General features: G+C 71.2%; 199 protein-coding genes and 7 pseudogenes (2 of these 206 running past the window's edge). 114 read left to right on the top strand and 92 right to left on the bottom strand.

Annotated features, from left to right (window positions below; translation table 11 throughout):
* Positions 1-142, top strand: the 3' end of a protein-coding gene (locus tag JIX56_RS45545; protein WP_257550066.1) for a DNA-directed RNA polymerase subunit alpha. It extends 887 nt beyond the left edge of the window; only the last 142 of its 1,029 coding nucleotides appear in the window; its start codon lies off the left edge, out of view; it ends in the stop codon at positions 140-142.
* A gap of 382 nt (positions 143-524) precedes the next feature.
* Here JIX56_RS45545 and JIX56_RS45540 read toward each other — a convergent pair whose 3' ends face one another.
* The 4 genes and pseudogenes from JIX56_RS45540 to JIX56_RS45525 all read right to left on the bottom strand — a co-directional run.
* Positions 525-1,490 (bottom strand): YihY/virulence factor BrkB family protein, encoded by a 966-nt coding sequence (locus JIX56_RS45540; protein ID WP_257550064.1) that lies wholly within the window; start codon positions 1,488-1,490, stop codon positions 525-527.
* Between the two features lie 235 nt (positions 1,491-1,725).
* The gene (locus JIX56_RS45535; protein WP_257550062.1) at positions 1,726-2,607 is read right to left on the bottom strand and encodes an LLM class flavin-dependent oxidoreductase; all 882 of its coding nucleotides are present in this window, start codon (positions 2,605-2,607) and stop codon (positions 1,726-1,728) included.
* Between the two features lie 232 nt (positions 2,608-2,839).
* On the bottom strand, positions 2,840-3,349 hold the full coding sequence (locus tag JIX56_RS45530) for a DUF4396 domain-containing protein (RefSeq protein WP_257550060.1): 510 nt from the start codon (positions 3,347-3,349) through the stop codon (positions 2,840-2,842).
* A gap of 5 nt (positions 3,350-3,354) precedes the next feature.
* Positions 3,355-3,585: pseudogene (locus JIX56_RS45525) on the bottom strand (DUF305 domain-containing protein); the annotation flags it as partial.
* Positions 3,586-3,900: 315 nt separating this feature from the next.
* On the opposite strand from JIX56_RS45525, the gene JIX56_RS45520 reads away from it, so the two are divergent.
* Both JIX56_RS45520 and JIX56_RS45515 read left to right on the top strand, forming a co-directional pair.
* Positions 3,901-4,962: a glycoside hydrolase family 5 protein gene (locus JIX56_RS45520; protein WP_257550058.1), complete on the top strand. Its 1,062-nt coding sequence runs from the start codon at positions 3,901-3,903 to the stop codon at positions 4,960-4,962.
* Positions 4,963-5,178: 216 nt separating this feature from the next.
* Positions 5,179-6,414, top strand: a complete 1,236-nt coding sequence (locus JIX56_RS45515; RefSeq protein ID WP_257550056.1) for an MFS transporter — start codon at positions 5,179-5,181, stop codon at positions 6,412-6,414.
* 64 nt (positions 6,415-6,478) lie between these two features.
* On the opposite strand, the gene JIX56_RS45510 is transcribed toward JIX56_RS45515, so the two are convergent.
* Together JIX56_RS45510 and JIX56_RS45505 are read right to left on the bottom strand one after the other, a co-directional pair.
* Entirely contained in the window at positions 6,479-7,666 is a 1,188-nt protein-coding gene (locus JIX56_RS45510; protein ID WP_257550054.1) for a cytochrome P450, read from the bottom strand.
* A complete protein-coding gene (locus tag JIX56_RS45505; RefSeq protein ID WP_257550052.1) occupies positions 7,663-10,695 on the bottom strand; it encodes an amino acid adenylation domain-containing protein in 3,033 nt (1,010 codons plus the stop codon). Before JIX56_RS45505 ends, JIX56_RS45510 begins: the two co-directional genes overlap by 4 nt.
* 144 nt (positions 10,696-10,839) lie before the next feature.
* Between JIX56_RS45505 and JIX56_RS45500 the strand changes: the two genes are divergently transcribed.
* The 6 genes from JIX56_RS45500 to JIX56_RS45475 all read left to right on the top strand — a co-directional run bounded on the left by JIX56_RS45500 (position 10,840) and on the right by JIX56_RS45475 (position 19,808).
* Complete coding sequence (locus JIX56_RS45500) at positions 10,840-13,872, top strand: type I polyketide synthase (RefSeq protein ID WP_306819921.1); 3,033 nt, start codon at positions 10,840-10,842, stop codon at positions 13,870-13,872.
* 276 nt (positions 13,873-14,148) lie between these two features.
* Complete coding sequence (locus tag JIX56_RS45495) at positions 14,149-15,987, top strand: non-ribosomal peptide synthetase (RefSeq protein WP_257550050.1); 1,839 nt, start codon at positions 14,149-14,151, stop codon at positions 15,985-15,987.
* Positions 15,984-16,721 (top strand): thioesterase II family protein, encoded by a 738-nt coding sequence (locus JIX56_RS45490; RefSeq protein WP_257550048.1) that lies wholly within the window; start codon positions 15,984-15,986, stop codon positions 16,719-16,721. The genes JIX56_RS45495 and JIX56_RS45490 overlap by 4 nt, the downstream gene beginning before the upstream one ends.
* Before the next feature lie 63 nt (positions 16,722-16,784).
* Positions 16,785-17,933: a DUF6421 family protein gene (locus JIX56_RS45485; protein WP_257550046.1), complete on the top strand. Its 1,149-nt coding sequence runs from the start codon at positions 16,785-16,787 to the stop codon at positions 17,931-17,933.
* Positions 17,934-17,996: 63 nt separating this feature from the next.
* The gene (locus JIX56_RS45480; protein ID WP_257550044.1) at positions 17,997-18,869 is read left to right on the top strand and encodes a DUF6202 family protein; all 873 of its coding nucleotides are present in this window, start codon (positions 17,997-17,999) and stop codon (positions 18,867-18,869) included.
* Between the two features lie 12 nt (positions 18,870-18,881).
* The gene (locus JIX56_RS45475; RefSeq protein ID WP_257550042.1) at positions 18,882-19,808 is read left to right on the top strand and encodes a GNAT family N-acetyltransferase; all 927 of its coding nucleotides are present in this window, start codon (positions 18,882-18,884) and stop codon (positions 19,806-19,808) included.
* A gap of 10 nt (positions 19,809-19,818) precedes the next feature.
* On the opposite strand, the gene JIX56_RS45470 is transcribed toward JIX56_RS45475, so the two are convergent.
* Together JIX56_RS45470 and JIX56_RS45465 are read right to left on the bottom strand one after the other, a co-directional pair.
* Complete coding sequence (locus JIX56_RS45470) at positions 19,819-20,916, bottom strand: aldo/keto reductase (RefSeq protein ID WP_257550041.1); 1,098 nt, start codon at positions 20,914-20,916, stop codon at positions 19,819-19,821.
* A gap of 48 nt (positions 20,917-20,964) precedes the next feature.
* The gene (locus JIX56_RS45465; protein WP_257550039.1) at positions 20,965-21,852 is read right to left on the bottom strand and encodes an ATP-grasp domain-containing protein; all 888 of its coding nucleotides are present in this window, start codon (positions 21,850-21,852) and stop codon (positions 20,965-20,967) included.
* A gap of 310 nt (positions 21,853-22,162) precedes the next feature.
* On the opposite strand from JIX56_RS45465, the gene JIX56_RS45460 reads away from it, so the two are divergent.
* The 8 genes from JIX56_RS45460 to JIX56_RS45425 all read left to right on the top strand — a co-directional run bounded on the left by JIX56_RS45460 (position 22,163) and on the right by JIX56_RS45425 (position 32,977).
* Entirely contained in the window at positions 22,163-23,797 is a 1,635-nt protein-coding gene (locus tag JIX56_RS45460; protein ID WP_257550037.1) for an AMP-binding protein, read from the top strand.
* Positions 23,794-25,233: an MFS transporter gene (locus JIX56_RS45455; RefSeq protein ID WP_257550035.1), complete on the top strand. Its 1,440-nt coding sequence runs from the start codon at positions 23,794-23,796 to the stop codon at positions 25,231-25,233. Before JIX56_RS45460 ends, JIX56_RS45455 begins: the two co-directional genes overlap by 4 nt.
* Complete coding sequence (locus JIX56_RS45450) at positions 25,230-26,447, top strand: NAD(P)/FAD-dependent oxidoreductase (RefSeq protein WP_257550033.1); 1,218 nt, start codon at positions 25,230-25,232, stop codon at positions 26,445-26,447. Before JIX56_RS45455 ends, JIX56_RS45450 begins: the two co-directional genes overlap by 4 nt.
* A gap of 57 nt (positions 26,448-26,504) precedes the next feature.
* Positions 26,505-29,513: a non-ribosomal peptide synthetase gene (locus JIX56_RS45445; protein ID WP_257550031.1), complete on the top strand. Its 3,009-nt coding sequence runs from the start codon at positions 26,505-26,507 to the stop codon at positions 29,511-29,513.
* A 14-nt stretch (positions 29,514-29,527) separates the two neighbouring features.
* A complete protein-coding gene (locus tag JIX56_RS45440; RefSeq protein WP_257550029.1) occupies positions 29,528-30,511 on the top strand; it encodes an aldo/keto reductase in 984 nt (327 codons plus the stop codon).
* 35 nt (positions 30,512-30,546) lie between these two features.
* A complete protein-coding gene (locus JIX56_RS45435; protein WP_257550027.1) occupies positions 30,547-31,251 on the top strand; it encodes a sulfotransferase family protein in 705 nt (234 codons plus the stop codon).
* Positions 31,252-31,330: 79 nt separating this feature from the next.
* Complete coding sequence (locus JIX56_RS45430; RefSeq protein ID WP_257550025.1) at positions 31,331-32,134, top strand: family 3 encapsulin nanocompartment shell protein; 804 nt, start codon at positions 31,331-31,333, stop codon at positions 32,132-32,134.
* Positions 32,135-32,257: 123 nt separating this feature from the next.
* Complete coding sequence (locus tag JIX56_RS45425) at positions 32,258-32,977, top strand: DinB family protein (protein WP_257550023.1); 720 nt, start codon at positions 32,258-32,260, stop codon at positions 32,975-32,977.
* A gap of 68 nt (positions 32,978-33,045) precedes the next feature.
* On the opposite strand, the gene JIX56_RS45420 is transcribed toward JIX56_RS45425, so the two are convergent.
* The 6 genes and pseudogenes from JIX56_RS45420 to JIX56_RS45395 all read right to left on the bottom strand — a co-directional run.
* Positions 33,046-34,086 (bottom strand): endonuclease/exonuclease/phosphatase family protein, encoded by a 1,041-nt coding sequence (locus JIX56_RS45420; RefSeq protein ID WP_257550021.1) that lies wholly within the window; start codon positions 34,084-34,086, stop codon positions 33,046-33,048.
* 182 nt (positions 34,087-34,268) lie between these two features.
* The gene (locus JIX56_RS45415; RefSeq protein ID WP_257550019.1) at positions 34,269-35,528 is read right to left on the bottom strand and encodes a peptidase dimerization domain-containing protein; all 1,260 of its coding nucleotides are present in this window, start codon (positions 35,526-35,528) and stop codon (positions 34,269-34,271) included.
* A 254-nt stretch (positions 35,529-35,782) separates the two neighbouring features.
* Positions 35,783-36,331, bottom strand: a complete 549-nt coding sequence (locus JIX56_RS45410; protein ID WP_257550017.1) for an HAD domain-containing protein — start codon at positions 36,329-36,331, stop codon at positions 35,783-35,785.
* 99 nt (positions 36,332-36,430) lie between these two features.
* Positions 36,431-36,652 carry a helix-turn-helix domain-containing protein gene (locus JIX56_RS45405; protein WP_257550015.1) on the bottom strand — a complete coding sequence of 74 codons (222 nt, stop codon included), beginning with the start codon at positions 36,650-36,652 and terminating at the stop codon, positions 36,431-36,433.
* Entirely contained in the window at positions 36,652-37,149 is a 498-nt protein-coding gene (locus tag JIX56_RS45400) for a DUF2975 domain-containing protein (protein WP_257550013.1), read from the bottom strand. Before JIX56_RS45400 ends, JIX56_RS45405 begins: the two co-directional genes overlap by 1 nt.
* Positions 37,150-37,222: 73 nt before the next feature.
* Positions 37,223-37,633 (bottom strand): annotated as a pseudogene (locus tag JIX56_RS45395) (HAD-IA family hydrolase); the annotation flags it as partial.
* Here JIX56_RS45395 and JIX56_RS45390 point away from each other — a divergent pair.
* A complete protein-coding gene (locus JIX56_RS45390) occupies positions 37,605-37,982 on the top strand; it encodes a nuclear transport factor 2 family protein (RefSeq protein ID WP_257551492.1) in 378 nt (125 codons plus the stop codon). The pseudogene JIX56_RS45395 and the gene JIX56_RS45390 overlap by 29 nt on opposite strands.
* Before the next feature lie 87 nt (positions 37,983-38,069).
* Complete coding sequence (locus JIX56_RS45385) at positions 38,070-38,978, top strand: squalene/phytoene synthase family protein (protein WP_257550011.1); 909 nt, start codon at positions 38,070-38,072, stop codon at positions 38,976-38,978.
* Positions 38,979-39,491: 513 nt separating this feature from the next.
* On the opposite strand, the gene JIX56_RS45380 is transcribed toward JIX56_RS45385, so the two are convergent.
* The 6 genes and pseudogenes from JIX56_RS45380 to JIX56_RS45355 all read right to left on the bottom strand — a co-directional run bounded on the left by JIX56_RS45380 (position 39,492) and on the right by JIX56_RS45355 (position 44,048).
* Entirely contained in the window at positions 39,492-40,208 is a 717-nt protein-coding gene (locus JIX56_RS45380; RefSeq protein ID WP_257550009.1) for a polysaccharide deacetylase family protein, read from the bottom strand.
* A gap of 272 nt (positions 40,209-40,480) precedes the next feature.
* Positions 40,481-40,621: pseudogene (locus JIX56_RS45375) on the bottom strand (DNA-binding response regulator); the annotation flags it as partial.
* 93 nt (positions 40,622-40,714) lie between these two features.
* Positions 40,715-41,383: a GntR family transcriptional regulator gene (locus JIX56_RS45370; RefSeq protein ID WP_257550007.1), complete on the bottom strand. Its 669-nt coding sequence runs from the start codon at positions 41,381-41,383 to the stop codon at positions 40,715-40,717.
* Positions 41,384-41,480: 97 nt separating this feature from the next.
* On the bottom strand, positions 41,481-41,984 hold the full coding sequence (locus JIX56_RS45365) for a flavin reductase family protein (protein ID WP_257550005.1): 504 nt from the start codon (positions 41,982-41,984) through the stop codon (positions 41,481-41,483).
* A 26-nt stretch (positions 41,985-42,010) separates the two neighbouring features.
* Entirely contained in the window at positions 42,011-42,436 is a 426-nt protein-coding gene (locus JIX56_RS45360) for an ester cyclase (RefSeq protein WP_257550003.1), read from the bottom strand.
* Positions 42,423-44,048 carry a BCCT family transporter gene (locus JIX56_RS45355; protein WP_257550001.1) on the bottom strand — a complete coding sequence of 542 codons (1,626 nt, stop codon included), beginning with the start codon at positions 44,046-44,048 and terminating at the stop codon, positions 42,423-42,425. The genes JIX56_RS45360 and JIX56_RS45355 overlap by 14 nt, the downstream gene beginning before the upstream one ends.
* Positions 44,049-44,289: 241 nt before the next feature.
* Between JIX56_RS45355 and JIX56_RS45350 the strand changes: the two genes are divergently transcribed.
* The 11 genes from JIX56_RS45350 (at position 44,290) to JIX56_RS45300 (ending at position 54,434) form a co-directional block, all read left to right on the top strand.
* Complete coding sequence (locus tag JIX56_RS45350; RefSeq protein WP_257550000.1) at positions 44,290-44,916, top strand: amino acid synthesis family protein; 627 nt, start codon at positions 44,290-44,292, stop codon at positions 44,914-44,916.
* Positions 44,913-45,464, top strand: a complete 552-nt coding sequence (locus tag JIX56_RS45345) for an amino acid synthesis family protein (protein ID WP_257549998.1) — start codon at positions 44,913-44,915, stop codon at positions 45,462-45,464. The genes JIX56_RS45350 and JIX56_RS45345 overlap by 4 nt, the downstream gene beginning before the upstream one ends.
* A gap of 6 nt (positions 45,465-45,470) precedes the next feature.
* Positions 45,471-46,202 carry an alpha/beta fold hydrolase gene (locus JIX56_RS45340; protein ID WP_257549996.1) on the top strand — a complete coding sequence of 244 codons (732 nt, stop codon included), beginning with the start codon at positions 45,471-45,473 and terminating at the stop codon, positions 46,200-46,202.
* Positions 46,195-47,682 carry an aldehyde dehydrogenase gene (locus JIX56_RS45335; protein ID WP_257549994.1) on the top strand — a complete coding sequence of 496 codons (1,488 nt, stop codon included), beginning with the start codon at positions 46,195-46,197 and terminating at the stop codon, positions 47,680-47,682. Before JIX56_RS45340 ends, JIX56_RS45335 begins: the two co-directional genes overlap by 8 nt.
* 1 nt (position 47,683) lies before the next feature.
* Positions 47,684-47,902, top strand: a complete 219-nt coding sequence (locus tag JIX56_RS45330; RefSeq protein ID WP_257549992.1) for a tautomerase family protein — start codon at positions 47,684-47,686, stop codon at positions 47,900-47,902.
* Positions 47,899-48,942: an LLM class flavin-dependent oxidoreductase gene (locus JIX56_RS45325; protein ID WP_257549990.1), complete on the top strand. Its 1,044-nt coding sequence runs from the start codon at positions 47,899-47,901 to the stop codon at positions 48,940-48,942. Before JIX56_RS45330 ends, JIX56_RS45325 begins: the two co-directional genes overlap by 4 nt.
* 387 nt (positions 48,943-49,329) lie before the next feature.
* The gene (locus JIX56_RS45320; RefSeq protein ID WP_257549989.1) at positions 49,330-50,091 is read left to right on the top strand and encodes a DeoR/GlpR family DNA-binding transcription regulator; all 762 of its coding nucleotides are present in this window, start codon (positions 49,330-49,332) and stop codon (positions 50,089-50,091) included.
* A gap of 81 nt (positions 50,092-50,172) precedes the next feature.
* Positions 50,173-51,528, top strand: a complete 1,356-nt coding sequence (locus JIX56_RS45315; protein ID WP_257549987.1) for an ABC transporter substrate-binding protein — start codon at positions 50,173-50,175, stop codon at positions 51,526-51,528.
* A 79-nt stretch (positions 51,529-51,607) separates the two neighbouring features.
* A complete protein-coding gene (locus tag JIX56_RS45310; protein ID WP_257549985.1) occupies positions 51,608-52,567 on the top strand; it encodes a carbohydrate ABC transporter permease in 960 nt (319 codons plus the stop codon).
* Positions 52,564-53,448, top strand: a complete 885-nt coding sequence (locus JIX56_RS45305) for a carbohydrate ABC transporter permease (RefSeq protein ID WP_257549984.1) — start codon at positions 52,564-52,566, stop codon at positions 53,446-53,448. The genes JIX56_RS45310 and JIX56_RS45305 overlap by 4 nt, the downstream gene beginning before the upstream one ends.
* On the top strand, positions 53,445-54,434 hold the full coding sequence (locus JIX56_RS45300; protein WP_257549982.1) for a zinc-dependent alcohol dehydrogenase family protein: 990 nt from the start codon (positions 53,445-53,447) through the stop codon (positions 54,432-54,434). Before JIX56_RS45305 ends, JIX56_RS45300 begins: the two co-directional genes overlap by 4 nt.
* 120 nt (positions 54,435-54,554) lie before the next feature.
* On the opposite strand, the pseudogene JIX56_RS45295 reads toward JIX56_RS45300, so the two are convergent.
* Together JIX56_RS45295 and JIX56_RS45290 are read right to left on the bottom strand one after the other, a co-directional pair.
* Positions 54,555-54,915 (bottom strand): annotated as a pseudogene (locus JIX56_RS45295) (DUF2267 domain-containing protein).
* Positions 54,912-56,129, bottom strand: a complete 1,218-nt coding sequence (locus tag JIX56_RS45290; protein WP_257549980.1) for an acyl-CoA dehydrogenase family protein — start codon at positions 56,127-56,129, stop codon at positions 54,912-54,914. The pseudogene JIX56_RS45295 and the gene JIX56_RS45290 overlap by 4 nt, the downstream one beginning before the upstream one ends.
* A gap of 136 nt (positions 56,130-56,265) precedes the next feature.
* Between JIX56_RS45290 and JIX56_RS45285 the strand changes: the two genes are divergently transcribed.
* The 7 genes from JIX56_RS45285 to JIX56_RS45255 all read left to right on the top strand — a co-directional run bounded on the left by JIX56_RS45285 (position 56,266) and on the right by JIX56_RS45255 (position 64,101).
* On the top strand, positions 56,266-57,102 hold the full coding sequence (locus tag JIX56_RS45285; protein WP_257549978.1) for an enoyl-CoA hydratase/isomerase family protein: 837 nt from the start codon (positions 56,266-56,268) through the stop codon (positions 57,100-57,102).
* A 94-nt stretch (positions 57,103-57,196) separates the two neighbouring features.
* The gene (locus tag JIX56_RS45280) at positions 57,197-57,829 is read left to right on the top strand and encodes a hypothetical protein (protein ID WP_257549976.1); all 633 of its coding nucleotides are present in this window, start codon (positions 57,197-57,199) and stop codon (positions 57,827-57,829) included.
* A complete protein-coding gene (locus JIX56_RS45275) occupies positions 57,826-60,570 on the top strand; it encodes a putative PEP-binding protein (protein ID WP_306819919.1) in 2,745 nt (914 codons plus the stop codon). Before JIX56_RS45280 ends, JIX56_RS45275 begins: the two co-directional genes overlap by 4 nt.
* A complete protein-coding gene (locus JIX56_RS45270; protein WP_257549975.1) occupies positions 60,567-61,685 on the top strand; it encodes an acyl-CoA dehydrogenase family protein in 1,119 nt (372 codons plus the stop codon). The genes JIX56_RS45275 and JIX56_RS45270 overlap by 4 nt, the downstream gene beginning before the upstream one ends.
* Before the next feature lie 18 nt (positions 61,686-61,703).
* Positions 61,704-62,228 carry a Zn-ribbon domain-containing OB-fold protein gene (locus tag JIX56_RS45265; RefSeq protein ID WP_257549973.1) on the top strand — a complete coding sequence of 175 codons (525 nt, stop codon included), beginning with the start codon at positions 61,704-61,706 and terminating at the stop codon, positions 62,226-62,228.
* On the top strand, positions 62,225-63,379 hold the full coding sequence (locus JIX56_RS45260; protein WP_257549971.1) for a thiolase family protein: 1,155 nt from the start codon (positions 62,225-62,227) through the stop codon (positions 63,377-63,379). Before JIX56_RS45265 ends, JIX56_RS45260 begins: the two co-directional genes overlap by 4 nt.
* A gap of 17 nt (positions 63,380-63,396) precedes the next feature.
* A complete protein-coding gene (locus JIX56_RS45255; protein WP_257549969.1) occupies positions 63,397-64,101 on the top strand; it encodes an SDR family NAD(P)-dependent oxidoreductase in 705 nt (234 codons plus the stop codon).
* A gap of 6 nt (positions 64,102-64,107) precedes the next feature.
* On the opposite strand, the gene JIX56_RS45250 is transcribed toward JIX56_RS45255, so the two are convergent.
* A complete protein-coding gene (locus JIX56_RS45250) occupies positions 64,108-64,773 on the bottom strand; it encodes a TetR/AcrR family transcriptional regulator (protein ID WP_257549967.1) in 666 nt (221 codons plus the stop codon).
* 140 nt (positions 64,774-64,913) lie between these two features.
* Between JIX56_RS45250 and JIX56_RS45245 the strand changes: the two genes are divergently transcribed.
* On the top strand, positions 64,914-65,519 hold the full coding sequence (locus JIX56_RS45245; RefSeq protein WP_257549965.1) for a TetR/AcrR family transcriptional regulator: 606 nt from the start codon (positions 64,914-64,916) through the stop codon (positions 65,517-65,519).
* 31 nt (positions 65,520-65,550) lie between these two features.
* Here JIX56_RS45245 and JIX56_RS45240 read toward each other — a convergent pair whose 3' ends face one another.
* The 4 genes from JIX56_RS45240 to JIX56_RS45225 form a co-directional block, all read right to left on the bottom strand.
* Complete coding sequence (locus JIX56_RS45240; RefSeq protein ID WP_257549963.1) at positions 65,551-66,969, bottom strand: 2-oxo acid dehydrogenase subunit E2; 1,419 nt, start codon at positions 66,967-66,969, stop codon at positions 65,551-65,553.
* A complete protein-coding gene (locus JIX56_RS45235) occupies positions 66,966-67,991 on the bottom strand; it encodes an alpha-ketoacid dehydrogenase subunit beta (RefSeq protein ID WP_257549961.1) in 1,026 nt (341 codons plus the stop codon). Before JIX56_RS45235 ends, JIX56_RS45240 begins: the two co-directional genes overlap by 4 nt.
* Before the next feature lie 5 nt (positions 67,992-67,996).
* Positions 67,997-69,001, bottom strand: a complete 1,005-nt coding sequence (locus tag JIX56_RS45230) for a thiamine pyrophosphate-dependent dehydrogenase E1 component subunit alpha (protein WP_257549959.1) — start codon at positions 68,999-69,001, stop codon at positions 67,997-67,999.
* A 96-nt stretch (positions 69,002-69,097) separates the two neighbouring features.
* On the bottom strand, positions 69,098-69,553 hold the full coding sequence (locus JIX56_RS45225; RefSeq protein ID WP_257549957.1) for a VOC family protein: 456 nt from the start codon (positions 69,551-69,553) through the stop codon (positions 69,098-69,100).
* A 155-nt stretch (positions 69,554-69,708) separates the two neighbouring features.
* On the opposite strand from JIX56_RS45225, the gene JIX56_RS45220 reads away from it, so the two are divergent.
* From JIX56_RS45220 to JIX56_RS45190, 7 genes are all read left to right on the top strand, one after another.
* Complete coding sequence (locus tag JIX56_RS45220; RefSeq protein WP_257549955.1) at positions 69,709-71,016, top strand: aromatic ring-hydroxylating oxygenase subunit alpha; 1,308 nt, start codon at positions 69,709-69,711, stop codon at positions 71,014-71,016.
* Entirely contained in the window at positions 71,013-71,837 is an 825-nt protein-coding gene (locus JIX56_RS45215) for an SDR family NAD(P)-dependent oxidoreductase (protein ID WP_257549953.1), read from the top strand. The genes JIX56_RS45220 and JIX56_RS45215 overlap by 4 nt, the downstream gene beginning before the upstream one ends.
* Before the next feature lie 58 nt (positions 71,838-71,895).
* Positions 71,896-73,632 (top strand): PEP-utilizing enzyme, encoded by a 1,737-nt coding sequence (locus tag JIX56_RS45210; protein WP_257549951.1) that lies wholly within the window; start codon positions 71,896-71,898, stop codon positions 73,630-73,632.
* Between the two features lie 70 nt (positions 73,633-73,702).
* Positions 73,703-74,017, top strand: coding sequence for a putative quinol monooxygenase (locus JIX56_RS45205; protein WP_257549949.1), 315 nt, complete (start codon positions 73,703-73,705; stop codon positions 74,015-74,017).
* Positions 74,018-74,150: 133 nt separating this feature from the next.
* Positions 74,151-76,529, top strand: coding sequence for a glycosyltransferase (locus tag JIX56_RS45200; protein WP_257549947.1), 2,379 nt, complete (start codon positions 74,151-74,153; stop codon positions 76,527-76,529).
* 160 nt (positions 76,530-76,689) lie between these two features.
* On the top strand, positions 76,690-77,067 hold the full coding sequence (locus JIX56_RS45195; protein WP_257549945.1) for a hypothetical protein: 378 nt from the start codon (positions 76,690-76,692) through the stop codon (positions 77,065-77,067).
* 147 nt (positions 77,068-77,214) lie between these two features.
* Positions 77,215-78,195: a glycosyltransferase family 2 protein gene (locus tag JIX56_RS45190; protein WP_257549943.1), complete on the top strand. Its 981-nt coding sequence runs from the start codon at positions 77,215-77,217 to the stop codon at positions 78,193-78,195.
* A 13-nt stretch (positions 78,196-78,208) separates the two neighbouring features.
* Here the strand turns inward: JIX56_RS45190 and JIX56_RS45185 are convergent, their stop codons facing one another.
* The 4 genes from JIX56_RS45185 to JIX56_RS45170 are packed head-to-tail and all read right to left on the bottom strand — an operon-like array spanning position 78,209 to position 81,205.
* Positions 78,209-79,264, bottom strand: coding sequence for an NADP-dependent oxidoreductase (locus JIX56_RS45185; protein WP_257549941.1), 1,056 nt, complete (start codon positions 79,262-79,264; stop codon positions 78,209-78,211).
* A gap of 4 nt (positions 79,265-79,268) precedes the next feature.
* Positions 79,269-79,484, bottom strand: coding sequence for a transposase (locus tag JIX56_RS45180; RefSeq protein ID WP_257549939.1), 216 nt, complete (start codon positions 79,482-79,484; stop codon positions 79,269-79,271).
* 6 nt (positions 79,485-79,490) lie between these two features.
* Positions 79,491-79,805 carry a (2Fe-2S)-binding protein gene (locus tag JIX56_RS45175; protein ID WP_257549937.1) on the bottom strand — a complete coding sequence of 105 codons (315 nt, stop codon included), beginning with the start codon at positions 79,803-79,805 and terminating at the stop codon, positions 79,491-79,493.
* On the bottom strand, positions 79,802-81,205 hold the full coding sequence (locus tag JIX56_RS45170; RefSeq protein WP_257549935.1) for an aromatic ring-hydroxylating oxygenase subunit alpha: 1,404 nt from the start codon (positions 81,203-81,205) through the stop codon (positions 79,802-79,804). Before JIX56_RS45170 ends, JIX56_RS45175 begins: the two co-directional genes overlap by 4 nt.
* A gap of 372 nt (positions 81,206-81,577) precedes the next feature.
* On the opposite strand from JIX56_RS45170, the gene JIX56_RS45165 reads away from it, so the two are divergent.
* Positions 81,578-82,621 carry an NAD(P)-dependent alcohol dehydrogenase gene (locus JIX56_RS45165; protein ID WP_257549933.1) on the top strand — a complete coding sequence of 348 codons (1,044 nt, stop codon included), beginning with the start codon at positions 81,578-81,580 and terminating at the stop codon, positions 82,619-82,621.
* Positions 82,622-82,656: 35 nt separating this feature from the next.
* Here the strand turns inward: JIX56_RS45165 and JIX56_RS45160 are convergent, their stop codons facing one another.
* The 3 genes from JIX56_RS45160 to JIX56_RS45150 are packed head-to-tail and all read right to left on the bottom strand — an operon-like array spanning position 82,657 to position 85,517.
* A complete protein-coding gene (locus JIX56_RS45160) occupies positions 82,657-83,454 on the bottom strand; it encodes a ThuA domain-containing protein (protein WP_257549931.1) in 798 nt (265 codons plus the stop codon).
* Positions 83,455-83,457: 3 nt separating this feature from the next.
* Entirely contained in the window at positions 83,458-84,222 is a 765-nt protein-coding gene (locus JIX56_RS45155) for an SDR family NAD(P)-dependent oxidoreductase (protein ID WP_257549929.1), read from the bottom strand.
* 56 nt (positions 84,223-84,278) lie between these two features.
* Positions 84,279-85,517 carry an acyl-CoA dehydrogenase family protein gene (locus JIX56_RS45150; RefSeq protein WP_257549927.1) on the bottom strand — a complete coding sequence of 413 codons (1,239 nt, stop codon included), beginning with the start codon at positions 85,515-85,517 and terminating at the stop codon, positions 84,279-84,281.
* 195 nt (positions 85,518-85,712) lie between these two features.
* Between JIX56_RS45150 and JIX56_RS45145 the strand changes: the two genes are divergently transcribed.
* From JIX56_RS45145 to JIX56_RS45120, 6 genes are all read left to right on the top strand, one after another.
* Complete coding sequence (locus tag JIX56_RS45145) at positions 85,713-87,251, top strand: AMP-binding protein (RefSeq protein ID WP_257549925.1); 1,539 nt, start codon at positions 85,713-85,715, stop codon at positions 87,249-87,251.
* Positions 87,252-87,324: 73 nt separating this feature from the next.
* The gene (locus JIX56_RS45140; protein WP_257549923.1) at positions 87,325-87,930 is read left to right on the top strand and encodes a histidine phosphatase family protein; all 606 of its coding nucleotides are present in this window, start codon (positions 87,325-87,327) and stop codon (positions 87,928-87,930) included.
* Positions 87,931-87,960: 30 nt separating this feature from the next.
* The gene (locus tag JIX56_RS45135; RefSeq protein WP_257549921.1) at positions 87,961-89,151 is read left to right on the top strand and encodes an acetyl-CoA C-acyltransferase; all 1,191 of its coding nucleotides are present in this window, start codon (positions 87,961-87,963) and stop codon (positions 89,149-89,151) included.
* Between the two features lie 18 nt (positions 89,152-89,169).
* On the top strand, positions 89,170-90,147 hold the full coding sequence (locus JIX56_RS45130; RefSeq protein WP_257549919.1) for a PDR/VanB family oxidoreductase: 978 nt from the start codon (positions 89,170-89,172) through the stop codon (positions 90,145-90,147).
* Between the two features lie 83 nt (positions 90,148-90,230).
* Positions 90,231-93,458 (top strand): fused isobutyryl-CoA mutase/GTPase IcmF, encoded by a 3,228-nt coding sequence (icmF, locus tag JIX56_RS45125; RefSeq protein ID WP_257549917.1) that lies wholly within the window; start codon positions 90,231-90,233, stop codon positions 93,456-93,458.
* Positions 93,459-93,505: 47 nt separating this feature from the next.
* Positions 93,506-94,366: a 3-hydroxybutyryl-CoA dehydrogenase gene (locus JIX56_RS45120; protein ID WP_257549915.1), complete on the top strand. Its 861-nt coding sequence runs from the start codon at positions 93,506-93,508 to the stop codon at positions 94,364-94,366.
* Positions 94,367-94,406: 40 nt separating this feature from the next.
* On the opposite strand, the gene JIX56_RS45115 is transcribed toward JIX56_RS45120, so the two are convergent.
* Positions 94,407-94,949 carry a GNAT family N-acetyltransferase gene (locus JIX56_RS45115; RefSeq protein WP_257551490.1) on the bottom strand — a complete coding sequence of 181 codons (543 nt, stop codon included), beginning with the start codon at positions 94,947-94,949 and terminating at the stop codon, positions 94,407-94,409.
* A 208-nt stretch (positions 94,950-95,157) separates the two neighbouring features.
* Positions 95,158-96,744: an RICIN domain-containing protein gene (locus JIX56_RS45110; RefSeq protein WP_257549913.1), complete on the bottom strand. Its 1,587-nt coding sequence runs from the start codon at positions 96,742-96,744 to the stop codon at positions 95,158-95,160.
* 249 nt (positions 96,745-96,993) lie between these two features.
* Here JIX56_RS45110 and JIX56_RS45105 point away from each other — a divergent pair, with 249 nt between their 5' ends.
* Complete coding sequence (locus JIX56_RS45105; protein ID WP_257549911.1) at positions 96,994-97,980, top strand: TIGR01777 family oxidoreductase; 987 nt, start codon at positions 96,994-96,996, stop codon at positions 97,978-97,980.
* Here JIX56_RS45105 and JIX56_RS48250 read toward each other — a convergent pair.
* Complete coding sequence (locus JIX56_RS48250; RefSeq protein ID WP_443032001.1) at positions 97,901-98,278, bottom strand: amidohydrolase family protein; 378 nt, start codon at positions 98,276-98,278, stop codon at positions 97,901-97,903. The two genes, JIX56_RS45105 and JIX56_RS48250, sit on opposite strands and share 80 nt — an antisense overlap.
* Positions 98,279-98,707: 429 nt before the next feature.
* Complete coding sequence (locus tag JIX56_RS45100) at positions 98,708-98,941, bottom strand: hypothetical protein (RefSeq protein ID WP_257549909.1); 234 nt, start codon at positions 98,939-98,941, stop codon at positions 98,708-98,710.
* A gap of 193 nt (positions 98,942-99,134) precedes the next feature.
* Between JIX56_RS45100 and JIX56_RS45095 the strand changes: the two genes are divergently transcribed.
* From JIX56_RS45095 to JIX56_RS45085, 3 genes are all read left to right on the top strand, one after another.
* Complete coding sequence (locus tag JIX56_RS45095; protein WP_257549908.1) at positions 99,135-100,223, top strand: glutamate--cysteine ligase 2; 1,089 nt, start codon at positions 99,135-99,137, stop codon at positions 100,221-100,223.
* A 217-nt stretch (positions 100,224-100,440) separates the two neighbouring features.
* Positions 100,441-102,171 carry a SpoIIE family protein phosphatase gene (locus JIX56_RS45090; RefSeq protein WP_257549906.1) on the top strand — a complete coding sequence of 577 codons (1,731 nt, stop codon included), beginning with the start codon at positions 100,441-100,443 and terminating at the stop codon, positions 102,169-102,171.
* Between the two features lie 158 nt (positions 102,172-102,329).
* Positions 102,330-102,764 carry an ATP-binding protein gene (locus JIX56_RS45085; RefSeq protein ID WP_257549904.1) on the top strand — a complete coding sequence of 145 codons (435 nt, stop codon included), beginning with the start codon at positions 102,330-102,332 and terminating at the stop codon, positions 102,762-102,764.
* Between the two features lie 31 nt (positions 102,765-102,795).
* On the opposite strand, the gene JIX56_RS45080 is transcribed toward JIX56_RS45085, so the two are convergent.
* The 3 genes from JIX56_RS45080 to JIX56_RS45070 all read right to left on the bottom strand — a co-directional run bounded on the left by JIX56_RS45080 (position 102,796) and on the right by JIX56_RS45070 (position 104,532).
* Positions 102,796-103,254, bottom strand: coding sequence for an ATP-binding protein (locus tag JIX56_RS45080; protein WP_257549903.1), 459 nt, complete (start codon positions 103,252-103,254; stop codon positions 102,796-102,798).
* A 45-nt stretch (positions 103,255-103,299) separates the two neighbouring features.
* Complete coding sequence (locus JIX56_RS45075; protein ID WP_257549901.1) at positions 103,300-103,605, bottom strand: DUF5133 domain-containing protein; 306 nt, start codon at positions 103,603-103,605, stop codon at positions 103,300-103,302.
* A gap of 87 nt (positions 103,606-103,692) precedes the next feature.
* Complete coding sequence (locus JIX56_RS45070; RefSeq protein ID WP_257549899.1) at positions 103,693-104,532, bottom strand: SigB/SigF/SigG family RNA polymerase sigma factor; 840 nt, start codon at positions 104,530-104,532, stop codon at positions 103,693-103,695.
* Between the two features lie 360 nt (positions 104,533-104,892).
* Between JIX56_RS45070 and JIX56_RS45065 the strand changes: the two genes are divergently transcribed.
* Together JIX56_RS45065 and JIX56_RS45060 are read left to right on the top strand one after the other, a co-directional pair.
* On the top strand, positions 104,893-105,720 hold the full coding sequence (locus JIX56_RS45065) for an RNA polymerase sigma factor SigF (RefSeq protein ID WP_257551489.1): 828 nt from the start codon (positions 104,893-104,895) through the stop codon (positions 105,718-105,720).
* A 116-nt stretch (positions 105,721-105,836) separates the two neighbouring features.
* Complete coding sequence (locus tag JIX56_RS45060) at positions 105,837-106,241, top strand: STAS domain-containing protein (RefSeq protein WP_257549897.1); 405 nt, start codon at positions 105,837-105,839, stop codon at positions 106,239-106,241.
* 182 nt (positions 106,242-106,423) lie between these two features.
* Here the strand turns inward: JIX56_RS45060 and JIX56_RS45055 are convergent, their stop codons facing one another.
* Complete coding sequence (locus JIX56_RS45055; protein WP_257549896.1) at positions 106,424-106,897, bottom strand: MarR family winged helix-turn-helix transcriptional regulator; 474 nt, start codon at positions 106,895-106,897, stop codon at positions 106,424-106,426.
* 156 nt (positions 106,898-107,053) lie between these two features.
* Between JIX56_RS45055 and JIX56_RS45050 the strand changes: the two genes are divergently transcribed.
* From JIX56_RS45050 to JIX56_RS45030, 5 genes are read left to right on the top strand one after another with little or no spacing between them, the layout of a single operon-like run.
* Positions 107,054-107,953 carry an STAS domain-containing protein gene (locus JIX56_RS45050; RefSeq protein ID WP_257549894.1) on the top strand — a complete coding sequence of 300 codons (900 nt, stop codon included), beginning with the start codon at positions 107,054-107,056 and terminating at the stop codon, positions 107,951-107,953.
* Complete coding sequence (locus tag JIX56_RS45045; protein WP_257549892.1) at positions 107,950-108,390, top strand: STAS domain-containing protein; 441 nt, start codon at positions 107,950-107,952, stop codon at positions 108,388-108,390. The genes JIX56_RS45050 and JIX56_RS45045 overlap by 4 nt, the downstream gene beginning before the upstream one ends.
* On the top strand, positions 108,390-108,830 hold the full coding sequence (locus tag JIX56_RS45040; RefSeq protein ID WP_257551488.1) for an anti-sigma regulatory factor: 441 nt from the start codon (positions 108,390-108,392) through the stop codon (positions 108,828-108,830). Before JIX56_RS45045 ends, JIX56_RS45040 begins: the two co-directional genes overlap by 1 nt.
* Positions 108,830-109,900, top strand: a complete 1,071-nt coding sequence (locus JIX56_RS45035) for an ATP-binding SpoIIE family protein phosphatase (protein WP_257549891.1) — start codon at positions 108,830-108,832, stop codon at positions 109,898-109,900. Before JIX56_RS45040 ends, JIX56_RS45035 begins: the two co-directional genes overlap by 1 nt.
* Entirely contained in the window at positions 109,897-111,642 is a 1,746-nt protein-coding gene (locus tag JIX56_RS45030) for a PP2C family protein-serine/threonine phosphatase (RefSeq protein WP_257549881.1), read from the top strand. Before JIX56_RS45035 ends, JIX56_RS45030 begins: the two co-directional genes overlap by 4 nt.
* A 4-nt stretch (positions 111,643-111,646) precedes the next feature.
* Here the strand turns inward: JIX56_RS45030 and JIX56_RS45025 are convergent, their stop codons facing one another.
* The 5 genes from JIX56_RS45025 to JIX56_RS45005 form a co-directional block, all read right to left on the bottom strand.
* A complete protein-coding gene (locus JIX56_RS45025) occupies positions 111,647-112,060 on the bottom strand; it encodes a MarR family winged helix-turn-helix transcriptional regulator (protein ID WP_257549879.1) in 414 nt (137 codons plus the stop codon).
* A gap of 295 nt (positions 112,061-112,355) precedes the next feature.
* Positions 112,356-113,165, bottom strand: a complete 810-nt coding sequence (locus JIX56_RS45020; RefSeq protein WP_257549877.1) for an SAM-dependent methyltransferase — start codon at positions 113,163-113,165, stop codon at positions 112,356-112,358.
* Between the two features lie 34 nt (positions 113,166-113,199).
* The gene (locus JIX56_RS45015) at positions 113,200-113,715 is read right to left on the bottom strand and encodes a hypothetical protein (protein ID WP_257549875.1); all 516 of its coding nucleotides are present in this window, start codon (positions 113,713-113,715) and stop codon (positions 113,200-113,202) included.
* A gap of 361 nt (positions 113,716-114,076) precedes the next feature.
* Positions 114,077-114,328 (bottom strand): DUF397 domain-containing protein, encoded by a 252-nt coding sequence (locus JIX56_RS45010; RefSeq protein ID WP_257549873.1) that lies wholly within the window; start codon positions 114,326-114,328, stop codon positions 114,077-114,079.
* Between the two features lie 3 nt (positions 114,329-114,331).
* Positions 114,332-115,153 (bottom strand): helix-turn-helix domain-containing protein, encoded by an 822-nt coding sequence (locus tag JIX56_RS45005; protein WP_257549871.1) that lies wholly within the window; start codon positions 115,151-115,153, stop codon positions 114,332-114,334.
* Between the two features lie 303 nt (positions 115,154-115,456).
* Between JIX56_RS45005 and JIX56_RS45000 the strand changes: the two genes are divergently transcribed.
* Together JIX56_RS45000 and JIX56_RS44995 are read left to right on the top strand one after the other, a co-directional pair.
* A complete protein-coding gene (locus JIX56_RS45000) occupies positions 115,457-116,869 on the top strand; it encodes a hypothetical protein (protein WP_257549869.1) in 1,413 nt (470 codons plus the stop codon).
* Positions 116,870-117,064: 195 nt separating this feature from the next.
* A pseudogene (locus JIX56_RS44995) lies at positions 117,065-117,376 on the top strand (transposase); the annotation flags it as partial.
* Between the two features lie 67 nt (positions 117,377-117,443).
* On the opposite strand, the gene JIX56_RS44990 reads toward JIX56_RS44995, so the two are convergent.
* Positions 117,444-119,714 (bottom strand): MMPL family transporter, encoded by a 2,271-nt coding sequence (locus JIX56_RS44990; RefSeq protein ID WP_257549867.1) that lies wholly within the window; start codon positions 119,712-119,714, stop codon positions 117,444-117,446.
* A 175-nt stretch (positions 119,715-119,889) separates the two neighbouring features.
* Here JIX56_RS44990 and JIX56_RS44985 point away from each other — a divergent pair, with 175 nt between their 5' ends.
* Positions 119,890-121,062: a sensor histidine kinase gene (locus JIX56_RS44985; protein WP_257549865.1), complete on the top strand. Its 1,173-nt coding sequence runs from the start codon at positions 119,890-119,892 to the stop codon at positions 121,060-121,062.
* Complete coding sequence (locus JIX56_RS44980) at positions 121,037-121,699, top strand: response regulator (RefSeq protein ID WP_257549863.1); 663 nt, start codon at positions 121,037-121,039, stop codon at positions 121,697-121,699. Before JIX56_RS44985 ends, JIX56_RS44980 begins: the two co-directional genes overlap by 26 nt.
* Positions 121,700-121,944: 245 nt before the next feature.
* Here the strand turns inward: JIX56_RS44980 and JIX56_RS44975 are convergent, their stop codons facing one another.
* Entirely contained in the window at positions 121,945-122,841 is an 897-nt protein-coding gene (locus JIX56_RS44975) for an SDR family NAD(P)-dependent oxidoreductase (RefSeq protein ID WP_257549861.1), read from the bottom strand.
* A gap of 387 nt (positions 122,842-123,228) precedes the next feature.
* On the opposite strand from JIX56_RS44975, the gene JIX56_RS44970 reads away from it, so the two are divergent.
* The 3 genes from JIX56_RS44970 (at position 123,229) to JIX56_RS44960 (ending at position 124,807) form a co-directional block, all read left to right on the top strand.
* Positions 123,229-123,603: an ATP-binding protein gene (locus tag JIX56_RS44970; RefSeq protein ID WP_257549859.1), complete on the top strand. Its 375-nt coding sequence runs from the start codon at positions 123,229-123,231 to the stop codon at positions 123,601-123,603.
* 14 nt (positions 123,604-123,617) lie between these two features.
* Positions 123,618-124,157, top strand: a complete 540-nt coding sequence (locus JIX56_RS44965) for a DUF6624 domain-containing protein (RefSeq protein ID WP_257549857.1) — start codon at positions 123,618-123,620, stop codon at positions 124,155-124,157.
* Between the two features lie 113 nt (positions 124,158-124,270).
* Positions 124,271-124,807, top strand: a complete 537-nt coding sequence (locus JIX56_RS44960) for a GNAT family N-acetyltransferase (protein WP_257549855.1) — start codon at positions 124,271-124,273, stop codon at positions 124,805-124,807.
* A 7-nt stretch (positions 124,808-124,814) separates the two neighbouring features.
* Here the strand turns inward: JIX56_RS44960 and JIX56_RS48245 are convergent, their stop codons facing one another.
* Complete coding sequence (locus JIX56_RS48245; RefSeq protein WP_443032000.1) at positions 124,815-125,582, bottom strand: hypothetical protein; 768 nt, start codon at positions 125,580-125,582, stop codon at positions 124,815-124,817.
* Positions 125,579-125,896 carry a PadR family transcriptional regulator gene (locus tag JIX56_RS44950; RefSeq protein ID WP_257549853.1) on the bottom strand — a complete coding sequence of 106 codons (318 nt, stop codon included), beginning with the start codon at positions 125,894-125,896 and terminating at the stop codon, positions 125,579-125,581. The genes JIX56_RS48245 and JIX56_RS44950 overlap by 4 nt, the downstream gene beginning before the upstream one ends.
* A gap of 183 nt (positions 125,897-126,079) precedes the next feature.
* Here JIX56_RS44950 and JIX56_RS44945 point away from each other — a divergent pair, with 183 nt between their 5' ends.
* On the top strand, positions 126,080-126,469 hold the full coding sequence (locus tag JIX56_RS44945) for a RidA family protein (RefSeq protein ID WP_257549851.1): 390 nt from the start codon (positions 126,080-126,082) through the stop codon (positions 126,467-126,469).
* A 46-nt stretch (positions 126,470-126,515) separates the two neighbouring features.
* Here the strand turns inward: JIX56_RS44945 and mraY are convergent, their stop codons facing one another.
* Positions 126,516-127,583, bottom strand: coding sequence for a phospho-N-acetylmuramoyl-pentapeptide-transferase (mraY, locus tag JIX56_RS44940; protein ID WP_257549850.1), 1,068 nt, complete (start codon positions 127,581-127,583; stop codon positions 126,516-126,518).
* Between the two features lie 86 nt (positions 127,584-127,669).
* Positions 127,670-128,608, bottom strand: a complete 939-nt coding sequence (locus tag JIX56_RS44935) for a DMT family transporter (RefSeq protein ID WP_257549849.1) — start codon at positions 128,606-128,608, stop codon at positions 127,670-127,672.
* A gap of 40 nt (positions 128,609-128,648) precedes the next feature.
* Here JIX56_RS44935 and JIX56_RS44930 point away from each other — a divergent pair, with 40 nt between their 5' ends.
* Both JIX56_RS44930 and JIX56_RS44925 read left to right on the top strand, forming a co-directional pair.
* Positions 128,649-129,176: a MarR family winged helix-turn-helix transcriptional regulator gene (locus tag JIX56_RS44930; RefSeq protein WP_257549848.1), complete on the top strand. Its 528-nt coding sequence runs from the start codon at positions 128,649-128,651 to the stop codon at positions 129,174-129,176.
* Between the two features lie 107 nt (positions 129,177-129,283).
* Complete coding sequence (locus JIX56_RS44925) at positions 129,284-129,781, top strand: hypothetical protein (RefSeq protein WP_257549846.1); 498 nt, start codon at positions 129,284-129,286, stop codon at positions 129,779-129,781.
* A 57-nt stretch (positions 129,782-129,838) separates the two neighbouring features.
* Here JIX56_RS44925 and JIX56_RS44920 read toward each other — a convergent pair whose 3' ends face one another.
* From JIX56_RS44920 to JIX56_RS44910, 3 genes are all read right to left on the bottom strand, one after another.
* Positions 129,839-130,807: an aldo/keto reductase gene (locus JIX56_RS44920; protein ID WP_257549844.1), complete on the bottom strand. Its 969-nt coding sequence runs from the start codon at positions 130,805-130,807 to the stop codon at positions 129,839-129,841.
* 70 nt (positions 130,808-130,877) lie between these two features.
* On the bottom strand, positions 130,878-132,185 hold the full coding sequence (locus JIX56_RS44915; protein ID WP_443031999.1) for an MFS transporter: 1,308 nt from the start codon (positions 132,183-132,185) through the stop codon (positions 130,878-130,880).
* A gap of 118 nt (positions 132,186-132,303) precedes the next feature.
* The gene (locus JIX56_RS44910) at positions 132,304-132,909 is read right to left on the bottom strand and encodes a LysE/ArgO family amino acid transporter (protein WP_443032088.1); all 606 of its coding nucleotides are present in this window, start codon (positions 132,907-132,909) and stop codon (positions 132,304-132,306) included.
* Positions 132,910-132,987: 78 nt separating this feature from the next.
* Here JIX56_RS44910 and JIX56_RS44905 point away from each other — a divergent pair, with 78 nt between their 5' ends.
* Entirely contained in the window at positions 132,988-133,896 is a 909-nt protein-coding gene (locus tag JIX56_RS44905; protein ID WP_257549838.1) for a LysR family transcriptional regulator ArgP, read from the top strand.
* 20 nt (positions 133,897-133,916) lie between these two features.
* Here JIX56_RS44905 and JIX56_RS44900 read toward each other — a convergent pair whose 3' ends face one another.
* A complete protein-coding gene (locus tag JIX56_RS44900) occupies positions 133,917-134,600 on the bottom strand; it encodes an NUDIX domain-containing protein (protein ID WP_257549836.1) in 684 nt (227 codons plus the stop codon).
* 101 nt (positions 134,601-134,701) lie between these two features.
* Here JIX56_RS44900 and JIX56_RS44895 point away from each other — a divergent pair, with 101 nt between their 5' ends.
* Together JIX56_RS44895 and JIX56_RS44890 are read left to right on the top strand one after the other, a co-directional pair.
* The gene (locus tag JIX56_RS44895) at positions 134,702-135,379 is read left to right on the top strand and encodes an AIM24 family protein (RefSeq protein WP_257549834.1); all 678 of its coding nucleotides are present in this window, start codon (positions 134,702-134,704) and stop codon (positions 135,377-135,379) included.
* An 89-nt stretch (positions 135,380-135,468) separates the two neighbouring features.
* A complete protein-coding gene (locus tag JIX56_RS44890; protein ID WP_257549832.1) occupies positions 135,469-136,095 on the top strand; it encodes an alpha-ketoglutarate-dependent dioxygenase AlkB in 627 nt (208 codons plus the stop codon).
* Here JIX56_RS44890 and JIX56_RS44885 read toward each other — a convergent pair.
* Positions 136,092-137,324, bottom strand: a complete 1,233-nt coding sequence (locus JIX56_RS44885; protein ID WP_257549830.1) for an FAD-dependent monooxygenase — start codon at positions 137,322-137,324, stop codon at positions 136,092-136,094. The two genes, JIX56_RS44890 and JIX56_RS44885, sit on opposite strands and share 4 nt — an antisense overlap.
* Positions 137,325-137,603: 279 nt before the next feature.
* On the opposite strand from JIX56_RS44885, the pseudogene JIX56_RS44880 reads away from it, so the two are divergent.
* A pseudogene (locus JIX56_RS44880) lies at positions 137,604-137,708 on the top strand (tyrosinase family protein); the annotation flags it as partial.
* Between the two features lie 132 nt (positions 137,709-137,840).
* On the top strand, positions 137,841-138,293 hold the full coding sequence (locus JIX56_RS44875; RefSeq protein ID WP_257551486.1) for an SRPBCC family protein: 453 nt from the start codon (positions 137,841-137,843) through the stop codon (positions 138,291-138,293).
* A 33-nt stretch (positions 138,294-138,326) separates the two neighbouring features.
* On the opposite strand, the gene JIX56_RS44870 is transcribed toward JIX56_RS44875, so the two are convergent.
* Positions 138,327-139,064 carry a ribonuclease H family protein gene (locus JIX56_RS44870; protein ID WP_257549828.1) on the bottom strand — a complete coding sequence of 246 codons (738 nt, stop codon included), beginning with the start codon at positions 139,062-139,064 and terminating at the stop codon, positions 138,327-138,329.
* A 64-nt stretch (positions 139,065-139,128) separates the two neighbouring features.
* Complete coding sequence (locus tag JIX56_RS44865) at positions 139,129-139,938, bottom strand: VOC family protein (RefSeq protein WP_257549826.1); 810 nt, start codon at positions 139,936-139,938, stop codon at positions 139,129-139,131.
* A gap of 196 nt (positions 139,939-140,134) precedes the next feature.
* On the opposite strand from JIX56_RS44865, the gene JIX56_RS44860 reads away from it, so the two are divergent.
* The 4 genes from JIX56_RS44860 to JIX56_RS44845 all read left to right on the top strand — a co-directional run bounded on the left by JIX56_RS44860 (position 140,135) and on the right by JIX56_RS44845 (position 142,799).
* On the top strand, positions 140,135-140,554 hold the full coding sequence (locus JIX56_RS44860) for a DUF6153 family protein (RefSeq protein ID WP_257549824.1): 420 nt from the start codon (positions 140,135-140,137) through the stop codon (positions 140,552-140,554).
* Between the two features lie 86 nt (positions 140,555-140,640).
* Positions 140,641-141,318 (top strand): DUF3105 domain-containing protein, encoded by a 678-nt coding sequence (locus JIX56_RS44855; RefSeq protein WP_257549823.1) that lies wholly within the window; start codon positions 140,641-140,643, stop codon positions 141,316-141,318.
* Positions 141,319-141,441: 123 nt separating this feature from the next.
* Positions 141,442-142,362 carry an SGNH/GDSL hydrolase family protein gene (locus JIX56_RS44850; RefSeq protein ID WP_257549821.1) on the top strand — a complete coding sequence of 307 codons (921 nt, stop codon included), beginning with the start codon at positions 141,442-141,444 and terminating at the stop codon, positions 142,360-142,362.
* A gap of 77 nt (positions 142,363-142,439) precedes the next feature.
* A complete protein-coding gene (locus JIX56_RS44845; protein ID WP_257549819.1) occupies positions 142,440-142,799 on the top strand; it encodes a DUF6193 family natural product biosynthesis protein in 360 nt (119 codons plus the stop codon).
* Here the strand turns inward: JIX56_RS44845 and JIX56_RS44840 are convergent.
* Entirely contained in the window at positions 142,796-143,794 is a 999-nt protein-coding gene (locus tag JIX56_RS44840) for a TerC family protein (protein WP_257549818.1), read from the bottom strand. The two genes, JIX56_RS44845 and JIX56_RS44840, sit on opposite strands and share 4 nt — an antisense overlap.
* Positions 143,795-143,954: 160 nt before the next feature.
* Complete coding sequence (locus JIX56_RS44835) at positions 143,955-144,437, bottom strand: VOC family protein (RefSeq protein ID WP_257549816.1); 483 nt, start codon at positions 144,435-144,437, stop codon at positions 143,955-143,957.
* 222 nt (positions 144,438-144,659) lie between these two features.
* Between JIX56_RS44835 and JIX56_RS44830 the strand changes: the two genes are divergently transcribed.
* Together JIX56_RS44830 and JIX56_RS44825 are read left to right on the top strand one after the other, a co-directional pair.
* Complete coding sequence (locus JIX56_RS44830) at positions 144,660-145,316, top strand: ATP-dependent Clp protease proteolytic subunit (protein ID WP_257549814.1); 657 nt, start codon at positions 144,660-144,662, stop codon at positions 145,314-145,316.
* Positions 145,316-145,918: a ClpP family protease gene (locus JIX56_RS44825; RefSeq protein WP_257549812.1), complete on the top strand. Its 603-nt coding sequence runs from the start codon at positions 145,316-145,318 to the stop codon at positions 145,916-145,918. The genes JIX56_RS44830 and JIX56_RS44825 overlap by 1 nt, the downstream gene beginning before the upstream one ends.
* 99 nt (positions 145,919-146,017) lie before the next feature.
* On the opposite strand, the gene JIX56_RS44820 is transcribed toward JIX56_RS44825, so the two are convergent.
* The 3 genes from JIX56_RS44820 to JIX56_RS44810 all read right to left on the bottom strand — a co-directional run bounded on the left by JIX56_RS44820 (position 146,018) and on the right by JIX56_RS44810 (position 148,038).
* Positions 146,018-146,410 (bottom strand): helix-turn-helix domain-containing protein, encoded by a 393-nt coding sequence (locus tag JIX56_RS44820; protein ID WP_306819917.1) that lies wholly within the window; start codon positions 146,408-146,410, stop codon positions 146,018-146,020.
* Between the two features lie 76 nt (positions 146,411-146,486).
* Positions 146,487-147,092: a DinB family protein gene (locus JIX56_RS44815; RefSeq protein WP_257549810.1), complete on the bottom strand. Its 606-nt coding sequence runs from the start codon at positions 147,090-147,092 to the stop codon at positions 146,487-146,489.
* A gap of 40 nt (positions 147,093-147,132) precedes the next feature.
* Entirely contained in the window at positions 147,133-148,038 is a 906-nt protein-coding gene (locus tag JIX56_RS44810) for a MurR/RpiR family transcriptional regulator (protein WP_257549808.1), read from the bottom strand.
* Positions 148,039-148,164: 126 nt separating this feature from the next.
* Between JIX56_RS44810 and JIX56_RS44805 the strand changes: the two genes are divergently transcribed.
* Genes JIX56_RS44805 through JIX56_RS44780 form a run of 6 tightly spaced genes read left to right on the top strand, consistent with a single transcriptional unit; the run spans position 148,165 to position 154,766 of the window.
* Positions 148,165-149,376 carry a C45 family autoproteolytic acyltransferase/hydolase gene (locus tag JIX56_RS44805; RefSeq protein ID WP_257549807.1) on the top strand — a complete coding sequence of 404 codons (1,212 nt, stop codon included), beginning with the start codon at positions 148,165-148,167 and terminating at the stop codon, positions 149,374-149,376.
* 19 nt (positions 149,377-149,395) lie between these two features.
* Positions 149,396-151,060 carry an ABC transporter substrate-binding protein gene (locus JIX56_RS44800; protein ID WP_257549805.1) on the top strand — a complete coding sequence of 555 codons (1,665 nt, stop codon included), beginning with the start codon at positions 149,396-149,398 and terminating at the stop codon, positions 151,058-151,060.
* Between the two features lie 7 nt (positions 151,061-151,067).
* On the top strand, positions 151,068-152,021 hold the full coding sequence (locus JIX56_RS44795; RefSeq protein WP_257549803.1) for an ABC transporter permease: 954 nt from the start codon (positions 151,068-151,070) through the stop codon (positions 152,019-152,021).
* Positions 152,018-152,860: an ABC transporter permease gene (locus JIX56_RS44790; protein ID WP_257549801.1), complete on the top strand. Its 843-nt coding sequence runs from the start codon at positions 152,018-152,020 to the stop codon at positions 152,858-152,860. Before JIX56_RS44795 ends, JIX56_RS44790 begins: the two co-directional genes overlap by 4 nt.
* Positions 152,860-153,921 (top strand): ABC transporter ATP-binding protein, encoded by a 1,062-nt coding sequence (locus JIX56_RS44785; protein WP_257549799.1) that lies wholly within the window; start codon positions 152,860-152,862, stop codon positions 153,919-153,921. Before JIX56_RS44790 ends, JIX56_RS44785 begins: the two co-directional genes overlap by 1 nt.
* Complete coding sequence (locus JIX56_RS44780) at positions 153,918-154,766, top strand: ABC transporter ATP-binding protein (protein ID WP_257549797.1); 849 nt, start codon at positions 153,918-153,920, stop codon at positions 154,764-154,766. Before JIX56_RS44785 ends, JIX56_RS44780 begins: the two co-directional genes overlap by 4 nt.
* 35 nt (positions 154,767-154,801) lie before the next feature.
* Here the strand turns inward: JIX56_RS44780 and JIX56_RS44775 are convergent, their stop codons facing one another.
* Complete coding sequence (locus JIX56_RS44775; protein WP_257549795.1) at positions 154,802-156,145, bottom strand: DUF6777 domain-containing protein; 1,344 nt, start codon at positions 156,143-156,145, stop codon at positions 154,802-154,804.
* Positions 156,146-156,308: 163 nt separating this feature from the next.
* Here JIX56_RS44775 and JIX56_RS44770 point away from each other — a divergent pair, with 163 nt between their 5' ends.
* The gene (locus JIX56_RS44770; RefSeq protein ID WP_257549793.1) at positions 156,309-157,592 is read left to right on the top strand and encodes a streptophobe family protein; all 1,284 of its coding nucleotides are present in this window, start codon (positions 156,309-156,311) and stop codon (positions 157,590-157,592) included.
* A gap of 114 nt (positions 157,593-157,706) precedes the next feature.
* Here JIX56_RS44770 and JIX56_RS44765 read toward each other — a convergent pair whose 3' ends face one another.
* Positions 157,707-159,041 carry a lysine N(6)-hydroxylase/L-ornithine N(5)-oxygenase family protein gene (locus JIX56_RS44765; RefSeq protein WP_257549791.1) on the bottom strand — a complete coding sequence of 445 codons (1,335 nt, stop codon included), beginning with the start codon at positions 159,039-159,041 and terminating at the stop codon, positions 157,707-157,709.
* Positions 159,042-159,162: 121 nt separating this feature from the next.
* Here JIX56_RS44765 and JIX56_RS44760 point away from each other — a divergent pair, with 121 nt between their 5' ends.
* Positions 159,163-160,110, top strand: a complete 948-nt coding sequence (locus tag JIX56_RS44760) for a methionyl-tRNA formyltransferase (RefSeq protein ID WP_257549789.1) — start codon at positions 159,163-159,165, stop codon at positions 160,108-160,110.
* 33 nt (positions 160,111-160,143) lie between these two features.
* Here the strand turns inward: JIX56_RS44760 and JIX56_RS44755 are convergent, their stop codons facing one another.
* From JIX56_RS44755 to JIX56_RS44745, 3 genes are all read right to left on the bottom strand, one after another.
* Positions 160,144-160,965, bottom strand: coding sequence for an ABC transporter ATP-binding protein (locus JIX56_RS44755; RefSeq protein WP_257551482.1), 822 nt, complete (start codon positions 160,963-160,965; stop codon positions 160,144-160,146).
* A gap of 145 nt (positions 160,966-161,110) precedes the next feature.
* Positions 161,111-162,211 carry a FecCD family ABC transporter permease gene (locus tag JIX56_RS44750; RefSeq protein WP_257549788.1) on the bottom strand — a complete coding sequence of 367 codons (1,101 nt, stop codon included), beginning with the start codon at positions 162,209-162,211 and terminating at the stop codon, positions 161,111-161,113.
* Between the two features lie 329 nt (positions 162,212-162,540).
* Positions 162,541-163,581, bottom strand: a complete 1,041-nt coding sequence (locus tag JIX56_RS44745; protein ID WP_257549786.1) for a FecCD family ABC transporter permease — start codon at positions 163,579-163,581, stop codon at positions 162,541-162,543.
* A gap of 197 nt (positions 163,582-163,778) precedes the next feature.
* Between JIX56_RS44745 and JIX56_RS44740 the strand changes: the two genes are divergently transcribed.
* Positions 163,779-182,699 (top strand): non-ribosomal peptide synthetase, encoded by an 18,921-nt coding sequence (locus JIX56_RS44740; RefSeq protein ID WP_257551480.1) that lies wholly within the window; start codon positions 163,779-163,781, stop codon positions 182,697-182,699.
* Between the two features lie 14 nt (positions 182,700-182,713).
* On the top strand, positions 182,714-182,923 hold the full coding sequence (locus JIX56_RS44735; protein ID WP_257549784.1) for an MbtH family protein: 210 nt from the start codon (positions 182,714-182,716) through the stop codon (positions 182,921-182,923).
* Between the two features lie 58 nt (positions 182,924-182,981).
* Here the strand turns inward: JIX56_RS44735 and JIX56_RS44730 are convergent, their stop codons facing one another.
* The 3 genes from JIX56_RS44730 to JIX56_RS44720 are packed head-to-tail and all read right to left on the bottom strand — an operon-like array spanning position 182,982 to position 187,635.
* Positions 182,982-184,049, bottom strand: a complete 1,068-nt coding sequence (locus JIX56_RS44730) for an iron-siderophore ABC transporter substrate-binding protein (protein WP_257549783.1) — start codon at positions 184,047-184,049, stop codon at positions 182,982-182,984.
* Positions 184,049-185,926 carry an ABC transporter ATP-binding protein gene (locus JIX56_RS44725; protein ID WP_257549782.1) on the bottom strand — a complete coding sequence of 626 codons (1,878 nt, stop codon included), beginning with the start codon at positions 185,924-185,926 and terminating at the stop codon, positions 184,049-184,051. The genes JIX56_RS44730 and JIX56_RS44725 overlap by 1 nt, the downstream gene beginning before the upstream one ends.
* A complete protein-coding gene (locus JIX56_RS44720; protein WP_257549781.1) occupies positions 185,923-187,635 on the bottom strand; it encodes an ABC transporter transmembrane domain-containing protein in 1,713 nt (570 codons plus the stop codon). Before JIX56_RS44720 ends, JIX56_RS44725 begins: the two co-directional genes overlap by 4 nt.
* Positions 187,636-187,888: 253 nt before the next feature.
* Here JIX56_RS44720 and JIX56_RS44715 point away from each other — a divergent pair, with 253 nt between their 5' ends.
* Positions 187,889-189,451, top strand: a complete 1,563-nt coding sequence (locus tag JIX56_RS44715) for an amidohydrolase (RefSeq protein ID WP_257549780.1) — start codon at positions 187,889-187,891, stop codon at positions 189,449-189,451.
* Positions 189,452-189,557: 106 nt separating this feature from the next.
* Positions 189,558-190,607, top strand: coding sequence for an ABC transporter substrate-binding protein (locus tag JIX56_RS44710; RefSeq protein ID WP_257549779.1), 1,050 nt, complete (start codon positions 189,558-189,560; stop codon positions 190,605-190,607).
* Positions 190,608-190,793: 186 nt separating this feature from the next.
* Here the strand turns inward: JIX56_RS44710 and JIX56_RS44705 are convergent, their stop codons facing one another.
* A complete protein-coding gene (locus tag JIX56_RS44705; protein ID WP_257549778.1) occupies positions 190,794-192,257 on the bottom strand; it encodes an MFS transporter in 1,464 nt (487 codons plus the stop codon).
* Positions 192,258-192,448: 191 nt separating this feature from the next.
* Between JIX56_RS44705 and JIX56_RS44700 the strand changes: the two genes are divergently transcribed.
* Together JIX56_RS44700 and JIX56_RS44695 are read left to right on the top strand one after the other, a co-directional pair.
* Positions 192,449-192,904, top strand: coding sequence for a MarR family winged helix-turn-helix transcriptional regulator (locus JIX56_RS44700; protein WP_257549777.1), 456 nt, complete (start codon positions 192,449-192,451; stop codon positions 192,902-192,904).
* Positions 192,905-192,936: 32 nt separating this feature from the next.
* A complete protein-coding gene (locus tag JIX56_RS44695; RefSeq protein ID WP_257549776.1) occupies positions 192,937-193,401 on the top strand; it encodes an RpiB/LacA/LacB family sugar-phosphate isomerase in 465 nt (154 codons plus the stop codon).
* On the opposite strand, the gene JIX56_RS44690 is transcribed toward JIX56_RS44695, so the two are convergent.
* The 5 genes from JIX56_RS44690 to mgrA form a co-directional block, all read right to left on the bottom strand.
* Positions 193,373-194,377, bottom strand: a complete 1,005-nt coding sequence (locus JIX56_RS44690) for a serine/threonine-protein kinase (RefSeq protein WP_257549775.1) — start codon at positions 194,375-194,377, stop codon at positions 193,373-193,375. The genes JIX56_RS44695 and JIX56_RS44690 overlap by 29 nt on opposite strands.
* The gene (locus tag JIX56_RS44685) at positions 194,370-195,023 is read right to left on the bottom strand and encodes a hypothetical protein (protein ID WP_257549773.1); all 654 of its coding nucleotides are present in this window, start codon (positions 195,021-195,023) and stop codon (positions 194,370-194,372) included. The genes JIX56_RS44690 and JIX56_RS44685 overlap by 8 nt, the downstream gene beginning before the upstream one ends.
* Positions 195,024-195,028: 5 nt before the next feature.
* A complete protein-coding gene (locus JIX56_RS44680) occupies positions 195,029-197,353 on the bottom strand; it encodes an FHA domain-containing protein (protein ID WP_257549772.1) in 2,325 nt (774 codons plus the stop codon).
* A 228-nt stretch (positions 197,354-197,581) separates the two neighbouring features.
* Positions 197,582-197,992, bottom strand: a complete 411-nt coding sequence (locus JIX56_RS44675) for a hypothetical protein (RefSeq protein WP_257549770.1) — start codon at positions 197,990-197,992, stop codon at positions 197,582-197,584.
* A gap of 569 nt (positions 197,993-198,561) precedes the next feature.
* Positions 198,562-199,560 carry an L-glyceraldehyde 3-phosphate reductase gene (mgrA, locus tag JIX56_RS44670; protein ID WP_257549768.1) on the bottom strand — a complete coding sequence of 333 codons (999 nt, stop codon included), beginning with the start codon at positions 199,558-199,560 and terminating at the stop codon, positions 198,562-198,564.
* A gap of 127 nt (positions 199,561-199,687) precedes the next feature.
* Between mgrA and JIX56_RS44665 the strand changes: the two genes are divergently transcribed.
* The gene (locus JIX56_RS44665; protein ID WP_257549766.1) at positions 199,688-200,575 is read left to right on the top strand and encodes a LysR family transcriptional regulator; all 888 of its coding nucleotides are present in this window, start codon (positions 199,688-199,690) and stop codon (positions 200,573-200,575) included.
* Positions 200,576-200,659: 84 nt separating this feature from the next.
* Positions 200,660-201,175, top strand: a complete 516-nt coding sequence (locus JIX56_RS44660) for a mycothiol transferase (protein ID WP_257549764.1) — start codon at positions 200,660-200,662, stop codon at positions 201,173-201,175.
* Here the strand turns inward: JIX56_RS44660 and JIX56_RS44655 are convergent.
* The 8 genes from JIX56_RS44655 to JIX56_RS44620 all read right to left on the bottom strand — a co-directional run bounded on the left by JIX56_RS44655 (position 201,157) and on the right by JIX56_RS44620 (position 209,144).
* Positions 201,157-202,227 carry an adenosine deaminase gene (locus tag JIX56_RS44655; protein ID WP_257549762.1) on the bottom strand — a complete coding sequence of 357 codons (1,071 nt, stop codon included), beginning with the start codon at positions 202,225-202,227 and terminating at the stop codon, positions 201,157-201,159. The genes JIX56_RS44660 and JIX56_RS44655 overlap by 19 nt on opposite strands.
* 48 nt (positions 202,228-202,275) lie before the next feature.
* On the bottom strand, positions 202,276-202,671 hold the full coding sequence (locus JIX56_RS44650) for a VOC family protein (RefSeq protein ID WP_257549760.1): 396 nt from the start codon (positions 202,669-202,671) through the stop codon (positions 202,276-202,278).
* Between the two features lie 238 nt (positions 202,672-202,909).
* The gene (locus JIX56_RS44645) at positions 202,910-204,085 is read right to left on the bottom strand and encodes a hypothetical protein (protein ID WP_257549759.1); all 1,176 of its coding nucleotides are present in this window, start codon (positions 204,083-204,085) and stop codon (positions 202,910-202,912) included.
* Between the two features lie 219 nt (positions 204,086-204,304).
* On the bottom strand, positions 204,305-205,687 hold the full coding sequence (locus tag JIX56_RS44640) for an RICIN domain-containing protein (RefSeq protein ID WP_257549757.1): 1,383 nt from the start codon (positions 205,685-205,687) through the stop codon (positions 204,305-204,307).
* 88 nt (positions 205,688-205,775) lie between these two features.
* A complete protein-coding gene (locus JIX56_RS44635) occupies positions 205,776-206,663 on the bottom strand; it encodes a glycoside hydrolase family 19 protein (protein ID WP_257549755.1) in 888 nt (295 codons plus the stop codon).
* Positions 206,664-206,838: 175 nt separating this feature from the next.
* Positions 206,839-207,582: a response regulator transcription factor gene (locus JIX56_RS44630; protein ID WP_257549753.1), complete on the bottom strand. Its 744-nt coding sequence runs from the start codon at positions 207,580-207,582 to the stop codon at positions 206,839-206,841.
* Between the two features lie 51 nt (positions 207,583-207,633).
* On the bottom strand, positions 207,634-208,137 hold the full coding sequence (locus JIX56_RS44625; RefSeq protein WP_257549751.1) for a MarR family winged helix-turn-helix transcriptional regulator: 504 nt from the start codon (positions 208,135-208,137) through the stop codon (positions 207,634-207,636).
* Between the two features lie 125 nt (positions 208,138-208,262).
* Positions 208,263-209,144: a hypothetical protein gene (locus JIX56_RS44620; RefSeq protein ID WP_257549749.1), complete on the bottom strand. Its 882-nt coding sequence runs from the start codon at positions 209,142-209,144 to the stop codon at positions 208,263-208,265.
* Between the two features lie 256 nt (positions 209,145-209,400).
* On the opposite strand from JIX56_RS44620, the gene JIX56_RS44615 reads away from it, so the two are divergent.
* Together JIX56_RS44615 and JIX56_RS44610 are read left to right on the top strand one after the other, a co-directional pair.
* Positions 209,401-210,444, top strand: a complete 1,044-nt coding sequence (locus JIX56_RS44615) for an acyl-CoA dehydrogenase family protein (RefSeq protein WP_257549747.1) — start codon at positions 209,401-209,403, stop codon at positions 210,442-210,444.
* 121 nt (positions 210,445-210,565) lie between these two features.
* Positions 210,566-211,021, top strand: coding sequence for an SPW repeat protein (locus tag JIX56_RS44610; RefSeq protein WP_257549745.1), 456 nt, complete (start codon positions 210,566-210,568; stop codon positions 211,019-211,021).
* Between the two features lie 71 nt (positions 211,022-211,092).
* Here JIX56_RS44610 and JIX56_RS44605 read toward each other — a convergent pair.
* A pseudogene (locus tag JIX56_RS44605) lies at positions 211,093-211,371 on the bottom strand (ArsR/SmtB family transcription factor); the annotation flags it as partial.
* A gap of 88 nt (positions 211,372-211,459) precedes the next feature.
* Here JIX56_RS44605 and JIX56_RS44600 point away from each other — a divergent pair.
* The 4 genes from JIX56_RS44600 to JIX56_RS44585 all read left to right on the top strand — a co-directional run bounded on the left by JIX56_RS44600 (position 211,460) and on the right by JIX56_RS44585 (position 214,830).
* A complete protein-coding gene (locus JIX56_RS44600; protein WP_257549744.1) occupies positions 211,460-212,680 on the top strand; it encodes an aminoglycoside phosphotransferase family protein in 1,221 nt (406 codons plus the stop codon).
* A complete protein-coding gene (locus JIX56_RS44595; RefSeq protein WP_257549742.1) occupies positions 212,681-213,220 on the top strand; it encodes a hypothetical protein in 540 nt (179 codons plus the stop codon).
* 87 nt (positions 213,221-213,307) lie between these two features.
* Positions 213,308-213,571, top strand: a complete 264-nt coding sequence (locus tag JIX56_RS44590) for a GlsB/YeaQ/YmgE family stress response membrane protein (RefSeq protein ID WP_257549740.1) — start codon at positions 213,308-213,310, stop codon at positions 213,569-213,571.
* Positions 213,572-213,951: 380 nt separating this feature from the next.
* On the top strand, positions 213,952-214,830 hold the full coding sequence (locus JIX56_RS44585; protein ID WP_257549738.1) for a GNAT family N-acetyltransferase: 879 nt from the start codon (positions 213,952-213,954) through the stop codon (positions 214,828-214,830).
* A 34-nt stretch (positions 214,831-214,864) separates the two neighbouring features.
* Here the strand turns inward: JIX56_RS44585 and JIX56_RS44580 are convergent, their stop codons facing one another.
* On the bottom strand, positions 214,865-215,659 hold the full coding sequence (locus JIX56_RS44580) for a GNAT family N-acetyltransferase (protein WP_257549736.1): 795 nt from the start codon (positions 215,657-215,659) through the stop codon (positions 214,865-214,867).
* Positions 215,660-215,882: 223 nt separating this feature from the next.
* On the opposite strand from JIX56_RS44580, the gene JIX56_RS44575 reads away from it, so the two are divergent.
* Together JIX56_RS44575 and JIX56_RS44570 are read left to right on the top strand one after the other, a co-directional pair.
* Positions 215,883-216,401 (top strand): nucleoside deaminase, encoded by a 519-nt coding sequence (locus JIX56_RS44575; protein ID WP_257549734.1) that lies wholly within the window; start codon positions 215,883-215,885, stop codon positions 216,399-216,401.
* Positions 216,402-216,462: 61 nt separating this feature from the next.
* Complete coding sequence (locus JIX56_RS44570; protein WP_257549732.1) at positions 216,463-217,611, top strand: acyltransferase family protein; 1,149 nt, start codon at positions 216,463-216,465, stop codon at positions 217,609-217,611.
* Here the strand turns inward: JIX56_RS44570 and JIX56_RS44565 are convergent.
* Positions 217,589-218,437 carry a GNAT family N-acetyltransferase gene (locus JIX56_RS44565; RefSeq protein ID WP_257549730.1) on the bottom strand — a complete coding sequence of 283 codons (849 nt, stop codon included), beginning with the start codon at positions 218,435-218,437 and terminating at the stop codon, positions 217,589-217,591. The two genes, JIX56_RS44570 and JIX56_RS44565, sit on opposite strands and share 23 nt — an antisense overlap.
* A 328-nt stretch (positions 218,438-218,765) precedes the next feature.
* Between JIX56_RS44565 and JIX56_RS44560 the strand changes: the two genes are divergently transcribed.
* The 3 genes from JIX56_RS44560 to JIX56_RS44550 all read left to right on the top strand — a co-directional run bounded on the left by JIX56_RS44560 (position 218,766) and on the right by JIX56_RS44550 (position 222,320).
* Positions 218,766-220,400 (top strand): alpha/beta hydrolase, encoded by a 1,635-nt coding sequence (locus JIX56_RS44560; RefSeq protein WP_257549728.1) that lies wholly within the window; start codon positions 218,766-218,768, stop codon positions 220,398-220,400.
* 124 nt (positions 220,401-220,524) lie between these two features.
* Entirely contained in the window at positions 220,525-221,055 is a 531-nt protein-coding gene (locus tag JIX56_RS44555) for a DUF4232 domain-containing protein (RefSeq protein WP_257549726.1), read from the top strand.
* A 164-nt stretch (positions 221,056-221,219) separates the two neighbouring features.
* Positions 221,220-222,320, top strand: coding sequence for a baeRF3 domain-containing protein (locus JIX56_RS44550; protein WP_257549724.1), 1,101 nt, complete (start codon positions 221,220-221,222; stop codon positions 222,318-222,320).
* Positions 222,321-222,359: 39 nt separating this feature from the next.
* Here JIX56_RS44550 and JIX56_RS44545 read toward each other — a convergent pair whose 3' ends face one another.
* Positions 222,360-222,773 (bottom strand): SsgA family sporulation/cell division regulator, encoded by a 414-nt coding sequence (locus JIX56_RS44545; RefSeq protein WP_257549722.1) that lies wholly within the window; start codon positions 222,771-222,773, stop codon positions 222,360-222,362.
* A 479-nt stretch (positions 222,774-223,252) separates the two neighbouring features.
* Here JIX56_RS44545 and JIX56_RS44540 point away from each other — a divergent pair, with 479 nt between their 5' ends.
* On the top strand, positions 223,253-224,683 hold the full coding sequence (locus JIX56_RS44540; protein WP_257549720.1) for a PP2C family protein-serine/threonine phosphatase: 1,431 nt from the start codon (positions 223,253-223,255) through the stop codon (positions 224,681-224,683).
* Between the two features lie 19 nt (positions 224,684-224,702).
* On the opposite strand, the gene JIX56_RS44535 is transcribed toward JIX56_RS44540, so the two are convergent.
* Positions 224,703-226,199: a DNA-binding protein NsdB gene (locus JIX56_RS44535; protein ID WP_257549718.1), complete on the bottom strand. Its 1,497-nt coding sequence runs from the start codon at positions 226,197-226,199 to the stop codon at positions 224,703-224,705.
* Between the two features lie 235 nt (positions 226,200-226,434).
* Between JIX56_RS44535 and JIX56_RS44530 the strand changes: the two genes are divergently transcribed.
* Positions 226,435-227,577, top strand: coding sequence for an aminoglycoside phosphotransferase family protein (locus JIX56_RS44530; RefSeq protein WP_257549716.1), 1,143 nt, complete (start codon positions 226,435-226,437; stop codon positions 227,575-227,577).
* A gap of 201 nt (positions 227,578-227,778) precedes the next feature.
* Positions 227,779-228,102: the 5' portion of an N-acetylmuramoyl-L-alanine amidase gene (locus tag JIX56_RS44525; RefSeq protein ID WP_257549714.1), read on the top strand. The gene runs 1,653 nt beyond the window's last position; 324 of the gene's 1,977 nt are visible here — the first part of the coding sequence; the start codon lies at positions 227,779-227,781; its stop codon lies off the right edge, out of view.

Here is a 228,102-nt window from a genome sequence, read left to right as displayed (position 1 = left end):
GGTCAAGGCGAAGCTGGCCGACATGGGCCTGGCTCTCAAGGACAGCCCTCCCGGATTCAACCCGACCGCCGCCGCTGACTCCTTCGGCGCTGGCAATGACGGGGACGGGGACGCGGGCTTTGTGGAGACCGAGCAGTACTGAACGCAGCTGAACCAATCAGCTGGGCCGTTGTTCCCCCGCGACGGTGGCTCCGCGGATTGAGTACGCGGTCGCCGCCATCGAGCGGGGGACGAACGACAGCTGTTCTGTGGCCGGCCTCGGGGTCACCGCAGATGGTGTGAACGGGATGCGCTCATGCGCATCCCGGCCGAGCGGGGACGAGCGCTCGCTGCGGGGGTGACACCGCGCAGGGGGCTGTGCTTGCGAGCGCAGCCCCTCGTCGGCGCCCGTCGACCGTCCTCACGCCCTCACGCCCTCGCTGTCAGTGCCCGGAGAGCTCGCGTGGTCCGGTTCCGTACATCGCAAGCGCCGGAGAGGTGCGGTGCCGGACCACGCGACCCGGGCGGGTGTTCACGGGCCGGGGTCACGGCCCCGGTCCTGGATCCGGCTGCACGGCCTCGGTGATTCCGGCCCGGGCCGCTTCGAGTTGAGCGGCGAACGCGATGCCGAGGAACAGCGCCACGCCGGTCAGGTTGGCCCACAGCAGCAGGGCGACGAACGCCGTCAGCGGTCCGTACACGGCGCCGAATGATCCGCTCTCGGCAACGTAGAGCGACAGCAGCCACGTGGCCGTGATCCACAGGACCAGGTGGACCGCCGAGCCGAACGCGAGCCATGTGTAGCCCGGCTGGTCCCGGCGCGGAGCCCAGCGGAAGATCACCGCCGACGCGACCCAGGCGAGCACCACCCCCAGGGGCACTTCGAGGGGCCTCCACCAGTCGAGCAGTTCCCGGGGCCAGCCGAGGGCCTCCACCACCGCGTTCCCGACGGCATCCCCCGCGACGAGCACGAGGAACCCCAGGACCATCGGCATGCCCGCCGCGAGGGCGAGGAGCAGGGACCGCCCGTACTTGGCCAGGAACGGCCGGTCGCGTTCGATGCCGTAGATGCGGTTGGCGCCCCGCTCGACCTGCGCCATCGCCGAGGCGAGGTTGAGTACGGCGAAGGCCAGTCCCAGCCACATGGCGACGGCGTTCCAGACTCCGGATCCGGCGCTGCGCGCGGTGGCGTCCAGAGCGTCCTCGACCAGACCCGTGCTGGCGCCCGGCACGATCTGGCCCAGGGTGAGTTCGATGATCCGCCCCACGCTCTCCGTGTGCACGGTGGTGGCCACGCCGACCAGCGCGATGGTGAACGGCACCAAGCCCAGGACCACTTGGAACGCGAGCGAACGGGAGTTGGTGAAGCCGTCGGCGTAGCGGAACCGGGCGAACGCGTCGAGGAGCAGTCGGCGGCCTCCGTAGTGCCTCAGCGCGGTGAGCGCCTCGTCTCCGGAGAGCTCGTCCCCGATCATGTCCCGCGTCTGCGGGACGTGCACAACGGTCCCCATCGAGAACGTCTCCTCCTGTCGTTCGTACGGCCGGACGAAGAACACGATCTTGCCGCGGGAGAACCGTACAGCCGAACGACTACGGCGGTCGGCCGTCAGGTGGACCAAGGGGCGCCGCCACACCCATGGCCGCCAGTCCCGCTGGTGCGGTGGGACGGAGGAGTGGGCGCAAGAGCCACCGGACCGCGCGCACCGCCCGCCGAGGGGCAACGAGGATGACTCGAACGGAGTCCTCTCAGGCCGTGGACGCTTGCCGGGCTCCGAGCACGGCCTCCAACTGCCCCAACGGATCCCCTCCCACGAAGCGCAGGACGATCGTGTCCGCGCCGGCCGCCGCCAGTTCGCGGATGCCGTCGGCGGCCCGGGCGGCGTCGCCGGACACGGTGAAGACCTCCTCCTGAGGGCGGCCCAGCCAGGCGCCGTGGCCCTCGGTGTGGGGGTGGAGGGTGCGGGCCACCTCGTCGGGGTCGTCGCCGACGCACGTGAAGGCGAAGACGGTCAGGGTGTGGTCGGCAGTGGCGCCGCCCTTGATGGTCAGCTCACGGATGTGTTCCAGATCGCGCGGACCGTGGCCCTCGGCGATCAGCGTGCCATCGGCGACCCGGCCGGACAGTTCGAGGGAGCGGGGGCGCACCACTCCCGCGACGACCGGCGGGACCTCGGTCGGCGGATGCACCAACTTGACTCCGTCCAGCCGCACTTCACGTCCCGTCACTTCGACGCGCTCACCTCGCAGCAGCGCGCGCACGGAGGTGATCGTCTCCTCCAGCAGAGCCAGCGGGGAGCGGGGTGCGACACCGACCTGGACCATCCACTCCCGCACGCCGTGTCCGATGCCGGCCACCAGCCGACCGGGGAACGTCCGGGCCAGCGTGGCCAGTTCCATCGCCAGCAGCGCCGGGCTGCGCAGCGGGGCCGGGGTGATGCCGATGCCCACCCGCAGGCGGTGTGTCGCGCCCAGGGCCACGGCCGCCGCCGACACGCCGCCGTTCCAGCCGAGGTCCTCCACCACCCACAGGTCGTCCACACCCAGCGCCTCGGCCCGCCGCGCGAACTCGGGCAACCCCTCTGGGGCCCAGTCTCGGTCGTACATCACACCGATCCGTACGTTTGTCATGTGGGGAACCTATGCGGCGACGACGGCCTGATCAACGGCGTATCCCACCTGGCGAACGACGGCCGGGCGCCCGACGATGGCGCGGACCTCGCCCCCCGAGCAGGCGCGATTGGTGGGCGGGGGCGGCCGCATTGCCCGGCAACCGGTCGAGCACTGCGGTGCGGGTGAGACGCGCCCCGGGCACCCCGTCGGCATGGAGTCCCCGGGCGCGACGCCTACGGCGAGGGCCGAGTCAGTGGTAGGTGTGGACGACGGCGTGGCCCTTGCCGCGGCCGATCATCCACTTGTTGACCGGGGTGGTGATCAGGAAGGCGACGGCGAAGCCTCCCAGGAGGGCGGACCAGAACAGCCCGTCGGACAGGTGGGCGTCCATGGCGCCGGGGACCAGGGCGATGATGCCGTTGTCGACGAGCTCCATCACGGCGATGGACACCGTGTCGGCGGCGAGTGCGACCTTGATCGCCGTCCGGAAGGCCAGGCCGACCCGGAGGACCGCGAACAGTGTGAACGAGTAGCCGAACAGGAAGGCCAGCACGATTGCCAGCACCATGGTCTCGACGTTGCCCCACAGCAGGGCGGTGCCGATGACCATGCCGAGGATCTCACCGATGGCGCAGCCGGTCAGACAGTGCAGCGTCGCTTTCACCGCCGTGGACCAGGACGCCGCCGACGCTGGCTGGCCGTGGTGCCCGGGGTGATGCTGGTGTTGGGTGCCGTGCGTGCCGTGCGTGCTGTGATCCATGACCGTCATATCCCCCTTCCAGTCCCAGTGTGACCCGCTCCGCCGGGCCTCACGTGCCCCCTAACCGTATACCCGGGTGGGGTATTCCCTGCAGAGTGATCGACAGAATTTTGGATGATCTGCCCGGCCATCGTCTTGGCCGGCGGGTAGGAACCGTCGGCCTGCTCGGTCCTGGCCATGGCGACCGCACCCTCGTGGTGCTCGATCATCATCTCCGCGAAGGCGACGTCGGCGGCGTTGTGCGCCGCTCCATATCCGCAGGAGCTGCAGTTCGGAAAGGTCAGGCGGCGCCCAGCCCCGCACGACCTACGCCAGTGCGTGCATGCCCAGGATCCCCGCCAGCACCGTCAGTACCAGCAGCCAGTGGCGGAGGGACCCGGGCAGCGGGTCGACGCGCGACCGGGGGCGGTTTTGTCAGGTCCCTTGCAAAGGTCCGGACCAACTGCTATTTCCCTTCTGTTAGGAAAGTTTCCTACCAGTTGGTCGATCAGTCCATCCACAGGTCCGATCGAGAATCGTCGATTCTCGTCACAGACCGTCAGGAGTCCCCCATGAGACCGGCACGATCCGTTCTGCTCGTCGCCGCGCTGCTCCTTCTCGGCCTTGTCCTGATCCCGGGAACCGCACAGGCCGGCCCCGCTGCCCCCACTCCCCTTCCGGCGGCCGTGGCCCCGTCGGCGGCCACACCGGTCGCCGCCAACGGACAGCTCGTGGTCTGCGGCACCAAGCTCTGCAACCAGCAAGGAAAAACGATCCAGCTCCGGGGTATGAGCACACACGGTCTGCAGTGGTACAGCCAGTGCGTCACCAACGGCTCGCTCAACGCGCTCGCCACCGACTGGAAGGCGGACGTACTGCGCATCTCCATGTATGTCCAGGAGGGCGGCTACGAGACCGATCCGCGCCGCTTCACCGACCTCGTTCACTCCGCCATCGAGCAGGCCACCGCCCGCGGCATGTACGCCATCGTCGACTGGCACATGCTCGACCCCGGCGACCCGCACCAGAACCTCGCCCGCGCCAAGACCTTCTTCTCCGAGATCGCCCAGCGCCACCGCGACAAGAACAACCTGCTGTACGAGATCGCGAACGAGCCCAGCGGGGTGAGCTGGTCCCGCATCAAGAGCTACGCCGAGCAGCTCATCCCCGTCATCAGGGCCAAGGACCCCAACACCCCGATCCTGGTCGGCACCCGCGCATGGTCCTCGCTCGGTGTCTCGGAGGGCTCGAACGAGTCCGAGGTGGTCAACAACCAGGTGAACGCGGCCAACATCATGTACACGTTCCACTTCTACGCGTACTCGCACCGGGACGAGTACCTGCAGACGCTCACCCGCGCGGCCGACCGCATACCCGTCTTCGTCACCGAGTTCGGCACCCAGAACTACGCGGGTGAGGGCGCGAACGACTTCACCATGTCGCAGCGCTATCTCGATCTGCTGGCGGCCAAGAAGATCAGCTGGGTCAACTGGAACTTCTCCGACGACGAACGCACCGGCGCCGTGTTCAAGCCGGGCACGTGCGCCGGCAACGGTCCGTGGACCGGTACGTCCTCCCTCAAGCCCTCGGGTGTCTGGATCCGCGACCGCATCAGGACGACGGACGACTTCTGACCGGAGGGGAGAGGAAGGGTACGACGGGAGCGGCGCACCGGCGCCCAGGGCCCGCTCCCGTCCACGCCCGCCGACGCCCGCCGACGCCCGCCCTGACCGGCGTACGCGTCTGGTCAGCACTCATTGCCCGCCCACGCGACCCTCTTGCGAGGGCAGGTGGGGCACAACAAAGCTTGCGGGGCTCTTGCTTCCCACCTGTGATGTGGAGTCTCGCCCATGCCCCGCCTGATTCCGGACACCCGGCCGCAGCGCGTCCTCGCGGCCTCGAACTTCGTCTACACCATTGGCAACGGCCTCTATCTGACTGCCGGAGTGCTGTACTTCACCCAGGCGGTTCACCTTCCGGCGGATGACGTGGGACTCGGCCTCGGCTTAGCCGGTCTTGTCGCACTGGCCCTGGGTGTCACGGTCGGTCATCTGGCGGACAGATGGGGAGCGCGCGGCGTCTATACGGTCACCCTGGCGGTCCAGGCACTGGCCACGGCCGGCTTCGTGATGGCGGACGCCTTCTGGCCGTTCGTCCTCGCGGTCTGCGCGGCGGCCGGGGCGAAGACGGCCGGGACCGCCGCCCGCTCCCCGCTCATCAGGCACTACGGAGGGGACCGGCCACAGGAATTCCGGGCCTATCTCCGTGCGGTGACCAACCTCGGCATCTCCCTCGGTGCCGTGCTGGCGGGCTGGGTGGTTCAGGTCGGCACGCTCACCGCCTATCAACTGATGGTCATCGGCAACGCGATCGCCTTCGTGGTCGCCGCGGTGATCCTGGTCCTCCTCCCGCCGGTCGCACCGGTCCCCGCCCTCGGCGGCCCCCGCTGGACCGCCGTCCGCGACCGCCCTTACCTGCTGCTCACCGCCCTCGACGGCATCATGGCCGTCCAGTTCAAGGTTCTCACCGTGGGCATCCCGCTCTGGCTCGTCGGTGCCACCACCGCCCCGCACTGGCTCATCTCAGGCACGATTCTCACCAGCACCGTCATCGTCATCGCATTCCAGGTGCGAGCGAGCCGCAGCATCGTTTCCCCAGCGGCCGGCGGAAACGCCTACCGCAGGGCGGGCGTGGCCTTTCTCGTTTCCTGCTCACTGATCTCGCTGGCCGCCGGCATACCGGCGTGGGCTGCCGGGGCACTGCTCATCACCGCGGCGGTGATCCACACAGTCGGCGAACTGTGGTACTCCGCCGCGGGCTTCGAGGTGTCCTTCGCCCTCGCCCCCCGGCATGCCACCGGCCAGTACCTGGGCGTGTTCGGCCTGGGCGCGGGACTGGCCGACGCCCTCGGGCCGGCTCTGATCATCTCGCTCTGCATCACCTGGGGCCGCCCCGGGTGGTACGTCGTGGGAGCGCTGTTCGCCCTGACGGGCCTGGCGGCGCCGCTCGCCGTCCGCTGGGCGCAACGTCGGCAGGACGCTCGGAAGACGCGGCCCGAACCTGCGGAGAACGCGTCAGCCGCCTGACCCGCCCGAGGAAACAGCTCAGCCTCTGTGCCGGATGCCGCCCGGGAGGGCCGGATCACATCGCTCAGCGGGCGACGAGGCGCACAGTGGCGTGTGCCGGTCCGTTCACCGTGATCGAACGCAGCGGCTCCACGTCTCCGGCCGGTTCGATGACGGTGACCAACTCCGCGAGCGTCTCCAGGAGCATCCGCATCTGGTGGCGGGCCATGGTGCTCCCGATGCAGACGTGCTCGCCGGTACCCAGGGCCAGATGGCGGTTGGGCCGCCGGCCGAGGTCGAACCGTTCGGGTTCCGTGAACACCGACTCGTCCCGGTTGGCCGAGGGGATCCACAGCACGACCCGGTCCCCGGCGGCGATGCGCCGACCGTGGATGACGGTGTCCGCCGTGGCCGTCCGCATGCTGTGCGTGGCGCTGCTCGTCCACCGCAGCACCTCCTCCGCCGCGGTCCTCGACAGTTCGCCGTCCCGCTCCCGCACCAGCCGCTGCCACTGCTGCGGATGGGCGGCGAGGGCGAGGATCCCCGAGGCCATCGACAGGCCCGCGTTCTCCGACGCTCCGACGAGGTTCTCGCAGCCCAGCAGGATCTCGGTCTCGGTCAGCAGCTCCCCCTGCACCTCGTTGTCGACGAACATGCCCATCGCGTCGTCCGCGGGCCGCTCCATCCGCGCGTACATCATGTCGATGAAATAGCGCATCAGCGGGAGGTGGCTGGTGAGGGGTTTGCCGGACTCGAACGCCTCCGTGGTCCACGCCAGAAGCCGCTCGCGGTCCTCCGGCGGCACACCGAGCAACCTGCCGATGTTGTGGCTGGAGAGCCGGGCTCCGATGTCGTGGACCACGTCGCAGGTGCCCGACTCGACGGCACGCGTCACCACGGAGCGGATCTCGGCGCGCATCTCGCCCGCCAGGGAACGGGCGCACCGTTCGCTGAACCGGTCGGCCACCTGCCCGCGCAGGGCGCGGTGCCTGGGCGGATCGGTCAGGGCCATGGTCAGACCGCTGCCGGGATCCTGCCCCAGATCCGTCGGCCGCAGCAGGACACCCTGCGCCGAACTGAAGACGGCCGGGTTCTGGTACACGTCCCGTATGTCCTCGTACCGGGTGAGCGACCAGAAGCCCGGCAGGGCGCCCGGTTCGTGCCAGTGGACCGGGGCGTGGTGTCTCATCCAGGACCACAGCTCGTGCACCTCGCCGGAGGCGTGCAGATCCGGGTCGACGACGTCGGCAGGGGTGAAGGCGATGACGGTCATGACGGGGCTCCCTCGGCGATCAGGGCAAGACGGTCGTGGAAACCGTCGAGCAGCTTCTGCGCGGTGGCCGCAGCGACGGCGTCACGCCGGAACGAGAGCACCACGTCGAGCACGCCGTCCTCGTCCGGCCATACCTCGAGGTGCAGCTCCAACGGCAGGTCGGCGTACGGCTGGCGCAGATGCGCGGCGACGACACCGGGCAGGTCGAGCCGGGGCGGGGCGTTGTCCTGGAGGGCGAAAAGGGACTGGAACACCGGCGGCCGCCCGGGCGTCGCCGTCCCGACGCCCTGCGCGACGGCCGTGAAGGGGACATCGCTGCGGCCGAAGGCCCGGTGGATCGCTCTCCCGGTCTCGCGGATGCCGTCCTCGCCACCGCCCACCGCGTGACCGCGCAGGCGCACCGGCACCATGTTGATCAGGCAGCCGACGGCCTGCTCCAGTTCCGGGACGGTGCGCTCGGCGACGGGCACGCCCACCGCGAAGTCCCGCTGCCCGCAGACCGCGGCCATGGCGTCCGCCCAGGCCGACAGGACCACCACGAACCGGCTCGCTCCGAGCGCCGCGCCCCGTGCGTCGAGACACGCCGTGACGGCCTTGGGAACGGACAGGTCGAGATGCCCCGTGCCCGTCTCCCCGGGGCCGGGCCGTCCGGGCCAGCGGATCTGGGGCACGTCCTGGAACTCCTCCCGTACCCGCTGTGTCCGCCCCGCCGAGTCCGTCGCGGCCGTGGCCGCCGTCGTCAGCCGGGCCCGCTCGGCCAGGGTGGGCGGGGCGGTTCGCGGCTCCCGTCCGGCGTAGGCGTCGGACAGGTCACGCGCCAGGACGGATTCCGACCGGCCGTCGAAGACGATGTGGTGAACCAGCACCCCGAACAGCCAGCCGCCCCCTTCGGTCACCGGCACCAGCGCGGTGCGCCACAGGTCGGCGTCCTGAGGTTCCAGGGGCTCGTCGAAGAGCCGGCGCAGCGCGAGGACCGCCTCGTCGACGGTCGGCCGGGCGTCCAGGAGTTCCAGGGGCGGGGCGGAGACGTCGGTGACCTCGGCATGGGGCCGGGGATCCGCTCGGAAGGCCGTGCGCAGCAGCTGGTGCCGCTCGTGGACGCGGGCGACGGCCGCCTCCAGGGCGTCCTGGTCGAGCCGGCCGTCCAGGTGCCACGTCATCAGGCAGTACGCCGACCGGTCCTGCGGCGTCGTCAGATGACGGGTGAGGAAGACCAACTCCATGGCGGTCAGCGGGATGTCACCGGTCGGCGGCGGTACGGCGTTCGTGCCGGGCGCCGACCGCAGCCAGGATCCGAGGCGTTCGGCCGACGTGTGCTCGTACAGGCTCGACAGGGGAACCGGCCGCCCCGCCCGCTTGCCGATACGCGCGCAGGCACGGGCGGCCTGGAGTGAGGAGCCTCCCCACTCGAAGAAGGACGTGTGCGGTGGCACGGCCGGTCTGCCCAGCACGGCGGCGAAGACCTCGGCCACCATGCGGACGAGCGGGTCGCCGATGGGGCCCTGGTGGCTCTCGACCGGCGCCTCGGGCAGGCTCGCCAGCAGGGCCCGATCGTCCAGCTTGCCTCTGTCGGTCAGGGGGAAGGAGTCGACGAAGGCGACGTCGACGGGGCGTTGGTAGGCGGGCAGATGGCGGGCGAGGATCGCCGGTACCTCCGGCGGTGCTCCGCCGGTCCGGGTCGGCACGCAGAAGGCCACCAGGTCGAAGACGCCGTCGAGTTCGTTCCAGCGAGGGACCACCCGGCAGTCGGCGACGTCCGGGACCAGGCGCACGATCTGCCGCTCCACCTCGGCCGGTTCGACGCGGTTGCCCCGGATCTTCACCTGCCGGTCGATCCGCCCGCGGAACTCGACGATCCCGTTCTCGTCGCGGACGCCCATGTCTCCGGTGCGGTACAGCCGGACCTGCTCACCGTCGATGTCGACCTGCGTGAACTTCTCGGCGGTGAGGGCCGGTTCTCCGAGGTAGCCGTGGGCCAGGCCGTCGCCCGCGACGCAGATCTCGCCCGGTTCCCCGGCCGCGCAGGGGCGGTTGCCCTGGAGGACGAAGACGGAGGTTCCGGGCACCGCTCGCCCCAGCGGGATGCCGCCGGGGCGGGCGCAGTCGGCGGCGGTGATGTGGTGCGTGGTGGTGAACACCGTGTTCTCGACGGGACCGTAGCCGTTGATCAGGGCCGTGTCGGGGAACCGGTCGAGGAAGCGGCCGACGTGCCGCGCGGACAGGCGTTCACCGCCGACCATGACCTGGGACAGGCCGCTCATCGCCGTCAGGTCCTCGTCGACGATCAGGTTGAACAGGCTGCTGGTCAGCCAGGCCGTGTTCACTCCGTGGTCGGTGACCATCGTACGCAGGGCCTCGGCCGTCAGGAAGGGCTCGTCGATCAGGACGCCGGTGCCGCCGTTGTACAGCGCGGCCCAGAGTTCGAGGGAGAACGCGTCCCACGGCAGCGCCGCCGCGAGGGGGATCACCGTGTCCCGGTCGAAACGCGTGAAGGTGCCGGGCCGGAAGAGCCGTGCCGTCGCCCGGTGCGGGGTGCTCACTCCTTTGGGCCGTCCCGTGGTGCCCGAGGTGAAGAACACACAGCACGCGTCGGAGCCCCGTACCGTCACCGCGGCGCGTGCGGGGCCTTCCCCCGTGTCGTCCTCGGCCGCTGTCCACAGCGGCGCGGGCAGCTCCGCCCTCGTGCCCGGTCGGGCGACGACGAGGGGTGGCCGGAGTTGTCCGACCACCGCGTCGAGACGGGTGAGCGGCCAGTCCGGATCGAGCAGCGCGTATGCGGCGCCGAGTTTGAGAACGGCCAGCAGAGTGACGACCAGGTCGACGGAGCGTGGCATCAGGATCGGCACCACATGACCCTGTTCGACACCGGCGGCGGCGAGCCGGTCGGCTAATTCCTCGGCGCGGGCGTCCAATTCACCGTACGACATCCGGGTGTACCGAGCAATCAGGGCTGTGCGGCGCGGCTGAGCGCGCGCCTGTGCGGCGAAGACGTCATGCAGTCCCTCCCCCGGTGATTCATTCGACTGCAACTCGTCGACTCCCTTCGCAATCAGGAGCGTATGACGTTGCCATGTCTGATCGTTTCCTGCCAACCTCCTTTTCTCGAAAAGGGGTTGAGCCCGACTTCATCATGAATATGATCACGGGGCGACACGGCATCAGCGCAGCATGAGATGGAATATCCGATTTCCAACGGCATGATGGGGGACGTTGTGACGAGTCGGGATCGCTCCTTGGACGTCGCGGTCACGGGTATGGCAGCGCGGTTACCGGGCCCCCGCGGAATCGACGACTGGTGGGATTCCCAGCTCCACGGCAGCGTGCACAGCAGGAGATACACGCGGGAGGAGCTGGTCGCGGCCGGAGTGCCCGCCGCGTTGGCGGCCGACCCGGACTACGTGCCCGTACGCGGCCATCTCGACGACTGGGACCGCTTCGACCACGACTTCTTCCAGATCCGGGGGCGCGAGGCCGAACTCATGGACCCTCAGCATCGCTGGATGCTGGAGGTGGCCTGGAACGCCCTTGCGGACGCGGGGATTCCGCCCCGGGACGACACGCTGGTGACCAGCGTCTACGCGTCCATGACGGGCAGCGGCTACATGCGTGCGATGGTCCGCGGCGGACACCTCGATCCGGGCCTGCTGGACGACGTGATCCACGGTACCGAGCCGGACTTCATGGCGAGCCGCGTGGCCTACAAACTCGGTCTGACCGGACCCGCGTTCGCCGTGCAGACGGCCTGCTCCTCCTCACTGGTTGCCGTACACCTGGCGGTGCAGGCGCTGCTCAGCGGCGACTGCGACCAGGCCCTCGTGGTGGGGGCCGGTTTCGGATACCCGCAGGCGGGTCATCTGCACCAGCCGGGCGGCGTGCTGTCCGCCACGGGTGCGTGCCGCCCGTTCGACCGGCACGCGGACGGGGTGATCGCCGGGTCCGGCGCGGGTGCCGTGGTGCTGCGCCGCCTGTCGGACATCACCGAGGACGACCCCGTGCCGTACGGCGTCATCCTGGGCTCCGCGATCAACAACGACGGGAACACCAAGGCCGGTTACTACGCACCGTCCGCCGCGGGGCAGGAGCGGGTCATCGGCGCGGCGCTGAGCGCGGCCGAGGTCGACGGCGGGTCGATCGGCTATCTGGAGGCCCACGGCACCGGCACCCGCATCGGGGACCCGATCGAGTGGACGGCGGCCGGCTCCGCGCTGCGCAGGGCGGGAGCCGGGCAGGGCAGTGTGGCGGTGGGCGCCTTGAAGGCCAGCATCGGCCACCTGGACGCCGCCGCGGGAGTCGCCGCGCTGATCAGGGCCCTGCTGGTGGTGCGCAGCGGTGTGATCCCGCCCGTCGCGGGGTTCACCGCGCGCAATCCCCTGTTGGAGACCGAGAACTGCCCCCTGTACATACCCACCGAGGCCGTCCCCTGGGCCGGGGAGCGTCCGCGACGCGCCGGGGTGAGCGCGTTCGGTATCGGCGGCACCAACGCGCATGTCGTGATCGAGCAGGCGCCGCCTCGCGAGCCGACCGCTCCCGCCCACGCCCACGCTCCCGCTCCCGCCCCCGAGATGCGGGCGCCGCGCGAGCGCCTGGTGCTCCTGTCGGCGGCGGATCCCGAGGCACTCGACCGCGTGGCCGACGCTCTGGCCGTCCACCTCAGGACCCACGACCCGGATCTCGGCGAAGTCTGCGGCACCCTGGTCAACGGCCGCCCGGTCCTGGGTGAACGCCTCGCGGTCACGGGTCGGACGAGCGCCGAGGTCGCCGAACGCCTCGCCGGCCGGTCCGGGGTGTCCCGGGGCACCGCGCCGGTGACGGGCCCCGCCCCGGTGGTCTTCCTCTTCCCCGGCGGGGGCACTCAACGGCCGGCCATGGCCGAGCCCTTCACCGTGCTCCCCGGGTTCCGCCGGGCGCTCGACCGGTGCCTCGCGGCGTTCGTCTCTCCGCTGGCGGAGCGGATCCGGCAGGCGCTGTTCGACCCGGACTTCCCCGCCGACGAGCTGAACCGGCCCGGACTGGCGCAGCCGTCTCTCTTCGCCGTCGGCCACGCGGCGGCGACCGCACTCATGGACCTGGGGGTCCGGCCGGCCGCGGTGTGCGGACACAGTTCCGGCGAGATCACCGCGGCCGCCGTCGCCGGAGTCTTCGGCCTGGAGGATGCGGCCACGTTCATCGCGGCGCGCGGCCGGGCCATGCAGGACTGCCCGGAGGGCGCGATGCTGGCCATCGGGGCGGAGGTGAAGCAGGCCCTCGCTCTCGCCGAGGAGTGGGGTCTCGACCTCGACGTGGCCGCGGTCAACGGCCCGGACTCCTGCGTGCTGGGAGGGCCGGTCGATGAGGTGGAGGAATACCTGCGGCGCGTCGGCGACACCTGTTTCGTACGGCGCCTGCGCTACACCCACGCGGGCCACTCCCGTCTGATCGAGCCCGCGCTGCCCGCGCTCACCGAGGCGATGGCGCGGATCGGGCTCCGGCCGCCGGCCCTGCCGATCGCGCTCAACGTGTCCGGTCGGGTCGTCGCGGCCGGTACCGCCCTGCCGCGCGACATGTTCGTCACTCAGGTACGGCAGTCCGTGCTGTTCGGCGCCGCCCTCGACTCGCTGGCCGAACATGTGCCGGGCGCCCTGACCGTGGAGATCGGTCCGGGGCGGCCCCTGTCACCGATGGCTGAGGCGGCCGGTTTCCCCGTGGTCGCTCTGGACCAGGGCAGGGACGCGCCGGGGGCCGCCGCGCTGGGTGGCGTCGGCGCACTGTGGGCCGTGGGACAACCGATCGCGCCGGACGGGCTGACCGGCGGCGGCCGTAGGGCCAGGCTGCCCGGCTACCCGTTCTCGGGACCGCGCTCGGTGGCCCCGGAAGCGCTCGCCTCGCCCGCGACGGACCCGAGCCGCTCTCCGGTCGTCACGCCACTGCCGGAGCAGCGGAGCCAGGAGCCGGAACCCGACAGCACGGCTCCGGTCGACCCGGCGGAGGGAGTGACACGGATCTGGGCGGAACTGCTCGGCCGGGACGATTTCCCGGCGGCCGCCGACTTCTTCGCCGAGGGCGGGGACTCCCTGCTGATCACCCGGCTGATCCGCAGGGTGAACAGCGAGTTCGGCATCCGTGTCCCCGTGCGCGAAATGCTGGCCCGACGTACGTTGAACGGCCATATCGCGGTGGTCCGCCGGATCCGGGACGAGGCGGACAAGCAGGAAAAAAATGACCGTTAATCAGCAGCCCTCTTCAGTCGGCAAATAGGGTTCTATCGTGCCCTCGCGGTACGGATTACTTAATTCCGCTTCCGTTGGGAGCGCATGGGACGGACCGCTCGCACTGATCCATTGCGTAAATCAATCCGCCCTCCTAGGATCACACCACCACGACGCGGTAAACGGGGTGCTTTTCTCATGTCGTCCTTACCATCCGTGAATTCCTCTCCGTCCGGGCGAACCGCCTCGGCAATCGGCGAACCACTGCCGGAAGACACGCTCGTTCCCGCACACGAAGTGGTGGCCCGCCTGGCCGCCGACCAACCCGCGGCGGTCGCCGTGCGCTGCGCCGACATCGCCGTCACCTACGGTGAGCTGATCTCCTGGTCCCGGCAGTTGTCCCACCGCCTCGCCGCAGCCGGGGTGGGCGCCGGTGACCGCGTCGCCCTCCTCACGGAGCCCTCCGCCGCGATGATCGCGTCCGTCCTCGGCGTCCTCGGCGCGGGCGCCGCCTATGTGCCCATCGATCCGGCCCAGCCGGATGCCCGTGTCGCCACGATCCTCCACGACGCACAGGTGAAGGCCGTCATGACGACGGCACACACGCGGCATCGGGTGGCCGGCTCCCAGGTGCCCGTCGTGACGGTCTCGAACGTCCCCGGCGAGGAACCGGACGCCGCGACCTACGACTCCTTCGCGACCGCGGTCGGCCCGGCGGATCCGGCCTACCTCATCTACACCTCGGGCAGCACGGGCGAGCCCAAGGGCGTCATCGTCGAGCACCGCAATCTCGCCGCCTCGACCCGGGCCCGCCTCATGGTCCACCCGGGGAACCCGACCTTCCTCCTGACGTCACCGCTGGCCTTCGACTCGTCGGTCGCCGGGATATGGGGGACCCTCCAGGCGGGCGGCTGCCTGGTCGTGGCGTCCGCCGACGACCTGCGTGACCCCGATCGGCTGGTGTCCCTCATCAGCCGCCATCGCGTGAACCGCATCCTGTGCGTGCCCACTCTGTACCGGCTGCTGCTCGACGCCGCCGAACGCGTCGGCAACGCTGCGCTGGCCTCCCTGCGGCAGGTGATCGTGGCGGGCGAGGCCCTGCCGCAGTCGCTGGTCGACCGACATTTCGCGGCCCACTCCCCCGGAGTGGACCTGATCAACGAGTACGGTCCGACCGAGACGACCGTGTGGGCCACCTTCCACCGCTTCGTCGGCGTCGAGCCGGTCAGCATCGGCGGCCCGATCCCCGGCGCCCGGCTCTACGTCCTCGACGACGAGTTCCAGCCCGTGCCTCCGGGCGCGGAGGGCGAGTTGTTCATCGGCGGGCCCGGGGTGACGCGTGGTTACTTCGGCCGTCCCGAGGCCACGGCCGCGGTCTTCCTCGACGACCCCTTCGCCGTCGAGCCCGACGCGCGCATGTACCGGACCGGTGACATCGTGCGCCGGAACGCGGACCACCGGCTGGACTTCGTCGGCCGCAAGGACGACCAGATCAAGGTCCGCGGCCACCGCGTGGAACTCGGTGCGGTCGAGTCGACGCTGCGCCCGCTGGAAGGCGTCGAGGAGGCGGTCGTCCTGCCCGACGCACGGGGATCGGGCCTGATCGGCTTCGTCGCCTCGCGGGAGGGCACGGACCCGATCGCGCTGCGCCGCGCCCTCGCGGAGAAGCTGCCGCCCGTGATGGTGCCCGGCGAACTGCGCGTCCTGCCGGAACTGCCGCGCAGCCTCAACGGCAAACTCGACCGCGCGCTGCTGCGCACGCTCGCCGCGGAGCCGCTCGCCGCCCGGCCCTCGGCCGTGCCCCCCGCAGTCGACGCGCTCACCGCCCAGGTGACCGCCGCCTGGGCGGAGGTGCTCGGCGTGGCCACGGTGCCGCTGGACGTCAACTTCTTCGATCTCGGCGGCAATTCGCTGGCCATGTTCACGTTGCAGGATGCCCTGGAGCAGCACTGCGGGCTGCGGCCGTCGGTCGTCGCCCTGTTCCAGGAAACCACCGTGGCAGCACAGGCCGCGCTCATCCGCGCCACACGCGAGCAGGGGGAGGACACCGTGCCGTCCTCCTCCGCCGAGGCTGCCCGCAGGGCCCGTACGGCCAGGCTTCGCCAGCAGCGCGCGCGGAAGGGAGCCCGCCAGTGACCGCGCACGCCTCGCGCTGGCTGGCGCGCGACACCGCCCGGCCCGAGGCGCGGGTGCGTCTGGTGTGCTTTCCGCACGCCGGCGGGTCGGCCGGCTTCTACCGTTCCTGGGGTCAGTCTCTGACCGAGGTGGAGGTCCACGCCGTCCAGTACCCGGGGCGCGCCGACCGGTTCGACGAGGAACCTCCGCACGACCTCGTCCGGCTCGCCGCCGACATCGCCGACGCGCTCGAACCGCTGGCGGATCTCCCCCTCGCCTTCTTCGGACACAGCCTGGGCGCTCCCATAGCCCTGGAGACGGCACGCGCGCTGCAGCGCCGGGGCATCGACATCGAGCACCTGTTCGCTTCGGGCTCCCGTGACGCCCCGCTGCCCACCGGCCTGGTCGCCGAGGACGACCCCGACCAGCTACTCGAGGACCTGGTCAGGATGGGCGGCACCGACGCGGAGATGGCGGCCGACCCGATCTTCCAGGAGGTGGTCCTGCCCTATCTGATCGCCGACGGTCGCATGTTCCACGACTACGACATGGCGCCCGAGCCGTTGCTCACGTGTCCCGTGACCACCATCGTCGGCGACCAGGACGACGACGCGGACCGCCGCCCGTGGAGCGAGTTGAGCACGGCGCCCGTCCAGGAGGTCGGCGTTTCCGGGAACCATTTCTACCTCATCGCCGAACCGCCCTACTCCCTCCTGCGTAAAACTCTCTCGGACCCGCGACCCGGTTCCCGCTGAATGGAGAGATGGGTCAAAGCAATGCTGGAAAACGCAAAGATCTGAACATCAAGGCGTGATAGCGTGCCCGGAGTTGACGGGGAGGGGCATTTGTTGATCGACATCGACATGGGCTCGGTGTTCGCGGAAGTCAACGAATTACGGGGAGAGCTCGGCCGACGTTCCTCGTTCCGTGAGGCGGAGACCCTCAAGGAGTTGGCCCGCCGGATCGAAGGGTCCGACCACTTACGGCGGCAGCCGATAGTCCAGGCCTTTCTCGAGGACCTCCGCACCTTCACTCCCGGATCCAGGCTGCGGGCCACGAAGTACCACATCAACAGCCGTCGGGACAACCACATCTTCTCGTTGTTCGACGCCTCGTACTTTCCGTCCCTGTCTCTCGACTACCTCACCTACGAGGTCCTGCCCACCGATCCGCACCTCGCCGAGCGGTACGCCAGCAACACCGCTCCGGTCACCATCACGGGGCAGTCCGACGGGTTCGCGTCCCGTGCGGTGGTGGCGCTCTTCCCGGAGAACCACTTCGACGGAATTCAGGATCCGGACGATCTCATCTTCTACTTCATCGACAAGTTCGTCGAGCGGCACAACCGGATCACCCGGAAGATGATCGACGCGGTGATGGCCGAGGGAAGCTTCCCGCTCATTCAGGGAGCGACGGACAAGCAAGTGGAGCAGGCCTCTTCCTGGTGGGTGAGACTGCACGAATACCACCACCGGCAGGGCGACATGCCGATTCCCGAATTCCTGTCGGCCAAGAAGTACAAACCCTTGGCAGGACTCGAAGAGCTGCGCGTGGACGTCTCCGCCATGCTGGTCCTGCTGAACGACGCCAAGCTCCCCCGTGAGCAGGCGCGGACCGCGTACGAGTACATCCTCGCCGAGCGGCTGCTGCGCTACGCCGTCGAGGGCATCCCACGGCCCAACTACGACGCCGTCGCCTCTCAGCTGCTCTTCGGGTACCTGAGCGAGCACGACGGCATCCGGGTGGCCGACGGCGTGATCGAGCTGAGCCCGGACATCCCGGTGGTCCTGGCGCGGTTCCTCGGCGCGATCCAGGACATCGAGCGCAAGATCCACGAGGAGCCGGTCGCCGCCGTCCGTCAGCGGCTGCTGGATTTCACCAACCGGTACACGCATTACGATCCCGTGGCCCGCGACTACCGCTACCTCCCGTTCTTCGCCGACGTGAAAGAACGACTGGGCGTCTAGCGCCCGGCGGCGAATCTCCCCATTCAGCGAATTTCGTCATACTCACACTTCTCTGGAGTGATCGTGACTGCTGCAACCGAGTTCTCCCACGCCGACCGGACCGAACTCGACGAGCGGGTGGACAAGGAGATCGACAGGGCGCGACTGCGGCGGGCGGACAACACTTTCTTCGGCACCGCACGCACCGTCGAATCGGTCTCCCCGCAGGCCGCGCTCGCCATAGGGGTGTGGTGGCGGTCGATGACGAAGAGCTTCATGTTCAGCACCCTCGCCGGAATGGGCGAGATGGCCCGGGTGTTCTCGGCGCAGGACGCGCCGACGCACGACATCCTGGGCGCCTTCCAGACGGTCTACCGGGTGATCGGTGACGACCTGGACAACGCGGCCCCGGAGTTCCGGGCCGTGGCGCCGCGCGGTCCGGCCGGCATCCACTACGTGTGGTGGGAGGACACCATCGTCGCTCCGCTGGCGGCACGACTGGGAGAGGACGACCTGCGGGCGGCGGCGAAGCTGCCCGAGGGCATCACCGACCTGCTGGCGAACATGGACCGGCTCGCGAGCTCCCCGCTCGGGGCGGCGATCCAGCTCCGGGTGGTGGAGACCATCGCGCTGGACATCGCTGTGGCCTTCCGGCGCCTGTACGCGAAGGTCTCGGTGGAGGGAGAGCGGGTCTTCGGCGAGAACGACCAGTTCGCCTGGATCGACTCCCACATCAAGGCGGAGACCGTGCACGCGGCGCAGGTCAGCGACGACGAGACCGGTATGACCTCGGTGGTCACGGACCCGGCGCAGGCTGCCGAGTTCCTCGTCCTGGTCAGGGAGTACTCCGATAACTGGTCCCGCGCTCTCGCATGCTTCGCGGACTGCCTCACCGGCGTCCCGTCGGAATCCGCCGGGTCCTCAGGGGCGGCGGCATCCGTCGGCGCGGGTGCCTGACCTGCCCGGCTCATGGAGATCGTGGACCGCTACGGCCTGGCACTCGCCCTGATCGAAGCCGCGGAACTGGCCGAGGAACCCTGGGCCAGAACGGATCAGTACATCGACGTCGTCAGACTGCAAAATCCCCCGGCCGGGACCTGGGACGAACTCGCGCGCCGGGGGTTCATCCGCAAGCCGTCCCTCCTGACCTGGGTGGCCGAGCTGGGCGCGGACGAGGACGGCTTCCTGGCGGGCCTCGACCGCTCGGCGCGCCAGACCGTCCGGCGCGCTCAACGCCAGGCGGCCGCGGCCGGTGTGCGCGAGACGATCGAGGACCCGGTGTCACCGGCCACGCTCGACCGGTTCCTGGCGCTCTACCAGGAGCGGGTGGCCGAGATGCGGTTCGGCGTCCCGTTCGCGCTCGACCACCGGGACGCCGTCCTGCACGGGCCGCGGAAGTTCTTCGGGGTCTTCGCGTACGACGGGGAGGAGCTGGTCGGCGGCTGCCTCGCGCTCGAATGCCCGGCGGTGAACACGCTGGTGCTCCGGTTCTCCGCGGTGAGCGCGGCCTACCGGCGGTCCAGTCTTCCCCGCGTCCTCTACTTCTCCATGCTGCGGGCGGCCCGGGCCAGGGGGTATACCCGGGCGACGCTGGGAAACGAGCCGAATCTGATGGGCCATCTGACCCAGCCGGGACTGCTCCGATTCAAGACGGGGCTGGGGTTCCGCGCGGTTCCCTCACACGAGTGCGCCGATCCCCAGGCCGCCGACGAGGCCGATCTCGTCCTGCGTCTGAAGGCCCTCAGCGATCCGACCCTCATCCTCGGGTACGCCGGGCGTCGGCTCGCGGCGCATCTGATCAGCGAGAAACCGATGGAGGCGGCTCAGGCGCAGCTGTACACCGCGCCGTTCCTGGAGCCGACGACCGTCCATCACCATCCGGCGTGGACGGACTGACCCCGGCGCCTCAGGCCACGGGCACGACCGGCGCGACCATCCGGTCGGGATCCCCGCCGATCAGGGAGTCCCGTACGAGACGGCCGATCTCGTGCGGGCTGCCCAGCTCGACGGCGCTCACCGCGTCCAGCCGTGCCAGTTGCTCTTCCGTGAGCGTGACATCGAGGGACGTGAGGTACTCCTCGAGCTGGGCCTCGTTGCGCGGGCCGATGACCGGCACGAACGCGGTGGTCGACCGCGCCGCGCGGCCGCGCAGCCAGGACAGCGCCACCTGGAGCGCCGAGAGTCCGGTCTCCTCGGCCACGGCGAGGACGGTGGTGACGACCGCCTCGATCTGATCGGTGTCATTGCGCGGGTGGCGGCGGTTCTCGTCGCTGACCCAGCCCGCCTCCGTACGCCGGTACTTGCCGGTGAGGAGTCCGCCGCCCAGCGGTGACCACAGGGCCGCACCGAGGCCGAGCGACTCCGCCATGGGCAGCAGTTCGCGTTCGCCGGTGCGGTTGACCAGGTTGTACTCCGTCTGGATGCCGATGACGGGGGCCCAGCCGCGGAGTTCCGCGATCGTCACGGCCCGGGAGACGCGCCAGGCGGGGAAGTTGGAGAGACCGGCGTAGAGGATCTTGCCGCTGCGCACGAGCTGGTCGACGGCGGTCAGGATCTCCTCGGCGGGGGTGAGCGTGTCGGGGAAGTGGGCCCAGTACAGGTCGATGTGATCGGTCCTCAGGCGTTTCAGGCTGGACTCGACGGACCGGATCATGTTCTTGCGGCTGTTGCCGGTGTTGGAGATGCCCGGACGGGAGGAGTCGCTGTTGGTGAACTTCGACGACAGGACGAAGTGGTCGCGGTCGGCGGCGAGGAACTCGCCCAGCAGCTTCTCCGACTCGCCGAACTGGTAGCAGTCGGCGGTGTCGATGAAGGTGCCGCCCGCCTCCGCGAACCGGTCGAAGACCTTGCGGGCGTCCTCGCCCCCGGCGCCGTCACCCCGTCTGGCCCACATCAGTCCGGCGGCCTCGGGATGTGCCCCGACGCCCGCGCCGAAGTTGGCCGTACCGAGTGCGAACTCCGACACACGCAGCCCGGTGTTCCGGCCGAAGGTCATGTAGCGCATGGCTCTCCTGAGTGCTGGCGAGTACTGGGCCGGTGGGGATGGAGACAGCTAGGCGGAGGTCTTCGCCTCGACCCAGTCGAAGACACCGCCCAGCACCTCGCGGTGCTGCTCCCTGCCCAGCATGGAGAGGTAGCCGGGGACCGGATTCACTTCGAGGATCACATAGCCGTCCGGGGCGGGAAGGATGTCGAGGCCGGCCAGCGTGATGCCCATGGCCCGGGTGGCGCGCAGCGACAGCTCGACGAGTTCGTCGGGAGCCTCGAACCGCTCGAAGGTCGCGCCCTCCATCGTCTTGCAGCGCCAGGAGCCCGGCGCCGGAAGCTTGAGCATGTTGATCGGGGTGGCCTCCCCCGCGACCGTGATCCGGTACTCGCCGCCCGACGTCGGATAGAAGCGCTGGCAGACCAGGGTCGGATAGCGGGACAGCAACTCCTCGGCGACGGCCTTGTCGGCCGCGAAGTCGGCGACGCGTTCCACGTCGGTGCCGCGATAGCCGAAGGAGGGCTTGAGGATGACCTCGCCCCACTCCTGGCAGGCCTCCTCGACGTCCGCGAGCGAGGTCGCCGAGCGGATGGGCGGCACGGGCAGTCCGGCGGCGGCCAGCCGCTGGGCCATCAGGAACTTGCTGTATCCCGTCACCCAGACGTCAGCCGGGTCGAAGAGCCGCAGGCCGGGCACGTTGCTGAGCATGGTCAGCCGTTCGACGCGGTCCTGCCAGTCGTCGCCGTACAGCTTGGAGCGGTTGATGACGGCGTCGAAGGCCTCCGCGGGCTCCCCACCGAGGGTGAGTGCCACGCCGGACGGGTCGGGGCGATAGGCGATCTCCTCGAGTGTGAAGAACGACATTTCATGCCCGCGCTCCCGGCCGTACTCCACCAGGCTTATGCCGTCGGGATCGATTCCCGAATAGTCCCAGCCGAGCAGGCCTACTTTCACCGTGCCTCCAGAGCTCTCGCGCATTGCCGTGGACAGAGCGGACGCCGTCGCAGCCTCACTCTCGCCGCCTCTGTCTGTCAAGTGGTTTATGGCTTACGCGCATTGAACGCCGATCACCTCAATTGGGGACACTGCACACGCTTTTGAACGAAAAGTGAGGGCACCGTGCGTCTGATAAACAGAATCGGATTTCCTCGTTCCGCCTACCGCGCTCTTCCTTCATCCTCTAGGCTCGGCCACTGGATTCGTGCTCGAGTATCAAGCTGGAAGTACGAAGAGCGGGGGCGCTTCAGTGGGTAAATGGGACACGTTGGTTATTCCGGAACCCGAGACGGCCGCGAAATACCGGGCGGCCGGCTGGTGGCGAGAGGAAACGTTTCTGGCCGACCTGGCCGAAGCAGCCCGCACCAAAGCGGAGCATCCCGCCGTCATCGCGTACGAGGGGCGCGAGCTCACCAAGGTGGTGAGCTATGCCGAACTGGCCGTTCTGGTCGAGCGGTTCGCCGCCGCGCTCGCCGAACTCGGCGTCGTGCGCGGTGACGTGGTCGCCTTCTACCTGCCGAACCGCTGGATCCTGACACCCCTGTACCTGGCCTGCCACCGGGTGGGGGCCGTCGCCTGCCCGGTGATCCCCGCGCTGGACGTCCGTGAACTGGCCCTGGTGCTTCAGGAGAGCGCCGCGCGGATCTGCGTCACGGTCGACGGCTTCAACGACATCGACTACGGCGCCCGGCTGGCCGAGGCGGCCCCCGCGTCCCTCGCCCACCGGGTCGTGGTGGGCGACGCCGCCGCCACCGGCGCCCTCGACTTCGACGAGTTCTTCGTCCGTACGCCGTGGGAGGAGCGGCACGACGTCGATACGGCGCGGCAGTTGGGCCCCGACGATCCGGCACTGCTGCTCTACACCTCCGGCACCACCGGCCGGATGAAGGGCGTCGTGCACAGCCAGAACACCCTGCACGCGGCCGTGCTCGCGGTCTCCGTGCCGCACCGGCTCGACGGGGACGACGTCATCTCCATCCCCAACTTCGCCACGCACATGGCCGGGCTGACCTACGCCTGCTACATGCCGCTGCTCCTGCACGCCACCTGTGTGATGCAGGAGGCCAACCGGGACATGGAACTGCTTCTCGATATCGTCGCCGCCCACCGTGTCACCTGGGCCTACGCCTCTCCGGCGTACCTCGTCGACCTGCTGGACGCCCAGCGCAAGGAGCCGCGCGACACCTCCAGCGTGGCGCAGATCGTGTCCGGCTCCGCCCCCATCCAGCCGCAGTTGATCGCCCAGGTGCGCGAGGTCTTCGACATCCCGGTGCGCGCCCTGTGGGGCATGACCGAGAACGGGGCCGTCACCGTGACCCGGGACGACGACCCGGAGGGCTGGGCGGGCCGCAGCGACGGCCGCGCGGAGCCCTGGATGGAGCTGCGCATCGCCGTCGAGGCGGGCCGCGACGCCGGCCGGCTGTTGGTGCGCGGGGCTTCGCAGTGTCTGGGGTATCTCGGCCAGCGCGAGGTCTACGAGGCCTGTCTCGACGAGGACGGCTGGTTCGACACCAGCGACCTGGCCCGTGACGACGGCCGGGGCGGCATCCGGATCGTCGGCCGCAGCGTCGACCAGATCACCCGCGGCAGCGGCCAGAAGGTCTCCACCCTGGAGGTCGAGTCCGTCCTGACCCGGCACCCGGCCGTCAAGGAGGTCGCGCTCGTCGGCTACCCGGACCCGCACGTCCCCGGCACCGAGTTGGTCTGTGCCGTCGTCGTGCCGGAGGGCGAGCCGCCCACCCTGGAAACGCTGCACGGCCATCTCGCGGACGAGCGGATGGCGAAGGTGCTCTGGCCCGACCGGGTCCAGTTCGTCTGGGAACTGCCCAAGAACTCGCTGGGCAAGGTGCTGCGGCACCCCCTGCGCGAACGTCTCGAGATCGAATACGCCGCCCGCCGATGACGGCGTCCGAGCGGACCGCCGGCGACACCTCCACGTCCCCGCAGGAGGACAACGGCAGTCGGCGGCGGTCGGTCGCGCTCGCGGTGATCTCGGCGGCGCAGCTGATGTTCCTGCTGGACGCGACCATCGTCAATGTGGCGCTGCCAGACATCCAGGAGTCGCTGCGCCTGGACGGCTCGGACCTGGAATGGGTCGTGGCCTCGTACTCGATCGCCTTCGGCGGGCTGCTGATGCTGGGCGGCCGGGCGGGGGACATCCTCGGCAGGCGGCGTCTGTTCATGACCGGCGTGGCGGTCTTCACCGCCGCGTCGCTGTTCGGCGGGTTCGCCACCGAGGCGTGGCTGCTGACCGTCTGCCGCACGGCGCAGGGAGTGGGCGCCGCCGCGGCCTCGCCCGCCGCGCTGTCGCTGATCGCGGTGACCTTTCCGGAGGGGCCGCGGCGCAACCGGGCCGTGGGCTGGTACACGGCCGTGGCCACGGCGGGCGGCGGCGTGGGGCTGCTGGCGGGCGGGCTGATCACGGTGTACCTGTCCTGGCGCTGGGTGATGTTCGTCAACGTCCCGCTCGGCGTGGCGATCCTCGCCGTCGGCGCCGGGGTGCTGCGCGAAACGCCCCGCACACGCGGCGCGTTCGACGTCCTGGGCGCGGTGACCGGCACCCTCGCCGCGCTGCTCCTGTGCTACGGGCTGATCGACGGCGCCTCGGGGGGCGGCAACTGGTCCTCCGCCCTGGTGCTGGCCGCGCTGGGTGCGGCGGCCCTGCTGCTGCCCGCGTTCGTGGTGATCGAGCGGCGCAGCGCCCAACCGCTGGTTCCGCTGTGGCTGTTCACCGACCGCACCCGTTTCGGCACGTACACCGTGACGGCGCTGATCGGCACGGCCATGTTCGGCATCTTCTTCTTCCTCACCCTCTTCCTGCAGCAGGTCTGGGACTACAGCCCGCTGCGCACCGCGCTCGTCTACCTCCCGCTGACCTGCCTGCTCGTCATCGGGGCCAAGGCCGGCTCCCCGCTCCTGGCGCTCTTCGGCACCCGCGCGCTGGTCTGCGGCGGCCTGCTGACGGCCACCGCCGGGATCCTGTGGCTGGCGAGGATCGGCGAGTCGGGCGGCTACACCACCGGGATGCTGGTGCCTACCGTGCTGACGTACGCGGGTCTGGGCGTCACCGGCGTGCCGCTGACCCTGGCCGCGCTCTCCAAGGTCGCCGACGAGGACTCGGGAGCGGCTTCCGGGCTGCTCAGCATGGCCCGGCAGATCGGCGGCGCGACCGGGCTTGCGGTGCTCGGCGCGGTCGCGTGGTCGTCCGGGGACGCCGTGTCCGGCGAGGCCGGGGCGGGACTGTCCACGGGGGTGGCCCGGGGGTTCGCCGTGGCGGCCGGCCTCACCCTGCTGGCGCTGTGCGTGGCGGCCGTGACCCTGCCCAGGAAGGGACGGTGAGCGGCTTGTCGGACGTGCTGGTCGTCGGGGGTGGCATCGCGGGCGCCGCGGCCGGGTACTTCCTCGGCCGGTCCGGCGCCCGGGTGACGCTGCTGGAGGCCGAGCGGACTCCGGGCACGCACGCGACGGGGCGGTCGGCCGCGCTCTTCTCCGAGTACTACGGGAACACCGTGGTACGGGCGCTGACTGTGGCTTCCCGCGCCTTCTTCGAGAGACCCCCGGCGGGATTCTCCCCCGTCGCGGAGCTGCTGCGGCCGCGTGGCGTCCTCGCCCTCGGGACCCCGGACACCGGCCGGGAGTTCGATGCCGCGAAGGCCTCGGGCGCGAGCGCCCCGCAGCCGGTGGTCGAGGTGGACCGCGACCAGGCGCTCGCCCTGTGCCCGGCACTGCGGCCCGGCGCCTTCGACCGCGCGCTGTACAAGCCGGGTGCCCGCGACATCGACACGGACGCCGTCCTCCAGGGCTTTCTGCGCGGCGTGCGGGCAGCGGGCGGGAGTGTCGTGACCGGTGCCCGGGTGCTCGCTCTGACCCGTCGTCACGGACAGTGGTACGCGGCCACGTCGGCCGGGGAGTTCGCCGCGCCGGTGGTGGTCGACGCGGCGGGCGCCTGGGCCGATCAGGTGGCGGGGTCGGCCGGCGTCGCCCCCAGGGGCCTGGTGTCGTACCGGCGTACGGCGGCGCTCGCCACCGTGCCGGCGGACCGGGCGCCGGAGGGCCGCTCCGGCGACACAGGCGGCCGCGACCACTCGCGGCACCCGGGGAACGAGGGCCTGCCGGGCGGGTCGGCGGCCGACGTCGCGCACTGGCCGATGATCTCCGACGTGGCGGACACGTTCTACGCCCGCCCGGAGTCAGGCGGCCTGCTTCTCTCTCCCGCCGATGCCACCCCTGCCCCGCCCGGTGACGTACGGCCCGACGACCGCGACGTGGCGCTGGCCCTCGACCGGTTCCGGGCGGTGGTGGAGCTGCCGGTACGGCACATCCGCCGCGCCTGGGCCGGGCTGCGCACCTCGACGCCCGACGACACCCCCGTCATCGGCCCCGATCCGGACGCGGCCGGCTTCTGCTGGCTCGCCGGTCTCGGCGGCTACGGGATCCAGACAGCCCCCGCGGCGGGCGCGCTGCTCGCCGCGCTCATCGCGGGGAACGAGCCACCACCCGGGCTCACCACGGCCGTCGCGGGCGTCACCCCTGCCCGCGCCGGCCGGTCGTGACAGCCACCCCTCTGGCGCCCCCATCCCCCATCAGCATCAGCAGAGAGCTCGGAGGATATGTCGGAAACGAACTGGCAGGTCGCCGGCGCGGAGGTCGACCACGGACCGTACCGTCCGGTGGCGACCCTCATCGAGGAGCAGGCCGACCGCACCCCTGGCCGTACTGCCCTCGTCCACCGGGGTGAGACCGAGACGACCCTGACCTACGCGGAGTTCGACGCGCTCGCCAACGGGCTCGCCGCGGAACTGACGGCGGCCGGCGTGCGCGACGGCGACTTCGTTCCGCTGGTGATCGGCAACAGTGTGGAACTCCCGCTGTGCATGGTCGCCTTGATGAAGCTGGGTGCGGTGTTCGTGCCCTGCGACCCGGCCTGGCCGGAGGAGCGGCTGCGCGGCGTTCTGAAGGTGCTCGATCCCCCGCTGTTACTGACCACCGGGCCCCTCGTCCACACGGACAGGCCGTCCCGTGTCGTCTCCCACCGGACCCTCACCCCGAGCACCGAACGCCCCGGGCGGCGGCCCGCTCCCGGGCATCCGGTGTACGGCGTCTTCACCTCCGGCACCACCGGCGTCCCCAAGTGCGCCGTCAATCTGCACGGCGGGCTGACCAACCGGTTCCGTTTCATGTCCCGCTACTTCGGCGCCACCGGCGACGAGGTGGTGCTGCAGAACAGCCGCCACACCTTCGACTCCGCGATCTGGCAACTGCTGTGGCCGCTGACGACGGGCGGCCGCACGATCATCCCCGAGCAGGGTGAGTTCCTCGATCTGGAACGGACCGTGGAGACCATCGCCCGGTACGGAGTGACCGTCACCGACTTCGTGCCGGCGATCCTCGGCATGCTGGTGGCCCTGCTGGAGGCCGAGCCGGCGCACGTCGCCGAGGTCGCCTCGCTGCGCCATCTGGTGGTCGGCGGCGAAGAGATCATCCCGCACGCCGTGCACCGGCTCAGGGAACTGGTGCCGGGCCTCGGGATCACCAACGGGTACGGGCCCTCCGAGGCGAGCATCGGCATGGTCTTCCACCGCGTCGACGGCACCGAGGGCGACCGCATCCCGCTCGGTCGGCCCATCGACAACTGTTACGCCGTCATCGACGGGGCGGACACCGACGGCATCGGGGAGATCCTCATCGGGGGCGCCTGCCTGGGCGCCGGATACCTCGGCGATCCGGAGCGCACCGCCGAGGCGTTCGTCCCCAACTTCTTCCCCGGCGTCCCCGGCGAGCGGCTGTACCGCACCGGCGACCTCGGATGGTTCGACGACTCGGGGCTCCTGCGCTTCGCCGGCCGCCGGGACCGGCAGGCCCAGGTCGACGGCGTACGGATCGAGCTCGGCGAGATCGAGACGACCGCCGAGGCCTGTCCCGGGGTCGTTCAGGCCAAGGCGCTGACCCTGCGGCGGTCCGGCCGTACCCGTCTGGTCGTCGCCGCGGCGGCCGAGGAGGGAACGACCCCGGTGGCGCTCCGCGAGCACCTGGCCTCCGTGCTGCCACGCGTCCAGGTGCCGCAGCACTGCTTCGTCCTGCAGGCGCTGCCGCTCACCGACAACGGCAAGGTCGACCTGGGGGCGCTGCACACGATCGTGGAGGAGAAACTCGAGTCCGGCGCGGGCACCGGGAGCGGTCCTGGCGGCGATGCCGGGCTCACCCGCGTCGAGCGCATCGCCGGGGTCATGGGTGCGGTGCTCGACCTGCCCGGTTTCGGCGTCCGGGACGACTTCCTCGACCACGGCGGGGACTCCTTGAACGCGCTGACCGCCGCTCTGCGCATCCGGGAGACGCTCGGCGTGCGCGTCGGCATCTCCGACCTCTACGCGCACCGCACACCGGTGGCGCTCGCCGCGGCCGTGCACGGCCGGGCCACGGACGCCTCCGCCGCGGACGACGCCTCGCTGATGGAGCGTGACGCCGAACTGCCGGAGGAACTGGCCGCCCTGGCCCGCCGGGCCGCGCGCACCCGCCCGGCCGTGCCGCCGCGCACCGTCCTGGTCACCGGGGCCACCGGCTTCGTAGGGGCCAGGGCCGTCCATCGGCTGCTGACGGCCACCGAGGCGCGGGTGGTGTGCGTCGTGCGGGCCCACGACGACGCGCATGCCAGGCACCGGCTCATCGAAGCCTTGCGCGCGCAGGGCCTGTGGGACGAGGCCCTGGCCGGGCGGCTCGACGCCCGGCGCGGCGACCTCGCCCGGGCCCGGTTCGGCTGGACGCGGGAGGCCTGGGAGGCGTACGCCGCCCAGTGCGATGCCGTCCTGCACATCGGGGCGCTCGTCAACTTCCTGCTCGACTACCGGGCCCACCGCCCGGCCAATGTCGCCGGCACGGCGGAGGTGCTGCGGTTCGCGCTGTCCGGGCGGGCCAAGGCACTGCATCACGTCTCGACCCTCGGCGTGCTCGACCGGCAGGCGGTCCGCACGACGGGCCGCCTCGGCGAGGACTTCGATCCCACGGAGGCGGTCACGCCGGCGAGCGGCTACAGCCGTTCCAAGTGGGTCGCCGAGCGGTTGGTGCTCACGGCCCGGCGGCTCGGCGCGCCGGTGACCCTCTACCGGCTCGGCGAGATCATGCCGGCCGCCGACAACGGCGTACCGAATCCGAAGGCATTGACCCATCTGCTGCTGTCGGCGTTCCTCCGGCTGGGTCTGCGGCCCGATGTGCCGATGCGGTCGGACTACACGCCCGTGGACGAGACGGCAGCGCGGCTGGTGGCCGGGCTCGCGGAGCCCGCCGAGGGTGCCGTCCACCATGTGTTCCGGGACGGCAGCGTGGACTTCGCCGCGATCGGCCTCGCGGAGGGCGGACGGTCCGTGCCGCCCGAGGAGTTCATGGCGGCACTGCGGGCCGCCGCCGACGAGGACGAGGGCTCCGCCGCGGCCGTGCTGGCCGCCGTACTGACCATGCTGCCCGCGTCCGGGCCCGACGGCACACCGGACTTCCGGCGGCTGCTGACCGACAACCCCGGTCTGTTCACCCGCGACTCCTGTACGGCGCTCGATGCCCGGCACGGCTTGCGGGAACCGCCGCTCGAAGCGGCCCTGGCCGCCTACCGCACCACCCTCACTCACTGAAACGAGAGGACGACATGCACCATCGCACCATGGGCCGGCTCGGCTGGCGGGTCAGCGAGATCGGCTACGGCATGTGGGGCATCGGCGGCGGCCCCGGAGGCTTCACCGGCTGGGACTACGACACGGCACCCGACTGTCTGGACCTGGCGGTCGAGCAGGGCTGCACCTTCTTCGACACGGCGTGGATCTACGGCCGGGGCGTGAGCGAGCAACTGCTCGGCGCCCTGCTGCGCCGGCACCCGGACCGGCGCCTCCACGTCGCCACGAAGGTGCCGCCGCTCAACCGTGAGTGGCCGCCCGGCCCGCAGGACACCCTGGACGACGTCTTCCCGCCCGGCCACATCCGGGAATACGTCCACCGCAGCCTGGAGAACCTCGGGACGGACCGTATCGACCTGCTGCAGTTCCACGTCTGGGAGGACCGTTGGAGCGCCGACGAGCGGTGGCAGCGGGTGATCTCCGACCTGAAGGCGGAGGGCGTGATCGAGGGCTTCGGCATCAGCGTGAACCGCTGGGAGCCTGCCAACTGCCTGCGCGCGATCGACACCGGGCTCGTCGATGTCATCCAGGTCATCTACAACATCTTCGACCAGGCCCCGGAGGACGAACTGTTCGAGCGGGCGCTGCGGGACGACATCGGCATCATCGCCCGCGTCCCCTTCGACGAGGGCGGCCTCACCGGTCGGCTCACCCGGGACACGACGTTCCCCGAAGAGGACTGGCGCGCCGTCTACTTCGGCCCGGAGAACCTCGCTCCGACCGTCGAGCGCTGCGAGCTCCTCAAAAAAATCCTCCCCGAGGGCGTCACCCTGCCCGAGCTCTCGCTCCGCTTCATCCTGCACCACCCCGCCGTGAGCACGGTCATCCCGGGCATGCGCAAACCCGAGCACGTACGCGCCAATCTGGCCGTCTCCGGTGCTCCCCCGCTCGACCCGGCGCTGCTGGCGGAGCTGCGCGAGCACCGCTGGGACCGGCAGCCGACGCAGTGGTCGATGTGAGCCGGGCCCCGGCGCCCCGCCCGACCGTGATCGCGATGTGGGCGCACCCGAGAGCGGTCTCCACCGCCTTCCTCCGCATGATGATCGAGCGCGGGGACCTCACCGTCGTACACGAACCGCTGGTGCTGCTCACCGACCACGGCGAGGTGTCCGTCCCGGACCTGGACGGCGGTACGGCGACGCTGCGCTCCCCCGGTGAACTGCTCGCCCACCTCGCGCGGCTCGGCGCCCGCCGGCCCGTGTTCTTCAAGGACACCCTCGAATACCACTACCAGCATCTCTTCGACCGTCCGGAACAGATCGACGGCTTCGAGCACACCTTCATCGTCCGCCATCCGGCCCGCGCCATCGCCTCGCACCACGCGGTCAAACCCGAACTGGCGTGCCACGAGATCGGTTACGAGCACCAGTACGCCCTCTTCGAGCTGGCCTGGAAGATCACCGGCCGGCGCCCGGTGGTCGTCACGGCGGAGCGGCTGCTCGCCGACCCCGAGGCCGTCGTCTCGGCGTACTGCGAGCGGGTCGGCCTGCCGTTCCTCCCCGGGGCGCTGAACTGGCGGCCCGGAGAGCGCTCCGAGTGGCGGCAGAACCGGCGCTGGCACCTCGACGCCATCGCCAGCTCGGGGTTCCACGCTCCGGAGAAGGAGTACAGGGTCACCGTCGACAACGACGAACGGCTGCGCGGCTTCTACGAGCACCATCTCCCGTACTACGAGCGCCTCGTCGAACATGCGCTCTAATCAGCTCTCCCGGCCGAGCACGACGTCACCGCCGGTTCCCATGCCAACGCCCACGCCGATCCCAAGGACGTACGTTCTGATGACGACCACCGCCTCCTGCGGCGAGCAGTTCGCCCAGGCCTTTGCCGAGGACCCGGACAAGGCCGCGGTCCAGTTCGACTTCACCATCACCGACTCCTTCCAGGCCGGGAAGGACCGGCCGCGGCTGACCGCCCGCAATCTGTTCAAGAAGCAGCGCGTCACGACGGAGACCGTCCAGTCGTGGTTCGAGACCCGACCCGCGGCGCCCAGGGCCTCGGGCGGACTGCGGGAGAGCGCGTACCGCTTCGAGGCGGCCACCTATGGAGTGCGGCCGATCACCGCCTGGGTACAGATCCCCGAGGCGCTCGTCGGACAACCCGACGCGCTGGCCCAGTTCATCGACCACCGGCTCATGGTCCGCCTCGGCACGGCGGAGAACCGCGCCCTGACCCTGGATGTCGTGGACCACCCGGATGTGGCCACGCTGCCGTACACCGGCTCCTACGCCGCCGGAGTGCTCGCCGCCTTCAACGAGATAGAGCAGCAGGGCGGCACCGGCCACGCCCTGATGATCAACCCGCAGGACTACTACGGGGAGTTGGTGGGCGCCGGCAGCCTGCTCGCCGACCTCGCCCGCGAGCAGGTGATGATCTGCCGCCACCGGCATGTGGCGCCCGGATCAGCGCTGGTCGGTGACTTCGCGATGGCCGCACGGCTCCTGGAGGCCGGCCGCTCGGTCATCAAGGTCGCGGAGCCCCCGGCCGGTGTCTTCGAGCGGCCGGGCACGGCGGTCTGCGCCGAGGTCTACGAGAGCGTCGCCGTACAGCAGCCGACGCACTTCTTCCACGCGGTGCGCGCCTGAGCCGCCTCCCGTCGGCGAACCGCGTCTTCGGCGGGCGGGGAAATCGGTCGCGCCTCCGGAGGTGAGCCGTTAACTTCCGCTGAGCGCAGTGAGCTACGAGATGGGACCGCGAGGGGAGCCGGCATGGAGATCGAGGGTGTGCGGACGGACCGTTTGGGCTTGCTGCTCGAGCAGTTCGACCAGGCCAGGGAGATGGCCCAGGTACGGCTGGCGGGGCTCGGCGACGAGGAGTACCTGTGGGAGCCGGTACCCGGCTGCTGGTCGCTCCGGCGCCGGACCGAGGCGGTGACGCCCAGGGCGTTCGGGCCGGGCGAGTGGGTGCTCGACCTGGGCGCGCCGGACATCCCGGCGAGTGAGTACGCCGAGGTCGCCCGGCAGGCCGCCGGCGGCATGTCCGTCACCAAGATCGCCGAGGACTGGAGCGTGAGTGTCGAGCGGGTCGAGGAGGTCCTCGCCCACACCGGTGAGCCGGAGCCCGACGAGACGCCGATCACGACCATCGCGTGGCGGCTGGGGCATCTGCATCTCCAGTTCGCGGGCGGATGGGAGTGGACCTTCGGCGAACGGCGGCGGGATCCGAAGCTGATGGTCGACTTCACGCCCTCCGCCGCCTTGACGCTGGAGCGGTTCTGGGCGTCGGTCGACCGCTGGCGCGACAGCGTCGGAGCCGTCACCGACGAACAGCTCGACACGGTCGGCTTCTCTCGGTACCCGTACAGCAATGACGCCGATTACCCGTACATCGCCGTACTGACGGGGGCCAACCTCGAATTCATCCACCACATGGCCGAGATCGCGCTGCTCCGCGACCTGTGGCGCGCCCGCTCCACCACTGCCGGGTAGGCCGGGGCACGCCACGACGGCCCTCGTCGGTGGACCATGATGCGGCCTGCCTGCCTGTTCGCTGCCCGCTACGCGTCGGTCGGACCGGTGCGGGGCAGCAGTGCCAGTGCGGCGACGACAGCCCGGTGGTCGGTGCCCGGTACGGTCCGTTCGGCGACGGATACGCCTGCCAGGCCGGGGCCGTGCAGGACGTGGTCGATCTGGATCAGGGGCGGGACGAGGGACTTGCCGGCGGGCCAGGTCCGCGCCCCTCCGCGGCCGAGTTCGGCGTGGATGTCCGTGAGACCCGCCGCGAGCAGCTCGCGCATCGGCGCGTGGTCGAGGGACGCGTTGAAATCCCCCAGGAAGACGGTGTCCGGTCCGCTGTTCCGGGCGACGGAGGCGAGGGCGGTCATGTCCCTTGTCCAGCGGTCCGCGTCACCGAGTGGGTAGTACGTGTGGACGGCCACCAGCCGTACGGTGCGTCCGCCGACCGTCACGTCCGCGGTGGTCTGCGGCCAGGCCGTGTCGGCGTCCAGTGGGCCGCCGTGGGTCAGGGGGATCCTCGAATAGATCGAGGTGTCGTACTCGGGGCGGAGTTCCTGGTGGGGCAGCAGTCTGTCGAGACCGGCGTCGGCGAGCGCGCCGATGCCGGCGGACGGCAGTTCCTGCACGGCCAGTACGTCGATCCGTTCGGCCCGGACCAGCCGCACCAGCGCTCGGGGGTCCACCTCGCCGACATGGGCGTTGACGGTGGCCACCCGTAACTCGGCCGCCTGTGCCGGGACATCCCGCTGGTCCGGCAGGAACCGGGGTACCAGCACGGCGACTTGAGCGGCCGCGAGAAGTCCGACGGCCACCACCGCCCAGCGCGAGCGCAGAGCGGGAACGGCGAGCACGGTGACCAGCGAGAGCACGCTGAGAACCGCGCCGTAGGGGAAGAGCACCACGGGAACGGCGAGCGGTGTTCCCGCGTCCAGCCCGGTCAGCCGTACGACGAGCAGGGCGGCCGGCACGGCGAGAAGGGCGCCGCAGCCCAGCAGTCCCCACGTCCGTCCGCGTCGGGCGCCCCTGCCGTTCGCCCGTCGCCCCGTCGGGGGTGCGGGGGTGCCGACGGCCGTGTCCGTCATCGATCCTCCAGTCGGAAAGGTACACGCGGAGATCATCCGCGACTCCCGAGAGGGGACGTCAGGAGAGGTACGTGCGGTTGCCGGGCCGATCAAGAAGGTCATGGGGGCGGACCTGTCGATCCACCGGACCCGCGGCCGGTTTGCGGACGAAAGCCGGGGAGCGGGCCTCGGTGTGGCGTCCGTCAGCGCCCGGTGGTGCTCCGGTCGTGCGCGTTCCAGGCCCGCTCCCGCAGGTCCGCGTCGCGCAGGACGTCGATCGCCGTGCATGCCAGCGCCTCCGTGACCACAGGGAGCACCCGGCGCGCCCGGGCGGAGACCGCGGCCGCGGCGAACTCGGGCGTGTGGTCGGAGCCGTCCTCGTCCATGATCGCGACGAAGGGGTGGATGGCCGGAACGCGGGCGCTGACGTTGCCGATGTCGGACGATCCGAGGTACACGCCGTGAGCGGGCGGGGTCGGCCGGATACCCGCGCGCTCCAGGTGGGCGGCGAAGCGCTCGGACAGCGTCCCGCTGTCGCGGAAGTGCTCGTAACGGATCGTCGCCCGCTCGACGTTCACGGTCGTGCCGGTCGCCTGGGCCACGCCCGCGGCACAGGTGGCCAGGCGTCCGGCCAGGTCGTCCAGTTGCTCGGTGGTGGCCGCGCGCAGCCCGAACCGCCCCTCCGCGTACGCGGGGACGATGTTCGTGGCCTCTCCCCCGTGGGTGATGATGCCCTGGATGTGGGAGGCCGCCGGCAGTCGGCGGCCGAGTGCGGCCAGCACGTTGAACAGCTCGACGAGGGCCGCGAGCGCGTCGATGCCCTCGGTGGGGTTGCCCGTGGGATGGGCGGCGCGCCCGTGGAAGGCGACCCGGTACTGCTCCTGAGCCGTCAGCGGGGCACGCACCCAGTCGTACACGCCCGGATGGAACATGAGCGCGGCGTCGACATCGTCGAAGACGCCCGCCTCCACCTCCAGTGCCTTTCCGCCGCCCCCCTCCTCGGCCGGCGTACCCACGGCCAGCACCGATCCGGCGCTCCCGTCCAGCACCGATCCGGCGCTCCCGTCCAGCACCGATCCGGCGCTCCCGTCCAGCACCGATCCGGCGTTCCCGTCCAGCGCCGTACGGGCGGCGAGCGCGGCGCCCAGGCCTGCGGCGGCGATCAGGTTGTGGCCGCAGGCATGGCCCAGCCCCGGCAGGGCGTCGTACTCCAGCAGCAACGCCACCGCGGGCCGCTCCGCACCCGAGCGCGCCACGAAGGCCGTCGGCATCCCCGCCACGCCCTCGCTCACATCGAAACCGGCCCGGCGCAGTTCGCCCGTCAGCAGCGCGGCCGCCCGCCGCTCGGCGAACGCGTACTCCGGGTCGGCGTGCAGCGCCGACGCGACCTGCCACAACGCCTCGGCCCGGTCGGCGACCTCCTCGCGGACCCGCCGGTACAGGGCGTCGGGGACAGGGGACATGTGGCCTCCCGGACGTGCTGCGGACCTGTCTTCGTCGGGCTCCGGGTTTCACCGAAGGGGCGGCCGACACCACCCGTGAGGACGGAGGACAGAGGACGGGAGGAAGGGCGTGCGAGGAGAGCCGCGTTGGGCCACGGCCGTCTCTGCCCTGCTGCGTAAGCGGGTCCTCGGGGCCGGGGCGTGGGCTCCGACCAGTCGGCCGGCGATGTTCACCGACGTCCGGACGGCGGCGTCGGGCTGGGCTGGACCCGGTTCTACGAGGAGGGCCGGGCCGAGCCATTGGTGGTGCGGGGCGGTGTGGTGATCTGGCCGTCGTAGGTGAGCCAGTCGTGGAGTACGGCGAAGTCCGCTTCGGTGAGGCCGGTCCCGGAATCGACGCGGTGGAGGAGGGCCGGCCCCCGATGATGCGCTGACACCCAGGCGCGGTCGGGACCGGTGATCTCGTCGTCGACCCAGATGAAGGGGCGCCCGGCCGCCGCCTGGACGAGGGCTCGGGTCTTCCAGTGCAGGGCGCCGGTCACGTCCTCCTCCGGCAGGACCGCCACCGGAAGCGCCGGCAGCCCGAGCAGCGGAGCGATCACCTCGTTGGCGTCCTCCATCCATGCGGTGGCCCACACCAGGTCGCAGGGCAACCGCAGCAGACGCGGACCGTGAGCGAGGTCGATCTTCGCCAGCTGGGGATTCGACGTGTCCTGCCAGCCGTCCCAGCCTTCAGGGATAGACGGGAGCCGTCCTCCTCCGTAGGGCAGGAGCGTTCCGTCGACATCCAGGAAGAGCAGCGGCCGCTCCGCACCATTCGTCATGTCCGCACGCTATCGGCTCCTCCTCGGGCAAGCAGCCGCGTTGTGTTCCAGTGCGGCACTGTCAGACGCTCGACCGTCGGCCGCCCGGGCCGCCGGGTGTCATCCGTCCTCGGAGTCGCCTGCCTCCCAGCGCAGCAGGTCTCCCGGCTGGCATTCGAGCACTTCGCAGAGCGCGGCGAGGGTCGTGAAGCGGACCGCCTTGGCGCGGCCGTTCTTGAGGACCGCCAGGTTGGCGGGCGTGATCCCGACCCGTTCCGCGAGTTCGCCCACGGACATCTTCCTCTTGGCGAGCATCACGTCTATGTCGACGGCGATCGGCATCAGATCACCTCGGCCAGCTCGGCCCGCATCCGCGTCGCCTCGATGTCACGTGTGACGGCCTGGGCGAGCAGCATCCGCAGCACGAGCACGATGAGCGCCATCCCGAGAACCGCCAGGGTGACCCCGCCCAGCAGAAGCACGACGCCCGGTGGCACGGCCTCGCCGGGCGCCAGGACCACGCCGAGCGTGAACACCAGGGCCGCGGCCGCCACCATCGCGCCGATCACGACGTGCACATACCGGAAGGCGGCGTGGGAGAACACCGTGTCACGCCGGACCATCGTCACCAGCCGCCACACACAGACCAGGACGACCTGGACCGTCACCACTCCCAGGACCACGATCACGAGCACCGGAGTGCGCACATGGGCCGCGTCCCGGCCGAGATCATCCAGATCCACGGCCAGCAACGGCACCATCACCGCCTGCGCGAACACCGAACCGGCGAACAGCACGGCGACCACGGCACGCAGCGCCAGCACCGTCAGCTTCCCCATCACACCCTCCTCAGACCGATCAACGATAGGAATCTATCGAAAGTCGATAGCCCAGGCAAGGGCAGGCAAGAGCTCAGACAAGAGCTCCGGCAAGAGGGAGTGCCACGGGGTGATCAGCCGGACAGCCCTGCGGCATGGTCAGTCGGTCGGTCAGGTCGGTCAGGTCGGCGGTGTGCAGGTCGCAGCGGTGCGTGGAGCTGGGCGCGTCCCCGACGGGGCGGGCGACGTAGGCCGTGCGCAGGCCGAGGCGCCGTGCGCCGGGCAGGTCCCAGGCGTGGGCGGCGACCATCAGCAGGCGCTCCGGCGGCCGCCCGGAGACGGTGCCGGCGAGCCGGTAGACGGCCGGGTCCGGTTTGTAGGTCCGGACGTCTTCGGCGGACAGGGCCTGGTGCCGGCGCAGTCCGGCGTGGGCGTTGAGTCCCAGCAGCGCCGTCCGGCTCGCGTGGGAGAGTCCGATCAGCGGGAACCGTTCGGCGAGGCGTGCGGCTTCCAGGTCGAGTTCGTCGCTGTTCGCCGACGAGGTCGACTGGCTGCTCGCCGAGAACCCCGGCGTCCCGTGGATCCGCCCGCGGTCCACCGGCGTCGAATGTGCCGCGCAGTTCACGGAGTTGATGGAGTACACCGTGCCCGAGGACGCGCGTGCCTCCGTCGACACCCTCCTCGTCGACGGCACCGACGCCGTCCTGACGGGGCATCTGTCGGGGACGGTACGCGCGACGGGGAAATCCTTCGAAGGGCCGTTCGCGCTGCGCCTCACGATGGAGGGTGGCCGGATCACTCGACACCACCTCTACGAGAACAGCCTGTCGATCGCCATGGCATGCGCCCCGTGAGGGCACGGGCGGCGGTCTCCCCGGCCCAGCAGCTCCCGAACCTGGTGCGGCGGCAGCGGCGGCACCTCGGCGTTCTACGATCAGCGCATGAGCGCGTGGAATCAGAGCCTGGACGCCGCGGGTATCCGCGAGCCGGAGCTGCGGAGGGACTACGACACCCAACGGAAGCTGGTGGCGCGGTTCCGGCGTGCTCCGTACCTCGCGGCTCGGCTGTTGTTGCCGCGGCCGGTGTTGCCCCACGTCGTGGCGGCGACGGCGGTGATGCACCACGGCGACAACCTCCTGGACAGCGGCCCGAAGGCACGGCGGGCCTCGGCGTGGGCGTCGTGGGAGCAGGACGTGCGTAAGGCGCTGGACGCCGGGGTGAGCGACGATCCGTTGATCCGCACGCTGCTGAATACGGCGGAGGCGTATCCGCGGCTTCGGGAGGTCGTGGAGGCGTACTTGTCCACCGCCACCGCCGAGTTGGAGTTCGCCGGCTTCGCCACGGAGGCCGACTACCAGGCCTATGTGGATGCCTACTCGCTGCCCGCTTTCCTGCTGGTCGCGTCGTTGCTGGGACCGGAGAGCGACGACGGGCAGTTCCGCTCGGGATGCCGGACGTTCATCGACGGCAGCCAGCGGCTGGACTTCGTCAACGACCTTGCCGAGGACATTCCCGAAGGGCGCCTGGGCATCCCGGCGGAGACGTTGGAGCGCTTCTCCGCCACGGTGGAGGATCTCGCGGAGGGCCGCGAGTCGGCGCGTGTACGGGAGTTGGTGGAGCATCAGATCGAGGCGGCACGTGCCTCCTTGCGGGCCGCCCGGGAACTGCCGGCGCTGACCGCCAACCCCAGCGGGGCGTTGCTGGACGCCGTCGTCGAGATCGAGCTGCTGACCGCGGACGCGGCGCTCACGCGTGGTGCCCGTTTGCTGCGCGGCTCGGCGTCTCCGCCGGTGGTGAGCACGCTGCGGGTGCTGCTGGGTGCTCGCCGGAAGGCGCGCACGGAACGCTGAACCGCCAGTCGCGGGGCGCGGGTGCGGGTGTCCTCGGCGCTGATGCCTCGGCGCTGATGCCTCGGCGCTGATGCTTGGGCGGTGGTGCTTGGGCGGTGATGCCTGGGCGGTTTCCGACGGGGTGAGGCCGTCGGGGGCAGGCGGCCGCGGTCTCTCGTACTCTCGCCCGGGCAGGGGCTCGCGGTCTTCGCCGGCTGGGTGGTCGTGGCCATGGGTCCGTGCCGCGCGGCCGCCGCGCAGACCTCCCTCCCCGGGGACGGCGCTCCCGCCGTGTCCCCGGGGTTCGACGCCGCCTGGCATCCGGTCCTGGGCCGCATGCCGCACACGGACAGCACCGACGGCAGCTGCCGGACCGCCGGCATCCCTGGGTGCTCGACACGCGGTGGTGCTGATCGTGGCCCTGCTCAGCCTGCCCGACCTGTTCACCCGTGGCGGCGCCGGGGATCGATCCACCGGGGGAGAACACTCAGAGCGGCCAGGTGCTCCAACGCCTCCTGCTCGCTACGGCCCTGGTCACGGTCGGTAGGCGGCGCGGTTGTGGTAGGTGACCTTCCCGGTGGGCAGCTTGCTCGGTGCGAAGAGCTGGTCGACGGTCACGAAGTGGAAGCCGCGTGCTTTGAGGGCCTTGATGATGCCCGGCACGGCGTCGACCGTCGTCTTGTGGATGTCGTGCAGGAGGACGATGTCCCCGGGCTTGGTCTGCGTATTGACGGTCTTGATGATCCGGGCGGTGTCGCGGTGCTTCCAGTCGAGGGTGTCGACGCTCCAGTGCACCAGCGGTCGCCCGGCAGCCGTGCGGACGGTCGCGTTGTGGGCGCCGTAGGGGGCGCGGAAGGTGGTCGGCTTCTTGCCGGTCACCTGCTTGATCGCCGTGTCCGTGCGGGAGAGCTGCGACTTGACCTTCGCGGCGCTGAGCTTGGTCAGGTTGGCGTGGTCCCAGCTGTGGTTGCCTATCTGGTGGCCGGCGAGTGCCGCGGCACTCACCGTTGACGGGTTCCTCTGGACGTTCGTGCCGACTACGTAGAAGGTCGCTCTGACGCTCCGGTCGTTCAGGAGGCGCAGCAGCCGCTGGGTGTCGGCGACGGGCCCGTCGTCGAAGGTGAGGGCGACGCACTTGACCTTGCGGCAGTCGACGGCCGGGGGTGCGGCAGAGGCGGACGTGGCGGTACCGGCCAGCGTGGTGCCGCAAAGGGCGGCGATGATGGCCGAGTTGACGATGCGTCGGTGCATCAGGATCCTCCAGGAGCCGTGAACTTCCCTTGCAGGCAGTGGACTTCCTGTAAGACGCACTCGACGCGGGCTTGGATGTACGTGCGTTCGGCGCTTTCCCTACGGTTTCGGGAGAATCCGGAGTCGCTCGCAGCTCGGAGGGGCTCCGTGGCCATCTCCGACTTCGCGGTTCCGGGCGGCCCAGCACCGATGAGTACCGCCCGGACGACGAACTCGCCCGGGCGATGTACTCGCCCGGGCGCTTCGAAAATCAACCGCGCTGACCGTGGTCAGTCCGGTTTTGGCGGCCGGTGGTGTCGCCGACGCGGGGGGGTGAGGCGGCGCAGCAGTCGTACGGTGATGGATGGGCCGATGAGGACGTCGCCCGCCATGGCGGCGCGGACCGCTTCGGATAACAGTGCCGGTCCGGGCCGTCCTCAGCCTCGGCTGACAGCCCATCTGTACGGCGGCCTACCGCACCTGCCCGTGCCCAGGCTGTCCCGGGCCCGTCCATCGTGGGCCCGGTTTCAGGAACCCGCCCTGCCGAACCCCTCGTTCGAACCGCCGATGGGCAGCCCGGCCAGCAGCGCGCGCCGGCTTGCCCTGACGTGTTCACGCATCACGTGCTCGGCGCTGTCGCCGTCCTTCTCCAGGATCAGCTCCAGGACGAGGTGGTGCTCACGGTCCGACTGCGTGGCGCGGCCCGGCTGGCTCAGTGACGTGTTGACCAGCCGGGGGTAGGCCAGCTGATTCATCAGCATCCGGTAGTGGGCCTCCAACTTGCTGTTGTCGGCACCGGCTATGAGCAGGTCGTGGAACTCCTGGACCAACTCCGCGTACCGCTCCCGGTCGTCCCGCTCGACCGCCGCATCGGCCTCGCGCAGGTTCCGCTCGAGCATGTCGATCTCCGCGACGCGGCCGCGCCGGGCGAGGAGGCGGGCGGCCGCGCCCTCGAGGAGTTCCTTCATCTCGAAGAGTTCCGTGATCTCGCGGCGGGAGGGGGTGGTGACGAACGTCCCGACGCGGGGCCGGATCTCCACCAGCCCTTCGGTCTGCAGCTGCTTGAGGGCTTCGCGTACCGGCGTACGGCTGACGCCGAACTCCTCCGCGAGGGCGAACTCCGAGAGCGGAGCCCCGGGCACGATGTCTCCCTTGATGATCCGCCGGCGCATTTCGGCGATCACCCTGGCCTGCATCGACCCTCCCCCAGCCTCTGGCCGGGTGGACCCCCGCTTCGGTTCGCTCTGTGCGCGATTCACCGAACCCTCCTCCGTCTCCCCAGCCGCCCGCCGGTCATCCCAGCGGCGCGAGCGCGCCGCCGTCGAAGAACTTACCCGCGCTGTAGACCATCGGATGGTTGTCGGCGACCGCGGCGTGCACCACTCGGCAGATGAACACCGTGTGGGTACTGGCCTGCAGGCGCTCGCGGATCTCGACCTCCATCTGCGCGCTGCTCCGGGCGATCAGCGGGCTGCCGAACGGGCCGCTCTCCCATTCCACGTCCTTGAACTTGTCGTCGGCCTTGCTTGCGAACGTAGCGACAACGTCGAGTTGGTCCGTGGACAGGATGTTGATCGCGAGGTGGTCCGCCCGGAACAGGCAGTCGTGGGTGGACGAGGTGCGCTGGACGCACACCATCACGGTGGCCGGGTCGAGCGAGATGCTCGAGAACGCGTTGACGGCCAGCCCTCTGGGGGTCTCTCCGTCCATCGCGGTCACGACCGTGACACCGGTGACGAACTGCCGGTTGACCTGCTTCATCACAGCGAGGTCGGGCTTGGAGGCAAGCGGGGCCATGGAGCTGCTCCTAGTCATCTTGATCGTCAGTCCTGTCCCACCCGGATGACGCCCAGCGCCGAGAGCAGCGCCCGGGGATCCCATGTCACGTGCTCCTCGACGATCCGGTCCCCCTCGAAGCGGGCGAACGTGGCGCCGCTGACCTCGACCCGCCGCTTGGTGGAGGGGACGCCGAGGAACGAGTTCTCATGGGTTCCGCCGCTGTGCCAGCGGATCGCGGCCCTGTCGCCTTCGACCACGATGTCGTCGATGGTCGTGACCAGGTCCGGAAAGGCGGCTCGGGTCGAGACGACCGCGGCCTTGAAGGCGTTCAGGTCCTGCGGGTGCGGGTCTCCACCGTGGCGGAGGTACGCGGGGCTCAGCAGCGCGTCGAGGGCATCGACGTCCCCCTGGCCCCAGGCCGCGGCCCACACCTTCTCGATGAGCCCACGACGGACGTCAGAGTGCGACATCGAGCTTCTCCTTCGTGTCCGCGCGCAGCTCTTTTCTGTCCGCGCGCAGCTCTTTCCAGAAGGACACCGCCAGACCGGCGATGATCACGAGGAACGGCAGGGACGTCACGATGACGGTGTTCTGCAGGGCGTTCAGTCCGCCGGCGAGCATGAGGACGACGGCGGTGACACCGGTGAGGACGCCCCAGAGGATGAGCACCGAACGACGCGGGGTGAGCGATCCGTCCGAGGTCATCATGGACAGCACATAGGTGTTGGCGTCCGCGCCGGAGACGAAGAACATCACGACCAGGACGATCGCGATCACCGAGGTGACCCCGGCGAGCGGGAAGTGGTCGAGGGTCGCGAAGAACGCGCTGTTGATGTCGGCGGCGGTCTGCTTGGCGATGTCGCCGTCCTCGAACAGGTCGATGTGGATCGCCGTGCCGCCGAAGACCGTGAACCAGGTGAAGAACACCACGCTGGGGACGGCCAGGACACCCATGATGAAGCCGCGGATGGTGCGGCCACGCGAGATACGGGCCAGGAAGACGCCGACGAAGGCGCCCCAGGACACCCACCAGGCCATCATGAAGTAGGTCCACCACTGCATCCACTCGAGCCCGCCGAACGCGGTGCCCTGCAGGCTCATCCGGAAGAAGTCGGTGGCCCATTGGCCCACGGACTCGATGTACAGGTTCGCGATGAACACGGCCGGGCCGACCACCAGCATGAAGAGGAACAGCGCGACCGCCAGCAGTGAACTGCCCTGGCTCAGGAACTTGATGCCCTTGCTGACCCCGGTCACCGCCGAGAGCGTGAAGATCGAGGTGACGGCGGCGATGATGAGCACCTGGCTCACCGAGTTGACCGGGATCCCGAACAATCTGCCGAGGCCGTTGTTGACCTGGAGAGCTCCCAGGCCGAGGGACGTCGTGGTGCCGAAGAGCGTCGCGAACACGGCGAGCACGTCGATCGCCTTGCCGATCGGCCCGTTCACGCGGTCACCGAGCAGCGGCACGAACAGTTGGCTCACGAGGGTGCGCCGGCCCTTGCGGAACGTCGAGTACGCGATGGCCAGACCGAAGACGGCGAAGATCGCCCAGGCGTGCAGGCCCCAGTCGAAGTAGGAGTACTGGAGGGCGCGCACCGCTGCCGCCGGCGTGTTCGGCTCGGCGAGACCGTGCGGTGGCGTCGCCAGGTGGGAGATCGGTTCGGCGACGCCGTACGAGACGAGTCCGATGCCCATGACCGCGCTGAGGATCATGGCGAACCAGGTCGGCGTCGAGAACTCGGGACGGTCGCTGTCCTTGCCCAGTCGGATGTCGCCGGCGGGGCTGAAGGCCAGGAACACCAGGAAGACCAGGATGGCGAGCGTGACCACCAGGTAGGACCAGCCGAACGTGGCCGTGACCCAGTTCAGCGAGGTGTTCGTGACCTTGTTCAGGTTGTCCGTGAAGAGCACCGCCCAGGCTACGAAGACGGCGGAGATACCGAGCGAGGTCCAAAAAACGGAACCGAGCCTGCCACCGCCGTCGCGGCCGGCCCTGGTGCCGTCCGTGGTGCCTTCCCCGCTGCTCCCGGACGGCGTCGCGGGCGTCATCTCCGCGTCCGTTCCCAGGTGACTGGACATGGAACTCCTTGGGTCCGGGGGCCGACGGCCACCTGATCTGGCATACAAGCAGCAGTAAGGCACGTCACAGATGGAGCGTCAAGGGCTCGAGGTACGGAATCGCGTTCCGACCTGGAGTGTCACCAGTAACCGCAGGTTAAGGGCTTGTTTCCGGCCCTGATAGGGGGCCGGTGGACTATGGGCGAGCCCTTCCACTCGACCCCTTGACCGACCGAAGAGACGGCATTTATCGTCCTGTGCCATGCAAGAGTGCCTGGATCATCCTGACGAGAGCATCGGTCTCCGCAAACTCGTGCTCTACCGCGACGTCGTTCTGACCGAGGCGGGCGAGGCACCCGCGCGGCCGGCGCGACGAGCCAGCGTCGCCGCGGTCATACGGAACCCGTGGGTGGGCACCGGTCCATCGGCCGATCTGGCCTCGGAGCAGGGTCGCATCGCCCCGGTGCTCGCCAGGTTGCTGACCGATCGGCTCATCGCTTCGCTGGGCGGTGTGGACGAGATCGAGTCGTTCGGCAAGGCGGCCGTCGTCGGCGCGGCGGGCGAGATCGAGCACGCCGGAGCACTCATCCACACTCCGTACTTCGGCAATCTGGTGAGGGAGTTCCTCCAGGGCGAGTCGATCATCTGTTTCGCCGACACCCGGGCCGAGGCCGGCGAGACGCTGATCGTCCCGCTCTGGCACAAGACACGGGCCTCGACGCGCAGTCACTACCAGACCATCAGCGCCCGCGTTTCCGACGCCCCGCGTGCGGACGAGATCGTCGTCATCGCGGCCGCGTCGACGGGACCGCGCCCGCACCCCCGTATCGGGGACCGCATGACCGACCCCGTCGTCACCACCGAAACCCTGGAGGTTGTTCCCTCATGAGCGTCCGCAAGATCGTGACCGTCGTCGAGGAGATCCGCACCGAGGGCGGCCGCGGACTCGAGCGCCCGGCCCGGATCGCCGTCGTAGCCGCGGTGATCGAGAACCCCTGGGCCGGTCAGGGCTTCGTGGAGGACCTCGCTCCGGGCATCGAGGCGAACGCCTCCGACCTCGGCGCGCTGCTGGCCCCGGCGGTCCTCGACGCACTCGGGGCTCCCGTGGAAGCGTACGGCAAGGCTGCCATCGTCGGCCTGGACGGCGAGATCGAGCACGGCTCGGCGCTGATCCACACGCTCAAGTTCGGCGACCACTTCCGCAAGGCCGCGAGCGCCACCACCCTGCTGCCCGCCGTCGAGAAGCGCGGGCCCGCCGGTGTTGTGTTCGACATCCCGCTGAAGCACATCACCGACGCCACGATCCGTTCGCACCACCAGAGCATCGAGGTCCGGGTCAGCGACGCTCCCCACCCGAACGAGATCGTCATCGCGCTTGCCGCGGCCGCCCAGGGGCGCCCCCAGCAGCGTCTGGCACCGCTCTCGACCGAGCAGTAGGTACTCATGAGCAAGCCGACCGTGGTGCTGCTGCACGGCGTCGGGCTCGACCACACCATGTGGGAGCCGGCCGCCGCGCTCCTGGCCGACCGCTTCACCGTGATCGCCCCCGACCTGCCGGGTCACGGCACTCGCCCGCCGGTGGGCGACGGGGTGACCCTCGCAGATCTGGCCGACGGGGTGGTCGGGGAGATTCCGGCGGGCTCGCACCTGGTCGGATTCTCGCTGGGCGCCCTGGTCGCCCAGCATGTGGCGCTGCACCACCCGCGGCTGGTGGCCACGCTGACCTCGGTCAGTTCGGTGTGCGAGCGTACGGCCGAGGAGCGGGCGTCCGTACTCGACCGGCTGCGCACCGCGGAGGCCGACTTCACGGCGAGTGCGACCGCGTCCCTGAAGCGGTGGTACGCCGGCACCGATGTCGGCCCCGACCGGGTGACCCGCACCGAGGCCACGCTGCTCTCCAACGACGTCGGGTCGTTCCTCAACTGCTATCGCGTGTTCGCCACAGCGGACGCCGGCCTCGCCCCGCACCTGGCCGCCATCGCCGTACGCGCGCTGGCGATGACCGGCGAGAACGATCCCGGGTCCACCCCCGAGATGACCCACCGGCTCGCCGCGGCGCTTCCCGACTGCCGTGCGGTGGTCATCCCCCAGGCGCGTCACATGCTGCCCGTCGAGCGCCCCGAGGCGTTCGTCGACTCCCTCACCACCTTCATCGGAGAGTGCGCACATGTCTGACCTCACCACGTTGCGGCACTTCATCGGCGGGGCGTGGGTCGAGCCCGCGTCGGGCGCGTACTTCGAGAGCACCAACCCGGCCACACGCGAGGTCCTCTATCAGGCCGCGCGCGGGGACGCCGCCGACATCGACCAAGCCGTGGCCGCCGCGAGGAAGGCGTTCGAGGACCCGCGCTGGCGCGACCTCAGCCAGACGCGACGCGGCCACCTGCTGCGCCGCCTCGGGGATCTGATCGCCGAGAACGCCGAGGACCTGGCCCGCATGGAGACGCGGGACAACGGCAAACTGCTGCGCGAGATGCGCGGGCAGCTGGCCACCTTGCCGGAGTACTACCACTACTACGCCGGACTGGCCGACAAGATCCACGGCGACTTCATCCCCACCTCCGACCGGCAGGTACTCAACTACACGGCCCGGGAGCCCCTCGGTGTGGTCGGAGCGATCACGCCCTGGAACTCCCCGCTGACGTTGACCAGCAGCAAACTGGCGCCCGCGCTCTGCGCCGGCAACACCGTGGTGATCAAGCCCTCGGAGTACACGTCGGCGACGGTGCTCAAGCTCGCCGAGCTGGCGCTCGAAGCGGGCTTCCCGCCGGGTGCGGTGAACGTCGTCACCGGGTTCGGCGCCGAGGCCGGGCAGGCCCTGGTCGACCACCGCGACCTCGCGAAGATCTCCTTCACCGGCAGCACCGCCACCGGGGCACGCATCGCCGCCGCGACGGCGAGCCGCTTCATCGGCTCCACGCTCGAACTCGGCGGCAAGTCACCCAACATCGTGTTCGAGGACGCGAACATCCCGAACGCGGCGATGGGCGTCGTCGCCGGCATCTTCGCCGCCGCCGGACAGACCTGCATCGCCGGCAGCCGGGTGTTCGCGCACAGGTCCGTCTACGACGAACTCCTCGAGCGGGTCACGGAACGCGCCAGGACCATCGTCATCGGCGACCCCCTGGACGACAAGACCGAGCTCGGCCCGCTGGCCTTCGAAGGCCAGCGCGACAAGGTGGCCGGGTACGTCGACCTCGGACGCGACGAAGGCGCCCGGGTGCTGACCGGCGGACGGGCCACCGACGGCGGCCTCGGCGGCTGGTTCTACGAGCCGACCGTCCTCGTGGACGTCGACAACACCATGCGCGTCGTACGCGAGGAGATCTTCGGCCCCGTCCTGGCGGTCATGCCGTTCGACACCGAGGAGGAGGTCGTCCGCCTGGCGAACGACACCGAGTACGGACTCGCGGCCGGCGTGTGGACGACGAACCTCGCACGGGCGCACCGAATGGCGGCGCGCCTGGATGCCGGGACCGTGTGGGTCAACACCTACCGGGCCATGTCGCCGATGTCACCACGCCAGGGCTTCAAGACCAGCGGCGTCGGCGTCGAGCACGGCACCGAGACGATTCGGGAGTACACGCGGCTCAAGAGTGTCTGGATCAACACGAGCGAGGAGCCCGTGGCCGACCCCTTCACGATGCGGAGCTGACATGCCACAGGTCGCCATCACCCTCGCCGAGGGCCGCACCCCGGCGCAGATCCGGGACTTGATGCACGAGGTGCACGCAGCGGTCCTGCGCACCGTGAACACGCGGCCCGAGTACATCCGGGTCGTCGTCCACGAGGTCCCCCGGACGCACTGGGCCACCGGTGACGTCACCCTCACCGAGATGGACGCCGCCACGGCACAAGCGGAGGAGCAGTCATGAGGTTTTCGTTGTTCGCGCACATGGAGCGCTGGGACGAGGAGGTCAGTCACCGGCAGCTCTTCGAGAACCTCTCCGAGCTGGCCCTGATGGCCGAGGCCGGCGGGTTCGGCACCGTGTGGATCGGGGAGCACCACGCGATGGAGTACACGATCTCCCCCAGCCCGATGCCGCTGCTCGCCCATCTGGCCGCGAGGACCTCGACCATCCGCCTGGGCGCGGGGACCATCATCGCCCCGTTCTGGCACCCGCTCAGGGTCGCCGGTGAATGCGCGCTGCTCGATGTCATCAGCGACGGCCGGATGGAGGTCGGACTCGCCCGGGGCGCCTACCAGTTCGAGTTCGACCGGCTGGCGGACGGGCTGCCGGCCGCCGACGGCGGAAAGCACCTGCGTGAGCTGGTGCCGGCCGTCCGGGCGCTCTGGCAGGGCGACTACGCCCACGACGGCGAGATCTGGCGGTTCCCGACCTCGACCAGTGTGCCCAAGCCGGTGCAGCAGCCCACCCCGCCCATGTGGATCGCCGCTCGCGACCCCGCCTCCCACGACTTCGCGGTGGCGCAGGGCTGCAACGTCATGGTCACCCCGTTGATGAAGGGCGACGAGGAGGTCGTCGACCTCAAACGGAAGTTCGACACGGCGGTGGCGAACCATCCGGAGGTGCCGCGCCCCGACCTGATGGTGCTGCGGCACACGCATGTCCACTCCCCCGACGACCCCGACGGCTGGCGGCCGGCCGCGGAGGCGATCAACCGCTTCTACCGCACCTTCGACGCCTGGTTCGGCAACAGGACCACCCCGCGGAACGGGTTCCTGCCGCCCAGCCCGGAGTCGAAGTTCGAAGGCCGTCCGGAGTTCCAGCCGGAGTCGCTGCACAGGACCGCGATGATCGGCACCCCGGCCGAGGTCATCGAGCGGCTGCGTTCCTACGAGGAGCTCGGCGTCGACGAGTACAGCTTCTGGATCGACAACAGCATGTCGCACGAGGAGAAGCGCAAGTCCCTGGAGCTGTTCATCAAGGAAGTCATCCCGGCCTTCCAGTGAGTGACCAGTTCGGTCGGCAGCGCCCTGGTCGAGTCCTCGACCAGGGCGCTGCCGTAGGCACCCTCCACGGCGGCTCGCTGACCACGGCCGGCGAAGGACAACCCCGCACACGTCCTGGACTCCGGGCCGGTAAACGGGCAGCGAACGGGCACGCACGGCAGGCGAGCGGGCAGCGGCCGCCCGCGACCGGAGCCCGTCCGCCGCATCGTCCAGGGTCTGCGGACTTCAGGAAACGGGCACGTTCGGTCATGAAGTGCTCTACGACGAACCTGTTCAGCAGAGCGGCCGCCTTGTAGAAATTGCCTCAGGAGCCCGAACGGGCAGGGCTCCGGAATCAGCCGCCGCTGGCCGGTACAGCACGTGGAGCCGTGAAACGGAGGTGTCGCCGTGGACGCCGATGAGCGCAGACGTGGAATCCTTGAAACGGCACGCCGTACCGGATCCGTGGATGTCGGAAAACTCGCCGCCGACCTCGGGGTCTCCAAGGAGACCGTGAGGCGCGATCTGAACGTACTGGAGGAGCACGGGCTGGTCCGGCGTACCCACGGCGGTGCGCATCCCGTGGAGAGCGCGGGCTTCGAGACCACGCTCGCCTTCCGTACCACCATGCACGTCCCGGAGAAGTCCCGGATCGCGGCCGCCGCGGCCGGACTGCTCGGGGACGCCGAGACCGTCTACATCGACGAGGGCTACACCCCACAGCTCATCGCCGCCGCTCTCCCCCGCGACCGCCCACTGACCGTGGTCACCTCCTCGCTGGCCACCGCGGGCGACCTGGCTTCCGCCGAGAACATCACCGTGCTGCTGCTCGGCGGCCGGGTGCGCGGCGGGACCCTGGCCACGGTCGACCACTGGGCGACCCACATGCTGTCCGGCTTCGTCATCGACCTGGCGTACGTCGGCGCGAACGGCATCTCCCGCGAGTACGGACTCACCACCCCCGATCCCGCGGTCAGCGAGGTGAAGGCCGAGGTCATGCGCGTCGCCAGACGCCGGGTGTTCTCGGGCGTCCACACGAAGTTCGGCGCCGTGAGCTTCTGCCGATTCGCGAATGTCACGGATTTCGAGGCCGTCGTCACCGACGCGGGGCTGCCCGCCGCGGAGGCCCACCGCTACTCACTGCTGGGGCCCCAGGTCATCCAGGCCTGAGCCGCAGTACCTCTCCCTGTCCCACCCCCGCAAGGCCGGGGGCCTGGTTCCCCATGCCCTCGAACACCCTCTGGAGCAGTCATGCGCACACGAAGAATGACACAGGTCCTCGTCACGGCCACGGCCGCGGGCTCGTTGCTGGTCGCCTGCAGCGGGGCGGGTGGCTCCACCGGCTCCGGCGGCGACGGGGAGAGCATCAATGTGCTGATGGTCGGCAATCCGCAGATGGAGGACATCGCGGAACTGACGAAGAGCACGTTCACCAAGGACACCGGCATCAAGGTGAACTTCACGATCCTTCCCGAGAACGAGCTGCGGGACAAGGTCACCCAGGACATCGCCACCCAGGCCGGCCAGTACGACGTCGCCACCGTCGGCGCCTACGAGGTGCCCGTCTGGCACGAGAACGGCTGGCTGCACGAGCTGGACTCCTATGCCGACAAGGACAAGAACTTCGACAAGGCCGACCTGCTCAAGCCGATGGTGCAGTCGCTCTCCGGCGGCGACGGCAAGATGTACGCCCTGCCGTTCTACGGCGAGTCCTCCTTCCTCATGTACAACAAGGAGGTCCTGGCGGAGAAGGGCATCACGATGCCCGAGCGGCCGACCTGGCAGCAGGTCGCCGACGCCGCCGCCAAGGTCGACGGAGCCCGTCCCGGGATGAAGGGGATCTGTCTGCGCGGCCTGCCGGGCTGGGGTGAGCTCGGCGCGCCGCTGACGACGATGGTGAACACCTTCGGCGGCACGTGGTTCACCAAGGACTGGAAGGCGCAGGTCAACAGCGCCAAGTTCAAGGAGGCGACGGACTTCTACGTCGACCTGGTGCGCGAGCACGGTGAGGCGGGCGCCCCGCAGGCCGGGTTCACCGAGTGCCTGAACGCCATGGGCCAGGGCAAGGTCGCGATGTGGTACGACGCGACCAGCGCGGCCGGATCGCTGGAGGACCCCAAGTCCAGCAAGATCGCCGGCAAGGTCGGTTACGCCTACGCGCCGGTGGTGGAGACAGAGAGCAGCGGCTGGCTGTGGACATGGGCGTGGGCCATGCCGAAGACCACGAAGAAGGCCGATGCCGCCTCGCAGTTCATGCTGTGGGCCTCCAGCAAGAAGTACGAGGAGCTGGTCGGCGAGAAGCTGGGCTGGGCGCGGGTCCCGGCCGGCAAGCGGGCCAGCACCTATGAGATCCCCGAGTACAAGAAGGCCGCCGCGTCCTTCGGTGACATCACCCTGAAGTCCATTCAGGAGGCCGACCCCACCAACCCGGGCGTCCAGCCGAGGCCCACGGTGGGCATCCAGTTCGTGGCCGTCCCCGAGTTCCAGGACCTCGGGACCAAGGTGACCCAGGAGATCTCCGCGGCCATCGCCGGCCAGACCAGCGTGGACAAGGCGCTGAACGACGGCCAGAAACTCGCCGAGGAAGTCGCCGCGAAGCACCAGTGACCCGGAAGTGCCCGGCCGGCCTCACCCGCCGGCCGGGCACCCGACCGCGACCCGGCCGTCACCGGCCAAGGGAACTCTCATGACCACGCTCATCGAACCATCCAGAACAGCACCACCTCCCGTGCGTCCCCCCACAGCCACCGCCATCAGCAAGTGGCGGCGGCGCGGTCCGCTGCTTCCGGCGCTGATCTTCACCGTCGTCGTCACCCAGCTGCCCTTCGTGGCCACCCTCGTCATCTCCACCTTCCAGTGGAACATCCTGCAACCGGCCGACAGGCACTTCACCGGACTGTCCAACTACGGGGTCGTCTTCACCGACGGGCGACTGCGCGCGGCCGTGCTCAACACCGTCGTGCTCACCGCGTCGGTGGTCGTCATCAGCGTGGTCCTCGGTCTGGCTCTGGCGCTGCTGCTCGACCGCCGCTTCCCCGGCCGGGGCCTGGCCCGCACCCTGCTCATCGCCCCGTTCCTGGTCATGCCGGTCGCGGCGGCGCTGCTGTGGAAGCACGCCATCTACAACCCCGACTACGGCCTGCTCAACGGCACCCTCAACGCCGTCTACCAGTTCTTCGGCGCCGACCACGGCCCCACGATCGACTGGGTGTCCAACTTCCCCATGCCGGCCGTCGTGCTGTCCCTGGTGTGGCAGTGGACCCCGTTCATGATGCTGATCCTGCTGGCCGGCCTGCAGGCGCAGCCCGGCGACGTCCTGGAAGCGGCCCGCGTCGACGGGGCCTCGGCGCTGCAGACCTTCCGCCACATCACGCTGCCGCACCTGCGGCAGTACATCGAGCTGGGCGTCCTGCTCGGCACGATCTACGTCGTGCAGACCTTCGACGCGGTGTACACCATCACCCAGGGCGGCCCCGGATCCCGGACGACCAACCTGCCGTACGAGATCTACCTGACCATGTTCCGCAAGTACGAGTACGGCGAGGCAGCCGCCGCCGGTGTCGTCGTCGTCCTCGGCTCGATCGTGATCGCGACCTTCGCCCTGCGGACCATCGCGTCGCTGTTCCGCGAGGAGGTGTCCCGATGACCGCGCATGTGGCAGCCGCCCCTGGGGCGAGGCTGAAGAAGCTCCTGCGGCGGCGCGACGACCACGGCGGCGTGCCACGGCTGTCGCCCCTGTGGACCTTCGTCGCCTGGCTCGCCACGCTGGCGTTCTTCGCGCCCGTGGCGTGGATGGTGCTCACGTCCTTCCACCAGGAGGCGGACGCGGCGACCAACCCGCCGACCCCTTTCGCCCCGTTCACCTTCGAGCAGTACGAGACACTGTTCGGCCGGAACATCACCCCCTTCCTCCTCAACTCGGCCATGGCCAGCGTCATTTCGACGCTCCTCGTCCTCGCCCTCGCGGTACCGGCGGCCTACGCCCTGTCCATCAAGCCGGTCGAGAAGTGGACCGACGTGATGTTCTTCTTCCTCTCCACCAAGTTCCTCCCCGCCATCGCCGCCCTCCTGCCGATCTACCTGATCGTCAAAGAGGTCGGGATGCTCGACAACGTGTGGACGCTCGTCATCCTCTACACCGCCATGAACCTGCCGATCGCGGTATGGATGATGCGCTCCTTCCTCGCCGAGGTCCCCAAGGAGATCCTGGAGGCGGCCGAGGTCGACGGCGCGGGCCTGCTCACCGTGCTGTGGCGGGTCGTCGCGCCGGTCGCCATGCCCGGACTCGCCGCCACCTCGCTGATCTGCTTCATCTTCAGCTGGAACGAATTCCTTTTCGCCGTCAACCTCACGGCGACGACGGCATCGACCGCGCCGGTCTTCCTGGTGGGCTTCATCACCAACGAGGGCCTCTTCCTCGCCCGGCTCTGTGCCGCCGCGACGCTGGTCTCCCTGCCGGTCCTCATCGCCGGTTTCGCCGCCCAGGACAAACTGGTCCGCGGCCTGTCCCTAGGAGCAGTCAAGTGAAAGCCGCTGTCATCGAAGCCCCCGGCAAGGTCACCGTCGCCACGGTGCCCGATCCCACTCCCGGGCCGCGCGAGGTCGTGGTCGATGTGGCGGCCTGCGGACTGTGCGGGACCGATCTGCACATCCTGCAGGGCGAGTTCGCACCGACCCTGCCCGTCGTGCCGGGCCATGAGTTCGCCGGGGAGGTCGTGGGCCTCGGCAGCGAGGTCACCGAACTCGCGATCGGCGACCGGGTCGCCGTGGACCCCTCGCTCTACTGCAACGAGTGCCGCTACTGCCGGGTCGGACGCAACAACCTCTGCGACCGGTGGGCGGCGATCGGAGTGACCGTGGCGGGTGGAGCCGCCGAGTTCGCCGTGGCGCCCGTCGCCAACTGCGTACGGCTGCCCGACCATGTGGACGTCCAGGACGCGGCGCTGATCGAGCCGTTGTCCTGCGCCGTGCGCGGCTACGACGTGCTCAGCGGCAGGATGGGCTCCCATGTGCTGATCTACGGCACCGGCACGATGGGCCTGATGATGCTGGAGCTGGCCAAGCGCACCGGCGCCGCCTCGGTGGATGTCGTGGACGTCAACCCGGAACGGCTGGCGACCGCTCAGAAGCTGGGCTGTTCACAGGCGGCGCTCTCCGCCGAGGAGTTGGGGCGGACCGGCGGCTGGGACGTGGTCATCGACGCGACCGGCAACGCCGCCGCCATCCAGGACGGCCTCGAACGCGTCGCCAAGGCCGGAACCTTCCTGCAGTTCGGGGTCTCCGACTACGCCACGACGGCCACCATTTCGCCGTACCGCATCTACAACCAGGAGATCACCATCACCGGCTCCATGGCGGTGCTGCACAGCTTCGAGCGCGCCGCGGAACTGTTCGGCACGGGGGTGCTCGATCCGCAGGTGTTCATCAGCGACCGGCTGCCGCTCGCGCGGTACCCGCAGGCACTGGACCAGTTCGCCGCCGGCCAGGGACGCAAGATCATCGTGCTGCCCTGACCTTCGTGATCATCGGGCTGCCTGTCCACGGTGAAGATCGTTCGCCGCACCGGCCTGGACCACCAGGTTCACGGCCGGCGCGGAGCCGGGCTGTGCCGGCCGTGAACCGTTTCCCGCGGGTCAGGCGGCCTGGGTGAGTTCGGCGCGGCCGAACAGCAGGGCGTGGCCGGAGGGGAGTTGGGCGAGGATACGGCTGAGGAGTTCCTCGCCGGCGAGCTGGGCCACGATGCGCAGGACGGTACCGGTGTCCCAGCGGGTGGTGGCCGCCGTGCCGCCGGTGCGGGACGCGAGGTCCTTGACGAAGCCCCAGCCGGAGAGGGGTTCGGCGGCGGGGACCTCGGAGGTGAAGATGACGGCGGCCCCGGTTCGGGCAGCGGGGCGCCGCCTCAGGCCCACGGAACGGCTCGGTCGGGCGGACGCTGATTCCGGCGAGACGGGCCCGGAACGCCTCCCCCGCCTCCCCCGTCGGCCCCGTCGTCAGCCCTCGACGGCTCCCGTGCTCGGCTGTCGGTAGGGCCGCACCGCGCGGCGCGCTATGGCGAAGCGGTGCGTCTCCGACGGGCCGTCGTAGATGCGGAACGGCCGCACCTCCCTGTACAGACGGGCCAGTGGGGCGTCGGCGGCCGAGATGCCGAGGGCTCCGCAGATCTGCACCGCCCGGTCGACCACCCGGTTCACCGCCTCCGCCACGAAGGTCTTGGACACCGAGGTGAGCTGCGAGGCGGCGGCGGAGCCGGTGTCCAGCTCCCAGGCGGTCCGCAGGATCAGGGCGCGGCTCGCCTCGATGTCGATCTCGGAGTCGGCCAGCATCTGCTGGACCATGCCGAGGTCCCCCAGTGCCGAGCCGAACGCCATCCGGCTCCCCGCCCGTTCCAGCGCGACGTCCTGGGCACGCCGGGCCGCCCCCAGCCAGCGCATGCAATGGGTCATCCGGGCGGGACCGAGCCGGACCTGGGCGCCTTCGAAGCCGCGGTCCACCGCGCCGAGCACCTGCTCCTCCCCCACCACACACGCGTCGAAGACGATCTCGCTGTGCCCGGCGAAGAGCGACTCGTCCAGCGTCTCGATGCTGCGGACGAGCCGCATGCCGGGATTGTCGGCGTCGACCAGGAACATGGTGGCGCCGCCCGGATCGCCCGGGCTGCCGGAGGTCCGGGCCATGACGATGGCGAAGCCGGCGCCCTGGGCTCCGGTGATGAACCACTTGTGCCCGTCGATGCGCCAGCCGCCGGGCACCCGGGTCGCGGTGGTGCGCAGGGAGCGGGGGTCTGCGCCCGCTCCCGGAGCCGGTTCGGTCATGGCGAAGCAGGACCGTGTCCCGCCCGCGGCGAGCGGACGCAGATACGTCTGCTTCTGCTCTTCGGTGGCCACCTTCTCCAGCAGGTGCATGTTGCCCTCGTCCGGGGCGGCGCAGTTCAGCGCCAGCGGTCCGAGCAGCGAATAGCCCGCCGCCTCGAACACCACCGCCTGCCCACGCAGGTCCAGCCCGTGTCCGCCCCACCGGGTCGGTACGTGCGGAGCGAACACGCCCGCGTCACGGGCGGCCTTCTGCAGGGTTTCCCGCACTGCCTCGGGGGCGTCGTGCACGGACCCGCCGCACTCGCGCTCGGCCGGAATGACCACCTCGCGTACGAACTCTGCTGTGGTTGCGGCGAGTTGGGCGACAGTCGGATCGACATCGAACTGGATGGGCACGGGACCTCCTGCCGAGGGGCGTACGGGCATCGGTTCCCGTCGCGTCCTAGAAACTGTATAGCGTCTTCAGTATCTTGCCGGGAAGCGCCCTGGACGGGAAGCACCCGGCGACGGGAAGACGACAGGAGAAACACCCATGAGCCTCCCCGTGAGCACCGAGCCGGTCCGGATCGTCCGCCACCCCGACCGGGTCGTCGAGCTGAGACTGGACGATCCGGGGAGGGGCAACGCCCTGGACCTCAGGACGGCCGAGGCACTGCGTGACCGCGCCGCCGAGGTGGCCGCGGACCCGGGCGGCGCGGTCCTGCTGCGGGCGGCGGGCGGCAGCTTCTGCGTAGGCGGTGACCTGCGCGCATTCGCCGGTCGCGGCACGGAGACCGGCGCCTATGTGCATGCCGTGGCGAGCGCCGCGCACGCCGCGATACAGGCTCTGCACGACCTGCCGGTGCCGTTGGTGACCGCCGTGCGCGGCGCGGCCGCGGGGGGCGGGATCGGTCTCGCGCTCGTGGGTGACCTCGTTCTGGCGGCCCGGTCCGCGCGGTTCCGGCTGGCGTACACGGCGATCGGGCTCACGCCGGACTGCGGGGCCTCGTGGTTCCTGCCGCGCCTGGTGGGCCCCCGTAGGGCGGCGGACCTGGTCCTGACCAATCGGGTCCTGACCGGCGACGACGCCGAACGGTGGGGCCTGGTCTCCCGGTGCGTGGACGACGAGGAACTGGACGACGCGGCCCACCGCGCCGCGGCCGATCTGGCCGCCGGCTCCGGTGCAGCGCTGCGCGCCGCGAAGGGCCTGCTGCGCGCCGGAGTCGATGACGGGCTGCGCCTTCACCTGGCCGAAGAGGCACGGCTGATCGCCGCCCTGGCGGACGGCCGGGAGGCACAGGACCGCATGGCGTCGTTCCTCGCCGCGCGGGGCCGCCCGAAGGCGGGTGGCGGCCGGACCGAGGCCAAGGAACCGGAAAGTGTTTCTTGACTCCCTCTTCACTAACGGGCCCGCCGGGGCGTAACCTCCGGGCAACACAGAACCGAGGAACCGGTCACCACAGAACCGGGGAAAAGGTGTGGCGATGCAATCTCCTGCCGTGGACCTTCCGGACGCGTCCGACGGGTCCCTCACCGAAGCCGTCGTCGACCTCGTTCTGCGAGGGATGTGGCGCGGCCGGCCGGAGTCGGAGCACCGTCCGCTGGTCGACGCCGGGCTGGCCATGGTGAAGGGGCCGGTGGTGCTGCCGACCGAGCGTGCCAAGGCCGCCGCCGCGCAGATCCTGCGGGTTTCCGCCGGCTCCGAGCAGGAGCAGCGGATCACCGCGGCGTACGAGGCGTTCCTGCCGGTCAACCGGAAGATCCGCGATGTGTGCACGGCCTGGCAGTGCCGCCCCGACGGCACCGTCAACGACCACTCCGACGACGTCTACGACGCCGGGGTGCGCGAGTCCCTGGAAGACGTGCACGAGGCCATCCAGCCCGTGCTGCGCAGGCTGGACCCGGTGCTCGCGGGCAGCGGACGCTACCTGACGGCCCTGGCGGACGCCCTGGACCGCTTCGACGACGGGGCGCCCGAGTGGCTGGCCTCGCCGCTGTGCGACTCGTACCACACCGTGTGGATGCGGCTGCACCAGGAGCTGCTGCTCGTCCTGGGGATCAGCCGGGCCGAGGACGAGGCCCGTGAAGAGGAGCTGGTCACAAGGAGCCGGGGTTGAGCGTCACCGACCGCGAGGCGGGCCCGCTCGCACAGTCCGGGGCGCCCCTCGCGCCCTCTGAGACCTCCGCGACCTCCACGACCTCCACGACCTCTGGAACCTCCGCGACCTCCGCGCTCTCCGGGACTTCCGCGTCCTCCGGGTCCTCCGGGTCCTCCGCGTCCTCCGCGTCCCCCGCGTCCCCCGCGTCCTCCGGCCGGATCCTCGTGCCGTACGGCCAGGGGCGGATCCGGGGCCTCGACGCCGACGAGCTGGGCGCGCACGGCGCGGCGATGGACCGGCTGGTGGCTCTCGGCCTGCCGGTCGTGCCGGGACTCACCGTGCCCGCCGGCGCCGCCGCGTCGCTGTGCGAACCCGACACCGCCGAAGCCGCCGTGGACCTGGTCGAACAGCTCTCGGGGCGGCGGATCGGCGACGCTGCCCGGCCGTTGCTGCTGCGCCTGTCGGCGAGTGCGCCGACCGAGATCGCCGGACTGCCGCCCGACCTGGCGTGTCTGGGCATCGCCCCCGCCCGTGCCGACGACCTGTGCGCCGTCATCGGGCGTGAGGACGCGCTGTACGACGTGTGGGCCACCACCGTGCGCATGGTCGCCGAGTACGCCCTCGACGTGCCCGGCGCGGTGCTCGACGACGCACTCCTGGACACGCCCGGGCCACGGGCACGGGTCGACGTACTGCTGTCCCTCGTGGCGGAGCACGGCTCCCGGCCCTTCCCCGACGACCCGGCGCAGCAGCTCGCGCTGGCCGCCCGCGCCCTTCTCGCCCGGTGGGACTCACCGCGCGCACGAAGGTCCCGCCGGGCCCAGCGGCTCCCCGCCGAGCTGGCTGTCGCCCTGCATGTGCAGGCCCTGCGCATCGGCCCGGCGGACCACTCGGGCTACGGCACGGCGGTCAGCCGCGATCCCGAGACCGGACGTCTGGCCCCGCAGGGCTCCTTCTTCCGGGGAGTGCGCCGCAGCGCCCCGCCGCCGCACACCGGCGAACCGCTGGACCGGCTCGCGGGCGGCGCCGCGCTCCTTGAGCACTCCCTGCTCACCCTGGAGCGGCATCTGCGCGCGCCGGTGTCGGTCGACTTCGAGGTCCGCGACGACGAGATCTCCCTGCTCGCCGCCTCGGCGCAACTCCGCCCGCCGCTGCGCGCCTCGGTGTGTCTGGCAGCGGACCTGGCCCGGGACGGGGCGCTCGGCCGCGAGGAGGCCGTACAGCGGATCACCCCCGCCCAGGTGCAGGAACTGCTGCACCCCCAGCTACGGCTCACCGGCGGGGAGGACCTCCTGGTGACGGGGCTGCCCGCATCCCCGGGGGCGGCGACCGGAGCGGTCGTGCTGTCCAGTGAACGCGCCCTCGAACTGGCCGCGGACGGTACTCGGGTCGTCCTCGTGGCCGCCGAGACGACCCCGGCGGACGTCCCCGGGATGTTGGCCTCCGCCGCCGTACTGACCGGCAGCGGCGGCATCGCCTCGCACGCCGCCGTGGTGGCGCGGGGCGCCGGCAAGCCCGCGGTGTGCGGCGCCGAGGGACTGCGCGTCGACCTGGCCGCCGGGACGGTCCGCTTCGGGGACCGTGTGGTGCGCGAGGGCGACCCGGTCTCGCTGGACGGCCGTACCGGCGCCGTCTACGCGGGAACACTGAGCGTCAGTGTCGCCGGACCGCCGCCCGAGCTGTCCACCTTGCTGGAGTGGGCGGACGGCGTACGCCGGCTGGGCGTGCGGGTCAACGCCGACACGGCGGCCGAGGTGGAGACGGCCCTCGCCCTGGGCGCGGAGGGGGTCGGGCTGTGCCGTACGGAACACCAGTTCCTCGGCGAGCGGCTGCCGCTGATCCGCCGGGTGCTCCTGGCCGCCGACCCGGCCGCTCGCGACGAGGCGCTGGTGGCGCTGGAGCGCGCGCAGCACGAGGACTTCCACGCGCTGCTGGCCGCCGTGGGGAACCGCCCGGTGACCGTGCGTCTGCTGGACGCCCCGCTGCACGAGTTCCTGCCCGCGCCCGGGCAGGCCCTGGACGCGGCCGAGGAGCAGCGGGCCGCCGCGCTGCGCGAGGCGAACCCCATGCTCGGGCTGCGCGGGGTGCGGCTGGCGCTGCTGCACGAGCGGCTCTACCCGGCGCAGGCCGAGGCGCTCTTCACCGCCTGGGCCGATGTCGCCGCCACCGGAGTCCGGCCGGATCTGGAGGTCATGATCCCGCTCGTGAGCCTGCCGGAGGAACTCGCCGCCGCTGCCGCGTACGTGCGCGGTGCCGCCGACGCGGTCGCCGCCCGCACCGGCGTCGAGGTCCCGTACCGGCTCGGCACGATGATCGAGACCCCGCGGGCCGCGCTGCTGGCCGGCGAACTCGCCGAGCACGCCGAGTTCTTCTCCTTCGGCACCAACGATCTCACCCAGCTCACCTACGGGTTCTCCCGGGACGACGTGGAGCGCCAGGTGCTCGCCTCGTACCAGGAACGCGGGTTCCTGACGGCCAGCCCGTTCGCGCGGCTCGACCCGCACGGGGTGGGTGCACTGGTCGCCCTGGCGGCCGAGCGGGCACGGAGCGTGCGGCCCGGCATCAAGCTGGGCGTGTGCGGTGAGCACGGCGGGGACCCCGAGTCGATCGCCTTCTGCGACGACGTCGGTCTCGACTACGTCTCCTGTTCCGCGCACCGCGTGCCGGTGGCCAGGATGGCGGCCGCGCACAGTGCCCTGCGGCAGCGGCGGTACGTCGACAACGAGGAGCGGCGCGACGAGAGCGGGAGCGCACGATGACGAGCACCATGACCGACGGCACGGCCCTGTCGGACACCGAGCTGGAGGATCTGCGCGAGACCGTTCGGTCGGTGTGCGCGGACGCCGGCGGCACCGCCACGGTACGCCGGCTGGCCGAGGAGGCCCCCGGCATCGACGCCGAGTTGTGGGACGCGCTCGGCCGGCAGGTCGGCCTCGCGGCCCTCGGCCTGCCCGAGTCGGCGGGAGGCATCGGCGGCCTCGCCGAGATCGCCGTGGTCTGCGAGGAGTTGGGCCGGACGCTGGCACCGGTCCCGCTGCTGTCCTCCACCGTGCTGGCCGGGCAGGTGCTGGCCGGCTGCGGTACGGCCGACAAGGCGCTGGCCGAGCTGGCCGAGGGCACCGTGCACGCCCTGGCGGTGGCCGCGCCCGACGGGACGTGGCGGGCCGACGCCGTGCCGGTGGCCGTTTCCTGGCAGGGCGGCGTCCCGCTGCTGGACGGCACCGCGCCGTTCGTCCTCGACGGCGCCGACGCCGAGGTGCTGGTGGTGGCCGCGGCCGGGGCCGACGGAGTGGACCTCTTCCTGGCCGACCCGCGCGAGCCGGGGGTGACGGTGCGCCGCGTGCCCACCCTGGATCTCAGCCGGGGCCAGGCGGTGGTCACCTTCTCCGGTGCCCGGGCCAGGGCGCTGACCGCCGGCGGCGAGGGGGCGGACATCGTCTCCCGCGCCCTGGACGTGGCCCTGGTGGCGCTGGCCGCCGAGCAACTGGGCGGCGCACAGGCCGCGTTGGACATGACGGTGGCCCATGTGCAGGGCCGTACCCAGTTCGGCAGGGCCATCGGCGGCTTCCAGGCGGTCAAGCACGCCTGCGCCGACATGCTGCTCCAGGTCGAGGCCGCACGGTCGGCCGTGGTGCGCGCGGTCCGGTCGGACGGCTCGCCCCAGGCGCTGGCCGAGGCGGCGGCGGTGGCACAGGCGTGGTGCGGCGAGGCGTTCGTCTCCGTCGCCGCCGAGTGCGTGCAGTTCCACGGCGGGATGGGCTTCACCTGGGAGCACGACGCGCACCTGTACTTCCGGCGCGCCCAGTCCGACGCGGTCCTGCTGGGCGGCGCCGCACACCATCGGGAACGGCTGGCCGGCCTGCTGGGCTGGTGACGTGGAAGGCGGAACGGCATGACCACCAGGCTCATCGACGAGTCGTTGTTCGAGAACATCGAGAACATCGAGCACCTCGAGCACCTCGAGCACCTCGAGCACCTCGAGAACGTCGAGAACGTCGAGAACGTCGAGAACGTCGAGAACCGGGCGTTCGGCGACGGGGACGCACCGCGTCTCGTGGGCGCCCGCTGCTCCGGGTGCGGCACCGTCGTCTTCCCCCGGCAGGACTCGTGCCCCAGGTGTTCGGACGGGGCGATGTCCGCGCGGGTGCTGCCGGTGAGCGGGCGCGTGTGGTCGTGGACGCTCCAGGCGTTCCCGCCGAAACCGCCGTACCGGCCTCCGGCCGGCGGGCACCAGCCGTACCACGTGGGCTATGTGGACCTGGGGGAGGTGCTGGTGGAGTCGCTGCTGACGGTTCCGCGCGCGGACATCCGGATCGGTCTGCCGGTCCGGCTCACCACGGTGCCCGCGTACCGGGACGAGGACGGGACCGAGGTAATGACCTTCGCTTTCCGCCCGGAGCGGGACGGGGAGCGATGAGCCGGACCGACGACGTGTACGTGGTCGGATGCGGCATGCATCCCTTCGGCCGCGACGAGAGCGTCACCGGAATGGACATGGCCGAGCGTGCGGTGCGCGAGGCGCTGGCCGACGCCGGTGTCGCCTGGGAGGACATCGGCTACGCGGCCGGCGGCTCCGACGTGTCCGGCAAGCCCGACACGCTGGTGGGCCGGCTGGGCCTGACCGGAGTGCCGTTCGTCAACGTGCAGAACGGCTGCGCGACCGGCGCCTCCACCGTGCTCACGGTGGCCAACGCGCTGCGCGCGGGCGAGGCCTCCCTGGGACTGGCGGTGGGGTTCGACAAGCACGAGCGGGGCGCGTTCCATGTCTCCGCGGCCCGCTACGGGCTGGGCGACTGGTACGCCGAGACCGGCATGATGCTCACGACCCAGTTCTTCGCGCTGAAGACCCAGCGGTACCTGTACGAGCACGGGATCTCGGAGCGGGCACTGGCGATGGTGGCGGCGCGGGCCTTCCGCAACGGCGCGGACCACCCTCTGGCCTGGCGGCGCAAGCCGCTGACGGAGCGGGAGATCCTGGACTCCGCCGAGGTCAGTCCCCCGCTCACCCAGTACATGTTCTGCTCACCGGGACAGGGCGCGGCGGCCCTGGTGCTCGCGCTCGGCGACCGCGCGTTCGACCTGTGCGAACGACCGGTCAGGGTGGCGTCGTTGGCCTTCAGGACCCGGCGGTTCGGCTCGTTCGAGGTGTTCTCGCCCTGGCTGCCCCCGGGGCCGCACCGCAGCCCCAGCGTCGACGCCGCGGAGGCTGTGTTCCGCACGGCGGGGGTGCGGCCCGCGGACGTACAGGTCGCCCAGTTGCAGGACACCGACAGCGGCTCGGAGCTGATCCACCTGGCGGAGACCGGGCTGTGCGGCCACGGCGAGCAGGAGGAACTGCTGGCCTCCGGGGCCACCGATCCGACGGGCCGGATACCGGTCAACACCGACGGCGGTTGTCTGGCCGGCGGGGAGCCCGTCGGCGCCTCGGGGCTGCGCCAGTTCCACGAGGTCGTACGACAGTTGCAGGGCCGGGCGCCCGGTGTGCAGGTGCCGGGCGCTCCCCGGGTGGGCTTCACCCATGTGTACGGGGCGCCCGGCATCAGCGCCTGCTCGGTCCTCACGGTGTGAAAGGGGCGGACACCGCCATGCAGTACGGCAGCAGAACCGCACTCGTCACGGGCGGGGCCCGCGGAATCGGCCTGGAGATCGGCCGACAGCTCGCGGACCGGGGGCTGCGGGTCCTGGTCGGGGCGCGCGATCGGGCGGCGGCCGAGGAGGCGTGCCGTGACCTCGGCCCGGCGGCACTGCCGCTGGCGCTGGACGTGACCTCCGCGAAGAGCGTCAGCGAAGCGGTCCGGGAGGCACGGGAGCTGACCGGCGGGATCGACGTCCTGGTGAACAACGCGGGAGTGTCCCTGGACGGGGAACTGCGGCCCCCGTACGTCGACGAGGACATCCTGCGCTCGACACTGGACACGAACCTCACCGGCGCCTGGCGTGTGGCGCAGGGCGTCGTCCCGGGCATGGTGGAGGCCGGCTACGGGCGGGTCGTGAACGTGACCAGCTCGTACGGTTCGCTGGCGCTGATGGACTCCGGGCGGCACCCCGCCTACCGGATCTCCAAGGCGGCGCTCAACGCCCTGACGCGTATGCTCGCCGCCGAGTTGGCCGGCACGGGCGTCCTGGTCAACGCCGCCGACCCCGGCTGGACCCGCAGCGGTATGGGCGGCCCGTCCGCTCCGCGCGGTCCGGAGGAGGGTGCGGACACCCCGGTCTGGCTGGCGACCCTTCCCGAGGGTGACGGGACGACGGGCGGGCTGTTCGCCGACCGCGAGGCACTGTCCTGGTGAAGCGCCTCAGCTCCGGGACGTGGCCGGCTTCGCCGGGTTCTGCTCGGTGGCGACGATGCGCAGTGCCAGCGCCCTGACCGCCTCCAGCACGGACCGGGAGGGCAGTCGGGACAGCGGCCCTCCCTCCGCCCGCAGCGCGGTGACGAGCATGGTCGTACTGATCAGCGTGCGGACCGCGAGCGCCTGTGCCGCGTGCCGGGCCTTCGCCGCCCGGGGACTGCGGGTGGTGCCCTCGGGCAGATAGTCGTAGCCGCGCTGGATGTGGCGCTGCTCGAACTCGTCCCGCAGCAGCTTGACGCTGCCGTTGGCCGAGGCGACCTGGACCTGGTACAGCCGGGCCTCGTCCGGGTTCTGCTCCACCCAGTCCCACACGGCGTCGATGACACGGATCAGACTCTCCGCGTCACCCGGCTCGGACTCCGGACGGGCCGCCTCCACGACCGCGTTCAGCTGGTCGAAGACCCGTCGCATGGCGAGTTCGAGCAGTTCTTCCTTGCCGTCGAAGTGGTAGTAGACGGCCGTCGGCACCACTTGGGCCTCGTCCGCGATGTCCTGGATGCTGGTCTCCGCGAACCCGTTGCGGCCGAACACCCGCACGGCGGCGGTGATGATGTGCTGCCGCCGCGAGGGCCGGTGGGCGGGCTGCTTGCCGTTCTTCGTGGTGGCCATCATGCTCCCTGCCGACTGCCGTGAACCCGCGTCCGTGGGCCCTGCGTACTGAGGATCCTATCCAGTAACTTCCACCACCCGTCAGCATAATTCCTGCTGCTTATGGGGCTCTGGGACACTCGCGGCCCGGCATACTTGACATCATGACGACCTCCCGGACCCGCGCCGCTCACCGTCCGTCGCGCAAGCAGTGGGTGATCGAAGCAGCCACCGAGTTGTTCGCCACCCAGCCGCCGGACGAGGTGACGGTGGCCGACATCGCCGCTCGTGCGGAGATGACCTCGGCAGCGGTGTACTACCACTTCTCCTCCAAGGACCAGGTCCTGGCGGAGGGGATGCGGGTGTTCGCCACCGCGCTGCGCGAGCAGCTGCACGCGATCACGGAAGCCCATGAACCCGGCACGGACATCGGAGCGGCGGTCACCACGCTGCTGGCCTGGATGGGCGAACACCGGTCCGCCGCCACCGTGTTCTTCGTGTCGTCGGCCGGCATGAGCCAGGATGCGGAGGCGCTGCGCCAGGAGAGCCGTACGGAGTTGCTGGACGAGCTGATGCGGTTGATCCGCAAGGCCCGCGCGTCCGCCTCCGACGCCGAGGCGGCGGTGATCGGCCTGGGCCTGCTGGCGCTGCTGGAGACCGCGACGATCTCACAGGTGCGGGGCGACGACGTCTACCGGTCGCTGGGGCACCGCTCCTTCGTCCGCGAGGTCGGCGAACTCTCGGAGCGGATCGCCGACCCGACCACCTAGGGGGTGTTTTGAAAGCCCCCTAGAACCGCGATCACATCAGCAGGCGGAGGGGCTTGCTCAGCAGTTCACCGACCGTGCGCAGATATTCGGCGGCGGGTGCCCCGTCGACGGCGCGGTGGTCGAAGGTGAGGCTCAGCGTGAGCACCCGCGTGCGCAGCGGCCTGTCGTCCACCCACTCGACGCCGTCCCTGAGCCTGCCCACCCCGAGGATCGCGACATTGCCGGGGTTGATCACGGGGGTGAAGAAGTCGACGCCGTATCCGCCGAGCGAGCTGACGGTGAAGGTGGCCCCTTCCAGTTGGGCGGGGGAGATCCGCCCCTCGCGCGCGGCCTGGGCCAGGGCCCTCGACCGGCGCGCGATCTCGGGCAGCGGCAGCGCCACCGCGTCCTCGATCACCGGGACCATGAGGCCGCCCGGAACGGCCACCGCGAAGCCCAGGTGGATGCCGTCGAGCAGATGGATGCCGTCCTCCCGCACCGTCGCGTTGAGCAACGGGTGCTCCCGCAGGGCGAGAGCGGCGGCCTTCAGCAGGAAGTCGTTGAGGGTGGGCACCGGCAGTTCGCTGTCGGCCCACTCCTCCTTGAGCCGGTCCCGCAGGGACACCACGGCGTCCATCCGCACCTCGTAGCCGTGCGTCAGCTGTGCCATCTCCTGGAGGCTGGCGTGCATCCTGCGGGCGATCGTGCCGCGCATCCCGGTGAGCGGGAGGACGTCGCCGGGCTGCGGGTCCACGTTCCGGCGAGCAGGCGCCGGCGTGACGGCGTCGAGGTCGGACCGGCGGATCCGGCCGCCCGGCCCGGTGCCGTTCACGCCGGAGAGGTCGATGCCCCGCTCCTTCGCCAGCTTGCGGACCAGCGGCGAGGAGGAGGTGCCGCCCGGCGGGACCGGTGCGACGACGTCGCCGGGGAGGGCGGCGAGGAACTCCTCCACGTCCTCGGAGACGATCCGGCCGCCCGGTCCCGTGCCGCGTACGGCGGTGAGATCGATGTCGGCGGCCGCGGCGACCCGCCGGGCGTTCGGTGAGGACGGCAGCCGGCCGGCGGTGCCGTTGACGGAGGGCGCCACGGCGGCACCACCGGTACCCATGAGGGCCGGCACGGCGGTCGTGCCCGCATCGCCGCCGAGGGCCGGCAGGGCGGCCGCGCCCGCACTGGACCCGGACCCGGCGGGCATCGGCGTACCCCCCGGGTCCGGTGGCTGCTCGCCTTCGGCCAGCAGCCAGCCGATGAGGGCCCCGGCCGGCACGGTGGCGCCCGCCGGGACCACCGGGTGGAACAGTCCCCCGGCCTCCGCCTCGACGTCCACGTCGACCTTGTCGGTGGCCAGCCGCAGCAGTGCGTCGCCCTCCGTGACGGCGGCGCCGGTGGGCACCAGCCATTCGTCGATCGTGCCTTCCTGCATGGTCAGGCCGATCTTCGGCAGCAGGATCTCGACCGCCACGTCGGTCACGACCTTTCGAGGAGGCGCCGGCAGCCCTGGGCGATGCGGGCGCGATCGGGCACGTACGCCTTCTCCAGGACCGGGGAGAAGGGCACCGGGGAGAAGGGGGCGCCGATGCGCAGGACCGGCGCGTCCAGGTAGTCGAAGACCGTGTCCTGGATCTGGGCGGCGATCTCCGCGCCGAGCCCGCCGAAGGTGACGGCCTCGTGCACCACGAGGACCCGGTTGGTGCGGCGGACGGAGGCGAACATCGTCTCGGTGTCCAGCGGCTGCACGGTGCGGGGGTCGATCACCTCGATCTCCACGCCCTCGGCGGCGAGTTCGTCGGCCGCCGCGAGGGCCTCCCCCACCATGCGGCCGAGGGCGATCACGGTGACGTCGGAGCCCTGCCGCGCGGTGTGCGCCTGGCCCAGCGGGATGCCGTAGATCTCCTCGGGCACCTCGCTGGTGCTGCCGAGGAGGACCTTGTTGAGCATGACGACGACCGGGTTGTCGTCCCGGATGGCCGAGACGGTCAGGCCCTTGGCGGAGTACGCGTCGCTCGGCATCACCACCTTGAGGCCGGGCACATGGGCGAGCCAGGCCTCAAGGCTCTGGCTGTGTTGGGCGGCGGCGCCGAGGCCCGCGCCGGAGGCGGTGGTGATGGTGAGCGGCACGGACAGGCCGCCGCCGAACATGTACTTCATCTTGGCGGCCTGGTTGACGATCTGGTCGAGGCAGACGCCGATGAAGTCCATGAACATCAGGTCGACGACGGGACGCAGACCCCGGGCGGCGGCTCCCACGCCGAGGCCGACCAGGGCGGCCTCGGAGATCGGGGTGTCGATCATGCGGCGGGGGCCGAACTCGTCGAGCAGGTTGTCGAACATACGGAACACGCCGCCGTATCCGGCCACGTCCTCGCCTGCGACGAAGACGTTCTCGTCCTCGCGCATGGCCTGCGCGAGTCCCTCGTTGAAGGCCTTGACGTAGGAGAGCTTGCGGGGGGCGGCGACCGGGGTGACGGCCGGTGCCTCGGTGGTGGTGGTCATGGCGGTCATCCCGAGTAGACGTTGAGCAGCAGGTCGGCGGGGTCGGGCAGCGGGCTCGCCTCGGCGTACGCGATGGCGTCGGCGATCTCGTCGCGCGTGCGCTGCCATACGTCGTCCAGCTCCGCACGGGTCGCGGTGCCGTCGGCGACCGCCCGGGCCTCGATCAGGTCGATGGGGTCGCGGGACTTCCACTCGGCGACCTCCTCGTCCGAGCGGTAGGGGTGACGCAGACCCTTGACGCCCTGGTGGTCGAAGAAGCGGTAGGTCTTGGCCTCGATCATCATCGGGCCCGCGCCGGCCCGGGCCCGTTCGACGGCTTCGGTGGCGGCGCGGTGGACGGCGACCGCGTCCATGCCGTCGACGATCACGCTGGGCATGCCGTAGGCGGCGGCCCGGTCGGCGACATCGGTGAGGAGCATGTGCCCGGACTGCGGGGTGAACTCCGCGTAGCCGTTGTTCTCACAGACGAAGACGACGGGCAGGCCGAGGATCGCGGCCATGTTGGCGCCCTCGTGGAAGGCGCCGATGTTGGTGGCGCCGTCGCCGAAGAAGGTCACGGCGACGCTGTCCTCGCCCTTGTAGCGGGCGGCGAAGGCGGCGCCCACGGCGATCGGGACGCCCGCCCCGACGATGCCGTTGGCGCCGAGCATGCCGCGGGTGAGGTCGTTGATGTGCATGCTTCCGCCGCGGCCGAGGCACGCGCCGGTGACCCGGCCGTACAGCTCCGCGTACATCTCGCGGAAGCCCACCCCCTTGGCCACGGCGTGCCCGTGGCCGCGGTGGGTGGAGGTGATCTGGTCGTCGTCGCGCAGGGCCGCCATCACGCCCGCGGCGACGGCTTCCTGGCCGACATAGAGGTGGAGGAAGCCGGGCAGTTTGCCGGCCTCCATGAGTTTTCCCGCCTCGGTCTCGAACAGCCGGATGCGCACCATGCGCTCGTGCAGGTCCCTGATGACCTGCGTGCTGACCTGAGGGGATTTCTTCGACGCCGTCGACGCTCGTTGAGCCATCGTCCGCCCCTTCGCCCGAGGGAGGTTGCCAAGCAATCGGACTTACTTGTGCCGGTCTACAGTAACCAACACGGGGCACCTTACTGAACAGCGTCTCTAATTACTACGCCCAGAACCCTCATCGTGACCCCGCGCGTCCACCAACTCGACGGCATTGCCCTCCGGATCGGCCCAGAAGCTGATCCGCCGGCCGCGCGCCCGGACGACGACCGGGTCCGACAGGGGCCGGGCACCCGCGGCCGGCAGCGCCGCCACCACCGGGTCCATGTCGTCGAGATGGAAGGTGAGATACGACAGTCCCGACCGCCCGGCCGGCAAGGCACCCGCACCCGCCGACACCGGCGCCGACCGGGGAAGGATCAACTTGACGCACCCTCCGGAGGGCACCCGGAGCCAGACGACCACCAGCTCGCCGCCGAGCCCTGCCGGGCCCCCGACGGACTCCGGTACGCGTGAGCGGTGCTCGGCGCGACAGCCGATCACCTCGCAGTAGAAGCGCTCCATCAGCTCCAGGTCCCGCACCACGACACCCACCTCGAACGGCCGGGTCATGACCATCACGCCCACCCCCACGGGACACCGAGCGGCAACTTCGCCACTTTCTATTGACAGACCACACTAAGTCCTGTTGTCGTTTCGGTCACAACCCAGCCGTCGCGTTTCGAAGCCGGTCACCGGCTCGCGGCTGGGAGGATTGTGAGGACATCGTGGTCCAGACCAGTTCGCCGGAGACTCGGGAAGCAGGCGCTGAGCGCAGGTCGCCGACGTCGGCGCCCTCGGCCCCGTCGACCCCCGAGTACTCGTCGTGGATCAGCCAGGACCGGTCCACCGACGCCGCCTCCGTGACGATGCGGCGGGAGGCCGCCGAACTCGTCGAGCGGGTGATGGCGCACTACCGCGACAACACCACGCACGAGGCGGACGGCCAGTGGACGGAACCCGTGGCCAACTACCTCGACGCCGACCGCTGGCAGCGCGAGACGGACGCCGTCCACCGCAGTGTCCCGCTGCCGCTAGCCATGTCGTGCGAGCTTCCCGGGCCGAACACGTACAAGGCGATCGACGTGCTCGGCATCCCCGTACTGATCACCCGCGACCGCCAGGGCGCGGTGCACGCGATGATCAACGCCTGCCGGCACCGGGGGGCCAAACTCCTCGAACCCGGCTGCGGGGTGTCGAAGCGGCTCACCTGCCCGTACCACTCCTGGTCCTACGACCTGGCCGGGGAGCTGCGGGGCGTGTACGCCGAGAAGACCTTCGGCGAGGTCCCGCGCGAGGGCCGCAGCCTCGTCAGGCTCCCGGCCGGGGAGCGCGCGGGGATCGTCTTCGTCTCGCTGGACCCGGCGGCCGAGCCCGACCTGGACAGTTGGCTGGGCGATCTGCAGCCCCTGCTGGAGGGCCTCCGGCTGGCGGAGTGCCACCACTACTCCACCGGCGAGCTGACCAGTCCCAACTGGAAGGTCACCCTCGACGGCTATCTGGAGACGTACCACTTCGCCTCGCTGCACCCCAAGACGGTGTTCGAGACGAACCTCTCGAACATGATGGCCCACGACACCTGGGGCCCCCATCAGCGCATCGCACCGGCCCTGCGCCCCATCGCGCAGGCGGTCGACCTGCCGCCGGACCAGCGTGACCCCGGGGACTGTGTCGGCCCCATCTACTGGCTCTACCCGGGCCTCGCGATCGCCGGCGGCTGGCGCCAGAAGATCGCCGTCTCCCTGGTACTCCCCCGGACGGCGACCGAGTCGGTGACCCAGCAGATCATCCTGCTGCGGGAACCGGCGGTCACCGAGGAGGAACGCCAGGCCGCCGACCGGTTCGGCGCCTGGTTCCACGAGGTGGTCCGCGACGAGGACTACGCGACCACCTACGGAGTCCAGCAGGGTCTGAAGGCCCTCGACGGGACCGACTTCGTCTTCGGACGCAACGAGCCCGGGCTCCAGCACTTCCACCGCACCATTCACCAGCACCTGGACAGAGGCGCCACAGCCGCCCCCAGAGCCGCCAGGTGAGCAACCAACAAGACTCGCGGGAGAACACCATGGTGGCTACGGGCAGCCTCGACGGACGTGTCGCGGTGATCACGGGAAGCACGCGCAGCATCGGCCGCGCCATCGCCGAGGCCTTTCTGGCCGACGGCGCCACGGTCGTCGTCAGCGGCCGCAGCGAGATCAAGGGCAAGCAGGCCCTGGAGGAGATGGGCGCCGGGGACCGGGCCGTCTTCCACCCCTGCGACGCCAACAGCCAGGAGGACATCGAGGGCCTCGCCGACTTCGCCGCCGAGCGGTTCGGCCGGCTCGACATCTGGGTCAACAACGTCGGCGGCAGCTCCGGCTTCGCCCCGATCCACCTGCTCAGTGACGAGGCGTGGCACGACGCTCTCAAGCTGAACGTCAACGGCTACTTCTACGGCACCCGCCGGGCGCTGCCGAAGATGCTGGAGAACGGCTGGGGCCGCATCATCAACATCTCCTCGGTCGAGGGCAAGCAGGCCAACAAGCCCGCGATCAGCCACTACATCACCAACAAGCACGCCATCCACGGCCTGACCAAGGCGACCGCCTTCGAGTACGGCACGCAGGGCATCACCTGCAACGCCATCTGCCCCGGCGCCGTCGACACCGACCTCATGCGGGCCGCGGGTCCCGCCGCTGCGGAGGCCGAGGGCATCTCGTACGAGGACTGGCTGGGCCGGTTCGCCGAGCACGCCGCCACCAAGAAGATCACCACGGTGGAGCAGATCGCGGCTGTCGCCTCGCTGCTCGCGAGCGACGCCGGGGCGGGTATCACCGGCACGCTGATCAGCGTCGACGGCGGTACGGCGCAGTGGTAGGCGCAGGACGGGCAGGGGCAGGGGCAGGCGCGGGTACGGAGAGCGGGAGACCTCGGTCATGAAGAGCTGGATCACGGACTGGCAGCGCAGTGAGCGGCTGCCGCACTACACCCGCGCCAACGCGGGCGAGACCCTGCCGGAGCCGGCCAGCCCGCTGGGCTGGACCCTGGTGTGGGGGCGCGGCCTGCGGGGCTGGCGCAACGGCTTCGTCGGTTTCGGCATCTACCGCGACGAGGAGGTGGCCGGTCCCCGGCCGCCGTTCGTCGGGATGTTCGGCGGCTACTTCTATCTGAACCTGTCGCACATGCGGCTGTTCGGCATCCGTATGGGCCAGACGGCGGACCAGATCGACGCGGCCTTCGTCGGTCAGCGCTCCGACACCCCGGTGTACGTGGCGCACCCGGACGACCAGGACGAGGAGCTGACCGGCAAGGCGGGCGCGACGCTGCAGCGGATGCTCGGCCAGGCCGGCTTCCCCGAGGCCGACGCCGACCGGGAACGGCTGCGCGCCCTGCGCCGTGCGCGTCCCGGCCTGACGGAGCTGTCCGACGCCGAACTGGTGGCGCACGCACGGTCGTTGCTCGACGAGGTCGAGACGACCTTCCAGCGGCACGTCGAGTCGTCGCTGCCCGCGTCCGTCGGACCGGCGATCCTCGGCCCGCTGTGCGCGAGCGTGGACCGCCCGGGCGCCATGCTCGACCTGATCGGCGGTCTCGGCGACGTCGACTCGGCCTCCCCCTCGACCGGGTTGTGGACGCTGTCCCGTCAGGTGGCGGCCTCGGCCGAGCTGAGCGCGCTGTTCGACCGGGGCCCGGCCGCGGTGGAGCAGGCGCTCGACGGGGCGAGCGGGGACGTGAAGGCGTTCCGTGACTCCTTCGAGGAGTTCGTGGCGGAGTCCGGCGACCGCGGCCCCAACGAGTGGGACATCCACGCGCTGTCCTGGGAGGCGGCGCCCGTCCAGGCGCTGGCCCTGGTCGACCGGATCCGGCACAGCCCCGACGACGACTCACCGGCCGCCCGCCAGAGGCGGCTGGCCGAGGGGCGTGAGCGGACGGCGCGGGAGATCCGGGCCGCGCTGCCCGAGGAGGCGCAGCCCATGTTCGACGCCGGCATGCACGCCTCCCAGGTGTGGATCCCGGCCCGCGAGCGCACCAAGGCGAACTGCGTCACCGTCGTCAACGAGATCCGCATGGCCGTTCGGGAGCTCGGCCGCCGCGGCGTCGAGGCGGGTCTCTTCGCCCGGCCCGAGGACGTGATGATGCTGCTGGACACCGAACTGGACGACTATGTCGCCGATCCGGAGTCCTTCGGCCCCGTCATCGCGCGGCGGCTGGAGGAGTACGCGGGCCTGCACGAGCTGGAGCCGCCGTTCTTCGTCGCCGACGACGCGCGGACCGAGATCGACAGTTGGCCGCGCCGCGCCGAGGAGCGGACCGCGGCGGCCGTCGAGGGTGATGTGCTCGGTGGGGTGGGCGGCAGCCACGGCACCTACACCGGCAGGGTGCGGGTGGTCACCGACCCGGCCTCGTGCGAGGCGCTGGAGCCCGGCGAGGTGCTGGTCGCGCCGATCACGGACGCGGCCTGGACCCCGCTGTTCCTGGTCGCCGGAGCGGCCGTCGTGGATGTGGGCGCGCTCAACAGCCACGCCGTGGTGGTCTGCCGCGAGCTGGGCATCCCGGCCGTGATCTCCGTCGAGGGCGGCACGCGGCGGCTGCGGGACGGCATGGTCGTCACGGTCGACGGCGACAAGGGCACGGTCACCGTGGACGGCGTCCCGGCGGCAGCCGCCATCTGAAGCACCGCGGGCCCGTCGGCTCTTCCTGCCCGCTCGACGGGCCCGCGGGCACGACCACGAAAGGAGCACCGTGGCAGAGGAAGTCATCGTCGCCGGCTGGATGGACTACGAGCCCGGCGACCGCGACACGATGCTGGGCCACCTCGTCGAGCTGGGCCACCGTACCCGTGCGGAGGAGCCCGGCTGTCTGGACTACGCGATGACCGCCGATCCCACCGACGAGCGGCGCATCCGGGTGTACGAGCGCTGGGCCTCCCAGCAGGCCCTCGACGAGCACTTCACCACCGCGCACATCAAGGACTTCCGGACCGCGGTGGCCGAACTGACCCGGGTGGGGGTCTCGTTGGACGCGTTCGGCGTCACCGGGGCACGGCCCATGCGCTGAGTCCGTCATCCGCCGCGCTTCCAGGACGTGGGCCTCCCGGGTGAATGCTCCACCGACGGCCCTCACGGGAACACCCATCGGCCGAGCAGCCGGACATACTGCGTGAATGCCTGAACAAAAGACAATTCCCCCCTTGATCCACCAGACGTGGAAGGACTCGGATCTCCCGCCGGCATGGCAGAAGTGGTCCGAGTCCTGGAGGCTGCACCACCCCGGCTGGGGGTACCGGTTGTGGACCGACGCGGACAACCGCGCATTCCTCCAGGAGCACTACCCCTGGTTCCTGCCGGTGTACGACGGCTACCCCGAAGCGATCATGCGGGCCGACGCGATCCGCTATTTCCTGCTCGACCATTTCGGCGGGGTCTACGTCGATCTGGACTTCGAGTGCCTGAAACCGGTCGACGGAATCCTTGACGGGCGGGAACTCGTCCTCGGCTGCGAACCCGAGGCGCACACACGGCTGCTGCTCGCCCGCCGGCGCGGCTTCGCCCGCATCGTCGGCAACGCGTTCATCGCGTCACGGGCGGGCCACCCGTTCTGGGCCCATGTGCACCGGCAACTGGTCGGCGCCCACAGGCAGTCCAACACCCTCGACGCGACAGGCCCGTTCTTCCTCACCCGAGCGATCGACAACGCCCCGGAGCCGGACTCGGTCACGGTTCTCGCCCCTGAGGTCCTGTACCCCGAAGTGAGCCCGTACGCGACAGAGCTGTTCGGCCCGCAGGAAGCGGACTACGACCGTGCGAGCGCCGTGCACCACTGGTCGGGCAGCTGGGCGTGCGACACCCCGGCCCCGCCGCGGCTCTCCCCGGGCACACGGTTCCCGTTCTGGGTCAGCCAGGAACTGCAACCGGTCGCCGACGGCCTGCTCAACGTGGAGGCGCAGCGCCGCCGCTGGATCGCGGGCGCGCCCGCGCCGACGGTGTCATGCCTGATGGTGACCAAGGACCGGTCGGCGACGGCGCAGCGTGCGATCAGGTGCTTCCGCGCCCAGACCTACTCGAACCTCGAGCTGGTCGTGGTGGAGGACGGCACCGATGACGTCCTCGAGCGGCACATCCTCGATCTGGACGACCCGCGGATCCGCCATCACCGGCTCCCCCCGGAGGGACGGACTCTGGGGGAACTGCGCAACGAGGCGGTGGACCGGGCCACCGGCCCCTACGTATGCCAGTGGGACGACGACGACCTGTATGACCCGGAGCGGGTCGAGACGCAGATGGCGGCGATTCTCGCGCTCGACGCCGAGGCCTGCTTCCTCGCCCGTGAGCGGTTGTGGTGGCCCGCCCGCCGCCGGCTCGCGATCTCCTGTGCGCGGGTCTGGGAAGGGTCGATGGTGTGCGCGAAGGACCGGCTCCCGCGCTACCCGGCGCAGCGCCGGGGCGAGGACACCCCGGTGGCGGAAGAGGTGGTCCGCAGCTGCCGGGTCGTTTCCGTCGACGCGCCCGAGCTGTACACATACGTGTGCCACGGGAGCAACACGTTCGACGAGTCGCATTTCGCGGAGCACTTCGAGGTGGCGACCCAGATCTGGGCCGAACCCGGTGCCTACGCCGAGCGGCTGCTGGCCATGGCGACCCGGCTGCCGCTCCGGCCGGCGGACATCGCCCACGCCGAGACCGGTGCCGACGCCGCCGGAACCCGCGAGCGGAAACCGCGGGCGGCCCCCGAGCCCGCACCGGCGCCGGCCGAGGAGCGGCCCTCGGTGCTGGTGCTCACCCCTGTCAAGGACGCGGCCGCGTTCCTGCCCGTCTACCTGGACCGCCTTCGCGCCCTGGACTATCCGCGGGAGGCGATCTCACTGGGCCTGCTGGAGGGCGACAGCGGGGACTCGACGCCTGAACTCCTCCGGCAGGTCCTGCCGGACCTCGAGGCGGAGTTCCGGCGGGTGACGCTCGTACACCGCGATTTCGGCCTCCAGTCGGCCGGTCCCCGTTGGGAGCCCGGCATCCAGCGCCGGCGCCGGTCGGTGCTGGCCAAGGTGCGCAACCACCTTCTCTCCCGGGCACTGATCGACGAGGAGTGGGTGCTGTGGCTCGACGTCGACGTCACGGAGTACCCGAGGGACCTCGTCCAACGCCTGCTCGGCGCGCGCAAGGACATCGTCGTCCCGCACTGCGCCACCGCACCCGGTGGGCCCACGTACGACCTCAACACCTTCGCCCTCAGGCCCGGATCCGGTGCGCTGAACTGGACTCAGTGGCTTCGCGACGGCATCCTTCAGCCTCCCAAGGGCTTCGGCCGGATGTACCTCGACGAGCTGCGCGGGCGGGGACTGGTCCGCGTCGACTCGGTCGGCGGCACCGTGTTGCTGGTGCGTGCCGACCTGCACCGCGACGGCCTCGCCTTCCCGTCCTTCCCCTACCGGCACCTCATCGAGACCGAGGGGCTGGCCGCGATGGCCCAGGACATGGGCACCGCCTGCTGGGCGCTGCCGGATCTGGAAGTGGTGCATCCGCACCATGCCGCAGCGGAACCGGCGCGCACCGAAGCCGTGGCCCTTTCCTGACCGGCGGGGTGCCCGACGGGCATCGACCCCACCGCCTCACTCACCGTGAGTGTTCGTTTTGACACATTAAGTGAGCAAATTTACGGTGGTTCCACTGCCTCGCCGAGGAGGTTTCCGGCGATTCGGGGCAGTTCCCCATCCCCTCCAGAAAGGCACCACCGTGAAAGCCCGTGTCATCACTTCCCTGGCCCTCCCCGCGGCACTGGCCACCGCCGGACTGCTCGGCACCGCGGAGGCGGCCTACGCCGCCATCGGTCCGGACACGCTGACGGCGTCCGCGACGTACGGATACCAAGGGCAGCCCATAGACGGCGAGGCCAGCCTCACCCCCGGGTCCGGGATCCCCTGCACGCCGATCGGCAACGTGACCATCACCGACTACGGCTACTGCTGCACGCCGATCGGCAACGTCACCATCACCGACTACGGCTACTGCCGGGACGAGCACGAGCACGGACGCGACCACTACGAGCACGAGGGCGACCACCACGAGCACGGGGACGACCACCACTACGAGGATCAGAGTCAGCACAGCTGACGCATGGTCCAGCGGTCTGCTCGGGCGTGGCCCTCGAAGGGATTCGGGGCCCCGCGCCCGGGCACACCGCGTCCGGCCACCGTCGCGACCCGCGTCCTCCCGGCTCCCGTCCCACCGCCCTCCCGTTGTCGAAGCGAAAGACCGCGCATGCCTCACAGTCCCGACGGTTCCGCCCCTGTGGTCTCGGTGGTCATCCCCTGCCATGACTACGCCCGCTATCTGCCCGAGGCCCATTCCAGCGTGCTTGCCCAGACCTTCCAGGACTGGGAGCTCGTCATCGTGGACGACGGCAGCACCGACAACACCGTCGAGGTGGTCCAGTCCCTGATCGACCGCCATCCCGACCGGCGCGTCAGGCTGCTCCAGCAGGCCAACGCCGGCGTCTCCGCCGCGCGCAACACCGGGATCGAGGCCGCCACCGGCCGCTACATCCTTCCGCTGGACGCCGACGACGTGATCGCTCCCACGATGCTGGAGAAGACCGTCGCGGTCCTGGACGCCAACCCCGGCATCGCCATCGCCTCAACCGATGTGTTCACCTTCACCGACGACGATCTGCCCCCGCAGGCGATGCCCCTCCCCGCCTACAGCAGAGAGCTGATGCTCCAGCGACTGATCATGTTCTACTGCTCGCTGTACCGACGTGAGGTGTGGCAGACCGTGGGCGGGTACGACGAGAGCATGCGGGCCGGAGAGGACTGGGACTTCTGGATCGGCTGCGTCGAGCACGGCTTCGACGCCCACCACATCCATGAGCCGCTGTTCGGGGCACGCAACAAGGACACCGGACTGCATCTGGAAGCCGCCGAGAACGACCTGGCCATCCGGGCGCGGATCGTGGCCAGGCATCCGAGCCTGTTCAAGCCGGTCACCCGGGGCTGGGCGCAGGCCGTGCTCAGCAAGGACGCCGAAGCCTGTCTGCGGGACGAGCAGGTGCCCGACGACATCCTCACCAGGGCTGCCGAGATGGACCAGTTCCTGACCGCCGTCATGGCCCTGCAGCGCACCGCGCGGGTGCAGTACTACCACATCCAGCGGCTGGAGAAGGCACTGGCCGCTCGCGACGGCGCCGCCGATCCGCCCGTTCCCGAGAAGGCTCCCGCCCCGGCGACGGTGTCCGCCGTCTGACGCGGTGGCCGGCTCATCCGGCGGCCGACGTACGGCCGTACGGGTCCGGTGCCAGCCGGACCAGCATCTTGCCGGTGTTGCCGCCGGACAGCAAGGACAACAGGGCCTGCGCCGCGTTGTCCAGGCCGTCCACGACCGTCTCGCGGGCGACCACCCCGCCCGAGCGCAGCCAGCCGGAGACCCGGTCCTCGAACTCCGGGCGCAGGTCCTCGTGATCGCGGACGATGAAGCCGCGCAGGGTCAGTCGTTTGAGGACCGCCTGGATCAGGTGATTGATGTCGGCGGGCCCACGGTCGCCTCCGAACTGCGACATCATGCCGCACAGTGCGACACGGCCGTCCGTGCGCAACGCGTGCAGCGCGGCGGCGAGTTGCTCCCCGCCCACGTTGTCGAAATAGACGTCGACGCCTTCGGGCGCAAGCCGGGCCAGTGCCTCACGCACCGGCTCGGCCCGGTAGTCCGCGGCGGCGTCGTAGCCGAACTCCTTCACCAGCAGGGCGCACTTGTCCGGCCCTCCGGCGGTCCCGACGACGCGGTCCGCGCCCAGCATGCGCGCGAACTGGCCGGCGGCACTGCCCACGGCGCCGGCCGCCGCCGACACGAAGACGGTGTCTCCGGGGCGCAGTGCGGCGATCCGGGTCAGACCGACGTACGCGGTGAATCCGGTCTGGCCGAGCAGGCCCAGCCAAGTGGGCAGCGGGGCGAGTCCCGGGTCGATGCGACCGGCGCCGTCGGTGTCCGCCGCGTCCAGCACGGCCCATTCCCGCCAGCCCAGTTGGTGGCGTACGTACGTGCCTGACCGCACCGAGACACAGCGGCTCTCCTCCACGACGCCGAGGGCACGGCCGTCGAGCGGCGAGCCCGGGGTGAAGTTGTGCGTGTAGTGCTTCTCGGTGCTCTCCAGGCGCCCGCGCATGGACGGGTCGACGCTCATGTAGAGGTTGCGGACGAGCAGTTGCCCCTCCCGCAGGGGCGGCAGCGGGCGTTCCTCGACGGCGAAGTCACCGGGGAGCGGTTCTCCCTCGGGTCGGCGCACCAGACAGACCACCCGGGTGCTACGAGGTGTCACGGAGTCACTCCTCCGGCTGCGGGGTCGTACGCCGCCGGGCGAGACGGCCGACCCAGCCGGCCATCTGGAGGTCGGCGTGGCGCAGTTCGCCCGACTGCCACCGGGCCTGGAAGTCGAAGACGCCCTGCGCCCCTGTCCCGGGATCGGTCACCTCGACGAGTCCGTCCTCGGTGAGCCGGTACACATGCCCGGTCAGCGGGTGGATCACTTGCTTGGACATGGGGCCTCACTCCTGCACTCGGCGGCGCACGCCGCGCTTGGTCACGGTCACCGGGCCCTCGACCCGGAGCCGGCAGGCGAGCCGGGTCAGGCCGTCCACCGGCCTGCGCAGGGACTCGATGCCCTCGCGCTCCAGCGGGCCCACCGGGGAACAGTTCTCGGCGCCGTCCTCGACCTGGACGAAGCAGGTACGGCAGGTGCCCTTGCCGCCGCAGACGGTGGGCCAGCGGTAGCCGAGCCGCTCGGCGGCGGTGAACAGGTCCTCGCCGTCGAGGACTTCGAGCTCGACGCCGGAGGGCATGACCGCCACCCGGTGGGTCACTTGTCCATCCAGTGGTCGAGCGTCCGGTTGAAGTGCCGGATGCGGCTCTCCTGGTAGTTGGCCAGGGTGATGCCCGGCTTGCGCATCGCCTTCAGGCCCTGCTGGACGTAGGGCAGGTTCTCGCAGTCCTGGTCGAAGACGGGTCCGAGCACGCCGAGTTCGGGGATGTCGGCGAAGAGCATGTCCTCGGGCACCCAGCGGATCTTCGCCGGGGGCGGTGTCTCGCCGTGCTTCGGGGACGACATGAAGATGATCTCGGCGGTGCAGGAGTCGGGGTCGAGGCCGTGGGGCCGGAACCGGTAGATGATGTTCGACTTGGCGCCGCCCCAGGGGTTGAAATTCGGGAACAGCAAGTAGTTGATGGCGTCCAGCAGTTCGGTGTCGGGGGTCTCCGAGAAGTCCTGCTGCGAGGTGGCCGCCAGTTGCTCGCGCATCCGCGCGGCGAGGACCTGGCGGGCGGTGCCGCCGGGAGGGATCGCCGGCAGTTCGTCACCCTCCTGCATCACCAGATCACGGCCCTGGGCGGCGGCGTAGAACGACCGCGAGTCGTAGAAGGTCTCCAGGACGTCCTCCTCCGTGACGGAGTCCGCCACGTGGGGGCTGGGCGCGCCCTGGATGTTGATCATCCGGTTCCAGTTCGGCTGGTCCGCCATGACGTCGTACTGCGAGTTGGCGTCGGCGAGCCACGGCAACATCTGCGGGTGTGTGGCGATCACATGGAAGGACTCGATGAACGCGTCCTGCGCGATCTTCCAGTTGCAGGGCAGCACCTTGCCGATGTGCAGCGACTTGTAACGCTTCTCCAGCGGCCAGATGTAGTAGTCGTCGAAGGTGCCGCGGTAGCTGTCGAAGGACTCGGCGTACGGGTCCATGTTGATGAAGACGAAGCCGCGCCAAGTGGCCACCTGGGCCTCGGGGAGGGCGAACTTCTCGGGGGTGACGTGCGGGAAGTCCCAGGCGCAGGGCGGGGTCCGCATGGTGCCGTCGAGGTTCCAGGCGAAGCCGTGGAACGAGCAGCGGAACTCGCTGACGTTGCCGCCGCCGGTGCGCAGTTTGCGGCCGCGGTGGAGGCAGACGTTGACGTAGGCGCGGATCTCGTCGGGGGCCGTGCGCACGACGATGAGGGAGTCGTCGCCGATCTCGTAGATCTCGTGGTCGCCGACTTCGGGGATCTCGCTCTCCAGGCAGGCGAACTGCCAGACGCGCCGCCAGACCTGCCGCATCTCGCGTTCGGCCCACTCGCGGGAGGTGAAGCGGGCGGTGTCGATGTCCTCGCTGCCGAGGTAGTCGTTGCGCTCGTACCTCAGGGCGGGGGGAACGGGGCGGCTGTCCTGGTCGAGGTAGTCCTGGACGCTGGGCCCGGGGCACCGCGCAGTGGCCGGCTCCGACGTTTCGTCCATCATCTCTCCTCCGGCAGAAACTTTAGAGTGAGTGTAGTTACCAGTTGCGGCACGGAGCAACACTCACGCCGGTGAACGACCCTCGCGGCTTCCGTTCCCACCATGGAGTTCAACCGCGACCCTGGAGTTTCCTACGGAGAACCTCTCCCCAAGCCCGCTGCGGCATGTCACACTCCGACCCACTTGAGGCTGTAGTTCCTCAAAAGTTTCTCCGTCTCTGGACGGGCCGCTCCAACGCCTGGGCACGTCTGTTCGCCGACGCGGTCCTCATCGTGGCGTTGGTCCTCACGGGTGGCTGATCGCCCTGCCCGCCCTTCCGTGCCGCCGGCCGGGGCCTCGGCCGGATATCACTACCAGCAAGGAGGTCTGAGAATGAAGGCTGTTCAGTACCGGCGAGTGGGGCACGCCCCCGAGGTCGTGGAGGTGCCGGTGCCCGAGCCCGGCCCGGGTCAGGTTCTGTTGAAGGTGACGGCGGCGGGGCTCTGCCACTCCGATCTGGCGGTGATGGGCTGGCCCGAGGAGCAGTTCCCCTACGTACTGCCGATGACCCTCGGTCACGAGGGTGTCGGCACGGTGGCGGCGGTGGGCGCCGGTGTCGCCGCCCTGGCGGAGGGCGCGGCGGTGGCGGTGTACGGCCCGTGGGGCTGCGGGCGCTGCCACAAGTGCGCCGAGGGCAAGGAGAACTGCTGTCCGCACGCCGCCGGGCTCGGCATCCTGCCGCCGGGGCTCGGCCGGCCCGGCGCCCTGGCGGAGTACATGCTGGTGGACTCTCCTCGCCACCTGGTTCCGCTGCACGGAGTCGACCCCGTGCAGGCCGCGCCCCTCACCGACGCCGGGCTGACCCCGTATCACGCGATCAGCAGGTCGCTGCCGAAGCTGCTGCCCGGCAGCACGGCGGTGGTGATCGGCGTCGGCGGTCTGGGGCATCTCGCCGTGCAGCTGTTGCGTGCGCTGACCCCGGCCCGGGTGGTCGCCCTCGACGTGAGCAAGGAGAAGCTGGAGCTCGCGGCCAAGGTGGGCGCGCACGAGGCGCTGCTCTCCGACGGCGAGGCGGCCGCGCGGATCCGGGAACTCACCGGCGGTACGGGCGCGGAGGTCGTCCTGGACTTCGTCGGGGCCGAGGCGACTTTGGCCGTGGCCGCCGCGTCGGTGGCGGTGGAGGGCGATGTCACCGTCGTCGGCCTCGGCGGGGGCACGCTGGCCGTCGGCTTCGGGGGCGGGCTGCCGTTCGAGGTGTCGGCCTCCTTCCCGTACTGGGGCAGCCGGACGGAGCTCATGGAGGTCCTGGAACTCGCACGGCAGGGTCTCGTGTCCTCCCACGTCGAGACCTTCACGCTGGAACAGGCACCCGAGGCGTACGAGCGTCTGCACGCCGGGGAGATCAGCGGCCGCGCGGTGGTGCTGCCGCACGCCTGAGCCGCGAACCGTGCGGGCCGGCGCCCGAGCCTCGCTCAGGCGCCGGCCCGCTCCTCTGCCGGATCTCGCCCGCCCACCGCACGCCGCACGCAGCGCCGGAGCACCGTCAGGAACTCCGGTGTCTCCCACGGCCCCCCGTCCACGCGCCCGGTGTCGTCCACGCCGAGGTCCTGGATGTCGTACCGGCCCCGGCAGTGGCCGAGGGTGAAGTAGCAGACCTCGCCGAGGCCGTGCCGCTTGAGATACAGCACCGGTCGGGGCGCGTCGTCGAGGGCCGCCGTGTCGCCCTCGGCGAAACCGCGGCACGGCCCCGTGTACTCGGCGTGCAGCAGCACCTCCAGCTCCCCGTGCAGCTCGCACACGTACAGCTCGTCGGTGACCGTGAACGGCCCGATCCCGGCGACCAGTGGATGCTCGGGCCGGGTCACCCGTACCTCGTACGGCTCGATCGGCGGGTGGGCCAGGAACTGGCTGCCGAGCACCTGAGCCAGTTCCCCGAGGAGCCGCGGAGTCGTGAAGACCCGCGGCCCGCCGTCCGTGGACGGCTCGATCACCGCGTTGGTGCCGTGCAGGGCGAGCCAGCGCCCGCCCCGCTCGACGAACCGGGCCAGCGCGGCCCGCTGCGCCGGGCGGGGCCGGACGTCGCAGGTGTAGGTGACCAGCAGGTCGGCCTTGTCGAGGGCGGCCACGCAGTCGTAGTCCTGGTACACCGTGGTGCGCAGCCGGGGATGCTCACCGAGCAGCTCCAGCAGCCGCAGCCGCGCGTGGTCGACGTCGTGCCACCGGCCGCCGCAGACCAGTACGGCGTCCAGGCGGCCGGCCGGGCCCGCCACGGCTCAGTACTGGACGCGGGTGAGCAGCCCGCCGTCCACCACGAGGTTGACCCCGACACAGAAGGAGCCGGTCCGCCCGAGCAGGAACGCCACCGCCGCGGCCACGTCCTCCGCGGTGCCGTAGCGGCCGATCGGCAGCTTGGCGAGGACCTCCTCGTACACCTCCGGGCGGCTGGTGCGGATGGTCTCCCAGGCGCCGCCGGGGAAGTCGATCGGGCCGGGTGAGACGGTGTTGACGCGGATGCCCTTCGGCGCGAGGGAGTGCGCGAGGGCCGAGGCGTGCTGGACGACGGCCGCCTTGAGCGCGGAGTAGGAGTTCGCTCCGGCCGGGCGCGCGGTGTCGGAGGCGTTGGTGGTGCCGATGGCCACGACGGCGGCCCGGTCGGAGGCCTCCAGATGCGGCAGGGCCGCCTCGACGAGTCCCGCGAACGGGATCAGGTCACCGCGCAGGCTGGCCTCCCACGACTCGGAGCCCTTCACATTGCCCGCCGACACGTTGGACACCAGCAGGTCCAGGCCGCCGAGTTCAGCGGCCGCCCGCTCCACGAAGCCCGCGAGGGCGGCCGGGTCGGTGACGTCGACCGGCTCCGCGAACACGGTGGCCCCCTCACCGCGCAGTTCGGCGGCGGCCTTGGCGAGCCCCTCCTCGCCCCGGGCGCACAGCGCCAGCGCGCAGCCCTCGGCCGCCAGGGTCGCGGCGATCGCCCGGCCGATTCCCCGGCTCGCCCCGGTCACCAGCGCCTTCGCGCCTGTCAGTCCCAGATCCATCGATGTCACTCCTTTGTGATTGCCGAAACGGTCCCGCTGCCGCGGGGTTGTGTCCTTCAGTCGCCGGAGAGCTGCGAGAACGGCGCCCGGTCCGCCCGCGGCTCCGGCAGCAGTTTGAGCACGCGCTCGCCGATCAGGTTGCGCTGGATCTGATCGGTGCCTCCGGCCAGCCGGTAGCCGGGGGCGCCGAGCAGATGCTGGGTCCAGGCGAACGTGCCCGGTTCCCCGGTGTCGGCGCTGATCCGCGCCCCCATCAGCTCGGCGGCGACCTGTCCCGTGCGGGTGAGCAGGTCGGAGGCCATGAGCTTGGTCAACGACGCCTCGGGACCCGGCCGGCCGCCGGCGGCGCTCGTCCTGGCGACGCGGTCCACGGTGGCCGCGCGCAGGGCGGCCCGTACGTACAGGTCGGCGAGGCGCTGACGGACCAGCGGGTCCGAGGTGCGGTCGAGGGAGCGGGCGAGGGCGAGCACGTCCGAGAAGGTGCCGCCCTTGCGGCGGTTGCCGCTGCCGGAGGCCGTCCGCTCGAAGGCGAGGGTGGTGGTGGCGACCTCCCAGCCCTGGCCCGGGCGCCCGATCCGGAGCCGGTCAGGGACGCGTACGCCGCTGAGGAAGACCTCGTTGAAGGAGGCGCCGCCGCTCATCTGACGGATGGGGCGCACCTCCACTCCGGTGGCGTCCATCGGGACCAGGAAGGCGGTGATGCCGGCCTGTTTGACGACGTCCGGGTCGGTGCGGGCGAGCAGCAGACCGTAGTCGGCGAACTGGGCGCCCGAGGTCCACACCTTCTGACCGTCGATCACCCAGTCCTCGCCCTCGCGGCGGGCGCGGGTGCGCAGGGCCGCGAGGTCGGATCCGGCACCGGGCTCGCTGAAGAGCTGGCAGGCCAGCAGATCGGTGCGCAGGAACGGGCGTGCGTGGTCGTGGAGTTGCTCGGGCGTCCCGAACAGGGAGACGGCCATCGCGACCAGGCGCACGGTGACGCTGATGAGCTCGGTGGACGGCGGCACCTCGAAGGCGGACTCCTCCTCGGCGAAGGCCGCCACATGGGCAGCGGTCAGGCCCGCGCCGCCCTTGTCCGCGGGGAGGGTCAGTGCCTGGTAGCCGGCGTCGAAGCGGGCCCGCTGGTAGGCGCGGCAGCGGTCGAGCAGCAGGCGTTCCTCGTCCTCGGGGAGGTTGTGGAACACGGCGAGGTCGGCTGCCTCTCCGACGGACTCCGGCGCCCGCGCCGGTTCGAGCACGGTGGCCAGCCACTGCCGGACCTGCGTGCGCCATGCTTCCGGATCGGGCTGGGACATGGCTCCTCCTCAAGCACTTACCAGATGGAAGATTCAGTAACAGTGATGGGCAAGTGCGCCTCCCCGAACCTTCGAGCTTGCGGGTATGCCTTCACTTGGGATCCGAGTGTTCCGTACTTTCTTGATAAACGCTACAGTCTCCGCATCCCCTCTCCCCTCGAATCGGGAGAGGACCGCGGAGCCGCCGGAGGAGCCATGTCGCTGCTGCCACTCGACCGTCGCGCCCAGGAGACACCCGATGAGCCCGCCCTGGCGGACGACCTGGGCGTGCTGTCCTGGTCCGGCCTCGCCGCCCAGGTGGCGCGGGCGGCGGTACGGCTGCTGGAGTTCGCGCCCGGCCCCGACGACCGGGTCGCCGTCCTCGGGGACAACGCGATCCCGACGCTCGTGGCCCATCTGGCCGGCCTGCGTGCCGGAGTGGGCACCGTGGCCACGTCCCGGAACCTCACGTCGGGCGAGCTCATCGACCAGATCATCGACGCGGGCGTGACCGGGATCATCGCCGGACCCGCCGGCGCGGGTGCCGCCCTCGACGCGGCCCGGGAACTGGGCCTTCCGCTGGTGACGCACGGAACCCCGGCGGCCGGACACGCCTTCGACTGGGACCTGTGGCTGACGGCCGCGCCCGCCGGCCGCACGCTCCCGACGGACCGGCCCGCCCGGCCTCCGCTCGTCTACACCTCGGGAACGACCGGACGGGCGCGCGGCACCGAGGTGCGCTGGGTGAGCGGCCCGGTCGCCGACAGCTCCGCCTACCTCGCGGCGATGTCCGCCCGGCCCGGATTCCCGCCGGGGCCGCATCTGGTGTGCGGTCCTCTCCAGCACAACGCGCCGCTGACCTCGCTGCGGCACCTGGCGGCCGGTCAGCCGGTGGTCGTCCTCGGCCGGTACGACGGGGAGACGTTCCTCAGCCGAGTGGAGACGTGGCAGGTCTCCTCGACGGTGATGGTGCCCACCCACTTCCAACGGCTGCTCGCCCTCCCCGAGGAGGTCCGCGCCCGGTACGACGTCTCCAGCCTGCGGCAGATCTCCCACACCGGCTCCGCGTGTCCGCCGGACGTGAAGCGGGCCATGATCGACTGGTTCGGTCCGGTGCTGACCGAGTCGTACGGCGCCAGCGAAGCGGGCACCGTGGCCCGCATCAGCAGCGACGAGTGGCTGGCCCATCCGGGCTCGGTCGGGCGTGTCCGGCCCCCGTTCGAGGTCCTGGTCACCGATAACGACGGCCGGCGACTGCCGCCCGGCGACCACGGACTGCTGGCCTTCCGGGCACCCGACGACCAGGGCGTCCGCTACCACGCGGACCCGGACAAGACCAAGTCCGCCTATCTCTCCCCCGGCGTCTTCACGCTCGGCGACATCGGCTACGTCGACGGAGACGGCTACATCTTCATCACCGACCGGGCCGCGGACGTCGTGGTCTCCGGCGGGGTCAACCTCTACCCGGCCGAGAGCGAGGCCGTACTGCGGCAGCACCCGGCGGTCGCCGAGGTCGCGGTCATCGGCGTGCCCGACCCGGACTTCGGCGAGTCCCTGCGGGCGCTGGTCGTGGCCTCGGGGGACGAGCCGCCGGCCGATGACCTGGACCGGTTCTGCCGCGAGCGCCTCGCCACCCACAAGTGCCCGAAGACGTACGAGTTCGTTCCCGAGCTCCTGCGCAACGCGATGGGCAAGCTCGACAAGCGCGCGATGCGCCGCCCCTACTGGGGCTCGGAGCGGACCATCGCCGGCTGAGCCGCCCCGCCCTCCCCCCTCTCCCGCCTTCCCGCCTTCCCGCCCCTGCCTTCCCGCGCACGAAGGATCATCCATGACCGAACTCCTCCTCATCCGGCACGGTCTTCCCCTGGCGGGCGTGTTCGACCCGGGGCTGTCGCCGGAGGGCACGGCTCAGGCCGAGCGTCTCGCCGCCTGGCTCGTGCACGAGGGCCTCGACGCCCTGTACGTAAGCCCGTTCCAGCGTGCCCGCGAGACCGTGGCGCCCCTGGAACGGCTCACCGGCATGACGGCCACCGTCCTCGACGATCTGCGCGAGTGGGACACCGACGTGTCTCAGCCCTACACGCCACCGGAGCAGATCGGCGCGGACGATCCCCGGGCGGCGGCGCTCGCCGAGGGACGCTACGAGGACTTCGTGCCCGACCTGGACTGGGACGCCTTTCGCGCGCGTGCCGTGCGGGCCATGGACACCATCCTCGACGCCCATCCCGGCGGGCGGGTCGCGGCCGTCTGCCACGGCGGCATCACCAACACCTATCTGGCGACGGTGCTCGGCCTGCCCACGATGTTCTGGTTCCACCCCGACTACACGTCCGTCAGCCGGGTGCGGCGCATGCCCGGCGGCCGGATCGTTCCGCACTCCGTGAACGAGACGGCCCACATGATCGCCGAACGTGCCGTCGACGCGGTCGTCTGACCCCGTCCCACTTCCCAGGAGGTCCCGGCCATGCCCGGATCCGTCATCGTCGCCGGAGCGAGAACCCCCATCGGCAAGCTGATGGGTGCCCTGAGCACCGTGTCCGCGGTCGACCTCGGCGCCCACTCCATCGGCGCGGCACTGGCCGCCGTCCGCCTGGACCCGGCGGCCGTGGAAGCCGTCGTCATGGGTCATGTCGTGCAGGCCGGGGCCGGGCCCAACCCGGCACGGCAGGCCGCGGTCCGCGCCGGCATCCCCTTCTCCGTCCCCGCGAGCACCGTCAACAAGCTCTGTCTGTCCGGTCTGCACGCCATCGCCCTGGCCGACCTCATGATCGCCTCCGGCCGTCATGAGGTGGTCGTCGCCGGTGGCATGGAGTCCATGTCGGGCGCCCCGCATCTGCTGCGCGGGGCTCGCACCGGCTGGAAGTACGGTTCGGCCGCGGCGGAGGACGCCCTCGACCGCGACGCCCTCGTCTGCGCCTTCGACGGCGTCTCCATGGGCGCGGCCACCGAGCGCCACCAGGAGCCGTTCGCCCTGACCCGGGAGGAACAGGACGAGTACAGCGCGCTGTCCCATCAACGGGCCGCCCGGGCGCAGGAGTCGGGCGCGCTGACCGGGGAGATCGCCCCCGTCACCGTGGCGGGACGCCGGGGCGAGACGGTGGTGGACACCGACGAGGGCGTACGGCCGGGAAGCACCGCCGAGAGCCTGGGGCGCCTGAAGCCGGCGTTCTCCGGCGCGGGCACCATCACCGCCGGCAACTCCTCACAGCTCTCGGACGGCGCCGCGGCCGTCGTCGTGATGAGCGCGGAGCGCGCCCGGCGCGAGGGCCTGACCCCGCTCGCCGAGATCGGCGCCTACGGCACCGTCGCGGGCCCCGACCCCTCGCTGCTCGTCCAGCCGGCCGGCGCGGTCCGTGACGCCCTGTCCCGGGACGGCCGGTTGAAGGCCGCCGACCTGGACCTGTTCGAGATCAACGAGGCGTTCGCGGGAGTGGCCCTGGCTTCCGTGCGGGAGCTGGACATCCCGCTGGACAGGGTGAACGTCAACGGCGGAGCGATCGCGCTCGGGCACCCGGTCGGCATGACCGGGGCCCGGCTGGTGCTGACTCTCGCGGCGGAACTGCGGCGGCGCGGCGGCGGCAGCGGCGCAGCGGCCCTGTGCGGGGGCGGCGGCCAGGGCGACGCGCTGTTGCTGCATGTGCCGACCCAGGACTGAACCCGGAGACGAACCATCATGAACGTCCAACTGACCTCGGTCGACACGGCTCTTGTCGTGGCGACCCGTGCCCTCGCCGCCGACGGCGTCGTCTCCCTCGCTCTGCGCCGCCCCGACGGCGGGACGCTCCCCGCCTGGACGCCGGGCGCCCACATCGACGTACTCCTGGACGGGGAAGACGGCGGCGAGGGCACTCTGATCCGTCAGTACTCCCTGTGCGGAGACCCGGCCGAAGGCGGGGCGTGGCAGATCGCCGTGCTGCGCGAGCCGCAGGGCCGCGGCGGCTCCGCGTACGTCCACGACCATCTGCGCGAAGGCGCCACCGTGCGGGTCCGCGGACCGCGGAACAACTTCCCGCTGCGGCCCGCCGCACGCCATCTGTTCATCGCCGGCGGCGTCGGTATCACGCCCATCCTTCCCATGGTGGAGGCCGCCGAGGCCGCGGGGACCGACTGGCGTCTGCTGTACGGCGGCCGCACCCGCACCTCCATGGCGTTCCTGGACCGTCTCGCCCCGTACGGGGACCGGGTACTCATCCGTCCGCAGGACGAGTACGGCCTGCTGGACCTCGCGGCCCACCTCGGCGTACCGGAGGAGGGCACCCTGGTGCATGCCTGCGGTCCCGAACCCCTGCTGCAGGCGGTGCGGGAGCAGTGCGCGGGCTGGCCGCCCGGCACGCTGGGCTTCGAACGGTTCGCCCCGGTACGGACGGCCGAACCGGGCCCGACCGGGGCCTTCGAGCTGGAGCTCGCCCGATCCGGGCTCACCCTCACCGTGCCGCCGGACCGTTCGGTGCTCGAAACCGTGGAGGAGGCCGGCGTCGCGGTCGACTTCTCCTGCCGGGAAGGCACGTGCGGAACCTGCGAGACCGACGTACTCGACGGCAGGCCCGACCACCGTGACTCCCTGCTGACCGAGGAGGAGCGGGCCGCCGGTGACACCATGCTCATCTGCGTCTCCCGCTCGTGCGGGCCTCGCCTGGTCCTCGATCTGTGACGGCGATCACTTCGAGTAATTTACTAGGACGTCCTAGTATCTCTTCCGTCAGCAGTACCCCCGCCCTGCCCGGGAAGGCCCCCATGAGCGATCCGCACCGCCCCGTGCATCCTGTCCGTCTGGTCACGGCTTCGGCTCTGTTCGACGGGCACGACGCGTCGATCAACATCATGCGGCGCATCTTCCAGTCCCAGGGCGCCGAGGTGATCCACCTGGGACACAACCGGTCGGTGCGTGAGGTCGTGGACGCGGCGCTGGAGGAGGACGCACACGGTGTCGCCGTCTCGTCGTACCAGGGCGGACACGTCGAGTACTTCGAGTACCTGGTCGAGTCGTTGCGCGCACAGGGGGCGCGGCACATCCGCGTGGTGGGCGGCGGAGGCGGCGTCATCGTGCCCGAGGAGATCGCCCGGCTGCGTGACAGCGGGGTGACCATCTTCTCCCCCGAGGACGGCCAGCGGATGGGCCTCGCCGGGATGGTCAACTCGGTGGTGAAGGACTGCGACTTCGACCTCTGGGACGACAGGCCGGCCGACGCGGCCGCCGTGCTGGCCGGTGACCGGTTCGCGATCGCGCGCGCGATCACCGGCGCGGAGCTGGGCAAGCTGCCCCCGGATCTCCTGGAGCAGCTGCGTGCCGCCTCCACGGCACGGGTCGTGCCGGTGCTCGGCATCACCGGCACCGGCGGCTCCGGGAAGTCCTCACTCACCGACGAACTGGTGCGCCGCTTCCGCGTCGACCAGCAGGACAAGCTGCGTATCGCGGTGATCGCGGTCGACCCGACCCGCCGCCGCGGCGGCGGGGCGCTGCTCGGTGACCGGATCCGTATGAACTCCCTCGACGGGAACCGGGTCTTCTTCCGGAGCCTGGCCACCCGTGGCGGCCACGAGCTGCCCGAGCACCTGTCCGATGTCATCGACGTGGTCAAGGCCGCCGGATTCGACCTGGTGGTCGTGGAGACACCGGGCATCGGTCAGGGTGACGCGGCGATCGTGCCGTTCGTCGACACCTCTCTGTACGTGATGACACCGGAGTTCGGCGCCGCCTCCCAGTTGGAGAAGATCGACATGCTCGACTTCGCCGACGTCGTGGCGATCAACAAGTTCGAGCGGCGCGGCGCCAAGGACGCGCTGCGCGACGTGGGCCGCCAACTGGTCCGTAACCGCGAGGCGTTCGACAAGCGGCCCGAGGACATGCCGGTGTACGGCACCTCGGCGGCGACCTTCAACGACGACGGTGTCACCGCGCTCTACCAGCACCTGCGGATGAGCCTGGCGGAGAGGGGGCTGCCGCTGTCCGAGGGTGCGCTGGCACCGGTCGACGTGCGCCACTCCTCCGGCATTCGGCAGGTGGTGCCCGCGGACCGGGTGCGCTACCTCGCCGAGATCACCGACACCGTCCGCGCCTACCACGCGGAGACCGGCCGACTGGCCGAGGCGGCAAGGCGGGTACAACGCCTGGAGGCGGTCGGCGCCGAACTCGTCGCGGCCGACTCCGACGCGACGAACGTGCGGTCGCTGCTCGATGACGCCCGCAAGCAGCTCCCGCACCACATCACGGAGCGGATCGAGAACTGGCCCGCCGTCATCGCCTCCTACTCCGGAGACGAGCAGGTGGTGAAGGTCCGGGACAAGGAGATCCGTACCAGGCTGACCCGCGAGTCCCTGTCCGGCAACAAGGTCCCGCGCGTCGCCCTGCCCCGTTTCACCGACCACGGGGAGCTGGTGCGGTTCTGGCGCGGGGAGAACCTGCCCGGCCACTTCCCCTTCACGGCCGGGGTGTTCCCCTTCAAGCGCGACGGCGAGGACCCGGCGCGGATGTTCGCCGGTGAGGGCGATCCGTTCCGTACGAACCGGCGCTTCAAGCTGCTCTCCGAGGGCCAGCCGGCCACCCGCCTGTCCACCGCCTTCGACTCGGTCACGCTCTACGGCCGGGACCCGGACGAACGCCCCGACATCTACGGCAAGGTCGGCACGTCCGGGGTGTCGGTGGCCACGCAGGCGGACATGAAGGCGCTCTACGACGGCTTCGACCTGATCTCGCCCACCACCTCGGTCTCCATGACCATCAACGGACCCGCTCCGACCGTCCTGGCGTTCTTCCTCAACACCGCCATCGACCAGCAGACGGAAGGGTTCCGAGCCGCCGAGGGCCGTGACCCCTCGCCGGAGGAGGCGGCCGAACTGCGGGCGCACGCGCTCGCGAACGTGCGCGGCACCGTGCAGGCCGACATCCTCAAGGAGGACCAGGGGCAGAACACCTGCCTGTTCTCCACCGAGTTCTCCCTGCGGATGATGGCCGACATCCAGGAGTGGTTCATCGAGCACAAGGTCCGCAACTTCTACTCCGTGTCCATCTCCGGCTACCACATCGCCGAAGCGGGCGCGAACCCCATCAGCCAGCTCGCCTTCACCCTCGCCAACGGCTTCACCTACGTCGAGGCCTACCTGGCCCGGGGCATGCGCATCGACGACTTCGCCCCGAACCTGTCGTTCTTCTTCTCCAACGGCATGGACCCCGAGTACTCCGTCCTCGGCCGGGTCGCCCGCCGTATCTGGGCCGTCGCGATGAAGGAGAAGTACGGGGCGGGCGAACGCAGTCAGAAGCTGAAGTACCACGTCCAGACCTCCGGACGCTCCCTGCACGCCCAGGAGATGGACTTCAACGACATCCGCACCACCCTCCAGGCCCTCACGGCCATCTACGACAACGCCAACTCGCTGCACACCAACGCCTACGACGAGGCCGTCACCACCCCGTCCGAGGAGTCGGTACGGCGGGCGCTGGCGATCCAGCTCGTCATCAACCGCGAGTGGGGCCTGGCGATGAACGAGAACCCCCTCCAGGGCTCGTTCGTCATCGACGAACTCACGGACCTGGTGGAGGAGGCCGTCCTGAAGGAGTTCGAGCGCATCAGCGAGCGCGGTGGTGTACTGGGCGCGATGGAGACCGGCTACCAGCGGGGCCGTATCCAGGACGAGTCGATGCTGTACGAGCAGCGCAAGCACGACGGCACACTGCCCATCATCGGCGTCAACACCTTCCTCCGCCCCGGCGGCGACAGCCGGCCCCCGGAGCTGGAACTCGCCCGGGCCACCGAGGCGGAGAAGCAGTCCCAGCTGGAGCGTGTGCGGGCCTTCCGGACGCACCACCGCGACGAGGCCCACCACGCCCTGGCCGCTCTCAAAGACGCGGCGACGAGCGGCCGCAATGTCTTCGCCGTCCTCATGGACGCGACCCGGGTCTGCTCACTTCAGCAGATCACCGAGGCCTTCTTCGAGGTGGGCGGCCAGTACCGCCGCAACGTCTGACCCGGCCCCGGAACCACCCCGCAGCGACTCATCGAAAAGGACCTCAGATGCATCCCGTTACCCGTCTCGGCGTCGTCGGATGCGGCCTCATGGGCTCCGGCATCGCCGAAGTCGCCGCCCGCAGCGGTATCGACGTCCGCGTCGCCGAAGCCACACCGGACGCGGTCGAGGCGGGCCGCCGCCGGATCACCGCCTCCCTCGACCGAGGCGTACGGCGCGGGAAGCTCGGCGAGGATCAGCGGGACCAGGCCCTCGCCAGGCTTTCCTTCACCCATGACCTCAGCGACATGGCCGACCGCCAGTTCGTCATCGAGGCCGTCGCCGAGAACCGCGACATCAAGACCGAGGTGCTGCGCACGCTGGACAAGGCGGTCGAAGACCCTTCGGCGGTCCTGGCCACCAACACCTCCTCGATCCCCATCGTCGATCTCGCCGTCGTCACCGAGCGGCCCGCGCAGGTCATCGGCATGCACTTCTTCAACCCCGTGCCCGTGCAGCGGCTGGTCGAGCTCATACCCACCCTGCTCACCGGCGCGGACACCGTGCTGCGCACCCGCGGCTTCGCCGAGCAGTTGGGCAAACAGGCCATCCAGGCGCCCGACCGTTCCGGCTTCGTCGTCAACGCCCTCCTCGTGCCCTACCTGCTCAGCGCGGTACGGATGGTGGAGTCGGGCTCCGCGCGGCCGGAGGACATCGACCGGGGCATGGAACTCGGATGCGCCCACCCCATGGGGCCGTTGCGCCTGCTCGACCTCATCGGCCTCGACACCGCCCAGGCCGTGGCCGAGTCGATGTACGAGGAGTTCAAGGAGCCGCTGTACGCGCCGCCCGCGCTGCTGCGCCGCATGGTCGCCGCAGGCCACCTCGGCCGCAAGAGCGGCCGCGGCTTCCACACCTACGACGCCTGAACAAGGCGGTGCACGATCTTCTGCCCGTGGTCGGTCCCCCTCAGGCGTCGGGGTCGCGCAGGCCCACGCAGTCGAAGGCCCAAAAGACCTCCGAGTAGACGAAGGTGCCCGTCATCCACGGCTCGTGAGCGGACAGTCGGGCGACCTGGAACGCGGCTTCGGGAATGCGCAGCGACGGTGGACGGAAGCCCACCGCGGCGGCTTCCTCGAAGCCGCGCGTGCCGTAGTAGTGCGGCGAACCCTCCAGAAACACCAACGGCACACCCTGGCTGTCGGCCGCCGCGAGGGCGTACGCGATGAGCTGAGTGCCGATGCCCTGACGCTGGAACTCCGGGACCACGCCCAGCGGTGACAGGGACAGGACGTCCACGATCCGGCGCGGAGCGTCCAACCGTGCCGCGCTCAGCAGGACATGCCCGACGACCCGGTCATCGACGGTGGCGACGAAGGACATCGGCGCCAACGGGGCCTCCGCGACACGAAGTGCCTCCACGAGCCCGGGAATCCGCTCGCCGTCACCGAAGGCGCGCGTATGAACCTCGCGCACGTCTCGGTGATCGTCAGCGGTCTCTGGCCGGATCACCGGCCCGGCACCGCCGGGAGCGGTGCGGGAGCCTTCGGGCGCAGCGTGTGACGTCATGGCCGCGAGGGTAGATCGCGGGGCGGCTCGGGCGCGAGGCGATTACGGCCGGTCGGATCCTCCATTCACGACCATTCGACAGCATCGCCTCCGGCGCAGGGCCGTCGCTCGTCCCGGCGGCTCGGCGACGGCCTCGCCTTGATGGCGGCCGTCATCCGGCGGCCGAAGACTCCAGGCCGATCCGCGACGGCGAGGCGGTGCGGTCGGACGCCTCGTCGGTGCGCCAGCGCTGGGACCTGCGAACTCTGTCCTGCGGTACGGGCTCCAGGAGGATGATCGATCCCTCGGCCCGGCGCAGGGGTGTCAGGGCCACTCCGGGCTCCGCGACGAGGGTGAACAGGCCATCGGCCGCCAGGTCGTACCGCGTGTCGCGGGATTCCTCACCGTCCGTGCCCTCCGCATCGGCACACGGCCGCAGGGCGAGCGTGCCCTGCGGCTCGGCGTTCAGACACAGCCCGGGGGCCGACTGGTTCCGCAGCCGTCCCCCGTCCTCCAACCGCCACATCTGGGTCGCCGATCCCCCGCATTCCGCCGTCACCGCGGGCGTACCCTCCGCCTCCGCCGAAGCACGCAGGTCGAGGCACAGCCCGGTCCTCACGTTGCGCAGCCGCGTGACCAGGACATCGCTCGCGCCGGGCGCGGTAGTGGCGCCGGGCGCGGTAGTGGCGCCGGGCGACCGAGTGACGGCGGACGGTCGGGCGGCGGAGTCGGACGGGCTCCGGGTCGGCCCGGGCGTCGGACCGCCCGCTGCCTCGCGGTCGTCATCGGTCCCGCTGAGGGCCATGGGCGTCGCCGCGATCACCCCGCACAGGACCACTCCCATGGCGACGAGCAGCGGCCACCGGCGCCGCCGCGGTGCGGGGTCACCCGCAGCCGTCCGCCGGTCCTCGGCGCCCGCGGGCTGCGGGGCGGGCTCCGAACGCGCGTGGGCCGAATCGATCGTCCGGCGGGCGGTCCGGGTCGCGAGGTAGTCCGCCGCGCGGAATCCCAGTACGGCCTCAGCGAGCAGGGTGGGGAGCCGGTCCGGGGACTGGTCCAGCTGGTCCACCGCCGTCGCGCAGTAGGCGCAGCGGTCGAGGTGTTCGAGTACCTCCGCCATCGTCTCGGCGCAGGTGCGGCGGGCGTGGACGTCGATGAGCCGGTTGAGGCGGCGGCAGCGCTCGTCGGGCGCGAGGTCCAGGTGGGCCCGCACGCACTCGTACCGCAGCAGGGTGCGGGCGTGTTCGGGGTTCAGCAGGGAGGGCTCGGCGCCGAGCAGGGACGCCACGATCTCGAGGTCCTCGGCCTCGACCTCGGTGTGCCACAGCAGTACCTGGGCGCGGTCCGGCAGGTTCCGTAAGGCGCGCAGGACCAGTCTCCGGTCGCCGCTCCCGCGGTCCGGGGCGGACTTGGTCCGCCGCCCGTCACCGGTTCCGTCGTCCCACAGGTCCGGTTGCAGGGACGAGCGCCTGTCCTCCGCACTCCATCCCCGGGCAGCCTCCAGGACCGCCGCGAGCAGCCGCGGCCGCCACGGGTAGTCGGCGCCGGCATGCGAGGCCGCGTCGCCGTAGGTGTTCCGGAAGGCCTGACCGGCGAGCCGCTTCGCGGCGCCCGGGATCGGCCCGGTGCACAGCGCCGCGTACTCCAGGACGGATCGGCGATGCAGCGTCAGCAGTTCCTCGACCGAGACCGCTGCGTCGCCCCGTTGCTCCTCCCCGGGCTCGGCCTGCTCGGAGACGTGATCCTCTCCAGGCGTCATGCGCTCTCCTCCTCCCTGTTCCGTACCGACGAATGCGGCCGCCCACGGTTCCGCGCCCGGACGCCCGAGCCGGATGGTCGCGATCACGCCGGGATCGGTCAGGAGTACGTCTCGCACGGTTACACGGTTCACTGAGCGCGAATGTCGGATCCACAGGTGGTCGACCTGCCCGCGCGCCCCGGCGATTCCAGTTGAACGCGTTCAAAAATAACGGGTACGCTGATGCCGAGTGAAGCCGAGGGGGTTTCGATGAAGGTAGTGCTGCCCGGGGGTACCGGACAGGTGGGCACGATTCTCGACCGTGCGCTGACGGCGGCGGGTCATGAGGTGACCGTGGTGACCCGGCGTCCCGCGCGGGCGCACGACGTCGGCTGGGACGGGGCCACGCTGGGCCGCTGGGCCGCGGCGATCGACGGCTGCGATGTCGTGATCAACCTGGCCGGTCGCAGTGTTTCCTGCCGTTACACCGCCGAGAACCTGCGGGCCATGATGGACTCCCGGGTGGATTCGGCGCGGGTGGTCGGCGAGGCGATCGCCGCCGCCGCGCGGCCACCGCGCGTCTGGCTGCAGATGAGTACGGCGACCATCTACGCCCACCGCTTCGACGCCGCACACGACGAGGCGAGCGGGGTGATCGGCGGCTCTGAGCCCGGGGTGCCGGACTACTGGGCGTACAGCGTCGAGATCGCGGAGAACTGGGAGCGGGCGCAGGCCCAGGCGCCGACTCCCGCGACCCGCAAGGTGGCGCTGCGCGCGGCGATGGTCATGAGCCCGGACCGGGGCGGGGTGTTCGACATGCTGTCGCGGCTGACGCGATGCGGGCTGGGCGGCCCGGTGGCCGGCGGCGGCCAGTACGTCTCCTGGATCCATGCCGAGGACTTCGTACGAGCGGTGGAGTTCCTGATCGCCCGGGACGACCTCGAAGGGCCGGTGAACCTGGCCTCACCCGGCCCCCTTCCGCACCGCGACTTCATGCGGGCGCTGCGCACGGCCTGGGGCGTCCCGGTGGGACTGCCGGCGACGCGCTGGATGGCCGAGCTCGGGGCGTTCGCCCTGCGCTCGGACACCGAACTACTGCTCAAGAGCCGCCGGGTGGAGCCGGGCCGGCTGCGCACGGCGGGGTTCACCTTCGCATATCCCGAGTGGCAGGGCGCCGCTACCTCCCTCGTACAGCAGGCCCGGCCGGCTCGCACGGCATCGGGCCGGACCCGCGGATCGAACAGCCACGCCCAGTAGACGACCACCAGGTACGGGATCGGGCGTCCCGTCTCCGACGTCCGCAGCGGACCGGTGTGTCCGACGGCCGGCCCCACGGCCACGGCACGACCCGCAGCGCCTTGAACCCCGACTCCCGTACGCAGCGACGCAGTTCCCGCACCGCCACCATGGGCTTGCGCAGGTCGACGGAGGCGACGCCGGCCAAGCGGTCAGGGGCGTGGGCGACGAACGCGGCGACCTCGTCGTCGGAGATCAGCGCGCCTTCGGGGCCGTACCAGGCACTCAGCAGCGACAGGTCGACGCCGCCGGCGTCCATGGCGGCGAGGGTGAGGTCGACCGGGAGTTCCTCGGTGAAGTTCCCGCAGCGCAGCGACCACTGGAGGCTCCGCGGGCCAGAGTGTCACCCGAGCAGTTCGCCCGACGAGGCAGCTCGACGATCGGCTCCCTGGCGATTTCCTTCCCGCCCGTTCGCGTGACCGCGTCGGCCGTGCCCACAATGGCGCTGGGCGAGCGGAGCGGCATGCGCCCAGGGCGGGTGGGTCGTCGGGAACGGGGCACGCACGCACTGCAGGCCTTGCTTCTCCTGGCCCCGGGAGAAGGGAGTGTCCGATGGTCGCGAGTCGGACTCCTGTACTCCTCGTGCCCTCACCCGGAGAACCAGCCGGTACGGCCGCGGCGAGCACGGACGGCCCGGGTGAGGCGTCGAGCCCACCCGGGCGTGCGGAAGGTGACCAGGGGCGTGCCGTCAGTCGCTCAGACGTCGGCGCAGCAGCTGCTTGCCCAGGTCGGCGCCCTTGCGGCTGTCGGCCTGTGCCTTGCGGAACAGCTCGACCACCTCGGTGTCCTTCTCCCGTTCCGCGTCCTGGATGTACGACTCGAGGCGCAGCGCGTTGTTCAGGCAGGCCTCGACGTACCAGATCAGGTTGTAGTCCTTGTCGGCCGTTCCGGTCACGTGGCCGGTCTCGGTGGTGCTGGTCACGTTCTCCTCCTCCGTTTCGCGGACCAGGGGCCGCACCTGCCCGGCACGGCTCCCGAAGCGCCGGACGGGTACCCGGGCCGTGGCCGCGTACACGGCATACACGGACAACGGCCCGCGCACAGCCCGGTGAGGTGTCCCGGCGTCGTCCGAGGGCACACGGCTGACACCACCTAGCGCAGAAGGGCCAGATGACGTGCGTACCGTCGGAGTGGAAGAGGAACTCCTCCTGGTCGATCCCGACACCGGCGAGCCGCAGGCGCGGGCCGCGGCGGTGCTCGCGCGGGCCGCGCAGGAGCGCACGGGGCAGGACGTGTTCGAGAAGGAGCTCCACAACGAGCAGGTGGAGTTCGCCACGCACCCGCAGTCGGACATGGCGGACCTGGGGGCCGAGATCATCCGCTGCCGCAAGGACGCGGCACGCCATGCGGAGGGGCTCGGCAGCGCGGTCGTGGCGCTGGCCACCTCGCCGCTGGCCGTGAGCCCGACGATCACCATGAACAGCAGGTATCTGTGGATGGCGCGGGAGTTCGGCCTGCCCACTCAGGTACAGCTCGTCTGCGGCTGTCATGTGCACGTGTCCGTGGAATCCGACGAGGAGGGCGTCGCCGTCCTGGACCGTATGCGGCCGTGGCTGTCCGTCCTGACGGCCCTGAGCGCGAACTCGCCCTTCTGGCAGGGCCACGACAGCCAGTACGCGAGCTACCGCAGCCAGGTGTGGGACATGTGGCCGATGGCCGGTCCGTCGGACATCTTCGGCTCGGCGGAGCGGTACCACCAGTGCGTCGCGAACCTCATCGCCACGGAGGTCGTCCGCGACGAGGGCATGGTCTACTTCGACGCGCGGCTGTCCCAGCGGTACCCGACCGTGGAGATCCGGGTGGCGGACGTCTGTCTGCACCCCGACACCGCGGTCCTCGTCGCCGCCCTCGGCCGGGGGCTCGTCGACACCGCGGCGCGCGAGTGGCGGGCCGGCCGGGAGCCGCTCGGACACAGTGCGGGCCTGCTGCGGCTGGCCACCTGGCGTGCCGCGCGCTCCGGCATGTCGGAGAACCTCCTGGACCCCTCGACGATGCGGCCCCGGCCGGCCGCCGAGGTGATCCGCGCGCTGCTCGACCACGTCGAGGAGGCGCTGGTCGCCAACGGTGACGCCGAGCGGGTCCGCGCCGCCCTCGCCGAACTGACGGGGCGCGGCAACGGGGCCCGGGTGCAGCGCGAGGTGATGGAGCGGACGGGGAGCCTGCGCGAGGTCGTCGTGGCCTGCATACGGCACACTCAGGCGTGACGTCGTCCGCCGCGCGCCCGGAGTGTGCGGGTGAGGGCGCCGTCGTTCGCGTACGGCCCCCGACGGACCGTAGCGCCGCACAGGCTCCGAGCTGCGGTCGAGGACTTTCGCGCGTAGGTCGTCGGGGACGGGGTAATGCGTGCAGGACGTGCGGCGGACCTCTCCACGGCACGTACGGTCAGGTCCCGTCCGCGACCGGAGTCGGAGGAGCCCGAACATGAGCGCGTGGAGTCCGGATCACACCGAGCCGCAGCCGTTCGGCCCGGCTCTGCGGTTGCCGGACGGGCTGCCCGACCTCGTGCACGCCGGCATGTACGTGGTGGACGGCAACGGCTCCGTCCTCGCGGTGAACGCCCGGGCGGAGGCCCTGCTCCGCCACACGGCCGCCGAAATCGTCGGCCGGGACGCCCACGAGCTGCTGCACCGCGACCACCTCGGACAGACGATGCCCCGGGCCGCGTGCCCGATGATGCACGCCTTCCTCAGCGGCCGTACGGGCGGCGGGGACCGTGAGTGGTTCCGGCGCGGTGACGCCACGCTGCTGCCGGTGTCCTGGCTGGTCACACCCTGCCGGCTCGACGGCCCGGCGATGGGCGCGGCGGTCCTCTTCTACGAGTCCGGCCCCGAGAACGGTGTGCTCCCGGCCGCCGAGCCGCCGACGCTGTCGCAGCTGGACCGGCTGGCGCTGCTCGCCGAGACGACGACCCGGCTCACGTCCACGCTGGACTCCGACGAGGCGGTGGCGCGCCTGGTCCGGCTCGTGGTGCCGAGGCTGGCGGACTGGGCGATCGTGGACCTGATCAGCGAGAGCGACGACGTCTGGCGGACCACGGTGGCGACCCACCACGACGGCTCCGTGGTGCGGTGCGAGGAGTTGGAGGGCCCGCTGCCGCCGGTGCACGAGGAGTCGTTGATGCCGCTGTCCCGGGCACTGCGCGGGGCGGCGTCGGCGCTGGCCGGGCCCGAGACCTATCAGGGCCCGCCGGATTCGGGGATCACGGTCGCGCAGCAGAAGCTGTTCCAGGTGACGGGTATGCGCTCCGCCGCCATCGCGCCCATCCGCGGGCCGCGCGCGGTGCTCGGCGCCCTCACACTGGGCCTCAGTGACCGGCCGGGGACCTTCACCGACGCCGAGTTGTCCCTGCTGGAGGACATCGCCCGCCGGGCCGGGCTGGCGCTGGAGAACGCGCGTCTGTACCAGCGTCAGCGCCACATCGCGGAGACCATGCAGCGCCATCTGCTTCCTCAGATGCCGGAGGTGCCGGGGCTGCGCATGGCCGCCCGCTACGCGTCGGCTTCGGAGTCCGCGCAGGTCGGCGGCGACTGGTACGACGTGTTCTCGCTGGCCGACGGGGCCACGGCCGTGGCCATCGGCGACGTGGTGGGGCACAACATCGACGCGGCCGCCGGAATGGCGCAGGTCCGCAACATGCTCCGCGCCTACGCCTGGGCGCTGGAGGAGCCGCCGAGCTCGATCGTGGAACGGCTGGACCAGGCCGTGGTGCATGTGACCGAGGCGTCCATGGCCACCGTGATCTTCGGCCGGGTCGAGCGGAACGGCGACGACGCGTGGGCGCTGCGGTGGACCAACGCCGGGCATCCGCCGCCGCTGCTGATCACGCACGACGGCCGGTCCCGTTTCCTGGACGAGGAGCACGACCACCTGCTCGGCACGGGTCTGATCCGGCCACGTACCGACACGCTCACCCCGCTGCCGCCGCTGTCCACGCTCGTGCTGTACACGGACGGTCTGATCGAGTCCCCGGGGCACACCCTCGACCGGGGCATGGCCCGGCTGCGCCAGCACGCGGCGGCGCTCGCCCACCGGCCCCTGCACGTGTTCTGCGACCTGCTCCTGGAGCGGGCGCGTCCCGTCGACAACGACGACGATGTCGCCCTCCTGGTCTTCCGGACGCCGGCCGAGGGCGGTGAGCCGGGTGGGCGGTAGAGCACCGGCGGCAGGGGCCGGAGGGCCACTCTCTTCTCCAAGGCCACACACTTCCCTACGCTTTCGAACGCGTAGCCGCTCTCTGCGCGGGAAACACGAGCGGCGGAGGGGAACGCGACATCGCGTCCGCCTCGAAGAGCCGAGCCGGGGAAGACGAGATGGCGACAGAACCGCGTAGGGACGACAAACTGACTGCTGAGGAGATCCACGACAGCCACGCCGCCTTCGACGGAGAGCTCGGCGACGTGACGGGCGCACGCACGGCCGCCGAGGGGTTCCTGGGCACGCTCGCGCGCACGTCCCCGCCGGTGGCCGTCGAGCACTGGGACGACATCCTGCTGGTGGTCACCGAGCTGGCGGCCAACGCCGTGCAGTACGCCCCCGGGCGCTTCGAACTCACGATGCGTCGCACCCACGACGGGGTGCATGTGACGCTGGGGGACACGAGCACCACGTCGCCCGCGCCGCGCCCCTTCAGCCCCGACAAGGGGGGTGGCGGCATCGGCTGGTATCTGATCCACACGCTGTGCGACGAGGTGAGCGTGGTGGTGCACGACCAGGGCAAGGACGTCCACGTCTTCCTGCCCTGGTGAGACGTCAGGGTGAGACGTCTGGGGTGAGACGTCAGGTCAGGGGGACGAGCACGCTGATCGTCTTGCCGCCGGCCACGCGGCGCTCGACGGCGACCTCGCTGCACAGCCGGTTGATCAGCGGCCATCCGTATCCGCTGCCCTCGTCGGCGCGGGGCAGCACCCGGGGTCCGTGGATGCCGACGGGCAGGGCGGCGCTGTGGTCCCGCACGCTCAGCCGCACGCCTTCAGAGGTGAGGGTGACGTCGAAACCGGCGACGCCACCACCGTGCCGGACCGCGTTCGTGACCAGTTCGGAGACGACGAGGATGAGATCGATCATCGCCTCCTCGGTCGGCGGCCCGGCCGGGGAGCGCCATCGCTCCCCCACGAACGCCCGCACATGGCGGCGGGCCGCCGCGGCACTGGTGATCGCGAGCGGCGGCCGCGCCGCCCGGGCGGACGCACCCTCCACGGGAGCTGTGGCCTGGTTTCCGGTCGGGTGGCGTTCCATCGAGGGCCTCATGTCCACGGGAGCGACGGTTCGGGACAGCTCGGCTCAGCACTGTTCATGAAGCGCCGCATACCCGCTCGTGCCCGGACCATGGCTGTCGGAATCTTTCGGGAGTGTCACCCGGTTCCCGCACAGTTCCGCGGTCGCGGTCGCCTGCGCGGCGGCGAGCCGGCCGCGCGCCACCTCCAGCGCCCGGCGGACGTCGCGGGTGCCCGTGGACACGCACAACGTGTACGCCAGGTCCTGCGCGCGGCGCGCGGTCTGCGGGTCGCTCCCCTCGCCGTCGTGGGCCACGAGTGACTCGTACTCCTCGACGAGAGTGCGCAGGGTCGCGGGATGGGGCATCAGCATCTTTTAACTCCTCGGTGATCGGGGACGGCGGAGTCCGGCAGAGGACCGGCAGAAGGGTCGTCGGCACGACGGCGCACGGCGGACGGGTCAGGAAGAAGGGGTGGTCCGGCCGAGGGCCTCGTCCCGGACGCGGGCGCAGCTGCGGTTGATGAGGCGGGAGACGTGCATCTGGGAGATGCCGAGGCGGTCGGCGATGCGGTTCTGCGTCATGTCCTCGAAGAAGCGCATGTAGAGGATGGCGCGCTCACGTTCGGGCAGCCGGCGCAGCCCTTCCTTGGCGGCCTCCCGGTCCACGACGACGTCGTACGCAGCGTCGGGCGCGCCGAGGGTGTCGGCGAGACTGTAGCCGTCGTCGCCCGAGGACATCTCCGCGTCCAGCGACAGGGCACTGAAGCTTTCCAGCGCCTCCATCCCGGCGTTGACCTCCTCCTCCGTGAGCCCCGTGTGGGCGGCGACGTCGGCGACCGAGGGCTCGGCGCCGCCGTCGGCGGTCTGGCTCAGCTCACGCCGTGCCACGCGCACCTTGTTGCGGAGGTCCTGGACACGCCGGGGGACGCGGAGCGTCCACATCCGGTCGCGAAAGTGCCGCTTGATCTCTCCGGTGATGGTGGGCACGGCGTAGCTCTCGAACGCCCCCCGTTCGGGCTCGTAGCGGTCCACCGCCTTGACCAGGCCCATCGCGGCGACCTGGCGCAGGTCCTCCAGTGACTCGCCGCGATTGCGGAAGCGGCCGGCGATGCGGTGCGCCATGGGCAGCCAGGCCCGCACCAGTTCGTCTCGTACGACGTCGCGCTCGGGCCCTTCCTCCATCGCCGCGAGCCGGGCGAAGGCGGTGGCGGTGTCGGGGGCGTCGTCGTGCGTCCTCCTGTCGGGCGTGCCGGGACGTACGGATGTACCGGAACCGTGTGTGGACACATTGACCAGCATGCGAAATCGCTCCTGAACGACGCTTTCAGGGAAGGGTGGCGGGAAACGGTGGGCGGGTGACCAGGACCCGTGCGCGGAACACCGCTTTCGCCGACGTGCCTCCGGTCAGGAGGCGTGGAACTCCGCTTGCCCCGCGATCCGGTGGGCAAACAGCGGTGCGCGCGATCGTGGTGACGACGGCCGGCTCCGGTGGCGACTTCAGGCCAGAGTGCGGAGCAACACGGTCCCTTTCACAACCGAGTTGGACTGAGTCGCGGGTACCGGGGCATGCGAGGGATGGCAGCAAGGCTTCGGGCGAGAGGGGTGGACAGCATGGCAGCCGTGACGGCACGGACAACGGCCGCGGCGGGGGCGAGGGTCATGACGGACGGGGTGGGCCTGCCCCGGATCGAGGACCCGTCACAGGTCAGGCCGAGGGACGCGCGCGAGATGTCGCGGCAGTTCTTCGACCGGCTGGCCATGCTGGAGGAGGGCACACACACCTACCAGTACGTGCGCAACACGCTCATCGAGATGAACCTGTCGCTCGTGCGGTACGCGGCCTCGCGCTTCCGGGGCCGTGAGGACTCGCTGGAGGACATCGTCCAGGTCGGGACCATCGGGCTGATCAAGGCCATCGACCGGTTCGAGCTGTCCCGTGAGGTGGAGTTCACCACGTTCGCCGTTCCCTACATCGTCGGCGAGATCAAGCGCTTCTTCCGGGACACCAGCTGGGCGGTGCATGTGCCGCGGCGGCTGCAGGAGGCGCGGGTGGAACTGGCGCGCGCGACGGACGAACTGCAGTCCCGGCTGGGCCGCATGCCGACGACGCGTGAGCTGTCCGAGCTGATGTCCCTGACCGAGGAGGAGGTCGTCGAGGCGCGCAAGGCGTCCAACGGCTACAACACCTCCTCGCTCGACGCGGCGCTCACCTCCGAGGGCGGCGAGGACGGCGACACCGTGCTGGGCGACCTCATCGGCGAGGAGGACCCGTCGCTGGAACTCGTCGACGACTTCCAGTCGTTGGCACCGCTGATCGCCGAACTCGACGACCGTGAGCGCCGGATCCTCCATCTGCGGTTCGTGGAGGAGCTGACCCAGTCTCAGATCGCCGAGCAGCTCGGGGTCTCCCAGATGCATGTGTCGCGGCTGATCAGCCGCATCATCAAGCGGCTGCGCGTTGGGCTCCTGGAACCCGGGATCGCCTGATCGGGGCCTGTGTGTCCCGACGATTCGCGGGTATGCGCACGGGCGCATCGCCGGTCGATGCGTCACATCCGTGCATCGGGGCACTCGTCCCCGATCCGTAGCGCCGGGAGGTCCTTGTGTCCGTTGCCCAGAATCCCCTGTCGATCAAGGTCGAACTGCCCCGGGACGACGCCGTGCTGCTCACGATCGAGGGAGAACTGGACATCGACACGGCGACCGAGCTGCAACATCATCTGGCGAACCAACTGCGCCACGGCCGACGGCATTTCCTGCTGGACGTGTCGGCCGTCCCCTTCATGGACTCGTCCGGCATGAACATCATCCTGCGGACCTACCAGGAGGTGCGGCGGATCCCGGGCGGCGTGTACATCATCGCCCCGGCGCCGGCCGTACGGCGGATCCTCGATCTCACCGGCGTGAGCATCACGGTGGCGACGGTGGACAGCGTCGACGAGGCACTGACCGCCGTGGACTCCGGGCAGGTCGCCCCCTTGCCGGACGAGCCTCCGGCGGAGGAGTAGCCGCTCTCGACGCGCCGACGGACAGCGCCATTTGGCCTGTTCCGTCGGCGCGACGCGGGGTGTGCGCATGGTCAACAGTTGTCGTTTGACAACTATGACCGGAAGGCAACAGAGTGAGCCGGGGCCGAGCCGAGGGGAAGGGTGGGGATGAGGCTGTCGGACCGCAATCGGGTCGGCGGCGGTCAGGCGCTTCGGGCGTCGGTGGCGTCGCCCGCGTGGATCTGTGTCGCGGCGGCGGCTCGGAACGCCTCCAGCCCCTCCAGCAGCGCGGTCCTCCGCGCGGCCGGCATCTGCTCCACCACGGACCGCAGGGCGCGTTCGCGGCGGGCACGCAGGTCCACCAGGAAGGACCGTCCACGTCGGCTCAGCCGCAGAGACAGCTCGCGCCTGCTGGCCGTACCGGCCCGGCGCTCGACGAAGCCCACCGCCTCCAGTCGGTCGCACAGCCGGCTGGTGGAGGGCGGCGTGGAGCCGAGGGCGTCGGCGAGCGTACGCAGATTGATGCCGTCGTTGTGTTCCAGCACGAACAGCACGCGGATCTGGGAGGCGGACACCGGCGCCGTCGAGGCGCGCCCCCACAGGACCTCCAGCAGCTCGGCCGCCTCGGAGGTCACACGCGCCACCTCGTCGGGCCGCGGGTGGGGAGAAGAAGTCACGGGCCCACTCTTGCAGGCATCCCGAACACTGTCAGCTGTGGATCCAGGAGTTGACCGTGGAGCCGGGCGAGCGGGTCGTGTCCGGCCCCACCGATGACCACGCACACCAGACGTTTCCCGAAGCGGGGAGGCGCGACAGCAAGTGAGGAGAGACCCGTGCCGGGACAGGACACGGCAGACCAGCAGATGACACCTGCGCAGGAAGTGACGGACTTCCTGCGCGGTCGACAGGAGCAGATCGCGCAGCGCTGGGCCGACGCGCCGCTGTTCCGTACCGTCTTCACCCATTCCCGGGACGAGGCGGTGGAGGCGGGCCGGGCCGTCGTGGACGCGCTCGCCGCCGTGGCCTCCGCGGCCAGCGTCGAGGACGCGGAGGCCGGTGGCTTCCACGTCGTACGCGAGCAGTTGGCGCGGACGGCTGCCTCCCGGGCCCGGGCCGGTTCCACCATCACCCAGATCTCCGCCGAGGTGGACGCGCTACGGCCGCCCATCACCGAACTCCTCGTCGCCGAGCTCTCCGATGTGCCCGCCGAACACCTCCGTGAGTGCACCACGACCCTGACGGTCCTCATGGGCACCCTGCGTCTGGTCGTGCTGGAGACGGCCCTGAGCGATGTGGAGGAGGTCATCAACCGGCAGCGCCTGCAGCTCATGGAGGTCGCCACGCCGGTGATCAAGCTGTGGGAGGGCATCGTCGCCGTCCCCCTGATCGGCACGCTGGACAGCGCCCGTAGCCAGGTCGTGATGGAGACCCTGCTGAACTCGATCGTCGAGCAGCACGCCAGGTTCGCCATCCTGGACATCACCGGGGTGCCGACCGTCGACTCCCTGGTGGCCCAGCACCTCATGAAGACTGTGGAGGCGGCGAGGCTGATGGGAGCCGAGTGCATCGTCTCCGGCATCCGGCCGGCCATCGCGCAGACCATCGTCCATCTGGGCATCGACCTGAGCTCGGTGCTCACCCGCGCGAGCCTCGCGGACGCACTCGCCTACGCGTTGCGGGAACAGGGCACGGACATCGTGTCCCACGAGCCCACCGGTTCGGGGCCCAGGTGAGCGGCGACTTCCCCCCGTCGTACGGCGGGCCGTCGCCGTACGGCGGAACCGTACCCGTCCTCAAGCTCGGTGACGTCCTCCTGGTGTCGCTCCAGGGAGATCTGCACGACGGCACGGCGGAGCAGCTCCAGCAGGACATCAGCGACACGGTCGCGCGCAGCGGGGCGACGGGCGTGGTCATCGATCTCTCCGGTGTGGAGATCGTCGACTCGTTCCTGGGCAGGGTGCTCGGCGACATCGCCGCGCAGACGAGTCTGCTCGCCGCGAGGACGGTGGTGGCGGGGATGCGGCCGGCCGTGGCGATCACCCTGGTGGAGCTGGGGCTGACCCTGCCGGGTCTGCGCACCGCGCTCAGCACCGAGGAGGCGATGCGTCTCCTCGGCGAATCGGACCCGACCTTTCCCCGCCGGGGGCACGCCCGCCAGGAGAGTCCGTGATGCAGACCGCCGGCGGCATCTCCGCCTGCCTGCCGATCCACTCGGACCTGGATCTCGTGTGGGTACGCCAGCATGTGCGGCAGGCGGCCGCCCAGCTCGGCTTCGGTCTGGTCGAGCAGACCAAACTGGTCACCGCCGCCAGCGAGTTGGCCCGCAACACCCTGGTCCACGGCGGCGGGGGCCAGATGGAGTGCGAGCCGGTGGACAAGGGCGGCGCACGGGGTCTGCGGCTGACGTTCAGCGACGAGGGGCCGGGCATCACGGATCTCGACCAGGCGCTCGTCGACGGCTACACCTCCGGCGAGGGGCTGGGGATGGGGCTCGGCGGCGCCCGGCGGCTGGTCCACGAGTTCGCGATCGACAGCCGCCCCGGCTCGGGCACCACGGTGACGGTGACCTCCTGGATGTCGGGTGCTCCGCGCCCGCGCGAGGAGCGGTGATGCCGCGCGTCTGGGAGGTACCGGTGCACGACTCGACCCGGGTGCGGGACGCCCGGGTGGCCGCCGAGGCCGCGGCCGCGCGGGCGGGGCTCGACGAGGGCCGCGCCGCCGGTGCCGCGCTGGTGGCCACCGAGCTGGCCACGAATCTGCTCAAGCACGCCGGCGGCGGGCTGATACTGCTGGACGTCATGGCCCGCCCCGCGCCGGACCGGGCGGACGGTGCGGCCTCCCTGGTGCAGATCGTGGCGATCGACCACGGGCCGGGCATGCCCGATGTCGCGAGCGCCCTGCGCGACGGCTTCTCGACCACGTCCTCGCTCGGCGCGGGCCTCGGCACCTGCCGCCGCGTCTCCGACGACTTCGACCTGCACAGCACGGTCGGCCTGGGCACCGTCGCCCTCGCCCGGATCGGCGCCCGGCCGGGGCGCCGACGCGCACCCGACCGCTTTCCCGCCCCGGCCGTGCGGGCCGGGGGCGTCAACATCCCCTTCGCCGGCGCGGAGTTCTCCGGCGACGCCTGGGCGTGGGTCCGCACGGGCGACCTCACCACGCTGATGCTGGCCGACGGGCTGGGCCACGGTCTGGCGGCGGCACGCGCTTCCTCGGCGGCCGTGGAGCAGCTGTGCCGGGCACCCGAGCTGCCCCCCGCGCAGTTGCTGCGGCGGCTGGAGGGCGCGCTGCGCGACACCCGGGGCGCGGCCGTCGCCGTGGCCCAACTCGACGTGTCCGCCGGGCGGTTGCTGTTCTCCGGCATCGGCAACATCGGGGCGCGGCTGCGCACCGGCGCCGACTGGCAGCCGCTGCTGTCACGGCCCGGCATAGTCGGCGCCCACCGGGCGGCGCACCTGCCGCAGCACGAGGTGGCCTGGGGGGACGACTGTCTTCTCGTGCTGCACAGCGACGGCCTGCCGAGCCGCTGGAGTCCGGGCCCCGCCGCCCACAGCCCCACCCTCGACCCCGCTGTGATCGCCGCCGTGATCGTGCGCGACGCGAGCAGCCCCGCCCGGCCGGTCCGCGACGACACCACCGTCGCGGTGCTGAGCCCCTCCCCGCCGGACCACCTCCCATGACCCGTACCTGGCACATCAGTTCCGTCACCGACGCCGCTCGGGCCCGTATCGCCACCGCGCGGCTGGCCACCGCGCACGGGGTGCCCCCCACCGACCGGGTCCGGCTGGTCTCCGTGCTCACCGCGCAGCTGCGGCAGTGCCTCACCAAGGGAGGCACCTGGCTGCTGACCGCGCGGGCCACCACCGCGCGGCCCGGCGGCACCCGGTTCCTGGTCGAGTTGACGTCGGCGACGCAGCGGCCGGGCGAGTTCCGCCAGCCCTGGCGGCTGACGGTCGCCTGCTCGGGGGAGGCTCGGCTGCCGGACAGCGAGCATGTGGCGGGCGATCCGGCGACGCTCGCGGAGGCCCTGTTCGGGGCCGACGAGGATGCCGCGCTGCTGCTGGAGAAGCTCGAAGAGCAGGAGGCGCTGGTCGCGTTCCACCGCGAGGAACTCCACCAGACCAACCAGGGCGTTCTCGCCCTGCACGCCGAGCTGGACGCGGCCGGGCGGGCGCAGCGCGAACTCTTCGCCGCCGAGCAGAAGGCCCGCGAGGAGGCGGAGAACGCCCGGGGCAGACTCACCTTCCTCGCCGACGCCAGCGCCGCCCTGACCGCGTCCCTCAACCCCGACGCGGTCGTGCGGCTGCTGCCCACTCTCCTGGTGCCCCGGTACGCCCGCACCGCCGACGTATGGCTGTTCGACGGGGAGGACGATGTGCGCCGGGGCGGCCCGCGCCCGGCCGCCGCCGTCGTCGCGGCCCGCCGGGGGCGCCCCCAGTACGCCGCCGACCACCCAGGCGGCCTGCCCGGCGTCGACGACCAGCCGCCCTCCGCGCTCGACCCCACCCGGCCGCTGCTCTGCGTGCCGCTGATGACCCGCCGCGCCCCCTTGGGCGTACTGACGCTGTCACCGCCCGACGACGAGCACTGGGACGCCGACGACGCCTTCATGCTGATCGAGCTCGCCCGGCGGGCCGGCGTGGCCCTGGAGAACGCCCGGCGCTTCGAGCACAACCGCGACATCGCCGAGACCCTGCAACGCGCCCTGCTCACCGAGCTGCCCACCACCCCTGGCCTGCGGCTCGCCGCGCGCTATCTGCCGGCCACCCGGGGCCTGAACATCGGCGGCGACTGGTACGACGCCTTCCGCCAGCCCGACGGCAGCCTGATCACCGTCATCGGCGACGTCACCGGCCACGGTCTGCACGCCGCGGTGATGATGAGCCAGCTGCGGACCGCGCTGCGCGCCTACGCGGTCGACGGCAAGAGCCCCGGCCAGCTCCTCACCCATCTGCATCTGTTCCTGCACCATCTGCAGCCCGACCTGTACGCCACCGCCGTCATCGCCCGGTTCCATCCGCACGAACCCACCCTCACCTGGGCCGCCGCGGGACATCCGCCGCCGGTGCTGCGCTCGCCCGACGGGCAGGTACGCGTCCTGGACGCCAAGCCCGGCGCGATGCTCGGCATCCCGCTGCACCAGGAGATCGCAGACCACACCGTCCCGCTGCCGCCCGGCTCGACCCTGGCGCTCTACACGGACGGACTGGTGGAACGCCGCGCCCAGGGCATCGACCCCGGCATCGAGCGGCTGGCCACGGCCCTCGGGACGCTCCGGCCCACCACGTTCGACGACGACCTCGAAGCATCGGCCGACCTGCTCCTGCACCCCCTGCTGGACGACGAGCACGAGGACGACGTCTGCCTGCTGCTGTGCCATGTGCACAGCGACGCGGGCGACCGCACGGTCCGGCTCCCCTGACAGGTCACCCGAGGGCCCGTAGCGCCTGCTCGACTCGCGCGCGCTCCGCCGGCGGCAGCGCCCCCAACGCATCGGCCAGACGCACCGACAGGCGCTCGGTGACGTCCGCGAGGAACCCGCGCCCGCGCGCGGTCACCACCAGACCCACCTCACGCCGGTCGTCGAGCCTGACGCACCGCTGGAGCAGACCGGCCGCTTCGAGCCGGTCGCAGAGCCGGCTGGCCGTGGGCAGGCCGACCTCGAGCTGCTCGGCCAGGGTGGTGAGGTTCAGCTCCGGCCGGTGGCGCACCGCTCTCAGTGCCAGGACCTGTCTCGGGGACAGTCGCGGGGTGACGTCCTCGAGGGCCGAGAACCAGAGCGGCACCAGGTTCTCCACGACGTCGAGAACCTGCCGGGCGAGATCCGCGGGGCCGGTCATGCGGGGGGCCTACCCGAAGTGCCCGGGAGTACACGGCCGTCACCGCGCGCTCCCGCGTTGCCAAGTCACCCGTGCCGGGCCGGTGTTGCTAGTGCCGCGTCAGCCAAGGTTTGCCCGTCAAGGAGCGGCGTCCGGTGCGTGCTCTCGGCGTGCCGGCCGGAAGTCCTCGTCGATGGACCGGACGTACTTGGGCTTTCGGCCGGTGCGGCGGTGGGGGCCCCTCCCGTTCGAGCGAAGCCGAGAATGGGGGAGCGTGCCGGGCGTCGCGACGGGGCGAACCTTGGCTGACGCGGCACTAGGCCTTGTAGGCCACTCCCCCGTACACGTCCGTCGGCTCGGGGTTCGTCCCCGGCTCCGGGCGCCACAGCGGGCAGGACACGATGCCGGGCTCCAGGAGTTCCAGGCCCTCGTAGTACGCGTGCAGCTGGCGGGGGCTGCGCAGGACGTACGGGACGGCGCCGGTGTCGTCGTAGCCGTCCTGGGCCCGCTTGAGTTCGGCGTCGGTGTCCGTGCTGTCGTAGTGGACGAAGTAGCTGCCCGACGGCAGGGCGGCCTGGAGTCGGCGGACGATCTCCTTGGCCTCCTCGTAGTCCTGGATGTGGCCGAGGATGCCCATCAGCATCAGGGCCACCGGCTTGCTGAAGTCGAGGATCTTCCCGGCGGCTTCGAGGATGGTGTCCGGGTCGTGCAGGTCCGCGTCGACGTAGTCGGTGACCCCTTCGGGGGTGCTGGTGAGCAGGGCCTGCGCGTGCCGCAGTACCAGGGGGTCGTTGTCGACGTAGACGATGCGGGACTCGGGGGCGGCCTTCTGGGCGACCTGGTGGGTGTTGTCGTACGTCGGAAGGCCGGTGCCGATGTCCAGGAACTGGCGGATGCCGCGCTCGCGGGCCACGAAGGTGACCGTGCGGATGAGATAGACGCGGGAGGCGCGGGCCATCGTCTCGATGTTGGGGGCGATCTCGCGATAGGCGTCCCCCGCTACGCGGTCGACCTCGTAGTTGTCCTTGCCGCCCATCCAGTAGTTCCAGATGCGGGCCGAGTGCGGCACCGTGGTGTCGATCTTCGACAGGGCTTCCTGATCGGGAGTGGGGTGGCCGTCTGCCATGGGAACTCTCCTGCCTCACATCGCGTGGTCGTCGCTAACCTACCGTCAACTGCCCTGGGTTTGGCCACAGTTGGGACGGCCGCGAAGCGGGGGCACGGATGGGGCGGCCCGGCTCCCCGACATCGAGGGTCACCACGGGCACGTGCTGGGCGAGCGTGCGGAACGCTCGTGCGTAGGCGGTGGCGGCCTCCACGACCTCGGCGCCGCGCGCATGACCCGACGTCGTGGTCAGGTGGAGCATGGCTCCGTCGCGTTCGGCCACGGTTTCGGCGAGGTCCAGGGCCTGGATCCAGGTCACCCGTGAGCGGCCCCGGCGCAGCGGCCCGTAGACGAGTTCCGCGACGAGCCGGCCGTCGACGGCCAGCCGGCCGGGTCCGGCGAGGAGTTCGCGGTACGGCAGGGCCGGGTCCAGGTGGTGGAGGAAGGGCGGCATGTGCCGGACCTCGAAGCCGAGATGGGCCAGCTCGGCCATCAGGTGGGCCCTGCCGAGCCCTTCGTGTCCCTCGACGATCAGGGTCCGGTACTGGGTGAGCGTGGGCGGCAGGATCATTCCCGCCCCTCGGGAGCGGCCCGGCCGGGGCGGCCGGCGTGTCCGGCGGGCGGCATGACTCGACCCGGGACACGAGGCGGCGTACGCATGCCGCTCCCTTCGGGTGGTGCGCGGCGGGTGTCGGCTCCCCAGTCTGTGCGCGGCCGGGAGACGACGGGAGTGCGTCTGCGGGTTGTCCGGTTGTGCGGGCGTAGTGATCCGCGCGGTGGCCTCACGGCCGTCGGGCGAAGCGGAGCGGCCGACCGGCCGGACAGACGGACGGACGGACGGACTTCGGACGATCCCGAGCAGCCGAACCGTCTTCGGACGATCCCGAGCGGCCGAACGGTCGCCGGACGATCCGGAAGCCGGCGGGCGGCCGTCAGGCGATGAGGAAGTCGGCCTCGCCGGCCTTGGCGCCCTCCAGGAACGCCACCATCTCCTCCCGCGAGTAGACCAGGGCGGGGCCGTCCGGGTCGGTGGACTGGCGGAAGGCGACGCTGCCGTCGGGCAGGCGCTTGGCCTCGACGCAGGAACCGCCGTTGGTGCCGCTCCAGGGCTTGCGCCAGCCCTCGGCGCCGAGTTCGGGTGCGGGCATGCCGCTGTGGACGGGGCCGTTGGGTGTCCTTGCCATGTGTCACAACTCCTTGCGTAGTGCCGCCAGGATGTCCCTGGTCCGGGCCACCGGTTCCGCCTGCACGGACATCCGGTCCATGACCTCCAGGTAGGTCACGACGTCCGCGGGCTGGTCGACGTACTGGGCGCCCGCGAGGCCCTCGGTGTAGACGATGTCGGGGAGTTCGGAGAAGCCGAAACGGAAGTAGTGGAAGGGGCCGTACGCCCCGGGGTGGGGTCCGGCCGCGAACCGCATGATCTGGAGCCTGACCTTGGGCCGCTCCGTCGCCTCGGCGAGCCGGTCGATCTGGGCCCGCATCACCTCGGGGCCGCCCACCGGCCGGCGCAGCACGGTCTCGTCGAGGATGGCCCAGACGGCCGGGGCCTCGGGTTTGACCAGCAGGTCCTGGCGTCTGAGGCGCAGCGCGACGTGCCGCTCGACTTCCTCGGGGCTCGCGTTGGGGAAGCCGACGCGGATGAGCGCGGCGGCGTAGTCGTGGGTCTGCAACAGGCCGGGTACGTACTGGGGTTCGTAGAGACGGATGACGGCGGCTTCGCTCTCCAGGCTCACGTACGCGCTGAACCACTCCGGCAGCACATCGCGGAACTTGTGCCACCAGCCGGGCTGGTTGGCCTCGCGGGCCAGGTTGAGGAAGTCCTCGATCTCGGTGCCGGAGACCCCGTAGGTGCGCAGCAGCTCCTTCACGTAGGGGATACGGAGACCGACCTCGGCCTTTTCCATGCGGCGGACCGTCAGGGCGGTGACCTCGATGGCGCGGGCGGCGTCGTCGAAGGAGACTCCGGCCTGCTCCCGCAGCTGCCGGAGCCGTTTACCGAGAACCATGCGCAGGACTGTGGGCGCCGCGGGAGCGGTCCCTCCGACGCGGGTCTCACTCACGTGCAACCTCCCGGGGCGGGATTCACAGCGTGCAGTGTGCCACGCGATCCGTTGACACGGACAGGTCCTTGCCGTTCATTCTGAAATTATCAGAACGCCGGTTGCGGGCTGAGTTGTTCGGCCACCATAGTGACCGAGTGACCTGCCGCACACAGCGGGCAGCGTCCCTCGAACTCCTCCGGCCCGCCCAGGAGTTGGCGCCACGGCGGGCACGGGTCAAGCTTCACGCCGACACGATGCGACACCTGGATGGCCGCCGTGACGAACGGATTACCAAGGAACCCGGTCAAGGGGACCGGCGGGCCCAACAAGCCGCTGGCGGCAGCCCTGAAGGAGGCCGGCTGCTCGTACGCCTCGCTCGCCCTCCGGGTCAATGACCTGGGCCGCTGCCAGGGCGCGGAGACCAACTACGACAAGGCCTCCGTCACCCGCTGGCTCCAGGGCCAGCAACCACGGGGAAACACACCGGAGTTGATCGCCGCCGTCCTCGGCGAACGGCTGGGCCGCGCGCTCACTCCGGCCGACCTCGGTTTCCCGCTCGATCGCGGACGACCGGTGACGGGACGGGCGTTGATGTACGTCGAGAACGTGGCGGAGACCCTCCACACGTTGGCCGAGCTGGGCTCCACCGACATCTCCCGGCGCAGTCTGCTCGGTTCGGTGCCGTTCGTGCCGGGCGCGCTGGCCAACCCTCAGCGGGCCTGGCTGCTCTGGCTGGTGGAGAGCCGTGACACCCCCGGGCTCGCGCCGGTGTCGGCCGGCGGGCCGGTGGAGCAGGTCCACGCGATGCTCCGCATGTTCGACGAGATGGACAACCACTACGGGGGCGGCGGTATCCGCACGAGCATCGTGCAGTACCTCACCACCGAGGTCATCCCCCTGCTCCAGCAGCGCGGCACGCCACCGCACCACCGGCGCGAGCTGTTCGCCGCCGCCGCCCGGCTCGCCGCCATGGCGGGCTGGAGTTCGTACGACGCCGGGGAGTACGGCCTCGCCCAGCGGTACATGACGCAGGGGCTCAGGCTCTGCGCGGAGGGCCGCGACCATGTGCTGGGCGGGCAGATCCTCGCCGGGCTCTCCCATCTCGCGACCAGCCTCGGCCGCCCCGACGAGGGCGTGGCCCTGGCCCGCGCCGGGGTCGCCACCGCCAAGGACGCGGGCAGCCCCCTCGGCCTGATGCGGCTGCACGCCATGTCCGCGCGCGGCCACGCGGCACTGGGCCGGCCCCGTGAGACCGCCGAGGCGCTGCGGGCGGCCGAGAAGCAGCTCGACGTGAGCCGGGGCGCCGCCCAGGAGTCGCCCTGGGTGCGGTTCCTCGACCACCACTACCTCCAGGCGGAGTCCGCCGTCTGCTTCCGCGATCTGGGCCTCGCCGCGCAGGCCGAGCACACCGCGGGCGAGTCGGTGCGCGCCAACGCCGAACGCCGCCGACGCCAGGCCATCAGCCGGTCCGTCCTCGCCACAGCCCATCTGCAACAGAACCGCCTGGACGAGGCGATCGCCACGGCCACCGACGCGCTGGAGGCGCTCAGCGGCGTCCACAGCGAACGGTCGATCCAGGCCCTCCGCGACTTCCGGGGGAGACTGGCGTCCCGCCGCCACGAGCCCCTCGTGCAGGACTTCGAACGCCGGTCGCGGGTGGTGCTGGGGGCGGCCGCCTGACGTCGGCCCGCCGCCGTGGACGCGACGGCGGGCGCCCCCAGGGCCCTTCTGATCCGATCTCCGCGGCGTCGCGACGCCCGGCACCCGCGCTCGGCGTGCGGCGTGGAGGGCCAGGTGGCTCCGCCGCATGACCCTCCACGGAGATCCATCAGAAGCGCCTAGGGCGCGTATCGAGTCGTGATCAATTTGCGGGCCGCCGGGGACAAGGCGTACTCGTCCCGCGGAAACCGCGCCCACCTGCGCAAACGCCGTATCAAGGCGGTCATCCCGGAGAAGAAGGACCAGGCCGCCAACCGGAAGAAGAAGGGCTCCAGAGGTGGCCGCCCCGTCAGCCACGACGCCGATCTCTACAAGGAGCGGGACACCGTCGAACGCCTGATCAACAAGCTCAAAGCATGGCGAGGCATCGCCACCCGATACGACAAGACTCCCGACAGCTATCTCGCCGGTCTCCACCTGCGCGCCTCGATGATCTGGATCAAGGACCTCACCAGGACCACCCGATGATCACGACTCGATATGCCCCTGGGTGACGCGCTGAGGTGCCGGACGCCAAGGGCGGGCAGGAGTTGAGTCAACGGTCAACCAGCCGTGGACGCGGGGCCCCACCCGTGGATTCCGCGTCGGTGTCGTCGGTGCCGACCGGGCCGCGGGGAAGCATCCGGTCCAGCCACTTCGGCAGCCACCAGTTGGTCCGGCCGAGGAGTGTCATGGTCGCCGGTACCAGCACCATGCGTACGACCGTGGCGTCGATGAAGATCGCGGTGGCCAGGCCGAGCCCGAACATTTTGGTGGAGGGGTCCTCGGCGACGGCGAAGGACAGGAAGACCGCCACCATGATGAGGGCGGCCGAGGTGATGATCCGGGCGGTGCGCGAGACGCCCTCAACGATCGCCGTGCCGTTGTCGCCGGTGCGCAGGTACTCCTCACGTACGCGGGAGAGGAGGAACACCTCGTAGTCCATCGACAGGCCGAACAGGATGGCGAAGAGGAACATCGGGATGAACGACACGATCGGAACCGTCGCTTCCAGCCCGATGAGTGCGCCTCCCCAGCCCCACTGGAAGACCGCGACCATGACGCCGTAGGCCGCGCCGATGCTCAGCAGATTCAGCAGTACCGCCTTGAGCGGTACGAGTATCGAGCGGAAGACCAGCATCAGCAGCAGGAACGACATCGCCAGCACGGCGGCGACGAACACCGGTAGGCGTTGGCTGGTGCGTTGGCCCACATCGGACAGGCTCGCGGCGGCGCCGCCGACGTGGGCCCTGGCCGGGCCGTGCCCGATCGCCGTGGGCAGCACGTCGGTGCGCAGCCGGGCGATGGTGTCGGCCGTGGCCTTGTCCTGAGGGCTGGTGGTCGGGAACACCACGAGGGTCGCGATGCCGGTGGCCCGATCGATGTGCGTCGGCGCGACGGATGCGATGCCCGGATCCGCCGCGACCGCCCCGACGAGTCGGTCCAGCACTCCCGGATCACCGGTGGGGTCCGCGGCGATGACGAGGGGACCGTTGGTGCCCGGGCCGAACCCCTCGGCGACGAGGTCGTAGGCCCGGCGCTCGGTACGGCTGTGGGGCAGTGAGCCGTCGTCGGGCAGGCCGACGCGCAGGCCGAGCACGGGCAGCGTCGCGGTCAGCAGCAGCCCCGCCGCGCCGACCGCGTACGGCACCGGGTGCCGGCTGACGTGCCCGATCCAGCGACGCCACCCGGCGGCGTGGGCGGCGCCTGCCGCCGGGTCCCGCCGCCGTGCGAGTCGGGCCGGCTTCCTGGTCTGCACAGCCCGGCCGATCCGGCCGGCCCGGGCCAGGCGCGGGCCCGCCGCGCCGAGGAAGGCCGGCAGCAGCGTCACCGACGCGAGCACCATCGTCAGGACGACGATCGAGACGGCAACCCCGCCCACCGTCATGAACGGCACGTTCGCGACCGCCAGGCCGAGGATCGACACGACGACGGTGCCGCCCGCGAAGACCACCGGCCGCCCCGCCGTTGCCACCGCTCGTCCGGCCGCCGCCTGCGGATCGAGCCCGCACGCGAGGTACTCCCGGTGCCTGGCGAGCACGAACAGCGCGTAGTCGATGCCCACTCCGAGCCCGACCATGCTGCCCAGGACCGGTGCGAAGGTGGGGACCTCTGTCACCCCCGCCAGTACCGTCATCGTGGCGACCCCGACGGTCAGCCCGAAGACCGCCATGCCGATCGGCAGCGCGGCGGCGACGAGCGAACCGAACGCCAGGAACAGGATCGCGGCCGCGGCGAGGAGGCCGATCAGCTCGCTCGCGCCGCCGTCGGGGTCGGAGAAGGCGTAGAAGAGGTTCCCGCCCATCTCGATGCGCAGGGGCAGTTCGGCGCGCAGCCGGTCGCCGAGATCGACGAGGGCGTCGAGGTCTTCGGCCGACAGCCGGCTCTGGTCGGGGTACTGCACCCGGACGACTGCGATCCGCCCGTCGGCCGAAACGAGGCCGCCGCGCACGGCGGTGTCCCCGCCCGCGTCGAGCGCCCCCGCCGGGTCGCTCGTCCCGAGCACGTGCGGCAGCCGCTTCACCTCGGCCCGCAGCCGCGTGAGAGCGGTGCGCGCGCCGTCGTCGTCGAAGAACGACGCACCGTCGTCGAGGGGGGTGACGACCACTTGGGCGGTCATCCCCTCCTGGCCGGTGCCTGCCCGCTCGATCAGTTCCGCGGCCCGTTGGGAGTCCAGTCCCGGAGCGGTCATCGTGTCCGCGGTCCGCCCGCCGAAGGCGACGGCGGCGAGGACGGCGAGCGTGGCGGCGACCAGCCATGCCGCGATCACCCGCCAGGGATGGCGGGCAGCGCTTGCGCCCAGGCGCAACAGGGCTTTCGAGAGCATCGGGTCCTCCAACCACCTCGTCGGCCGTCCTTGTACAGCCGCCGATGCCGAGGCTCGTCGCCACGGCGCTCCGCGGCATCGGCCCGCGGGCCGCGGATCCGTCGGCCCCAGGGCGGAGTGACGACCCGTCCTTTCGGCCGATGCGCGGCACGCCGCGGTCCCTAGGCTGAGAACCGTGCTCCGAGACGACCTGCGAACCCTGTGGACCGAACCCCGGCCGCCCGACGCGCCCGCCCGGGTGCGGCGGGACTGGGCGCTGCTCGCCGCGGGCCTTGCCGGTGTGGCGCTGGAGGCCACCCTGCGCGAGAACGTCGTGTGGCGGCCGGTGGCGGTGGTGTTCGCCGTATGGCTGTGCCTGCTGCCCCTGTGGCGCCGGACCCGCCCGCTGGCGATGGTGACGCTGGCGTTCGGCTCGGTGATCCTGCTTCAGGTGGCCTCGCTCGTCGCCGCAGCGCGCGAGCCCGTCGGCCTGAACACCGGCGCGGTCGTGCTCGTGCTGGTGTACGCGCTGCCCCGGTGGGGATCGGGACGCGAGGTCGTGTTGGGCGGCGCGGTGATCCTCGCGGCCGGCGCGCTGTGTTCCGTCACGGACGAGACGCCGGTCGTTGAGAACGTCGTGGGCTTCGTCTTCCTGCTGCTGCCCGGCGTGTTCGGGGCTGCCGTGCGGTTCTGGGTGACCGCTCGCGAGCGGCAGTTGGAGCAGGTGCGCTCCCGCGAGCGCGAGCAGCTCGCCCGGGAACTGCACGACACGGTGGCCCACCACGTGTCGGCCATGGTGATCATCGCCCAGGCGGGCGGGGTGCTCGCGGGCGCCGACCCGTCTGCCGCCGTCAAGGCGCTGGAGGGGGTCGAGGAGGAAGGGGCGCGCACGCTGGAGGAAATGCGTGCCATGGTCGCCGCGCTGCGCGACCGCGGGGTCGGCGCCGAGCTGGCGCCCCCTGCCGGAGTCGCGGATCTGGAGCGCCTGGTGCGCACCCCGGGTGGCCGCCTCAGGGTCGACCTGGGGCTCGACGGCGAACTGGACGCGCTGCCCCCGGCCGTGGACGCGGCCGTCTACCGGATCGTGCAGGAGTCGGTGACCAACGCGCTGCGCCATGCGGTCGACGCGACCGAGCTCGTCGTTCGGGTCGCCGCGGAAGGGCACACGGTACGGGTGAGCGTGCGCGACAACGGCCGGCGCACCGGCCGGGGTCGCGACGGATACGGACTTACCGGACTGCGCGAGCGCGCGACCCTGCTCGGCGGCACACTACGAGTCGGCCCGGGTACCGACCGGGGCTGGCATGTCGAAGCCGAACTGCCGAGAGCGAGGAGCGAGAGCGGTGTCCATTCGCGTCCTCGTCGCTGACGACCAGACGATCATCCGCACCGGGTTGCGGATCATGCTGAACGCCCAGCCCGGCATCGAGGTGGTCGGCGAGGCCGCCGACGGGCGGGAAGCGGTACGTCTGGCCCGCGAACTACGCCCCGACGTCTGCCTGTTCGACATCCGCATGCCCGTACTCGACGGGCTCGAGGCCACCCTGCTGGTCGCCGGCCCGGGCGTCGCCGACCCGCTGGCCGTGGTCGTCATCACCACGTTCGACCTCGACGAGTACGTCTACGGCTCACTGCGTGCCGGCGCCCGCGGATTCCTCCTCAAAGACACGGGACCGGACCTTCTGGCGCAGGCCGTACGGTCGGCGTCCGACGGTGAGGCGCTCATCGCGCCCAGCGTCACCGTCCGTCTGCTCCAGGCATTCGCGGACCTGCCCGCCGGCCGGCCCGTGGCCCAGCCGGTCTCCCCCGTCACCGCCCGCGAGGAGCAGGTGCTCCTCGCCGTCGCTCGCGGGCTGACCAACACCGAGATCGCCGATGCACTGCACATCAGCCTCAGCACGGTGAAGACGCATCTGGCCAGCCTGATGGCCAAACTCGGCGCCCGCAACCGGGTCGAGATCGCGATGTGGGCCTACGAAACGCGCCGTATCCTCCCCGGAACCTGAGCCGGGAGCCGGGCCATGTCCCATGAGTCCCCGCCGGGACATCAGTGCCCGGTCGGCTCACGTCGGCTCCACGTGCCTCACCCGCCCCAGAGCGTGACGTACCAGGAGGCCGGAACTGGGACGGTGAGACACCCGATACGACAAGACTCCCGACAGCTACCTCGTCAGTCTCCACCTGCACGCCTCGATGATCTGGATCAAAGATCTCACCAGGACCACCCGATGATCACGACTCGATACGCGGCCTAGTAGCCGTACGGCGAGGGCGCGTTCTGGGCCCGGTCCACGGGCAGATGGGCGCCGGAGACGCCGGTCGCCCAGTCGGAGAGCAGGAACACCACCGTGCGTGCCACCTCGTGCGGAGAGACGGGCGCACCGGTCGGCAGCTCCGCCCCGGCGAAGGCGTCGTACGCCCGTGGGTCCTCGTGGCGCATACGGTCCCAGCGGCGGCCGGGGATCAGCATCGAGCCCGGCGACACCGCGTTGACGCGGATGCGGTCCGGGCCCAGCTCGCGGGCCAGGGAGGCGGCCAGGTGGATCAGGGCGCTCTTCGCCGCCCCGTACTGGGCGGGTGGTCCCGGTTTCCAGCCGGAGATCGAGCTGATCAGCACGATCGAACCGCCGCCGGCCGCGCGCAGATGCGGCAGCGCGGCGCGGACGAGGCGTGCCGTGTGCCCGACGTTCAGCTCCCAGGTCACCGACCAGTCGGCGCTGTCCGCCTGTTCGAAGGTGCCGCCGCGCGAGCCGCCGACACAGGCGACGACGCCGTCGAGCCCGTCGGGTCCTCGTGCTTCTTCCGCGCCCTCCGTGTCACCCGGCCGCTGTGTGTCCCCAACACCGCCGAAACGTTTCGCCGACGCCGTGACGAAGTCCTCCAGCCGTCCGGGGTCCGTGACGTCGAGTTCGTCGGTGAACAGCCTGGCCCGCTCCTCCCCCGTCATGGACGCGCCCAGCGCCGCCAGTCCCGCCCCCTCACGCGCGCAGGTCGCCACCCGGGCACCCTCGGCGAGCAGCAGCCGCACGATGCCCTCGCCCAGCCCCCGGCTGCCCCCGGTCACCACAACCCTCTTGCCCCGCATGCCGGGCCACCCGGCGGGGACGTATCCGTCCCGCAGGGGCGGGCTCTCTTCGACGTACACCATGGCGGGGAACATACACAGCGCGCGCCACTACCCGCCCGCAACTGCACAACCCCTCCACCACCTGGTGTTTTGTGTGGCCGGTGCTGTTGTCTTCGACAACAGCACCGGCGGCCCACCGCCCCCGGCCGCCCCCTGGACACCGAGGAGGAACTCGATGACGGCAGTCAGTGTCGGCGCGCCCCGCCGACGGATCCCTGCCGCAGCGGCACACGACCCCGGGTGGAGCGTCCATGACGCCCCGTCCGGCGGGGTGGACCGATCCCCGGACGTGGTGAGGCTGCCTTGATCTCGCTCAGGAGGCCCCACCTCTTCCGGATGGCGGTGCCCGCGCACCCGTCGTGCGCCGTGGGGGTACGGCGCACGGTGGCGGCGCGCCCAGGGGGTGTTGTGAAAGTCCCGCACAGCATCCGCGGCGCCCGGCACGCTCCCTCGCCGCACCGGCCAAACCGGTGGGAGCTCGCCGCGATCCTCGACGACGCCGTCCTCGCCACCGACGAACTCTTCGCCGACGCGGTCCGGCACGCGAGCGCCGATCCCGCCGACACCATCGCCGTCGTCCTCGAGTGCTCCGAGCGCGAACTGCGCGTGACGCTCGCCGATCCCACGCCGCCCCGGCCACGGACCGTGGGCCCGGGCTCAGAGTCGGGGCGTGGGCCGGCCGTCGTCGCCGCGCTCGCCGACGACTGGGGCACCGATCCGCCGGAACCGGGTGCCGTGGGCAAGAAGGTGTGGTTCTCGCTCGCGGTCCGGGAGCCGATGTGAAGGGCGCCCCGGCGATGGAACCCACATCCGGCACCGCGCGGCCCCGCGAGCAGGTGCTCGCCGCCGAGCTGATCCGCAGGGCCGAGGACGAGCGGCGGCTGGCCCACGAGGCCCGGTCCGCCCCCACCGCGCAGGCCCGCGTCCGCATCGCCGAGTGCCACGCCGGCAACGCGGACGCCCTCCGCGCGATCGTCGCCCGCCACGGCTGGCCCACCGCCGAGTCGGTCGGCGAGCCCGCCTCCACGGCGGCCCTCGTGATCCTCCTGCACTCCCCCGACCTCGGCTTCCAACTCACCTGCCGCGACCTGATCGCCGAGGCCGTCGCGGACGGCCGCTGCCCCGCCGTGCACCACGCGTACATCGCCGACCACTGCGCCGTCGCACTGAACCAGCCGCAGTTCTACGGCACCCGCATCAACCCCGGCACCCTCTTCCCGTACCCCATCCGCCACCCCGAGACCGTCGACGAACGCCGCCACGACGTGGGCCTCGGCCCCCTCGCCGAACATCTGCGGGCGGTGCGGTGCGGGTTGGGGGAGAGCGGCGGACTCTAGGCATCGAGGCAGGTGAGCTGCGAGCTGCGAGCTGCGAGAGCGGGCCACAGCCGATGTCCGTGTGTCTCGGAAATTCGATCGCTCCCACCCCGTGATCGCGTTACGTTGGCGCGATGTCCGAACTGCGAACCGATCGCCTTCTCCTGCGCGGATGGCGGAAGTCCGACCTCGCCCCCTGGGCGGCCATGAACGCCGATCCGGAAGTGCGCGAGTACTTTCCGGGTGTCCTCACCCGGGAGCAGAGCGAGGCGTCCGCCGCCCTTTTCCAGGCCGACCTCGAACAACGGGGATGGGGCTGGTGGGCGGTGGAGGTACGGGCCACGGGCGAGTTCATCGGGTTCACCGGGCTGGATCCGGTGGAGGAGGACATGCCGTTCTCCGGGGTGGAGGCGGGCTGGCGGCTGGCGCGTACGGCGTGGGGCCACGGGTACGCCACCGAAGCAGCACGAGCCGCAGTGGACTTCGGCTTCGAACGCCTGGGACTCGCTGAGATCCTCGCGGTGACCACCGCCACCAACCTCCGCTCCCAGGCGGTGATGCGACGCCTCGGCATGACCCGGAACCCGGCCGACGACTTCGACGACCCGGACGTGCCGGAGGGACCACTGAGGCGGAGTGTGGTGTTCCGGCTGGCGGCGCGTTCCTCGTAGCGCGTCTCTATGGGTCGCTGGGGTCAGCCTGCGCCGACGCAAGTTCGATGCCACGGATTCTGCGGAGCCAGCCGACGAACAGCCGCAGCGCGATTCCGCAGCCGGCACACCAGCCCCAGCCCTCGGTGACCAGCGCGTGCAGGCCGTCCTTGTGCTGGATGTACAGGATCTGCGCACCGACGGCCAGCGCGATGAAAGCGTGTGTGCGTGACTCCGCCGACAGCAGCCAGTCCACGGGCATCCACAGCGGCGCCAAGAAGTCGCGGAGGCGCATACGGAGCGCCGCCCAGAGGAAGCCGATGGCGTAGCGCATTCTGCGACGCGGCGACAGGACGACGCCGTTCGCGGGATCGCCGGCCAACAGCGCGGCCCACTCGTCCCGGAGGTGGGCCCTGCGTTCTCCCGCGACGAAGGAGGCGAGGTCCAGAGTCCGAAGGCCGGCCCTGCCGGTGGGAGCGTCCGCGCTCGGAGAAGCCTCGGGCTCTTCCTCCGCGGCCTCCGCGTCCGCCTCTGCCGCCTCCGCAGGGTTGCGTAGAGCGGTGACCAGCAGACCGACTGCGGCGACCAGGATCGCGAACGCCGTTACCGCGCCGAATACCCAGCCTGCGGTGAGCAGGTTCTGGGTGATCGTCAGCTCGGGGGCGAACACCTTCAGGGTGTAACCGACGAGGAGCAGAGCCGCTGCCAGCGTGCCGGCCAGCACCGGCGCCAGCACGGCGGCAACAGCTGCCGCTCCCGCTCCGGCGGGTTCGGCACGCCGCTCGTCCGCGCTCATGCCGTGCCCCCTTCCGACGCTGGGCCCAGCCCGAAGAGTCGCGGCTTCCGCTCCCTGGCCTGCCGGGCCGCACGCTGACCGAGCGCGGTGAGTTCGTAGTAGTACCGCTTCGGCCGCCCCGGGTGCGCGCCTGTCTCCTCGTAGCGCGTGGCCCATCCTGCGTCGACCAGTCGCTCGAGGATGGGGTAAACGGTCCCGGACCCGAGGTCGGACTCCTCACAGATCTTGAGTCCCCACGCGGGATCGTCGGCTGTGGACGCCAGCAACACCTTGATCACCTCAAGTGTCGGGCGTGTGAGACGAATTGACGTCATGTCAGCAGTGAAGCAGCACACCGACCATATGTCGAGTACGAGACTCGGTCGCTCGGCACGCTCCCTACACCTCGGCGCATCAGCCCATGGCCATGGACGCATGGGACGCATGGGACGCATGGGACGCATGGGACGCATGGGACGCATTGGACGCATCCGCACTGCTCATTTAGCGTTCGATACATGACAGAGCGACGCGCGATCCTCAGCGGCTCGACGTTCGAGGAACAGATCGGCTACGCCCGGGCCGTGGTCGACGGTGACTGGGTGCATGTGTCGGGGACGACCGGGTTCGACTACGCCACGATGACGATCTCCGAGGACGTGGTGGAGCAGGCCGAGCAGTGTCTGCGCAACATCGGGGCCGCGCTGGCCGAGGCGGAGTGCGGCTTCGCCGACGTGGTCCGGGTGCGGTATCTGCTGCCCGACCGGGACGACTTCGAACCCTGCTGGCCGGTCCTGCGCCGCGCGTTCGGGGATGTGCGGCCGGCCGCCACCATGCTCATGTGCGGTCTCGCCGACCCCCGTATGAAGATCGAGATCGAGGTGTACGCCCGGCGGCCCCCCACATGATGGCGGCCGCGATCGATCGTGGCCGCCCTCACGGATTCCGCGTGCCTCAGCCCGCGGCCCACCCCACGTAGAACATCCCCAGGCCCACGATCACGCATATGCCCTGGATGGTCCAGAAGCGGACCACGACGAGGACTTCGGACCAGCCCTTGAGTTCGAAGTGGTGCTGGAGCGGGGCCATGCGGAAGACACGCTTGCCGGTCAGCTTGAACGAGCCGACCTGGATGACCACCGACAGCGTGATCAGCACGAAGAGCCCGCCGAGGATGGCGACGAGCAGTTCGGTCCGGGAGCAGATGGCGAGGCCCGCGAGCGCGCCGCCGAGGGCCAGGGAGCCGGTGTCGCCCATGAAGATCTTGGCGGGTGAGGTGTTCCACCAGAGGAACCCGAAGCAGGCGCCCATCAACGCGGCGGCGACGACGGCGAGATCGAGCGGATCGCGGACCTCGATGCAGGAGGCGGGGTCGGTGAGTTCCATAGCGTTGGCGCACGAGTTCTGGAACTGCCACAGACCGATGAAGGTGTAGCCGCCGAAGACCATGACGGACGCGCCGGTGGCGAGGCCGTCCAGGCCGTCGGTCAGGTTCACGCCGTTCGACATGGCCAGGATCATGAAGAGCGCCCATACGACGAACAGCACGGGCCCGATGGTCCAGCCGAAGTCGGTGACGAACGACAGCTTCAGGGAGGCCGGCGTCTGCCCCCGGTCGTCCGCGAACCGGATGGCGAGGAGGGCGAACACGATGCCGACGATCAGCTGGCCGGCCATCTTCGCCCCGGCCCGCAGCCCCAGCGAACGCCGCTTCACGATCTTGATGTAGTCGTCGAGGAACCCGACGACACCCATCCCCGCCATCAGGAACAGCACCAGGACACCGGGGAACGTCGGGCTCTCACCGGTGATGATCTTCGTCAGGGCGTAGGCGACGAGGGTGGCCAGGATGAAGGCGATGCCGCCCATGGTGGGGGTGCCGCGCTTGCCGGCGTGGCCGCGTGGGCCGTCGTCACGGATGAACTGACCGTAGCCCTTTCGGGCCAGCAGCTTGATCAGCAACGGAGTGCCGATCAGCGTCAGGAACAGGCCGATGGCCCCGGCGTACAGGATCTGGTTCATCGGACGGTGGTCTCCCCCTCGGTCGCGTTCTGGTACGCGACTGCCTCACCGGTGTCGCTGGTTCTCACAGGCCCCACCCTATGCAGTCACCTGATCTCCGTACGGCGGTGGGTGGTTGGCGGCGGAACCGGGGTGGACGGCCGTACGCCGCCCCTTGGCCGGCCGCCCCCGCGGCGGTCCGCGCGTCCGGGGCGGCCCAGGACGACTCCCGTCAGGACCAGGAGCAGCCCGCACAGTTGGCGGCCCGTCAGTGTCTCTCCGGCGACCGCCGTGCCGAGGAGCACGCCCGTGACGGGGTTGAGCAGTCCGATCAGTCCCACGGTGCCGGCGGGCAGGTGGCGCAGTCCGGTGAACCAGACCGCGAAGGCCAGCGCGGTGGCGATCAGGGTGACATGGCCGAAGGCGAGGAGCGCCTGTGGGGAGAGGGCGGGCGGCGGGCCCTCCAGGGCGGCGGCCGCCGGGAGGAGGAGCAGGCCTCCGGCGGTGAGTTGCCAGGCGGTCGCGGCGAGCACATCGGTCCCGGCGTTCCAGCGCTTGGTCAGGATGTGGCCGAAGGACGAGACGAGCATGGCGGCGGCCGAGGCGAGGATCCCCGGCACGCTCAGGCCCGCCGCCCCGGTGAGGAGCATGAGGCAGACCCCGCCGAGCCCGATCGCGGCGCCGGCCAGGTGTGCGAGACCGGGCCGCTCGGAGATCAGGGGCCAGGCGATGAGCATCATCGTCAGCGGAGCGAGGGCCATGACGGTCGAGGCGACGCTCGTCGGCAGCAACTGGGAGGCGGCGTAGACGAGGACGAAGAACACGCTCACGTTGAGCAGCCCGAGCAGCGCGGACCGCCCCCACCAGGCACCACGGGGCCGCCGTCGGCACAGGGCCAGCAGGACGAGGCCGGCGGGCAGTGCCCGCAGGGCCGCTCCCCACAGCGGGGTGTCCGCCGGGAGGTATTCGTGGGTGACGAAGTAGTTGGTCCCCCAGGCCACGGGCGCCACCGCGGTCAGCGCCACCCAGCGCGTATTGGCTTCCATGGAAGACAATATAGCTTCCAGGGAAGCTATCCTGGTGGGCATGGACGACCGTCAATCACCGCCGGACCGCGTGGCCCGCATCCAGGCCGACTGGCGCCGCGAGCGGCCCGACGTCGACGTCACCCCGCAAGGAGTGATCGGCCGGCTGCACCGCCTGGCCGACCGGCTCACCGAGGAGCTCTGCCTCGTCTACGGCCGCTACGGGCTCAGCGAGGGAGAGTTCGACGTGCTGTGCGCGCTGCGCCGGGCCGGTGAGCCCTTCGAGCGGGCGCCCGGCGAACTCGCCGCGCACACCATGGTCACCACCGGCGCGATGACCAAGCGGATCGACCGCCTGGAGCGGGCCGGGCTCGTCACCCGCCGTCGCGCGGAGGACGACCAGCGCGGCCGGATCGTCGCCCTCACCAGGCCGGGGCGCGAGCTGATCGACGAGGCGTTCACGGACCACATGCGCAACGAACGCCGCCTGCTGGATCTGCTGACATCGGCCGAGGCCGAATCACTCGAAACGGTGCTCACGGCGTGGCTGTCCCACATGGAGCATCCAGGCCCTTCCGACGGCCGGTGACCCATCGCCCCGGGCGGCGACCCGCCCACCGGCATGGTCACCGCTCCGGCTCCCCCGGCACCGGCCCTCCGCCCGGGCACCCGGCTCGGGCTGAGACACTGCACGTCATGGCCTTCACTCCCGCGCGCGCCCTGCTGATGCTCACCACCGGGCTGACCTGCCTGCTGATGGCGGGCGGCGCCCTCATAGGCGCGCTGATCGGCGGTGGTCTCGTCGCGCTGGGAGCGGCCGTCTGCGCGGGACTCGTCGGGATGGTGGGCTCGCTCATCGTGCGGCGGCGGGCCATGGCGCACTTCGCCATGGCCCAGCGGCAGGCCGGGCAGCGGGGTTACGCCGAGGGCATCGCCCACGGCGTACTCATCCACGTGACCGCCTACGAGGCCGCCGTCTTCCCCCGCACCGGGCCGAACGGCGTCAGCCCCGAGGAGCGGGCGGCCCGCCGCACCATCGCCTACCGCATGGCCGCCCTCGACGAGGTGCCCCAGCGCGTGCGCCTGGCCGCCGCCGACGCCCTCGCCCTCCTCGACAAGACCGACCGGGAGGGCGCCGAGGAAGCCCTCGCCCGCCTCGCCACCACGGTGCGTCTGGAGTACTCCCGGCTGTGACACCCGCTTGTCCCGGCGCGGCGGCGCCCGACTCTCGCGGGTCGGGCGCCGCCGGGCTCAGTGCCCGCTGATCGCCCGGGGCGTGTAGGGCCGCTCCAGCTCTTCGGTCTCCTTCTCCGTGAGGGTGAGGTCCAGGGAGGCCACGGCGTCGTCGAGGTGGTGCGGCTTGGTCGCGCCGACGATGGGGGCGCTCACGGTGGGCCGGCTCAGCAGCCAGGCGAGGGCGACCCGGGCCCGGGGCACACCGTGCTCGCCGGCGATACGGGTGACGGCGTCGACGATCTCGCGGTCGCCCTCCTGGTAGAGGGTCTTGCCGAAGGTGTCGCTCTCGGTGCGTTCGGTGACGGTGCCCCAGTCGCGGGTGAGGCGGCCTCGGGCGAGCGGGCTCCAGGGCAGCGTGGCGACGCTCTGGTCCTCGCACAGCGGGAGCATCTCGCGCTCCTCCTCGCGGTAGAGGAGGTTGTAGTGGTTCTGCATGGACACGAACCGCGTCCAGCCGTTCAGGCGGGCGGTGGACTGCATCTTGGCGAACTGCCAGGCGTACATCGAACTGGCCCCGAGGTAGCGGGCCTTGCCCGCCTTCACCACGTCGTGCAGGGCCTCCATCGTCTCCTCGACCGGGGTGTTGGGGTCGAAGCGGTGGATCTGGTAGAGGTCCACGTAGTCGGTGCCGAGACGCCGCAGGCTGTTGTCGATCTCCGTCATGATCGCCTTGCGGGACAGGCCCCAGGCGTTGGGGCCCTGGTGCATGGCGCCGTTCACCTTGGTGGCGACGACGATCTCCTCGCGGCGCGCGAACTCCGCGAGCGCGCGGCCGACGATCTCCTCGCTGGTGCCGTCGGAGTAGACGTTCGCCGTGTCGAAGAAGTTGATCCCGGCGTCCAGCGCCCGCCGTATCAACGGGCGTGACGCCTCCTCGTCCAGGGTCCACTCGTGCGTGCCTCGGTCGGGCACGCCGAAACTCATGCAACCCACACAGATCCGGGACACGTCCAGACCCGTCGAACCGAGCTTCACGTACTCCATCGTTGCGACTCCTGCCGGTGGGGGTGTGCGGCTGACAAACAGCCTACGAAAGATCAGGTGTGCCGATCCGTCAGATTCGGTACCGCCGCAACGCCGGTGTCACCAGCGCCAGGAGCAGCATGGCGGCCATGACGAGCAGACCGCCGCCGACGACAGCCGTACGGGCGCCGAAGGCCGCGCCGGCGGCGCCGTGCAGGACGTCGGCGAGGCGGGGGCCACCGGCCACGACCACGGTGAAGACGCCCTGCATACGGCCACGCATCTCGTCGGTGGCGGCGGACAGCAGGATGGCGCCGCGGAAGACCATGGAGACCATGTCGGCGACACCGGCGGCGGCGAGGAACAGCACGGCGAACCACAGGCTGGTGCTCAGCCCGAAGCCCGTGACGGCCGCGCCCCAGGCCATGACGGCCGCGATGACCATGAGGCCGTGCCGGTGGGAGCGCGAGAACGTGCCGGACATCAGTCCGCCGACGACGGCGCCGATGGGGATCGCGGCGAACAGCAGGCCCAGGGCGAGGCCTTCGCCGTAGGGCGCGTACGTGGTGTCGGCCAGCTGCGGGAAGAGGGCGCGGGGCATGCCCAGGACCATCGCGATGATGTCGGCGAGGAAGGACAGCAGGAGCACCTTGTGCAGGGCGATGTAGCGGAAGCCCGCGAGGACCTCCCGCCAGCCGGCGCGTCGGGTCGTCGCGGTGTCCCCCGGCGGCAGCGAGGGCAGTTTGTGGACCGCCCAGAGGGTGACGCAGAGAGCCAGCGCGTCGATCAGGTACAGCTCGGCCAGGCCGATGAGCGGGATGAGGGCACCGGCGAGCAATGGCCCGGCCACCAGGCCGAGTTGCATCACGGTCGAGCCGAGAGCGGCGGCCGCGGCCAGTTCGTCGGCGGGGACCAGACGGGCCACGGAGGCGTTGCGGGCGGGTGAGTTGAGGCCGAAGAACGCCTGCTGGAGGGCGAGCAGGGCCATCAGCACCCACACGGATTCGAGGCCGGTGACGGCCTGGACCCAGAACAGCACCGAGGTGACGGCGATACCGGTGTTGGTGACGAGCAACAGGGTGCGGCGGTCCACGCTGTCGGCGATCGCGCCGCCCCACAGCGCGAAGACCACCAGGGGCAGCAGACCGGCGAGGCTCGCGTAACCGACCCAGGCTGAGGAGCCGGTGATGTCGTAGATCTGCTTGGGCACGGCGACGGCGGTCAGCTGACTGCCGACCGCCGTGACGATGGTCGAGGACCACAGGCGCCGGTAGGCGGGGCGGCGCAGCGGGCGCGTGTCCATCGCCCAGCGGCGCCGGCCCCGGCGGGGTGCCTTCTCTGTGTCGTCCTCCGGGGCGGTGTCGTCGCCGGTGCTGCTCCTGGTGGTGTCCACGGGCATCCTGATGCTCGATACATCTTTCGGTACGGACATCACTATCGCGGAGTCCGTTGCCGCCGGGACAGGCGATTTCGCCGCCGTCTCACATGCTGTCGGCGCACCGGCACATCGAGTCGGCTCACGCTCCGGCGATCAGCATGCCTCCGAGCGCCAGCATCGTCACCGCGACGAGGCCGTCGAGGACGCGCCAGGCCGCCGGGCGGGCCAGGAAGCGGCTGAGCAGCCGGGCGCCGAAGCCGAGGGCGGCGAACCAGCACAGGCTGGAGACGGCGGCGCCGAGGCCGAAGGTCCAGCGCAGGGGCCCCTGGTCGGCGGCGATCGAGCCGAGCAGGAACACCGTGTCCAGGTAGACATGGGGGTTGAGCCAGGTCAGCGCCAGACAGGTGAGGACGGCCCGGCGCCGGGAGCCCGCCGTCCCGCTCTCCGTCCGCAGCGCGTCGTCGCCGGGCCGCAGCACACGGCGGGCGGCGAGGACTCCGTAGACCACCAGGAACCCGCCGCCGACCAGGGCGACCGCGGTCAGCGCGCTGGGCCAGGCGACGACCACGGCGCCCACCCCGCCGACGCCGAGGGCGATCAGGAGCGCGTCGGAGAGGGCGCAGATCGCCACCACCGGGAGCACGGCGTCGCGGTGCAGTCCCTGGCGCAGGACGAAGGCGTTCTGGGCGCCGATGGCGACGATGAGGGAGAGGCCGGTGCCGAATCCGGTGGCGAGGGCGGTCATTTCGCTGATCACCCGCTCGACGCTAGGAAATACGCCGCCCTGTGTACAGCTAAAGATTCTTACGTATCATTAGCGACCGTGATGTCTCAGCTTCCGCTCGATCTGGTGCGGACCCTGCTCGCGGTGGTGGACGAGGGCACGTTCGACGCGGCGGCCGGGGCCCTGCATGTGACACCGTCCGCGGTCAGTCAGCGGGTCAAGGCGCTGGAGCAGCGGGTCGGCCGGGTTCTGCTGATCCGGGAGAAGCCGGTGCGGCCGACCGAGTCGGGCGAGGTGATCGTCCGGTTCGCGCGTCAGCTGGCCCGTCTGGAACACGACGCTCAGGACGCGCTCGGCATGACGGGCGCCGGGGAGACCACGCGCGTGTCGATCGCGGTGAACGCCGACTCGCTGGCCACGTGGTTCCTGCCCGCCCTGACCCGGGTGCCCGAGGAACTGCGTCCCTGTTACGAGCTGCTCCGCGAGGACGAGCAGCACACGGCCCGGCTGCTGCGGGAGGGGCTGGTGATGGCCGCGGTCACCTCGGCGCCGGACGCCGTGGCCGGCTGCTCGGTGCGGGCGCTCGGCCGGATACGCTACGTGCCCTGCGCCGCCCCCGCCTTCGCCGAGAGGTGGCTCGGCGTCGGATCGGGTGTGCGGCTGAAGGAGATGATCGCCGACGCGCCGGTCGTCTGCTTCGACCGGCTGGACGAGTTCCAGGACGCGTTCGTCCGAGGCCTGACGGATGGACGCCCGGCCAGTGCCCGACGGCACTACGTGCCGACGTCGGAGGGTTTCATCGACGCCGTGGTCGCCGGGATGGGCTGGGGCATGGTGCCCACCGCGCAGGCCGAACGGCTGCTCGACGCCGGACGGCTCGTCAACCTGGCGCCGGACCGGACCGTGGACGCCCCGCTCTTCTGGCAGCAGTGGAAGCTCGACTCGCCCGCGCTGACGGCCGTGGCGGAGGCGGTCGCCGCCGAGGCCGCCGAGGCACTCGACCCCTGAGGCGCGGGCCGCCCCCTGCCTCAGGATCCGCTTCCGGCGCTGAACGGCCCCTCCAGCGCCGCCCACTGCAGCAGCATGATGGTCTTGGCGTCGGCGATCTCCCCACCGCGGATCATCTCCAGAGCCCGGCGGAAGGGCAGTTCGACGAGCTCGATGTCCTCGCCCTCCTCGTCGAGGCCGCCGCCCTCGTGGGTGCGGGTCGACGGGCCGTACTCGGCGGCGTAGAAGCTCACGCGTTCGGTGACCGAGCCGGGGCTCATATAGATGTCGAAGACGTGCTGGATCTCGCCGATGGTGTGTCCGGTCTCCTCGATGACCTCGCGCCGCACGGCGACCTCGGGATGCTCGTCCTCCTCGTCGAGCAGACCGCCCGGCGTCTCGATGAGCATCCCGTCGGGGTGGCCGTTGACGTAGACGGGGTAGCGGAACTGCCGGGTGAGCAGCACGGTTTCGCGTTCGGTGTCGTAGAGGAGGACGGTGGCGCCGTTGCCCCGGTCGTGCGTCTCGCGCTCCTGGGTGCTCCAGGTGCCGTCGGCGTGCTGGAAGTCGAAGGTCGTGGTGCGTTCCACGTACCAGTGGCTGGACAGCAGTGTCACGTCCCGCACCTTGACCCGGGGGTTGCCGGTGAGGTCCCGGCCGGTGCGGTCGAGTCCGGTGCGGCCCCGGCGGTCCGGGATGTCTACGCCGACGGTCTTGTTGGTCATGTCCGCTTTTACCATTCCGATCAGGACGTTGTCAGGCGCCTCAATTCACCTACCGCGCGCGTCGCTTGGCGGAATCGGGCACTCCGGGACAGCATGCCCGTATGAAGAGCGATCTTTTCTCGAACGAGAACATGGTCCAGTCGGCGTACGCGCCGGGGATGAGCGTGCAGAACGCCAAGTCGATCAAGTACGCCGTCAACGGCGAGATGCTCGCCCGGCAGGGTGCGATGATCGCCTATCGCGGGAACCTGCAGTTCGAACGCAAGGGCCAGGGCGTGGGCGGCATGCTCAAGCGCGCGGTCACCGGGGAGGGTCTGCCGCTGATGGCGGTGCGCGGCCAGGGCGAGGCCTGGTTCGCGCACGAGGCGCAGAACTGCTTCATCGTCGAGATCGAGCCGGGCGACGTGTTCACCGTCAACGGCCGCAACGTGCTCTGCTTCGACGCCTCGCTGTCGTACGAGATCAAGACCGTGAAGGGCGCCGGCATGACCGGCGGCGGCCTGTTCAACAGCGTCTTCACCGGGCAGGGGAACCTCGGTCTCGTCTGCGACGGCAACCCTCTGGTCATCCCGGTCTCGCCCCAGCTGCCGGTGTTCGTCGACACGGACGCCGTCGTGGGCTGGAGCGCCCACCTCAACACCTCGCTGCACCGGTCGCAGTCCTTCGGCTCCATGATCCGCGGTGGCTCCGGGGAGGCGGTGCAGCTGAAGCTGGAGGGCGAGGGGTTCGTGGTCGTACGGCCGAGCGAGCTGACTCCGCAGAAGGCGCAGCAGCACTGAGAAAGCGGGCGACGAGGGAGCCTGGGCCGCCGACGGACCACCGACAAGCACATCCGAACGTGCTTTCGAATCTGAAGTACGCTGCATGTATGGCCATGCACCTCCAGGGCTCCCTCTTCGACCAGTCCGACGACCTTCGCCTCGGCCCCCTCGACGGGCTGCGCCGGCGTGAGCTGGGTGCCGGGGCCTGGGTCGATCTGCTGCCCGGGTGGCTCGGCGGGGCCGACGCGCTGTTCACGCGGCTCGCCGAGGACGTGCCCTGGAAGGCGGAACGCCGGCACATGTACGAGCAGGTCGTGGACGTACCCCGGCTGCTCGCCTTCTACGGCGCCGAGGACACCCTCCCGCACTCCGTCCTGGACGAGGCCCGCGAGGCGCTCTCCGACCACTACGCCACCGAGCTGGGCGAACCCTTCGCCACGGCGGGCCTGTGCTACTACCGCGACGGCCGGGACAGTGTGGCCTGGCACGGCGACCGGATCGGGCGGGGCGCCCGGGAGGACACGATGGTGGCCATCCTGTCCGTGGGCGACCCCCGCGATCTGGCCCTGCGTCCGCACGGCGGCGGGGAGACCCTGCGGTTCCCACTCGGCCACGGCGATCTGATCGTGATGGGCGGCTCCTGCCAGCGCACCTGGGACCACGCGGTACCCAAGTCGACGCGGGCGGTGGGGCCGCGCATCAGCGTCCAGTTCCGCCCGCAGGGCGTGCGCTAGGGACGCCCCGAGGCGGGCTGCTTCCGGCCGGCGAGGGCCCGCGACTGCGACGTCCGCGCCAGCTTCGGGCCCAGCCACCGTTTGAGGCGGCGCAGGGCTTCCAGACGGCTCGCGGCGCGGTCGAGGCGGTAGTAGAGCTGCGGCGGCACGTACGGCAGCAGCGGGGAGTGCCGCTGGCCGAGGAGGGCGAACATCTGCTCCGGGGGGAGCTCGATGTAGCGCTGGATGTTCTCGTACCACTGCGCGCTGTAGCGGGCCGCGCTCTGCAGCCGCAGGAGCTCGGACTTGCGGCGCCGCTCGTACGCGGCGAGCGCGGCCTCCGTCTCCGGGTGGGCGGCGAGGGCTTCGGCCAGACAGATCGCGTCCTCCAGGGCGAGGGTGGTGCCGGCGCCGATGGAGTAGTGCGTGGTGTGGGCGGCGTCGCCGAGCAGGACGACGTTGCCGTGGTGCCAGGCACGGTTGGTCAGGGTGCGGAAGTTGAGCCACCGGGCGGTGCCGTCGTCCTGGGCCCGGCCCAGGAGCGGATGGCCGTCCAGGATGTCGGCGAAGAGCTTCTCCAGCAGGGCCAGCCCGTCCGCCTCGCCCAGACGGTCCAGGCCCAGGCCGCTCAGCGTCTTCGGGGAGCACTCGATGACACAGGTGCTCTGCTCGTGGCTGAACGGGTAGGCGTAGGCCCAGATCCAGCCGTGGTCGGTCTCCTGGAAGGAGAAGGTGAAGGCGTCGTGGACCTTGGTGGTGCCGAGCCAGATGTAGGCGTTGCGGCCGCGTGCGATGTCGCTGCCGAAGCGGCCGGCGTACCGCTCGCGCACCGTGCTGTTGACGCCGTCGCCCGCGACGACGAGGTCGGCGTCCGGCAGGGCGTCGGCGGTGATCTCGTGCTCGTACTCCACGCGTACGCCGAGGGCCCGGGCCCGTTCGGCGAGCAGTTCGAGCAGGCGGCGCCGGCCGATGCCGAAGCCGTCGTCGCCGGGCTGGACCGTCGTACGGTCGCGGACGTGAGCAACCCCGCTGTTCCAGGTGACGGAGTTCTCGCTGATGGCGAGGGCCGTCTCGGGGTCCTTCTCGCGGAGCTTGTCCAGGAGCTCGGACCAGTAGGTCACGCCCCAGCCGTACGTCGATCCGGCCGGGTTCCGTTCATGGACGGTGATGTCGTGGGACGGGTCCTGCCGCTTCATCAGGATCGAGAAGTACAGGCTTGCGGGTCCTCCGCCGACGCACGCGATCTTCACGCACACTCCCATTTCGCTGCGCAAAGCGATCAATTGACCACGAAGAGTAGCAGCGCGAGAGCGGTGCGGCTTCGCGCCACTTTGTCCGCGTGACCCCGGCCGCTCGCTTCACGCCGACGCAGCAAGGTCATCGGCGATCCGCATGTCCGACATCACCCGCCGCCACGCGCTCGGAGCCGCGGTCGCGGCGGCCGTGACCGCCGGTGCCCCGCTCACCGCCGCGGCCGCCCACGACGGCCACGTCAGTCACGGCGGGCCGAGGTGGATTCCGTGCTCGCGATGTCCACGAGGGTGCATGTCCGGGTGGGCGGGCAGATGGGCACCGGGGTCTTCCCCAACGACCCGGACTTCTGGCTCCATCACGTGTTCGTCGACGAGTTGTGGGCCGACTGGCGACTCCTGCGCCCGGCGTCCCCGTATGCGCACGTTGATCGGCGGGGGACTTGGGTACCCGCGTCGGACGCGGCCGAGGTGATCGGTCGCGACCGCGACGCAAGCGATGTGAGGAGGCGACCGATGACGCAGATCGAGGAGTCCATCGAGGTCCAGGTCCCCGTGCGGACCGCCTACAACCAGTGGACGCAGTTCGAGACGTTCCCCGAGTTCATGAGCGGCGTCGAGCGGATCGAGCAGCGTTCGGACACGCTCACGCACTGGGTGACCAAGGTGGACGGCGTGCACCGGGAGTTCGACGCGGAGATCACCGAGCAGATCCCGGACGAGCGGGTCGCGTGGACGACCGTCGCGGGTGAGGCCCGGCAGGCCGGCGTCGTCACCTTCCACCATCTCGCCCAGGGGCGCACGAAGGTGATGCTGCAGATGGACTTCCAGCCCGAGGGTGTCACCGACAAGGTGGCCGACACGCTGGGCGTCGTGAAGCGGCAGACCAAGGGTGACCTGAAGCGCTTCAAGGAGTTCATCGAGGAGCGCGGCCGGGAGACCGGCGAGTGGCGCGGCGCCGTCGTGTGACGCCCACGCCTCTCCCGTCCCGGTCGTCCCGTACTACTGGGCTCCGGTGGTCTCCGCCGTACGGCACTCCGGGTGGCCCCAGCCCTGGTCGTTCTTGGCGATGGGCTCGCCCGCGGCGTAGGGGCGGCCGCACAGGCAGCGGCCGGGGAACTTCGCCTTGATGGTGCGGGACGAGGATGCGGACGAGCCGTTCCGGGCGCCGGGCCTGCCCGACTTCCCCGGCTTCCCGGGCTTCTTCGCCGTGGCGCGGCGGGCCGGAACCGTGTCGGGCGCGGCCGGCGGCTCGGGGGAGCCCAGCTCGGTGCCGGCGGGCTCCTGGACGGTGGCCGCCTGGCTCGCCGCGCGGTCGGCGAAGTCGTTCAGGCGGTCGCCGTCGACCTGGTGGGCGGGGACGTAGCGGAACTCCACGGAACGGCCGGCGAGCAACTCGTCGATACGGACCACGAGTTCCTGGTTGGCGACCGGCTTGCCGGCGGCCGTGCGCCAGCCGTTGCGCTTCCAGCCGGGCAGCCAGGTGGTGACCGCCTTCATCGCGTACTGGGAGTCCATCCGGATCTCGATCGGCACGGCCGGGTCGGTGGCCGCCAACAGCCGCTCCAGGGCGGTGAGTTCGGCGATGTTGTTGGTGGCCCTGCCCAGCGGGCCGGCCTCCCAGCGCGAAGGGATCTCGTCGTCCTCGGCGACCACCCAGGCCCAGCCCGCTGGTCCGGGGTTTCCCTTGGAGGCTCCGTCACAGGCGGCCACAACACGTTCCGGCATGGCCTCGATCATGCCATGCGCGGCGGTGTGGGACCGTCCACGGGTTCCACACCCCCGCTCACACCTCTGCGTCCCCTCAGTCCACGTCCGTGAGCGCCGGCATCTCGCCCTGCGTGTTGGTGACGTCGATGACCGAGAACGACGCGCCCTGCGGATCGCTGAGCGCCGCGAAGCGGCCGAAGGGGGTGTCCATCGGGCCGAAGCGCAGGATGCCGCCCAGCTTGGTGGCCTTGGCGACCGCGTCGTCGCAGTCGGCGACGGTGAAGTACACGTTGATGTACGACGGCACCTCGGGCGGGAAGTCCTTCTCGGTCATCTGCATCCGGCCGAGAAGCGGGTTCGCCCCGAGGTCGAAGACCCGGAAGTCCATGTGGGGGTTCTCGGGGTCCTCCATCTGCTTGACCCGGTACGGGAAGACGGCGGGGAAGAACGCGTCGGACTTCTCGGGCTCGCGCGTGAAGATCTCGGCCCAGACGTACGCGCCGGGCACCCCCATGGCCTCGAAGCCCTCGTGGACGCCGGCCTGCCAGACGCCGAAGACGACACCGTCCGGGGAGCGGGCCAGCAGCATGGACCCGAAGTCCCCGACCTGCATGGGTTCCATCAGCAGTTCGCCACCGTTGTCACGGATCTTCGTCGCGGTGGCGTTCACGTCGGGCGAGGCGAAGTACAGGCACCAGGCGGACTGCCCCTCCTGCCCGGGCATCGGCGGGACGACGGCGGCCACCGCCTTGCCGTCCGCGTACGCCTGTGTGTAGTTGCCGTACTCGGAGGACGCCTCGCCGAACGTCCAGCCCAGTACGTCGCCGTAGAAATTCTTCGCCCCCTCGACGTCGCTGAACATCGCGTCGGCCCAGCAGGGCGTTCCCTCGGGATGTGCGGCCATGACTGCCACTCTCCTCGGTTCGACAGGTGGTTTCCCCGGCTCTCACGCTAGCCAGGAGCTGCCCCGGACGCGCGCCGAACCGGACAGACCACGTGAAACCAGCACGACATCCATGAGGCGGGACCACTGCTGTGCGTCGTCTGATAATTTCAGCGGCGCTCGCACCTCCGTTCGCCTCGACTCGTCAGGTGGATCCATGTCCGGCCGGCCCTTCAGACGTACGGCGATGCCGTGCGCCCGGAGCCGGTCGGCGCGCCTGGTGCTCGTGGTCTCGTTGGCCCTGACCACGTTCGTGTTGTTCTGCGCGGGCTCGCCTCCCGGTGACGGTCCGCAGCAGCGTCCGCATTCGGTGTCGGCGCCGGTGGAGGAGCGGTCGGTCGCCGCGCGGGCGGGCCATGTGGAGGGTGACCCCTGCGAGCACGGTCCGGGTCGGCACGGCTGCCACTCCTCCGACCCGCGAGCGGTTCTCGGCCAGGTGCCGTTGCCCGGCGCGGACCACACCGCCGCGCCCTGGCAGCCCGCGACGGCTCCTGCCCTGGTCGCGTCCGACGGCTCCGGGGAGCCGGGGCGGGCCCGCCCTCCCGATCTCCACGAACTGCAGTTGCTCCGCGTCTAGGCCGGCCCCGGCCCCGCGTGACAGACCCAAGACGACTCGCAGGACCGCCCTGCCCGTGCGGCACGGCGGGGAGAAGGACGATCCCCATGGCTTCATCCAAGTCCAAGGCAAAGAACAGCGGACCGAAGGGCAGGAGCAACAGCCCGAAGGCCAGAGAGGCGGAGCGGCGCGCCCGCGTCGAGGCGATACGCAAGGCCGAGCAGGCCCGTGAGCGGCGTATGCGCCTGATCACGCTGGGCGTCACCGGCGTGATCCTCGCCGGGCTCGTCGGCGGCGGCTGGTACCTGATCGGCTCCGCCCAGGAGAAGGAGGAGGCGAAGGCCGCCCCGATCGACGGCGTGAAGAGCTGGTCGAAGCTCAGTCAGAACCATGTCGCCGAGACGGTCGACTACAAGATGAGCCCGCCGGTCGGCGGCGACCACAACCAGGTGTGGGTCAACTGCGACAAGCAGGTGTACACCAAGGCCGTGCCGAACGAGAACGCCGTGCACGCGCTGGAGCACGGCGCCGTCTGGATCACGTACAACGACAAGGCGGCCAAGGCCGACGTCGAGTCGCTGAGCAAGCTCGTGACCAACACGACGTACACCTTCATGAGCCCGTACGAGGACCAGTCCTCGCCGATCGTGCTGAGCGCGTGGGAGCACCAGCTGAAGGTGGACAAGGCGTCCGACCCGAAGGTCCAGAAGTTCCTCGACAAGTATGTGCAGGGCGAGCAGACGCCGGAGCCGGGGGCCGCGTGCTCCGGCGGTATGACGCCGTGACCTGACCGCGTGCGGGGCGTCCGGCGGGGCCGGGCGCCCTCGTGGCCGACACGGGTCTTCCCCCCGGCCCCCGGCTGTGCTTGCCTGGGGAACCGTTTCGATGGCCGGGGCGGGAGTCGCCGTATGCGCAAGCCGTGGATCGTGGGAGTGGCGGGGGCGGTGCTCGCCGCGCTGTTGCTCGGCGCGTGCGGGGACCCGGAGTCGGCGCCCGAGGAGGCACCACCGTCGGCCGCGGCACCGGACCCGTCCCCGACCACGCGTCAGCGGGCCGCCACCGCGTCCCCCGACGCCGGCGCGCCGAAGCCGGCGCCCAAGGTGCTCTATCTCGGGGACTCGCTCGCCATGGAGAACCAGAAGGTCCTCGGCGAGTTACTGCAGGACGACCTCGACGCCCGTTACACGAGCGCCCCGTACTCGGGCACCACCCTGTGCGACTACCTGGAGGGCACCGCCGACCGGTCGCTCGTCCCGACGAAGGACAAGGCGGCCGCGCTGGTGCGCCGGCTGAGCCCGGACTACGTCGTGCTTCAGTTCTGGGGCAACGCGTGGGACTACACGCCGTGCATGGGCGGGATCACCTACGACAAGGCCCGCGCGAAGTACTTCGAGCGGTACACGGCCGCCGCCGAACAGCTCACCGAGCAGATCGCGAACGCGGGCGGCACGCACCGGCCGAAGATCGTGTGGGTGCTCCAGGGCCCGGACCCGATCACCCCGGACCGGGTCCGCCGGGTGAACGCCCTGTACGAGAAGCAGGCCAGGGCCTCCGGTGACCTCGTCGCCGACGCCGGCAGGGCCGTGAGCCCCGCCTCCGACCGCTACACCTGGACCCAGTACCTGCCGTGCACCGCGTACGAACGCGAGCACGACGGCTACTGCACCCGGCCGGGCCAGGACCGCACGGCCCTCCACCACGACAAGGACTATCTCCACTTCTGCCTGGCCCCGACGACGTCGAAGCCGAAGCCGTGCCCGGTGCTCTCGCCGGGCATCACTCGGATCGCGCGGGAGATCACGCGGGTGATCAGCGAGGCGAGCACCTGAGACGCCGCCGAAGCAATCCCGGTCGGCCTCCGAGTGATCACTTGTGGCCGATCCCGGGAACCCGGAGGATGACGCTCATGTCCGAAGCCCCTGACATCGCGACGGCCTGGCACTGGCTCCTGGAACGCAGGCCCGGGACGCGGGGCGCCACGCACGACGCGCTGCCCGTCGTCGTCGAGGCCGCATACGCCGAGCCAAGCCTGCGCGCCCTCTACCCGTTCCCCACCCACGGCACGCTGCACTTCTTGCGCAGCGCCCCGCCGTGGCCCGACTCGGACCACGACGAGGCACCGTTCATCCTGTACGGCGGGCCGCCGTACCAGGTCTACTCCTCCCGCTACACCGATCTCCTCGGCGAGTGCGCGACCCCCGCGGAGGCCGCCGCTCTCGTGGTGAGCCACCTGCCCGCGCATGCGGGCGGGGAGCCGGGCGTCTAGACCTCCTCGGAGGCGCGCTCCTCCTCGGGGTCCGCCGGCGCCTGCTGCCGCTCCGCCTGCTTCTTCGACGCCCACAGGCTGGTCGCCGTCGTCACCGCGAGGACCAGGACGATGAAGCCGAGCGAGAAGGGGATGGAGATCTCCGGTACGTGGACGCCGGACTCGTGCAGGGCGTGGAGGACGAGTTTGACGCCGATGAAGCCGAGGATGATCGACAGGCCGTAGGAGAGGTGGACGAGCTTCTTCAGGAGGCCGCCGATGAGGAAGTACAGCTGGCGCAGGCCCATCAGGGCGAAGGCGTTGGCCGTGAAGACGATGTACGGGTCCTGGGTGAGGCCGTAGATCGCGGGGATGGAGTCGAGGGCGAAGAGGACGTCGGTGGAGCCGATCGCGAGCATCACGACGAGCATCGGCGTCATGACGCGCTTGCCGTTCTCCTCGATCCACAGCTTGGTGCCGTGGTACCGGTCGGCCACGCCGAATCTCTTCTCCACCGCCTTGAGGAGCTTGTTCTCCTCGTACTCCTCCTCGTGGCTTCCCTTGCGGGCGTCCTCGACCAGCTTCCAGGCGGTGTAGATCAGGAACGCGCCGAAGATGTAGAAGACCCACGAGAAGCTGGAGATGATCGCCGCGCCGGCCGCGATGAAGATCGCGCGGAGCACCAGCGCCACGAGGACGCCGACCATCAGAACGCGCTGCTGGTACTGCGAGGGCACGGCGAACTTCGCCATGATCAGGACGAAGACGAAGAGGTTGTCGACGCTCAGGGACTTCTCGGTGATGAAGCCGGCGAAGAACTCTCCCGCGGGCTTGCCTCCGCCGACGGCCAGCACGCCCAGGCCGAACGCGATCGCCAGGGCGATCCAGACGGCCGACCAGATGCCGGCCTCCTTGATCGACACGTCGTGGGGTTTGCGGCCGATGAAGAAGTCGACGGCGACGAGGACGCACAGGGCCACGACGGTGAGCAGCCAGGTGGTCAGGGAGACGTTCACGGTTCCTCCGGGTACGGACGGTGCAGAGGAAAGCCTCACCGGCCGCCATTGCAACCGCTACCCGGCGCGGGTAAAGAACTGCCGAAATCCCGGTATGTGCCCTGGCGGGAGGCCCTCCCACGGGAGCCGCCCACCAGGGTGAGGGGGTGTCCGGGGTCGGCTATTCGCCCGCGTACGCCTTCCGTAGCTCGGCGAGGTCGAGTTTGCCCATCGGCATCATCGCCGCGAACACGCGCGCCGACTTCTGCGGGTCCGGGTCGCTGACCATGTCGAGGAGTGCGGCGGGTTCGACCTGCCAGGACACGCCGAACCTGTCCTTGAGCCAGCCGCAGGAGCCGGGTTCGCCGCCGCCCTCGGTGAGGCTTTTCCAGTAGTAGTCGATCTCGTCCTGGTCCTCGCAGAGGATCTGGAAGGAGATGGCCTCGGTGAACGTGAACTGCGGGCCGCCGTTCAGCGCGATGAACTGGTGCCCGTTGGCCACGAACTCCACGGTGAGCACGGATCCGGCCGACTGGGGCATGTCTTCGCCGTAGTGGGTGACCCTGCCGATCCGGGAGTTCTTGAAGATCGAGACGTAGTATGCGGCCGCTTCCTCGGCCTGGCCGTCGAACCACAGGCACGTGGTGAATCCGTCGCTGGGCATGTGCGCCTCCTCGGGCGGGGTAGGTCGTCATCTGTGTCGACCGATCCTGGTCCGGAAACTCATCGGTGGCGCGGGCACGCGTCACGGCGGGCGGGGGACGGGCGGGCGGCGCTCTGCTGTCGGCGAATCTGCCACGGGCAGAGAAAGTCCAGGTGAGCGGCGGTTTTTGGGGAGAGTGCAGGCAGCGGCCATCGAGGTCGCGTCAATCCTCAGGGAGGAACCGTGGCTCCACTGATCACCGGCTGGGCGCCGACGCTCGCCCCGCGTGCGGAGGAGGGCGACACCCCGCCGTCACGCTTCGACGACCATCTCGCCGCGCAGTTGCTCGCGCAGCGGATCGTCCTGCTCGGCACCCAGGTCGACGAGGTCTCAGCGAACCGGGTCTGCGCGCAGTTGCTGGTGCTGTCGGCGGAGGACCCGCGCACCGACATCAGCCTGTACATCAACAGCCCGGGCGGTTCGGTGACCGCGGGCCTCGCCATCTACGACACGATGCGGCTGATCCCGAACGACGTGGCGACGCTGGCGATGGGCTTCGCGGCGAGCATGGGCCAGTTCCTGCTGAGCGTGGGCACGCACGGCAAGCGGTTCGCGCTGCCCAACGCGCGGATCATGATGCACCAGCCGTCGGCGGGCATCGGCGGCACCACCGCGGACATCGAGATCCAGGCGGAGAACCTGGAGTTCACCAAGAGGGCCATCGAGCGGATCACCGCGGAGCACACCGGCCAGTCCGAGGAGACGATCTCCCGGGACGGCGACCGCGACCGCTGGTTCACGGCCGAGCAGGCCAAGGAGTACGGGATGGTCGACCGGGTCGTCGAGTCGCTCGACGACGTACGGCCGGCCGCCACCCGCCGACGGATGGGGCTGCAGTGATGGGGACCTACACCATTCCGAACGTGGTCGAGCGGACGCCGCAGGGCGAGCGGTCGTACGACGTGTTCAGCCGGCTGCTGTCCGAGCGGATCATCTTCCTGGGCACGGAGATCGACGACGGGGTGGCGAACGTCGTCATCGCGCAGCTCCTGCATCTGGAGTCGTCGGCGCCGGAGAGCGAGATCGCGGTCTACATCAACTCGCCCGGGGGGTCGTTCACTTCGCTGATGGCGATCTACGACACGATGACGTTCGTGCAGGCGCCGATCTCGACGTTCTGCGTGGGGCAGGCGGCCTCGACGGCGGCGGTGCTGCTGGCGGGCGGGGACCCCGGGCGGCGGTTCGTGCTGGAGCATGCGCGGGTGCTGCTGGGGCAGCCGGCGAGTGGGGGCCGGCAGGGGACGGTCTCCGACCTCGCCCTTCAGGCCAAGGAGATGGTGCGGATCCGGGCGCAGGTCGAAGGGGTTCTCGCGCGGCATACGCATCGTGAGGTGGGGGAGCTGCGCGCCGACATGGATCGGGACAAGGTGTTCACGGCGGAGGAGGCGGTCGCCTACGGACTGGCGGACGAGGTGTTGGGGCGGCGGGTGGTAGGGGGCTGAGGGCCCGCCTACTGGGTGGGGGGCTTCTGTTGTGTGGCGACCGCGGGTTTGTACGTGGTTGCTCGCGCAGTTCCCCGCGCCCCTTCAGGGCGCGGGTGCTCAGGCGGCGACGAGGCACAGCCCGTTGTAGGGGACGGTGGTCGTCCTGCGCGTGGTGGTCGCACTGCGGGCGCGTGTCGTCTCGCGCGTCAATTCGGTCTGAGCCAGGGACAGCAGGTCTCTCAGGCTCAGGCCGAGGGCCTGGGCGGCGGCCGCGAGGACTTCTGATGAGGCCTCCTTGCGGCCGCGTTCCACCTCGGAGAGGTACGGCATCGAGATCCGGGCCGTGTCGGCCACGTCCTTCAGTGTGCGTTCCTGGGCGAGCCGTTCGCGGCGGAGGACGTCGCCGACGAGGTCGCGCCACAGGGGTTCCTTGGCGGGTGGGCCGGCCGGAGGGGCCGCTGCCGGGCGCAGGGGGATGACGCGGGCTTCGTTCGACGTTTGTTGGCTCACCCCTTCAGCCTAGGAACTCCGGGCGCGGCGGGAAGAGGTGGGCGTTCCGCCCTCAGGGAAATCCCGGTCCGGGGTGTCACTGGCCGATGCGGCCGTCGATGCGTTCGCGCAGGAAGTCGGCGTGGCCGTTGTGGCGGGCGTACTCCTCGATCATGTGGACGAGGACCTCGCGGAGGGCGATGGGCTCGTCGTCGTGGCGGCCGGTGACACCGAGGTCGGGGGCCGCGGCGACGAAGCGCTCGGCGAAGTCGACCTCGGAGCGCCAGGTCTTCCAGGCGTCGGCGACGGCCTCGGGGTCGGCCACGGCGCCGTTGAAGTCCCCGTCGGGGTCGTCACCGGCGCGGTAGTGGCGTGGCACCGGCCGGCCCGCCAACGCCTCGCGGAACCAGTACTGTTCGACGCCGGCCAGATGGCGTACGAGCCCCAGCAGCGACATGGTGGACGGCGGCACCGAGCGGCGGGCCAGGGCCTCGGCGTCGAGCCCCGCGCACTTCAGCTCCAGCGTCAGCCGTTGGTCGCGGAGGTATCCGACCAGGGTGGCCCGCTCGCCCTCGTAGCCTCCTTCGCCGCGCGGATCCCCTTCGGGGCCGACGAACCTGTCGCCCCACCCGGGCTTCCGCTCCGGCAGGGGCTGTTCGTCGGGCCGCGTCTGCTCATCACTGTCACTCATGCGGAGGAGCATCGGCGGTCGTCGCGGTGGTGCGCCACCGCTTTTCCGCCGGTCAGCCCTTCCGGTTGCTCCTGGTGGGCATCAACTGCTCGCGCAGCACGGTCAGTTGGTGGGAGGTGTCGACGGCCCGCGTCTCGTCCAATGTCGTCAGGGCGAGGAGCAGCACGTCCGCCACGACGAGCGCGGTGAGCGCCTCCGAGGTGATGCCCGTGGGCGTGTGGGGGGCGGTGAGGACGGCGTCGACGCGGTCGCCGAACTCCTCGCCGAGTTCGTCGGTGACGAGGACGACCCGGGCGCCGACCGCTCGCGCGCGTTCGACGAGCACGGTCAACTCGTGCAGGGCGCGTCCCGGCTGGAAGATCACCACGGCGTCGCCCTGACGCAGCGCCAGCAGATGGTCGGCGAGCGCGAAGCCGGTGGCGCCGGAGAAGCGGGACCGGCGGTCGATGCGGCCGAGCGCCAACGACAGGTGGCGGGCGGCCGGTTCGGAGGCGGCGATCCCGAAGCAGTGGATCTCGCCGGCGTCGGCGAGCGCGGCCACGGCGGCGCGGAGGGCGTCCGGTTCGGTCAGGCGGCGGGTCTGGTCGATGCGCTCCTGGGCCTCGTCGAGCACATCGCGCCAGATGCCGTCGAGGTCCGGGCCGACATGGGCGATGCGCTGCTTCAGCCGCACCTCGGGGGCGACGGCCGAGGTGAAGCCGGAGGCCAGCTCGCGCTTGAGGGCGGGCAGACCGGCGTAGCCGAGGCGCTGGAGCGCGCGGACCACGGTGGCGTTGCTGGTCCCGCTGGCTGTGCCGAGCTCCTGGGCGCCGGCGAAGAGGAGTTGCTCGACGGGGGCGCTGGCGAGGTACTGGGCGACCGCGCGCTCGGAGGCGGAGAGGCTGTCCCAGTGGTCACGGACCGCCGCCCGGAGCCGGGCCAGGCCCTCGCCGAGATCCCCGTGATCTGAAATTTTCATTACAGACATTGACTTCCTTGTGACGGCCATTACTCTCCTGAGCAACGCATTCCAAGAGGAGAGATTCCCGTAACCGACGTTACAGCACGTCGGCGGTACGGGCATCTCTCCGTCGCGAGGAGAAGAATGGCATCCCCCTCTGCCCCGGCAGCTCCCTCATCCCGCTCCCTCCCCCTGGTCGAGATCTCCGGCGCTCCCCTGGAGCGCGGACGGCAGTACGGCGAGGCCGTGCGGCCCCAACTGCACGCGGCGCTCGCCTACTACGAGGAGGCCTTCGGTCACGCCGCCGGACTGACCTGGGACCAGGTCACCGCCCGCGCGGCCCGCTGGCAGGAACCGGTGGACTCGTACGCACCCCACCTGTTGGAGGAGATGCGGGGCATCGCCGACGGGGCGGGCGTGACGCTGCTGGACGTGCTGGCGCTCAACGCCCGTGGCGAGGTCCTCTACGACGAGTCGTTCGCGAAGATGTCCGCGCCCGAGTCGGGGACGGAGACGGTCGCCGAGGAGCGGGTCGAAGGGTGCACCTCGTTCGCCCTGTACGGGCCCGCCAGCGGTGACGGTCATGTGTGGGCCGGGCAGAACTGGGACTGGCGGGCGGGTGTGGGCGACACCGTCATCATGCTGCGGATCGTGCAGCCGCCGGCGCCAACGCTGATCATGCAGGTCGAGGCCGGGCAGATCGGCCGCCAGGGCGCCAACTCGGCGGGCATCGCGCTCAACGCCAACGGTCTGGGCGGGCGGTTCGACGACACGGTCGGCCTGCCGCAGACGGTCGTACGCCGCGGCGTGCTGGACCAGACGAGCATCACGGACGCCCTCGACGTGCTGTGCCGCACCCGTGCGCACATCGCCTCCAATGCGCTGCTGACCTGCCGCGAGGGCTTCGCCGTCGACCTGGAGACGACGCCCGCCGGGCACGGCTGGATGCACGCGCAGGACGGGCTCCTGGTGCACGGCAACCACTACCAGGCGGGTGTCCCCGCGGCCATCGCCGCCGGCTACCGCCCGTTGTCCTCGGACTCGCTGGTGCGCGTACCCCGCGCCGAGCAGGGGCTGAGGGCGCTGCGTGGGTCCACCGGGCCCGACGAGTCCCGCAAGCTCATCAAGCAGGCCATGTCCGACCACCTCGGACTGCCCGAGTCGCTGTGCACCCACCCCGACACCCGCAGGCCCGTCGTGGAGCACTGGACCACGCTGGTCTCCTCCTGCGTGGACCTGACCAGCGGCGACTACCACGTGACCGCGGGCACCCCCTGCGACCGCGACTACCAGCACCTGCCCTGGAACCTCTACGACGGCCCGCACGGCACCCCCTCCACCGACTGTCCCAGCTGAGAGCACAGGAGTTCGACCGATGGCGATGACAAGGACGAAGACCACGGGCATACGGAGAGCGGTGACCTCCGGGCTGGCCGTCGCGGGCCTGCTCACGACCGTCGGCTGCAGCGGCGCCGACACGGCCGCGACCGGCGGCGCGCCGGCCGACGCCGCGAAGCTGAAACTCACCGCCACGACGCCCGCCGCCGAGGGGGCCGTGGCGAAGGTGAACTGGCTGCTGGAGGACGAGCCCGACTCCCTGGACCTCGACACCCAGGGCACCAGCGCCGGGCGCGTCGTCCTCACCAACGTCTGCGAGCGGCTCTACCAACTGCAGCCCGACATGACGATCAAGCCCTTCCTCGCCGAGAAGGCCGCCACGCCCGACGACAGGACGCTCGTCCTGACCGTCCGGGACGGCGTCACCTTCCACGACGGCTCCGAGGTCACCGCCGACGACGTGCTGTGGAGCCTCGAGCGGCACGCCGACCCGGACATGGAGCAGAGCGACGAGTTCCCCAACGTCGCCTCCATGGAGAAGACCGGCGCCGACGAGATCACCGTCCGCTTCAAGAAGCCCGACGCCCTGTTCACCAAGGCACTCGCGGGTGACGCCGGCATCGTCTGGAACAAGGAGCAGGTGGAGAAGGCCGGCGCCGACTTCGGGACACCGGGGCAGACCGACGCCTGCTCGGGCCCGTACGAGCTGACGGGCTGGAAGTCCGGTGACTCGATCACCCTCCGGGCGTACGACGGTTACTGGGGCGAGAAGCCGCTCACCCGGGAGGTCGTCTTCCGCTGGGCGGCCGACAGCGCCCTGGTCAACGCGCTGAAGACCGGTGCCGCCGACGGCACGTTCGCCGAGTCGCCGAACACGGCCTCCGCCCTGCGCGGCGTCAAGGGCCTCGCCCAGTACTACGGCCTCTCCACCGCGACCCTCGACCTCATCCCCACCGAACGGGGCGGGCTCAAGGACCCGAAGATCCGCAAGGCGCTGTCGCTGGCGCTCGACCGGGCGGGTATCGCCAAGTCCGGCTACGGCGGGTTCGTCGAGCCCTGGGCCAGCCCCGTGGGCTCCGGCTCCTGGGGCTATGCGAAGACCGAGTTCGCCGCCGCGCAGAAGGAGTTGGCGGCCACCGCGCCCGCCTCGCCCGACGCCGACGACATCGCCGAGGCCAAGCGACTGGTCAAGGAGGCGGGGGCACCCACCGAGCCGATCGTCATCGGCACGGACGCCACCCAGGGCCGTACCGTCGTCGCGGGCGCCGTACGGGCCGCGCTCCAGCGGATCGGGCTCAAGGGCACGATCAAGACGGTGCCCACCGCGCAGTTCGAGGAGTTCTACAGCGATCCGCAGGCCCGTGCCGAGATCGATGTGCTGGTCGCGGACTGGTACATCTCCAAGTCCGACCCGATGGGCTTCTACGACAACGGGCTGTCCGACTCGTCCAACAACTGGGTCGGCTTCGAGGACGCCACGTACGACGAGAAGGTGCGGCAGGCGCTGGGCACCCTCGACGACGCCGAGCGGGCGGACCTCGCCATCGACGTGCAGAAGCTGTTCGCGGACGCCGCCGTGTGGATCCCCGTCGCGCAGGTGCCCTCGGTGCTGGTGCTCAGCGACAAGCTGACCGGGGCGCCCGCCTCACAGGCCTATCTCTACTACCCGTGGGCGGCCGGGCTCGGCGCCGAGAAGGGCTGAGTGCGCGATGCCCGCCCGTCTGGCGCGGCGGCTGGCCGGGGTCCTGGCCACGCTCTTCGCCGCCTCGTTCGTCATCTTCGCCGCCGTGTACGCGGCGCCCGGCGATCCCGCCGTCTTCCTGGCCGGCGGCCGCGACAAGCTCACCCCCGAGCGGCTCGCGGCCGTCCGCGCCCAGTACCACCTCGACGAGCCGCTGGTCGTGCAGTACGGCCGCTGGCTGTGGGACTGCCTCCATCTCGACCTGGGCCGCTCCTTCAAGTACAGCGACCAGGTGTCCGACCTGGTCGCGGCCCGGCTGCCGACGACTTTGGCGCTGGTCGCCTACGCGACGCTGCTGTTCGTCGTGCTCGGGGTGGGCGCGGGCGTCCTGGCGGCGGTGAGGCAGTCGACGTGGGTCGACTCGGCGGTGGTGGGCGGGACGACGCTCGCCGCGTCGGTGCCGTCGTTCGTCGCCGCGATCGCGCTCGTGTCGGTGTTCGGGGTGCAGTTGGGCTGGTTCCCGGTGACGGGCAGCGGCAACGGTTTCGCCGGCACCGTGCACCATCTGACGCTGCCCGCCCTGTCGTTGGCGCTCGGCGCGCTCGCCCTGATCAGCCGGGTCACCCGGCAGGCCATGGCGGACGCCGCCGCCTCCGACCACGTCGAAGCGGCCCGTGCCTCCGGCATCCCGGAGCGCGAGATCGTCCGCCGCCATGTGCTGCGCAACGCCCTCGGCCCGATCGTCACCATGTGCGGTCTGGTCATGGCGGGGATGCTCGCCGGGACGGTCGTCGTGGAGACGGCGTTCGGCATGAGCGGGATCGGCTCGCTGCTCGTCGGCGCCATCAACACCCATGACTTCCCCGTGGCCCAGGCCGTCCTGCTGCTCATGGTCACCGGCTACATCGCCGTCACCACCGTCGTGGACCTGGTCCACCCGCTCCTCGATCCGCGCGTCCGCGAGGAGGCCCGCACCGCATGACCACCCTCACCCTCACCCCGGTCGGGACACGGTCCCGCCGTCCCGTCGGCGTCACGGTCGCCGCCGGATTCCTGGCCCTGGTCGTCCTGGCCGCCGCGCTGGCACCGCTGCTCGCGCCGTACGCGCCCGACGCGATCGACCTGTCCGCGTCGCTCGCCGGGACCGGCGGCGACCATCTCCTGGGCACCGACGCCTCCGGGCAGGACCTGCTCTCGCGCGTCCTGTACGGCGCCCGCACCAGCCTGATCGCTCCCTTGCTGCTGCTCGCGGTGGCCGCGCTGCTCGGTGTCACCCTCGGGGTCCTCGCCGCGTGGCGGGGCGGCTGGGTCGACACGTTCGTCTCCCGGCTCACGGACGTCATGTACGCCTTCCCGGGGCTGCTGTTCACCGTCCTGATCATCGCGGTCTTCGGCACCGGCATGACCACGTCCGTCCTGGCCCTCGGCCTCGCGTACACACCGACCGTCGCCAAGTACACGCGCTCACTCGCCCTCTCCGAGGCCCGCAAGCCGTACGTCGACGCCTACCGGGTGCAGGGCATGGGCGGTGCCCGGATCTGCGCGTTCCACCTGGTGCCGAACCTCGGCCGGGCGGTGACCGGCTATCTGGTGGTGCTCTTCGGGGAGGCCCTGATGTCCCTGGCCACCCTCTCCTATCTGGGCTTCGGTGCCCAACCACCCAGCTCCGACTGGGGGTTGATGGTGCAGGAGGGTCAGGCGGCCGTCGTCCAGGGCGCGTTGCTGCCCGCTCTCGTCCCGGGCACGGCCATCGCCGCGGTCGTCGTGTCGTTCAACGTGGTCGGCGTCTGGGCGGCCGACCGGCTCGGAAGGCAGGGCTGATGCTGCTCACCATCGATCATCTGACGGTCGGGATCCCGGGTGCCGCCCGGCCGGTCCTCGACGACGTCTCCCTGCGGGTCGCCCCGGGTGAGGTCGTCGGCCTGGTCGGCGAGTCCGGCTCCGGCAAGTCGACGACGGCGAAGGCCGCGCTCGGTCTGCTGCCGGGCGGGGCGGGCGTCTTGGGCACGGTGCGGGTGGGTGACGCGGACGTCCTCTCCCTCACCGGTGAGGAGCTGCGCCGCCACCGTGCCCGCACCGTGGCGATGATCCACCAGGATCCGCGGGCCGCCCTCAACCCCGTACGCCGCATCGGCGACTTCCTCCGCGAGCGCGGAGCGGACCGGAAGACGGCCACCGAACTCCTCGAGGCCGTGGGGCTGTCCGACCCGGAACGCCGGCTGCGGCAGCGCCCGCACGAACTCTCCGGCGGCATGCTCCAGCGTGTCGTCATCGCCGGCGCGCTCGCCGCGCGGCCCCGGCTGCTGCTGGCCGACGAGGCGACCAGCGCGCTCGACGTCACCACCCAGGCCGAGATCCTCGCCCAACTGCGCGTCCTGCGCGCCGAGACCGGGGCCGGGATGCTCTTCATCACCCACGATCTGCACCTCGCCGCCGCGTACTGCGACCGCGTCCACGTCATGTACGCGGGCCGGGTCGTCGAGGAGCGCACCGCCGGGGCACTCTTCGCCGATCCGGTCCACCCCTACACGCGCGGCCTGCTCTCCTGTTCGCCGACCCTCGGCGAGACGCCACGCACCCTCCTGCCGATCCCGGGCCGTCCCCCGTCCCTCGGCGACTCCTTCCCGGGCTGCCCGTTCGCGCCCCGCTGTCCCGACGCCCAGCCCGACTGCGAGACCTGGCTCCCGGAGGCGGTGACACTGCCGGACGGTGGGACGGCGGCGTGCCGGCGTGTACCGGCCGCCGCCGAGTCCGTCTCGGCGGTCCCGCCAGCCTCGACGGCTTCGACGGCTTCGACGGCTTCGACGGCTTCGACGGCTTCGACGGCCGCATCGGCCTCGGCGGCCTCGGCGGCCTCGGCGGAAAGGACCACCACGTCATGACCGACATCTCCAAGACCACGCCCCCGGCCGCCGGCGACGGAGCCCTGCTCGTCGTCGACCGGTTGTGCAGGACGTATCCCCTGCCGGGGCGCGGCCGGCTCACCGCCGCCGAGGCGGTGTCGTTCACCGTGGCCCGTGGCGGCTCCGTCGGCATCGTCGGGGAGTCCGGTTCGGGCAAGACGACCGTGGCCCGGATGCTCGTCGGGCTCGTGCGCCCCGACTCGGGGACGGTCGCCGTCGACGGCCGCCCCCGGGAAGCCCGGACCCCACGGCGCCGGGAGGCCCGGCTGGCCCGCGCCCGGGAGATCCAGATGGTGTTCCAGGACCCGTACATCTCGCTCGACCCACGGCTGACGGCGGGCCAGTGCCTGCGCACCGCGCTGCGCCTGCACGGCCGGGACGAGCGGTCGGCGGCCGAGCTGCTGGACCAGGTCGGGCTCGGCGCGCGGGAGTCCGAGGCGCGGCCCCGGCAGCTGTCCGGCGGGCAGCGGCAGCGGCTCGCCATCGCCCGGGCCCTCGCCGTGCGTCCCCGGGTGCTGGTCCTGGACGAGGCGGTCGCCGCGCTGGACGTGTCGATCCAGGCGCAGATCCTCCAGCTGCTCGACGAGATCCGCCGCGACACCGGCGTCGCCCTGGTCTTCGTCAGCCATGACCTCGCCGTGGTCCAGCACATCACCGACGAGGTGCTGGTCATGCGGCGCGGACAGGTCGTCGAGCAGGGTCCGACACAGCGGGTGCTCAGCCAACCGGCCGACCTGTACACGCGGTTGCTGCTGGCCGCCGTACCGAGGGAGGGCTGGGACCCGGACGACGCGGTCGCGGCACGGGCGGCGCTCGCCGGGTAGGGACGGGACAGAGGCTGCCGGCGAGTCAGGAGCAGTCAGGAGCTCGACGGCCCGATCGGCTCCGGGACGCGGTGGAGGGCCGCCGACTCGGTCGTCGTGGTGTCGTCCGGCGGCGAGTCGGCCGTCTCGGGGCTCTCCGGCTCGGGCTCGGGCTCCGGCTCCGTCTCGGGCTCGGGCTCGGAGGTCTGCGGCTCCGGTTCCGGCGGGGTGGAGGTGGTCACCGAGGACGACGAGGGACACGGGCTGGTGCGGTTGGCGCCGCCCGGAGTCGGGGGGCACGGCTCGGGCGACTCGGTGGGCGGTTCCTCGGAGAACGACGTCGACACCGACGGGGAGGGCTGGTTGACGGGCGGGGTGGTCTTCTTGTCCTTTCCACCCGTGTCGCCCCTCGGGCGGGTGAACCAGTCGTCGTGCTCGGGGTCGTAGAGGACGAAGACGTTGATGACCACCGTCGAGCGCTCGACGACCACGACGTTCTGCGGCCGGTACGACGGCCAGGAGTCGCCCTTCGGCTCGGGTGTGGTCTTCAGTGCGACCGGCGGCGTCAGCGGGTTGCCGCAGGCGCAGCGCGCCCGGGGCACCCCTCGGTCGTCGACGAGGACGGCGGTGCCGGCCTGGAAGACGGCCTGGTAGCTGGTGGCGGCCCCGTCGCGGTAGCCGTGGTTGGTGACGCGGGTGTCCATGCGGAGCTGCACCGGGGTGAGCGAGCGCAGATACGCCGGTACGTCGGAGGACGTGAGGCCGAGGACGGAGGCGAACGCGTTGTTCTTGGCGGGGTTCGCCTGCAGCGTCTCGACCTGCTTCTCGACGTCGCAGCTGGCGTTGTTGCGGGTGCCGCCGTAGAGGCCGGGGGCCGAACCGTCCACGGCACGTGTCACGTTGGCGGGTTCCGGCCTGCTCGGTGTCGCCGTGGGGGTCTCGGGCGGGGTGGAACTGTCCGTCGCCGTCGACTCGGTGAACGGGTCGGGGCCGGGCTTGCCCGCGGCCTGGAGGAAGACCTCGCCGTCGGCGGAGCCACCGGAGTCGTCGGAGCGGGTGAGAACGACGATCAGGACCACGGCGACGGCGGCCGCGGCGGCCATGAGGGCGATACGGGGAGCGGACCGCCACCACGGGTGACCGGGGCCGCCGGGCCCTTGCCCCGAGTCGCCGGGGCCTCCCCCTGGCCCGCCGGGGCCGCCTGGGCCGCCGCCCGAATCACCGGGTCCTTCCGGCCCACCGGTTCCGCCCGCGCCCGAGGCGTCGCTCGGCGGTTCCGGTGGCATCCGGCCGCTGGGCCGCGTCGGGCCGGACGGCGTGGGGCCGGGTTGCGACGGCCCGGACAGAGGGCCGGAGGGCGGTCCGGTCGGGCGGCCGGAGGACGGCTGTTCCACGCTCACAGATCTTCTCCCGCCGTAGGGATTCTGCGGCGATTCAAGTGTTTGGTGCCGCTTTCTTCCACAACAGGCCCATTGTGTGCTCTGGCGCCGTGCCGCCCGCAAGCCGAGGGGGCTCGGTCCTCCCGGCGCGCGGAGTGCCTCCGCCGTGCTTAGCGTGGCAAGAGTGAGTCCCCAGACCCTGCGTCCTCAGCGGACGGTGCCCGAGCGGGCGGTCGCCCGCCACGGCTGGCTCCAGGCCCTCGTAACGGTCCTGGCCGGGCTGATCGCGATGATGGCGACGGCAGCGCTCGGGCTGTGGGCGGCGGGTGCGGCGGATCTGCCCGACACCGCGTTCCCACGGGTCGTGGCGGCCACCGTCGTGACGGCGGTCGGCGGCACGATCGAGCTCTCCGGTGGCGCCGGGTCCATCGTCGAAACCCGGGCGGGCCTGACCGTGATCCCGCTGTCGGTGACCCTGGTCGGCGCGCTGGTGATCGCCGCCGGGTTCCTGCGGCCCCTGCGCCACCGGGCGGTCGCGGGGGCGACGGAACTCGCGGGCTGGGCCGCCCGCATCGCCGTCCTGTGGCTGGCGGCGCTGATCGGCCTCGCGCTCGCGGCCCGGCAGACCTTCGACATCCCGCTCGGCGATGTGGGCGACTTCTTCGGCACCTCCGCCGCTGTGGGGTTCGAGACGGCCATGGCACCGACCGTCCTCTTCGGGCTGCTGTGGCTCGCCGGGGTCCTGGTCCTGGCCTTGCTGGTGTCGCGCGGGGCGGCGCTTCCGGCGCGGCTGCTGCGGTTCCAGGAGTCGGTGCGCCCGGCCGCGTACGCGATGGTCGGCCTGCTGCTGGTGTACGTCGGTCTCGGCCTGGTGATCGGGGTGGTCGTGGCGCTGACCCGCGGGCATGCCGCCGAGACGGCCGCGGTGATCCTGCTCGGCCTGCCGAACGTGGTGTGGCTGACGTTCACGATCGGTCTGGGCGCCACCTGGGACGGCCAGGTCGAGGGGCCCTTCGGGTTGCCGATGCCGAAGCTGCTGGACGAGGTGCTGCGCGGGCCCGACGTCTCGACCCTGAACCTGGGCTCGCTCGCCGAGTACGACGGCAGGGTGTGGTGGCTGGTGGTCGTGAACGCCGTGCTGCTGCTCGTCGCCGCGTTCGTGATGGCGGCCCGTTCCCCGGCCCGGGTACGGCTGTGGCAGCACGCCGTGCACATGGCGGTGGCTCTGGCGCTCACCGTCCTGATGATCTGCCTCGTCGCCCGCGTCTCCGCTCACTACGGGCTGTCGGTGCTCGGCATCGGCGATCTCGGCGGCGACCTGGGCGGTGAGCTGTTCCTGCGGCCCCGGCCGTGGTCCGCGCTGGGGCTCGCCCTGCTGTGGGGGCTGGTGACCGGGTTCCTGGGCGGGGTGCTGGCGAAGGGGGTGCGGCGACGGGGTGCGGTCGGCGCGGACGCCGACCGCCGCTAGCTGGGGCGGGCGCTGCGCGGCGCCCCGAAGGCGCGCGGGGAACCGCGCGATCAGCCACAGACTCCCCGCGGACGCCCACGGACAAGACCCTCAACGGCGACCGGGCGCCGTCCCTCACCCCTCCCGTGCGGTCAGGTCGGCCCCACGGCGAGCGAGGAGAGACGCACAGATCTCCCCGGCGCGTACGGCGGTGGTGGACAGCAAGGTCGACGTGAGGCCGTGCGTGTGTTCGGTACCGCCCTGGAGATAGATGTCGGCCGAGACATTGGGCGCGGTCTCCACCCGGTGGTCGCGGCCGACCCGGAGCGCGTCCTCGTCGTCACGCAGGCAGAGTTTTCCTATCTCCCCCAAGTGGTCGCCGATGCCCTGGGGTTGGTAGCCGGTGGCGTAGACGAGGAGGTCGGAGGAGAGAACCTCGCGCTCCCCCGTCGGCAGGAACTCCACGGTCACCTTGACGTCGTCCGCGCCCACCTCCACCTCGCGCAGCCGGGAGACGTTCATCATCCGCAGCCGTTCCCTGCCCTGGACCTTCTCCTGGTACATGGCCCGCGACAGGGACTCGATCAAGTCCATGTCCACGACGGAGTAGTTGGTGCTGCGGTGATAGTCGAAGAGCGACTGTTTCACCTCGCGGGGCGCGTCGTAGTACAGGTCGACGGCCTCGGGGTCGAAGATCTTGTTGGCGAAGGGGCTGTCGTCGGCGGGTGTGTAGCCGTACTTGGCGAAGACCGAGCAGATCTCGGCTTCGGGGAAGTTGCGGTGGAGGTAGTCCACGGCCTCCGCGGCGCTCTGGCCGGCGCCGAGGACGACGGTACGGCGTACCGGCCGACCGGAGCGCCGGACCTGGTCGACCCGGTGCAGCAACTCGCTGGTGTGCCAGACCCGTTCGGAGAGTTCGGCGCCGGGCGGGAGGTGCGGTTCGAGGCCGGTGGCCACGCAGATGCTGCGGGCGCGGCGGACGGTGAGCCGTTCCGGGTCGCCGGGGTCGCGGCTGGTGACGTCGAAGTAGCGGATCTCGCCGTCCCGGGTGACGGGGCGTACGGAGACGACCTCGGCGGAGTACTCGACGAGGTGCGCGACGCGGGCGGCGGCCCATTCGAAGTAGTCGTGGAACTCGATGCGCAGCGGGAAGAGGGTCTTGAGGTTGAGGAAGTCGACGAGTCGGCCCCGCTCGCGCAGATAGCACAGGAAGCTGAAGTCACTGGTGGGGTCACGCATCGTCACCAGGTCCTTCAGGAAGGACACCTGCATGGTGGCGTCGTCGATGAGCATGCCGCGGTGCCATCCGAAGCGGGGTTGTCTTTCCAGGAAACCGACCCGGAGCCCCTCCCCCGCACCGGAGTCGGCGGAGTGTTCGTGGAGCGCGATGGCGAGTGCGAGATTCGATGGCCCGAATCCGATACCCAGTACGTCATAGATGGAATCCGGCCCGGTCTGCAGCGTCGTCACCGCGTCATCGCCTCCCATAAGCGGGGGTCACAGGATTGCCCAAGCTGGAACACAGCCTCCCCCAAGCAGACACATGTTAGATAAGGTTAGCCTTACCTAGCAACGGCTGAGGAGGGCTCATATGCGGGTCGTCATGTTCGGGTACCAGACCTGGGGACACCGAACGCTGCAGGCTCTGCTGGACTCCGGACACGAGGTGGTGCTCGCTGTCACCCATCCGAAGAGCGACCACGCGTACGAGAAGATCTGGAGCGACTCGGTCGCCGATCTCGCCGAACAGCACGGTGTACCGGTGCTGTTGCGCAACCGGCCGGGCGACGACGATCTCCTGCGCACGCTGAAGGAGGTCGATCCGGACCTCATCGTGGCGAACAACTGGCGCACCTGGCTGCCGCCCGAGATCTTCGATCTGCCGCCGCACGGCACGCTGAACATCCATGACTCGCTGCTCCCGACCTACGCGGGTTTCTCCCCTCTCATCTGGGCCCTCATCAACGGTGAGAAGGAGGTGGGTGTCACCGCCCACCGTATGGACGCCGAACTCGACATGGGCGACGTCCTGTTGCAGCGCTCGGTGCCGGTCGGGCCGCACGACACGGCCACGGACCTGTTCCACCGCACGGTCGACCTGATCGGCCCGCTCGTCACCGACTCGCTCGAACTCATCGCCTCCGGCAAGGCGGTGTGGACGCCCCAGGACCGCTCCCGGTCGAGTTTCTTCCACAAGCGGTCCCTGGAGGACAGCCGGATCGACTGGACTTGGCCCGCCGAGGATCTGGAGCGGTTCGTACGGGCCCAGTCCGACCCGTACCCCAACGCCTTCACCCACCACCGCGGCGAGCGCGTCCGGATCATCTCGGCCGCCGTCTCCGAGGGACGCTACGGCGGCACACCGGGCCGTATCTTCATCCGCGAGGGCGACGGCGTCGTCATCGTGGCCGGCGCCGAGGCGCGCTCGGGGCGGCTGCCGGGGCTGGTGGTGAAGCGGGTGCGGACGGAGGACGGCACGGAGTACGCGGCGACGGACTACTTCCGCACGATGGGCGGCTATCTGACGTCCCGTCCGTAAGGCCACGGAGCCTGGGGGCACCGCCGGTTCGTGTCAGCCGGTGGTGCCCGAGACGGGCACCGCGGCGGGCACCGTGCCCTCGTGGTGGCGGCCCATCGGGATGACCATGGGCGTGCGGCTGACGGGGTCCTCGCCGACGACACAGCGCAGTCCGAACACGTCCTCGACCATCGCGGCGGTGATGACGTCGGCGGGGACGCCCTCGCCCGCGATGCGTCCGTTCTTCATGGCGATGATGTGGTCGGCGTACCGGCAGGCCTGGTTGAGGTCGTGCAGCACCATGACGACGGTGCGGCCCTGGTGCCGGTTGAGGTCGGTGACCAGGTCGAGGACGTCGATCTGGTGGGCGAGGTCGAGATACGTCGTCGGCTCGTCGAGGAGCATCACCGGGGTGCCCTGGGCGACGGCCATGGCGATCCAGGCGCGCTGGCGCTGTCCGCCGGAGAGTTCGTCGACGGCTCGGTGGGCGAGGTCGGTCATGGCGGTGGCTCTGAGCGCCTCGTGCACGGCCTCCTCGTCGCTCTGCGACCACTGCCGCCACCAGGTCTGGTGCGGTGAACGGCCGCGCCCCACCAGGTCGATGACGGTCAGCCCCTCGGGGGCGACGGGTGTCTGCGGGAGGATGCCGAGCTTCTGGGCGAGGGTACGGGTGGGGATGGAGTGCACCGAGCGGCCGTCGAGGTGGACGGCGCCCGCCTTGGGGGTCAGCAGGCGGGCCAGGGCGCGCAGCAGGGTGGACTTGCCGCAGGCGTTGGCGCCGACGATGGCGGTGACGCGGCCGGTGGGGATCACCAGGTCGAGGTCCTCGACCACGATCCGGTCGTCGTAGGCCAGGCGCAGGCCCTCGGCGCGCAGGTCGGGGCCGTCGACGGGACCGTCCGGGCGGTCGGCTGAGCGGTCGTCCGGGCGGTCGGCTGAACGGTCGGCTGAGCGATTACCGACGCCGCCGTCGGCGCGGTCGTCCCGCTTCGTGGCCGGTTCGAACTTCGATGACACGTTTTCAGCCTCCTGAACCGGCGCGGTTGGCGCGGATGAGCAGCCACAGCAGTACGGGTGCGCCGAGCACACCGGTGACGACCCCGACCGGGAGTTCCGTGTCCGGGACGACCTTCCGGGCGGCGAGGTCGGACACGAGCACCATGACGGCGCCCGTGAGCCCCGCCGCGACGGGCGGTGGGAAGGGGGTGCCGGCCAGCCGCTGGGCGACCTGGGGGGCGGCGAGCGCCACGAAGGCGACCGGCCCGGCGGTGGCCGTACCGAAGGCCACCAGTCCCACGGCGACGAGCAGGACGGCCACCCGGACGACCTGCACGCGGGTGCCCAGGCCCCGCGCGACGTCGTCCCCGAGTTGCAGGGTGCGGATCTGCCGCCCGAGCAGGATCGCCAGGGGCACCAGCGCGGCCATGGTGAGGGCGAGCGGGCCGATCTGTTCCCAGGTGCGGCCGTTGAGGTTCCCGACGAGCCAGCCGAGGGCGGCCTGTGCCTGGAAGCGCTGGCCGCGGGCCATGAGGTAGTCGGTGATGCTGGTGCAGATCCAGGCGACACCGATACCCACGAGGACGATCCGGTAGCCGGTCGTACCGCGCTTCCAGGCCAGGACGTACACCAGCAGCCCGGCGACCAGCGCGCCGAGCAGGCCCAGCGCCTGGGTGCCCAGGCCCCCGTCCCAGCCGAGGACGATCCCGGCGACGACCGCCGTGCCGGCGCCCTGGGTGATGCCGATCATGTCGGGGCTGGCCAGCGGGTTGAGGGTGACGGTCTGGAGGAGGGCACCGGAGATGCCGAACGCGATGCCGACGAGCAGCCCGGCCAGGGCGCGCGGCAGACGCAGTTCGTGGACGATCAGCTCGGTGGCGGGGTCGCCCGTGCCGACCAGGGCCTTCATGACGTCGGTGAGCGGGAGGTCGATGTCCCCGACGGAGGTCTCCACGGAGAACGCCAGGAAGGCGGCGGCCGCCAGGAGCAGACAGACGGTGAGCAGCCGGGGCCGTACGACGCCGGAGACGGGCGGGGCGGGCAGCCGGAAGGTGATCCGGGCGGCTGTCCGGCTCGGGGCCCGAGAGGCGGAGTCCCTTGCCCCGGGCGCGAGTTCGGTCGTCATCGGCTCACGGCTCCACGCTTCGGTCGTTCATTGGCGCACGGCTCCGCGCGTTCATTCGTCATCGGCTCGCAGCTCCACGCGTTCGGTCGTCCTGGGCCGGCAGCTCCACGCGCTCCTCCTGGGCCGACGGCTCCACACGTTCGTCCTGGGTCGGCGGCTCCACGGATGGGAAAGGCACGGGCCGCCGGCTCCACGGCGAAAGCCACAGACCGTCGGCTCCACGGATCCGAAAGCCACAGGCCCGCGCGGTTGAACAGCCGCGCATGGGCGGGCGGCTCCACGGATGCGAGGGTCACGGGCCGGCGACTCCACGGTCGAGAAGTCATGGTTCACAGCTCCGCGAGTCGGCGGCGGCGGACCAGCGCGATGAAGAAGGGGCCGCCGATGAAGGCGACGAGGATGCCGGCCTGGACCTCGGTCGGGCGGGCGATGAGCCGGCCGGCGATGTCGGCGGCCAGGAGGAGGCAGGGCGCGAGGACGGCGGACAGGGGCAGCAGCCAGCGGTGATCCGGGCCGATGCCGGCCAGCTGGGCGAGGACGCGGGCGATGTGCGGGACGACCAGGCCGACGAAGACGACGGGCCCGATGACGGCGACCGCTCCCCCGGTGAGCAGCGTGATGGCGACGACGCCCTGGACACGGACCAGGCCGAGCTTGAGCCCGAGCGACTTCGCGACGTCGTCACCGAGGGCGAGGCTGTTGAGGGCCGGGGCGCAGGCGAGGGCGAGGATCGCACCGACGGCCAGGAACGGCAGGACACGGAACAGGACTTCCTCGTCCTGGTTGGCGAGGGAGCCCGCGTTCCAGAAGCGGTAGCGGTTGAGGGCGTCCGGGTCGGTCAGCGCGATGGCGCTGGTCAGCGAGAACAGCAGGGAGGTCACGGCGACTCCGGCCAGGGCGAGTTTGACCGGCGTGGAGCCGGACCGCCCGAGACCGCCGAGGAGGTACACCAGGACGCTGGCGACGAACGCCCCGCCGAAGGCGAACCAGATGTACCCGTACACGGAGGAGATACCGAGCACGCCGACCGACAGGACGACCGCGAAGGCCGCGCCCGCGCTGACGCCGAGGATGCCCGGGTCCGCGAGCGGGTTGCGGGTCAGCGCCTGCATCAGCGCGCCCGACAGACCGAGGGCGGCGCCGGTGGCGAGGCCGAGGGCGGTGCGCGGCAGCCGTACGGACCAGATGACGCTGTCGATACGGGAACTCGGCGCGTCGCCCAGCAGGGTGTGCCAGACCTGGTCGAGGGGGACGCCCAGGGCGCCGAACGCCATCGACAGGGCGCACAGCGAGAGCAGGGCCGCACCCGAGAGCACGAGCAGCAGTACCGCGCGGGGGCCTTTCGCCGCCCGGACCGTCGAGGTCCCCACGTCCACAACTTCCTTTGATGAGGCTTGCCTTAACTGTAGGGCGAGTGCCCGTTGAACTGTAGGTCTTCCGCCGATTGCCATCCCGCGCTCCCGGGAACTCTCTATAAGCACCCTGTGAATTAGGTAACCCTTACCTTAGTATGTCGGCGACCCCGGCCCAGGGCCGGGACCCCGACCCGCTGGGGAGGCTTACTGCTGTGTGCGGTTCCGAGGAAGTCCTGGCCCATTGGCGGCGGTTGCTGACACCGCTACCGCTGGAGATCTCACTGCCTGCCGATCGGCCCCATCCGCCGCAGTCGGTCCCTCGACGGGACACGCGCGCGCTGTCGGATGTCCCGGACGCCCCTGACGCCGTACGGCTCACGGCGTTCGTCGCCCTGCTGCACCGCTACACCGGGGCGACGGACCTGACCGTGGGCCATGACGGGCTCCCGCTGCGGGTGTCCGTCGAACACGAGCCCACGTTCGCCGAGTTGGTGCGGCGGGTGACGCAGGCGTGGGAGGAGGCGGAGACCCACCGGGTGCCGGTCGGTCTCCTGGTCGAGGAGCTGAAGCCCCGGCCTACACGCGGCGGCGGCCTGTTCTTCAACACGGCGTTCGCCACGGCCGCCCGGCCCGCCGGGGAAGTGCCCGCCCCGCTGGACGTGTTGCTGGAGGTGGGCGAGGGCTCGGCGCGGGCTTCGTACCACCCCGGGCTCTTCGACGGTACGACGATCGAGCGGCTCCTCGGCCACTACCGGACCCTTCTCGCCGACGCCCTCGCCCGGCCCGACACTCCGGTGGCCCGTCTCGCTCTGATGGGTCCGGAGGAGTACCGGCAGGTCGTCCTCGACTGGAACGACACCGCGCACTCGGTGCCGGTGGACACCTGGCCCGCGATGTTCGCCGAGCAGGTGCGGCAGCGGCCGGACGACGTGGCGCTGATCTTCGAGGACGAGGAACTCACCTACGCCGAGCTGGACGAGCGCGCGAACCGTCTGGCGCACGCGCTGATCGCGCGGGGTGCGGGCCCCGAGCGGATCGTCGCCCTCGCGCTGCCGCGCTCCACCGAGCTGATCGTGGCGGAGGTGGCCGTCATGAAGTCGGGCGCCGCCTATCTGCCGATCGACCACGACTACCCGGCGGACCGGATCGCGTACATGCTCGGCGACGCGCGGCCCGTCTGCATGGTCACCACCGGGGAGACCGCGCGCGACCTCCCCGACCCGGCCGAGGGCATGACGGTCCTGGAGCTGGACTCGCCTGCCACGGCCGCCGAGTTGGCGTTGCGGCCGGTCCACGACCCCACCGAAGCGGACCGCGGGGCACCCCTCACGGTCCTCAACTCCGCCTACGTGATCTACACCTCGGGCTCGACCGGCCGCCCCAAGGGTGTCGTGCTCGCGCACGGCGGAGTGGCGAAGCTGGTGGCCACGCAGAGCGAGCGGTTCGGCATCGGCCCGCACAGCCGGGTGCTGCAGTTCGCCTCGCCGAGCTTCGACGTCGCCTTCTGGGACCTCTGCCTCGGACTGCTGTCCGGCGGCCGGCTCGTCGTCGTCCCGGCGGAGCGGCGGGTGCCCGGCGCACCGCTCGCCGATTACGCGAACGCGCACGGCATCACCTTCATGATCCTGCCTCCCGCGCTGCTCGCCGCCATGCCCGACGACGTGCAACTCCCGCCGACGGCAACCCTGTTGGCGGGCACCGAGCGCGTCTCCCCCGAGCTGGTGGGGCGGTACGCGCGCGGGCGGATGATGTTCAACGCGTACGGCCCCACGGAGGCGACCACCAACTCCACGCTCGGCCTGTGCGATCCGGACACCCCGGCCGGGGCGATCGTCCCGATCGGTGTGCCCGACCCGGGAACCCGGGCGTACGTCCTCGACGCGTTCCTGCGGCCCGTCCCCGCCGGGGTCACGGGCGAGCTGTATCTGGGCGGGGCCGGTCTGGCCCGGGGCTATCTCGGTCGTCCGGATCTGACCGCCGAGCGGTTCGTCGCCGACCCGTTCGGGGAGCCCGGCGAGCGGCTCTACCGCACCGGTGACCTGGTCCGGTGGCGGGCCGACGGGCGGCTGGAGTTCCTCGGGCGCGCCGACGCGCAGGTCAAGATCCGTGGTTTCCGTATCGAGCCGGGCGAGATCGAGTCGGTGCTGCGCGGCCACCCGGCCGTCGACCAGGTCACCGTGGTCGTCCGCGAGGACCGCCCGGGCGACCGCCGCCTCGCCGCCTACGTCGTCCCCTCCCTCGACGGGCCGCGCGACGCGGACCCGGACGCGCGGGTCGAGGAGTGGAAGGAGTTGCACGAACTCCTCTACGGCGCGGCCGGATCCGAGGACGCGGGAGGAGAGGACGCCGACGCTTCCGGTCTCCGCGAGAACTACGCGGGCTGGAACAGCATGTACGACGGCGCACCGATCCCCGTCGAGGAGATGCGCGAGTGGCGGTCGGCGACCGTCGAGCGTATTCGTGAACTCGGCCCGGTCCGGCGGGTGTTGGAGATCGGCGTCGGCAGCGGCCTGATCCTCTCCCGGATCGCGCCCGACTGCGAGGCGTACTGGGGCACCGATCTCTCGGCCGAGGCCGTGGCGGCGCTCCGCGCGCAGGTGGACACCGATCCGGAACTGGCCGCGAAGGTCGAGCTGCGGGCGCAGCCGGCCCACGACACCGAGGGGCTGCCGGGCGGCTATTTCGACACGGTCGTCATCAACTCGGTCGCCCAGTACTTCCCCAGTGGGGAGTACCTGGTCGACGTACTGCGCCAGGTCTCTGGGCTGCTGGCGCCCGGCGGACGGATCTTCGTCGGTGACGTACGCAATCTGCGGCTGCTGCGTACGTTGCGGGCGGCGGTGGAGGTCCGGCGGGCCACCGGTGACGAGGGAGAGGACAAGAGCGCGCTGCGGGCGGCCGTGGAGCGGTCGGTGCGCTGGGAGGGCGAGCTCCTCCTCGACCCGGACTTCTTCGCCGCGCTGGACGGCTTCGACACGGAGATCCGGATCAAGCGGGCCACGCATCACAACGAGCTGAGCCGATACCGGTACGACGTCGTGCTGCGCCCGGGAACTCGGGCGGTCCCGCCGGAGGTGCCGGAGGTCAACTGGGCGGCGGTCGGTGGCCTCGGCGGGCTGGCGGCGCTGCTGGCCGGGCGGCCGGACGCGCTCCGGATCACCGGTGTGCCCAACGCGCGGCTCGCGGAGGACCTGGCGGACCTGCGGCGGCTGGAGGGCAGCAGCCGGGAGGCGGCGCCCGGGACCGATCCGGAGCATGTGCACGCGCTGGCGGCGGAGCACGGCTACCGGGCGGCCCTCACCTGGAACGGGAACGCCGACGACGGCGCGTTCGACGCCGTACTCGTCCTCGACGGCCCCTTCGGCCCCCTGTACCGGACGGCCGACGCGTACCCGCACGCCAACCGGCCCGCACCCTTCCGCGACGTCGGCGCGCTGATGCGGACGCTGCGCGGTCATGCCGCCGAATGGCTGCCCGACTACATGGTTCCCTCGGCGTTCGTGCCGCTGCACGCCCTGCCGGTCACCCCCAGCGGCAAGATCGACGCGAGAGCCCTGCCGGCGCCGGACTACGCGGCGATGAGCTCCGGCCGCGCCCCGCGCACCCCCCGCGAGAAACTGCTGTGCGGGCTGTACGCCGAGGTGCTCGGGCTGGACGCGGTGACGGCCGAGGACGACTTCCTCGCGCTCGGCGGCGACAGCATCACCGCCATCCAACTCCTCATCCGCGCACGGGAGTCGGGCCTCCGACTCACCACCCGTGACGTGTTCCGGCACCGCACGGTCGAGGCGCTGGCCAAGGCCGCCGTCGAGCGCACGGCCGAGCACACCACCGACGTGCCGCTCGTGGAGGTCGACGAGGCCGAACTCGCCGAGATCCAGGGCGCACACCCGCTGCCGGTCGAGGAACTGCTCCCCCTCACCCCGCTCCAGCAGGGCTTCTTCTTCCACGCCCTCACCGGCGACGCCGAGGGGGACACGTACGTCGTCCAACAGGTCCTCGACCTCGCCGGGCCGGTCGACGGCTCCGTCCTGCGCCGGGCCGCGCAACGCCTGCTGGACCGGCACGCGCCGCTGCGGGCCGCCTTCCGCCAGCGCCCGGACGGCACACCGGTGCAGATCATCACGCGGGACGCCGAACTGCCGTGGCGGGAGGTCGACCTCTCCTCCCAGGACGGGGAGGTGCGGGAGACGCTGGGCGACGCGGTGGCCGCCGACGAGCGCGCCCGGGGCTTCGACCTGAACACGCCGCCGCTGCTGCGCTGCGCCCTGATTCGGCTCGGCGAGGAGCGCAGCCGCCTGGTGCTGACGTTTCATCACATCGTCGCGGACGGCTGGTCGTTGCCGGTACTGCACCGCGAACTGATGGCGTACTACGGCACGGACGCTCCCCCGCTGCCCGAAGTCGCCCCCTACCGCGGCTTCCTGCGCCGCCTGGCCGAGCAGGACCGCGACACGGCCCGCGACGCGTGGCGTGAAGCGCTCGCCGGGCTGGACGAGCCGACGCGGCTGGTCGACGCCCCGGCCGACGGGGCACCCGTACGGCCGGAGCATGTGCGGGTGGAGCTGTCCGAGCGGACCACCGCGCGGCTCACCGAGCGGGCCCGGGAGCACGGTGTCACCCTGGGCACGGTGGTCCAGGGGGCCTGGGGTCTGCTGTTGGGCAGGCTGACCGGCCGCGCCGACGTCGTGTTCGGCACCACGGTCTCGGGGCGCGACGGCGAGGTCGACGGCATCGCCTCGATGGTGGGCCTGTTCATCAACACCCTCCCGACGCGCTTCCGTTGGGGCCCCGGCGAGTCCCTCGGGAACCTGCTCGTCCGCCTCCAGGAGGAACAGGCCCGGCTGCTGGACCACCAGCATCTGGGCCTGGCCGAGATCCAGCGGCTCACCGGGCACGCGGGCTCCGGCGAACTCTTCGACACCCTGGTGGTGTTCGAGAACTACCCCGCCGAGACGGACCTCCGGGACCCCTCGGGCACCGTCCGGATCACCGGTGACGCCTTCCACGACGCCGTGCACTATCCGCTCGCCCTCGTCGTCAAGCCCGGCCGACGCCTCGATCTGCGGCTCAAGCACCACGCGGAACGCCTCGACGGCGACACGGTCCGCGCGCTCGGCGACCGCCTGGCCCGCGTTCTGGAGGCGATCGCCGAGGCACCGGACCGCGCGGCGGCTTCCATCGAGCTGCTGTCCCCCGACGAGGCGCTGCGCGCCCATCCCGCCGGCGAGGAACGCCTCGTACCGGAGAGCACCCTGGCCGAGGGGTTCGCCGCTCAGGTGGCCCGGACGCCGGACGCGGCGGCCGTCGTCTTCGAGGGCGAACGGCTGAGTTACAGCGAACTGGACACCCTGGCCGAGGAGTTGGCCGTGCGGCTGCGCGGTCGGGGTGTCGGCCCGGGCTCGTTCGTGGCGGTCGCCGTGCCGCGTTCGGCGGAGCTGATGGTGGCGTTGCTGGGGGTACTGAAGTCGGGTGCCGCTTATCTGCCGGTGGACCTGGACTACCCGGCCGACCGGGTGGCCCATATGCTCGCCGACTCGTGCGCCACGACGGTGGTCACGCTGTCCGGGACGGCCGACCGGCTGCCCCAGCCGTCCCGGTCGCCCGAACGCAACGGTCCTTCGGTGCTGCTGCTCGATGCGATGGACGACGAGGCGCTCGGGGACCCCGTCGAGCCCGTCGAGGCCCCCACGGGTCCCGTCGCCGCACGCCCCGACGACCCCGCCTATCTGATCTACACCTCCGGTTCGACCGGCCTCCCCAAGGGTGTCGTCGTCACCCACCGCGCCATCGTGAACCGGCTCGCGTGGATGCAGGACGCGTACGGCCTGGGCCCGGACGACCGCGTGCTGCAGAAGACGCCGTCCAGCTTCGACGTGTCCGTGTGGGAGTTCTTCTGGCCGCTCCTCGAAGGCGCGACCGTGGTGCTCGCCCGGCCGGACGGCCACCGCGACCCCGCCTACCTGGCGGGACTCGTACGGGAGCAGTCCGTCACGACCATGCACTTCGTGCCGTCGATGCTGGAGGCCTTCCTCCAGCACGACGAGGTCACCGGCGACCCCACCTGGTCGACGTCACTGCGCCGCGTGCTGAGCAGTGGCGAGGCGCTCCCGGTCACCGCCGCCGACCGCTGGCACGCGCTGACGGGCGTGCCGCTGCACAACCTGTACGGCCCGACCGAGGCGGCCGTCGACGTCACGTACCACCCGTACGCCTCCGACGAGGACCAAGGCGCTTCCGTGCCCATCGGGCGCCCCGTGTGGAACACCGGCCTGCGGGTCCTGGACGTCTGTCTGCGGCCCGTTCCGGATGGCGTCCCCGGCGAGCTGTATCTGACGGGTGTCCAGCTCGCCCGCGGCTACCACGCCCGTCCGGCGCTGACCGCCGAGCGGTTCCCCGCCGACCCGTACGGGCCGCCCGGCAGCCGTATGTACCGCACCGGTGACCTGGTCCGGCGCCGCGCGGACGGGGTGATCGAGTATCTGGGCCGCACCGACCGTCAGGTCAAGCTGCGCGGCAACCGGATCGAGCTCGGGGAGATCGAGGCCGCTCTCGTACGGCTGCCGGAGGTGGCGCAGGCCGCCGTGACGGTACGGGAGGACACGCTCGTCGCGTACGTCGTGCCCGTCGGCCGCGCCGAGGTGACCGATCTCCGCCAGGCCCTGGCCGGGTCTCTCCCCTCCCCCATGGTTCCCGGTGCCTGGGTGGTCCTCGACGCGCTGCCGCTCACGCCCAGCGGCAAGCTGGACCGGGCCGCGCTGCCCGCGCCGCAGGCCGTACGGGCCACGGTCACCCGTGCGCCGGGCAACCCCCGCGAGCAGGTGCTCACCGAGATCTTCGCGGGCGTGCTGAAGCTGGCGGAGGTCGGTGTCGACGACGACTTCTTCCTGCTCGGCGGTGACAGCATCAGCTCGATCGCCGTCTCCAGCCGGGCCCGCCGTGCGGGTCTGGTGATCGGCCCGCGTGAGGTGTTCGAGCACCGCACACCGGCCGCGCTCGCCGCGGCGGCCGGCGTCGAGGAGACGGAGACTTCGCCCGGGCGACTCGGCGAGTCCGCGTTCACCCTGACCGAGGAGGAACGGGAGCGGGTCGAGCGGCTCGCTCCGGGCCGGATCGAGGACGTATGGCCCCTCGCCCCGCTCCAGGAGGGCCTGTTCTTCCACTCGAACTTCGACGACAGCTCGCTGGACGTCTACACGGTCCACGAGTCCTTCGACTTCGCCGACCGCGTGGACACCGGGCGGCTGTCGGCGGCCATGGTCACGCTGCTGGCCCGCAATCCCAGTCTGCGTGCCGGGTTCACGAGTGAAGGGCTGCGCCAGCCGGTGCAGTTCATCGTGCGGGACGCCGAGATCCCGTTGACGGAGGTGGACCTGGCGGGGCTTCCGCCGGCCGAACAGGACCGGCGGATGCGGGAGTTGCTGGACGCGTCGCGGTCTCAGCGCTTCGACCTCACCCGTCCCCTCCTCTTCCGGATGGTGCTCGTACGGCTCGGTGACGAGCGCGGCGACCGGCTGGTCGTCGGCCGTCATCTGATCCTGTGGGACGGCTGGTCGGCCTGGCTGTTCCTCGACCAGTTGTTCGCGCTGTACGAGAACGGCGGCGACCCGGCAGACCTTGCCCGTCCCGGCTCGTACCGCGACTACCTGACCTGGCTGGAGCGGCAGGACGACAGCGAGGCCACCCGGGCGTGGCGCGCGGCCCTGTCCGGCTTCGAGGAGCCGACGCTCCTCGCGCCCACCGCCGCCGACCGGGGTCAGGAGCCGGTGATCCCGGAGCACCTGGACGCCGTGCTCGACGCGGCGGTCGCCGAGCGGCTGCGCGGCACCGCACGCAATCACGGTCTGACCCTGAACACCGTGCTCAACGCGGCCTGGGGTCTGGTCCTGGCCGGCGCGACCGGCCGTACCGACATCGCTTTCGGTACGACGGTCGCCGGGCGGCCGAGCGAGGTGCCGGACGTCGAGAACGTCATCGGCATGTTCCTCAACACCGTGCCAGCGCGCATCGCCTTCGACCCGCGTGAGCCGGTGCTCGACCTGCTGCGCCGTATCCAGGGCGAGCGGCTGGAGGTCATGCCGTACGAGTACCTGGGCCTGGGTGTGCTCCAGGCCGACACGGGCCATCGGCGGCTGTTCGACACGCTGTTCGTGCTGCGCAACGCCGACACCGACGAGCGCCTCGCCGAGCTGCGGGAGCGGCACGGTGCGACGGCCGTGGCCAATGTGGACGCCACGCACTACCCGGCGAACCTGGTGGTCACGCCGGGTGAGCGGGTCCGGGTGACGCTCGCCTACCGGCCCGACCTGCTGGAAGGCGCGTACGCACAACGCCTGTTGGACCGTTTCGTGCTGCTGGTGGAGCTGCTGGTGGCCGACCCGTCCGCGCCCGTCGGTTCGCTGGACCCGCTGCTGCCCGCCGAGGTCGCCGCGCTCGCCCGTGAGGAGGCCGAGAACCGGCAGCCGGTGCCGCACGAGACGGTGGCGGACATGCTGGCCGCACAGGCGGCCCGTACACCGGACGCGACCGCGCTCGTCTTCGGCGCGCAGACCCTCACATACGCCGAACTCGACGCGCGCTGCAACCGCATGGCCCGGCTGCTGATCGCGCGGGGCGCCGGTCCCGAGCGGGTCGTCGCGCTCGGCCTGCCCCGCTCGATCGACATGGTGGTGGCGCTGTTCGCGGTGCTGCGCACGGGGTCGGCGTATCTGCCGCTGGAGCTGGACCACCCGGACGAGCGGCTGTCGCTGATGCTGGCGGACGCCCGCCCGCTGCTCCTGCTGTCGACGGAGGCCGTGTCGCGGACACTGACCGGCGACACGCCCCGCGTCCTGCTCGACGATCCCGGGGTGGCGGCCGAGCTGGCGGGCCTCCCGGCCGACCCCGTCTCGGTGACCTTCAGCCTGGACCACCCGGCGTACGTGATCTACACGTCGGGTTCGACGGGTCGCCCCAAGGGTGTCGTCACGCCGTACGTCGGTCTGACGAACATGCAGCTCAACCACCAGAAGGAGATCTTCGCCCCGGCGATCGCGTCGGCGGGCGGGCGGCGGCTGCGGATCGCGCACACCGTGTCGTTCGCGTTCGACATGTCCTGGGAGGAGCTGCTGTGGCTCGTCGAGGGGCATGAAGTCCACGTCTGCGACGAGGAGTTGCGGCGGGACGCGACCGCGCTGGTGGCGTACTGCGAGGAACACCGCGTCGACGTGGTCAATGTGACGCCGACGTACGCCCATCTCCTCATCGAGGAAGGCCTGTTGGAGGGGCACCGGCCGCCGCTGGTGCTGCTCGGCGGCGAGGCCGTCACCGAGACGGTGTGGAACACGCTGCGGGACACGGAGGGGACGTACGGCTACAACCTGTACGGCCCGACCGAGTACACGATCAACACGCTCGGCGGTGGTACGGAGGACAGCGCGACCCCGACCGTGGGACGCCCGATCCGCGCCACCCGGGCCCGGGTCCTCGACACGTGGATGCGGCCGGTGCCGGACGGGGTGGCGGGCGAGCTGTACATCGCGGGTGTCGGTCTGGCGCGCGGCTACCTCGACCGGCCCGGCCTGACCGCCGAACGGTTCGTGGCCGACCCGTACGGGCAGCCGGGCGAGCGTATGTACCGCACCGGTGACCTGGTACGGCGCCGCCCGGACGGCAACCTGGACTTCCTGGGCCGTACCGACGACCAGGTCAAGATCCGGGGCTACCGGGTGGAACTGGGCGAGATCGAGACGGCTCTCGCGCAGCACCCCGAGATCTCCCAGGCCGCCGTGATCGCCCGTGACGACACCTCCGCGCCCGGTACGAAGCGGCTCGTGGGGTACGTCGTTCCGGCCGAACCCGACGAGCGGGCACGGGAGTCGGCCGAGCGGGAACAGATCGGCGAATGGCAGGAGATCTACTCGGCCGAGTACACCGAGATCGGCACCGCCCTCTTCACCGAGGACTTCGCGGGCTGGGACAGCTCCTACGACGGCGAGCCGATCCCGCTGGAGCACATGCGGGAGTGGCGCGAGGCCACCGTCGAGCGGATCCGGGAACTGGACCCGAGGCGCATCCTGGAGATCGGCGTCGGCTCCGGCCTGCTGCTGTCGCGGCTCGCCCCGGACGCCGAGGCGTACTGGGCGACGGACTTCGCCGCGCCCGTGATCCACAAGCTGGGCGAGGACCTGGGGGCCGACCCGGAGCTGGCGCGCAAGGTGGAGCTGCGCTGCCAGCCCGCCGAGGTCACCGACGGGCTGCCGACGGGCTTCTTCGACACGGTCGTCATCAACTCCGTCGTGCAGTACTTCCCCAGCCTGGACCATCTGCGCAAGGTGATCCGGGGCGCGATGGGGCTGCTGGCACCGGGCGGCGCGCTGTTCCTCGGCGACGTGCGCGATCTGCGGCAGGCCCGCGTCTTCCAGACGGGCATCCAGCTCGCGCGGGCGGGCACCGACCTCGATCCCAAGGCCCTGCGCCGGGCCGTGGACCGGGGGCTCGCGCTGGAGAAGGAACTGCTGGTCGACCCGGACTGGTTCGCCTCGCTCGACTTCGGCGCCGAGGTGCGCACCAAGAACGGACGGCACCAGAACGAGCTGACCCGATACCGGTACGACGTGGTGGTGTACGAGGAGTCGTCGGACGTCCTGCGCCTCGACGACGCCCCGGTGGTGGAGTGGTCCGGGGCGAGCGCGCTCGTCGGGCACCTCTCGGGGGCCGAACTGCTGCGCGTACGGCGGGTGCCGGACGCCCGTACGGCGGGCGACCTCGGTGCGCTGCGGGCGCTGGAGTCCGGGCGGGCGCTGCCGGGCGCGATGGTCGCTCCGGTGGTGGAGCCGGAGGATCTGCGCGCGCTCGGCGAATCCCACGGCTATCGCGTCCTGACCACGTGGTCCGAAGAGCCGGGCCACTTCGACGCCGTGTTCGTACGAGGGACCGCCCCTCGCCGCACGGCCGGTCTGCATCTCCCCCGCCCGGAGCGCGGCACCGCCCCGTACGCCAACACCCCGACCGCCACACGTGGCAACGGGGCCCTCGTACGGCGGCTGCGCGAGGACCTGGGGCAGCGGCTGCCCGGCTACATGGTCCCGGCCGCCTTCGTGGTGCTGCCCCGGCTGCCGATGAACGACAACGGCAAGCTCGATGTGCGGGCGCTGCCGGACGCCGAGCCCTCGGTCGCCCTGTCGGAGGGGCGGGGCCCGGCGACCGATGTCGAGGAGGTGCTGTGCCGGCTCTTCGCCGAGGTGCTGGGGCTGCCCCGCACCGGCGCGGAGGACAACTTCTTCGATCTGGGCGGCCACTCGCTGCTCGCGACCCGACTCATCAGCCGGGCCCGCACCGAACTGGGCGCGGAACTCGCGATCCGTGACCTGTTCGAAGCACCCACCCCCGAGACGCTGGCGTTGCGGGCGGAGGCCGGACGGCCCGCGCGGCCCCCGCTGCGACAGATGCCCGAGCGGCCCGCGCGCATCCCGCTGTCAGCGGCCCAACGGCGGCTGTGGCTGGTGGAGCGCATCACCGGCGGCGGTGTCGCCTACAACTTCCCCCTCGTCTTCCGGCTGCGCGGCGAACTGGACCTCGTCGCGCTGCGGACGGCGCTGACTGACGTGACGGATCGTCATGAGGTCCTGAGGACACGGTTCCTGGAGTCGGACGGCGAGCCCTGCCAGTGGATCGTGCCGCCGGGCTCGGCCGAACCCGAATTCCAGGTCACCGATGTCAGCGCTCTCACCGAGGACGAGCTGGCCGCGCGCATCGAGGCGGCACAGCGGCGGCCGTTCGACCTGAGCACCGAACTCCCTGCTCGCGCAGAGGTGTTGAAGCTGAGCCCCGGCGATCACGTGGTGGCGCTGGTGCTGCACCACATCACCACCGACGAGTGGTCGGACCGGCCGTTCCTCGGTGACCTCACCACCGCGTACCGGGCCCGTGTCGAGGGCCGCGGACCGGAGTGGGCGCCGCTGCCGGTCCAGTACGCCGACTACACCCTGTGGCAGGACACGCTGCTCGGGCAGGTCGGCGAGGCCCAGCTCGCCCACTGGACCGAGGCTCTGCGTGAGCTGCCGGAGGAGCTGTCGCTGCCGCTCGACCGGCCCCGGCCGGACGAGCCCACCGGACGTGGTGGCAAGGTCCGTCTGGACCTCGCCGCCGACACCGGCCGCGCCCTGCGCGCACTGTCCGGCGCCACCCACACCAGCATGTTCATGCTGTTCCAGGCGGCCACGGCGGCGCTGCTGCACCGACTCGGTGCCGGGGACGACATTCCGCTGGGGGCTCCCATCGCGGGGCGCACGGACGACGCGCTCGACGACCTGGTCGGCTTCTTCGTCAACACGCTCGTCCTGCGTACCGACCTGTCCGGCGGCGAAGACCGGCTCACCTTCCGCCAACTCCTCGCGCGCGTACGGGAATCCGCCCTGGAGGCGTTCGAGAACCAGGACCTTCCCTTCGACCACGTCGTCGAGGCCGTCAACCCGCCCCGCGTCGCCGGCCGCAATCCGCTCTTCCAGGTCATGCTCGGCTACCACTACCGGCCCGACGGCGACCCGGATGTGCTCGGCATGCCCACCGAGTGGTACGACATGGACACGGGCATGGCCAAGTTCGACCTCCACTTCACCTTCGTGGACGAGGCGGACCCAGATCGCCTCACCCTGCTGCTCGAGTACGCGCTCGACCTGTACGACGAGGCGACGGCCCGGCGACTGGCCGGCCGCCTGGTGCGGCTGCTGGAGCAGGTGGCCGCCGAGCCCGACATCCCCGTACGGGATCTGGAGGTGGTGGACGAGGCCGAGCGAGAGGCGGTGCTCGTCCGGTGGAACGACACCGGGCACGACGTACCGGCGACGACCCTGCCGGAGCTGTTCCGCGCACAGGTGGCACGGACGCCGGACGCGCTCGCTCTGGTTCACGACGAACAGCGGCTGACGTACGCGGAGTTGGACGAACGGGTCGAGCGGACGGCACGGGTCCTGGCCGGCCTGGGTGTGGGCCCCGAGCGCACGGTGGCGGTGGCGTTGCCGCGTTCGGTCGACCTCGTCGTCGCCCTGCTGGCGGTACACCGGGCGGGCGGCGCCTATCTGCCCCTGGATGCCGATCAGCCACGGGAGCGACTCGCCCTCATGCTGGAAGAGGCACGTCCGGTGTCCGTCATCGAGGACGCGCTGCCGCAGGGGCGGGAAGGCGAACTCCCCACGCTGTACGACCCGTTGAGCCCGGCCTACGTGATCTACACCTCCGGCTCGACCGGCCGCCCGAAGGGTGTCGTCGTCCCGCACGAGGGCATCGTCAACCGGCTCCTCTGGATGCAGGACGCGTACGGGCTGGGCCCCGACGACCGGGTGTTGCAGAAGACGCCGTCCGGCTTCGACGTGTCGGTGTGGGAGTTCTTCTGGCCGCTGATCACCGGGGCCACGCTGGTCGTCGCCCGGCCGGAAGGCCACAGGGATCCGGCGTATCTGGCGGAGCTGATCCGCGAACAGGGTGTCACGACCACGCACTTCGTGCCGTCGATGCTCCAGGTGTTCCTGGAGGAGCCGACCGCCGCGCGGTGCACGAGTCTGCGGCGGGTGATGTGCAGCGGTGAGGCACTGCCCCTGCCGGTGGCGGAGCGCTTCCACGAGGTGCTGTCGGCCGAGCTGCACAACCTGTACGGGCCGACGGAGGCCTCGGTCGACGTCACGGCCGGCCAGGTGGTTCCGGGTGCCGACCGGGTGGTGATCGGGCGTCCCGTGTGGAACACCCGGGCCCGCGTCCTGGACGCGGCGCTGCGGCTGGTGCCGCCGGGCGTGGCGGGTGAGCTGTATCTGGCGGGTGTCCAGCTGGCCCGTGGCTACCTCGACCGCCCGGGTCTCACGGCCGAGCGGTTCGTCGCGGACCCGTACGGCGGCCCGGGGGCCCGGATGTACCGCACGGGCGATCTGGCCCGCTGGCGGGCGGACGGCACGCTCGACTTCCTCGGCCGCACCGACCACCAGGTCAAGATCCGTGGCGTGCGCATCGAGCCCGGCGAGATCGAGGCCGTGCTCGCCCGGCACGCGTCCGTGGCCCACGCGGTCGTCCTACCGCACGAACAGCGGCTCGTCGCCTACGTCGTCCCCGCCGCCGGGGAGGTCACCGACCCGGTGGCGCTGCGGGCCCACACCGCCGCGGCCCTGCCCGAGCACATGGTTCCCGCGGCCGTCGTCGTCCTCGACGCGCTGCCGCTGACGCCGAACGGCAAACTGGACCGCCGGGCGCTGCCCGCGCCGGACTTCGCGGCGGGCGGCGGCACCGGCGGCCGGGCACGTGATCCGCGTGAGGAGATCCTCTGCGGTCTCTTCGCGGACGTGCTGGGCGTGGACCGGGTCGGCGTCGACGACGACTTCTTCGCCTTGGGCGGCCACTCCCTGCTGGCCATGCGGCTGATCGCCGGCGTCCGGGCGGCGTTCGGGGCCGATGTGCCGCTGCGCACGGTGTTCGACGCGCCGACGGTCACCCGGCTCGCGCAGCGGTTGGCGGAGGGCTCCACGGCCGACGTCCGGGCCCGGCCTGCGCTCGGGGTGCGGACGCGTCCCGAGCGGCTGCCGCTGTCGTCCGCGCAGCAGCGCCTGTGGGTGCTGTACCAGGTGGAGGGCCCCAGCGCGACGTACAACATCCCCTCGGCCTGGCGGCTGACCGGTGAGCTGGACGTCGAGGTGTTGCGGGCGGCCGTGCACGATCTGGTCGTCCGGCACGAGACGCTGCGCACGGTCTTCCCCGACGAGGAGGGGCGGGCCTTCCAGCGGGTGCTGGACGCGGACGAGGTGCGGGTGCCGTTCGAGGTGGCGGACACGGACGTCGGCCGGCTGCCCGAGCGGCTGGCCCGGGCGAGCGCGTACGGCTTCGCGCTGGACCGTGAACTGCCGTTGCGTGTCCATGTGTTCCGCACGGGCCCGGAGGAGTGGACGCTCCTGCTCCTGCTGCACCACATCGCCGGTGACGAGTGGTCGGAGGGGCCGCTGAACGGGGACCTGGCGGTCGCCTACGCGGCCCGTGCGGCGGGGCGGGCGCCCGCGTGGGAGCCGTTGCCGGTCCAGTACGCCGACTACACGCTGTGGCAGCGGGACGTCCTGGGTGACGAGAAGGACCCGGAGAGCCTGGCGGCACGTCAGATCGCCTACTGGCGACAGGTGTTGGCGGGACTGCCGGAGGAGCTGGCGCTGCCCGTCGACCGGCCGCGCCCGCTGGAGTCCAGCTATCGGGGTGGCGCCGCCGATCTGTCGCTCGACGCCGAACTGGCTGCGGAACTGCACCGGTTGGCCCGCGACAACGGCGTCAGTGTGTTCATGGTGGTGCAGGCGGCCGTGGCGTCCCTGCTCACCCGGCTGGGTGCCGGGCACGACATCCCGATCGGCAGTCCGATCTCGGGGCGGACCGACGCGGCCCTGGAGGAGTTGGTCGGGTTCTTCCTCAACACGCTGGTGCTGCGGACGGACACCTCCGGTGAGCCGACGTTCCGGGAGCTGCTGGCACGGGTGCGGGAGACCGATCTGGCCGCCTTCGACCACCAGGAGGTGCCGTTCGAGCGGTTGGTGGAGGTCCTGAACCCGGCCCGGTCGCTGGCCCGACACCCGCTGTTCCAGGTGATGGTGGTGTATCTGGCGGCCGGTGGCGAGGACACCGGACTGCCCGGGCTGCGGGCCCGCCGCGACGAAGTCGTCAACACCACGGCGAAGTTCGACCTGTCCTTCGACTTCGTGGAGCGCGGCGACGGCGGCGGTGTCGACGGTGTGCTGGAGTACAGCGCCGATCTGTTCGACCACGCGACCGCACAGTCCTTCGCGGACCGGCTGCGGCGAGTCCTGCGGGTCGTCGTCGCCGACCCGGACGTGTCACTCGGACGCATCGACATCCTCGACACGGACGAGCGACGGCAGCTGACCGGCGGCTGGCAGAGCCGGCCTCTCACCGCCGGACCGACGACCGTGCCCGCACTCTTCGAAGAGCGGGTGCGGCGGCACCCCGACCTGCCCGCCGTGGCCTCGGACGGCATCGAGCTGACCTTCGCCGAGCTGAACGCGGAGGCCAATCGCCTGGCCCGTCTCCTGGTCGAACTCGGCGCCGGGCCCGAGCAGTTCGTGGCCCTCGCGCTGCCCCGCACCGCTCGGTTCCTGGTGGCCGTGCTGGCGGTGCACAAGGCGGGCGCGGCGTACCTGCCCCTCGATCCCGACGCGCCGAGCGACCGTACGGCGGATGTCCTCGACGACGCCCGACCGGTACTGACGCTCACCACCCGGGGCCTCCGGGCGGCACTTCCACCGGACGCCGATCTCCTGGTGCTCGACGACCCCGCCACCGCCGACCGGATCGCCGCCCGGGAGGCCGCGGACCTCACCGACGCCGACCGCGCCGGAGCCCTGACACCACGCCACCCGGCGTACGTCATCTACACGTCCGGCTCCACCGGCCGCCCCAAGGGTGTGGTGATCACCCACGAAACCCTCGGCAACCTCTTCCACAGCCACCGCGAGACGCTCTACGCACCGGCGATCGCGGCGGCCGGCCGGCGGCATCTGCGGGCGGGGCACGCCTGGTCGTTCTTCTTCGACGCGTCCTGGCAGCCCCAGCTGTGGCTGCTGGACGGGCACTGTGTGCACATCGTGTCCGAGGAGGTGCGGCGCGACCCCGAACTGCTCGCCGCGGCCGTGGTCGAGCACCGGTTCGACTTCCTGGAGGTCACCCCGTCGTTCTTCGCGCAGATGGCCGACAGCGGTCTGCTGCGCGGCGACGACTGCCCGCTCGCCGTGGTCGGCGTGGGCGGCGAGGCCGTCCCGGTCGCCCTGTGGCGGCGGCTGGCCGGGCTGCGCGGCACGGAAGCCTTCAACCTGTACGGGCCGACCGAGTCGACCGTGGACGCCCTGGTGGGACGGGTCGGGGACAGCGAACGCCCGCTCGTGGGACGGCCGGTGGCCGGCACCCGGGCGTACGTCCTCGACGGCCTCCTCCAGCCGGTACCGCCCGGTGTCACCGGTGAGCTGTACCTGGCGGGCGGCGGTCTCGCCCGTGGCTATCTGGGCGCCCCCGGGTTGACGGCCGAGCGATTCGTGGCCGATCCGTTCGGGGAACCCGGCTCCCGGCTGTACCGGACCGGTGACCTCGCCCGCTGGACGGCCGACGGACGGCTGGACTACCTCGGCCGGGCCGACGCCCAGGTCAAGATCCGCGGCTTCCGCATCGAACCGGCGGAGATCGAGTCCGCGCTGACCACCCATCCGGACATCGGGCAGGCGCTGGTGACGGTACGTCAGGAGGGCTCGCGCAAGCTGCTCGTCGCCTACGTGATCCCGTCATCGGCGGGTGCCGTCCCCGACCCGGCGGCCCTGCGCGCCCATGTCGCCGCGCGGCTCCCCGACCACATGGTCCCGGCGGCTGTCGTGGTGCTCGACCGGTTCCCGGAGCTGGCGAACGGCAAGCTGGACCGGGCCGCGCTGCCCGCCCCCGACTTCTCCGCCCTCTCCTCCGGCCGCGCACCCGCGACCCCGGTGGAGAAGACGCTCTGCGCGGTCTTCGCCGATGTCCTGGGGCTCGAACAGGTCGGCGTGGACGACGACTTCTTCACCCTCGGTGGCGACAGCATCGTCGCGATGCAACTCGTCGGCCGGGCACGCGCGGCGGGCGTGCGCATCACTCCCCGGCTGGTGTTCCGCCATCGCACGGTGGCGGCGCTGGGCACGGTCGCCGAGGCCGTCGACACGACCGCCCGCCGCCCCGAGGACGACGGCACCGGCATCGTGCCGCTCACCCCGGTCATGCACTGGCTGCGCGAACTGGGCGGCCCGTTCGCCTCGTACCACCAGTCGGCGCTCGTCCGCACCCCCGCCGCACTGGACCTGCCCGGCCTGACCGCCGTCCTCCAGGCCCTCGCCGACCGGCACGACCTGCTGCGGGCGACCCTCGTACGGCCGTCGCCCGACGCCACCGACGACTGGTCGCTGCACGTCCCGGCGGCCGGGGCGGTCGACGCCGCCGGGTGGATCGACCGTGTGGACGTGGCAGGTCTGGACGCGGCCGCTCTCACCGACGCCGTGGCGGAGCACGCGCACGCGGCACGGGCGCTCCTCGACCCCGACGCGGGGGTGATGGTCAGGGCCGTGTGGTTCGACGCCGGTGACGCACCCGGGCGACTGTTGCTGATGGCCCACCACCTGGTGGTGGACGGAGTGTCGTGGCGCGTGCTGCTGCCGGACCTGGCCGCCGCCTGGCGGGACGTCTCCGCCGGGCAGCCGGTGCGTCTCGACCCGGTCGAGACGTCGTTCGCCGGCTGGTCACGGCTCCTCACCGAGCTGGCCCGGACCCCGGCCCGAGAAGCCGAACTGCCCCTCTGGGCAAGCGTCTTGGACAGCGGCTCCGCGTCCTTCCCGCTCCTGCGGGAGCCCGACCCGGACCGCGACACCACCTCGACCCGGCGCGAGGTGGTCCTCCGGATGCCCGCCGAGCACACCGGTCCGCTGCTGTCGGCCGTACCGGCCGCGTTCGGGGCCGCCGTCAACGACGTGCTCCTTGCGGGGCTCGGCCTGGCCTTCGCCGACCGGCGGCGACGTGACGGCGGGGCGGACACCTCGGTCCTGGTCGACCTCGAAGGACACGGTCGGGAGGAGGAGTTGGGCGGCGACGGGGTCGATCTCTCCCGTACGGTCGGCTGGTTCACCAGCGTCTTCCCGGTACGGCTCGACCCGGGGCCGGTCGACACGGCCGAGGCCTTCGCCGGGGGCCGGGCGGCGGAGGAAGCCGTACGACGGGTGCGGGAGCATCTGGCGTCGCTGCCCGCGAACGGTGTCGGGTACGGCCTGCTGCGGCACCTCAACCCCCGTACGCGGGAGGTGCTGGCGGCCCACGAGCCGGCACGTGTCGAGTTCAACTACCTGGGCCGGTTCGGGATTCCGGAGGAGACAGACTGGTCGTACGTGCCTGAGGACGACGCCGCGGCGGACATCGGGCCGGAGGGTTCGATGCGGGAGGGTCACGCGCTGGAGATCAACGTGGTGACCGAGGACCGGGCGGACGGGCCGGTGCTGGCCGCGCACTGGTCGTATCTGGAGGGACTGTTGCCACGCGAGACGGTCCAGGATCTCGCCGAGACCTGGTTCAGGGCCCTGCGGGGGCTTCTCGCGTGGGCGGAGCGGAACCCGACGTGAGGAAGAGGAGTGGTATGAGCAACCCGTTCGAGGACCCCGAGGGCGTCTACCTGGTGCTGGTCAACGACGAGAACCAGCACAGCCTGTGGCCGGACTTCGTGGACGTGCCGGCCGGCTGGCGGGTGGTCCACGGGCCCGACTCGCGGCAGTCGTGCCTGGAGCACGTCGAGACCCACTGGACCGACATGCGGCCGCGCAGCCTGGCCGAGTCGATGGACGGCTGACACGCGGGAAGGGGCCGGTCGCTCGACCGGCCCCTTCCTCGTCTCGCGAGCGACCGTGTCAGGACGCGGGCTGCTCCACCTTGGTGTCCGTCTTGCCGTCGACGGCGGCCGACAGCTGGGGGACGAGCCGCTCGACGACATACCGGAGGCTGAGGACGGTGCCCATGGACAGGGCGTTGCCGTAGTCGCTGACCTCGTCGACGTAGACCTCGCGGCCCTCCTTGACGACGCTCAGGTCCTTGTACGAGGCGTCCTTGTGCAGCTTGTCGGCGTCCTTGGCGACGTCGGCGACCTGCCACACGATGGCGTCCTGGTCGAGCAGGTCGGTGCGCTCCTTGCTGATGTTGGCGCCGAACTGGTCCCCGATCACCTTGTCCAGGTCCGCGGGCAGGGAGAACCCGAGGTCGGTGAGGAGGTGCGAGCGCGGGTCCTGGCTGCCGAAGACGAACATGCCCTCGTAGGGGGTGGCCATCACGGCGCTCTGCCCCTTGAACTCGGGGTGCTCCTCGACCGCCTTCGCGATCGTCTCCTCGGTCTCCTTGACGACCGCGGCGGCCTCGTCCGGCTTGCCGAGCGCCTTGCCGATCCTCTCGGCCTGCTCCTGCCACGGAACGCCGTAGTCGTTGTACGCCTTCGGCTGGGCGACCACGGGCGCGAACTTGGACAGCGACTCGTACTGCTCCTTGGTGAGTCCGCCGTACACCGCGAGGATCAGGTCGGGCTTGAGGGCGGCGATCTTCTCCACCTGCGGGCCGGTGCCCGTGTCCTTGAGGACGGTGGGTGCCTCGGCGCTGCCGAGCTTGTCGTCGGCCCAGGGGCCGATGGCGCCCTTGTAGCCGCCGAGCCATTCGGTGGTGCCGACGGGGACCTTGCCGAGGGCGAGGACCGCGTCCTGGTCGGTGAGGCCGACGGTGACGATCCGCTGGGGCTCTTCCTTGATCGTCGTGCTGCCGTATTTGTGGTCGACGGAGACCGGGAAGGCGGAGTCGCCGGACGTGCTCGCCTCCGCGCCGGCGTCCGACGCGTCGGAGGCGTCGTCGGAGCCGCCACCGCAGGCGGTGGCGAGGAGCAGGGTGGCGGAGGCGAGCACGACGGCGAGCCGTGGCGCTCTACGGGAGCGGAACATCAGCGGTCCTTCGGTTCGGGTTCCTGTGAAGCGGTACGTGTGGGGGTCTCGGGGGCCGGCCGGGGGCCGGTGTCGCGGGCGTCCGACCAGGCCGACCAGAGGGCGGCGTAGGGGCCTCGCGCGGCGCGGAGTTCGTCGTGGGTGCCGCTCTCGACGACACGGCCGGACTCCATGACGACGACGCGGTCGGCGGTCGCCGCCTGGGAGAGGCGGTGGGCGACGATCAGCGCGGTGCGGCCGTCCACGGCGCGGGCGACCGCCTTCTCCAGGGCGCGTGCTCCGGCGCTGCCCGCCTCGGCGGTGGCCTCGTCGAGGATCACCAGGGGCGGGTCGGCGAGGATCAGCCGGGCCAGCGCGAGGGCCTGCGTCCGTTCGCCGCTCAGCCGGTGGCCGCCGTCGCCGACGACCGTGGCGAGCCCGTCGGGCAGGGCCTCGGCCCAGGCGAGGGCGTCGACCCGGTCGAGCGCGGCCCGTAGTTCGTCGTCGGTGGCGTCGGGCTTGGCGAGCCGCAGGTCGTCGGCGAGGGGGCCCGCGAAGACATGGGTCTCCTGGGTGATCAGGGCGATCGTGCGGGAGGCGGCGGAGCCGAGTTCGGTGGGCGGGACGCCGCCGACCAGGACGGTGCCGGTGGTGGGCGGCTGGATGCCCGCGACGAGTCTGGCCAGGGTGGTCTTGCCGGCGCCGCTGGCGCCGACGAGGGCCACGCGTTCGCCGTGCCGGATCGTCAGGTCGATGTCGTGGAGGACGGGGTGGCCGGTCAGGTAGGCGTGGCTGAGGCCCCGGACGGTGACGTCGACGCCGCCCGCCTCGACGGAGTGGTCCGGCGCCGGGGGCAGGGGTTCGTCCGTGACGCCGACGAGCCGGGCGAGGCCCGCCATGGCCGACTGGGCGTCGTCGAGGAGGGCGAGGGCCGCGTTGACGGGGCCGAACAGGCTGTGGAAGTACAGGGCGGCGGCAGTCGCCGTACCGATGCTCGCGGAGCCCTCGCGGACCAGCCAGTAGCCGGTGACCAGGACGGCGGCGAGCCCGATGTACTCGGCGATGTGCAGCCTGCTGTAGAAGCCGAGGACGAGCCGTACGCCCCGCATGGTCAGCGCCACCACGGACCGGGACCGCTCGGTGACCCGCTCGGTGTGCTCCCGTTCCAGCCGGAACGCCCGCGCGGTGGAGCTGCCGCCGATGGTGTCGAGCATCTGCTGCTGCTGGGCGCCGGCCGCCACCCGCTGCTCGGCGTAGAGCGGGACGGCGCGGGTGACGTACCAGCGTGCGGTGGCCGCCTGGACGGGGACCGCGAGCAGCGCGGCCAGCAGGAACCGCCAGTCCAGCAGGGCCATGGCCCCGAGGGTGAGGACGATGGTGAGCAGCGAACGCCCCAGCGCGGGCAGCGCGCCCCGTACGGCGTCGGCGATGAGGGAGACGTCGGCGGTGACCCGGGCCGTCAGGTCACCGGCGCCGGCCTTCTCGACCCGGTCCAGCGGCAGCGCCAGCGCCCGTTCGACGAAGCGTTCGCGCAGCCGGGCCAGGGTCGTCTCCCCCAGCCGGGCGATCAGCGACAGCCCGAACCCGGCGGTGACACCCTGCGCCACGGCGACCGCCACCAGCAGCGCCGCGGTGGCCGTGATGGCGTCGACGGAACCGCGGTCGGCGGCCAGGTCGACGATCCGGCCGAGCAAGGGCTGTACGAGCAGGCCGACGGCGGTGGAGGCGACCATGACCGTGAACCCGGTCAGCGCCAACCGCCGGTGCGGACGCAGCAGTTCGGCGACGGCCGCCCGGGTGCGGGCAGGGGTGGCGACGGGGAGCAGTACGGGTCCGGGGCGGCTGCCGCTCCGGGGTGCCGCCTCGGCGGTCGCGGCGGTCTGAGCGGGCTCGGTCATGTGAGGACCGCCGTACGGTAGTCCGCGCACGCGTGGACGAGCCGCTCGTGGTCGCCGGTCGCGGCGACCCGGCCGTCGTGGAGCAGGACGACCCGGTCGGTGACGGCGAGCAGGGCGGGGCTGTTGGTCACCAGGAGCGTGGTGCGTCCCCGGCGGACGTCCCTGATCCCGGCGGCGATCCGGGTCTCCGTGACGGCGTCGACGGCGGTGGCGGGCTCGTGCACGACGAGCACCGGCGCGTCGGCCGCCAGGGCCCGGGCCAGGGCGACCCGCTGTCGCTGCCCGCCGGACAGCGAACGGCCGCGCGCGCTCACGGCGGTGTGGACGCCGTCGGGCAGCGCGCGGGCGACCTCGTCCGTGTCGGAGGCGGCCATGGCGGCCGTGACGCGCGCCGGTGCGGCGGCGCCGGCCGCCGCCGTGACGTTCTCCAGGACCGTGCCCTCGAACAGGTCGGCGTCGTGCTCGGCGACGAGGATCGCCGCGCGCACCTCCCCCAGTCCGAGCGCGGTCAGTGGCGTGCCGTCCAGTTCGACCGCTCCTTCGGCGGGATCGGTACGGCGGCCGAGACAGCGCAGCAGCGCCGTGGCGTCGGCGGGGTCGGTGGTGGCGACGCCGACGGTCTCGCCGGGGGCGATGTCGACGTCCACGCCGCGCAAAGTGCCGTACGCGAGGGCGCGGATCGTCAGCCGTCCCTCAATGTCGTCACGGGCAGGGGTGTCGTCGGCAGTCTGTCCCGGGGATACGGCGCCCGGGGTGTCCAGCACGTCCGCGATACGGGCGGCGGAGGCGCGGCCCTGCGCCAACTCGGCGTTGACCCAGGCGAATTCGGTGAGCGGGCCGACGATGAACAGGGCGAGTCCGACGGAGGAGACGAGTTCACCGAGGCCGATGTCGCCGCGTGCGGCGAGGCGGCCGCCGACGAGGGCGACCAGGGCGATGAACGTTCCGGTGAGGATGGTGACGACGCCGTTCTGCCAGGCCTCGGCGCGGGCGGCGCGCAGGGTCGCGGCGAGGGAGTCCTGGCTGACGCGCCGGTAGCGGGCGACGGCCGCCGTCTCGGCGCCGATGCCCTTGAGGACACGCAGTCCGGCCACCAGGTCCGCGGCGACACCGGAGGCCTGGGCCGCGCGTTCCTGTTCGGTCTCGCTGCGTCGTTCCAGGGGCTTGCTCAGCAGGTGGCCCAGCCACAGCAGCAGCGGGGTGCCCAGCAGGACGAGCAGGCCCAGGACGAGGGACACCCGCAGGAGTGCGACCGCGCTGACGACGAGGCCCGCCGTCGCCGCGAAGGCGACGATGAGCGCCATGGCGACGGCACCGACCCGCTTGGCGTCCTCGGTGGCGATGTTCGTCAACTCGCCCGGCAGGCGCCCCTCTTCGGCGCCGCCCTCGGGCGCGAGGACGCGGCCGACGAGCTGGGTTCGGAGGTGGTGGGCGGCGGTGACGGAGGCGCGCTCACCCGCTCCGGCACTGAGGCGGAAGCTGAAGGAGAGCCCCACGTACACGACGGCGAGGACGGCGAGCCACAGGAGCAGTCCGGGGACGTCACCGTCCACGACTCCGCGCTCGATGGCCAGTCCGATGAGCACCGGCACCAGGGCCTCGCCCGTCTGGTGCCCCATCCCCAGAACCGCGCCCAGCACGACGTCCCGACGCTGTGCGCCGACCGCGCGCCACAGAACGCTCCGTCCCGGCGGGTCAGCCTTTCTCACGCATCCCTCCGGACCGGTTTCACCAACACAGGAAACGTACAAGAAAACTTAGGTAAGGCTAACTACATTTGTCTTCTTGGACCAGCCCTGAAACGCCGCCCGGACGAACCGACCTCCCCCGAACGCTGGGACATTAACCGACCGAACCGTCAACTGGCGTACGGATCACGGCAGTTCACCAAGACGAGACGTCACCGACGCGACCAGCCGAGACTTCCCCCGACGCGATCGCCCCGACCGGAAGGACCTGTTCGTGCTCAGCACCAGGATCACCAACGCCCGCATCGTCACGATGGACCCGGACCGCCCGGAAGCCCGGGAACTCGGGATCTGGCGGGGGCGCACAGTCGGCCTGGACGAGGACGTGGCGGGGCTTCTGGCGCGGCGGACGCTGGACCTGGACGGCGCCACGGTGCTCCCGGGCTTCATCGACGCCCATGTGCACCTGGCCTGGACGGGCCTGAAGGCCAAGGCACCCAGTGTCGCGCCGAGCCGCCGCGCCGATGACGTGCTCCGCGTGGTGGCCCAGGCGGTGGCGCAGGCACCCGCCGACGGCTGGGTGGACTTCGGCGGCTACGACCAGCGGACGCTCGACCGCCCCCTCACGGCGGCCGACCTCGACGCCGTCAGCGCCGGACGCAAGGTGTATCTGGGCCACCTCTCCGGGCACGCCTGCCTGGTCAACTCGGCTGTGCTGAGCGGACTCCCCGCGGACGTGGCCCGGCCTGACGGTTTCCTCGCGGAGGGCGCCATGGGGGCCGCGCTGCAGTCCCGGCCGCCGCACTCGCTCACCGAGCTGGCCACGGCGATCGAGCACGCCGCGCGCGTCTGCCGGTCCGAGGGGATCACAGGGTGCGCCGAAGCGGGGGTCGGGGCCCGGCTCTTCGGGCACAGCCCCATCGAGGGCGCCGCGTACCAGCTCGCGCACGAGTCGGGCCGACTGCCGCTGCGGGTACGGCTGATGGTGGCGGCCGACGCGCTGCGCCCGGTCGGCGCGGACGCCGAGGACACCACGAGCCGGGCGATCGACCTCGGCCTGCGGACGGGCTTCGGCGAGGGCACGCTCTCCCTCGGCGCGCTCAAGATCTTCACCGACGGCGGCATGATGGCCCGTACGGCGGCCCTCACCAGCCCCTACCTGGGCACCGACGGCTCCGGTCAACTCATGCACGAGCCCGAGGTGTTGGAGAGCACGATCGTCGAGGGCCATCTCGCCGGCTGGCAGCTCGCGGTGCACGCCATCGGCGACCGGGCTCTCGATGTCGCCCTGGACGCGCTGGAGAAGGCCCAGAAGCTGAGCCCGCGCCCGGAGGTACGCCACCGTGTCGAGCACGCGGGCCTGGTCCGCCCCGACCAGCTCCCCCGGCTGGCCGCGCTCGGCGTCACCGTCGTCATCCAGCCGAGCTTCCTGCGCTACTACGGCGACGACTACGCCACGATCATGGGTGAGGACCGGGCCGGCTGGCTCTACCGGGGCCGGGGCTTCCTCGACCACGGGATCCGGGTCGCGGGCAGTTCGGACCGCCCTGTCGCGAACGGCGCCCCGCTGCGGGCCGTCCAGTTCATGGTCGAGCGGGCCTCGGAGTCCGGCCGCCTCATCGGCCCGGACGAGGCGATCACGGTGGACGAGGCACTCCGCGCGTACACCGTCGAGGCCGCCCGCGCCTGCCACTGGGAGGCCGACGCCGGCAGCCTCACCCCCGGCAAGCGGGCCGACCTCGTGGTCCTGGGCGATGATCCGCGCCGGGTGGACGTGTCGCGGATCGGGGAGATCGAAGTGGTGCGGACGTTCGTCGAGGGCGAGGACGAGCTCTGACGAAGGGGCAGTCGGAGGGCCACTCTTCGACGGCAATTAGGTTAGCCTTCCCTTATCAATTGCTGTGCACAGCCCCTCTCTTCCCCGTGAAGGAGTCCTGCCCACCATGTCCCGCACCCCCGCTGCCCGTACGAGCCTCCCGGCCCCGTCGCGCCGAAGCCTGCTCGCGGCCGGCGGGGCACTCGCCCTCACGCCGTTCCTCTCGGCCTGCGGCGGCGACAGCGGGGACGACAGCGCCTCCGACCCGAAGGCGAGCGGCGGCGGACCGTGGTCGTTCAAGGACGACCGCGGCCGCACGGTCCGCATCGACGAACGGCCCGAGACGATCGTGGCGTTCGTCAGCACCGCCGCCGCGCTCTACGACTACGGCATCGAGTGCAAGGGCGTCTTCGGCCCCACCGATCCGGTGAACGGCAAGCCGAACCCGCAGGCCGGCGACATGGACGTGGCCGAACTGACCAGCCTGGGCACCGCGTGGGGCCAGTTCAACGTCGAGAAGTACGCGGCCCTCCGGCCCGACCTGCTGATCAGCAACATGTTCCCGGCGCCGGACCTCTGGTACGTCCCGGAGGAGAGCAAGAAGAAGATCGAGGCGCTCGCCCCCACGGTCGGCATCAGCATCGCCCGCACCTCACTGCTCAACCCGCTCGAGCGGACGGCGGAGCTGGCCGAGTCGCTCGGCGCCGACCTGGGCGCCAAGAAGGTCACCGACGCCAAGACCCGCTTCGAGAAGGCCGCCGACACCCTGCGAGCGGCGGCCGAGGCGAGCGGTGGCCTCAAGGTGATGGCGATCACCGGCGACGCCGAGAACTTCTATGTCGCCGTCCCCGACTCCTACAGCGACCTGCACCACTTCAAGGATCTCGGCGTGGAGTTCGTCGAGGGCCAGAAGTCCGACGAGTGGGGCTTCTGGGAGTTCCTCAGCTGGGAGAACACCGACAAGTACCACGCCGATCTCATCATGGTCGACAACCGTTCCGCCGCCATGACCGAGGAGCAGCTCGCCGAGAAGGCGACCTGGCGTGAACTGCCCGCCGTCAAGGCCGGTCAGACCACTCCCTGGTCGATGGAAGAGCGTTTCAGCTACGCCGGTTTCGCCCCCGTCGTCGAACGCCTCGCCGCCGCCGTCACCGCGTCGAAGAAGCTCAAGGCCTGAGGCAAGGCGCTCAGTCGGACGCGCGGCGGGCCGGGATGGCGCGCGGGAAGTCCGCCGAGGGCACGAAGAACATCGTGCCGGCCACGGCCCGCGAGAAGTCGAGGATCGGGTCGTGGCCGGTCGGGGGGTTCGCCGATGAACACTGACCGGCCCCCGGCCCATGGGCGCATTCGAGGGGCCGGTTCGCTACGCGGCCGAAGCCGGTGCCTCGGCCGTGCTCGGCTGCTGCTCCTCGGGGTCGGTCTCGGTGGCGGCGACCCGGGCGGCGGGGATGAACACCGCGACGATGGCTGCGACCAGGGCGGCGGCGCCGCCGATCATCAGGCCGGTGCGGAAGCCGTCCTCCGAGGGCAGGCTGAAGCCGCCGAGGGTGGTGGTCATCTGGGCGAGGACCACGCCGACGACCGCGGCGGCGGTGGAGGTGCCCAGCGCGCGCATCAGGGTGTTGAAGCTGTTGGCGGAGGCGGTCTCGGACAGCGGCACCGTGCTCATGATCAGCGCGGGCATGGCGCCGTACGCGAGACCGACGCCGGAGCTGACGACGAGGGCGACGATCAGCAGCCCCCAGGTCGAGCCCATCAGGGCCAGCGACAGGCTGTAGCCGGTGGCGATCACCAGGGAGCCGGTGACCAGCGTGAACTTGGGACCGCGGGCGTTGGTGAGCTTTCCGCCGAGCGGCGAGAGCGCCATCATCATCAGCCCGGCCGGGGCCATCCACAGCGCCATCGCCAGCATCGACTGGCCCAGACCGTAGCCGGTGGCCTCAGGCAACCTGAGGAGCTGAGGAGTGATCAGCGACTGCGCGTACATGCCGAAGCCGACGAGGATCGAGGCCACGTTGGTGAGCAGCACGCGCGGGTGGGCGGTGGTGCGCAGGTCGACCAGCGGCTCGCGGGTGCGCAGTTCCCAGAAGCCCCAGAACAGCAGCAGTACGGCGGCGCCGGTGAACAGGCCGAGCGTGGTCGCCGAACCCCAGCCCCAGTCCGCACCCTTGGACACCCCGAGCAGCAGGCACACCACGCCGCCGCCGAGGCCCAAGGCGCCGACGAAGTCGAAGCGCTGCCCCTTGGCGCCTGCCGGGGTCTCGGGGACGAGGAACCAGATCATGGTGGTGACCGCCACGGCCAGACCGGCGGAGCCCCAGAACAGCACGCGCCAGCTGGCGTACTGCGCGACGGCGGCCGCGATCGGCAGGCCGAGGCCGGCGCCGATGCCGAGGGAGGCGCTGACCAGGGCGATGGAGCCGCTGAGCTTCTCCGGCGCGATGACATCACGCAGCAGGCTGATACCGAGCGGCACCACACCCATGCCGATGCCCTGAAGTCCCCGGCCCACGATCATCGGCACGACGGTCGAGGACAGCGCGCAGACCACCGAGCCGATGATCAGCGGCGCGCAGCACACCAGGAGCATGCGCCGTTTGCCGTGGAGGTCGCCGAGGCGCCCGCCGATCGGACCGAAGACCGCGCCCGTCAACAGCGTCGCGGTGATCACCCAGGAGGCGTTCGCCGCGCTGGTGTCGAGGATCGTGGGCAGCTCGGTGAGCAGCGGTGTCACCAGTGTCTGCATGATCGCGGCGACGATGCCGGCGAGCGCCAGCGTCGCGATGACGCCTCCCGAGCGGGCGGTGGGCGGGGGGTTGGCCGTCAAGGGATTCCTCCGTGCGGTGAACCGGCGTCCGGGCATACGTCATGCACCTGGCGTGCAGCATACATGTGCCATGTAGATGACATGTCTCGTGCATCATGCACAGCATGGGTACGATGCCTTACGCGGCAGGGGCGGACCGGCGGGATGCAAAGATCGCCCTGGCGGTATCCGCAACGAGGAGGTAGGCGACCGTGGAAGAGCCGACGCGCCGGGTCGAGTACGAGAACATGCTGCTCGGGCGTTACCAGCATCTGAGCAAGAGCAAGGGGCGCCGCAAGGACTCCACGCTGGAGCGCAGCGCGTACATCCTCCTCAGCCGTATCCGTGTCGAGGGGCCGATGTCCATCGGTGAGCTGAGCGACGCCTTCGGCCTCGACGCCTCCACCCTGCGGCGGCAGACCGCCGCCGCCCTGCGGGCCGGGCTGGTCGAGCACACCCTCGACCCGGAGGGTGGCGTGGCACGCAAGTTCCGTATCACCGAGGAAGGCGAGCGGCGCCTGGACGAGGAGCGGGAGGGCAACGTCCGCACCCTCGCCATGGTGCTGGCGGGCTGGTCCGACGAGGACATCGCCGGGTTCGCCGACTACCTCGAACGCTTCAACACGAGCATCGAGCGGTTGGCCGGCAAGCCCTGGCCGCGCCCGTAGCCGGTGTCCGGGAGGCGGGTAGCCTCGGAGACATGCGGATCTCCGTCTCCTCGGACATGGACGAGCCCGTCGCCCGCTTCCTCCTCACGGAGTTGCGCGCCCGGGGCCACGACGTGCTGACCCATGGCGCGCTGCGCACCGGGGACGACCCCCAGTGGGCGGCCTGCTCGGAGGCGGCGGCCCGCGAGGTCGCGTCCGGCGTGTCGGACCAGGCCGTCGTGTGCTGCTGGACGGGCACCGGCGCGTCGATCGCCGCGAACAAGGTGCCCGGCGTACGGGCCGCCCTGTGCACGGACGCGTACACGGCGGACGGCGCCCGCCGCTGGAACGACGCCAATGTGCTGGCGATCGGTCTGCGCCTGACCTCCGAGCCGCTGCTCAAGGAGATCCTCGACGCCTGGTTCGCCGCCGAGGCCAGCCAGGACGCCGACGACCGGGAGAACGTGGCCCGCGTCGAGCGGCTCGATGTCAGCCGGGGGGCCGACCCGGCCGGGTGAAGACGGGCATGGCCCACAGGGGCGGTTCCGGCGGGGGTTCGGGCGGTCCCGGTGTCGTGGTCGCGACCACGCGGGTCGGCGCGTGCCCCGGCGTGAAGCCACGCGTCGTACCGGCGGCCCTGAGCGCGGCCACGAAGGACAGACACGAGTCGTACCGGTCGTCCGGGGACTTGGCCAACGCCGTCGCCAGGACGTGATCCACGGCCGGCGGCAGACCGGGGCGCGCACTGGTCAGCGGCGGTGGCTCGTCGTACTGGTGGGCCCACAACAGGGCCATGTCGTCGTCCCGTTGGAAGGGCGGCCGGCCGGCGAGCGTCTCGTGGACGACACAGGCGAGGCTGTAGACGTCGCAGCGGCCGTCGACGGGCTTGCCCGAGATCTGCTCCGGCGCCACATAGTCGAGTGTCCCCACGAACTGGCCGACGGTCGTGAAGCCCGTCAGGGACAGCGACTTCTTCGTCAGACCGAAGTCGGTGAGATAGACGTGCTCGGGATGGTCGCTGTCGGTGCCCCGCGCGACCAGGATGTTGCCGGGTTTCACGTCCCGGTGCACCAGACCGTGATCGTGCGCGGCGTCGAGCGCGGAGGCGACCTGGCCGGCGATCCGGGTCGCGGTGGCGACCGGCAACGGGCCCTGCCGGTCCAGGAGATGCCGCAGATCGCGTCCGGCGACGTACCGCATGGCGATGTAGAGGATCCCCTCCGTCTCCCCCGCCTCGAAGACCGGCACGATATGCGGATGGTCGATCGCGGCGGCCACCCGTGACTCGTGTGTGAAACGGAGCCGGAAGGTGTCGTTGCGGGCCAGTTCCGGGGCGAGCAGCTTCAGCGCGACCGTCCGGTCCAGGCGCAGGTCCCTCGCCCGGTAGACCACGGCCATTCCGCCCCGGCCGATCTCCCGCTCGATGCGGTAGCTCGCGATCTGCCGTCCGACCAGCTCGGAAGGGCGCCCCGCGAACGGTCGCGTCTCATCCATCGGGTGTCACAGGTGGGAGCAGCCGTGTGGGTTCGTGATCGCCCGCGTGGGGGTCGGGCGGCCGGTGGTCGGGCGGTTCGCGTTCGGGTCCGCGTACGACCCGGGTCGGCTCCGGATCCGCGGCGGCGGCCGGTGGGACGCGCGGGGCGACCGGGTCCTCGTGCGGTCGCTCGGCCACGGCGAACGTGCTCAGCCGGGCCCCGTCGCAGTACACCCACCGTTCGTGCGCGGAGTCGAACAGCCACAGCGACTCACCGTCGACGACGACGCCGATCCGCAGTCCCTTCGTACGGTCGCGGAAGGTCTCCCCGTCGCGATGTCCGGCGGCCAGTGCCTCGGCCTCGGTGCGGTAGCGCGTCAGGGCCTCCTCGACGCGGGCCAGCAGGGGGCGCGGGTCGGCTGTGCGGGTGTCCGCGGTGCCGGCGGCGGGCGGGTCCTGGGGTACGGCGACGAGGAGGCGGCCGTCGACCCAGGCGGACCAGCCGTTGGCGCACAGGACCTGGCCCCAGTCGCCGCGCCGGTCGAGGAGTTGGACGGGCAGCAGCGGGTCGAGGGCCACGGTGGGACGGGACGGGTCGGGCATCTCCCAGGCGGGCAGCCCGCCCGGCGGGACGACGTGCGTGGGGAGGAATCCGGGGGTCGTCATCGCGGCTACTTCCGCATCACCACGGGTTCGCGGCGACGCAGCAGGCGGGCGACGAGACAGCCGCACAGCAGCGAGAGGACGACCAGCATCCCCATGTCCAGCAGCCACACGCCCGCCGAGTGTGCGAACAGCGGGTCCGTCTTGTCGGGGACGATCCGTTCGAGGTCGATCGTCCCGGCCATCGCGCCGAACGCCCACCGCGACGGCACCAGCCACGCCAGCTGTTCGAGGACGATGGTGCCCCGCACGTCCAGCAGCGCGCCGCAGAACACGACCTGGATGATCGCGAGGAGCACCAGCAGCGGCATGGTGACCTCCTCCTTGCGGACGAGCGCGGAGACGACCAGGCCGAGCATCATCGCGGTGAAGGCGAGCAGCGCCACGGCGACCGTGATCTCGGCCAGGGGTGGCATCAAGACCCCTTCGCCGCCGGGGGCGTTGAGGTCGACGCCGAGGAGGGCGACGAGGGTGAGGACGACCGCCTGGAGGACGGTGACGGTGCCGAGGACGACGACCTTGGACATCAGATACGCGGATCTGGACAGGCCGACGGCGCGTTCGCGCTGGTAGATGACCCGTTCCTTGACCAGTTCGCGGACGGCGTTCGCGGCGCCGGTCAGCACACCGCCCACGCACAGGATGAGCAGCGCGTTCATGGAGGTCTCCCGGTCCAGCGTGCTCCCCGCGAGCGCCCTCGCCATCGCGCCCATCACGAACGGCAGCGCGATCATGATGGCGAGGAAGGTGCGGTCGGCGCTCAGTGCGGCCGCGTACCGGCGGACGAGTGTGCCCAGCTGGGCGCCCCAGCTCTGCGCTGTGGGCGGCGGCGGCACGGCGACCGGCTCCGCGTCGGTCAGGTAGGGCTGGTTCATGGACGCGGTGACGTAGTGGCGGTGGAAGGGCGAGTCCCGGTACTCCCCCGCCCAGTCCCGATCCCGGTCCCGTTCGAAGGCCTCGAACGCCTCCGGCCACTGCTCGAAGCCGAAGAAGGCGAGGGCGTCGTCCGGCGGCCCGTAGTAGGCGACCCTGCCGCCGGGCGCGAGGACGAGGAGCCGGTCGCAGACGTCGAGGCTGAGGACGCTGTGGGTGACGACGATGACCGTACGGCCGTCGTCGGCGAGGCCGCGCAGCATGTGCATCACCGAGCGGTCCATGCCGGGGTCGAGACCGGAGGTCGGCTCGTCGAGGAAGAGCAGAGAGGGTTTCGTCAGCAGTTCCAGGGCGACGCTGACCCGTTTGCGCTGGCCGCCGGAGAGGCTGTGGATGGGCTGGTCGACGCGTTGTTCCAGGCCCAGTTCGCGGATCACCTCGTCGACCCGGGCCTGCCGTTCGGCCTTCGCGGTGTCCTGGGGGAAACGGAGCTCGGCGGCGTAGGCGAGGGCCCTGCGCACGGTCAGCTGGGCGTGCAGGATGTCGTCCTGCGGCACGAGGCCGATGCGCTGGCGCAGTTCGGCGTAGTCGCGGTAGAGGTCACGGCCGTCGTAGAGGACCGTGCCGCTGTCGGCGGGGCGCTGCCCGGTCAGGGCGTTCAGGAGGGTGGACTTTCCGGCGCCGCTGGGGCCGACGACGGCGAGGAGGCATTTCTCGCCGACCGGAAACGCCACCTTGTCCAGCAGTGTCTTCCGGCCGTGGTCGACCGCGACGGTCAGTTCCTGGACGTCCAGGGAGATCTCACCGGTGTCGACGTACTCCTGGAGCTCGTCGCCGACCAGGCAGAACGCGGAGTGGCCGATGCCGACGATGTCACCGGGAGTGACCGGGGCCCGGTCGACGGGCGTGCCGTTGAGGAACGTGCCGTTGTGGCTGCCGAGGTCCACGATCTCGTACGTGCCGTCCGGGAGCGCTCGTAGCTCGGCGTGCCGGCGGGAGACGACGAGGTCGTCGATGACCAGGTCGCTGTCGGCGGCGCGGCCGATACGGACGGTCCGCTCGGGCAGCGGGCGGACGCTGGTGGGCTGCCGGAAGGTGCCGGTGGAGGCGGGGCGGGAGATGGCGGAGGGGCGCTCGGGGGCGAGGCCGGTGAGCACCGCACGGGGGCCCTCCGGGACGGCCCCGAAGTGGATGACGCTGCCGGGGCCCACGTCCCACTCGTGGACGCGGTGGCCGTCGGCGTACGTGCCGTTGGTGCTGTTCTCGTCCTCGATCGTCCAGTGGTCGGCCTCGGCGCGGAGCACCGCGTGGTGCCACGAGACCCGGTCGTCGTCGAGGACCACGTCGCTGAGCGGGTCGCGTCCCACGTGGTACTCGTGGCGGGGGCTCATCACCGTGGAGCCCGACTCGGTCTCCAGCACGAGTTCGGGCGCAGTGAGTGCGATCGACCGCTCCGCCATGCCGAAAATTCTACCGATTCGCCCGAATATGTGCCTGGCGGTCCGCGCGTGGGTGCGGGCCATCCCGCATTGCGGGCACGCGAATCGCGTGCGAAGGGAATGCCTACGCCGTACCACCGCCGACCAGCGAGGCCGGCACGCGCATGGCTCGGGCGAACCTCGCCCGGCCCGTCGACGCCGACGTACGCCCCTCATGACCCACAGGGCCAGGACCGCGGCCTCTCGGAGTCAGGCGGCGGGAGCGGCGATTCTCTGGGCGATGCGCTGCATACGGACGGCGTCGACGGACTCCGCGAGGAGCTCGTACTCCGTGGTGTCGTCGTTGGTGGCGATCCGGACCAGGTTCCCGGCGGCCAACTCCTCGGCGACCAGCTGCTGTTGATCGTTGTCGGCGGACCAGGCGCGCAGCAGGGTCGGCACGTCCGGGACGGTGTCGGCGACCGGAACCACCGCGTTCGGGGGGAAGTTCGGGTTCTCGGGCCGCGGGTCGAGACGTTCGGCGATCCATAACGCGCGGTCACGCATCCACCACAGCGCCAGCGCCAGCGTGGGGGCGCGATAGGTACCGAGGGGCACGCCGACGCGCTGGCCGCCGCACATGCCGTACGCGGTGACATGGCACAGGAATTCGTCGTGCACGCTTCGCTCCCCCGATCGCACCGCCGACCCCGCCCGGCCCCACTCGCCGCGCGGACTTGCTCTCGCCTCGCAGATTTGCTGGTCGTGCACATCTGGCGACTCGACAGTCACGCACAGTGACATGGTGAACGCGCACGGATGCGCGTTCGTTCATGACGCAATCGCCCTGTCAGTCGAGTATCGACACTCCTGACACTCTGTCACCATGCCAATTCAGCCAGTCTCCTGGCATATGCGGGACCGCGATTGGCTGAAACGATGCGAAGGGCCCTGCGACCGGGCATTACCCGGATCACGAGGGGGGCGCAGACAGCTCCGGATCCGGGTCCCCGTCCCATACGTATGTCCTCGATGGAGGGTTCAACGGTGGAGCGCGGCAGAACTCGGGGAGCGGGGTGCGTTGGCGGGTGCGGGTGAGTGTGTGGTTGCTCGCGCAGTTCCCCGCGCCCCTGAAAGACACGCCCCTGCGGGCCGAAAAGCAAGGGGCGCGGCCCTTGCTTTTCAGGGGCGCGGGGAACTGTGCGCCCAGCCCCCACCGGCCCGCAGGCGACACGAAGCGGGACGAGGAGCTAGCCCTTGCCCTCGATGATCGCGTCGATGCGGGCCAGCTCGTCCGCCTCGAAGTCGAGGTTGCCGATGGCACCGACGCTGTCCTCGATCTGGCGGGCGCTGCTCGCGCCGACGAGGGCGGAGGTGACCCGGCCGCCGCGCAGCGTCCAGGCGAGGGCGAGCTGGGCCAGGGTCTGGCCACGGGACTTGGCGACCTCGTCCAGCGCGCGCAGCCTGCCCACCAGGTCCTCGGTGACGGCGTCGGAGTTCAGGAACGGGCTGTCGCTCGCCGCGCGGGAGCCCTCCGGGATGCCGTCGAGGTAACGGGAGGTCAGCAGGCCCTGCTCCAGCGGGGAGAAGACGATGGAGCCGACCTGGAGCTCGTCGAGGGCGTCGAGCAGGCCCTCGCTCTCGGGGCGCCGGTCGAGCATCGAGTAGCGCGGCTGGTGGATGAGGAGCGGGGTGCCCAGCTCGGCCAGGATGCGGGCGGCCTCACGGGTCTGCTCGGCCGAGTAGTTGGAGACGCCGACGTACAGCGCCTTGCCCTGCTGGACCGCCGAGTGCAGCGCGCCCATCGTCTCCTCCAGCGGAGTCTCCGGGTCCGGGCGGTGCGAGTAGAAGATGTCGACGTAGTCGAGGCCCATGCGCTTCAGGCTCTGGTCGAGCGAGGAGAGCACGTACTTGCGGGAGCCCCACTCGCCGTACGGGCCGGGCCACATCAGATAGCCCGCCTTGGTGGAGATGACCAGCTCGTCCCGGTACGGGGCGAAGTCGGCCTTCAGGGCCTCGCCGAGGGCGGACTCGGCGGAGCCGGGCGGCGGGCCGTAGTTGTTGGCCAGGTCGAAGTGGTTGACGCCCAGGTCGAAGGCGCGGCGCAGGATCTCGCGCTGCGTCTCGACGGACCGGTCGGGGCCGAAGTTGTGCCACAGGCCGAGCGAGAGCGCGGGCAGTTTCAGACCGCTGCGTCCGGTGCGCCGGTAGGGCATGTCCGCGTAGCGGTCGGGGTGTGCGGTGTACAACGCGACTCCAGAGGGGTTGGCACGGTGGGACCGGAGTCCCCGAGAACCGGTGTCCACTCTTTCGCGACCTGGGGGCATTGGTCCAACAGAAGAATCCGATGGGATTCAGCGCCTACGCTTCTCAGTCATGGAACTCCGCCATCTCCAGCATTTCGTCGCGGTCGCCGAGGAGGAGCATTTCACCCGGGCCGCCGAACGGCTGCTGGTCTCCCAGTCGGGTCTGTCCGCCTCCGTACGGGCACTGGAGCGCGAGCTGCAGACACCGCTGTTCGTGCGGACGACCCGCCGGGTGATGCTCACCCCGGCCGGGCGGGCGCTGCTGACCGAGGCGGAACGGATCCTGGCGCAGGTACGGTCGGCCCGCGAGGCGGTGGCCGCCGTGCAGGGCGTGCTGCGCGGCATGCTCGCGCTCGGGTCCGAGCAGTGTGTCGCCGGGCTGCATGTGGCGGGGCTGCTCGCCGCGTTCCGGCGGCGGCATCCGGATGTGGAGATCTGTCTGCGGCAGGCGGGCTCGGGCGCGCTCGCGGAAGAAGTGGCGAGCGGGCGCCTCGACCTGGCCTTCGCCGTGCGGACGGCGCAGGAGGACACCGACCAGCTGCGCGTCGTACCGCTGTCGAGCGAACCGATGACCGTCCTGTGCCACCCCAGCCACCGCCTCGCGGCCTCCGGCGCCGCCGTGACACCTGAGGAGCTGGGCGGCGAGGTCTTCGTCGACTTCCATCCGGACTGGGGGCCACGCCGCACCACCGACGCGGTCTTCGCCGCGGCCGGCGTCCGCCGGGCCGTCGCCCTGGAGGTCAACGATGTGCACAGCCTCCTCGACCTCGTGGACGAGAACCTGGGCATCGCCGTGGTTCCGCGCCACTTCCGGCACAAGCGCGACTCCCTCACCGCCCTCGCCGTCAAGGGCACCGGCGAGACCGTCTACGAGACGGTCGCCCTGCTGCCGCCCCCGCAGGCCACGAGCCCGGCGGCCCGGGCGCTGATGGCCCTGGTGGAGGCAGCGGGCGCGTAAGGGACCTGGCTGAGAGGAAGGGCGCGTGAGGGACCTGGCCGGCAGAAGACGCGTACGGGACCGGGATGCGCGAGGGTGGACCCCATGCATGCCAAGGACATCCTCATCGACGCGTACACCCGCATCCAGGAAGAGGTCCACGCCGCCGTCGAGGGTCTCGGCCCGGACGACCTCAACGCCCGCCCCGCCCCCGACGCCAACTCGATCGCCTGGCTGGTCTGGCATCTCACCCGGGTCCAGGACGACCACCTGGCCGACGCCTCCGGACTCGACCAGGTCTGGCTGTCCCAGGGCTGGGAGAAACGCTTCGGCCTCGGCCTGCCGCGCCATGACACGGGCTACGGCCACAGCTCGGCGAAGGTCGCCAAGGTACGGGTCGACTCCGGTGACCTGCTGACCGGGTACCACGACGCCGTGCACGAGCAGACCCTCGGGTACGTGCGCGGGCTGGCCGCCAAGGACTTCGAGCGGATCGTGGACGAGCGCTGGGATCCGCCGGTCAGCCTGGGTGTCCGGCTGGTCAGCGTCCTGGCCGACGATCTTCAGCATGTCGGCCAGGCCGCCTACGTACGGGGACTGCTTCAGCGCGCGGACTCGTAGCCCGGCAGGACGACGTCCTGGATGAGGGCGGTGCGCTCGTCGAACGGGAGGAAGGCGCTCTTGAGGGCGTTGACGGTGACCGTGCGCAGGTCGTCGATCGTCCAGCCGGCTTCCTCGGCGAGCAGCGTCATCTCGCGGGTCATGGTGGTGCCCGAGACCAGACGGTTGTCGGTGTTGAGGGTGACGCGGAAGCCGAGGTCCTTCAGGGCCGTGATCGGGTGCTCGGCGATGGAGGTGGCCGCGCCCGTCTGGAGGTTGGAGGTGGGGCACATCTCCAGGGCGATGCGGCGGTCGCGGACCCAGGAGGCGAGGCGGCCGAGCTTGCCGTCGACGATGTCCTCGGTGATGCGGACGCCGTGGCCGATGCGCTGCGCGCCGCAGACCTGGAGGGCCTGGTGGATGCTGGGCAGTCCGTGGGCCTCACCTGCGTGGATGGTGAAGGGGACGCTCTCGCGGCGCAGGTGTTCGAAGGCGGCCAGGTGGTCGGCGGGCGGGAAGCCGTCCTCGGCGCCCGCGATGTCGAAGCCGACCACGCCCGCGTCCCGGAACGCCACCGCCAGGTCGGCGGCCTCGCGGACCCGGTCGAACATGCGCATCCCGCACAGCAGCGTGCCGACGCGGACCGGGGTGCCCTGCGCCGCCGCCTTGGCCATACCGGCGGCCAGCCCCTCCTGCACGGTCTCGACGACCTCGGGCAGCGTCAGCCCGCCATTGACCAGCAGCTCGGGGGCGTAGCGGACCTCGCCGTAGACGACACCGTCCTCCGCCAGGTCGAGCACATACTCCTCGGCGGTGCGCAGCAGGCCCTCGCGGGTCTGCATCACGGCGAGGGTGTGCTCGAAGGTGGCTATGTAGCGCACCAGGTCACCGGAGTTGGCGGCCTCGTAGTACCAGGCGGCGAGGCCTTCGGGGTCGGTCTCCGGGAGGGTGTGGCCGATCTCCGCCGCGAGCTCCACCAGGGTGGCGGGGCGCAGGCCGCCGTCGAAGTGGTCGTGCAGGACGGCCTTGGGGAGGCGGCGGATGGTGTCGGCGTCGATGCGGGGCGCGGTCATGGCGTTCGTTCCTCGGCAGGTGGTGCGGTGGGTGTGTGAAGGGCCGCTTCAGTGGGCGGCGGGCTGGAGCAGGTCCCAGCGGTTTCCGTACAGGTCCTCGAAGACGGCGACCGAGCCGTACGGTTCGTGGCGCGGCTCCTCCAGGAACCTGACGCCCGCGGCCAGCATCCGGGCGTGGTCGCGGGCGAAGTCGTCCGTGTGCAGGAAGAAGCCCACGCGTCCGCCGGTCTGGTCGCCGATCCGGCCGCGCTGCGCCTCGTCCTTGGCCCTGGCGAGCAGCAGTCCGCCGCCCTGTCCCGCGCTCCCCGGTTCGACGACGACCCACCGGCTGCCGTCGGGCCTCGGTTCGTCCTCGACGAGCGTGAAGCCGAGCGCCTCGGTGTAGAAGCGGATCGCCTCGTCGTAGTCGTCGACCACGAGGGTGACCAGGGCCATGCGTCTCATCGGGGCCTCTCGGGTGGGGCGCGAATCACAAGGAGTACGCGCGTAGATCGTTGCGGAGATCGTCCGAGGGTCGCTCGGGGTTCCCGGGAGGTTATACGTAACACGCACGGGACGGCAAATGGCATTTTCCCCGCACGGCGCGAGGGACTCCCTCACCGCACGGCCGAGGCCCCACGGTACGACTGAGGCCCCCTGCCGCGCGGGGGGCCTCAGGTCTCGGGAGGGCCGGAGCCCGGGATCACTCGCCCGGCGACGCCTTCCGCAGGGCGGCGATGCAGGTGCTCAGGGCCTGCTGCAGTTCCTCCAGGCGCTGGAGCATGTCGTCCTCGTAGATGGCGTCGAGGTCGACGGCGTCGTCGAGGGTCAGCTCCTCGAAGACCTTCGTCGCCTTCTGGAGGCTGCTGTAGAACTTCGTACGGCGTTCCTGGACCCGCAGCTCGGGGTCGGCCTCGACGGCCTGGACGACGAGTTCCTTGACGGTGTCGTACGCCTCAGTCGCCCACTCGCCGGTGTCCTCGTCGTCGTCCAGCTCGTCGATGAGGGACAGGTGCCGCTCGGCCTCGGCGCGCAGTTCGGCGGTGGCGTCGATGACCTGGCCGGCCGGGGTCTTGACCTGCCCATTCTCGACGATCTGCCGGACGTAGCCGATCCGGCTGGCCGCCTGGGTCTCGCTCGCGACGGCCTTCTTCAGCTCGTCGGTGCGGGCGATGTCGCGGGCCAGTTCCGTCTGGAGGGACGGGTCCTCCTTGAGGCGGTCGAGGAGCGCGGTGCGGGCCGCCTGGGCGGTGGACGGGTCGGCGAGGATCGCGGCGCGCAGCGCGGTGGGGTTCTCGGCGACCTCCAGCGCCTTGGTCGGGCGGATGCCCTCGGCCTCGGCGGCCGCGGTGATCGCGGTGCCCCGGTCGGAGGTCGCGCTGGAACGGGAGCTGTAGTACGACAGCCACACGTCCGAGTCCGGCAGGTCGATCTCCTCGCCGGGGGTCAGCGCCTCGAAGTGCGGGACCATGCCGTCGTCGGCCGCCTTGTCCCACGCCTTGTAGTAGCGCATGACCCGCTCCGGCGAGCACCCGGCCAGCTCGGCGAACCGCTTCGCCGACACCTTCGGCGTCTCGCCCGCCGTCTCCCCGCCGGGCCGTACGCTCCGCGCCACCTTCAGCGCGAACGCCCAGCCGCCGGTGCGGGCGTACACCCCGAACTCCTGGGCGTCACGGGCGACTTGCTCGTCCACGGCATCGGCGGGAACATCGTCGCCGGACTCCTGCGCGGCCGTCTCGTCCTCGGCGGCACCCAAGAGCGCCGCGTCGTCGGTCGCGCTCGGTTCGACCCAGTAGCCGTCGTCCTGCTGCGGTACGGTCACGGGCGTTCCGTCGGCGGGCGGTACGGCCGATGCGGAGTGGGCGGTGGTTACGCTCACGGGTGACTCTCCCGGGTAGTGACGAACGGCAGGGCAGAACAGGCAGCCTATATGAACCTGTTGGTGCTGCTTTGCCCCGACGCCTCGCCTCGGTGCACCACGTCCAGCCGGGCCACCTCCTCGATCGCCGAGTGTCCGGCTGCCGGCGGCGGTCGCGGTGATCGTCTCCGAGGTCGTCGCCGCGGTCTCGCGCGCGCCGGACCCCGCGCCCGCCGGGTTCTACGGATAGATGTACGTGTTCGAAGTCGCCACCGCGGACGCCGGGTTGCCGAGGTTGTAGTGGTCCACGGCGAGGAAGTTGGGCTTCTTGCGGGCGGCCGTCCGGCAGAACCGCTGGGCGCGGTCGGCGAGTTTGGTGTTGTCCGTGGTCGCCGTCGAGGTGATCCCGGCGTCACGGAAGTGGTTCATGACGAACAGCGGCGTGAAGCCCGGCTCGGTCCGGGTGAGCGGGATGTTGGTGGCGGCGTCGTACCAGCGGCTGTAGCAGGACCAGTCGGATGCGCCGATGCCGCCGCCCATGGACCAGTGGTTCTCCACGGTCCACTCCTTCTGGTACATCACGCCGAAGGTGTCCCGGGTGAGCCCGGCGGACTGGTCGGCGGAGCGGCTGTGGTCGGTGAAGATCAGCAGCCGGTCGTTGGCGGCGATCAGGTCGGCCATCTTCGGCCAGCCGTTGGTTCGTACGCCTGTCCGGTCGGGCCGGAAGAGCACGTCGGACAGGCCGTCGACACGGTCGAGTTCGCCGCGCAGGACGGCGGGGTCGACGTAGTCCTCCAGGAACACGGTGACGACCTGCTCGGGGTTCCGCTCGAGGAAGTCGACCATGCGCTGGATGTCCACCCAGAGGGCGACGGGACGGCTGACGAGGGTGCAGCTGTTGTGGCAGAGGATCGCGCCGTCCGGGGTCTGGTGGATGTCCAGCATGAATCCGCGTACACCGTCGGCGAGTTGCTGGTTGATGCCGCGGGACTGGTTCGGCACCAGGTTCACGAAGGGCGGGGCGAAGCCGCCGTCGACGCCGTTGGCGTAGGCGTTGTGGGAGGTGAGGAAGGTGACCTGGTCGAGGGTACGCCGGTCGGCCGGGGGCATGGGGCGGGTCGGCGGCACGACCGGGGTGAGGTACCAGGCGGCCAGGCCGCTCGCCGGGCCGACGGACAGCTGCGCCGGGTGGTTGGAGCCGGAGGGCTTGGCGCCGACCGTGAGGTAGCGCTCCGCGCCGGGAACCTTGAGCCGGTACCGGTCGGCGCCGAGTTCCGTGATGTCCCAGGCGGCGTCGGCGCTCGTACACGCGACGGTCCTCGCCCGGTCGCCGGAGCGGCCGAGACAACTGCCCGCCGCGTCCACGCTCTCCAGGACGTACGAGGTTCCGCTCGCCCTCAGCGTCCACTGCTGGTGGTCCTCGTCGCCCTTGGGCCGGTGCTGCTCGACCGCTCCCCCGTTGTCGGCCGCGTTGAGCCCGGTGGTGGCACTCTGCACGTAGGAGGCGCCCGTGACCGGAACGGCGGCGGAGACGGTGGGGGCGGGAGCGGCTACGACGGTGGCCAGCGCGACGGCGGTCGCGAGCAGGGGGGTGCGGGGGCTCGGCATGACGATGCCCTTCATGGGGACGGGGGGTGGAGCGGGGGCCCGGTCGTGGACCGGGCCCCCGCGGTTAAGTCAGGTGCATGACATCACGATCGGTGCGTCGGCGTCAGCAGTACAGATTGCCGCCCGCCGTCGTCCCGAGGATCTGGACGAACCGCTGGTACGCGCTCACCCGGCTCTGCACCTGCGCGGGGTTCTTGCCGTCGCACTCCAGCGAGCCGTTGATGCTGCGGATCGTGTGCCCGAAGCCCGCGCTGTTGACCATCGCGTTGTGGCCGGTCATGGTGCCGGGCCCGGTCTGTGTGTTCCAGTACCACAGGGCGGTCTTCCAGGCGACGGCCGCGTCGTTCTGCACCAGCCAGGGATTGCCCAGCAGGTTCAGGCCGAGCGCGTCACCGGCCGCCTTGTAGTTGAAGTTCCAGCTGAGCTGGATCGGGCCGCGGCCGTAGTAGGCCGCCTGCCCGGCCGGGCAGCCGTACGGCTGGCTCCAGTCGCAGTACGTCGGGTAGTTGGCGGTGTTCTGCTCGACGATGTGGACGAGCCCGCCGGTCTCGTGGTTGACATTGGCGAGGAAGGCGGCCGCCTCCTGCTTCTTGACGGTGTCGCTGCCGGTGTTGGCGAAGGCCGGGTAGGCGCTCATCGCCGCCCGCAGCCCGCTGTACGTGTAGAACGAGTTCCGGCTCGGGAACATCTGGTTGAACTGCGCCTCGCTCACCACGAACCCGGAGGGGTTGGTGGGGCCGCTCTCACAGGCGTACGGCTCCCAGTACCAAGTGCTGATGGTGGGGTCGTACCCCGGATTGTCGTGCTCCGCCCGGTACGCCTTGCCGTCGGTGTAGCGCACGATGTCGCCGGTGACATAGGACCTGCCGGCCACCCAGCTCGCGTAGCTCGAACAGGGGGCCGCGGACGCGCTCTGGGCGGGCAGCAACAGGGGTGTGGAACCGCCGATGACCAGCGCGGTCAGTACGGCGGAGATACGGCGCCTCGACACGGGACCAACTCCTTCGTCGGCACGGCCGCACCCGGGCAAGGGCCCTTGGGCATGACTGGGGGGAACCTCGCGCGCACGCGCCGGCGGGGCCGGCCACGGCGTGGGGGCGGCCGCGGTGGGGGGTGTGGGGCACACTCAACCGCGTTGGTCTGTACCAGTCAAGGGTGTAGACCAGTCAACTCCCCTGGCGCGCGGGCGGGTCGGCCGTCGGGCAGCCGAGCCAGTAGCCGAAGCCGCGACGGGTGTGGATCAGCGCGGGTTCCTCCCGGTCGACCTTGCGCCGGAGGCGGGCGACGAGTTTCTCGATCGCGCCGTGGGCGCGGAACTCGCCCCAGACATGTCGACCGATCTGCTCCTTGGACAGCACCCGCTCGGCGTTCGCCAGCAGATGGCGCAACAGCCGGTACTCGGCGGGCGTGAGGTGGAGCGGCCTGGATCCACGCCTCGCCTCGCACGCGGCGTCGTCGAGGACCAGATCGCCGTAGCAGGGCATTCCGCCTGGCCGTTCAAGACCGCCCCGGCCACGGAGCAACGCCCGGGCCCGGTCGAGGACTTCGGCGATGCGTACGGGCTTGACCACGTAGTCCTCGTCGCCGAGGCGCAGGTCGGGGACCAGGTCGTGGAGGGAGTCGCAGGTGGCCAGGAACAGCAGCGGGGGCCGGTCCGCCGGTGCGCCGCGCCGGCCGCGCGTGAAGCGCTCCTGGTCCGGCAGGGCGGCGTCCCAGACGACCAGGTCGTACCGGTCCCGGGCGATCCGCGTCATCCCCTCGGCGCCGGTGGGCGCCGCGGCGACCCGGTATCCGGCCAACTCCATGGTGGTGGTGAGGAGTTCGGTGACACCCGGATCGTCGACGACGACCAGGACATGGTGTCCGTCGCCACGCGGCGACGACGGTTTCTCGGTGAGCGGACTTCGCATGACCAGACCGTTCGCGTTGGGCTTGCGTTGGGGGGATCGCGCCGGGTGCCGTCAGTCGGCGGGCCGGGGTTCGACGGCTTCCTCGGCGTGGTCGACGAAGTCGTCGGCCAACCGGTGGAAGAGACCCGCGAGTTGCCGCACGTCCTCGGCCGACCAGTCGCTCAGCACGGCCCCGATGCCCCGGCGGCCGGCCTCCCTGACGCGGTCGACGGCCGCCAGTCCGGCGTCGGTGATCTGGACGCGTTGCGCCCGCCGGTCGTCCGGGTCGGGAACGCGGATCACATAGCCGTCGCTCTCCAACTGCCGCAGCTGCCGGGTGACATGGGACGCCTCCACGGACAGCCGGACCGCGAGCACCCCCGGGCGCAGCGGCTCGCTCTCGGCGATGTGCCGCAGGATCGACACGGAGGCGCGGTCCAGGGACAGTCCGCTGTCGGACATCAGACGCTCGTGCTGGCGGGCCCGGCCGGCCAGATACGCGATACGGGTGAGCAGCCGCTCGATCTCGGTGACGTCCGTGAGGGCGGCCGCTTCGGTGGGGCGCGGTAGCGACATGCTGCCACCGTAGCAGAAGTTTGCCTAAGTCAAGCAACGTAGAAGGAATTGCCCCAACATGCGCCGGCTCCCCGGACGACGCCCAGCCGTCCGGGGAACCGATGTACGGGAGTTGAGGCCTCGGCTCAGCCGAGCTTCAGCTGGTCCGTGCCGTGTCCGATGTGCGCGACGACCAGTCCGGTGCCGGACACCTCCGCGTATTCGGCGGTGTGGTAGCGGAAGACGCCGCCGGCCTCGGGACCCTTGCGAGCCTCGACCGTCCAGCGCAGCTCGTGGAAGAAGAACCAGTCGTCGAAGTGCTGGTGGACGATCTCGATCTCCCGGACGTCGTAGTGGGCGTAGAACTCCTGGAGGTGGGACTTCAGTTCGTCCCTGGTGTGCAGTTCCACCAGGGTGCCGGTCCCCGCCACATAGTCCCGCACGCCTGTCTGGATCTCGGGGTGGGCCCTGTCGACGATCGCGTCGACGTCGCCCTTGCGGTAGGCGTCGAGCAGCGTGTCGTGCACCTTCGCCACGGCGAACCTGGTGGCCAGCGCACCGTCGGCGGGGTCGCCCGGCAGCGCCTCCTGCTGCGTGCGGCCCCAGAAGAGTTCACCGGTGATTCCCTCGGAACCCATCGTCGGGAACAGCACGACGATGGGACGCTCGCTCTCGGCACCGGTCCTCTTGTCACGCCCCCGCCCCGTGCCGCTCACGAACTTGTACCAGGCGGTGTTGATCTCCGCGACCGGGCGGGTCTGCACCACGGCGGCGAACCGGTGCATGTTCCGGTAGCTGCTCTCGATGGCCTCGTACGTGTCGACGATCCGCTGCGTCGGGATCTCCCTGCCCTCTTCGAGGGCGGGGACGACGGTGTACGCGTAGGGCCCGCTCGGCGCCAGCGTCGCCAGGATGTCCTCGACGACGTCGACGTACTCGGCCTTGACGTGCTTCCACGCGACCGCCGAGGTCTGCACCTGGAGGTCCGATGTGACGAGGAGTTCCTCGACCTTGGCCCGGTCTTTCATGGTCTTTCTCCTTACAAGGCCTGGCGGCCCGGTGGGGTGGAGCGAACCGTCGCTCGTAGAGCCGTCGGGGGCGCGGCCCCGACGATCACATGCAAGCGCAACGGCCTGACCGCTTGCGGCCGACGACCTGATATCGGGCCGACGTGGCGCAGGTCACACGAGGGACGTGAGCCGCCCTCACGCAAGAGGGAGAAGGTGTGATCTTCCGGTCGGCAAAGAGGTGATCTTTGGGGCCGGAGCCGGGGAGAATCACCCCATGACCACGTCACCACACCCCCTCGTCGTCCAGGCGCGCGGACTCGCCGCCGAGGTGCTCGCGCCTCAGGCGGAGCGCGTCGACCAGGACGGGGTGCCCGCGAGCAGCATCCAGGCGATCAAGCGGTCGGGGCTGCTCGGAGTGAGCGCGCCGGTGGCGTACGGCGGGTCGGGCGCCCCGAACTCCGTGGCGCGGGAGACCGCCGAGATCCTGGCGGGGGCGTGCTGCTCCACCTGGTTCGTGCAGACCCAGCACCACACGCCGGTGTTGACCCTGGTGAAGAGCGAACTCCCCGCCCGTGAGCACCTGTTGGGGAAGCTGGCTGGCGGTGAGCTGCTGTCCGGCGTCGCGTACGCGCATCTGCGGAGGTACCCCCAGGTTCCGGTGCGGGCCGTGCCGAAGCGTGGTGGCTGGCGGTTCCACGGCACAGTGCCCTGGTACACCGGATGGGGGCTCAACGATGTGATGCTGCTGGCCGGGGTGACGGACGCGGACGAGGTGGTGTTCGCGTTCACCGAGGCCAAGCAGCAGTCCGGGCTGAAAGCCTCGGCGCCCATGCGGCTCGCGGCGCTCACGGCCGCCCGTACCGTCTCGCTCCACCTCGACGGGCTGTGGATCCCCGAGGACGCCGTGGCCCTGCACGCGCCGTACGAGTCCTGGGCCGCGAGCGACCGGCCCAAGCCGACGAACGCCTCGCCGGCGGTGTTCGGGGTCGCCGAGTCCGCCCTCGGCCTGCTGGACCAGGACGACCCCACGACCAAGGCCCTGCGGCTGCGACTGGACAAGGTGCGGCGTCAGGCGTACGCCCTCGCCGACCATCCCGCGCCGCACGAGCACATGGAGGAGCGGCTGGCCCTCAAGACGAAGGCGTTCGACCTGATGCGCACGGCGACGACCGCCGCGGTCGTGGCCGGCGGCGGGCGCGCCCTCGACCTGGACAGCCGGGCGCAACGGCTGGCCCGCGAGGCGATGTTCCTGCTGGTGCAGGGCCAGACCGCCGAGGTACGCCGGGCACACCTCGGCTCACTGTCGGCCGCGTACTGACCTCTCCGGGTCCCTCACCACTACACATAAAGACGAAATAAGCGCAGAATGAACGTACGCGGCGCTTACCGCATACCCCACCAGACGCGGTCAGGCCTGCAGAGTTCAAAGGAGTCGAGTCATGGCCAACGTCTCACACAGGGGTGACATCACCAGCCACCCAGATGTAACCGAAATGCAGGCTCGGTACGCCCGCATGCTCGGTGGTCGCGATGTGGCGCTCGTGGACGGACCGGTGTTCCTGCTCGGTCTGTACTGCGCCGTGTCCCCCTGGATACTCCACTACACGACGAGCCAGCCCCCGCTGGTGCCCCACAACCTGATCGTGGGCATCGCGATCGGTCTGCTGGCTCTCGGCTTCACCGCCCGTCCGGAGAGGATGTACGGCCTGAGCTGGGCCATGTGCGCGACAGGGATCTGGATGATCGTCTCGCCGTGGATCGTCGGCGACAGCCCGGACGCCGGTGTCGTGGTCAACAACATCATCATCGGCGCCCTGGCCCTGCTCCTGGGGCTGCTGTGCGCCGGCGCGTCGGCCAGGGGCAACACACGTGCGGGCCGTACGCCGCAGGTGTGAACAGGAACGCCCGCGAGGGGTAACGGCGGCCGACCCGCTCAAGCGGGTCGGCCGTCACCGTTCGCCGGCTCGCCGAGCCCCCTCGGTCGCGGGCGCTCGAACTTGTCGATCCACCGCTCCTGGATCTCGTGCAGCGGGACCGGGTTGAGGTGGTGCAGCTTTTCCCGCCCACGCCGCACCGTGCTGACCAGGTTGGCGGCCTCCAGAACGGCCAGGTGCTGGGTCACCGACTGCCGCGCCATGTCGATCCGCTCGCACAGCTCACCCAGCGTCTGACCGTTCCGTTCATGCAGCCGGTCCAGCAGCCTCCGGCGCGTCTCGTCGGCCAGCGCCTTGAAGACCTTGTCCATGCCCAAATCGCCCTCTGATCGCACACCCAACGTTATGCAGTTAATTACCTGCATGTCAATCGTCGACGAGGCGCCTCACACTGTCGCCGTGAGTCGAACCGTGAGCGCATGGGTGACATCGGGTGAGGACGTCCTCGGTGTCACCGGCCCCTTCCCCGTCGACGTTCCGTGGTGGGCCGAAGTCGAGGCGGTCGTAGGGCGGTTGGAGCGCCAACTCATGGTTCCCGTGTTCGTCCTGCGCCTCCTGGACGTCGACGGAGGTGAGGGCGGCCGGGACGGCCATGTGACCTATCACGTGGAGGCCACGGAGCGACCCGCGACCGGGATGCTGGAACAACGCCCCGTGGAGCACGGGCTGCTGGACGCCGATGACCCTCTTCGATCACCGTGGGCGCGGCCCGACGGGCTGCGGGAACTGCTCGACTGGGCCTCACGGACCCTGGCCGCGCTGGGGCGGCCGGTGACGGGGCCGGTCGAGCAGCGGCGGACGTGGAACCTGGCGGGGCTCTTCCGGCTGCCCACCGAGCGGGGCCCGGTCTGGCTCAAGGCGACCCCGCGCTTCGCCTCCGACGAGGCCATGGTCATCGCCGCGTTCGCCCAGGTGGACGCGGGGCTCGTGCCGACGGTCCTCGCCTCCGGCGAGCGGCGGGTACTGCTGGAGCACATCCCCGGCGAGGACTGCTGGGCGGCCGACGCCGCCACGGTCGAGGCCGGGGTGCGCCGGTTCGTCGCCGCGCAGGCCGCGCTGGCCGAGCCCCGGCCACCCGGGCTCCGGGACCGGCGGGACCGGGTCCTCGGCGAGCTGGTGCGCGAACTGCTCGACGGCATGGTCGAGTTGGACATCACGGATCAAGACCGGGACACGGCGAGGGAGTTGGCGGAGCGCTGGGACCGGCTCGCCGAGTGCGGGCTCCCCGACACGCTCGTCCACGCCGACTTCCATCCGGGCAACTGGCGCAGCGACGGCCGGCCGCCCGTTGTCGTGGACTTCGCCGACGCCCACTGGGGCAACCCCGTCCTCGACTGTCTGCGCCTGTACGACTTCCTTCCGGAGGCGGTGCGCTCCACGGCCGTCCGCGTCTGGGTCGACGCCTGGAAGGCACACGTCCCGGCGAGCGATCCCGCCCGCGCACTCGCCCTGGCCGAGCCGCTGGCGCACCTCGCATACGCCGTGCGCTACCAGGAGTTCCTCGACGGCATCGAGGCGTCCGAGCGGCCGTATCACGAGGGGGACCCGGCCGCGGTGATCCGGGAGGCGCTGCGGTGCGCCGCGCGCCCGAGCTTCGACTCCGTGGAGGTGACGGGCTGAATGGATCGTGCCGAGGTACTGCTCATCGGCGGGCGGGCCGGGGTCGGCAAGTCGACGGTGGGCTGGGAGATCTCCGACCGACTGCGGGTCGCCGGGGTCGCGCACGCGATCATCGAGGGTGACTTCATGGGGCAGGTGCACCCCGCGCCCGCGGGTGATCCACATCGCTCCGGCATCACCGAGCGCAACCTCACGGCCGTGTGGGGCAACTACGCCGCGCTCGGCCACCGGCGGCTCGTCTACACCAACACCCTCAGCGTCCTCACCGAGACGGCGGGCACGTTCCAGCGGGCCATGGGCGCGGACGTACGGATCGTACGGGTACTGCTCACCGCCACCGACGAGACTGCCGAGCGGCGGCTCAGGGGGCGGGAGATCGGCTCCGAGCTGGAGCGGGAGCTGGCCGGCAGCGCGTACAAGGCCCGGCTGCTGGACGAGCGGGCACCGGCGGACACCGTCCGGGTGGCCACCGACGGGCGCACCGTCATCGACATCGCGGCGGAGGTGTTGGCCGTCACGGGATGGGTGACGGGCTCGTGAAGAAGCTGAAACGGGAACGGACTGCACTCGCGTTCGAAGGGCACTCGCAGGGTTGCGGGGGTCCCGACGACAAGGGGCGGAGATCAGATGGAGATCGACGGCATCATCAGTGCCCTCATCATCGGCATCGTCATAGGTGTACTCGGCCGGCTCGTCGTTCCGGGCCGGCAGCGCATCGGCATCCTGCTGACGATCCTCGTCGGCATCGTCGCCGCGCTGATCGGTTCCGCGATCGCCGCGGGCGTCGGCGTGGCCGACACCGATGGCGTCGACTGGGCCGAGTGGCTCATCCAGATCGGGCTGGCGGCATTGGGGATCGCCGCACTGGACCGCACGAGGGCACGACGCTGAGGGTCCGCGGGGCGACGGTCGGCGGTCACACGCGCCCGGAACGACGGCTGAAGGTCGCACGTCCGGTGTATACAGGAGCGCCTGCAGGGGTGGGGGGTCACTGCGGTTGCGGCGGGTGCAGGTGGTGGGTGGTTGCCCGCGCAGTTCCCCGCGCCCCTCAAAAGCCCCGGGCGCGACCCATGCCGTCAAGGGGCGCTGGGAACTGCGCGACCAGCCCCCACTCACCCGCACCCGCCGCCCAACAGCTCCGCCCCTGGATCACGCGGCCCTTGTGACGGCCGGCGGCCGCGCGTGCCCGGAATTCCGTTGCAGGTCGTCGTACCCGGGGGTTAGCGTCGCCGGGCCTCGCGCCCCTGCCCGCCGACCAGCCCGGAGCCCTCTTGCCCCCGCGCATCGTCCAGCTCACCGACCCCGCCGTCACCCCGTCGAGCCGCCGTCTGGCGTGGCTGGCGTCCGGGTGGGACGGCATACCCCTCGGCTCCGCCTTCCTGCGGCTGTTCACCAAGGAGGGGCAGACGCATCTGGCGGAGCTGGACGTCGGTGTGCACCCGGCCGAGCGGCGGCAGGGCGTCGGCACCGCGCTGCTCGACGCGGCGGTCGACGCGGCCCGTGGCGACCGCCGCCGCACGGTCATCACGCAGGCCGAACAGGGCTCCCCCGGCGACGCGTTCCTCACGGCGCGCGGCTTCCGCCAGGTGCTGACCCTGACGTACGCCCGCCTCGAACTCGCCGAGATCGACCCCGACCACCTCGCCCGGATCGCCGAACAACCCCACCCCGGCTACTACTTGACCGGCTGGACCGGCACCGTCCCCACCGAACTCGCCCGGACCTACGCCGCCTCACGCCGCGCGATGGACGACATGCCGATGGGCGACACCGACTACGGGACAGTGGTCTGGGACGTCGAGCGGGTCGTGGCCGCCGCCGAGGCGATAGCGAAGCGAGGCGACTCGCTGTACACGGTGGCCGCGGTGCACGCGTCGAGCGGCACGATCGTCGGCTTCTCGGAGCTGGTCCTTCCTGGCGACGGCAAGGGCGACGGGCAGCACTACGGCACGGCCGTACTGCCCGAGCGCCGGGGCCACGGACTGGGCCTGTGGATGAAGGCGGAGGCCGTCCTCCACGCCCACCGCCTGCACCCGGATCTCGCTCTGCTCACCGACACCGCGGAGAGCAACACGCCCATGCGCCGTGTCAACGACGCGCTCGGCTACCGGCCCACGCACACGGCGGTGGAGTACCAGCTCGACCTGTGACCCACCCGGTCCCCGCTCCCGCCGGAGCCCGCCCTCAGGCCGCCGCCACGCTCCCCACCGCGTACTCGTACGGTGTGGTCGTCGTGAGCGGTTCGAAGCCCAGACGGGCCAGGATCGGGCGGCTGCGCTCCAGGGCGTCGACCTGGACGTAGCGGTAGCCGCGGTCGGCGGCGACGCGGGCGCGGTGGGCGACGAGGGCCCGGTAGACACCGCGGCCGCGCCAGCCCTCGACGGTGCCGCCGCCCCACAGGCCGGCGAAACGCGTACCGGGGACCAGCTCCATACGCGCGGCGCTCACCGGTTCGTCGCCCGCGAGAGCCACGACGGCCACCACCGACTCCGGGTCCCCGGTGAGATGGGCGAGGAGCTGGTGGCGCATACGGGTGCTGTCCGTGCCGAAGGCCTTCTCGTGGACGTCGGCCACGAGGTCCACGCCCTCACGGTCGGTGACCGGCATGATCCTCACACCCTCGGGCGGCTCGACGTCGAGGGTCAGGTCGGCGACCTCGGCCACCATCAGGGTCTCCTCCGGAGCGGCCGTGAAACCGGCCGTGCGCAGGCGATGCCCCAGGTCGACGGGGAGATCGTGGCCGTAGAGCTTCCACTCGAAGTCGCGCCCGAGCCCGGAGAAGTACCGGATCTGCTCGGTGATCGCCGCGTCGGCGCCCGCCTCGTCCAGGTCGGACCAGACGACACCGCTCCAGCCCTTCTCGAAACCGACCTGGCGCACCACCCCGCCCACGCGCTCGATCCGGGCCCCGGGCCCGTCGGGGCGGGCGCCCTCCCGCATGTCCCGGTCGAACAGTGCCAGCACAGCAGCGTGATCCATGGGCTCACTCCATCATCAGTCGTTCACCCTGGCAACGGAATTCACCCGCTGTCTCACGCACTGGAGCGATCCGGGCCCACGCCCGCGCCCCCCACTGAGCCGCCCGGTGCGGCCGTCCGGGTGTCACTCGTGGAAAGTGGAAAGACGTGCGACGCGGTCACACGACGTAGGGTGCACCCCGCGGAGCGCGACGGAGCGGTCCTTGAGGAGGGTGCGTACGACCATGGTGGACGACTCCGAACTGGTGTACTTACGACGCTCTGTGGAGCTCGCGACCGAGGCGCTGGAGGCCGGTGACGAACCGTTCGGTTCGGTCCTGGTCGGCGGTGACGGCACGGTGCTGGCCGAGGACCACAACCGGGTGGCGGGAGGCGACCGCACCCGTCACCCGGAGTTCGAACTGGCCCGCTGGTCGGCCACCCGGCTCACTCCCGAGGAGCGCGCGGCGGCGACGGTGTACACGTCGGGCGAGCACTGTCCGATGTGCGCGGCCGCCCACGCCTGGGTCGGCCTCGGCCGTATCGTGTACGTCGCCTCGTCCGCGCAACTCGCCGCCTGGCTCGGCGAGTTGGGGGTGCCCGCGCCGCCGGTGCGGACCCTGCCCGTGCACGAGGTCGCGCCCGGCGTGAGGGTCGAGGGCCCGGTGCCGGAGCTGGTCGGGGAGGTGCGGGCCCTGCACCGCCGGTTCCACGACCGAGGGTTCCACGCCGAAATCGTCGGCGACGCCGTCGCCGATGACTGAGAGCGGACGGACGGGGCAGGCGGTCCGGGTTCCGTTGTCGTTGTCCGGAGACCTTTCACCGATGTCCGAAGACGTGGTGCAGCACCCCCGCCCCGCCCCCGCGGCCCCGCCCGGCCAGGAGAAGCCACGGGCGAAGCGGACCTCGCGGGACCCCTACTTCGACAACGCGAAGTACCTCACCATCGTCCTGGTGGCCTGCGGGCACGCGTGGGAGCCGCTGACGTACGGCAGCCGGGCCGCGACGGCCGCGTATCTGACCGTCTACGCCTTCCACATGCCGGCCTTCGCCCTGATCTCGGGTTACTTCTCGCGCGGCTTCGACATGGCACCCGGCCGGCTGAAGCGGCTGCTGACGGGTGTGGTGCTGCCGTACGTCGTGTTCGAGACGGCGTACACGCTGTTCTACCGGTGGGCGCAGGACGATCCGGGCTATCCGCTGAGCCTGCTGGATCCCTGGTACGTGATGTGGTTCCTGGTCGCGCTCTTCATCTGGCGGCTGACCACTCCGCTGTGGCTGATGCTGCGTCACCCGCTGCCCGTCGCGCTGGGGCTGGCGATGCTGGCGGCGGTCTCACCGGATCTCGGCGGCGACGTCTCCATCCAGCGCGTCCTCGGTTTCCTGCCGTTCTTCGTGCTGGGGCTGACCCTGCGGGCCGAGCACTTCGAACGGCTGCGCACCCGCCGCGTCCGCATGTGCCTGCTCCCGGTCGGTCTGGGGGCGCTGGCGGCGGCGTACTGGGTGGCGCCGTGGTTCGACGCGGGCTGGTTCTACCACCGGGGCAGCGTCACCGGCCAGGGCGTCTCCCGCTGGGTCGGCCTGCTGACCACACCCGCCCTGTTCTGTCTGGCGGTGCTGCTGACGGCCTGCTTCCTGGCCTGGGTGCCGCGCCGGCACCTGTGGTTCACGGCGCTGGGCGCGGGCACGATGTACGGCTATCTGCTGCACGGCTTCGTGATCAAGTGGGCGCGTTTCCGGGACTGGTACGCCGTCGAGTGGCTGCACACCCCGCTCGGCGAACTCGCGGTCACGGCCATGGCGGTCGGCGGCATCACCCTGCTGTGCACCTCGCCCGTACGGGCCGTGCTCCGCTGTGTCGTCGAGCCGCGCATGGAGTGGGCGTTCAAGAAGGGCGACGCCGCCCGGCCGGCCAGGGCGTCGGCCGAGGCGGGAGACGCCGCCCCCTCGCCTAGCCGAGCTCCAGAGTCGTGACCCCGAAGACGCGCTCCTCGGCGTACGGCCGGATCGGGCCGGTGTACATCCGGGCCGTCTCGAAGGAGGGCGTCAGCCCGTACTCCTCGGCCAGCGCCACGGCGGCCGCGTTCGGTTCCGGCACGTCGATGGCCAGCTCGCGGCCCGCGGCCTCGGCGGCGAGCCCGGCGAAGAGCGCCCGGGCGTCCGCGGCGGTGTCGGCGAACAGCGGACCGATCCGCAGGGCGTCCCGGCCGGGGCGGATGACTCCGTAGCCGGTGAGCCGCCCGTCGACGACCCGCGCGAGGGCCCGGTGCCCGCCGGTGGTGAGCCAGTGCTCCAGGAAGCGGGGACGGTCGGCCGGGTGGCAGGCGCTGTCGTACGCCGCGACGGATCCGGCGTCCTCGACCGGCCGGACATCGGCGGGCACGGCCGTCTCCGGCACCACGCCGGAGTAGCGGAAGGTGCGGTGGGCGGGCTCGAAGCCGGACTGCCGGTAGTTGTCCTGCTGCGCGACCACGCCGTCGAGGCCGACGGTGCGGTCGCCGGCGTGGGTGAGGGCGGTCTTCCAGGTGGCGAGGCCGTGGCCCTGGCCGCGCAGGTCCGGGCGTACGAGGTAGAAGCCGAGGAACGCGTAGTCGTCACCGTAGGTGACGACGGAGACGGACGAGACGGGTTCCTCGTCGAGCCGGCCGATGAAGAAGCCCTCGGGGTCCTGCGCGAAGAAACACGACGGGTCCGAGAGCCCCGGGTTCCAGCCCTCGTCCCCCGCCCATCGGGCGACCACCGCCCAGTCGTCGAGCGTGGCCCGGGTGACGACGAGGTCCTGATGGACCGGAGAGGTCATCTTTGCGCTCCTTCGCTCAAGGTCGCGGGTGCGTGACCGCCGTGCCGCGCGGGTGCGGTGGTCGGCCGCACCCCCGCGGCCATCCTCGCCGAAGCCGATCGCGCCCGCGACGCCGTGAACAGCCGACGTCGGCCGGACAACGGGCCTTCCGGGCGGCCGAGTTCACGCGTACGGGCGACACTCGGGGACCGTCGTACGGCGCCGGCGCGGCGCAGGATACGGCACTTCCGGCCGACCCACCCGCTGGGAGGCGTGGCCGCGAGGGCCCGCTTATCGTGATCCGGAGGTCGTCCCCGGCCGCCCTGGCCGGGTCTCCCTGGAGGCACGCATGCGGTCCACGCACAGACGGCGTCCGTTCACCGGAGCCGCGATCTCGGTGCTGGCCCTGCTGGGGGCCGGGCTGCCGGCCACGGCGGCGAGCGCCGATGCCGAGCAGGACGACAAGCAGCCCGACCTGACCCGCTTCTACCAGCAGAAGATCAAGTGGTCGAAGTGCGAGGGCATGGAGATGCCCAAGGACCTGCGGTGCGGCAAGGTCACCGTGCCGCTCGACTACGCCCGGCCCGAGACCGGAACCCTCGACCTGGCCATGGCCCGCTACCGGGCCACCGGCGACTCGCGCGGTTCGCTGCTGCTGAACTTCGGCGGCCCCGGCGGCCCGGGCGTCCCCGAACTCGCCTACGGAGGCGAGGAGTTCATGGACCTCACGAACGGCTACGACCTCGTCTCCTTCGATCCGCGCGGCGTCGGCCGCTCCTCCCCCGTCAGCTGCGGCGACGGCACCGACAAGGCCCTGGAGGCGACCGACAACGGCGAGGACGCGAACAACCCCCAGGCCGCGCTCGAACAGCTGCGGCGGGCCGCCGCGGCGTGCAAGAAGCACTCCGGGCCGGTGCTGCCGTACATCGGCACGCTCAACGCCTCCCGGGACCTGGACGTGATGCGCGCCGCCCTCGGCGACAAGAAGCTCAACTACCTCGGCTTCTCCTACGGGACGCGGCTGGGCGCGGTGTACGCGGCGCAGTTCCCCAAGAAGGTGGGCCGGATGGTCCTCGACGGGGTGGACACCCTCACCGAGCCGCTGACCGAACAGGGGCTGGTGGGCGCCGAGGGCCAGCAGACCGCGCTGGACGACTATCTCGACGCGTGCACCGAGGAGCTGACCTGCCCGTTCGGGCAGGACGCCCGCTCGGCCCGTGAGCAGGTCGTCGAGCTGGTCGACTCCCTGGACGAATACCCCGTGCCGGCGGACTTCGGGCAGGACTTCACCGGCCAGGACCTGGTGGGCGCCATCAGCCACGCCCTCTACAGCGAACAGATGTGGCCCGCACTCACCCAGGCGCTCAACATGCTCGTCCACGATGGCGACACCCGCGGCGTCATGGCGCTCGCGGGCGGCGGCTTCGCCCCGCCGACCGGGTCGCACCGGGCGGCGCCGACCCGCCCGCACGAGCCCCCCGACCCCACCGCGTCGGGCACACCGAGCCCGGACGGCGGGCTCGTCGACGCCGAGGAGATCCCGCTGGACAACCTCCCTGCCGCGCTCATGGCGGTCAACTGCGCCGACGACCCCGACCGGCCCACGGCGAAGCAGATCACCGACGACCTCGAGAACCTGCGCGCGGCGTACGAGGAGGCCTCCCCCGTGTTCGGCCGGTACCGGCTGGCCCAGGTGCTGATGTGCTACGGCCGCCCCGCGGGCACCGACTTCATCCGCGAGGAGGTGCGGGACGTCGACACCCCGAAGATGCTGCTCGTGGGCACCCGGGGCGACCCGGCCACCCCGTACCGCTGGACCGTGGAGACCGCGAAGCGGCTCGGGTCGTCGGCGGTCGTCCTCGACAACAAAGGCAAGGGGCACACCGGGTACGGGTCGTCGAAGTGCGTGCACGACAAGGTGGACGACTTTCTGCTGTTCGGATCGCTGCCGGACGACGGAAGTTCCTGCGGAGCCGACGATTGAGCATCGGGCGTGTAACACGGACGAGTTCGCTACAACCCCGCGCGGATCTCGCGCGTCACATTGGGTATGCGTCACCTTTGTGTGCGCCGTACCCGTACGTGACCAAAACTGGGGGATTCCACCGATGCGTATTCGTTCCGTCCTCACCCTCTCGACCGCGGCGACCGCGGGCGCCGCGCTGCTCCTCACCGCCGCCCCGCAGGGCCTGGCCGCCCAGCCGGCCGCGAAGGCCCCGGTCTGCAAGGCGAAGGTCCTCAAGCTGGGGGCCAAGCAGTCGAAGGACGCGAGGGTCGTGCACATCAGCGTCAAGAACACCGGCGCCCGCACCTGCACGATCGACCGCCTTCCCGTCGTCACCTTCGGCGACCTCGACGGGGCGGCCCTGCCGGTGCCCTCGGGCGAGAGCGGCCCGTACAAGGTCGGCGCCGGCAAGACCGTGTACGCGGCGGTCCGTACGATCGCCGACCTGAAGGACCCGGACGCGCGTCGCGTCGGCACGATCACCGTGTCGGCCAACCCGGCCTACAACGGCCGCACGTTCACCGCGAAGCAGCTGGGCGCGGGCAAGAAGGTGAAGGTCTGGGAGCCGGTCACGACGTGGTGGAAGCCGTCCAAGGCCGCCGCCGACAAGGCGCTGAAGAAGGAAGTCGGCTGACCCTCGCGGCAGACGCACGGCACTGACGAGCCCGTCGGCGCACACCTTCACCGGTGCGCGCCGACGGGCTGTGCTCCTGTCGTCTCCAGACCGCCGGGGCCGCCCGCACCGGTCGCCGGTTTACCCCAAATGCCCGACACGCGAATCAGTCCTATCGTGAAGTCATGGAGCATGCCCTCAGTCCCGCGACCCTCACCGAGCTGCGCCGCCCGCGGCCCTATCCAGCGGTGTCGGTGCTGACGCCGACACACCGCCGGGAGCCCGAGAACGCCCAGGATCCGGTCCGGCTGCGCAATGTGGTGGCCGAGGCGAAGAAGCAACTGGAGCAGGATCCCGCGGTGACGCGGGAGCGGCGCAACGACGTCGTCGAGCAGCTGGACCAGGCGCTGGCCGAGGTGGACCTGACACACGCCGAGGACGGTCTGGTGATCTTCGCGGCGCCCGGTGAGCACCAGGTCTGGTCACTGGCCCGCCCGGTGCCGGAGCGCGTGGTGCTCTCGGACACCTTCCTCACCCGGAACCTGGTGGCCGCGCAGGCCGCCGAGCGGACGTTCTGGGTGCTCTCGGTCTCCTACGACCGGGTCACCCTGTGGAACGGCGGCGGCGACCGCGTCAGCGAGGCGCACATCGGCGGTTTCCCACTGACCCGGGACCGCGACAACTTCGACGCCGAGCGGCAGCAGCGGATCGGCGACCTGCCGTCCGCCTTCCGCGACGAGGACACCCGGCACTTCCTGCGCGACGCCGACACCGCCCTGGCCCGTGTGCTGCGCACGGACGACCGGCCCCTGTATGTCACCGGGGAGACGGCGGCGCTGTCCCTGCTCGACGAGATCGGCACGGTCACCAAGGACGCCACCCACATCCCGTACGGCGGTCTCGCGCACGGCACCCCGGACACCGTGTGGCAGGCGGTCCGGTCGCTGGTCGCCGCCGAGGACCGCAGGAACGTCGACACCGTGGCCCGGCGGCTCGAAGCGGCCCGGGGCAGCAAGTCGTTCGCCGCCGGGGTCGACGAGGTCCGGCAGAACGCGCAGCAGGGCCGTATCCAGCTCCTGGCCGTGGAGGAGAACTACCGGGCGACCGTCCGCGCCGACGGTGGCGGCGGCCATCTCGTCCCGGCCGAGAGCGGCGACCTCGACGCCCGCGAGGACATCGTGGACGAGATCGTCGAACGGTGCCTGGACACCGGCGCCGAGGTCCGCTTCGTCCCGGACGGCACGCTGGGCGACGCCCGGGGCATCGCGGGCGTCCTGCGGTACTGAGCCCCGGCCCGCGCACACCGACGTCCCGCCGGGCAGGCGTCAGACACCGCCGAGGAGGGAGGCCAGGCCCCGGTCGAGCGCCGGGCCCAGCTCCTCTCTTCCGGCGGCGACGACGGCGTAGCTGCGCAGCAGGAAGCGCTGGAGAGCCGCCTTCTCGAACTGGAGCAGGGCCATGCCGTACGGGGAGTGCAGCTCCACCACCGTTCGGAAGCGGCCGCAGGGCCAGATGTGCACATCGCCGGTGCCGGCGGGGGCCCGCACCCCGTCCTCCAGCAGGCCGCGGGAGAACGTCCAGGTCACCATGGAACCGTTCAGCGAGATGTCGGCCGGGAAGTCGAGGTGCACGGCCAGCGGATCGTCGGAGGAATAGCGCAGGCTCGCGGGCACCGGGACCTCCCGGTCCTCGGCGGTGACGAGGAGGGCGCGGGCGGCCTGTTCCAGTGTGACGGTCATGAACGGTCTCCGTTTCGGGTGAATCTCTTCCTGCGGTGCGGGCCGGCCGGTGCGCCGACGTGCCTCTTCGACCTCGCTGAGGTCTTTCGCATGCCACGGCTTCCCGGATTCACCTCTGTGACCTATGTCACCCACACTCCCGGCTTCGGACGCATCCACGAACGTCAGCGCGATCCGGTGTACATATGCCGCTCCATGCAACCGAGAGGGCTCGCACATATGCCCCTCGAACATGGGAATGAGAGACGTGTGAAGGCGTCCGACGATCCGTCAAGTCGCGTACGATCCCTACGACTTGGCCCCTCCGGACGCGTACCGACCTGCCGTGGTGGACCCCACTCGCAAGGACGGTGGCATATGCCAGAAGCACCACCGTATCGTGTCTTGCCAAATGCCTTACAGGGCGTCGCGGGCTGTGCAACAGTCGTAATCGGCCCTTACGTCAGCGTTGGTCGTACCGTCCCCCATCGGAGTACGTGATGCCGTCCCCTCTCTCTGCGGATCGTCCCGCCGCCCAGCCGCCCCGGCGCGGCACGGTCGACGCGCTCATCTCGCAGACCCGGCGGCTGCTGGGCGATGTCGACGCCGTACGGCGTGACGCGCCCGCCGACGGAGCGGACCCGGAGGGCCGGTGGCAGCGTGCGCTCTACGATCTGGCGCTGCATCAACTCAGCGATCTCGACGAGCACTTGGCGCAGCTGCGGGACGGCCCGGCCGTGCCGCCGGCCCCCGAGCCCACGGCCGACATCCCGGTGGCCCCGGTCCCGGCCCCGCGGCGCGCGTCGCTGCTCAGCCGGGTCGGCAGCGCCGAGTGGAATCTGCTGACGGACGAGGCAAGTTGGTCCGGGGAGCTGTATGAGATCCTCGGCCGCGACCCCGACGCCCCGCCGCTCACCCTCGACGAACTGCCCTCACTGGTGCTCGACGAGGACCGGCCGCAGCTGACGGCGATGGTCACGGACTGTCTGATCGACGCCAAACGCATCGACGGCGAGTTCCGCATCGTGCTGCCCGACGGCGGGGTGCGCACCGTACACATGATGGGCGAGCCCGTGCTCGACGACGACGGCGGTACGGCCTCGATGTGGGCCGTGCTGCGGGACGTCAGCGAACTGCGGCGCAGCCAGCGGGTGGTGAGCGAGACCCGTGACTCGCTGCACCGCCAGCGGCATATCGCGCAGACCGAGCACCGGCTCGCGGTCGAGCTGCAGGAAGCCGTGCTGCCGCCGTGGCACGGCTCCCTGCGGCTCCCGCGACAGGGACCCGAGAAGCTGGACCTCGCGGCCCACTACCTGCCCTGCTCGACCAGCGACCTGATCGGCGGCGACTGGTACGACGCCCTCGAACTGCCGGGCGGCGAGAGCCTGTTGAGCGTCGGTGACCTCACCGGACACGGCGTCACCGTCACCTCGGGCATGGCGATGCTGATCGGCGCGCTGCGCGGCATGGCGATGGCGGGCACCGAACCGGGCCGACTGATGGCCTGCCTCAACCAGTTACTGGACGCCACCGTGCAACCGGCCCTCGGCAGCGCCGTCTGCTGCCGTTACCGGCCGACGACCCGCACCCTCGTCTGGGCACAGGCCGGGCACCCCGCCCCGCTGCTGTTCCGCGACGGGACGGGGCGCGTGCTGACATCGCCGGACGGTGTCCTGCTCGGAGCGACCTCGGGTGCCGTCTACGGGCAGGCCGAAGTGACGCTCGAACAGGGCGATCTGCTGCTCCTGCACACCGACGGACTGGTCCCCCGGCGGGACGGAGAGGCAGCCGTCCAGCGGCTGTTGGACCTGGCCCCACGGTTCGGCGAGGCGCGTACGGCCCAGGAGTGTGTACGGACAGTGGTGGAAGCGTTCGGCGAGACCGAGCGCGAGGACGACGCCTGCGTGCTTGTCGCCAGGGTCAGTTCCTGAAGGAGCCGTGCCCCGGCGCTCACGCCGACGCGATGTCGCCCTTGTTCTTCGACGGGATCCTGGGCAGGGCGAGCTTGATCTCCTCCCGCAGGTCCTGGATCTTCGGATAGCTGGAGTACTGACCGGTGAGCCGGTACATCTGGCGCAGCCGGTCCCAGGTGCGGTGGGAGGAGTTGGAGCCCATCGACGCCAGGGCCAGGCGGGCGTAGCCGGCCGCCTGTTCCGGGTCGTCGGCGATGAAGGACGCCGAGGCCATGGAGAGGAAGTCGAAGATCTTCGACCGCTGCCGGCCGTCGACCCGCAGGTCTAGGGCCTTCTCCGCGTAGTGCTGGGCCTGCTTGGCCGCGGCCGGGTCGTGCTCCGCGAGGGTGCGGTAGGCCAGGGCCTGCATGCCGTAGAGGTCCTCCTCCTTGAACATCTGCATCCAACTGGGCGGCGGCACGTCCCCCCGGTCGGAGACGAACAGGTCCTCGGCCTGGCCCAGGGTGCGGCGCATGGCCTGGCCCTTGCCCATGGAGGCCTGTGCCCAGGCCTCGACGGTGTGGAGCATGGCCTTGGTGCGCGGCAGGACCTGCTCGCCGGAGCCGGACTGGGCGAGCTTCATGAGGTCGAGCGCCTCGTCGGGCTTGCCGAGGTGCACCAGTTGTCGGGCCGCCCGGGAGAGGGCCTCGCCGGCGCGGGGCCGGTCACCGCCCTCCCTGGCGGCGTGGGCGGCGATGATGAAGTACTTCTGGGCGGTGGGTTCGAGGCCGATGTCGTGCGACATCCAGCCGGCGAGGACGGCGAGGTTGGCGGCGACGCCCCACAGGCGCCGCTGGAGATGTTCGGGGTGGCGGTAGGAGAGCATGCCTCCCACCTCGTTGAGCTGTCCCACGACAGCCTTGCGTTGCAGCCCTCCGCCGCGGGCCGCGTCCCAGGCTCGGAACACCTCCACCGAACGTTCCAGTTCCTCGATCTCCTGCGCCCCGATGGGGGCGGCCTCGTAACGGTCGAACCCGGCGGGGTCGGCGTGCAGGGGATCGTCGAGGTCGGGAGCGTCGGCCTTGAGAGTCGGATCGGTGTGCAGCCAGTCGTGCATGGCACTGCTGAGTGCGGGTCCCGCGGTGAGCGCGACGCCCGCACCCACCAAGCCGCGTCGGTTGAGCATGAGGTCCATTCCCGTGAATTCGGTGAGGACCGCAGCAGTCCGTTCGGGCGCCCACGGCACACCGTCGGGATGTTCCACATTCCCGCCGCCCTGCCGTTTCCCCGTACGCCCGTGCCGGACCAGACCGAGGTCCTCGATGGTCACGACACGGCCGAGACGCTCGGTGAACAGCGCCACCAGCACCCGCGGCACGGGATCGCGCGGGATCTCTCCCATGTCGATCCACCGCCGCACCCGTGAGGTGTCGGTCGCCAGCTGCGGGTGGCCCATGGCCGCCGCCTGCCGGTTGACCAGCCTCGCGAGCTCGCCCTTCGACCAGCCGGCCAGGCCGAACAGGTCTGCGAGTCGGGTGTTGGGTTGTCCGCTCACGTCAAGCCCCCAGGTTCTCGGCTGAGTTGAATGTAGCCCGCTGTCAGTTGCTCGGGGACTATTCGCCAGGCTTCGCCAGGGTGCGCTACATGGTGTGCCACGGGCCATCCGGTGTCAGGTAGGAAAGCGCCACCCCGACCCGGTCGCCCCGACGGGCACTCCCCAGGGTGTCCCCGGACGGCCGGGGCGGGTAGCGCGTGACATTGCCGGCACACGAAGGGATCTGTCTTCCCCCATGTACGCAGCATCGTCCTCCGTGTCCGCTCCTCCCCGGTCGCTGCACCCCCGCCAGCCGGGCAGCGGCGGCCCCTACCTCGACCCCACACGGACGGCGGCCCCGGGCCTGGGTGCCGGCCGGACGCGGCGCGTTCCGGGGCTCGGCACCCAACCGCTCAGCGGGAGACTCGACTTGTCCGGCCCTCAGGGCGCGCAGCTGCGCACGGCGATCGCTTCGGTGCATCGCATCTGCCCGGAATTCACTCCGGTCCAGGTGCTGCGCCGAAGCGGCCGCTCGGTGCTGCTCGTCGGTACGACAGGGCGCAGCACGGCCGTCGCCAAGTGTTTACTGGACCATTCCTCCATCTGGGAGGAGCGGCTGCGGCACGAAATAGCCGCATACCGCTCGTTCGTCCGGCACCGCCCGCCGGTGCGGGCGCCGAGGCTGATCGCGGCGGACCCGGACAACTGCACCTTGGTCATCGAGCGGATGCCGGGCCGGGTGGCCGCCCTGCAGCGGCATCCGGTGGAGGCGCCGCCGCGCGCCGACATCCGGGCGGCGCTCGGCGCGATCTGCCGGCTGAACGCGTGGCGGCCGCCGGCGGGGACGTTCGACGCCCCGCTGGACTACGCGGAGCGGATCTCCCGTTTCCATGAGCTGGGTCTGCTCACCGACCGGGACATGGGCGATCTGCAGAAGCTCCTGCACGGCATCGCGCATGCGTCGGGCCGTCAGGGCATGGGCCAGTTCTGTCACGGCGACGCCCTGCTGTCGAACATCCTGCTCTCACCGGCCGGTCCAGTGCTGGTGGACTGGGAACACGCGGGGTGGTATCTGCCGGGGTACGACCTGGCGACGCTGTGGGCGGTGCTCGGGGACGCCCCGGTGGCGCGGCGGCAGATCAGTCAGCTGGCGCAGTCGGCGGGCCCGGCCTCGCGTGACGCGTTCCTGGTGAACCTGATGCTCGTACTGACCCGTGAGATCCGTACCTACGAGACGGCCGTGCAGCGTTCGATGCACGACGCGACCCCGGCGGCACCGGGCCCGGCCCACCCGGCTGCTGCGCCGTCCGGCGAGGAACAGCGGCTGCTGCTCAGGCGGCTGCACGACGACTGCCAGCTGGCCCGCAAGGCCGTACGGGCGGCGGTCGGCACTCGCTGAGGGGAAAGGAAGGTCCGCGGTGTGCCCTGGACAGGGGCGCGCCGCGGACCTTCGTCATGACGGGAAAGTCGATCGGGGAAGCCAATCACCGGGGAAACGGCCCCCTGCGGGCATGATTGACGGATCGTCGGCCCGCCGATAGCACTGGTGCGGTTCGGCTCCCTACGCCCCGCCAACGCCCCACCGTTCCAGGAGGCCGCCTTGCGAGGATCCCCCACCGACCGCAGGCCCACCCCGCACCACAGTCGTATCCGTAGAACGGCGGTCGCCGCAGCCCCGGCGGTGCTGCTGCTGCCCCTGCTGGGCGCGGCCCCGCCCGCCGGCCAGTCGTCCTCCGCTTCGGCCCGTCTACAGGGCGCCTTCACGGCCGCGGCCGAGGAGTACGACGTACCGCGCAGCGTTCTGCTCGGTGTCTCCTATCTCCAGTCCCGCTGGGACGCGCACGGTGGCGCGCCCAGTGTCACCGGCGGCTACGGCCCCATGCATCTCACCGACGCGCGTACGGCTCTGGCCGAGGCACCGCAC

It is taken from the genome of Streptomyces sp. CA-210063 (assembly GCF_024612015.1).
GTDB lineage: Bacteria > Actinomycetota > Actinomycetes > Streptomycetales > Streptomycetaceae > Streptomyces.
This window is presented reverse-complemented; position numbering and strand designations above follow the sequence as displayed.

What these genes read in the sequence shown, in the direction of transcription:
- JIX56_RS45000 (WP_257549869.1), top strand. Translation starts at nt 115,457, where the DNA reads ATGGCCGCCGTGACGAACGGATTACCAAGGAACCCGGTCAAGGGGACC.
- JIX56_RS45110 (WP_257549913.1), bottom strand. Translation starts at nt 96,744, where the DNA reads ATGACGCCTGGAGAGGATCACGTCTCCGAGCAGGCCGAGCCCGGGGAG.
- JIX56_RS44925 (WP_257549846.1), top strand. Translation starts at nt 129,284, where the DNA reads ATGGCCTTCACTCCCGCGCGCGCCCTGCTGATGCTCACCACCGGGCTG.
- JIX56_RS44965 (WP_257549857.1), top strand. Translation starts at nt 123,618, where the DNA reads ATGGAACCCACATCCGGCACCGCGCGGCCCCGCGAGCAGGTGCTCGCC.
- JIX56_RS45145 (WP_257549925.1), top strand. Translation starts at nt 85,713, where the DNA reads ATGTCGCTGCTGCCACTCGACCGTCGCGCCCAGGAGACACCCGATGAG.
- JIX56_RS44960 (WP_257549855.1), top strand. Translation starts at nt 124,271, where the DNA reads ATGTCCGAACTGCGAACCGATCGCCTTCTCCTGCGCGGATGGCGGAAG.
- JIX56_RS45155 (WP_257549929.1), bottom strand. Translation starts at nt 84,222, where the DNA reads ATGGATCTGGGACTGACAGGCGCGAAGGCGCTGGTGACCGGGGCGAGC.
- JIX56_RS45405 (WP_257550015.1), bottom strand. Translation starts at nt 36,652, where the DNA reads ATGCCGATCGCCGTCGACATAGACGTGATGCTCGCCAAGAGGAAGATG.
- JIX56_RS44650 (WP_257549760.1), bottom strand. Translation starts at nt 202,671, where the DNA reads ATGAGACGCATGGCCCTGGTCACCCTCGTGGTCGACGACTACGACGAG.
- JIX56_RS44665 (WP_257549766.1), top strand. Translation starts at nt 199,688, where the DNA reads ATGGAACTCCGCCATCTCCAGCATTTCGTCGCGGTCGCCGAGGAGGAG.
- JIX56_RS44850 (WP_257549821.1), top strand. Translation starts at nt 141,442, where the DNA reads ATGCGCAAGCCGTGGATCGTGGGAGTGGCGGGGGCGGTGCTCGCCGCG.
- JIX56_RS44975 (WP_257549861.1), bottom strand. Translation starts at nt 122,841, where the DNA reads ATGGTGTACGTCGAAGAGAGCCCGCCCCTGCGGGACGGATACGTCCCC.
- JIX56_RS45410 (WP_257550017.1), bottom strand. Translation starts at nt 36,331, where the DNA reads ATGACGAATGGTGCGGAGCGGCCGCTGCTCTTCCTGGATGTCGACGGA.
- JIX56_RS45325 (WP_257549990.1), top strand. Translation starts at nt 47,899, where the DNA reads ATGAGGTTTTCGTTGTTCGCGCACATGGAGCGCTGGGACGAGGAGGTC.
- JIX56_RS45335 (WP_257549994.1), top strand. Translation starts at nt 46,195, where the DNA reads ATGTCTGACCTCACCACGTTGCGGCACTTCATCGGCGGGGCGTGGGTC.
- JIX56_RS45455 (WP_257550035.1), top strand. Translation starts at nt 23,794, where the DNA reads ATGACGGCGTCCGAGCGGACCGCCGGCGACACCTCCACGTCCCCGCAG.
- JIX56_RS44540 (WP_257549720.1), top strand. Translation starts at nt 223,253, where the DNA reads ATGCCGTCCCCTCTCTCTGCGGATCGTCCCGCCGCCCAGCCGCCCCGG.
- JIX56_RS45090 (WP_257549906.1), top strand. Translation starts at nt 100,441, where the DNA reads ATGAGCGCGTGGAGTCCGGATCACACCGAGCCGCAGCCGTTCGGCCCG.
- JIX56_RS44930 (WP_257549848.1), top strand. Translation starts at nt 128,649, where the DNA reads ATGGACGACCGTCAATCACCGCCGGACCGCGTGGCCCGCATCCAGGCC.
- JIX56_RS45105 (WP_257549911.1), top strand. Translation starts at nt 96,994, where the DNA reads ATGAAGGTAGTGCTGCCCGGGGGTACCGGACAGGTGGGCACGATTCTC.
- JIX56_RS44865 (WP_257549826.1), bottom strand. Translation starts at nt 139,938, where the DNA reads ATGGCCGCACATCCCGAGGGAACGCCCTGCTGGGCCGACGCGATGTTC.
- JIX56_RS45280 (WP_257549976.1), top strand. Translation starts at nt 57,197, where the DNA reads ATGCAATCTCCTGCCGTGGACCTTCCGGACGCGTCCGACGGGTCCCTC.
- JIX56_RS45020 (WP_257549877.1), bottom strand. Translation starts at nt 113,165, where the DNA reads ATGGCAGACGGCCACCCCACTCCCGATCAGGAAGCCCTGTCGAAGATC.
- JIX56_RS45350 (WP_257550000.1), top strand. Translation starts at nt 44,290, where the DNA reads ATGCAAGAGTGCCTGGATCATCCTGACGAGAGCATCGGTCTCCGCAAA.
- JIX56_RS45070 (WP_257549899.1), bottom strand. Translation starts at nt 104,532, where the DNA reads ATGCTGGTCAATGTGTCCACACACGGTTCCGGTACATCCGTACGTCCC.
- JIX56_RS45235 (WP_257549961.1), bottom strand. Translation starts at nt 67,991, where the DNA reads ATGACCACCACCACCGAGGCACCGGCCGTCACCCCGGTCGCCGCCCCC.
- JIX56_RS45190 (WP_257549943.1), top strand. Translation starts at nt 77,215, where the DNA reads ATGCCTCACAGTCCCGACGGTTCCGCCCCTGTGGTCTCGGTGGTCATC.
- JIX56_RS45165 (WP_257549933.1), top strand. Translation starts at nt 81,578, where the DNA reads ATGAAGGCTGTTCAGTACCGGCGAGTGGGGCACGCCCCCGAGGTCGTG.
- JIX56_RS44545 (WP_257549722.1), bottom strand. Translation starts at nt 222,773, where the DNA reads ATGACCGTCACACTGGAACAGGCCGCCCGCGCCCTCCTCGTCACCGCC.
- JIX56_RS44595 (WP_257549742.1), top strand. Translation starts at nt 212,681, where the DNA reads ATGGATCGTGCCGAGGTACTGCTCATCGGCGGGCGGGCCGGGGTCGGC.
- JIX56_RS45370 (WP_257550007.1), bottom strand. Translation starts at nt 41,383, where the DNA reads ATGCAGGCCAGGGTGATCGCCGAAATGCGCCGGCGGATCATCAAGGGA.
- JIX56_RS44655 (WP_257549762.1), bottom strand. Translation starts at nt 202,227, where the DNA reads ATGACCGCGCCCCGCATCGACGCCGACACCATCCGCCGCCTCCCCAAG.
- JIX56_RS45415 (WP_257550019.1), bottom strand. Translation starts at nt 35,528, where the DNA reads ATGTCCCCTGTCCCCGACGCCCTGTACCGGCGGGTCCGCGAGGAGGTC.
- JIX56_RS45535 (WP_257550062.1), bottom strand. Translation starts at nt 2,607, where the DNA reads ATGACAAACGTACGGATCGGTGTGATGTACGACCGAGACTGGGCCCCA.
- JIX56_RS45530 (WP_257550060.1), bottom strand. Translation starts at nt 3,349, where the DNA reads ATGGATCACAGCACGCACGGCACGCACGGCACCCAACACCAGCATCAC.
- JIX56_RS44590 (WP_257549740.1), top strand. Translation starts at nt 213,308, where the DNA reads ATGGAGATCGACGGCATCATCAGTGCCCTCATCATCGGCATCGTCATA.
- JIX56_RS45225 (WP_257549957.1), bottom strand. Translation starts at nt 69,553, where the DNA reads ATGACCCGGCCGTTCGAGGTGGGTGTCGTGGTGCGGGACCTGGAGCTG.
- JIX56_RS45170 (WP_257549935.1), bottom strand. Translation starts at nt 81,205, where the DNA reads ATGGACGAAACGTCGGAGCCGGCCACTGCGCGGTGCCCCGGGCCCAGC.
- JIX56_RS44750 (WP_257549788.1), bottom strand. Translation starts at nt 162,211, where the DNA reads ATGACGACCGAACTCGCGCCCGGGGCAAGGGACTCCGCCTCTCGGGCC.
- JIX56_RS44640 (WP_257549757.1), bottom strand. Translation starts at nt 205,687, where the DNA reads ATGAAGGGCATCGTCATGCCGAGCCCCCGCACCCCCCTGCTCGCGACC.
- JIX56_RS45305 (WP_257549984.1), top strand. Translation starts at nt 52,564, where the DNA reads ATGACCGCGCATGTGGCAGCCGCCCCTGGGGCGAGGCTGAAGAAGCTC.
- JIX56_RS45470 (WP_257550041.1), bottom strand. Translation starts at nt 20,916, where the DNA reads ATGCGCTACATGACCTTCGGCCGGAACACCGGGCTGCGTGTGTCGGAG.
- JIX56_RS44575 (WP_257549734.1), top strand. Translation starts at nt 215,883, where the DNA reads ATGGTGGACGACTCCGAACTGGTGTACTTACGACGCTCTGTGGAGCTC.
- JIX56_RS44935 (WP_257549849.1), bottom strand. Translation starts at nt 128,608, where the DNA reads ATGGAAGCCAATACGCGCTGGGTGGCGCTGACCGCGGTGGCGCCCGTG.
- JIX56_RS44875 (WP_257551486.1), top strand. Translation starts at nt 137,841, where the DNA reads ATGACGCAGATCGAGGAGTCCATCGAGGTCCAGGTCCCCGTGCGGACC.
- JIX56_RS44800 (WP_257549805.1), top strand. Translation starts at nt 149,396, where the DNA reads ATGGCGATGACAAGGACGAAGACCACGGGCATACGGAGAGCGGTGACC.
- JIX56_RS44845 (WP_257549819.1), top strand. Translation starts at nt 142,440, where the DNA reads ATGTCCGAAGCCCCTGACATCGCGACGGCCTGGCACTGGCTCCTGGAA.
- JIX56_RS45265 (WP_257549973.1), top strand. Translation starts at nt 61,704, where the DNA reads ATGACCACCAGGCTCATCGACGAGTCGTTGTTCGAGAACATCGAGAAC.
- JIX56_RS44565 (WP_257549730.1), bottom strand. Translation starts at nt 218,437, where the DNA reads ATGACCTCTCCGGTCCATCAGGACCTCGTCGTCACCCGGGCCACGCTC.
- JIX56_RS45430 (WP_257550025.1), top strand. Translation starts at nt 31,331, where the DNA reads ATGACGACCACCGCCTCCTGCGGCGAGCAGTTCGCCCAGGCCTTTGCC.
- JIX56_RS44680 (WP_257549772.1), bottom strand. Translation starts at nt 197,353, where the DNA reads ATGGCGGAGCGGTCGATCGCACTCACTGCGCCCGAACTCGTGCTGGAG.
- JIX56_RS45500 (WP_306819921.1), top strand. Translation starts at nt 10,840, where the DNA reads ATGGAATATCCGATTTCCAACGGCATGATGGGGGACGTTGTGACGAGT.
- JIX56_RS45400 (WP_257550013.1), bottom strand. Translation starts at nt 37,149, where the DNA reads ATGGGGAAGCTGACGGTGCTGGCGCTGCGTGCCGTGGTCGCCGTGCTG.
- JIX56_RS48250 (WP_443032001.1), bottom strand. Translation starts at nt 98,278, where the DNA reads ATGGACGCCGGCGGCGTCGACCTGTCGCTGCTGAGTGCCTGGTACGGC.
- JIX56_RS44810 (WP_257549808.1), bottom strand. Translation starts at nt 148,038, where the DNA reads ATGAAAATTTCAGATCACGGGGATCTCGGCGAGGGCCTGGCCCGGCTC.
- JIX56_RS45270 (WP_257549975.1), top strand. Translation starts at nt 60,567, where the DNA reads ATGACGAGCACCATGACCGACGGCACGGCCCTGTCGGACACCGAGCTG.
- JIX56_RS45035 (WP_257549891.1), top strand. Translation starts at nt 108,830, where the DNA reads ATGCCGCGCGTCTGGGAGGTACCGGTGCACGACTCGACCCGGGTGCGG.
- JIX56_RS45030 (WP_257549881.1), top strand. Translation starts at nt 109,897, where the DNA reads ATGACCCGTACCTGGCACATCAGTTCCGTCACCGACGCCGCTCGGGCC.
- JIX56_RS44990 (WP_257549867.1), bottom strand. Translation starts at nt 119,714, where the DNA reads ATGCTCTCGAAAGCCCTGTTGCGCCTGGGCGCAAGCGCTGCCCGCCAT.
- JIX56_RS45085 (WP_257549904.1), top strand. Translation starts at nt 102,330, where the DNA reads ATGGCGACAGAACCGCGTAGGGACGACAAACTGACTGCTGAGGAGATC.
- JIX56_RS44910 (WP_443032088.1), bottom strand. Translation starts at nt 132,909, where the DNA reads ATGACCGCCCTCGCCACCGGATTCGGCACCGGCCTCTCCCTCATCGTC.
- JIX56_RS45330 (WP_257549992.1), top strand. Translation starts at nt 47,684, where the DNA reads ATGCCACAGGTCGCCATCACCCTCGCCGAGGGCCGCACCCCGGCGCAG.
- JIX56_RS44615 (WP_257549747.1), top strand. Translation starts at nt 209,401, where the DNA reads ATGACCACGTCACCACACCCCCTCGTCGTCCAGGCGCGCGGACTCGCC.
- JIX56_RS45135 (WP_257549921.1), top strand. Translation starts at nt 87,961, where the DNA reads ATGCCCGGATCCGTCATCGTCGCCGGAGCGAGAACCCCCATCGGCAAG.
- JIX56_RS45040 (WP_257551488.1), top strand. Translation starts at nt 108,390, where the DNA reads ATGCAGACCGCCGGCGGCATCTCCGCCTGCCTGCCGATCCACTCGGAC.
- JIX56_RS44805 (WP_257549807.1), top strand. Translation starts at nt 148,165, where the DNA reads ATGGCATCCCCCTCTGCCCCGGCAGCTCCCTCATCCCGCTCCCTCCCC.
- JIX56_RS44695 (WP_257549776.1), top strand. Translation starts at nt 192,937, where the DNA reads ATGCGGATCTCCGTCTCCTCGGACATGGACGAGCCCGTCGCCCGCTTC.
- JIX56_RS45540 (WP_257550064.1), bottom strand. Translation starts at nt 1,490, where the DNA reads ATGGGGACCGTTGTGCACGTCCCGCAGACGCGGGACATGATCGGGGAC.
- JIX56_RS44895 (WP_257549834.1), top strand. Translation starts at nt 134,702, where the DNA reads ATGAAGAGCGATCTTTTCTCGAACGAGAACATGGTCCAGTCGGCGTAC.
- JIX56_RS48245 (WP_443032000.1), bottom strand. Translation starts at nt 125,582, where the DNA reads ATGAGCGCGGACGAGCGGCGTGCCGAACCCGCCGGAGCGGGAGCGGCA.
- JIX56_RS45025 (WP_257549879.1), bottom strand. Translation starts at nt 112,060, where the DNA reads ATGACCGGCCCCGCGGATCTCGCCCGGCAGGTTCTCGACGTCGTGGAG.
- JIX56_RS45285 (WP_257549978.1), top strand. Translation starts at nt 56,266, where the DNA reads ATGAGCCTCCCCGTGAGCACCGAGCCGGTCCGGATCGTCCGCCACCCC.
- JIX56_RS44950 (WP_257549853.1), bottom strand. Translation starts at nt 125,896, where the DNA reads ATGACGTCAATTCGTCTCACACGCCCGACACTTGAGGTGATCAAGGTG.
- JIX56_RS45340 (WP_257549996.1), top strand. Translation starts at nt 45,471, where the DNA reads ATGAGCAAGCCGACCGTGGTGCTGCTGCACGGCGTCGGGCTCGACCAC.
- JIX56_RS44915 (WP_443031999.1), bottom strand. Translation starts at nt 132,185, where the DNA reads ATGCCCGTGGACACCACCAGGAGCAGCACCGGCGACGACACCGCCCCG.
- JIX56_RS44785 (WP_257549799.1), top strand. Translation starts at nt 152,860, where the DNA reads ATGCTGCTCACCATCGATCATCTGACGGTCGGGATCCCGGGTGCCGCC.
- JIX56_RS45150 (WP_257549927.1), bottom strand. Translation starts at nt 85,517, where the DNA reads ATGTCCCAGCCCGATCCGGAAGCATGGCGCACGCAGGTCCGGCAGTGG.
- JIX56_RS45250 (WP_257549967.1), bottom strand. Translation starts at nt 64,773, where the DNA reads ATGATGGCCACCACGAAGAACGGCAAGCAGCCCGCCCACCGGCCCTCG.
- JIX56_RS45355 (WP_257550001.1), bottom strand. Translation starts at nt 44,048, where the DNA reads ATGTCCAGTCACCTGGGAACGGACGCGGAGATGACGCCCGCGACGCCG.
- JIX56_RS44790 (WP_257549801.1), top strand. Translation starts at nt 152,018, where the DNA reads ATGACCACCCTCACCCTCACCCCGGTCGGGACACGGTCCCGCCGTCCC.
- JIX56_RS45180 (WP_257549939.1), bottom strand. Translation starts at nt 79,484, where the DNA reads ATGTCCAAGCAAGTGATCCACCCGCTGACCGGGCATGTGTACCGGCTC.
- JIX56_RS44610 (WP_257549745.1), top strand. Translation starts at nt 210,566, where the DNA reads ATGGCCAACGTCTCACACAGGGGTGACATCACCAGCCACCCAGATGTA.
- JIX56_RS44870 (WP_257549828.1), bottom strand. Translation starts at nt 139,064, where the DNA reads ATGATCGAGGCCATGCCGGAACGTGTTGTGGCCGCCTGTGACGGAGCC.
- JIX56_RS44855 (WP_257549823.1), top strand. Translation starts at nt 140,641, where the DNA reads ATGGCTTCATCCAAGTCCAAGGCAAAGAACAGCGGACCGAAGGGCAGG.
- JIX56_RS45080 (WP_257549903.1), bottom strand. Translation starts at nt 103,254, where the DNA reads ATGGAACGCCACCCGACCGGAAACCAGGCCACAGCTCCCGTGGAGGGT.
- JIX56_RS44815 (WP_257549810.1), bottom strand. Translation starts at nt 147,092, where the DNA reads ATGCTCCTCCGCATGAGTGACAGTGATGAGCAGACGCGGCCCGACGAA.
- JIX56_RS45515 (WP_257550056.1), top strand. Translation starts at nt 5,179, where the DNA reads ATGCCCCGCCTGATTCCGGACACCCGGCCGCAGCGCGTCCTCGCGGCC.
- JIX56_RS44690 (WP_257549775.1), bottom strand. Translation starts at nt 194,377, where the DNA reads ATGGATGAGACGCGACCGTTCGCGGGGCGCCCTTCCGAGCTGGTCGGA.
- JIX56_RS45435 (WP_257550027.1), top strand. Translation starts at nt 30,547, where the DNA reads ATGTGGGCGCACCCGAGAGCGGTCTCCACCGCCTTCCTCCGCATGATG.
- JIX56_RS44530 (WP_257549716.1), top strand. Translation starts at nt 226,435, where the DNA reads ATGTACGCAGCATCGTCCTCCGTGTCCGCTCCTCCCCGGTCGCTGCAC.
- mraY (WP_257549850.1), bottom strand. Translation starts at nt 127,583, where the DNA reads ATGAACCAGATCCTGTACGCCGGGGCCATCGGCCTGTTCCTGACGCTG.
- JIX56_RS44795 (WP_257549803.1), top strand. Translation starts at nt 151,068, where the DNA reads ATGCCCGCCCGTCTGGCGCGGCGGCTGGCCGGGGTCCTGGCCACGCTC.
- JIX56_RS44630 (WP_257549753.1), bottom strand. Translation starts at nt 207,582, where the DNA reads ATGCGAAGTCCGCTCACCGAGAAACCGTCGTCGCCGCGTGGCGACGGA.
- JIX56_RS44580 (WP_257549736.1), bottom strand. Translation starts at nt 215,659, where the DNA reads ATGGATCACGCTGCTGTGCTGGCACTGTTCGACCGGGACATGCGGGAG.
- JIX56_RS44710 (WP_257549779.1), top strand. Translation starts at nt 189,558, where the DNA reads ATGTCCCGCACCCCCGCTGCCCGTACGAGCCTCCCGGCCCCGTCGCGC.
- JIX56_RS44945 (WP_257549851.1), top strand. Translation starts at nt 126,080, where the DNA reads ATGACAGAGCGACGCGCGATCCTCAGCGGCTCGACGTTCGAGGAACAG.
- JIX56_RS45255 (WP_257549969.1), top strand. Translation starts at nt 63,397, where the DNA reads ATGCAGTACGGCAGCAGAACCGCACTCGTCACGGGCGGGGCCCGCGGA.
- JIX56_RS44735 (WP_257549784.1), top strand. Translation starts at nt 182,714, where the DNA reads ATGAGCAACCCGTTCGAGGACCCCGAGGGCGTCTACCTGGTGCTGGTC.
- JIX56_RS45005 (WP_257549871.1), bottom strand. Translation starts at nt 115,153, where the DNA reads ATGGTTCTCGGTAAACGGCTCCGGCAGCTGCGGGAGCAGGCCGGAGTC.
- icmF (WP_257549917.1), top strand. Translation starts at nt 90,231, where the DNA reads ATGAGCGATCCGCACCGCCCCGTGCATCCTGTCCGTCTGGTCACGGCT.
- JIX56_RS44900 (WP_257549836.1), bottom strand. Translation starts at nt 134,600, where the DNA reads ATGACCAACAAGACCGTCGGCGTAGACATCCCGGACCGCCGGGGCCGC.
- JIX56_RS45520 (WP_257550058.1), top strand. Translation starts at nt 3,901, where the DNA reads ATGAGACCGGCACGATCCGTTCTGCTCGTCGCCGCGCTGCTCCTTCTC.
- JIX56_RS44730 (WP_257549783.1), bottom strand. Translation starts at nt 184,049, where the DNA reads ATGTTCCGCTCCCGTAGAGCGCCACGGCTCGCCGTCGTGCTCGCCTCC.
- JIX56_RS44825 (WP_257549812.1), top strand. Translation starts at nt 145,316, where the DNA reads ATGGGGACCTACACCATTCCGAACGTGGTCGAGCGGACGCCGCAGGGC.
- JIX56_RS45365 (WP_257550005.1), bottom strand. Translation starts at nt 41,984, where the DNA reads ATGGCCCCGCTTGCCTCCAAGCCCGACCTCGCTGTGATGAAGCAGGTC.
- JIX56_RS45475 (WP_257550042.1), top strand. Translation starts at nt 18,882, where the DNA reads ATGGAGATCGTGGACCGCTACGGCCTGGCACTCGCCCTGATCGAAGCC.
- JIX56_RS44860 (WP_257549824.1), top strand. Translation starts at nt 140,135, where the DNA reads ATGTCCGGCCGGCCCTTCAGACGTACGGCGATGCCGTGCGCCCGGAGC.
- JIX56_RS44555 (WP_257549726.1), top strand. Translation starts at nt 220,525, where the DNA reads ATGCGTATTCGTTCCGTCCTCACCCTCTCGACCGCGGCGACCGCGGGC.
- JIX56_RS44560 (WP_257549728.1), top strand. Translation starts at nt 218,766, where the DNA reads ATGCGGTCCACGCACAGACGGCGTCCGTTCACCGGAGCCGCGATCTCG.
- JIX56_RS44780 (WP_257549797.1), top strand. Translation starts at nt 153,918, where the DNA reads ATGACCGACATCTCCAAGACCACGCCCCCGGCCGCCGGCGACGGAGCC.
- JIX56_RS45230 (WP_257549959.1), bottom strand. Translation starts at nt 69,001, where the DNA reads ATGGCTCAACGAGCGTCGACGGCGTCGAAGAAATCCCCTCAGGTCAGC.
- JIX56_RS45010 (WP_257549873.1), bottom strand. Translation starts at nt 114,328, where the DNA reads ATGGCAAGGACACCCAACGGCCCCGTCCACAGCGGCATGCCCGCACCC.
- JIX56_RS44725 (WP_257549782.1), bottom strand. Translation starts at nt 185,926, where the DNA reads ATGACCGAGCCCGCTCAGACCGCCGCGACCGCCGAGGCGGCACCCCGG.
- JIX56_RS45440 (WP_257550029.1), top strand. Translation starts at nt 29,528, where the DNA reads ATGCACCATCGCACCATGGGCCGGCTCGGCTGGCGGGTCAGCGAGATC.
- JIX56_RS44920 (WP_257549844.1), bottom strand. Translation starts at nt 130,807, where the DNA reads ATGGAGTACGTGAAGCTCGGTTCGACGGGTCTGGACGTGTCCCGGATC.
- JIX56_RS45360 (WP_257550003.1), bottom strand. Translation starts at nt 42,436, where the DNA reads ATGTCGCACTCTGACGTCCGTCGTGGGCTCATCGAGAAGGTGTGGGCC.
- JIX56_RS45380 (WP_257550009.1), bottom strand. Translation starts at nt 40,208, where the DNA reads ATGCACCGACGCATCGTCAACTCGGCCATCATCGCCGCCCTTTGCGGC.
- JIX56_RS45425 (WP_257550023.1), top strand. Translation starts at nt 32,258, where the DNA reads ATGGAGATCGAGGGTGTGCGGACGGACCGTTTGGGCTTGCTGCTCGAG.
- JIX56_RS45510 (WP_257550054.1), bottom strand. Translation starts at nt 7,666, where the DNA reads ATGACCGTCATCGCCTTCACCCCTGCCGACGTCGTCGACCCGGATCTG.
- JIX56_RS45420 (WP_257550021.1), bottom strand. Translation starts at nt 34,086, where the DNA reads ATGACGGACACGGCCGTCGGCACCCCCGCACCCCCGACGGGGCGACGG.
- JIX56_RS45260 (WP_257549971.1), top strand. Translation starts at nt 62,225, where the DNA reads ATGAGCCGGACCGACGACGTGTACGTGGTCGGATGCGGCATGCATCCC.
- JIX56_RS45075 (WP_257549901.1), bottom strand. Translation starts at nt 103,605, where the DNA reads ATGCTGATGCCCCATCCCGCGACCCTGCGCACTCTCGTCGAGGAGTAC.
- JIX56_RS45245 (WP_257549965.1), top strand. Translation starts at nt 64,914, where the DNA reads ATGACGACCTCCCGGACCCGCGCCGCTCACCGTCCGTCGCGCAAGCAG.
- JIX56_RS45140 (WP_257549923.1), top strand. Translation starts at nt 87,325, where the DNA reads ATGACCGAACTCCTCCTCATCCGGCACGGTCTTCCCCTGGCGGGCGTG.
- JIX56_RS45210 (WP_257549951.1), top strand. Translation starts at nt 71,896, where the DNA reads ATGAAGAGCTGGATCACGGACTGGCAGCGCAGTGAGCGGCTGCCGCAC.
- JIX56_RS45065 (WP_257551489.1), top strand. Translation starts at nt 104,893, where the DNA reads ATGACGGACGGGGTGGGCCTGCCCCGGATCGAGGACCCGTCACAGGTC.
- JIX56_RS44550 (WP_257549724.1), top strand. Translation starts at nt 221,220, where the DNA reads ATGGAGCATGCCCTCAGTCCCGCGACCCTCACCGAGCTGCGCCGCCCG.
- JIX56_RS45315 (WP_257549987.1), top strand. Translation starts at nt 50,173, where the DNA reads ATGCGCACACGAAGAATGACACAGGTCCTCGTCACGGCCACGGCCGCG.
- JIX56_RS45345 (WP_257549998.1), top strand. Translation starts at nt 44,913, where the DNA reads ATGAGCGTCCGCAAGATCGTGACCGTCGTCGAGGAGATCCGCACCGAG.
- JIX56_RS44685 (WP_257549773.1), bottom strand. Translation starts at nt 195,023, where the DNA reads ATGACGACCCCCGGATTCCTCCCCACGCACGTCGTCCCGCCGGGCGGG.
- JIX56_RS44620 (WP_257549749.1), bottom strand. Translation starts at nt 209,144, where the DNA reads ATGAAAGACCGGGCCAAGGTCGAGGAACTCCTCGTCACATCGGACCTC.
- JIX56_RS44760 (WP_257549789.1), top strand. Translation starts at nt 159,163, where the DNA reads ATGCGGGTCGTCATGTTCGGGTACCAGACCTGGGGACACCGAACGCTG.
- JIX56_RS45310 (WP_257549985.1), top strand. Translation starts at nt 51,608, where the DNA reads ATGACCACGCTCATCGAACCATCCAGAACAGCACCACCTCCCGTGCGT.
- JIX56_RS45385 (WP_257550011.1), top strand. Translation starts at nt 38,070, where the DNA reads ATGAGCGCGTGGAATCAGAGCCTGGACGCCGCGGGTATCCGCGAGCCG.
- JIX56_RS44660 (WP_257549764.1), top strand. Translation starts at nt 200,660, where the DNA reads ATGCATGCCAAGGACATCCTCATCGACGCGTACACCCGCATCCAGGAA.
- JIX56_RS44625 (WP_257549751.1), bottom strand. Translation starts at nt 208,137, where the DNA reads ATGTCGCTACCGCGCCCCACCGAAGCGGCCGCCCTCACGGACGTCACC.
- JIX56_RS45130 (WP_257549919.1), top strand. Translation starts at nt 89,170, where the DNA reads ATGAACGTCCAACTGACCTCGGTCGACACGGCTCTTGTCGTGGCGACC.
- JIX56_RS45445 (WP_257550031.1), top strand. Translation starts at nt 26,505, where the DNA reads ATGTCGGAAACGAACTGGCAGGTCGCCGGCGCGGAGGTCGACCACGGA.
- JIX56_RS44835 (WP_257549816.1), bottom strand. Translation starts at nt 144,437, where the DNA reads ATGCCCAGCGACGGATTCACCACGTGCCTGTGGTTCGACGGCCAGGCC.
- JIX56_RS44890 (WP_257549832.1), top strand. Translation starts at nt 135,469, where the DNA reads ATGGCCATGCACCTCCAGGGCTCCCTCTTCGACCAGTCCGACGACCTT.
- JIX56_RS44570 (WP_257549732.1), top strand. Translation starts at nt 216,463, where the DNA reads ATGTCCGAAGACGTGGTGCAGCACCCCCGCCCCGCCCCCGCGGCCCCG.
- JIX56_RS45015 (WP_257549875.1), bottom strand. Translation starts at nt 113,715, where the DNA reads ATGATCCTGCCGCCCACGCTCACCCAGTACCGGACCCTGATCGTCGAG.
- JIX56_RS45120 (WP_257549915.1), top strand. Translation starts at nt 93,506, where the DNA reads ATGCATCCCGTTACCCGTCTCGGCGTCGTCGGATGCGGCCTCATGGGC.